The 230,686-nt window shown below is 53.3% G+C and carries 214 protein-coding genes, 1 tRNA gene, 12 pseudogenes and 1 other annotated feature (1 of these 228 cut by a window edge); of the genes and pseudogenes, 86 read left to right on the plus strand and 141 right to left on the minus strand.

Annotated features, from left to right (window positions below; genetic code table 11):
• The 15 genes from D3F01_RS02860 to D3F01_RS02930 form a co-directional block, all read right to left on the minus strand.
• Window positions 1-219: DUF3847 domain-containing protein (locus tag D3F01_RS02860; RefSeq protein ID WP_242885887.1), on the minus strand; the 219-nt coding region annotated here is incomplete at its 3' end.
• 360 nt (window positions 220-579) lie between these two features.
• A complete protein-coding gene (locus tag D3F01_RS02865) occupies window positions 580-1,098 on the minus strand; it encodes a ClbS/DfsB family four-helix bundle protein (protein WP_002304342.1) in 519 nt (172 codons plus the stop codon).
• A gap of 54 nt (window positions 1,099-1,152) precedes the next feature.
• On the minus strand, window positions 1,153-1,755 hold the full coding sequence (locus D3F01_RS02870) for a Type 1 glutamine amidotransferase-like domain-containing protein (protein ID WP_055271744.1): 603 nt from the start codon (window positions 1,753-1,755) through the stop codon (window positions 1,153-1,155).
• Window positions 1,756-1,892: 137 nt separating this feature from the next.
• Window positions 1,893-2,237: a TnpV protein gene (locus tag D3F01_RS02875; RefSeq protein ID WP_117718978.1), complete on the minus strand. Its 345-nt coding sequence runs from the start codon at window positions 2,235-2,237 to the stop codon at window positions 1,893-1,895.
• Window positions 2,234-5,176 (minus strand): DUF4368 domain-containing protein, encoded by a 2,943-nt coding sequence (locus tag D3F01_RS02880; protein WP_242885888.1) that lies wholly within the window; start codon window positions 5,174-5,176, stop codon window positions 2,234-2,236. The genes D3F01_RS02875 and D3F01_RS02880 overlap by 4 nt, the downstream gene beginning before the upstream one ends.
• Complete coding sequence (locus D3F01_RS02885) at window positions 5,173-5,631, minus strand: PcfB family protein (protein WP_154266061.1); 459 nt, start codon at window positions 5,629-5,631, stop codon at window positions 5,173-5,175. Before D3F01_RS02885 ends, D3F01_RS02880 begins: the two co-directional genes overlap by 4 nt.
• A gap of 30 nt (window positions 5,632-5,661) precedes the next feature.
• Entirely contained in the window at window positions 5,662-6,111 is a 450-nt protein-coding gene (locus D3F01_RS02890) for a DUF3846 domain-containing protein (protein WP_242885889.1), read from the minus strand.
• The gene (locus D3F01_RS02895) at window positions 6,032-6,235 is read right to left on the minus strand and encodes a hypothetical protein (protein WP_173016332.1); all 204 of its coding nucleotides are present in this window, start codon (window positions 6,233-6,235) and stop codon (window positions 6,032-6,034) included. Before D3F01_RS02895 ends, D3F01_RS02890 begins: the two co-directional genes overlap by 80 nt.
• Entirely contained in the window at window positions 6,235-6,708 is a 474-nt protein-coding gene (locus tag D3F01_RS02900; protein ID WP_154266146.1) for a hypothetical protein, read from the minus strand. The genes D3F01_RS02895 and D3F01_RS02900 overlap by 1 nt, the downstream gene beginning before the upstream one ends.
• Window positions 6,709-6,719: 11 nt before the next feature.
• A complete protein-coding gene (locus tag D3F01_RS02905) occupies window positions 6,720-7,145 on the minus strand; it encodes a hypothetical protein (RefSeq protein ID WP_154266147.1) in 426 nt (141 codons plus the stop codon).
• Window positions 7,146-7,208: 63 nt separating this feature from the next.
• A complete protein-coding gene (locus tag D3F01_RS02910) occupies window positions 7,209-8,135 on the minus strand; it encodes a ParB/RepB/Spo0J family partition protein (RefSeq protein ID WP_242885891.1) in 927 nt (308 codons plus the stop codon).
• Window positions 8,092-8,925 (minus strand): ParA family protein, encoded by an 834-nt coding sequence (locus D3F01_RS02915; protein ID WP_242886415.1) that lies wholly within the window; start codon window positions 8,923-8,925, stop codon window positions 8,092-8,094. The genes D3F01_RS02910 and D3F01_RS02915 overlap by 44 nt, the downstream gene beginning before the upstream one ends.
• Window positions 8,925-9,794, minus strand: a complete 870-nt coding sequence (locus D3F01_RS02920; protein ID WP_207699011.1) for a DUF6017 domain-containing protein — start codon at window positions 9,792-9,794, stop codon at window positions 8,925-8,927. Before D3F01_RS02920 ends, D3F01_RS02915 begins: the two co-directional genes overlap by 1 nt.
• A 558-nt stretch (window positions 9,795-10,352) precedes the next feature.
• A complete protein-coding gene (locus D3F01_RS02925) occupies window positions 10,353-11,450 on the minus strand; it encodes an aminoglycoside phosphotransferase family protein (protein WP_242885893.1) in 1,098 nt (365 codons plus the stop codon).
• A 17-nt stretch (window positions 11,451-11,467) separates the two neighbouring features.
• Window positions 11,468-12,334, minus strand: coding sequence for an AraC family transcriptional regulator (locus tag D3F01_RS02930; protein WP_117505754.1), 867 nt, complete (start codon window positions 12,332-12,334; stop codon window positions 11,468-11,470).
• Between the two features lie 183 nt (window positions 12,335-12,517).
• Here D3F01_RS02930 and D3F01_RS02935 point away from each other — a divergent pair, with 183 nt between their 5' ends.
• From D3F01_RS02935 to gnpA, 6 genes are all read left to right on the plus strand, one after another.
• Window positions 12,518-12,721, plus strand: coding sequence for a hypothetical protein (locus tag D3F01_RS02935; protein WP_156075257.1), 204 nt, complete (start codon window positions 12,518-12,520; stop codon window positions 12,719-12,721).
• A 27-nt stretch (window positions 12,722-12,748) separates the two neighbouring features.
• Window positions 12,749-14,119 carry a carbohydrate ABC transporter substrate-binding protein gene (locus tag D3F01_RS02940; RefSeq protein WP_117534979.1) on the plus strand — a complete coding sequence of 457 codons (1,371 nt, stop codon included), beginning with the start codon at window positions 12,749-12,751 and terminating at the stop codon, window positions 14,117-14,119.
• Between the two features lie 83 nt (window positions 14,120-14,202).
• Entirely contained in the window at window positions 14,203-15,087 is an 885-nt protein-coding gene (locus D3F01_RS02945) for a sugar ABC transporter permease (RefSeq protein ID WP_097770860.1), read from the plus strand.
• Window positions 15,088-15,099: 12 nt separating this feature from the next.
• Window positions 15,100-15,996: a carbohydrate ABC transporter permease gene (locus tag D3F01_RS02950; RefSeq protein WP_005932964.1), complete on the plus strand. Its 897-nt coding sequence runs from the start codon at window positions 15,100-15,102 to the stop codon at window positions 15,994-15,996.
• Between the two features lie 11 nt (window positions 15,997-16,007).
• A complete protein-coding gene (locus D3F01_RS02955) occupies window positions 16,008-16,199 on the plus strand; it encodes a hypothetical protein (RefSeq protein ID WP_005932965.1) in 192 nt (63 codons plus the stop codon).
• Window positions 16,200-16,226: 27 nt separating this feature from the next.
• Window positions 16,227-18,386, plus strand: coding sequence for a 1,3-beta-galactosyl-N-acetylhexosamine phosphorylase (gnpA, locus tag D3F01_RS02960; RefSeq protein WP_242885895.1), 2,160 nt, complete (start codon window positions 16,227-16,229; stop codon window positions 18,384-18,386).
• 75 nt (window positions 18,387-18,461) lie between these two features.
• Here gnpA and D3F01_RS02965 read toward each other — a convergent pair whose 3' ends face one another.
• Genes D3F01_RS02965 through D3F01_RS02985 form a run of 5 tightly spaced genes read right to left on the minus strand, consistent with a single transcriptional unit; the run spans window position 18,462 to window position 24,197 of the window.
• Entirely contained in the window at window positions 18,462-19,676 is a 1,215-nt protein-coding gene (locus D3F01_RS02965; RefSeq protein WP_242885897.1) for a carboxynorspermidine decarboxylase, read from the minus strand.
• On the minus strand, window positions 19,676-20,935 hold the full coding sequence (locus tag D3F01_RS02970) for a saccharopine dehydrogenase family protein (RefSeq protein ID WP_097772566.1): 1,260 nt from the start codon (window positions 20,933-20,935) through the stop codon (window positions 19,676-19,678). Before D3F01_RS02970 ends, D3F01_RS02965 begins: the two co-directional genes overlap by 1 nt.
• A 46-nt stretch (window positions 20,936-20,981) precedes the next feature.
• Entirely contained in the window at window positions 20,982-21,860 is an 879-nt protein-coding gene (speB, locus tag D3F01_RS02975; protein ID WP_223384997.1) for an agmatinase, read from the minus strand.
• Window positions 21,860-22,717 carry a polyamine aminopropyltransferase gene (gene speE / locus D3F01_RS02980; RefSeq protein ID WP_117476268.1) on the minus strand — a complete coding sequence of 286 codons (858 nt, stop codon included), beginning with the start codon at window positions 22,715-22,717 and terminating at the stop codon, window positions 21,860-21,862. The genes speB and speE overlap by 1 nt, the downstream gene beginning before the upstream one ends.
• Window positions 22,718-22,730: 13 nt before the next feature.
• Entirely contained in the window at window positions 22,731-24,197 is a 1,467-nt protein-coding gene (locus D3F01_RS02985; protein ID WP_005932972.1) for an aminotransferase class I/II-fold pyridoxal phosphate-dependent enzyme, read from the minus strand.
• Between the two features lie 588 nt (window positions 24,198-24,785).
• Between D3F01_RS02985 and D3F01_RS02990 the strand changes: the two genes are divergently transcribed.
• Window positions 24,786-24,856, plus strand: a tRNA-Gln gene (locus D3F01_RS02990).
• Window positions 24,857-24,932: 76 nt separating this feature from the next.
• The gene (locus tag D3F01_RS02995; RefSeq protein WP_242885899.1) at window positions 24,933-26,252 is read left to right on the plus strand and encodes an MATE family efflux transporter; all 1,320 of its coding nucleotides are present in this window, start codon (window positions 24,933-24,935) and stop codon (window positions 26,250-26,252) included.
• A 37-nt stretch (window positions 26,253-26,289) separates the two neighbouring features.
• Here D3F01_RS02995 and D3F01_RS03000 read toward each other — a convergent pair whose 3' ends face one another.
• From D3F01_RS03000 to dusB, 3 genes are all read right to left on the minus strand, one after another.
• Entirely contained in the window at window positions 26,290-26,463 is a 174-nt protein-coding gene (locus D3F01_RS03000; RefSeq protein WP_097770869.1) for a chorismate--pyruvate lyase, read from the minus strand.
• A 61-nt stretch (window positions 26,464-26,524) separates the two neighbouring features.
• Entirely contained in the window at window positions 26,525-28,903 is a 2,379-nt protein-coding gene (locus D3F01_RS03005) for a YfhO family protein (protein ID WP_242885901.1), read from the minus strand.
• A gap of 36 nt (window positions 28,904-28,939) precedes the next feature.
• Window positions 28,940-29,971: a tRNA dihydrouridine synthase DusB gene (gene dusB / locus D3F01_RS03010; protein ID WP_117505761.1), complete on the minus strand. Its 1,032-nt coding sequence runs from the start codon at window positions 29,969-29,971 to the stop codon at window positions 28,940-28,942.
• Between the two features lie 182 nt (window positions 29,972-30,153).
• Between dusB and D3F01_RS03015 the strand changes: the two genes are divergently transcribed.
• Window positions 30,154-31,305, plus strand: coding sequence for an aldo/keto reductase (locus tag D3F01_RS03015; protein ID WP_242885903.1), 1,152 nt, complete (start codon window positions 30,154-30,156; stop codon window positions 31,303-31,305).
• 45 nt (window positions 31,306-31,350) lie between these two features.
• Here the strand turns inward: D3F01_RS03015 and D3F01_RS03020 are convergent, their stop codons facing one another.
• A complete protein-coding gene (locus D3F01_RS03020; protein ID WP_242885904.1) occupies window positions 31,351-34,122 on the minus strand; it encodes a helicase associated domain-containing protein in 2,772 nt (923 codons plus the stop codon).
• Window positions 34,123-34,874: 752 nt separating this feature from the next.
• On the opposite strand from D3F01_RS03020, the gene D3F01_RS03025 reads away from it, so the two are divergent.
• The 6 genes from D3F01_RS03025 to D3F01_RS03050 all read left to right on the plus strand — a co-directional run bounded on the left by D3F01_RS03025 (window position 34,875) and on the right by D3F01_RS03050 (window position 38,916).
• Complete coding sequence (locus D3F01_RS03025; RefSeq protein WP_242885905.1) at window positions 34,875-35,972, plus strand: ABC transporter substrate-binding protein; 1,098 nt, start codon at window positions 34,875-34,877, stop codon at window positions 35,970-35,972.
• A 17-nt stretch (window positions 35,973-35,989) separates the two neighbouring features.
• A complete protein-coding gene (locus tag D3F01_RS03030; protein ID WP_156061928.1) occupies window positions 35,990-36,913 on the plus strand; it encodes an ABC transporter permease in 924 nt (307 codons plus the stop codon).
• A gap of 7 nt (window positions 36,914-36,920) precedes the next feature.
• Complete coding sequence (locus D3F01_RS03035; RefSeq protein WP_035394259.1) at window positions 36,921-37,739, plus strand: ATP-binding cassette domain-containing protein; 819 nt, start codon at window positions 36,921-36,923, stop codon at window positions 37,737-37,739.
• A gap of 78 nt (window positions 37,740-37,817) precedes the next feature.
• Entirely contained in the window at window positions 37,818-38,279 is a 462-nt protein-coding gene (locus D3F01_RS03040; protein WP_242885906.1) for a GNAT family N-acetyltransferase, read from the plus strand.
• Between the two features lie 69 nt (window positions 38,280-38,348).
• Window positions 38,349-38,630, plus strand: a complete 282-nt coding sequence (locus tag D3F01_RS03045) for a type II toxin-antitoxin system prevent-host-death family antitoxin (RefSeq protein WP_097770882.1) — start codon at window positions 38,349-38,351, stop codon at window positions 38,628-38,630.
• Window positions 38,620-38,916: a type II toxin-antitoxin system RelE/ParE family toxin gene (locus D3F01_RS03050; RefSeq protein ID WP_097770883.1), complete on the plus strand. Its 297-nt coding sequence runs from the start codon at window positions 38,620-38,622 to the stop codon at window positions 38,914-38,916. The genes D3F01_RS03045 and D3F01_RS03050 overlap by 11 nt, the downstream gene beginning before the upstream one ends.
• A 75-nt stretch (window positions 38,917-38,991) precedes the next feature.
• Here D3F01_RS03050 and D3F01_RS03055 read toward each other — a convergent pair whose 3' ends face one another.
• The 6 genes and pseudogenes from D3F01_RS03055 to D3F01_RS03080 form a co-directional block, all read right to left on the minus strand.
• Window positions 38,992-39,225 carry a hypothetical protein gene (locus D3F01_RS03055; protein ID WP_005933001.1) on the minus strand — a complete coding sequence of 78 codons (234 nt, stop codon included), beginning with the start codon at window positions 39,223-39,225 and terminating at the stop codon, window positions 38,992-38,994.
• Window positions 39,226-39,353: 128 nt separating this feature from the next.
• A complete protein-coding gene (locus D3F01_RS03060; RefSeq protein WP_242885907.1) occupies window positions 39,354-40,175 on the minus strand; it encodes a TatD family hydrolase in 822 nt (273 codons plus the stop codon).
• Window position 40,176: 1 nt separating this feature from the next.
• Complete coding sequence (locus tag D3F01_RS03065; RefSeq protein ID WP_242885908.1) at window positions 40,177-41,136, minus strand: DMT family transporter; 960 nt, start codon at window positions 41,134-41,136, stop codon at window positions 40,177-40,179.
• Between the two features lie 3 nt (window positions 41,137-41,139).
• A complete protein-coding gene (gene metG / locus D3F01_RS03070; protein WP_005933006.1) occupies window positions 41,140-43,140 on the minus strand; it encodes a methionine--tRNA ligase in 2,001 nt (666 codons plus the stop codon).
• A gap of 276 nt (window positions 43,141-43,416) precedes the next feature.
• A complete protein-coding gene (locus tag D3F01_RS03075; RefSeq protein WP_242885909.1) occupies window positions 43,417-43,911 on the minus strand; it encodes a hypothetical protein in 495 nt (164 codons plus the stop codon).
• Window positions 43,912-44,082: 171 nt separating this feature from the next.
• Window positions 44,083-44,439: pseudogene (locus D3F01_RS03080) on the minus strand (site-specific integrase); the annotation flags it as partial.
• Between the two features lie 386 nt (window positions 44,440-44,825).
• Here D3F01_RS03080 and D3F01_RS03085 point away from each other — a divergent pair.
• Window positions 44,826-46,223, plus strand: coding sequence for an ATP-binding protein (locus tag D3F01_RS03085; RefSeq protein ID WP_227612552.1), 1,398 nt, complete (start codon window positions 44,826-44,828; stop codon window positions 46,221-46,223).
• Window positions 46,224-46,492: 269 nt separating this feature from the next.
• Here the strand turns inward: D3F01_RS03085 and D3F01_RS03090 are convergent, their stop codons facing one another.
• Window positions 46,493-47,083, minus strand: a complete 591-nt coding sequence (locus D3F01_RS03090) for a UTRA domain-containing protein (protein ID WP_242885910.1) — start codon at window positions 47,081-47,083, stop codon at window positions 46,493-46,495.
• Window positions 47,084-47,103: 20 nt separating this feature from the next.
• On the opposite strand from D3F01_RS03090, the gene D3F01_RS03095 reads away from it, so the two are divergent.
• Together D3F01_RS03095 and treC are read left to right on the plus strand one after the other, a co-directional pair.
• Window positions 47,104-48,012 carry a PTS transporter subunit EIIC gene (locus D3F01_RS03095; RefSeq protein WP_347474716.1) on the plus strand — a complete coding sequence of 303 codons (909 nt, stop codon included), beginning with the start codon at window positions 47,104-47,106 and terminating at the stop codon, window positions 48,010-48,012.
• 18 nt (window positions 48,013-48,030) lie between these two features.
• Window positions 48,031-49,656 carry an alpha,alpha-phosphotrehalase gene (gene treC, locus D3F01_RS03100; RefSeq protein ID WP_156073393.1) on the plus strand — a complete coding sequence of 542 codons (1,626 nt, stop codon included), beginning with the start codon at window positions 48,031-48,033 and terminating at the stop codon, window positions 49,654-49,656.
• A gap of 146 nt (window positions 49,657-49,802) precedes the next feature.
• Here the strand turns inward: treC and D3F01_RS03105 are convergent, their stop codons facing one another.
• The 8 genes from D3F01_RS03105 to D3F01_RS03140 form a co-directional block, all read right to left on the minus strand.
• Window positions 49,803-49,946: a hypothetical protein gene (locus D3F01_RS03105; RefSeq protein WP_156061935.1), complete on the minus strand. Its 144-nt coding sequence runs from the start codon at window positions 49,944-49,946 to the stop codon at window positions 49,803-49,805.
• 834 nt (window positions 49,947-50,780) lie between these two features.
• Window positions 50,781-51,086 carry a hypothetical protein gene (locus D3F01_RS03110; RefSeq protein WP_002304425.1) on the minus strand — a complete coding sequence of 102 codons (306 nt, stop codon included), beginning with the start codon at window positions 51,084-51,086 and terminating at the stop codon, window positions 50,781-50,783.
• 85 nt (window positions 51,087-51,171) lie between these two features.
• Complete coding sequence (locus tag D3F01_RS03115; RefSeq protein WP_002304423.1) at window positions 51,172-52,545, minus strand: site-specific integrase; 1,374 nt, start codon at window positions 52,543-52,545, stop codon at window positions 51,172-51,174.
• A 4-nt stretch (window positions 52,546-52,549) separates the two neighbouring features.
• A complete protein-coding gene (locus tag D3F01_RS03120; RefSeq protein WP_110437433.1) occupies window positions 52,550-53,173 on the minus strand; it encodes a helix-turn-helix domain-containing protein in 624 nt (207 codons plus the stop codon).
• 117 nt (window positions 53,174-53,290) lie between these two features.
• Complete coding sequence (locus D3F01_RS03125; protein ID WP_110437432.1) at window positions 53,291-53,527, minus strand: helix-turn-helix domain-containing protein; 237 nt, start codon at window positions 53,525-53,527, stop codon at window positions 53,291-53,293.
• Window positions 53,528-53,533: 6 nt separating this feature from the next.
• Window positions 53,534-53,941, minus strand: a complete 408-nt coding sequence (locus tag D3F01_RS03130; protein WP_110437431.1) for a type II toxin-antitoxin system PemK/MazF family toxin — start codon at window positions 53,939-53,941, stop codon at window positions 53,534-53,536.
• Window positions 53,942-54,455: 514 nt separating this feature from the next.
• Window positions 54,456-54,761: a helix-turn-helix transcriptional regulator gene (locus tag D3F01_RS03135; protein WP_181966891.1), complete on the minus strand. Its 306-nt coding sequence runs from the start codon at window positions 54,759-54,761 to the stop codon at window positions 54,456-54,458.
• A 261-nt stretch (window positions 54,762-55,022) separates the two neighbouring features.
• Window positions 55,023-55,586 (minus strand): hypothetical protein, encoded by a 564-nt coding sequence (locus D3F01_RS03140; RefSeq protein WP_110437430.1) that lies wholly within the window; start codon window positions 55,584-55,586, stop codon window positions 55,023-55,025.
• 286 nt (window positions 55,587-55,872) lie between these two features.
• Between D3F01_RS03140 and D3F01_RS03145 the strand changes: the two genes are divergently transcribed.
• Together D3F01_RS03145 and D3F01_RS03150 are read left to right on the plus strand one after the other, a co-directional pair.
• Window positions 55,873-56,322, plus strand: a complete 450-nt coding sequence (locus D3F01_RS03145; RefSeq protein ID WP_002304411.1) for a helix-turn-helix transcriptional regulator — start codon at window positions 55,873-55,875, stop codon at window positions 56,320-56,322.
• Window positions 56,323-56,373: 51 nt separating this feature from the next.
• Window positions 56,374-56,928, plus strand: a complete 555-nt coding sequence (locus tag D3F01_RS03150; protein WP_110437429.1) for an ImmA/IrrE family metallo-endopeptidase — start codon at window positions 56,374-56,376, stop codon at window positions 56,926-56,928.
• Window positions 56,929-57,091: 163 nt separating this feature from the next.
• Here the strand turns inward: D3F01_RS03150 and D3F01_RS03155 are convergent, their stop codons facing one another.
• Window positions 57,092-57,454: a helix-turn-helix transcriptional regulator gene (locus tag D3F01_RS03155; protein WP_233503293.1), complete on the minus strand. Its 363-nt coding sequence runs from the start codon at window positions 57,452-57,454 to the stop codon at window positions 57,092-57,094.
• A 397-nt stretch (window positions 57,455-57,851) separates the two neighbouring features.
• Here D3F01_RS03155 and D3F01_RS03160 point away from each other — a divergent pair, with 397 nt between their 5' ends.
• The 12 genes and pseudogenes from D3F01_RS03160 (at window position 57,852) to D3F01_RS03210 (ending at window position 65,645) form a co-directional block, all read left to right on the plus strand.
• Entirely contained in the window at window positions 57,852-58,988 is a 1,137-nt protein-coding gene (locus tag D3F01_RS03160; RefSeq protein WP_110437427.1) for a site-specific integrase, read from the plus strand.
• Between the two features lie 100 nt (window positions 58,989-59,088).
• The gene (locus tag D3F01_RS03165; protein WP_198957774.1) at window positions 59,089-59,433 is read left to right on the plus strand and encodes a helix-turn-helix transcriptional regulator; all 345 of its coding nucleotides are present in this window, start codon (window positions 59,089-59,091) and stop codon (window positions 59,431-59,433) included.
• Window positions 59,434-59,437: 4 nt separating this feature from the next.
• A complete protein-coding gene (erm(B), locus tag D3F01_RS03170) occupies window positions 59,438-60,205 on the plus strand; it encodes a 23S rRNA (adenine(2058)-N(6))-methyltransferase Erm(B) (protein ID WP_255420040.1) in 768 nt (255 codons plus the stop codon).
• Window positions 60,206-60,403 (plus strand): annotated as a pseudogene (locus D3F01_RS03175) (antitoxin); the annotation flags it as partial. It abuts the gene before it with no gap.
• Between the two features lies 1 nt (window position 60,404).
• Window positions 60,405-60,553: pseudogene (locus D3F01_RS03180) on the plus strand (zeta toxin family protein); the annotation flags it as partial.
• Window positions 60,554-60,613: 60 nt separating this feature from the next.
• Window positions 60,614-61,159 carry an AAA family ATPase gene (locus D3F01_RS03185; protein ID WP_002304402.1) on the plus strand — a complete coding sequence of 182 codons (546 nt, stop codon included), beginning with the start codon at window positions 60,614-60,616 and terminating at the stop codon, window positions 61,157-61,159.
• Window positions 61,160-61,445: 286 nt separating this feature from the next.
• Window positions 61,446-61,749, plus strand: a pseudogene (locus D3F01_RS16015) (toxin zeta); the annotation flags it as partial.
• A gap of 503 nt (window positions 61,750-62,252) precedes the next feature.
• A complete protein-coding gene (locus D3F01_RS03190) occupies window positions 62,253-63,122 on the plus strand; it encodes a hypothetical protein (RefSeq protein WP_002578944.1) in 870 nt (289 codons plus the stop codon).
• A 118-nt stretch (window positions 63,123-63,240) separates the two neighbouring features.
• Window positions 63,241-64,182, plus strand: coding sequence for a hypothetical protein (locus D3F01_RS03195; RefSeq protein WP_015564216.1), 942 nt, complete (start codon window positions 63,241-63,243; stop codon window positions 64,180-64,182).
• A gap of 9 nt (window positions 64,183-64,191) precedes the next feature.
• On the plus strand, window positions 64,192-64,446 hold the full coding sequence (locus D3F01_RS03200; RefSeq protein WP_002588965.1) for a hypothetical protein: 255 nt from the start codon (window positions 64,192-64,194) through the stop codon (window positions 64,444-64,446).
• Between the two features lie 16 nt (window positions 64,447-64,462).
• Window positions 64,463-64,726, plus strand: a complete 264-nt coding sequence (locus tag D3F01_RS03205; RefSeq protein WP_002304397.1) for a DUF1292 domain-containing protein — start codon at window positions 64,463-64,465, stop codon at window positions 64,724-64,726.
• A gap of 49 nt (window positions 64,727-64,775) precedes the next feature.
• Window positions 64,776-65,645, plus strand: a complete 870-nt coding sequence (locus tag D3F01_RS03210) for a zinc metalloprotease HtpX (protein WP_002588966.1) — start codon at window positions 64,776-64,778, stop codon at window positions 65,643-65,645.
• A 278-nt stretch (window positions 65,646-65,923) separates the two neighbouring features.
• On the opposite strand, the gene D3F01_RS03215 is transcribed toward D3F01_RS03210, so the two are convergent.
• The 5 genes from D3F01_RS03215 to D3F01_RS03235 form a co-directional block, all read right to left on the minus strand.
• Window positions 65,924-67,336 carry a relaxase/mobilization nuclease domain-containing protein gene (locus D3F01_RS03215; RefSeq protein ID WP_002578945.1) on the minus strand — a complete coding sequence of 471 codons (1,413 nt, stop codon included), beginning with the start codon at window positions 67,334-67,336 and terminating at the stop codon, window positions 65,924-65,926.
• Between the two features lie 62 nt (window positions 67,337-67,398).
• Window positions 67,399-67,683, minus strand: a complete 285-nt coding sequence (locus D3F01_RS03220) for a hypothetical protein (protein ID WP_002578946.1) — start codon at window positions 67,681-67,683, stop codon at window positions 67,399-67,401.
• Between the two features lie 116 nt (window positions 67,684-67,799).
• A complete protein-coding gene (gene mobC / locus D3F01_RS03225) occupies window positions 67,800-68,132 on the minus strand; it encodes a plasmid mobilization relaxosome protein MobC (RefSeq protein ID WP_002578947.1) in 333 nt (110 codons plus the stop codon).
• Window positions 68,132-75,175: an LPD11 domain-containing protein gene (locus D3F01_RS03230; protein ID WP_227612560.1), complete on the minus strand. Its 7,044-nt coding sequence runs from the start codon at window positions 75,173-75,175 to the stop codon at window positions 68,132-68,134. Before D3F01_RS03230 ends, mobC begins: the two co-directional genes overlap by 1 nt.
• 161 nt (window positions 75,176-75,336) lie before the next feature.
• Window positions 75,337-75,675: a TnpV protein gene (locus D3F01_RS03235; protein ID WP_118199520.1), complete on the minus strand. Its 339-nt coding sequence runs from the start codon at window positions 75,673-75,675 to the stop codon at window positions 75,337-75,339.
• Between the two features lie 163 nt (window positions 75,676-75,838).
• Between D3F01_RS03235 and D3F01_RS03240 the strand changes: the two genes are divergently transcribed.
• Complete coding sequence (locus tag D3F01_RS03240) at window positions 75,839-76,432, plus strand: hypothetical protein (RefSeq protein ID WP_021386789.1); 594 nt, start codon at window positions 75,839-75,841, stop codon at window positions 76,430-76,432.
• Between the two features lie 48 nt (window positions 76,433-76,480).
• Here the strand turns inward: D3F01_RS03240 and D3F01_RS03245 are convergent, their stop codons facing one another.
• The 10 genes from D3F01_RS03245 to D3F01_RS03290 all read right to left on the minus strand — a co-directional run bounded on the left by D3F01_RS03245 (window position 76,481) and on the right by D3F01_RS03290 (window position 87,409).
• Window positions 76,481-76,687: a transposon-transfer assisting family protein gene (locus D3F01_RS03245; protein WP_002578948.1), complete on the minus strand. Its 207-nt coding sequence runs from the start codon at window positions 76,685-76,687 to the stop codon at window positions 76,481-76,483.
• Complete coding sequence (locus tag D3F01_RS03250) at window positions 76,684-77,280, minus strand: YodL domain-containing protein (RefSeq protein WP_002304389.1); 597 nt, start codon at window positions 77,278-77,280, stop codon at window positions 76,684-76,686. Before D3F01_RS03250 ends, D3F01_RS03245 begins: the two co-directional genes overlap by 4 nt.
• A 13-nt stretch (window positions 77,281-77,293) precedes the next feature.
• The gene (locus D3F01_RS03255) at window positions 77,294-78,139 is read right to left on the minus strand and encodes an LPD16 domain-containing protein (RefSeq protein ID WP_002304387.1); all 846 of its coding nucleotides are present in this window, start codon (window positions 78,137-78,139) and stop codon (window positions 77,294-77,296) included.
• Complete coding sequence (locus D3F01_RS03260) at window positions 78,136-79,956, minus strand: DNA topoisomerase (RefSeq protein ID WP_117506259.1); 1,821 nt, start codon at window positions 79,954-79,956, stop codon at window positions 78,136-78,138. The genes D3F01_RS03255 and D3F01_RS03260 overlap by 4 nt, the downstream gene beginning before the upstream one ends.
• Window positions 79,943-81,568, minus strand: coding sequence for a recombinase family protein (locus D3F01_RS03265; RefSeq protein WP_223383313.1), 1,626 nt, complete (start codon window positions 81,566-81,568; stop codon window positions 79,943-79,945). The genes D3F01_RS03260 and D3F01_RS03265 overlap by 14 nt, the downstream gene beginning before the upstream one ends.
• A 93-nt stretch (window positions 81,569-81,661) precedes the next feature.
• Window positions 81,662-81,844 (minus strand): hypothetical protein, encoded by a 183-nt coding sequence (locus D3F01_RS03270; RefSeq protein WP_005945116.1) that lies wholly within the window; start codon window positions 81,842-81,844, stop codon window positions 81,662-81,664.
• 1,361 nt (window positions 81,845-83,205) lie between these two features.
• Entirely contained in the window at window positions 83,206-84,789 is a 1,584-nt protein-coding gene (mobQ, locus tag D3F01_RS03275) for a MobQ family relaxase (RefSeq protein WP_154256859.1), read from the minus strand.
• A gap of 263 nt (window positions 84,790-85,052) precedes the next feature.
• Window positions 85,053-85,370 (minus strand): DUF3847 domain-containing protein, encoded by a 318-nt coding sequence (locus tag D3F01_RS03280; RefSeq protein WP_242885911.1) that lies wholly within the window; start codon window positions 85,368-85,370, stop codon window positions 85,053-85,055.
• A gap of 75 nt (window positions 85,371-85,445) precedes the next feature.
• A complete protein-coding gene (locus D3F01_RS03285; protein WP_242885913.1) occupies window positions 85,446-86,408 on the minus strand; it encodes an ATP-binding protein in 963 nt (320 codons plus the stop codon).
• 302 nt (window positions 86,409-86,710) lie between these two features.
• Window positions 86,711-87,409 (minus strand): LytTR family DNA-binding domain-containing protein, encoded by a 699-nt coding sequence (locus tag D3F01_RS03290; RefSeq protein WP_242885915.1) that lies wholly within the window; start codon window positions 87,407-87,409, stop codon window positions 86,711-86,713.
• A 179-nt stretch (window positions 87,410-87,588) separates the two neighbouring features.
• Here D3F01_RS03290 and D3F01_RS03295 point away from each other — a divergent pair, with 179 nt between their 5' ends.
• The 5 genes from D3F01_RS03295 (at window position 87,589) to D3F01_RS03315 (ending at window position 90,514) form a co-directional block, all read left to right on the plus strand.
• Window positions 87,589-88,167, plus strand: coding sequence for an accessory gene regulator B family protein (locus D3F01_RS03295; RefSeq protein WP_097783063.1), 579 nt, complete (start codon window positions 87,589-87,591; stop codon window positions 88,165-88,167).
• A 68-nt stretch (window positions 88,168-88,235) separates the two neighbouring features.
• The gene (locus D3F01_RS03300; RefSeq protein ID WP_165852945.1) at window positions 88,236-88,370 is read left to right on the plus strand and encodes a cyclic lactone autoinducer peptide; all 135 of its coding nucleotides are present in this window, start codon (window positions 88,236-88,238) and stop codon (window positions 88,368-88,370) included.
• Between the two features lie 265 nt (window positions 88,371-88,635).
• Entirely contained in the window at window positions 88,636-89,382 is a 747-nt protein-coding gene (locus D3F01_RS03305; RefSeq protein ID WP_133300985.1) for a hypothetical protein, read from the plus strand.
• A 31-nt stretch (window positions 89,383-89,413) separates the two neighbouring features.
• Window positions 89,414-89,803 (plus strand): hypothetical protein, encoded by a 390-nt coding sequence (locus D3F01_RS03310; protein WP_055187026.1) that lies wholly within the window; start codon window positions 89,414-89,416, stop codon window positions 89,801-89,803.
• A gap of 195 nt (window positions 89,804-89,998) precedes the next feature.
• Window positions 89,999-90,514 carry a hypothetical protein gene (locus tag D3F01_RS03315; RefSeq protein ID WP_242885917.1) on the plus strand — a complete coding sequence of 172 codons (516 nt, stop codon included), beginning with the start codon at window positions 89,999-90,001 and terminating at the stop codon, window positions 90,512-90,514.
• Between the two features lie 190 nt (window positions 90,515-90,704).
• Here the strand turns inward: D3F01_RS03315 and D3F01_RS03320 are convergent, their stop codons facing one another.
• The 20 genes and pseudogenes from D3F01_RS03320 to D3F01_RS03415 all read right to left on the minus strand — a co-directional run bounded on the left by D3F01_RS03320 (window position 90,705) and on the right by D3F01_RS03415 (window position 107,322).
• Window positions 90,705-91,046, minus strand: a complete 342-nt coding sequence (locus D3F01_RS03320; protein ID WP_133300986.1) for a hypothetical protein — start codon at window positions 91,044-91,046, stop codon at window positions 90,705-90,707.
• 173 nt (window positions 91,047-91,219) lie between these two features.
• Window positions 91,220-91,480: a DUF6061 family protein gene (locus D3F01_RS03325; protein ID WP_081028504.1), complete on the minus strand. Its 261-nt coding sequence runs from the start codon at window positions 91,478-91,480 to the stop codon at window positions 91,220-91,222.
• Between the two features lie 88 nt (window positions 91,481-91,568).
• Window positions 91,569-91,883, minus strand: a pseudogene (locus D3F01_RS03330) (toprim domain-containing protein); the annotation flags it as partial.
• A gap of 177 nt (window positions 91,884-92,060) precedes the next feature.
• Window positions 92,061-93,293: an ATP-binding protein gene (locus D3F01_RS03335; RefSeq protein ID WP_117458726.1), complete on the minus strand. Its 1,233-nt coding sequence runs from the start codon at window positions 93,291-93,293 to the stop codon at window positions 92,061-92,063.
• A 151-nt stretch (window positions 93,294-93,444) separates the two neighbouring features.
• On the minus strand, window positions 93,445-94,128 hold the full coding sequence (locus tag D3F01_RS03340) for a DUF4366 domain-containing protein (RefSeq protein WP_002578950.1): 684 nt from the start codon (window positions 94,126-94,128) through the stop codon (window positions 93,445-93,447).
• Window positions 94,118-94,375: a DUF4315 family protein gene (locus D3F01_RS03345; RefSeq protein WP_002304378.1), complete on the minus strand. Its 258-nt coding sequence runs from the start codon at window positions 94,373-94,375 to the stop codon at window positions 94,118-94,120. The genes D3F01_RS03340 and D3F01_RS03345 overlap by 11 nt, the downstream gene beginning before the upstream one ends.
• A gap of 14 nt (window positions 94,376-94,389) precedes the next feature.
• Window positions 94,390-96,126 carry a C40 family peptidase gene (locus D3F01_RS03350; RefSeq protein WP_002304377.1) on the minus strand — a complete coding sequence of 579 codons (1,737 nt, stop codon included), beginning with the start codon at window positions 96,124-96,126 and terminating at the stop codon, window positions 94,390-94,392.
• A gap of 3 nt (window positions 96,127-96,129) precedes the next feature.
• A complete protein-coding gene (locus D3F01_RS03355) occupies window positions 96,130-98,517 on the minus strand; it encodes a VirB4-like conjugal transfer ATPase, CD1110 family (RefSeq protein ID WP_002588967.1) in 2,388 nt (795 codons plus the stop codon).
• Window positions 98,477-98,911: a PrgI family protein gene (locus D3F01_RS03360; protein ID WP_002304375.1), complete on the minus strand. Its 435-nt coding sequence runs from the start codon at window positions 98,909-98,911 to the stop codon at window positions 98,477-98,479. Before D3F01_RS03360 ends, D3F01_RS03355 begins: the two co-directional genes overlap by 41 nt.
• A 17-nt stretch (window positions 98,912-98,928) precedes the next feature.
• Window positions 98,929-99,795 carry a VirB6/TrbL-like conjugal transfer protein, CD1112 family gene (locus D3F01_RS03365; RefSeq protein WP_002304374.1) on the minus strand — a complete coding sequence of 289 codons (867 nt, stop codon included), beginning with the start codon at window positions 99,793-99,795 and terminating at the stop codon, window positions 98,929-98,931.
• A gap of 25 nt (window positions 99,796-99,820) precedes the next feature.
• Window positions 99,821-99,904 (minus strand): annotated as a pseudogene (locus D3F01_RS03370) (Maff2 family protein); the annotation flags it as partial.
• 89 nt (window positions 99,905-99,993) lie between these two features.
• Window positions 99,994-101,657: pseudogene (locus D3F01_RS03375) on the minus strand (recombinase family protein).
• 6 nt (window positions 101,658-101,663) lie between these two features.
• A complete protein-coding gene (locus D3F01_RS03380; protein WP_006858666.1) occupies window positions 101,664-101,861 on the minus strand; it encodes a hypothetical protein in 198 nt (65 codons plus the stop codon).
• A 242-nt stretch (window positions 101,862-102,103) separates the two neighbouring features.
• Window positions 102,104-103,396 carry a virulence-associated E family protein gene (locus D3F01_RS03385; protein WP_007884071.1) on the minus strand — a complete coding sequence of 431 codons (1,293 nt, stop codon included), beginning with the start codon at window positions 103,394-103,396 and terminating at the stop codon, window positions 102,104-102,106.
• A gap of 13 nt (window positions 103,397-103,409) precedes the next feature.
• Entirely contained in the window at window positions 103,410-104,051 is a 642-nt protein-coding gene (locus D3F01_RS03390; RefSeq protein ID WP_014081132.1) for a CHC2 zinc finger domain-containing protein, read from the minus strand.
• A gap of 64 nt (window positions 104,052-104,115) precedes the next feature.
• Window positions 104,116-105,705, minus strand: coding sequence for a MobQ family relaxase (gene mobQ, locus D3F01_RS03395; protein ID WP_006859284.1), 1,590 nt, complete (start codon window positions 105,703-105,705; stop codon window positions 104,116-104,118).
• 152 nt (window positions 105,706-105,857) lie between these two features.
• A complete protein-coding gene (locus D3F01_RS03400; RefSeq protein WP_006859274.1) occupies window positions 105,858-106,217 on the minus strand; it encodes an SdpI family protein in 360 nt (119 codons plus the stop codon).
• A 287-nt stretch (window positions 106,218-106,504) separates the two neighbouring features.
• Window positions 106,505-106,807 (minus strand): DUF3847 domain-containing protein, encoded by a 303-nt coding sequence (locus D3F01_RS03405; protein WP_006859273.1) that lies wholly within the window; start codon window positions 106,805-106,807, stop codon window positions 106,505-106,507.
• Window positions 106,804-107,136, minus strand: a complete 333-nt coding sequence (locus D3F01_RS03410; protein ID WP_006859272.1) for a hypothetical protein — start codon at window positions 107,134-107,136, stop codon at window positions 106,804-106,806. Before D3F01_RS03410 ends, D3F01_RS03405 begins: the two co-directional genes overlap by 4 nt.
• Entirely contained in the window at window positions 107,137-107,322 is a 186-nt protein-coding gene (locus D3F01_RS03415; protein WP_121056189.1) for a hypothetical protein, read from the minus strand.
• A gap of 535 nt (window positions 107,323-107,857) precedes the next feature.
• Between D3F01_RS03415 and D3F01_RS03420 the strand changes: the two genes are divergently transcribed.
• Complete coding sequence (locus D3F01_RS03420; RefSeq protein WP_006859270.1) at window positions 107,858-108,679, plus strand: helix-turn-helix transcriptional regulator; 822 nt, start codon at window positions 107,858-107,860, stop codon at window positions 108,677-108,679.
• A 44-nt stretch (window positions 108,680-108,723) separates the two neighbouring features.
• Here the strand turns inward: D3F01_RS03420 and D3F01_RS03425 are convergent, their stop codons facing one another.
• The 34 genes and pseudogenes from D3F01_RS03425 to tet all read right to left on the minus strand — a co-directional run bounded on the left by D3F01_RS03425 (window position 108,724) and on the right by tet (window position 137,483).
• Window positions 108,724-109,149 carry a hypothetical protein gene (locus D3F01_RS03425; protein ID WP_022261510.1) on the minus strand — a complete coding sequence of 142 codons (426 nt, stop codon included), beginning with the start codon at window positions 109,147-109,149 and terminating at the stop codon, window positions 108,724-108,726.
• Between the two features lie 43 nt (window positions 109,150-109,192).
• Complete coding sequence (locus D3F01_RS03430) at window positions 109,193-109,720, minus strand: hypothetical protein (RefSeq protein WP_007884079.1); 528 nt, start codon at window positions 109,718-109,720, stop codon at window positions 109,193-109,195.
• 221 nt (window positions 109,721-109,941) lie between these two features.
• The gene (locus D3F01_RS03435; protein ID WP_006859267.1) at window positions 109,942-110,220 is read right to left on the minus strand and encodes a helix-turn-helix transcriptional regulator; all 279 of its coding nucleotides are present in this window, start codon (window positions 110,218-110,220) and stop codon (window positions 109,942-109,944) included.
• Between the two features lie 193 nt (window positions 110,221-110,413).
• Window positions 110,414-112,024: a recombinase family protein gene (locus D3F01_RS03440; protein WP_002605633.1), complete on the minus strand. Its 1,611-nt coding sequence runs from the start codon at window positions 112,022-112,024 to the stop codon at window positions 110,414-110,416.
• 100 nt (window positions 112,025-112,124) lie between these two features.
• A complete protein-coding gene (locus D3F01_RS03445; RefSeq protein WP_002605634.1) occupies window positions 112,125-112,307 on the minus strand; it encodes a transposon-encoded TnpW family protein in 183 nt (60 codons plus the stop codon).
• Window positions 112,304-113,161 (minus strand): ATP-binding protein, encoded by an 858-nt coding sequence (locus D3F01_RS03450; protein ID WP_002605635.1) that lies wholly within the window; start codon window positions 113,159-113,161, stop codon window positions 112,304-112,306. The genes D3F01_RS03445 and D3F01_RS03450 overlap by 4 nt, the downstream gene beginning before the upstream one ends.
• On the minus strand, window positions 113,158-113,916 hold the full coding sequence (locus D3F01_RS03455; protein WP_002605636.1) for a phage replisome organizer N-terminal domain-containing protein: 759 nt from the start codon (window positions 113,914-113,916) through the stop codon (window positions 113,158-113,160). The genes D3F01_RS03450 and D3F01_RS03455 overlap by 4 nt, the downstream gene beginning before the upstream one ends.
• Complete coding sequence (locus tag D3F01_RS03460) at window positions 113,906-114,097, minus strand: hypothetical protein (protein ID WP_006058351.1); 192 nt, start codon at window positions 114,095-114,097, stop codon at window positions 113,906-113,908. Before D3F01_RS03460 ends, D3F01_RS03455 begins: the two co-directional genes overlap by 11 nt.
• A gap of 186 nt (window positions 114,098-114,283) precedes the next feature.
• Window positions 114,284-115,906 (minus strand): relaxase/mobilization nuclease domain-containing protein, encoded by a 1,623-nt coding sequence (locus tag D3F01_RS03465; protein ID WP_002602093.1) that lies wholly within the window; start codon window positions 115,904-115,906, stop codon window positions 114,284-114,286.
• A complete protein-coding gene (locus D3F01_RS03470) occupies window positions 115,878-116,276 on the minus strand; it encodes a plasmid mobilization relaxosome protein MobC (protein ID WP_002602094.1) in 399 nt (132 codons plus the stop codon). Before D3F01_RS03470 ends, D3F01_RS03465 begins: the two co-directional genes overlap by 29 nt.
• 533 nt (window positions 116,277-116,809) lie before the next feature.
• Window positions 116,810-117,013: a helix-turn-helix domain-containing protein gene (locus D3F01_RS03475; protein WP_002602095.1), complete on the minus strand. Its 204-nt coding sequence runs from the start codon at window positions 117,011-117,013 to the stop codon at window positions 116,810-116,812.
• The gene (locus D3F01_RS03480) at window positions 117,003-117,449 is read right to left on the minus strand and encodes a sigma-70 family RNA polymerase sigma factor (protein WP_002602096.1); all 447 of its coding nucleotides are present in this window, start codon (window positions 117,447-117,449) and stop codon (window positions 117,003-117,005) included. The genes D3F01_RS03475 and D3F01_RS03480 overlap by 11 nt, the downstream gene beginning before the upstream one ends.
• A 204-nt stretch (window positions 117,450-117,653) precedes the next feature.
• Window positions 117,654-118,421: a class I SAM-dependent methyltransferase gene (locus D3F01_RS03485; RefSeq protein WP_242885919.1), complete on the minus strand. Its 768-nt coding sequence runs from the start codon at window positions 118,419-118,421 to the stop codon at window positions 117,654-117,656.
• Window positions 118,422-118,471: 50 nt separating this feature from the next.
• On the minus strand, window positions 118,472-120,391 hold the full coding sequence (gene tet(W), locus D3F01_RS03490; protein ID WP_242885921.1) for a tetracycline resistance ribosomal protection protein Tet(W): 1,920 nt from the start codon (window positions 120,389-120,391) through the stop codon (window positions 118,472-118,474).
• Between the two features lie 362 nt (window positions 120,392-120,753).
• Window positions 120,754-120,975, minus strand: a pseudogene (locus D3F01_RS16020) (phosphotransferase); the annotation flags it as partial.
• A 263-nt stretch (window positions 120,976-121,238) separates the two neighbouring features.
• Window positions 121,239-121,367 (minus strand): annotated as a pseudogene (locus tag D3F01_RS03495) (Maff2 family protein); the annotation flags it as partial.
• Window positions 121,368-121,450: 83 nt separating this feature from the next.
• Window positions 121,451-121,843 carry a helix-turn-helix transcriptional regulator gene (locus D3F01_RS03500; RefSeq protein WP_002304334.1) on the minus strand — a complete coding sequence of 131 codons (393 nt, stop codon included), beginning with the start codon at window positions 121,841-121,843 and terminating at the stop codon, window positions 121,451-121,453.
• 5 nt (window positions 121,844-121,848) lie between these two features.
• Window positions 121,849-122,169, minus strand: a complete 321-nt coding sequence (locus D3F01_RS03505; RefSeq protein ID WP_002304332.1) for a hypothetical protein — start codon at window positions 122,167-122,169, stop codon at window positions 121,849-121,851.
• Between the two features lie 12 nt (window positions 122,170-122,181).
• Window positions 122,182-122,985, minus strand: a pseudogene (locus tag D3F01_RS03510) (TraG/TraD/VirD4 family protein); the annotation flags it as partial.
• Window positions 122,986-123,026: 41 nt separating this feature from the next.
• A complete protein-coding gene (locus D3F01_RS03515) occupies window positions 123,027-123,185 on the minus strand; it encodes a transposon-encoded TnpW family protein (protein WP_118497297.1) in 159 nt (52 codons plus the stop codon).
• A 142-nt stretch (window positions 123,186-123,327) separates the two neighbouring features.
• Window positions 123,328-125,199: an AAA family ATPase gene (locus D3F01_RS03520; RefSeq protein ID WP_242885923.1), complete on the minus strand. Its 1,872-nt coding sequence runs from the start codon at window positions 125,197-125,199 to the stop codon at window positions 123,328-123,330.
• A complete protein-coding gene (mobQ, locus tag D3F01_RS03525; protein ID WP_242885925.1) occupies window positions 125,196-126,692 on the minus strand; it encodes a MobQ family relaxase in 1,497 nt (498 codons plus the stop codon). Before mobQ (D3F01_RS03525) ends, D3F01_RS03520 begins: the two co-directional genes overlap by 4 nt.
• On the minus strand, window positions 126,658-127,017 hold the full coding sequence (locus D3F01_RS03530; RefSeq protein ID WP_242885927.1) for a DUF3847 domain-containing protein: 360 nt from the start codon (window positions 127,015-127,017) through the stop codon (window positions 126,658-126,660). Before D3F01_RS03530 ends, mobQ (D3F01_RS03525) begins: the two co-directional genes overlap by 35 nt.
• Window positions 127,018-127,144: 127 nt before the next feature.
• Complete coding sequence (locus tag D3F01_RS03535) at window positions 127,145-127,669, minus strand: hypothetical protein (protein ID WP_015516227.1); 525 nt, start codon at window positions 127,667-127,669, stop codon at window positions 127,145-127,147.
• Between the two features lie 266 nt (window positions 127,670-127,935).
• On the minus strand, window positions 127,936-129,468 hold the full coding sequence (locus D3F01_RS03540; RefSeq protein WP_015573038.1) for a hypothetical protein: 1,533 nt from the start codon (window positions 129,466-129,468) through the stop codon (window positions 127,936-127,938).
• Between the two features lie 131 nt (window positions 129,469-129,599).
• Window positions 129,600-129,884, minus strand: coding sequence for a DUF6809 family protein (locus D3F01_RS03545; RefSeq protein ID WP_021630766.1), 285 nt, complete (start codon window positions 129,882-129,884; stop codon window positions 129,600-129,602).
• A gap of 13 nt (window positions 129,885-129,897) precedes the next feature.
• Window positions 129,898-130,275 carry a TnpV protein gene (locus D3F01_RS03550; RefSeq protein ID WP_021630767.1) on the minus strand — a complete coding sequence of 126 codons (378 nt, stop codon included), beginning with the start codon at window positions 130,273-130,275 and terminating at the stop codon, window positions 129,898-129,900.
• A gap of 4 nt (window positions 130,276-130,279) precedes the next feature.
• Window positions 130,280-132,157, minus strand: coding sequence for a recombinase family protein (locus D3F01_RS03555; RefSeq protein WP_347567992.1), 1,878 nt, complete (start codon window positions 132,155-132,157; stop codon window positions 130,280-130,282).
• Between the two features lie 159 nt (window positions 132,158-132,316).
• A pseudogene (locus D3F01_RS16025) lies at window positions 132,317-132,667 on the minus strand (type IV secretory system conjugative DNA transfer family protein); the annotation flags it as partial.
• A gap of 50 nt (window positions 132,668-132,717) precedes the next feature.
• The gene (locus D3F01_RS03560) at window positions 132,718-132,984 is read right to left on the minus strand and encodes a transposon-encoded TnpW family protein (RefSeq protein WP_035300361.1); all 267 of its coding nucleotides are present in this window, start codon (window positions 132,982-132,984) and stop codon (window positions 132,718-132,720) included.
• 84 nt (window positions 132,985-133,068) lie between these two features.
• Window positions 133,069-133,488, minus strand: a complete 420-nt coding sequence (locus tag D3F01_RS03565; RefSeq protein ID WP_021631987.1) for a cysteine-rich VLP domain-containing protein — start codon at window positions 133,486-133,488, stop codon at window positions 133,069-133,071.
• Complete coding sequence (gene mobQ / locus D3F01_RS03570; protein WP_021631986.1) at window positions 133,485-134,951, minus strand: MobQ family relaxase; 1,467 nt, start codon at window positions 134,949-134,951, stop codon at window positions 133,485-133,487. Before mobQ (D3F01_RS03570) ends, D3F01_RS03565 begins: the two co-directional genes overlap by 4 nt.
• The gene (locus D3F01_RS03575) at window positions 134,952-135,245 is read right to left on the minus strand and encodes a DUF3847 domain-containing protein (RefSeq protein ID WP_021631985.1); all 294 of its coding nucleotides are present in this window, start codon (window positions 135,243-135,245) and stop codon (window positions 134,952-134,954) included.
• A gap of 300 nt (window positions 135,246-135,545) precedes the next feature.
• On the minus strand, window positions 135,546-137,483 hold the full coding sequence (tet, locus tag D3F01_RS03580; protein WP_035300359.1) for a TetM/TetW/TetO/TetS family tetracycline resistance ribosomal protection protein: 1,938 nt from the start codon (window positions 137,481-137,483) through the stop codon (window positions 135,546-135,548).
• A 677-nt stretch (window positions 137,484-138,160) separates the two neighbouring features.
• On the opposite strand from tet, the gene D3F01_RS03585 reads away from it, so the two are divergent.
• Window positions 138,161-138,862, plus strand: coding sequence for a hypothetical protein (locus D3F01_RS03585; protein ID WP_347567990.1), 702 nt, complete (start codon window positions 138,161-138,163; stop codon window positions 138,860-138,862).
• A 51-nt stretch (window positions 138,863-138,913) separates the two neighbouring features.
• Here D3F01_RS03585 and D3F01_RS03590 read toward each other — a convergent pair whose 3' ends face one another.
• From D3F01_RS03590 to D3F01_RS03635, 10 genes and pseudogenes are all read right to left on the minus strand, one after another.
• On the minus strand, window positions 138,914-141,274 hold the full coding sequence (locus D3F01_RS03590; RefSeq protein ID WP_021631982.1) for a recombinase family protein: 2,361 nt from the start codon (window positions 141,272-141,274) through the stop codon (window positions 138,914-138,916).
• Window positions 141,275-141,322: 48 nt separating this feature from the next.
• Window positions 141,323-141,856, minus strand: a pseudogene (locus tag D3F01_RS03595) (type IV secretory system conjugative DNA transfer family protein); the annotation flags it as partial.
• Window positions 141,856-142,338 (minus strand): PcfB family protein, encoded by a 483-nt coding sequence (locus D3F01_RS03600; protein ID WP_002304320.1) that lies wholly within the window; start codon window positions 142,336-142,338, stop codon window positions 141,856-141,858. The pseudogene D3F01_RS03595 and the gene D3F01_RS03600, both read right to left, overlap by 1 nt.
• A 36-nt stretch (window positions 142,339-142,374) precedes the next feature.
• Window positions 142,375-142,686 carry a DUF5720 family protein gene (locus D3F01_RS03605; RefSeq protein ID WP_002304317.1) on the minus strand — a complete coding sequence of 104 codons (312 nt, stop codon included), beginning with the start codon at window positions 142,684-142,686 and terminating at the stop codon, window positions 142,375-142,377.
• A 10-nt stretch (window positions 142,687-142,696) separates the two neighbouring features.
• Window positions 142,697-143,338: a DUF3846 domain-containing protein gene (locus D3F01_RS03610; RefSeq protein WP_002588969.1), complete on the minus strand. Its 642-nt coding sequence runs from the start codon at window positions 143,336-143,338 to the stop codon at window positions 142,697-142,699.
• A 54-nt stretch (window positions 143,339-143,392) separates the two neighbouring features.
• Window positions 143,393-143,920: a hypothetical protein gene (locus tag D3F01_RS03615; protein WP_002304315.1), complete on the minus strand. Its 528-nt coding sequence runs from the start codon at window positions 143,918-143,920 to the stop codon at window positions 143,393-143,395.
• 8 nt (window positions 143,921-143,928) lie between these two features.
• Window positions 143,929-144,855, minus strand: a complete 927-nt coding sequence (locus D3F01_RS03620) for a ParB/RepB/Spo0J family partition protein (RefSeq protein ID WP_002304314.1) — start codon at window positions 144,853-144,855, stop codon at window positions 143,929-143,931.
• Entirely contained in the window at window positions 144,812-145,639 is an 828-nt protein-coding gene (locus D3F01_RS03625) for a ParA family protein (RefSeq protein ID WP_002304313.1), read from the minus strand. Before D3F01_RS03625 ends, D3F01_RS03620 begins: the two co-directional genes overlap by 44 nt.
• Window positions 145,640-145,645: 6 nt before the next feature.
• Window positions 145,646-146,575 (minus strand): DUF6017 domain-containing protein, encoded by a 930-nt coding sequence (locus D3F01_RS03630; RefSeq protein ID WP_002304312.1) that lies wholly within the window; start codon window positions 146,573-146,575, stop codon window positions 145,646-145,648.
• Window positions 146,572-146,775, minus strand: coding sequence for a hypothetical protein (locus tag D3F01_RS03635; protein ID WP_223385014.1), 204 nt, complete (start codon window positions 146,773-146,775; stop codon window positions 146,572-146,574). The genes D3F01_RS03630 and D3F01_RS03635 overlap by 4 nt, the downstream gene beginning before the upstream one ends.
• Before the next feature lie 414 nt (window positions 146,776-147,189).
• On the opposite strand from D3F01_RS03635, the gene D3F01_RS03640 reads away from it, so the two are divergent.
• The 3 genes from D3F01_RS03640 to D3F01_RS03650 all read left to right on the plus strand — a co-directional run bounded on the left by D3F01_RS03640 (window position 147,190) and on the right by D3F01_RS03650 (window position 152,451).
• Entirely contained in the window at window positions 147,190-148,365 is a 1,176-nt protein-coding gene (locus D3F01_RS03640; RefSeq protein ID WP_242885933.1) for an IS110 family transposase, read from the plus strand.
• A 639-nt stretch (window positions 148,366-149,004) separates the two neighbouring features.
• Window positions 149,005-149,274 (plus strand): transposase, encoded by a 270-nt coding sequence (locus D3F01_RS03645; RefSeq protein ID WP_263286040.1) that lies wholly within the window; start codon window positions 149,005-149,007, stop codon window positions 149,272-149,274.
• A 159-nt stretch (window positions 149,275-149,433) separates the two neighbouring features.
• A complete protein-coding gene (locus D3F01_RS03650) occupies window positions 149,434-152,451 on the plus strand; it encodes a glycoside hydrolase family 2 TIM barrel-domain containing protein (RefSeq protein WP_242885935.1) in 3,018 nt (1,005 codons plus the stop codon).
• Window positions 152,452-152,539: 88 nt separating this feature from the next.
• On the opposite strand, the gene D3F01_RS03655 is transcribed toward D3F01_RS03650, so the two are convergent.
• From D3F01_RS03655 to D3F01_RS03685, 7 genes are all read right to left on the minus strand, one after another.
• Complete coding sequence (locus tag D3F01_RS03655) at window positions 152,540-153,922, minus strand: leucine-rich repeat domain-containing protein (protein ID WP_242885937.1); 1,383 nt, start codon at window positions 153,920-153,922, stop codon at window positions 152,540-152,542.
• Between the two features lies 1 nt (window position 153,923).
• Window positions 153,924-155,399 (minus strand): MoxR family ATPase, encoded by a 1,476-nt coding sequence (locus tag D3F01_RS03660; protein WP_227613178.1) that lies wholly within the window; start codon window positions 155,397-155,399, stop codon window positions 153,924-153,926.
• Window positions 155,390-156,868: a VWA-like domain-containing protein gene (locus tag D3F01_RS03665; protein WP_242885939.1), complete on the minus strand. Its 1,479-nt coding sequence runs from the start codon at window positions 156,866-156,868 to the stop codon at window positions 155,390-155,392. The genes D3F01_RS03660 and D3F01_RS03665 overlap by 10 nt, the downstream gene beginning before the upstream one ends.
• Before the next feature lie 206 nt (window positions 156,869-157,074).
• Window positions 157,075-158,508, minus strand: coding sequence for a citrate:proton symporter (locus D3F01_RS03670; RefSeq protein WP_242885940.1), 1,434 nt, complete (start codon window positions 158,506-158,508; stop codon window positions 157,075-157,077).
• Between the two features lie 40 nt (window positions 158,509-158,548).
• Entirely contained in the window at window positions 158,549-159,763 is a 1,215-nt protein-coding gene (locus tag D3F01_RS03675) for a CoA transferase (RefSeq protein WP_179859170.1), read from the minus strand.
• Between the two features lies 1 nt (window position 159,764).
• Window positions 159,765-160,094, minus strand: a complete 330-nt coding sequence (locus D3F01_RS03680; protein ID WP_005931688.1) for a hypothetical protein — start codon at window positions 160,092-160,094, stop codon at window positions 159,765-159,767.
• 1 nt (window position 160,095) lies between these two features.
• Entirely contained in the window at window positions 160,096-161,466 is a 1,371-nt protein-coding gene (locus tag D3F01_RS03685) for an acyclic terpene utilization AtuA family protein (protein WP_005931685.1), read from the minus strand.
• 287 nt (window positions 161,467-161,753) lie between these two features.
• Here D3F01_RS03685 and D3F01_RS03690 point away from each other — a divergent pair, with 287 nt between their 5' ends.
• Entirely contained in the window at window positions 161,754-162,794 is a 1,041-nt protein-coding gene (locus D3F01_RS03690) for a LacI family DNA-binding transcriptional regulator (RefSeq protein WP_242885941.1), read from the plus strand.
• 54 nt (window positions 162,795-162,848) lie between these two features.
• On the opposite strand, the gene D3F01_RS03695 is transcribed toward D3F01_RS03690, so the two are convergent.
• Window positions 162,849-163,244 carry a PaaI family thioesterase gene (locus D3F01_RS03695; RefSeq protein ID WP_005931675.1) on the minus strand — a complete coding sequence of 132 codons (396 nt, stop codon included), beginning with the start codon at window positions 163,242-163,244 and terminating at the stop codon, window positions 162,849-162,851.
• Window positions 163,245-163,388: 144 nt separating this feature from the next.
• On the opposite strand from D3F01_RS03695, the gene D3F01_RS03700 reads away from it, so the two are divergent.
• From D3F01_RS03700 to D3F01_RS03765, 14 genes are all read left to right on the plus strand, one after another.
• Window positions 163,389-165,077: a histidine kinase gene (locus D3F01_RS03700; protein ID WP_242885942.1), complete on the plus strand. Its 1,689-nt coding sequence runs from the start codon at window positions 163,389-163,391 to the stop codon at window positions 165,075-165,077.
• A complete protein-coding gene (locus D3F01_RS03705; protein ID WP_242885943.1) occupies window positions 165,074-166,645 on the plus strand; it encodes a response regulator in 1,572 nt (523 codons plus the stop codon). Before D3F01_RS03700 ends, D3F01_RS03705 begins: the two co-directional genes overlap by 4 nt.
• Window positions 166,646-166,656: 11 nt before the next feature.
• Entirely contained in the window at window positions 166,657-168,021 is a 1,365-nt protein-coding gene (locus D3F01_RS03710; RefSeq protein ID WP_242885945.1) for a DUF3502 domain-containing protein, read from the plus strand.
• Window positions 168,022-168,278: 257 nt separating this feature from the next.
• The gene (locus D3F01_RS03715) at window positions 168,279-169,889 is read left to right on the plus strand and encodes an ABC transporter substrate-binding protein (protein ID WP_242885947.1); all 1,611 of its coding nucleotides are present in this window, start codon (window positions 168,279-168,281) and stop codon (window positions 169,887-169,889) included.
• Between the two features lie 126 nt (window positions 169,890-170,015).
• A complete protein-coding gene (locus tag D3F01_RS03720; RefSeq protein WP_015565763.1) occupies window positions 170,016-170,969 on the plus strand; it encodes an ABC transporter permease in 954 nt (317 codons plus the stop codon).
• Between the two features lie 15 nt (window positions 170,970-170,984).
• The gene (locus tag D3F01_RS03725) at window positions 170,985-171,923 is read left to right on the plus strand and encodes an ABC transporter permease (protein ID WP_117504490.1); all 939 of its coding nucleotides are present in this window, start codon (window positions 170,985-170,987) and stop codon (window positions 171,921-171,923) included.
• A 1-nt stretch (window position 171,924) separates the two neighbouring features.
• Window positions 171,925-172,908, plus strand: coding sequence for an ABC transporter ATP-binding protein (locus tag D3F01_RS03730; RefSeq protein ID WP_005931657.1), 984 nt, complete (start codon window positions 171,925-171,927; stop codon window positions 172,906-172,908).
• Window positions 172,909-172,925: 17 nt separating this feature from the next.
• A complete protein-coding gene (locus tag D3F01_RS03735; RefSeq protein WP_117504492.1) occupies window positions 172,926-173,882 on the plus strand; it encodes an oligopeptide/dipeptide ABC transporter ATP-binding protein in 957 nt (318 codons plus the stop codon).
• Window positions 173,883-173,906: 24 nt separating this feature from the next.
• On the plus strand, window positions 173,907-175,607 hold the full coding sequence (locus tag D3F01_RS03740) for a CocE/NonD family hydrolase (RefSeq protein ID WP_242885948.1): 1,701 nt from the start codon (window positions 173,907-173,909) through the stop codon (window positions 175,605-175,607).
• A gap of 18 nt (window positions 175,608-175,625) precedes the next feature.
• On the plus strand, window positions 175,626-176,333 hold the full coding sequence (locus D3F01_RS03745; protein ID WP_242885949.1) for a GDSL-type esterase/lipase family protein: 708 nt from the start codon (window positions 175,626-175,628) through the stop codon (window positions 176,331-176,333).
• Entirely contained in the window at window positions 176,330-177,250 is a 921-nt protein-coding gene (locus D3F01_RS03750) for an AEC family transporter (protein WP_242885950.1), read from the plus strand. The genes D3F01_RS03745 and D3F01_RS03750 overlap by 4 nt, the downstream gene beginning before the upstream one ends.
• A 34-nt stretch (window positions 177,251-177,284) precedes the next feature.
• Window positions 177,285-178,232 (plus strand): ROK family protein, encoded by a 948-nt coding sequence (locus tag D3F01_RS03755; protein WP_242885951.1) that lies wholly within the window; start codon window positions 177,285-177,287, stop codon window positions 178,230-178,232.
• A 32-nt stretch (window positions 178,233-178,264) separates the two neighbouring features.
• Complete coding sequence (locus tag D3F01_RS03760) at window positions 178,265-179,704, plus strand: 6-phospho-beta-glucosidase (protein WP_242885952.1); 1,440 nt, start codon at window positions 178,265-178,267, stop codon at window positions 179,702-179,704.
• Window positions 179,705-179,774: 70 nt separating this feature from the next.
• Complete coding sequence (locus D3F01_RS03765; protein ID WP_242885953.1) at window positions 179,775-181,286, plus strand: carboxylesterase family protein; 1,512 nt, start codon at window positions 179,775-179,777, stop codon at window positions 181,284-181,286.
• A gap of 10 nt (window positions 181,287-181,296) precedes the next feature.
• Here D3F01_RS03765 and D3F01_RS03770 read toward each other — a convergent pair whose 3' ends face one another.
• On the minus strand, window positions 181,297-181,551 hold the full coding sequence (locus tag D3F01_RS03770; RefSeq protein WP_242885955.1) for a hypothetical protein: 255 nt from the start codon (window positions 181,549-181,551) through the stop codon (window positions 181,297-181,299).
• Window positions 181,552-181,635: 84 nt separating this feature from the next.
• On the opposite strand from D3F01_RS03770, the gene D3F01_RS03775 reads away from it, so the two are divergent.
• The 3 genes from D3F01_RS03775 to D3F01_RS03785 all read left to right on the plus strand — a co-directional run bounded on the left by D3F01_RS03775 (window position 181,636) and on the right by D3F01_RS03785 (window position 187,781).
• Window positions 181,636-184,551 (plus strand): DNA translocase FtsK, encoded by a 2,916-nt coding sequence (locus D3F01_RS03775; protein ID WP_242885957.1) that lies wholly within the window; start codon window positions 181,636-181,638, stop codon window positions 184,549-184,551.
• Window positions 184,552-184,623: 72 nt separating this feature from the next.
• Window positions 184,624-186,687 carry a YgiQ family radical SAM protein gene (locus D3F01_RS03780; RefSeq protein WP_242885959.1) on the plus strand — a complete coding sequence of 688 codons (2,064 nt, stop codon included), beginning with the start codon at window positions 184,624-184,626 and terminating at the stop codon, window positions 186,685-186,687.
• A complete protein-coding gene (locus D3F01_RS03785; RefSeq protein WP_242885961.1) occupies window positions 186,660-187,781 on the plus strand; it encodes an MBL fold metallo-hydrolase in 1,122 nt (373 codons plus the stop codon). The genes D3F01_RS03780 and D3F01_RS03785 overlap by 28 nt, the downstream gene beginning before the upstream one ends.
• A 63-nt stretch (window positions 187,782-187,844) precedes the next feature.
• Here D3F01_RS03785 and uidA read toward each other — a convergent pair whose 3' ends face one another.
• A complete protein-coding gene (uidA, locus tag D3F01_RS03790; RefSeq protein ID WP_242885963.1) occupies window positions 187,845-189,671 on the minus strand; it encodes a beta-glucuronidase in 1,827 nt (608 codons plus the stop codon).
• A gap of 415 nt (window positions 189,672-190,086) precedes the next feature.
• On the opposite strand from uidA, the gene D3F01_RS03795 reads away from it, so the two are divergent.
• The 5 genes from D3F01_RS03795 (at window position 190,087) to D3F01_RS03815 (ending at window position 196,955) form a co-directional block, all read left to right on the plus strand.
• Entirely contained in the window at window positions 190,087-191,475 is a 1,389-nt protein-coding gene (locus D3F01_RS03795; RefSeq protein ID WP_242885965.1) for a glycoside-pentoside-hexuronide (GPH):cation symporter, read from the plus strand.
• Between the two features lie 131 nt (window positions 191,476-191,606).
• Window positions 191,607-192,809: an AraC family transcriptional regulator gene (locus D3F01_RS03800; protein WP_156058488.1), complete on the plus strand. Its 1,203-nt coding sequence runs from the start codon at window positions 191,607-191,609 to the stop codon at window positions 192,807-192,809.
• 381 nt (window positions 192,810-193,190) lie between these two features.
• Window positions 193,191-194,231, plus strand: coding sequence for a substrate-binding domain-containing protein (locus D3F01_RS03805; protein WP_242885968.1), 1,041 nt, complete (start codon window positions 193,191-193,193; stop codon window positions 194,229-194,231).
• 165 nt (window positions 194,232-194,396) lie between these two features.
• Window positions 194,397-195,938 (plus strand): sugar ABC transporter ATP-binding protein, encoded by a 1,542-nt coding sequence (locus D3F01_RS03810; RefSeq protein ID WP_242885970.1) that lies wholly within the window; start codon window positions 194,397-194,399, stop codon window positions 195,936-195,938.
• An 18-nt stretch (window positions 195,939-195,956) separates the two neighbouring features.
• Window positions 195,957-196,955 carry a beta-methylgalactoside transporter gene (locus tag D3F01_RS03815; protein WP_097770481.1) on the plus strand — a complete coding sequence of 333 codons (999 nt, stop codon included), beginning with the start codon at window positions 195,957-195,959 and terminating at the stop codon, window positions 196,953-196,955.
• Between the two features lie 59 nt (window positions 196,956-197,014).
• Here D3F01_RS03815 and D3F01_RS03820 read toward each other — a convergent pair whose 3' ends face one another.
• Window positions 197,015-197,227, minus strand: a complete 213-nt coding sequence (locus tag D3F01_RS03820) for a helix-turn-helix transcriptional regulator (protein ID WP_242885972.1) — start codon at window positions 197,225-197,227, stop codon at window positions 197,015-197,017.
• Window positions 197,228-197,384: 157 nt separating this feature from the next.
• Here D3F01_RS03820 and D3F01_RS03825 point away from each other — a divergent pair, with 157 nt between their 5' ends.
• The 3 genes from D3F01_RS03825 (at window position 197,385) to D3F01_RS03835 (ending at window position 200,789) form a co-directional block, all read left to right on the plus strand.
• Window positions 197,385-198,314, plus strand: coding sequence for a TIM barrel protein (locus tag D3F01_RS03825; RefSeq protein ID WP_242885974.1), 930 nt, complete (start codon window positions 197,385-197,387; stop codon window positions 198,312-198,314).
• A 449-nt stretch (window positions 198,315-198,763) separates the two neighbouring features.
• The gene (locus tag D3F01_RS03830) at window positions 198,764-199,354 is read left to right on the plus strand and encodes a hypothetical protein (protein WP_242885976.1); all 591 of its coding nucleotides are present in this window, start codon (window positions 198,764-198,766) and stop codon (window positions 199,352-199,354) included.
• A 28-nt stretch (window positions 199,355-199,382) separates the two neighbouring features.
• Window positions 199,383-200,789: an InlB B-repeat-containing protein gene (locus D3F01_RS03835; RefSeq protein ID WP_242885978.1), complete on the plus strand. Its 1,407-nt coding sequence runs from the start codon at window positions 199,383-199,385 to the stop codon at window positions 200,787-200,789.
• A 113-nt stretch (window positions 200,790-200,902) separates the two neighbouring features.
• Here the strand turns inward: D3F01_RS03835 and D3F01_RS03840 are convergent, their stop codons facing one another.
• Both D3F01_RS03840 and ftsH read right to left on the minus strand, forming a co-directional pair.
• Window positions 200,903-201,532: a transcriptional regulator, IclR family protein gene (locus tag D3F01_RS03840; protein WP_097770465.1), complete on the minus strand. Its 630-nt coding sequence runs from the start codon at window positions 201,530-201,532 to the stop codon at window positions 200,903-200,905.
• Between the two features lie 91 nt (window positions 201,533-201,623).
• Window positions 201,624-203,450 carry an ATP-dependent zinc metalloprotease FtsH gene (gene ftsH / locus D3F01_RS03845; protein ID WP_242885980.1) on the minus strand — a complete coding sequence of 609 codons (1,827 nt, stop codon included), beginning with the start codon at window positions 203,448-203,450 and terminating at the stop codon, window positions 201,624-201,626.
• 374 nt (window positions 203,451-203,824) lie between these two features.
• Window positions 203,825-204,081, plus strand: a binding site (T-box leader).
• Window positions 204,082-204,146: 65 nt separating this feature from the next.
• On the opposite strand from ftsH, the gene D3F01_RS03850 reads away from it, so the two are divergent.
• The 11 genes from D3F01_RS03850 (at window position 204,147) to D3F01_RS03900 (ending at window position 215,473) form a co-directional block, all read left to right on the plus strand.
• Window positions 204,147-205,799 (plus strand): 2-isopropylmalate synthase, encoded by a 1,653-nt coding sequence (locus D3F01_RS03850; RefSeq protein ID WP_242885982.1) that lies wholly within the window; start codon window positions 204,147-204,149, stop codon window positions 205,797-205,799.
• Window positions 205,800-205,995: 196 nt separating this feature from the next.
• A complete protein-coding gene (gene leuC / locus D3F01_RS03855; protein ID WP_242885983.1) occupies window positions 205,996-207,255 on the plus strand; it encodes a 3-isopropylmalate dehydratase large subunit in 1,260 nt (419 codons plus the stop codon).
• Between the two features lie 19 nt (window positions 207,256-207,274).
• Window positions 207,275-207,763: a 3-isopropylmalate dehydratase small subunit gene (gene leuD, locus D3F01_RS03860; protein ID WP_097770461.1), complete on the plus strand. Its 489-nt coding sequence runs from the start codon at window positions 207,275-207,277 to the stop codon at window positions 207,761-207,763.
• Window positions 207,764-207,774: 11 nt separating this feature from the next.
• Window positions 207,775-208,848 (plus strand): 3-isopropylmalate dehydrogenase, encoded by a 1,074-nt coding sequence (leuB, locus tag D3F01_RS03865; protein WP_242885984.1) that lies wholly within the window; start codon window positions 207,775-207,777, stop codon window positions 208,846-208,848.
• A gap of 245 nt (window positions 208,849-209,093) precedes the next feature.
• Complete coding sequence (locus D3F01_RS03870) at window positions 209,094-209,981, plus strand: putative manganese transporter (protein WP_097773501.1); 888 nt, start codon at window positions 209,094-209,096, stop codon at window positions 209,979-209,981.
• A gap of 245 nt (window positions 209,982-210,226) precedes the next feature.
• Entirely contained in the window at window positions 210,227-211,117 is an 891-nt protein-coding gene (locus tag D3F01_RS03875) for an HAD family hydrolase (protein WP_242885985.1), read from the plus strand.
• Window positions 211,114-211,602 carry a DNA-deoxyinosine glycosylase gene (locus D3F01_RS03880; RefSeq protein ID WP_098924614.1) on the plus strand — a complete coding sequence of 163 codons (489 nt, stop codon included), beginning with the start codon at window positions 211,114-211,116 and terminating at the stop codon, window positions 211,600-211,602. Before D3F01_RS03875 ends, D3F01_RS03880 begins: the two co-directional genes overlap by 4 nt.
• Before the next feature lie 185 nt (window positions 211,603-211,787).
• The gene (locus D3F01_RS03885) at window positions 211,788-212,411 is read left to right on the plus strand and encodes a 5-bromo-4-chloroindolyl phosphate hydrolysis family protein (protein WP_097773504.1); all 624 of its coding nucleotides are present in this window, start codon (window positions 211,788-211,790) and stop codon (window positions 212,409-212,411) included.
• A 131-nt stretch (window positions 212,412-212,542) separates the two neighbouring features.
• The gene (locus D3F01_RS03890) at window positions 212,543-213,697 is read left to right on the plus strand and encodes a toxic anion resistance protein (protein ID WP_242885986.1); all 1,155 of its coding nucleotides are present in this window, start codon (window positions 212,543-212,545) and stop codon (window positions 213,695-213,697) included.
• 1 nt (window position 213,698) lies between these two features.
• Window positions 213,699-214,460, plus strand: coding sequence for a LemA (locus D3F01_RS03895; RefSeq protein WP_242885987.1), 762 nt, complete (start codon window positions 213,699-213,701; stop codon window positions 214,458-214,460).
• The gene (locus tag D3F01_RS03900; RefSeq protein WP_242885988.1) at window positions 214,457-215,473 is read left to right on the plus strand and encodes a TPM domain-containing protein; all 1,017 of its coding nucleotides are present in this window, start codon (window positions 214,457-214,459) and stop codon (window positions 215,471-215,473) included. Before D3F01_RS03895 ends, D3F01_RS03900 begins: the two co-directional genes overlap by 4 nt.
• Before the next feature lie 70 nt (window positions 215,474-215,543).
• On the opposite strand, the gene upp is transcribed toward D3F01_RS03900, so the two are convergent.
• From upp to D3F01_RS03925, 5 genes are all read right to left on the minus strand, one after another.
• Complete coding sequence (gene upp / locus D3F01_RS03905) at window positions 215,544-216,170, minus strand: uracil phosphoribosyltransferase (RefSeq protein WP_035393712.1); 627 nt, start codon at window positions 216,168-216,170, stop codon at window positions 215,544-215,546.
• A 22-nt stretch (window positions 216,171-216,192) separates the two neighbouring features.
• A complete protein-coding gene (gene rpiB, locus D3F01_RS03910) occupies window positions 216,193-216,639 on the minus strand; it encodes a ribose 5-phosphate isomerase B (protein ID WP_005931511.1) in 447 nt (148 codons plus the stop codon).
• Window positions 216,640-216,647: 8 nt separating this feature from the next.
• Window positions 216,648-217,379, minus strand: coding sequence for a tRNA (adenosine(37)-N6)-threonylcarbamoyltransferase complex dimerization subunit type 1 TsaB (tsaB, locus tag D3F01_RS03915; RefSeq protein WP_242885990.1), 732 nt, complete (start codon window positions 217,377-217,379; stop codon window positions 216,648-216,650).
• Window positions 217,376-217,801, minus strand: coding sequence for a tRNA (adenosine(37)-N6)-threonylcarbamoyltransferase complex ATPase subunit type 1 TsaE (gene tsaE / locus D3F01_RS03920; RefSeq protein ID WP_035393710.1), 426 nt, complete (start codon window positions 217,799-217,801; stop codon window positions 217,376-217,378). Before tsaE ends, tsaB begins: the two co-directional genes overlap by 4 nt.
• Window positions 217,802-217,940: 139 nt before the next feature.
• Window positions 217,941-219,143 carry a hypothetical protein gene (locus D3F01_RS03925; RefSeq protein WP_242885992.1) on the minus strand — a complete coding sequence of 401 codons (1,203 nt, stop codon included), beginning with the start codon at window positions 219,141-219,143 and terminating at the stop codon, window positions 217,941-217,943.
• Between the two features lie 275 nt (window positions 219,144-219,418).
• On the opposite strand from D3F01_RS03925, the gene D3F01_RS03930 reads away from it, so the two are divergent.
• Window positions 219,419-220,636, plus strand: a complete 1,218-nt coding sequence (locus D3F01_RS03930; protein WP_242885994.1) for an FtsW/RodA/SpoVE family cell cycle protein — start codon at window positions 219,419-219,421, stop codon at window positions 220,634-220,636.
• A gap of 58 nt (window positions 220,637-220,694) precedes the next feature.
• Here D3F01_RS03930 and D3F01_RS03935 read toward each other — a convergent pair whose 3' ends face one another.
• A complete protein-coding gene (locus D3F01_RS03935; RefSeq protein ID WP_242885996.1) occupies window positions 220,695-221,810 on the minus strand; it encodes a hypothetical protein in 1,116 nt (371 codons plus the stop codon).
• A 325-nt stretch (window positions 221,811-222,135) separates the two neighbouring features.
• Between D3F01_RS03935 and D3F01_RS03940 the strand changes: the two genes are divergently transcribed.
• The 4 genes from D3F01_RS03940 to D3F01_RS03955 all read left to right on the plus strand — a co-directional run bounded on the left by D3F01_RS03940 (window position 222,136) and on the right by D3F01_RS03955 (window position 225,245).
• Window positions 222,136-223,017 (plus strand): YitT family protein, encoded by an 882-nt coding sequence (locus D3F01_RS03940; protein WP_154276738.1) that lies wholly within the window; start codon window positions 222,136-222,138, stop codon window positions 223,015-223,017.
• A gap of 10 nt (window positions 223,018-223,027) precedes the next feature.
• On the plus strand, window positions 223,028-223,963 hold the full coding sequence (locus D3F01_RS03945; protein ID WP_242885997.1) for a GTP-binding protein: 936 nt from the start codon (window positions 223,028-223,030) through the stop codon (window positions 223,961-223,963).
• Window positions 223,964-224,239: 276 nt separating this feature from the next.
• Window positions 224,240-224,557, plus strand: coding sequence for a CidA/LrgA family protein (locus tag D3F01_RS03950; RefSeq protein ID WP_242885998.1), 318 nt, complete (start codon window positions 224,240-224,242; stop codon window positions 224,555-224,557).
• Window positions 224,538-225,245, plus strand: coding sequence for an LrgB family protein (locus tag D3F01_RS03955; RefSeq protein WP_186850867.1), 708 nt, complete (start codon window positions 224,538-224,540; stop codon window positions 225,243-225,245). The genes D3F01_RS03950 and D3F01_RS03955 overlap by 20 nt, the downstream gene beginning before the upstream one ends.
• A 55-nt stretch (window positions 225,246-225,300) precedes the next feature.
• Here D3F01_RS03955 and D3F01_RS03960 read toward each other — a convergent pair whose 3' ends face one another.
• The 3 genes from D3F01_RS03960 to uxaC form a co-directional block, all read right to left on the minus strand.
• Complete coding sequence (locus tag D3F01_RS03960) at window positions 225,301-226,653, minus strand: MATE family efflux transporter (protein WP_117504556.1); 1,353 nt, start codon at window positions 226,651-226,653, stop codon at window positions 225,301-225,303.
• A 108-nt stretch (window positions 226,654-226,761) separates the two neighbouring features.
• Entirely contained in the window at window positions 226,762-227,487 is a 726-nt protein-coding gene (locus D3F01_RS03965) for a biosynthetic peptidoglycan transglycosylase (RefSeq protein WP_242885999.1), read from the minus strand.
• Between the two features lie 165 nt (window positions 227,488-227,652).
• Window positions 227,653-229,086, minus strand: a complete 1,434-nt coding sequence (gene uxaC, locus D3F01_RS03970) for a glucuronate isomerase (protein ID WP_242886000.1) — start codon at window positions 229,084-229,086, stop codon at window positions 227,653-227,655.
• A 317-nt stretch (window positions 229,087-229,403) separates the two neighbouring features.
• Here uxaC and D3F01_RS03975 point away from each other — a divergent pair, with 317 nt between their 5' ends.
• Window positions 229,404-230,686: the 5' portion of a tagaturonate reductase gene (locus D3F01_RS03975; RefSeq protein WP_097770441.1), read on the plus strand. It continues 232 nt past the right edge of the window; the window shows 1,283 of its 1,515 coding nt (coding positions 1-1,283); the start codon lies at window positions 229,404-229,406; the stop codon falls past the right edge of the window.

Raw genomic sequence — 230,686 nt, forward strand, 5'->3', positions numbered from 1 at the left:
TGTCATTTCGGTGCGTGTGAGATCTTTGACCTCCGGGGCAAGGCTCTCAATCGTGCCGCCCAGATTGCAAAGGCGGTGGGTGCGCTTGGTGCGTTCGCCTTTCTCCAGATACTTCTTTCGATTCTCCAGACGTTCCAGCTTGTGCTGTTCCTGTAAAAGCTGCGTCTCGGCTCGTTCCTTTTCGGTTCGGAGCTGTTCAAGAGTTTTCGGTTTTGTCATTGTGATTGACCTCCTTTTTTGATTTTTGGGATAAAAAAAGACCGTTAACTTTTCGCACATTGCGACCAGTCAACGGTCTGATTTTCGGTATTCGGTTTTTTCAAACTTGCTGGCGGCGAACAACAGTTATGTTGTTTGCGGACGGCAAGTCCACAAGGGATAGCCGCATAAGCGGCGCAAGGGGGTGTAGCCACCTTGACGGAACGAAGTGACGAAACATTCTCGGTCATGCAGCTTTTTTCTGCTGACAGAGAATGAAGCTCCGCAGGACGCACGATACTCCCGATAGGAGAGTATAGAAGTGCGCCCTTTAGTTCCTAAAGGGATTTGCTCCGGCTTAACTTCTCGACAAACTTGAAGTTATAGTGCAATCTTTTTCCATTTTCTAATCTTGGTTCTAAAGGTTCCGAACGGAGCAACTGTATTAACATGTATGAATTTGTATACTTCCCAGACAGCTGTTTTAGTTGCTTCGTCAGCCCATTTTCTCATATGTGGTTTAAATAATTCTTCCTCACTCAGAGAATCAATCATTGCATAAATAGAGTTGATATTCTCATTCAATCTGTCTTTCAATTCTTGCAGTGACAGCTGAGCATATGTATCTGTGAACCATTGATATAATTCGCCAAGCTGATTCCACTTAAAATTATCCGAAGGAGTTTTAACAGGAATACCCTTTCTTTCGTCTGATTCCCATTTAATAACAAGAGTTGTCCAGCCAACCTGATAAGCAAGATTTTCTGCCGGAGTTCGATCGATCTCATCAATTCTCTTATCTTTTAAATGCTCCGGAATATCATTAAATTCTGAAATATATTTTGCAAAGCTTTTATTTATCTCGTTTTTAAGCTCGTCTTTATTCTCATATGTTCTCAATAGTCTATCTCCTCAGCTTCCGATTTTCCAGTTTCAAAAACAGGAATTTTCAAATTAGTCTTTGCAAATAACCTTTGAACCTTCACCATCAATTACAATTCCCTGACGGTTGTTAATCGGGCATAGATTCAAATCCGAAAACTCAGTCATTATTTTCTCGGTAACTTTCTTAAATGGTGCTGTAAGATAATGCGGAAGAACATAGAAATCAATCAAATCAAGCCCTGCATCATCTTCTTGTGAGTAGTCCTCTGGCTTTTCATCCATTTGCTCGATATATTGGATGCTTGGAGCGCATATAATTGCGCCTGCCGACTCGCCGATCATCAATTTTCCATTTGCCAATTCCTTTTTCAGTAGCCCATCAGTTCCCGTTTTACGGAGCTGGTCCATAAGAAAGAAAGAATTTCCGCCGGTAAAATATATCACATCTGCTTCTTCAAAAACAGACTGTATCGTTGAATAAGCCTCCGTTGAAATATCAATTTCAGTTACGATTGCTCCCAACTTTTTGAATAATTTTCGAGCCGAGCCGACATAACCGGTGTAGCCTTCACGCAGTGAAGCTGTTGGAATAAATGCGACTTTCTTATTTTCAATTTCTTCCTTTATCAGACTTCCCACACTTGAAAAGTGCGAACATAAAAATAGTTTCATCAATATTCTCCTTTATAAATACCGATTTGTTTCTCAATTTCGTATTCAAATTATACCATAAAACTTGTGAACAATTCTACCGCAACTTTGGACTGTATGAGAAAAGTCCGGACGGTTTTCTGCCCGGACTTTCTCACTCAATCATAAATCAATTCCGCTTTCACAATCTCATCTGCCTGTGCCTTGCAAGCGTTCATCTGCCGCACCCATTCCATTTGGTTTTCGGCTTTCAGCTGTTCGGTCACGCCGTACTGCTTTGCCAGTGACCGCACGATCAGCTCCATGCGGTTTCGTGCCGCTTCGTCAATCTCGGCGCAATGCTCAAAGAGCTTGTCGGATAGCACCAGCTCATTGAACAGTATCGGGCGGCGCATTTCCAAATATGCTTTGCGAAGTCTGCCGTAGTGTCCGAGGGGCTTTGTCTTGCGGATAACGATGTTCGGGATAAGATAATCTCCGTTCTGTGTGTAAGTGATATTCATGCTGATTGCACTCCTTTCATCGGCTCTCTCTGCGGTAAACTGCTGACAGGGACGAACACTCCCTTTGCAATGTCCTCCGCACGAATGGCGGCTTTCTTGGCTTCGATTTCTGCCTTTTTTCTCCCCTTGATTTTGTCCTCGTATCGCTTCTGCGCTCCGCTGGCTTTCCGCTTCAAGTAGTTCTGATGAAGCCTGTCCTTGCGTTCCTCACGCTTGCGGATTTCCTCTAATTCTTCCGGGGTCAGCTCCACTTCTCCAAACGCCGGGGGAACGAATCGCCCAACAAAATTGAAGTAAATCTCGACCTCCTGTGTGGTCTGTATACTGCCTTTGCGGTCACGCTCATGCACAAGGATTTTCTCGATAAACTCGTTGAGCATGGCAATGGTCAGCTTGTCGAAGTTCTCATACTTATCAATCAGAGCGATAAAACGGTCAGCGTCCTTTTCGTGCGTTTCATAGCTCTTGACAGCCTTTTCCAGAGCAGAGATTTCAGCGGTAAGCTCGGCTTGCTCCTTTGCGTATTGAGCGTCCAGAGTGGCGTATCTGCTGTCGGACAGCTTTCCTAAAATGTTGTCCTCATAGATTTTGCAGAGCAGGACTTCCAGCTCGGAAACTCTCTGCTTTGCTGTGGCAAGGCGTGTCCGCTGTTTCCTGACCTCTGTGGTCTGCTGGCTGGACTGCGCTTCCTGCACCACACGGACAAACTCGACTCGGTCATGCTTCGCATACTCGGCAATGGCTTTGAGCATTTCGGAAACAAGAGACAATACCACATCTTCATTGATACGGTGCTGAGTCTTGCAGAGTGTCCCGCAAGGAACTTTGGTGTACTGTGAGCAGGTGTATTGAGAAATGCGCTTGCCGTTGTTGGTGCGGTGGACATACATCTTGCCGCCGCAATCGGCACAATAAAGCAAGCCTGTGAGGGGAGCTGCTTCGCCCCAGCCGTCCGGGTAGCGTCTGACATTCCCACGGATTTTCTGCACAAGGTCAAAGGTCTGCTGGTCAATGATAGGCTCATGGGTATTCTCGAAAATTGTCCATTCGTCCTCCGGGACATAATGGCTTTTCTTATCCTTGAAGTGCTTTCGGGTCTTGAAGTTGATGGTATGTCCCAGATACTCACGCTTTTCAAGAATGTTGCAAATGGTGGAAGAACCCCAGCCGTACACATCTTTGAAAGTCTTGTTTTTGTTCACGCCCTCGCCGTGCTGGGCAAGGTAAGCGGACGGAATGAGGACTTTTTCTTCTTTCAGCCTGCTGGCGATCTGATACGGACCGTAGCCGTCAATCGTCATAGCAAAGATGCGCTTGACCACCTCGGCGGCTTCGGGGTCAACCAACCATTGGTCTCTTGCTTCGTTCCAAAGATAGCCGTAAATGACCGTGCCTGTGAGGTGCTTGCCGGACTTGCCTTTGGACTGGAAAGTGGAACGGATTTTACGGCTGGTATCTCTGGCGTAATACTCGTTCATAATGTTGCGGAAAGGGGTAAAATCATCATCACCTCTGGCACTGTCCACGCCGTCATTGATGGCGATAAGGCGAACGCCACGCTGACGCAGGATTTCCATAATCTGACCGACTTTCAGATAGTCACGACCCATGCGGCTCATGTCCTTGATACACAGATACTCCACATTTCCGGCTTCAACCTCTTTCATCATTGCCAGAAATCCGGGACGGTCAAAGCAAGTGCCGCTAATGCCATCGTCCGTGAAATGGACAATGTTCGTAAACCCCTGCCGTGCGGCGAACTCCTCCAACATTGCTTTTTGGTTGGAAATGGAATTGCTCTCACGCTGTTGGTCATCATCTTTGCCAAAGTCATCACGGCTCAATCGTTCATACAGAGCAGTGATTTTCTCGTTTTTTCTCATAACTTGCGCTCCTTTCTTCGGTTTTAGGTTGTGTGTTCTAAGAGACTTCCCAACCGCTTGATTAAGAAGTCTTTTAGAGCATACAACACCGGCAGCCAATTTATAGAGCTTGTACTGCCGCCCTGCAAAGCTGTTCGGCTTCTTTTTTGCCAAATCTTCAAAGAGCAAATCAACCGGATTCTGATAATCCTCGTCGTCCTCGGACACCTGCATGGTGTTGAGCATTTCCAGCAGCGTAGCAAAATTCTGCTCCTCAGCTGGGGCTTCGTAGTGCAGATAGGCAATCAGCGATGTCAGTAAAAGCCGCTCTGCTTTGTCCCAGAATGGATCGCCGCCCTGACCTTCACCTTTGGTGTTGGTCATAAGGGTCGTGACCAGCTTCAAAATATCCTTTTCCTCGTGGATATATGCGAACGGATTGTAGCGCATGGACTTGTGAAAATTTATGGTGTTCATCGTCCTGATCTTATATCCGTTCTTCAGCAGGGCAAGTCCACATTCTTGAATGAGACCGCCTTTGGGGTCAGTTACCACGAATGAAACCGGATGGCTTTTTGACGTGCATTGAAGCAAATTCGGCTTAATAAAATACCTTGTTTTGCCGCTGCCGGAACCGCCCACCACCAGCACGTTTTTATTCCGGGCATTTTTGGGGTCAGGTGGTCGGTTGCTCATCATCAGGCGTTCTGTTTTAGTCAGAATGATGTTATCCTCAAACTTCGGAGCCATGAACGGCGCAATATCTGCCGGAGTACCCCACCGGGCAGAGCCGTACTCCATACCGTGCCGGTACTTTTTAGCGTTTTTGCTTTTTAGATAGACCGCCAGCCGCAGTCCGGCACCGCAGCAGATGCCCACCAGAATATCCAGTGGGTGCAGACTGGGCAGAGGGTTTGCAAATGCAGCCGGGAGCGTATCTATGAGTGACACGATTCTATCGCCCAGCTCCTTACCCTCGGCCAGCCGCCATGCCTCGCCAAAATTGGTCGCAGCCAGCCCAATCACCAGATAAGGCAGGTACAGGGCCAGCAGCTTGGTGAACTTTTTCTTGTTCATAAGCCACGTTCCTCCTCTTTGTGCCGTACTTTGTCGGGGAGGTTGGCAATGACCTGTGCCAGATCGTGCAGCTTGGCCAGCACAGAGGGACGCTCGGCCTTGTTCAATACTGCTGCAGAATACTCCTTGAACGCAGCGTTCAGAACGTCTGCATCCTGTGCCTTGAAGAAAATCAGAAACCGAGGTGGTGTGCAGGACAGGTCTTTTTGGATTGCATAGTCGATGTGATACCGCTTAGCGTAGCGGTCAAAATCCTTGATGCCAGTCTTTTCAATCTCCAGATTGGTCACACCCCGGTTCTGCCGTATGAGCCGCTTCATGGACTGCTTGCCCTGCGACGCACTCTTGTCGTACTGGCGCAGAAAGAACTGCGCCCCTCTCAAAAGTGTACGGGCAGATAGCTTTGCAGTCGAGATGGCGAAGTTGACCGTTTTATGCTCGATTTCTTCCTGCATTTCCATCACCTCCAGTGCAGAAAGTCGTGTTTAGCGGTCAAATCCGGCATCCTTCGGCAGGGTGGTTTTGCTTTCTTCCGGGCAAACTGCTTCATCGGGCACACGAACAACCATCATCCGATGCCCCAGCCGGATAAAATCTTCCGGCTGATGGAAAAGCCGCTCGTACTTCTGCGCCATCTCCGGGGTCAGGGATGCAAAATCCTCCTCGCCCAGCCCCACCACCAGAAAGGTTCCGGCAACGGCATCGTACATCTGCCCGTCCTCGTCCCGCAGGGCACGGTTCAACGGCAGTCCCATCAGCTTACCATCATCGTTGTAGATGATGGCGACCGGGTCATCGGCAAAGGGGTAGCTTGCGCCGATGGAGCCGCCCATCGCCTGCTGCAAGGCTTTCAGGTCAGGATCGATCTCGACCTGCTTCGGGTACTGTCCCGGTGCGATCTCCAGCACCGTCAGGGTGTTCTTTTCCTGTTCCATGCTTATCCTCCTCAAATTTGATGGTGATTTCCTGTCCGGCGCGCGCCGCATTCATCAGGGCTGCGATAAAGAACCCACAGAGCGCACCGGCTTCATAGATCAGAAAGTCTTTCACGAACTCCATTACGCAACCTCCGAAAGCGCAACACCAACATGGCGCATCTCAGCATCGTCATAGAAAAACAGATGCTCCCGAATAAAATCTTCCACATCGACCTTTTCATATCGGCTCGGAAGCATAAGACAACGCTCATTTTCCCTGCGGCAAAGAAATGCCGTGCCGGTCAGGATTTTTCTTCCGCTTGCGGCGAGAATCTGCTCTGGCTGGTAGCGAATCTGAAAATCCGTATGCGGAACGTCAAAGACTTCGTAAGTCCCCTCAAAGTAAGGAAACTTCTTTTGAAGGGATTCATCAAACGGCACACACTGAACACCTTTTTCGGCACTGATAAGGGCAACTTCCGGCCCAACCTCGAAATGGTGCTTCAGTTCCTTGAGACACTCCTCGATAATCTCATCGTGCGACAAGCCCGGATACATTGCAACAAACCTCGCTTTCTGGGCTTTCCGCTGTTCTCTTTTTTCTCTGGTTGACATAAAAAGGCACCTCACTCCATGCAGATGCAGGGCAGCTTCTGGCCGTCAGCCATCAGGGTGACGCTGTGGCGCATCAGGTACTTCTGAAAGAGGTAGACCTGATCAATCGTCAGCGAGATGAACTCGCCATCCATGTTGGTGCGCACCAGAATGACCGGGCCGGTCAGATAGTGCTTGCCTGCCAGTTTCAGAACCTGAGCCGGGTTGTAGCTAAGCAGCAGCGAGCTGTCGGGGATGTTCAGGTACGCATCATCCTCGTCAAAGCAGGGCAGGATGTCGGGAGCTTCGTCCAACGTGATGACCGTCAGCTCCATGTCCGGGGCGATGGCGGCAAAGTAGATCTCGCCGCTGCCACCGCTCTCCGACAATGCAGCACAGATATGCATATCAATGGTGGTTTCCTCGGAACGAATAATGGGATTGGAATCATTCTTCATAGGCATTTTCTCCTTTTTCCTAAAGAAAAAGACCCAACCGGGTCTTTTCAAATTCATATCCTGTCAGCGTTCTTCACTGTGCTGACGCTTTTTCTGCCACTGTTCCAGCAACTTGATGATGGTATCTTCCATCTGTTTGGGCGTATAGTTGCGGAGAAAGTATTTTCTCAGGGTGTCATTTTTGATGGTCACCGTATCAAGCTCGCTCTTTTTCTCCTCGCCCATAATGGCAACGACCGTCTCCGTTGTAAAAGTTCCATCCTGAGCCAGCTTCTTGATACGCTTTGCTTGTGAGACAGAAGGAAAGTTCTGGGTATCATCCATTGCCCGGATCACTTCCTGCTGTTGTTCAGGAGAAAGATAGGAAAGCTCCACAGCAGGATTGAAGGACACGGTTTTGTTATCCACCATGTCCAGCAGTTCTGGAATAAGGTTGGTCAGACGGATGAAACGTCGAACAGTCTCACGACTTTGATTATTCTCTGCGCCCAGCTTTTCATTGCTCCGCAACTTCGACACAACTTGTGTCGAAGTTAAATCTGACCTTGTACCTTGATTTTTCATGGCATCCAACTTCATTTTGTACGCAAACGCTCTCTCGCTGGGCAGAATATGCTCACGCTGCAAATTGCTATCTACCATGAGGATTATGGCAGCATCATCGTCCATCTGGCGCACAATGACCGGCAGGGTTTCCAGTCCGGCCAGCTCCGCAGCGTGTTGACGGCGGTGCCCGGAGATAATTTCATAGCCGCCCTTCGGTCTGGGGCGGGCAATCAACGGCGAAAGCACACCGTACTGCTTGACACTTTCCACGGTATCGCTCATAGAATCATCGTCCAGAACCTTGAAGGGATGGTTCTTGAATGGAAACAGCTCTCCAATCGGAATCTGCCGCACCTGCTCGCGCTGTTCTTCCTGCCGGGATTCTTCGGTGGAAAAAATATCATCGTAGCTGCTCAGACTGGCGTTTACGCTGCTTTTCGGCATCGGCCAGCACCTCCTTCGTCAGAGATTTATAGGCTTCTGCCACTTTGCCTTTCGGGTCATGGACAAAGATGCTCTTACCCGCCGCGCTGATTTCCGCTGCACGGACGGAGTGGGGAATCGTCTGACCGAACACTTTGATGTGCTTTCCGTATGCCTGCCGGATCAGCGTGTCGATTTGTCGGCCATAGTTGGTGCGGTTATCTGTCATCGTCAGCAGGATACCTTCGATTTTCAGCTTTGGGTTGATCTGCCGATGCACCTTGTTGATGGTCTGCAAAAGCTGTTCCAGACCTTTCGCGGAAAGGTACTGTGCCTGTACGGGTATCAGAGCAGCGTCTGCCGCCGCCAGCGCGTTAATGGTCAGCATCCCAAGGGAGGGAGTGCAGTCCAACAGAATATAGTCATAGTGCTGCTTTGCACTGTCCAAGACTTGCTTCAGCATTTTTTCCCGGCTCATGGTATTGACAAGGGCAACTTCCAGCCCTGCCAGCTCAATGTTGGCCGGGATGAGGTCTACACCCTCTGCATGGTGCAGCACACCTTCACCGGGCGGAATGCACTGGTCGTTCATGGCTTTTGCCATCAGGGTAGAAAGAGTGGCGGGCAGTTCATCGGGCTGTTGCCAGCCCATACTGATGGTGAGCGAACCCTGTGGGTCAGCATCCACCAGTAAAACTTTCTTGCCCTCGGCGGCAAGGCCAACACCCAGATTTTCACAGGTTGTTGTTTTGCCGGTACCACCTTTCTGGTTGACAATGGCAATCGTGGTTGCTTTCTTGGAAATTTTTATCACCCCCGTTTCGCAAAATCGTGGTTGGTCTGATTCTGATAGTAAAGCTGCATGGTGGTCGGTGCGTTGTACAGAGAAGCGAGCAGGTATTGTTTCATGTTCCTGATTGGGCTGCTGTTCTCTGCAAGACACTTCAACACAAATTTGATGTGGTCGGCGTTCAGCTTCATAAACCGGCTGCGCACTACCTCGGCAGGGCGGTCATCCCCGGCAACTCGCAGCATCTTTCGCTTGGTCGCGCAGGTGTCCACCAGCAAATCAACGATCTGGTAGATGATGTCCTCGTCATCCGGGCAAAGCCGGAGAAGAAGCTCGACCTCCAAGGACTGAGAAAAATATTCCTCCAGTTGGGTGCGTTTGCTCATTCCATCCGATTCTTCGGAATAGAAGAGATCAGTCTCACTCATTTCAGTATCATTCTCTTTAGTCTTATTACATCGTGATTTTGCAGGGTCTTGACACGCGATTTTGAAGCCACAAGAATCGTCATTATCACGATTCTTGACACTCTCTTTTGAAGATTCTGCCGAAAAGTTTTTCACATACACCAAACTTGGCTTTCCCTGCCCTCGGCGTTTTCGTTCAATCAGACCAAACTTTTCAAGTTCCCGGAGCAACTTGGTCGCTTTGTTGTCTGCGCAACACAATACCCTCTTGACATCCTCTATCGTGAAGAGGATAAACACCCGGTTCTGCTTGTCCAGCCAGCCGTTTTTCACGGATAGGCTCATGCGATCCAGCAGGATACCATATAGGGTTTTGGCATCTGTGGACAGGCTCTGGAACCGTGGCTCCTGAAAAAGAGCCTTTGGAATGCGGTAGAACGAAAACAGCTCTCCGGCTTGTCCGTAGAAGTAGTCAAGGGTCATGCGGTTGGTTCATGGATAAAAAACAGCAAAAATACATCGGCATCGTTGAGAAAACCTCCTTGTCAATACTTTTGGGAAAAATAAAAAGCGCAACTTTGATGTGTAAAATCAAAATTGCGCTAAGTAAGCTGTCAGAAAAAACTTTTCTCGTAAATGACCTTCTCTCTGAGCAAAACCCATTGACACACTTAAAAATTGGGTGGTAAAATTGCCTTGTAGGCGGAGCATGATTCCTGGAAGTAGGATGCAACTGTGGACTTTTTTGGCGGATAGAACGTATCAACGCGATATTAAGCCCGTCCCCACACTTTCGTGTGGGGGTGTGTTTCGATACCGTTCGGGAGAGCGCTTGCATGGCATGCAAGAGGTCAGCGGTTCGATCCCGCTATTCTCCACCAAAAAAGCACTGTACTTCGTAGGAAGTATGGTGCTTTTCTTTTTCTCAGCCGCAAAAAATGGGGGCTGCACTGCCTTGCCTGCATCGTTTTCAGATGTTTTGCAGGCGGTTCAGTGCAGCCCCCGGGTCATTGGTGCTTCGGCAGGTCAGAAGGTGCCGGTTCAGCTGACGATCTCCAGCATCTGCCCGAACACCTCTTCCATCTGGTGCACCAGCGTGAACTGGGTGCGGGCGCGGTCAAGGTTGTGGCCGGGGCGGGCAGTGTGGAAATAGTGGTCGCCCTCCAGATAGTCGGTCAGAAAGCGGATGCCGCACTCCAGCGTCATCAGCTTGGCACCCCAGGCAAGGCTCTTTTTCTCCGCAGGGCTCATGGAAGCCCCAGCGGTGGAGAGATACCCCTTGGCGAACACCTCGTACAGGTGCAGGTCAAAGTGGACCTTGCTCTGGTCGGGCTCGTCCTCGGCGCAGTCGTTGGCACCGGTGCGGATGGAGTCTCCGAAATCGTAGGCCGACAGGCCCGGCATCACGGTGTCAAGGTCAATGACACAGATGCCCTTTCCGGTGGCAGCATCGATCAGGACGTTGTTGATCTTGGTGTCGTTGTGGGTAACACGCAGCGGGATCTCACCGGCTGCCAGCAGATCCAGCAGGGCATGGCAATCCTTTTCCCGCGCATGGATGAAGGCGACCTCCGGTGCAATGTCCTTGGCACGGCCCAGCGCATCGGCGGAAAGGGCTTTTTCAAAGTTTGCATAGCGGTTGGGTGTGTCGTGGAAGCGTGCAATGGTTTCGTGAAGGGTAGAGGCCGGATAATCTGCCAGCTGGTTCTGGAATTTGCCCAGGGTCTCGGCAACAGTGCGGAAGTCGGCCTCGCTGCCCACCTGCTGCAGGCAGATGGTGTCCTCTACAAAGTCGTAGGCACGCCACGCGCCGCCCTCGGCATCCAGATGGCAGGCCGCACCGGACAGGGTGGGGATCACGTTCAGGGTCTCCCGTGCCGGGTCGCCGCCTGCGGCAAGGATCTTCTCCCGCAGATGCCGGGTCACGCCGCAGATGTTCTCCATCAGGCCCACCGGGTCGGTAAAGGTGTCGGTGTTGATGCGCTGTAAGATAAAGCGCTTGGAGTGGTCCTTCCGCCAGACCACGAAGGTATCGTTGATGTGGCCTTCGCCGTAGTGACGGGCATCGCAGACCACCGGCCCGCCAAAATCAAAGGCATTTGCGGCGGCGTTGAGAATGGATTCGGTAACAGGTTTCATTTTGGGTTCCTCATTTCTTATCCTTCATGCCGTTTGGCAGGTGCAGGGCGTTGTCCCTGCCGCACCTGACGGCGGTATTCGTTGGGGGTCAGGCCTTCCGCCTTGCGGAAGCACTGCGAAAAGTAGCTGGGGGAGGAAAATCCCATCAGCTCGCTGATCTGCGCCAGACTGTAACCGGTGTTGCCCAGCATATATTTGCTCTCCTCAATGCGGCGGCGGTTCAGGTAGGTGATGGGAGAAATGCCGTATGCCTTCTGGAAGGTATGGGCCAGATAATATTTGTTGATGTGGGCGACCTCAGCAAGGGTATCAAGGGAGATGTCCTCCCGGTAGTTGTTGTCCAGATACCGCTTGATCTCCACGCATTCCCGGTTGTCAGAGCGGGGGGATTCCTCCACCTGCAAAGAGAGGGTGGTGCACCGCACCAGCCAGATGAGCAGGACTTCCAGCAGGTCCTGGCAGACGGTCTCGCAGCCGTCCAGGCTACGGTCTGCCTCAGCCAGCAGCATGTGCAGCAGCGTTACCATCCGCTCCCGGTTCTCCCGGCAGTTGAAGATGGCGTAGGTGGAATCGGCTTTGCCGAACAGGATCTCGATGCCCGAAATGCCCAGCACGATGTATTCCAGAGGCGAGGCGTTCAGGCTCAGCTCGGTGTGCTCCACCTGCGGGTTGACGATGACCATATCGTCCGGCTTGACCGGGAACAGCTGCCCGCTGAGCAGAAACTGCCCCTCGCCGCTGAGGCAGTAGAACAGCTCCGTGCAGGAATGGGTGTGGACCGTGCTGTTCCAGTCGCCGCCGAATCTGCTCTTGCTGATGTACAGCAGCCGGAAGGATTCCCGTGGAGCGGGAGCGTGGCGGATATCAAAGCGCTCGGTACTCATAAAAGGCTCCTTTTGAAGCAGACGCAAAAAATATAAAAATAAAAGCAAGATACTAAAAATAAAATGCGAAAAACGCCGCACTGCTTCGTGCGTTTTTTCTCATTATAGGAGCAAATAAGAAAAAAAGCAAGTCCTGTTTTTTAGGCATGGTAAATATTTTCCTCTGCACAGAAAGACGAAAATATGTCAAATTGGTTACAAGCAGGGAGAATGTACCAAAACGATGCTGCAAAATTTAGTGCTTTTGCCGAAGAGAATGATAAAAGAACAATATTTCTAAAAAATGAAACAACAAAGACCTTGTTGGAAACTGTAAAAACCTCTATATTGGGATCAGAAAAAAACACAGCCCCTCGGGCAAAACCTGTTTGCTCCGGCTGTGCTTGAATGGAACTTTATGATGGAGGACACATTATGAAACGTATTTCTCGTCGCAATTTCCTGAAAGTGGCCGGTGTGGGTGCCGCTGCACTGGGTCTGGCTGCCTGCGGCGGTTCTTCCAGCTCCACAGCTTCCAGCACGGCTTCTTCCGCTGCTGCATCTGCCGCTGCTGCTGAGGACGTGACCATCAAGGTCGCCGCCATCGAGACCGGCTATGGCGCTGATATGTGGAAGAAGGTCACCGAGGCCTTTACCGCCCAGACCGGCATCAAGGTGGAGCTGACCACCGATAAGAAGCTGGAGGATGTCATCGGACCTTCCATGCAGGGCGGCGATTACCCCGACGTGGTCCACCTGGCTACCGGCCGTGAGGCTGCCCTGACCGAGCAGTTCATCAAGGGCAACCTGATTGCGGACATCACCGACGTGCTGAGCATGACCGTGCCCGGCGAGAGCAAGAAGGTGAGCGAGAAGATCGCAGGCGGCTTTACCGACACCTCCCTGACCAACCCCTACGGCGACGGCAAGACCTATCTGGCTCCCATGTTCTACAGCCCCTGCGGCCTGTTCTACAACGCCGGTTTCCTGAAGGAAAAGGGCTGGGAAGTGCCCACCACCTGGGACGAGATGTGGGAACTGGGCGACAAGGCTGCCGCTGAGGGTACCTACCTGTTCACCTACCCCACCACCGGCTACTTTGATGCGTTCTTCTATGCTCTGATGTATGCCGCCGGCGGCCCGGAGTTCTTCAACAAGGCCACCCACTATGAGGAAGGCATCTGGGATACCCCGGAGGCAAAGACCTGCTTTGATATCGTCAACAAGCTGGCTTCCTACACCAACCCCATTACCCCTGCGCAGGCCAATGATCAGGACTTTACCCAGAACCAGCAGCTGGTGCTGGACAACAAGGCTCTGTTCATGCCCAACGGCACCTGGATCGTGGGCGAGATGGCCGAGGCTCCCCGTGCGGATGGCTTTGAGTGGGGCATGACCGCCCTGCCCGCTGTCAAGGCCGGCGGCGACCAGTACAGCTACACCTGGTTCGAGCAGGCATGGATCCCGGCCGGTGCCGAGCATCTGGATGCCGCCAAGCAGTTCGTGGCTTACCTGTACAGCGACGAGGCCTGCAAGCTGTTTGCCGAGAGCGGTGCCATCCAGCCTGTGCTGGGCATCGCCGATGATCTGGAAGGCGACAATAAGATGTTCTACTCCATCTACGACAACGGTGCAAAGGCCGCTATGGGCAACTTTGCAGCCTTCAGCGCCATCCCCGGCGTGGAGGTCCGCACTGTGTTCTTTGACCCCGTCAACTCTCTGGTGTCCGGCAGCATGACCGAGCAGCAGTGGATCGACGGCATCAAGTCCGCCAGCGACCAGATGCGTGCCAATATCGTTGAGTAATTAAACCCTGCCCAGCGGGGGCGGTTTTGACCGCCTCCGCTTTTTGTGGTTTTCGGGTTCCGACAGAAAGGAGCGGTTTGTCTATGAGATCTGACAAAAGCCGCAGACGGTTCGTTTTTCTCTGCGTGGCACCGGCCACGATCCTGTTCTTTCTCTTTATGATCCTGCCCACCCTCAACGTGTTCCGCATGAGCCTGTACGAGCGCGGTGCCTACTCGCCCAACGAGACCTTTGTGGGCCTGAAGAATTTCCAGCACCTGCTCAAGGATGCCCAGTTCATCCGCTCCATGCAGAATATGATCCTGCTGGTGGTGGTAGTGACCATCGTCACCTTTGCCTTTGCGCTGGTGTTTGCAGCCATTCTGACCCGGGAAAAGATCAAGGGGCAGAATTTCTTCCGGGTCATCTTCTACATCCCCAACATCCTGTCGGTGGTCGTCATCTCCGGCATCTTCTCGGCTATCTATAAGCCGGAAAACGGTATGCTCAACAGCATCATCGGCCTGTTCCGGGATATGACAGACCCCATCCTCTGGAAGGGCGAAAAGCTGGTCATCCCCTCCATCATCCTCGCCATGGTCTGGCAGGCCGTGGGCTATTACATGGTCATGTATATGGCTTCCATGTCCTCGGTGCCCGCCAGCCTGTACGAGAGCGCCAATCTGGACGGTGCGGGCCGCCTGACCCAGTTCTTCCAGATCACCATCCCCCTCATCTGGACCAACATCCGCACCACCTTGACCTTCTTCATCATCTCCACCATCAACATGGCCTTCCTCTTTGTCAAGGCAATGACCAGCGGCGGGCCCAACGGTGCTTCGGATGTGGCGCTGAGCTATATGTACAGCCAGAAGGACGCGGGCCTGTATGGCTACAGCATGGCCATTGGCGTGGTCATTTTCCTGTTCTCGTTTGCACTGTCCGCCTGTGTCAACAAGGCCACCGACCGCGATCCGCTGGAATTCTAAGGAGGGAAGAAGATGCAGAATACCACCGAAAGATCTTCCCGCTCGGCGGAAGGTCTCTACAAGTTCTTTATCTATTTTGTGCTGGTCCTGCTGGCGGTGATCATCATCGTGCCGGTGGCATGGGTATTCATGGCCTCCATCAAGCAGAACGCGGAGTTCTACGGCAACCCGTGGGCGCTGCCTGCCGGGTTCTACTGGCAGAACTTTGTCAATGCGTGGAACGGAGCCAAGATGGGCGAGTATATGCTCAACTCTGTCATCGTGACCGCATTGGCACTGGTGCTGCTGCTGGTCATTGCGCTGCCTGCCGCCTACTGCCTGTCCCGCTTCCGGTTCAAGGGCCGCAAACTGCTGAACACCCTGTTCATGGCAGGCCTGTTCATCAATGTCAACTACATCGTGGTGCCCATCTTCCTGATGCTGCGGGACGGCGATGTCTGGCTGAAAAGCCACTTTGGCAGCAGCTTCCTGCTGAACAATCTGGTGGTGCTGGCGGTGGTGTATGCAGCCACAGCCCTGCCCTTTACCATCTATCTGCTTTCGGGCTATTTTGCCACCCTGCCCCATGATTTTGAGGAGGCTGCCTACATCGACGGTGCAAGCTACTTCTCCACCATGACCCGTATCATCTTCCCCATGGCAAAGCCCTCCATCATCACCATCATCCTGTTCAACTTCCTGTCCTTCTGGAACGAGTACATCATTTCCATGACGCTGATGAGCTCCACCAGCGCGCCCCGCACCCTGCCGGTAGGCCTTTTGAATCTGATGCAGGCCCAGCAGAGCGCGGCCCAGTACGGCACCATGTATGCCGGTCTGGTGCTGGTGATGCTGCCCACCCTGATCCTGTACATCTGCGTGCAGAAGCAGCTGACACAGGGCATGACCGTGGGCGGTCTGAAAGGGTAAGGTGACAAACGATGAAAGCATTCTGGAAAAATCATCCCGCCCTGCGCATGGTGCTGATGCTGGTACTGTTTGTGCTGTCCATCGCGCTGGTGACAGCAGGCTGGAAAATGACCGGGCAGCTGGCTGGTCTTGGCATCATGCTTTTGGGGGTGGCGCTGCTGCTGGCTGTGCTGGCACTCTATAACGCCCCCTATCAGGATTGAGGAGAAGAGAGGTAAAGGAGAATTCCCATGGAAGAAAATAGAATGACCGGGCGCGTAACGATCCCGACCGATCTGGACGTGGTGCCCGAAACGTTGCAGATCCTGAAAAAGTGGGGCGCGGATGCTATCCGTGACTGCGACGGCACCGATTTCCCGCAGGAGCTGAAGGATGCCGACGCAAAGATCTACTCCACCTACTATACCACCCGCAAGGACAACGCATGGGCTAAGGCAAACCCGGACGAGGTGCAGCAGTGCTACATCATGACCGGCTTCTATACCGCCCCCGGCGACACCGTGACCATCCCGCTGATGAAGGGCATCAGCCCGGAGCTGATGCAGGTGAACACCAACGATGATATCACCCGCTGGTGGGAGGTCATGGACCGTACCACCGGTCAGCCCGTGCCCCCGGAGCTGTGGAGCTACGCCGACGGCAGCGTGACCGTGCAGGCCGTGCCGTTCCATGAGTACACCGTCAGCTTCCTGGCCTACCTGATCTGGGACCCGGTGCACATGTACAATGCCACCACCAACGGCTGGACCAACTTTGAGCACCAGATCACCTTTGACGTGCGCCAGCCTAAGACCCACAAATACTCCATGGAGCGCCTGCGCAAGTTCATTGCGGAGCACCCCTATGTCAACGTGATCCGCTACACCACCTTCTTCCACCAGTTCACCCTCATCTTCGATGAGCTGAAGCGGGAGAAGTTCGTGGACTGGTACGGCTATTCCGCCTCGGTCAGCCCCTATATCCTGAATCAGTTCGAGCAGGAGGTGGGCTATAAGTTCCGCCCGGAGTATATCATCGATCAGGGCTACTACAACAACCAGTACCGGGTGCCCAGCAAGGAATTCCGGGATTTTCAGGCCTTCCAGCGCCGGGAGGTGGCAAAGCTTGCCAAGGAGATGGTGGACATCACCCACGAGTGCGGGTGCGAGGCCATGATGTTCCTGGGCGACCACTGGATCGGCACCGAGCCGTTCATGCCGGAGTTCAAGACCATCGGTCTGGATGCCGTGGTGGGCAGCGTGGGCAACGGCTCCACCCTGCGCCTGATCTCGGACATCGAGGGCGTGAAGTATACCGAGGGCCGCTTTTTGCCCTACTTCTTCCCGGACACCTTCCACGAGGGCGGCGACCCGGTGCGGGAGGCCAAGGAAAACTGGGTCACGGCCCGCCGCGCCATCCTGCGCAAGCCCATCGACCGCATCGGTTACGGCGGCTATCTGAAGCTGGCACTGCAGTTCCCGGAGTTCGTGGACTATGTGGAGAGCGTCTGCAGCGAGTTCCGCGAGCTGTATGAGAACATCAAGGGCACCACGCCCTACTGCGTCAAGCGGGTGGCCGTGCTGAACTGCTGGGGCAAGATGCGGGCCTGGGGCTGCCACATGGTGCACCACGCCCTTTACTACAAGCAGAACTACAGCTACTCCGGTGTCATCGAAATGCTGTCCGGCGCGCCCTTTGACGTGAAGTTCATCAGCTTTGAGGACATCAAGAAGGACCCCGCCCTGCTGGACAGCCTCGATGTCATCATCAATGTGGGCGATGCCGACACCGCCCACACCGGCGGCATCTGGTGGGAGGACCCGGAGATCTCCTCCGCAATCCGGAAGTTCGTCTGGAACGGCGGCGGCTTCATCGGCGTGGGTGAGCCCTCCGGCCATGCCTATCAGGGCCACATTCTCCAGCTGGCCAGCGTGCTGGGCGTGGAGGAAGAAAACGGCTTCACCCTCAACTACGATAAATACAATTGGGACGAGCACCCGGACCACTTCATCCTGCAGGATGCCGATCAGCCCATCGACTTTGGCGAGGGCAAGAAGAACATCTACGCCCTCGAGGGTACCGAGGTGCTGGTGCAGCGGAACCGGGAAGTGCAGATGGCGGCCCACGACTTTGGCAAGGGCCGTGCCGTGTACATCAGCGGTGTGCCGTACAGCTTTGCCAACAGCCGCACCCTGTACCGTGCCATCCTGTGGAGCGCCCACAGCGAGGAGGAGCTGCACACCTGGTTCAGCTCCAACTACAATGTGGAAGTGCACGCCTACGTGAAAAATGGCAAGTACTGCGTGGTGAACAACACCTACGAGCCGCAGGACACCACGGTCTACACCACCGATGGAAACCATTTCGACCTGCATCTGGAAGCCAACGAGATCAAGTGGTATGAGATCTGAGTTCTCCGTTTCATAAGCAAACACCCCTCTGCATTCCGAAAGGAGCGCAGAGGGGTGTTTGTGTATCCGGGCGGCTCAGCGGGGCGAGCCCAGACGGTATTTGAAATCGTGGTAGCCGAAGCGGGCCAGCGGCTGGGTGGTGCCGTTTTCATGCAGCACCCAGAGATCCGGCAGGGGCATCCCGTTGAAGGTGTTGTTCTTGCAGGTGGAATAGATGGCCATGTCGCCGAAGATGAGCCGGTCACCCTCGGTGAGGGGGGCGGCAAAGCTGTAATCGCCCACCACGTCCCCGGCAAGGCAGGTGGGGCCGCCCAGCCGGAAGGTGCAGGGCTTTTCCCCCGGCTCGCCCGCGTCCAGCAGGGGCGGGCGGTAGGGCATCTCGATGACATCCGGCGTGTGGCAGGCTGCGGACATATCCAGAATGGCAAGATGTGTCTGACCATTCTGCAGGGTGTCCAGCACCGTGGTGACGAGGTAGCCTGCGTTCAGCGCCCAGGCCTCGCCCGGTTCCAGATACACCTGCACGCCGTACTTTTCCTGCGTCCCGGTGATGCACTTTTCCAGCGTGGCAAGGTCGTAATCCGGGCGGGTGATGTGGTGCCCGCCGCCAAAGTTGAGCCACTTCATCCGGGGCAGCAGGTCACCGAATTTCGCTTCCAGCGCGGGCAGGGTGGCCGCCAGCGCGTCGGAATCCTGCTCGCACAGGGTGTGGAAATGCAGGCCGTCCAGCAGGTCGGGCAGGTCAGGGTGCTGCGCCGCAGCGGCATCCCACTGGGCGCGGGTGGTACCCAGACGGCTGCCCGGGGCGCAGGGGTCATAGATCTCGTGGCCCTCCTGGGTGGAATGCTCGGGGTTCACCCGCAGGCCCACGCTCTTGCCCGCCGCCTTTGCGGCCGGGCCGAACTTTGCCAGCTGGTGGGGCGAGTTGAACACGATGTGGTCAGCGTATTGCAGCAGCTCCTCGAACTGGTCGGCCCGGTAGGCGGCGCAGAACACATGGTTCTCCTTCTCCGGCAGCTCCTCCCGGCCCAGACGGCTCTCGTACAGGCCGCTGGCCTCGGTGCCTGCCAGATAGGGGGCCAGCACCGGGTAGAGGTCGTAGTTGGAAAAGGCCTTCTGGGCCAGCAGGATCTTGCAGCCTGTCCGCTGCTGCACGCCCAGCAGGATCTCGCCGTTGCGGCGCAGCCGGGCTTCATCCAGCAGATAGCAGGGGGTGGGCAGGGCAGCCAGTGCAGCCTCAGAGAGGTTCGCCAGCCCCGCAAAGGGCGGGCGGGTGTCGGCCAGCCGCATCAGTCCACCAGAGCCGGGGCGTGGCTCTCGGAGCGGGGCAGGCCGTACTTGTCCAGAGCATCCAGATACGGGTCCGGATCAAACTCTTCCACGGTGTGTACGCCCTTGGTGGTCCACTTGCCGGTCAGCAGCATCAGCGCGCCGCACATGGCAGGCACACCGGTGGTGTAGCTGATGGCCTGAGAGCCGACCTCCTTGTAGCACTCCTGATGGTCGCAGACGTTGTAGATGTAGTAGGTCTTTTCCTTGCCGTCCTTCTTGCCGGTGAAGATGCAGCCGATGTTGGTCTTGCCCTTGGTGCGGGGGCCAAGGCTGGCGGGGTCGGGCAGCAGGGCCTTGAGGAACTGGATGGGCACGATCTCCTGACCGTTGAAGTTGACCGGGGTGGTGGACAGCATGCCCACGTCCTCCAGACAGCGCATGTGGTCGAGGTAGCTCTGGCCGAAGGTCATAAAGAAGCGGATGCGCTTTGCCTCGGGGATGTTCTTGGCCAGAGACTCGATCTCCTCGTGGTGGAGCAGGTACATATCCTTCTGGCCCACCTGATCAAAGTTGTACTCCCGCTTGATGCTCATGGCCGGAATCTCCACCCAGTGGCCGTTCTCCCAGTAGCTGCCGGGGGCAGAGACCTCGCGCAGGTTGATCTCAGGGTTGAAGTTAGTGGCAAAGGCATAGCCGTGGTCGCCGCCGTTGCAGTCCAGAATGTCGATGGTGTCGATGGTGTCGAACTCGTGCTTCTTGGCGTATGCGCAGTAAGCCTGGGTCACGCCCGGGTCAAAGCCGCTGCCCAGCAGGGCGGTCAGGCCGGCCTCCTCAAACTTCTTGGCGTAAGCCCACTGCCAGCTGTAATCAAAGTAGGCGGAGAAACCGGCCTCCTTGCAGCGCTTCTCGTAAATGGCGCGCCACTCCGGGTCGTCGGTGTTCTCGGGCTCGTAGTTGGCGGTGTCCATGTAGTTCACGCCGCAGGCCAGGCAGGCATCCATGATGGTCAAATCCTGATAGGGCAGGGCGATGTTCATCACCAGATCGGGCTGGTAGCTCTTGATGAGGGCGATGACCTCATCCACATGGTCGGCATCCACCTGTGCGGTGGTGATCTTGGTGGTGGTCTTGGGGGCCAGCTCGGCGGCCAGCTTGTCGCACTTTGCCTTGGTGCGGCTGGCGATGCAGATCTCGGTGAACACCTCGGGGACCTGGCAGCACTTGTGGATGGCAACGGAGGCCACGCCGCCGCAGCCGATGATCAGAACTTTGCTCATATCGGTTACTCCTTTATCTGTAAAGTTGTCTTTTTACGGTCTGTCCTTATACCTGAAAGCCCGGCCAGCCCTTGTCCAGCGCGATCAGCAGCTCCCGCAGGACCTTGCAGGCTGTGGCCGTGGAAACGCCGGTGGTGTCCAGCGTGGGGGCCAGCTCGTTGAGGTCTGCACCCACGATGTTGGCCTTGGCCACGGTGCGGATGGCTTCCAGCAGCTGCAAAAAGCTCACGCCGCCGGCCTCCGGGGTGCCGGTGCCGGGGAAGCAGGAGGGGTCCAGGCAGTCGAGGTCGATGGTCAGGTAAACGGGCACCTTGCTGGCACAGAGCTGCTCGGTGAGCTGGGCAAGGCCCGTGAAATCGAACTTGTGCATCTCGGTGTGGGCAGCCGCGAACTCAAACTCGGTGCGGTCACCGCTGCGGATGCAGAACTGGTGGATGCGCCCGTCGCCGATGAGGTCATGGCAGCGGCGCAGAACACAGGCGTGGCTGAGCTTTGCACCCAGATAGTCGTCCCGCAGGTCGGCATGGGCATCAAAGTGGACGATGTGGAGGTCGGGGTACTTTTCCACCATGGCCCGCACGGCACCCAGCGTGACCAGATGCTCGCCGCCCAGCAGGAGCGGGAACTTGCCGTCGTGCAGGATCTCTGCCGCGCGGCTCTGGATGTCGGCCAGTGCGCTCTCGCTGGAGCCGAAGCAGAGCTCCAGATCGCCGCTGTCAAAGATGTCAAAATCGGTCAGGTCGGCGTTCTGGTAGGGGCTGTAAGTCTCCAGACCGTAGCTCTCGTGCCGGATGGCAGCCGGGCCGAACCGGGCCCCCGGGCGGTAGCTGGTGGTGGAATCGTAGGGGGCACCGTACAGCACGATGCTGGCGGCACGGTAGCTGCTGTCGCAGCCGATAAAGGTTTCAACGTTGGGGTAAAGCATCAGTGTTCCTCCACTTCCCGCAGCATCTCCTCCAGAAAAGCCGGCAGGTAGAATGCTCCGATATGCAGTTTGGTGGTGTAGTACCGGGTGCGCATGTTCAGGGCCTTCCAGGCAGTTGCGTCCAGATCATCAATGGGGTGGTACTTCTTGCTGGCAAAGCCGAACAGCCAGTAGCCCGCCGCAAAGGTGGGGATGTGGGCCTGATACACCCGGCTGATGGGGAAGGTGGAAGCAATGCGCTTGTGGCTGCGCTGCATGGCGCTGGCATCCTCGGCGTAGAAGGGGCTGCCCTGCTGGTTGACCATGATGCCGTCCTCTTTCAGGGCGTTGAAGCAGCTGCCGTAGAACTCACGGGTGAACAGACCCTCGCTGGGGCCGAAGGGGTCGGAGGAGTCCACGATGATGAGGTCGTATTCCTCCTCGCACTGGCGGATGAACTTGAGGGCGTTCTCAAAATAAATGTGCACCCGGCGGTCATCCATCCGGCAGGCGTTGCCGGGCAGGTAGGCGCGGCAGGCCTCCACCACCTGGGGGTCCATCTCCACCAGGTCGATGCGCTCCACCCGGTCGTAACGGGTCAGCTCCCGCACCACGCCGCCGTCGCCTGCGCCGATGACAAGGATATCTTTTGCCTCCCGGTGCACGGCCATGGGCACATGGACGATCATCTCGTCGTAGATGAACTCGTCCCGCTCGGTCAGCATCACATTGCCGTCCAGTGTGAGCACCCGGCCAAACTCGGGCGTTTCAAAAATATCAATGCGCTGGTAATCGCTCTGCTTGGAGTAGAGCTGCTTGTTCACCCGGATGCTGTGCTTCACATCGGGGGTGTGAAATTCCGAAAACCAAAACTCCATCTGTTTTCCCTCCTTATGCCAGAACGTTCAGGTGCAAAATATCAGGGTCCTCGGGGCCGGTCATGCTGCAGCCCTTGGCCTTGGCGTACTCGATATAGTTCAGGATCTCCTTGGTGATGCGCTCGCCGGGGGCCAGAATGGGGATGCCCGGCGGGTAGCACATGACGAACTCGCTGCAGACCATGCCCTCGGTCTCCCGCAGGGGCAGGCTCTTTTTGGGGGCATAGAAGGCCTCCTGCGGGCTGGCAGCCACCACGGGGTCGATGTATTCCTGGCTCAGCAGGCCGGTGCCGTCGGTGTGGTAGCGGCGCTTGATCTCGGCCAGAGCGCTGACCAGCCGCTCGATCTCCTGGGGGCGGTCGCCGATGGAGAGGTAGGCCAGGATGTTGCCGATATCGCCGAACTCGATCTGGATGTCGTACTCATCTCGCAGGATGTCGTAGACCTCGATGCCGGCAAGGCCGATGTCCAGCGTGTGGACGCTGAGCTTGGTGGTGTCAAAGTCAAAGACAGAGTTGCCGTTGCACAGTTCCTTGCCAAAGGCGTAGTAGCCGCCCACGGCGTTGATCTCTTCCCGGGCGTACTCGGCCATATCCGCCACCTGATGGAACACCTGCCGCCCCCGCAGGGCAAGGTTGCGGCGGGAGATGTCCAGACTGGACATGAGCAGATAGCTGCCGGAGGTGGTCTGGGTCAGGTTGATGATCTGCCGCACATAGCCCTGATGCACATTGGGCCCGATGAGCAGCAGGCTGCTCTGGGTCAGGCTGCCGCCGCTCTTGTGCATGGAGACCGAGGCCATATCGGCCCCCGCTGCCATAGCGGAAACGGGCAGGCCGTTGCCAAAGTAGAAGTGGGTGCCGTGGGCCTCGTCGGCCAGGCAGAGCATCCCGGCCTCGTGGGCCATCTTCACGATGGCGCGCAGGTCGGAACAGATGCCGTAGTAGGTGGGGTTGTTCACCAGAACGGCCACGGCGTTGGGGTGCTCCTTGATGGCCTTGGCCACCTGCTCCCGCTTCATGCCCAGCGAGATGCCCAGCCGCTTGTCCACCTCGGGATTCACATAGACCGGGACCGCGCCGCAGAGCACCAGTGCGTTCAGCACACTGCGGTGCACATTGCGGGGCAGGATGATCTCATCGCCCCGCTTGCAGGCTGTCAGCACCATGCTCTGCACAGAGCTGGTGGTACCGCCCACCATTAAAAAGGCATGGGCCGCGCCAAAGGCATCGGCGGCCAGCTCCTCGGCCTCCCGGATGACCGATACCGGGTGGCAGAGATTATCCAGCGGCTTCATGCTGTTCACGTCCACACCCACGCACTGCTGGCCCAGAAAGGCCGTCAGTTCCGGGTTGCCGCGGCCCCGCTTGTGGCCGGGCACATCAAAAGGTACCACACGCATCTGCCGGAACTGCTCCAGCGCCTCGTAAATGGGCGCGCGGCGCTGATCCAGCCGGAACCGTGTACGGTTCTCACTCATCTTTTCTCCTCCGTCCCTGGTTCTGACGCAGCAAAAAAAGCGCAGGCCCACCACACTGGTGCAGACCTGCGCTTGAAAAAGCGTTCTGAACATGCAGACAAAGCCCCCGGTGACACTGGGGAAAACCTTCGCATGGTTCAAAAAGACGGGATGACGAGAGTCTATATAGCAATTACACTTTTACTACTCTTATTGACCGTTTCACAAGTCTGCGCACGTTCTGCGCAATTTCATGGCTGTAAAGGAACCAACTTATAAAATTTGAGCTTCTAACTCAATCAATAATGGCAGCTTGCGCCGCCGGTCGGCAGTGGACCCGGCTGTCCGTATGGCCTTAGCCCCGATGGGCGGTCCCAGGTAATTTGCTTTGAAAAGACTCTGACACGCTTTGTCTCTCAAAATCGATGATATCTTATCATGCTATGAGGGTGGTGTCAATACTTTTTGGGAAAATAAAGCGGAAAATGGGCAAGCGGTTCGCATGATGACAAGGACACTGTATAGATATGGTAAAACACTTTGCACAGACACGGCAAAACGCTTTTGCTTGACAAATGAAAGAAATTCTACTATACTGATTCTTACCGGTGCGCCATCGCCAAGCGGTAAGGCAGGGGACTTTGACTCCCCCATCGTAGGTTCGACTCCTGCTGGCGCAACTGAAAAAGAACCCGCAGGGGGCCTGGGCGACAGGTTCCGTGCGGGTTTTATTTTTTGTGAAAAGAGGGTGTTTGTGTGAACGAAGAGAATTCTCTGCTGACCGGGGCAGTGCGGCCCGCGCTGCTGCGGTACGCGCTGCCCATTATCCTGAGCATGGTGGCAACACAGTTTTACGCCGTGGCCGATACCATGATCATCGGCCTGCGGCTGGATGCTGATGCGCTGGCGGCAGTGTCCAACGCTTCCACGGTGCTGATGATCTTTCTGTTCGTCTCCGGCGGCATGGAGCTGGGCGGCGGCCTGCTGGTGGCGGCGGGCAAGCCCACTGCCACAAAGCATGAGATGACAGAGCTGCTGTACAACCTGCTGTTCGTGGATGAGGTCATCGCCCTGTTGACCACGGCAGTGGGCTTTGTGACCCTGCCGGCCCTGCTGCGGCTGATCAACACGCCTGCGGAGATCCTGGATACCGCTGTGCTTTATGGGCGCATCTATCTGCTGGGGCTGCCATTTCTGATGCCCTACGATCTGAGCAAGGAGTGTGTCATGGGCTGCGGCGATTCCAAAACGCCGCTCAAGGTCATTGTGGCTACCAGTGCGATGAACATTGTGCTTGACCTTGTTCTGGTGGGGCCCTTCGGGGTGGCCGGTGCAGCGGCTGCCACAGCGGCGGCGCAGGTGGCGGGCGCGGTCTACATGGTGGCATTTCTGCGCCGCACCCAGATGGATGCGGCCTTCTCGCTCCGGATGCTCAAGGCGCGCTATGCCAGGGATATTTTCCGGCTGTCAGCCCCCAACAGTATTCAGCAGGCCAGCGGCACCATCATCACCACGGTCAAGCAGGGGCTGCTGGGCGGTCTGGGTGTGGAAGCCATTGCGGGTTTCTCCTGCGCAGGCAAGCTGTCCAGCCTATTGATGATGCCGGTGTTCGGCTTTGTGCAGTCCACAGTGTTCTTTATTGCGCAAAACACAGCCGCCCTCCAGCCGGGCCGTGTAAAAGAGGGCCTGCGGGAAGGGCGGCGGATCTTGTTGGTGTATTCGCTTGGGGTGATGGCGGTCTGCATCGGTCTGCGGGGGCCGCTGCTCCGGCTCTTTACCACCGACCCGGCAGCAGCCAGCTATGGCTGCACCATGCTGGCCTTTGAATCGGTGACCTGTCTGTTTGTGGCACAGAAGCATCTGTTCGAGGCCCGTCTGCGCGGTGCCCAGAAGATGGGGCTGTATCTGGCCTCCAACCTGGGGCAGATTGCCCTGAACCTGCTGGCCTGTGTGATCCTTGTACCCCGCATTGGTTTTGCAGGCTTCTGGATGTCCAGCTGGATCAGCGCGCCCATCGGAATGCTGCTGGCAGCGGTGCTGGCGAACCTCTCAGGCACTTCGCACCAGCTCCCCTAATAGAAGAGGTGGCATCCCGCCGGGATGACGGAGAGGTTCAGCCGATCACCTCATACTGAAAATACTCGCACTTGACCTTGCTGCCCACCTCGATCTCGGGCGGCAGCAGGGCCAGCGCAACGGGGTTCAGCTCGTCGCTTTCAATGTCGGTGCGGCGCAGGTTGACATAATCGCCGTCAAAGCTGACGACCTCGTAATACCAGGGGCCCATAGGATACCTTCTTTCATTTGAGCTTTTCTTTGAGCTGTCGCTTCTTGGAGCGGCGGCTTTTTTAATGCTTCCGTTTTTTCTTTTCGTCCCAGGCAAAGTACCCGGCGTAGAGCAGGAACACGGGCAGGGCGGCAAGGGTGACAGTCCGGCTCAGGCGGATGCCGTCCGGCTGATAGACAAAGTCGATGGTGACCGTTCCGGCGGGGCAGAGGACGGCCATCAGGCCCTCGTCCACCCGCAGGATCTCGGTCTCCTGCCCATCCACATAGGCCGTGAAGCCGTCATCGTAGGGCACGGAGAAGAACATCAGGTTGGTCCTGTCCAGCGTGGCCTCAGCGTGGAAGCCTGCGCTGGTCATCTCAAAGGCGGTGCAGGCAGAGGCCCGGCGGTCGGCGCAGTCCTGAGTGTAGCGGGTGTAGGTCAGGTCGTTGAGCTCTGCCGTGGGCAGGGGCGTGAGGTACTGCCCGTAGGCCACCGCATCCTCCTCAGTGAGCACCAGTGCCCGCATGAGCAGGTTGGAGCGGGTGGGAGTTACGGTGTCCTCATACTGGGTCTCGGTGAGGTAGTAATCGTAGGTGAAGCCCATGGGAACGTAGTTCTGATTCTCGTAGAGAACATAGCCGTCCAGGGTATCGTAATACGCCCAGCCCTCATCGGCCTCAGCGTGGAACTGTTTCTGATGCGCAAGTGTGGTCAGCAGGTATCTGACGCTGAGCAGGCCGCGCAGGGCGTAGTTGGAGAGCTCGGGCTGACTGCGCACATCCCGCTTGACCCCCAGTGCCGGGTAGAAGCTGAGGATGCTGGGGGCGGCGGTGCTGCCGAAATACTGCAGGCAGCTCTTGTCCAGCCACAGGCCCAGATTGTCGTGGGTCTTGTAGGTGTCAATGCGCCAGTCGCCCTCGGGCAGATCCTCCTTCAGAGCCAGCGCGTTGATATACTGCTCCACAAGGTCACTGTCGGTGTTCCACTGGCCGAACTTGCCAATGCCGATGTGGACGATGCCGAACAGGCAGCTGAATGCCAGCACACCGGCCAGCAGGCGGCGGGCAAAGACCCTGCGCTGCTGCCAGCGCCTGCAGATGCAATGGTAGACGGCCAGACCGCCCAGACCAAAGGCAAGCACTGCACAGTACTGGCCCGGATTCTGCAGCACGCCCAGGCTCCACTCCTTGGTGGCGGCATCCTGCACGGGCACCAGTGCAAAGGCCAGCGTAGCGATCATCACAAAGGCAATGCTCCGGGCGGGGCGGGCGAGGTCGAGGCTGGGGTCCTCCCACGCGCTCACCGTCATGGCCGCAAGAATGAGCACCGGCATATAGAACCACCGGGCATAGTAGCTGGAATTGAGGGCATAGAACGCGCTGTTCAGGATGGGAACCAGCGCAAATACCATGCAGACGGCAATGATCCGCTTTTTGCTGTCGCTCTGCCGGGCACGCCAGTAGGCCACCACACCGGCCAGACTGCACAGGGGCAGATAGGCTGTCATGCTGGTCCATTTGATGATGCCCTCAGACCAGATGGAGGTCATATAGGGGGAATCCGGGGGCAGCACCCAGCTCAGCAGGATGGCCAGATACTGCTGGGGCTTGGAATAGGTCAGAAAGCCCCAGCCGGAGGAAAGGTCGATGGTGCGCGGGTTCTGCAGCACGCTGAGGACAGTGGGCCAGAGCACCACAAAGCCCAGTGCCACGCCCAGCAGGCTCTCAAAGGCCAGCTGACCGAAGAGGCGGGGCGTGAGCCGAAACTCCCCGGCGGAGAGCTTGCAGACGAAGTAGATGACAAGGAAGAGCACCTGCCCCACAAAGAAAAAGTAGTTGTTGAGCAGGTTCACCGCAACCCAGAAGGCGAACCATCCGTGGCGGCGTTCGTAGATGGTCTCATCCAGTGCCCAGAGCATCCAGGGGAAGAGGGCCAGCACATCAATGAAGTGGTTGAAGAAGATGTTGTACAGCCCCCAGCCCGAAAAGGCGTAGAGGGCCGCACCCAGCACCGCAAAGTTCGGGTCTTTGACGTAGCGGCGCAGGTACAGATACGCGCCGCCGCCCGCCACCGCGAACTTGAGCACCAGCAGCGGCACCATGAGGTAGGGAAGCCAGTTCTGCGGGAAGAGCAGGGAAAACCAAAAGAAGGGGGAGCCGTACAGGTAGAACGAATAGGCGTTCATGGTTCCGCTGCCCAGGTCAGTTGCCCAGGAAAAGGTATTCTTCACGCCTCCGTATCCGGCGGGGCAGCCTGCCCCCTTGAGAAAGCCGTTCATGTAGCGGTAAAAGCTGATCTGCTGGCTGTTGAAATCGCCTGCATAGTGGAAAAAGCCGCCGTCCAGCAGATAGAACGGCAGGAAGATGAGGGCGGCTGTCAGGGCACAGAGCCCCACGGTGAGCCAGAACTTGTCCTGCTTCTGCCCCAGCATCCGGGGCGAAGAATGAAATGCAGTCATGCGTCAGTCCTCTTTTCAGTATCGGAAATTTTCCGCTTACGGGAACGGTACCTCGCGGGTGTCATCGGGGTCCTGCGCGGCCCTGCGCTGCTGCTCGAACACCGCGTCGATGAGGGTGTCGAGGTCAGAAAGGCGGCTCAGCTCACAGCAGTAGCGCCGCAGGCTGGCGGCCCCCTTCAGGCCCTTCATGTAGTGCATGGTCTGGGCCCGGGCCTGGGGCATGGCAACGAACTCGCCTTTCTGCTCCACCATCTCCTCCACCTGCCGGCGCAGGGCGTTCATCCGGGCCTGCAGGTTCGGCTCCTTGGGGGCGGGCAGGCCCTCCAGCGCGGCGTTCACCCGCTCAAAGAGCCAGGGGTCGCCCAGAGCGGCCCGGGCGATCATCACGCCGTCGCAGCCGGTCTCCTCCACCATCCGCACAGCATCCTCGGCGGTGCGGATATCGCCGTTGCCCAGCACGGGAACGTGGACGGCATCCTTCACCGCCGCAATGATGGACGGGTCGATGCCCGGGGTGTACATCTGTTCCCGGGTGCGGGCGTGGACGGCGATGAGCACCGCGCCCGCCTGCTCACAGGCTTTGGCGCATTCCACGGCCGTGACGTGCTCCGCGTCCCAGCCCTTGCGCATCTTCACGGTGACGGGGCGGGAGGTGTTTCTGACCACTTCCTCCACAATACGGCCGCAGCGGTCGGGGTCAAGCATCAGCTTGCTGCCCGCCCCGCCCGAGACGATCTTGGGGGCCGGACAGCCCATGTTGATGTCCAGAAAATCGAACGCGTACTGTTCCACGGCGGCAGCGGCCTGGCCCATGATCTCGGGCACTTCGCCAAAGATCTGCACGCCGTAGGGGGCACCGTTGGGTTCGGCCTTGAGCAGGCTGACGGTTTTGTGGTCGCCGTATACCAGCGCCCGGCTGGACACCATCTCACTGACGGTAAAACCGGCTCCGTGCTGGGCCATCAGCCGCCGGGCCGGGGCATCGGTAAAGCCCGCCATGGGGCCGAACACTGCCCGGTGGGGCAGGGAGATCTCCCTGATCTTCAAAGGGGTGTTGAAAGGTTCCATGATACTCCTTAGCGCTATCTGATTTAGTTGATAACATGATAAAATTTGGATTATAAGTATACCATATTTCCGGCGGCAGAACAAGAAGCGGAACATCTTTCTTGTCAGCACGGGATTTTTCCGGTATACTGGGGGACAAAAGGAGGAGCGGCTGGAACACGGCAGCCAGCTGCACAAAAGAGATGGAATACAGAGCATGGAAAAAGCAGAACGGCGCAGGGGAGAGCATCCGCACCTCCCTGCTGGGCTACGGCTGTATGCGGTTCCCCACCACACCGGAGGGAGCCATTGACGAGCCCCGGGCCGAAGCGCTGCTGAACGCCGCGCGGGATGCAGGCGTGAACTATTTTGACACCGCCTACCCCTACCACGGCGGCCAGAGCGAGCCCTTTGTGGGCAGGGTCATTGCAAAGTGGCCCCGGGAGAGCTTTTATCTGGCCACCAAGATGCCGCTGTGGCAGTGCGGGAGCCTGGAGGAGGCCCAGCATATCTTTGAAGAGCAGCTCCGGCGGCTGGGCGTGGAATACATCGACTTCTACCTGCTGCACTCCCTGCACGCCGCCCGGTACGACCGGGCCAGGGAAATGGGCATCGTGGACTGGCTGTGGGAGCAGAAAAAGCTGGGCCGCATCCGCAGCTTCGGTTTCTCCTGCCACGACAATGCGGCGGGCCTTGAGCACATCCTGCGGGATCAGCCCTGGGATTTCTGCCAGCTGCAGTATAACTATCTGGACACCGATGACCGTGCCGAGGAGATCTCGGGTGACCGCGGCTATCAGCTGACCGAGGAGCTGAACATCCCACTCATCATCATGGAGCCCATCAAGGGCGGCACACTGGCCAACCTGCCTCCGGAAGCCGAAGCACCCCTCAAGGCCCTGCGGCCCGAGGCCTCGGATGCCTCCTGGGCCCTGCGCTGGGTGGGCAGCCATCGGAACGTCCATGTCATCCTCTCGGGCATGAGCGCCGAGGATCAGCTCACGGATAACCTGGCCACCTTTGCCTGCTTTGAGCCGCTGACCGCTGCAGAGACCGCCGCAGTGGAGCAGACCGCCGCCTTCCTGCACAGCCGCATCAAGATCGGCTGCACCGGCTGCCGGTACTGTATGCCCTGCCCCATGGGGGTGGACATCCCGGACAACTTCAGTATCTGGAACAAGCTGGGGATGTTCGGCCAGCCCGAGGCCATCAAGCACCAGTGGGAAGCCCGCTTCCCCGATGCCGAAAAGGCCAGCCACTGCGTCCGCTGCGGCAAGTGCGAGGCGGCCTGCCCCCAGCATCTGCCCATCCGCAATGCGCTGGCCCAGCTGCAGCAGGAGCTGGATCAGCTGTAGTCTGTATCAGAAAAGCCACCGGCAAAAACCGGTGGCTTTTTTCTCTTATTCGCTCCACTCCATCCCGATCTTATCCAGCATTGCGCGGCGCTCAGGGGTGAGCTTGGGGTCGTGGGCGGTATCCCACTCCCGCATCCGGCGGAGCCAGTCGCCCAGGCAGAAGCCGGTTTCGTCGGATTTGTAGTTGGCGGCGGCGTGGAGGTTGCCGTGGGCCTTGTAGTAGGCTTTGGCCTGCTGATAGGCGGTTCCCCACTTGGCATCCCGGGCATCCCACACCATGCCGATGCTGTTCAGCTTTTTGATATGGGCGGGCGTGACCTGATAGGAATCCGGACGGTTCTTGCGGGCTGCACGCAGGTTGGAGATCCACACGCCCAGCCGGACACCGTCGCTGTCCACATAGCTGGCGGGGACCAGCAGATGTTTGTACTTGCGGGCGTAACGGGCGGCACTGCGGAAGTTCCGCTCCCAGTTGGCCTCACGCACGGTGCCGTGGTCAGCAGCGGGATCACTGGGGCGGCGCTCGCCCTTGAACAGGGTGCGCAGCAGCTTGCGGCGCTCACTGCTCAGGGCGCTGCTGCCGGAGTTCAGGGCTTGCCGCTGGCGGTTGACCCAGCTGCCCAGCCAAACGCCGTCGGCGGTCTTGTAGACAGAGGGGATCTCCAGATCGCCGTGCTCTGTCTTGTAGGCCAGAGCCAGATCATAGCGCTCCTGCCAGGGGTCGTACTTTTCCCACACCATGCCCAGCTTGTCCAGCAGGGCCTTGCGCTCAGGGGTGACCCGGGCGCTGGAGCGGTCCGGGTTCAGGTAGGCATAGCGCTGGCGTGCCACCCACTTGCCCAGCAGTACTCCGTCCGGCGTGACATACTCCGAGGGGACGTTCAGGCTGCCGTGCTCATGGTAGTAGGCGGCGGCAACATCGTACAGGGACATCCACTTGCGGTCGTTGCGGTTGGTCCAGTCCATGCCCAGAGCGTCCAGCCGCTCCAACTGTTCCTGAGGCAGCTCGCCTGCCTTGTGAGCGGCGCGCTGGGCCCCCAGCCAGACCCCCAGACCGAAGCCGGAGGGCGTTTCGTACTTGATGGGCACTTCCAGATCGCCGTGTTCCAGATAATACTGGGTGGCGGCGGCATAGTTCTGCTCCCACAGGTCGTTGGAGGTGCTCCACACCATGCCGATGGCTTCCAGCCGCTCGATGCGGTTCTGGGTCAGGTTGCCGCCCAGATAGCGCTGGCGGTTGTAGACGATCCATTCGCCCAGTGCAAAATCATTTTTATCGCGGTAGCGCACCGGCACCAGCAGATCGCCGTGCTCGGTGCGGTATTTCTGCGCGGAGGCAAAGCCCTTTTCCCAGGCAGCCTCCAGCCGGTGGTTCCAGCGGATGCCCAGTTTTTCCAGCTTGGCGGCCTGCTCCGCTGTCAGGCGGCCCGGGCGCTGCCCGGCCTGTACCTGCCGCTGGAGCTCGAGCCACTTGCCCACGGGCACGCCGCTGTGGATGGTATAGCTCCGGGGCAGCTCCAGGGTGCCCTCTTTGACGGCGGCATCGGCGGCGGCCTGGCACAGCACCTCCCAGCGGGCCTCCATCTCCCGGCGCAGCTTGCCGTACAGGCGGTAGGTCTGCTGCATGGGGCGCTCCTGCCGGAAGCCCGGCGTTTTGCTGCCGGCCCTGGTCATGGCCTCGGTGCAGTCCCGCTGCAGGGTGCGGCCGTTGCCCAGCCCCTCAAACTGCGCCACAAGGTCAAACACCGGCACGCTGCGGCTGCCTGCAGCCACCAGCGCGCGGCAGAGCATCTGCTTGAAGGTGGACATCAGGCTGGATTGGCGCACCAGAATGACCCCGGCCAGCCCCTCCAGCGGCTGCTGGACTCCCGGCGCGTTGACGCAGAGCAGGACCTTGGGGCCGGGGGCCGTATCGGAGAGGAAAGTCTCCACGGCGGCAGAATCCGCAAAGCAGGCGTGATCTGCAGCGTAAAAGCGGACGGCAGGGTCCACAGTGCGCAGCAGCTGTTCCAGCTCCGTGCCCAGCTTTTCCTGATAGGCGGCGGATTCAAACAGGACCAGATAATGGCCGCTGGTATCGCTGAGCAGGCGGGGCAGCAGAACGGTCAGGTTCTCCACCTGACGCAGAGACCAGCTCAGTTCTTCATATTGAACGCGCAGGGAGGTGTCGCCCTTGGGCATACACAGGTTTTTGATCCGGGCGCGCAGGGTGGCCAGCTCCTCCTCCTGAGGCCAGAGCAGGGCCGCATAGGCTGAGGGCACCGGCATGGTCCCGGCGGCCATGGCCTCGGCCACAGTCATGTGGGAGACGATGCAGTCGGCAAACAGCTCCTGCGCGGCGGCGCAGACGGGGGCACCGTTGGGAACACCCAGCCCCAGCACCTTTGCCTGGGGGCACATCCGCAGCAGCTTCTGCACCGACTGTGCCCAACACACGGCGCTCAACTCATGGTAGCAGTCCAGCACGATGCAGCCGGGTTTCTGCTCCCCCAGCCGCACCCACTGCTCCGGGGTGGCGGCGGCCAGCTTTTCGCAATCACAGAAGCGGACATTGCCGGGCAGGGTGCCGCCGTTGTAGCGTGTCAGCTCTGCCTGCCGCAGGGCCAGACGCTGTGCACCGGCCACCAGCCAGAAAAAGGTGGTCTGGGGGTGAGCCTCCACCACCTTCCAGGCAATACAGCTTTTGCCGGTGCCGGTGGGATGGAACACGGCGGCCCGGTTCAGGGTCTCCAGAGACTGTACAGCTTTCTGAAAAGCGGCTTCGTTGACGGGATTCAGGGTCATCGACATGGTGGTAGTGTCCTCTCCGAGTTGCATGTTTGACATCGTTGGATACAACGAAAATATTTCATAGGATTAGTTTATCGCAAAAAACATTTTTCTGTCAAGCCCTTTGAAGAGAATTTAGGGCAAAACTTGGGAAAAGGATAAAAATAGTGTGGAATCTGTGGCAGAAACTGCGAACTTTGTGCGCAGCAACGGGGATACTGAAAGTGGAAATGCGCCCCGGAGCGGAGAGAAAGTATGACCTATGGCAGGAAGAAGGCTTCTTTTGCCCCGGCAGAGCTGCCCGGGCCGCACCGGGGAGATTTGGGCAGGAGGGGCGCTGCGGGGCATCCAAGAAGCATTTCATCTTTGCGGCCGAAAAAATGAAAAATTCCCTCTTGACTTTATGAAAATAAAGCGTATAATGCAATCAACAAACCGATGAGGCGGAAGAGAACCTGCAAGCGTACTTACAGTGAGCCCGAATGGTGAAAACGGGCAGAGAGCGGGGCAGAGTTCGTGGGCCGCCGAGGGCCGGGCGAACAGGGCAGTGCCTTTAGTAGCTTGGGACGGAAGCCTCCGTTACAGGGCAGGGGAGTGTTGGCTCTCCGTTGAGGGGCTCCTGCAGTTTTCCATGGTGGGAAGACGAGCGGAGCAAGCAAGGTGGCACCGCAGATTCGAATTTCTCGACTCTGTCCTTGTGGTTAAACACACAGGGACGGGGCCGTTTTTATTTTACCCGTTCCGCAGGTGGAGCGGGTTTTATTTTTTGGGCCGCCCGCTCCGGGAAAGGAGCAACCGCTATGAAAACCATGAACATGATCTCCCGCCGCAGCTTCCTGAAGGCTACCGCCGCAGCCGCTGTCGTATCCGCACTGGGCCTGACCGGCTGCGGCTCCTCCGGCTCTTCTGCCGCAGCATCCGGCACCGCCTCCGGCGCTGCCGGTTCCGCTGCTGCCGCTTCTGAGGCAGGCCAGACCTTTAAGGTGGGCATCGTCAACTATGTGGATCATGCTTCCCTGAACCAGATCGTGGCCTCTGTTGAGAGCCGCCTAGATAAGGTGGGCGCGGAGAATGGCGTGACCTTCGACTATGCCGATTACTACGCCAACGCCCAGGCTGACCAGTCCAACCTGAACCAGATCGGTGCAGACCTGGTGGCCGACCAGGTAGATGTCATTGTGGCCGTGGCCACTCCCACCGCCGCCACCATGCTGGCCGCTGTGGAAGATACCGACATCCCTGTGGTCTACTCTGCCGTCACCGACCCTGTTTCCGCCGGGTTTGACGGGGAAGAGGGTATCACCGGCACCTCCGATGCCCTGAACACCGAGGCCATTATGAACCTCATCACTGCCATCAACCCCGACATCGACACCATCGGCCTGCTGTACGACCTGAGCCAGGATGCCTCCACCCAGGCCATCGCCGATGCCAAGGCGTTCTGCGACAGCAAGGGCATCAAGTACATTGAAAAGAACGGTACCACCACGGCTGAGGTGCAGATGGCTGCCGAGGCCCTTGTGGCCGCCGGTGTCAAGGCCGTGTTCACCCCCACCGACAACACCGTGATGACCGCTGAGCTGTCCATCTATGAGACCTTCCTGGAGGCAGGGGTCCAGCACTTCACCGGTGCGGACAGCTTTGCTTTGAACGGTGCCTTTGTGGGCTACGGCGTGGATTACGTCCAGCTGGGCGAGGCCACCGCCGATATGGTGGTGGAGCTGCTCTGCGGCGGCAAGACCCCCGCAGACCTGCCCTACCAGACCTTCGACAACGGCATCGTCACCATCAACACCGAGAGCTGTGAGGCACTGGGCCTTGACCTCGACACCGTCAAGGAGGCCTTCAAGCCCTATTGCACCGAAATTGTGGTAGTGACCACGCAGGAGAATTTCTAAAAAGGAGTACATCAACCATGCTGGCGAGTATCTTTTCGCTCAACGTGATCCAGACGGCGCTGGAGCTGGGCTGCATTTACGGTCTGGTGGCGCTGGCGCTGTTTCTGAGCTATTCGATCCTGAACATTGCCGACCTGTCCACCGATGGCTGCTTCACCCTTGGCTGTGCCGTGGCCTGCCAGGTGGCGCTGACAGGCCACCCCATCCTGGCCCTGTTCGCGGCCATGGCGGCGGGTGTGTGTTCGGGCTTTGTCACCGCCTTTTTGCAGACACGTCTGGGCGTTGAGAGCATCATGGCAGGCATCATCGTGAACACCGGCCTGTACACCATCAATCTGGCGGTCATGGGCTTTTCGTCCACGATGTCCCTGGTCAAGACCGATACGGTATTCTCGCTGGCAAAATCCGCGCTGGCCTTTACGGGCGGCTGGTATAAGCTGGTCATCGCGGCGGCGGTCATTGTACTCGCCTGTGCCGCCATGGTGGGTTTCCTGGGCACCCGGCTGGGCCTTTCCATCCGCGCCACCGGCGACAACGCGGCCATGGTGCGGGCCTCCAGCATCAACCCGGCCTTCACCATCACAGTGGGCCTGTGCATTTCGGGCGCGCTGACCGCCCTTTCCGGCGGCCTGCTGGCCCAGTATCAGAAGAGCAGCGACATCAACGTGGGCACCGGCATGGTGACCATCGCGCTGGCTTCCCTTATCATCGGCGAAACTCTGGTGGGCAAGCGCACCATGGTGCGCCGGGTGCTGGGCGTGGTGTTCGGCAGCTGCCTGTACCGCTTTATCGTGGCCGTGGCCCTGCGCTTCAATGTGCCCGCCGCCGCCATGAAGCTGGTGAGTGCCCTCATCGTGGCTGTGGCCATCTCGATGCCCGCCATCCGGGCAAAGTTTGCCTTTGAGCAGCGCAAGCACAATGCCCGGAAGGAGGTGCACTGAGATGGAAATGCTGGAGCTGAACAACCTGCACAAGACCTTTAACCCCGGCACCGTCAACGAAAAGGTGGCCCTGAACGGTGTGAGCCTGCACATGGAGGCGGGCGACTTTGCCACCATCGTGGGCTCCAACGGCGCGGGCAAATCCACCATGTTCAATGCCATCACCGGCGGTTTCATTGCCGACGAAGGCAGCATCGTGCTGGGCGGGCAGGACATTACCTTTGCGCCCGAGTATGAGCGCAGCAAGGTCATCGGCCACCTGTTCCAGGACCCCCTCAAGGGCACGGCCCCCAATATGACCATTGAGGAAAACCTTGCGCTGGCCTATCTCCGGGCAGGAACTGCCCCCCACGCGATCTTCTCCCGCATCTCCCGCAAGGATAAGGAGCTGTTCCGGGAAAAACTTGCCCTGCTGAATATGGGCCTTGAGGACCGGATGAAGCAGCCGGTGGGTCTGCTCTCGGGCGGCCAGCGGCAGGCGCTGACCCTGCTCATGGCCACCCTCGTTACCCCCAAGCTCCTGTTGCTGGACGAGCACACCGCAGCCCTGGACCCTGCCACGGCGGAGAAAGTGCTGGAGCTGACCAAGAGCATCGTGGCCGAGAAAAAGATCACCTGCCTGATGGTCACCCACAACATGCATCAGGCCCTCGAGCTGGGCAACCGCACCCTGATGATGGACGGCGGCCGCATCGTGTTCGATGTCAAGGGCGAGGAGCGCAGTAAGATGACCGTGGACGACCTGCTGGAGAAGTTCCGCGAAAACGCCGGTAAGGCCCTGGACAATGACCGCATCCTGCTGAGCAAGGTGGAAGCGGGCAACTGAAAAGAAACTCAAAATGCCCTGTCTGGACCCGGAACCGTGTCAGACAGGGCATTTTTGATACAACAAGGAGAAAACAAGATGAAAATTACGATCCGTACCCCGCAGATGCAGGATTATAACCGAGTTTCTGCTATTATGGATCAAGTCCAGCAGATGCACGTGGATTGGCGGCCGGATGTCTATAAACCGGCCAGCCCATTGATCACAAAGGAACTGTTTGGCGAACTCTTGAAAGGGGACAGCTGGTATATTGCCGAGACGGACGGCATCGTTGTTGGTGTTCTGGAAGTGTTTAAGCGGCATGTGGAAGGCCCGGCACAGGTAACAAAGGATGTTTTGTTCGTCAGTACTATGGCGGTGGATGAGGCGTATCGCGGGAAGGGCATCGGGCACCAGTTCTTTGATAAGGTGAAGCAGCTCAAGGCGGAAAAGGGATGCGACACCATTGAACTGCAGGTGAACGCTAAAAATAAAATGGCGTATGAGATGTACCGGAACTATGGCTTTACGGAAAAGTCCATCAATATGGAGCTGAAATAAAACGATTGTAATGATCCTTGTATATGTAGTCATAATGTGATACAATGCTTTTGACAGGAGGTGTCACTTATGATGCAGACATTTGTTCGCCCATCCCGTGATCTGCGCAACCACTACGCTGAAATTTCAGAGATGTTGAAAGACCACAATCATGTTATTATCACAAATCATGGTCGTGGGGAATCCGTCCTCATCAACATTGAGGACTACGCCAAGTATGAGGAGTTCATGCACCAGCGGTATGTTGCCGAGGAGCTTGCCAAGGCAAAACAGCAGGCGGCAGACCCCAACACGCAGTGGACAGAGCATGAAAGCGTATGGGAGACGCTCCACGAACAGTATGACGTATAAGATCAAATACCTGCCCCTTGCTGTACAGGACTTGAATGACATTGCCCGGTATTTGTCCGGCTTCTACCCCCAAACGGCCCGCCGTGTGCTGAAAGAAATGCGGGAAAAGATCACAAAGCTGGGGGATACCCCACGGATGTGTGAAGTCTATGCCCTTGACCCGACCTACCGCAAGCTGGTGGCAGACCAGTATCTGGTGTTTTACCATGTCAATGAGAACGTCAAGGTGGTGGAGATCCACCGTGTACTGCGCGGCTCATGGAATTTGCCGCAGTACCTGGAATAAAACAAAGAGCAGAGCGCTCCAGCCAGCTGGCCAGACGCTCTGCTCTTTTTAATGCAATATACTGAAAACCAGAACTTACTTCACATACTCAACGGTGTACTCGAAACCATACTCTTCCTGCAGTTTCTTGACGGCAGGCTCGCAGTCCTCGATGAAGCTGGGTGCGTAGACGGAAGCACCGTTGTGGTCCTTCTTGTAGTCCTCCACGATCTGCTGCAGCTTTGCCCAGCCCTCGTTGGCCTTGGCGTTGTCAACAGTGTCGGGGAAGTTGATGATGAATTCACGGTGCTGCGGAATACGAGCTTTCATAAGTGATATCTCCTTGATTGACTATTTGTAGTTTGTTGGTTGATTTATACAGAAGCAAAATGCTTTTGTAGATAACGGATAGGCCCTGCTCTGTCCAACCTGCCCTCTATGCACGGCTGCCGCCGGTTTCAGACGGAGAGGTTATATACCTGGCAGGCATTCTCCACCGTCTGCCGGAACACCTGCTCCGGTTCCTCACCCTTGATGCTGGCGATATACTCGCCTACATAGCGGATGAGGGAACTGTCGCAGCGGGTGCCGCGGACAGGTTCCGGGGCCATATAGGGGCAGTCGGTTTCCAGGACGATGCGTTCCAGCGGCAGGGCGGCAATGGCCTTGGCGGCCCGTTTGGCACCCTTGAAGGTGCAGGCCCCGCCAAAGCCAATGTAGAGCCCCTGCTCTGCCAGCCAGAGCGCGTCATCGGCGCTGCCGGAATAGCAGTGGACGATGCCCTTGGGCCGATATTTTTTCAGCAGGGCGTAGACATCGGCGTGGGCGCTGCGGTCGTGCACGATGATGGGCTTGTCCAGTTCCAGCGCCAGCCGGATCTCGGCCTCAAACAGCGCCAGTTGGGCATCCTTGGGCACGGGCCAGTGGTAATCCAGTCCGCACTCCCCAACAGCCACCACCTTGGGGTCCTCGTAATAGGGGGCAAGGGCACGCATCTCTGCGGCCCAGTCGCCGCCGTATACCGAGACAGTAGGGGCGGGGCCCTCCTCACCGCAATCCTCCGGGGCCAGCAGGCTCTCCGGATGGATGCCGACGGCGGCGTACACCCAGGGATATTTGTGGGCCAGCTCCAGCACCTTGGGCGCATCGCCCGAATGGGTGGCCTGCTCACACACGCCCACCACCCCTTTGCCGGGCAGGCTGTCCAGCAGGGCAAAGCGGTCCACGTCAAAGGCACGGGCGCTGTAATGGGCGTGGGTGTCAAAGATGGGGTATTCCATATTACCGGGTACGCTCCTTTTTGGCGGGGGCCTTGTTTACCAGCCAGATGCCGATGCAGACCAGCACCAGCGCCCCCAGATACTGCCACCGGAACAGCGGCTCCCCATTGATGAGGGCACTGAGCAGGACATTCACCACCGGGTTCACGAACCCGAAGATGGCGATCCGGCTGACGGGATTGTTCTTCATCAGCAGGGCCCAGACGATGTAGCCCGCGCCGCAGATGAAGGCCAGCGCCAGCAGGTCCAGCACGCTGAGCACAGACCAGTGTTCCAGCCGTCCGCCCAGAACAGCGCCCAGCAGGAACAGGGCCGCCCCGCCCACGAACAGGTTCACGAAGCAGACGGCAAAGCTGTCTGCCCGGCGGGTGACGGATTTGTTCCAGGGGCCTGCCAGCGTGAAAAGGACGGTGGCAATGAGCATATAGGCTACGCCCCGGGCGCTGCCGCCGCCGTGGTTGCCCAACGTGGCGATGAGAACGCCCGCAAAGCCGATGCCGCAGCCCAGCGCCTTGGCCGGGGTCATGCGGTCAGCCCTGCCGTAAAGGAAATGGGCGAAGATGACCCCCAGAAAGCTCTGGGTGCTGTTCAGGATGCCCCCAAAGGCACCGGTGAGCAGGGCAACAGCGCTGTAGAAAAAGGCATACTGCGCTGTGGTCTGCCACAGGCCCAATGCACAGCATTCGGCCAGGATCTTCCCCTTAGGCATGGCGGGGAGCCTGCCCTCCAGCAGCAGGCTGCCGCCCAGTACCAGCACACTGCCCAGCATGAACCGCACCCCTGCAAAGCAGAGAATGGAGGCCGTGTCAGCGGTGTCGATGGCAAAGAGCCGGTAGCCCAGCTTGATGAAAGGAAAGGCCGAACCCCACATGGCGTTGCAGAGAATGGCGATGATAACGGCAAAAGCCGGTGTGCCGAAAAGCCGGTCCAGCTTTTCGGCGCGGCTCAGCTGTGTCACCATGGCTCAGTGGATGCGGCTGCCAACGGGGGTGTTGTCGCCGTAGAAGGCGATGGAGCAGCCGCCGTCAGCGGTGTCGGCAGCAAAGATCATGCCCTCGCTGACATACTTGCCCTTCAGCATGGGACGGGGGGCCAGATTGCAGACGATGCCGATCTTCTTGCCGATCAGATCTTCCGGCTTGAACCACTTGGCAATGCCGGACAGGATGCAGCGCTCACGCTCGCCATCAAACACGGTCAGGTGGAGCAGCTTCTTGCTCTCCTTCAGGTTCTCGCAGGCACGCACCTCGGCCACGCGCAGCTCCACCTTGCAGAAGGTGTCAAAGTCGATCTCTTCCTCGTGGGTAAAATCAACGGTGCTCTCCTCAGCGGCGGGGGCGGCAGCAGCCTTTTCGGCTTCGGCCTTGGCCTTGTTGGCAGCCTCGGCAGCGGCCTTGCGCTTCTCGTCCTCTTCCTTCAGGTGGGCGATCTCCTTGGCCACGTCAATGCGGGGGAACAGGGCATCGCCCTTGTGGACGGTGTAGGTCTCCTGCACGCCGTAGGCAGCCTTGCTCAGGTCGATGTCGGCAGTGGACAGGCCCAGCTGATCCATCATCTTGGGAGCGGTGGAGGGCAGGTATGCGTTCAGCAGGATGCCTGCCACACGCAGTGCCTCGCACAGGTGGTAGAGCACGCTCTCCAGACGGGCCTTGTTGGCCTCGTCCTTGGCCAGAGCCCAGGGAGCGGTCTCGTCGATATACTTGTTGGCGCGCTGGATCACGGCAAAAATCTCCATCAGGGCCTGGGGGATGGTCAGGTTGTCCATGTCGGCAGTGACCTTGCCCAGCAGCTCATTGACCATGGTCTCCAGCTCCGTGTCGATGGCCTCGGTGCCAGCGGCCTTGTGGACCGTGCCGCCGAAGTACTTCTCGCACATGGCAACGGTGCGGCTGAGCAGATTGCCCAGGTCGTTGGCCAGGTCGCTGTTGATGCGGTTGATCAGGGCCTCGTTGGTGAACATGCCGTCGTTGCCAAAGGGGATCTCACGCAGCAGGAAGTAGCGGATGGAGTCCACGCCGTAGCGGTCACATAGGACCACGGGGTCCACAACGTTGCCCACGGACTTGGACATCTTGCCGCCGTTCATCAGCAGCCAGCCGTGGCCAAACACGCGCTTGGGCAGCGGCAGATCCAGAGCCATCAGCATGGCGGGCCACAGGATGGTGTGGAAGCGCAGGATCTCTTTGCCCACCATGTGCAGGTCAGCAGGCCAGAACTTGTTGTAATCGTGGTAGGTCTCGTTGCCGTAGCCCAGCGCGGAGATATAGTTGCTCAGCGCATCGACCCAGACATACATGGTGTGCTTGGGGTCAAAGGGAACGGGGATGCCCCACTTGACAGAGGTGCGGGAAACACAGGTGTCCTGCAGGCCCTGCTTGATAAAGGCGATCATCTCGTTCTTCCGGCTCTCGGGCTGGATGAACTGGGGGTTCTCCTCGTAGTACTTCAGCAGGCGGTCGGCATACTTGCCGGTCTTGAAGAAGTAAGCCTCCTCGTGGGCATCATAGACCTCGCGGCCGCAGTCGGGGCACTTGCCGTCCACCAGCTGGCTGTCGGTCCAGAAGCTCTCGCAGGGCTTGCAGTAGTGGCCGATGTACTCGCCCTTGTAGATATCGCCCTGCTCATACAGCTGGGTGAAGATCTTCTGGCAGGTCTCCACATGGTAGTCATCGGTGGTGCGGATGAAGCGGTCATAGCTGACATCCAGCAGCTTCCACAGATCCTTGACGGTGGCAACGATCCGGTCAACGTACTCCTTTGGGGTCACGCCTGCATCGGCGGCCTTGTCCTGGATCTTCTGGCCGTGCTCATCGGTGCCGGTCAGGAACATGACTTCCTTGCCCTGCATCCGCTTGAAGCGGGCCAGCGCATCGCAGGCCACGGTGGTGTAGCTGTGGCCGATGTGCAGCTTGTCGCTGGGGTAGTAGATGGGGGTCGTGATGTAGAATGTGTTGTGTTCGCTCATGGGGGATGATTCTTCCTTTCTGTTGTGGCTGTGTCACAAAAAAGCTCCCGTCCTGCCGGAATGCACCGGACAAGGACGGGAGCTGAACTTCCGTGGTACCACCTTGCTTCGCCGCGCCCTTGCGGGCATGGCCTTGCGTGCCGGGGTAAAACCGGCCTCCGCGCGGTAACGGGCGCACCCGGCGGGGGTTTGGCGGCGTGCCGCTTCACCCCCACAGCTCAGAGGCCATCTTCCACCCCGTGCTCACCTGCCCGGTTCCATCCTTCGGGCTTTCTGTCAGGCGCAGGCGGGGCGTACTCTCCTCGTCAAGGCTGTTCGCTTTTTGCCAAAGGGGCACACGACCCCCTTGTTCTTATTATAATACGCAAAAACGGCGGGTTTGTCAACTCTCCTGGTAAAGTGTTCTGTAAAACGGCTTTTGACTCGGTTTGTGTATATAAACGAAATAGTCATGAACAAAAAGATACGGTCAGGAATTGCTATCCTATGATCTTCTGCCATCCGACCATGTGTCTTTTCCATTAGCTGTATCGGATCATATTCGGAAACCCCGACAGCATCAAGGTAATAGTTAAGCCCGCAGCGAGTTCTTGGAATACAACGACTCTCTAAAAAAATCAGAAAATCATCCCAAGTGGGTTCCGTGTTGACCCCGAAAGCGGTGTCCAGAATAGAATCCACTTTGTTTTCCACACGCACCTGCTTTGTGGTGAAATCTACGTCAATGATACTGCAAAGGGTATCACGGTCATAATATTCATATTTCCGCATTGTGTGCACCTGCTCCATGCCGACCACCCCTTTTATAGAAGTGTATCATGTCGGGGACTGATGTGCAAGACATGGAAAAAGTAAAACAGCGGCGGTTTTCCAAATCGGAAAGCTGCCGCTGCTTATGTATAGAGGTTTATAGGTTCTTTGCAAGATTTTTAGCGAAGCAATGTCTACACGCTGCAATTCCTTATTTATGTAAATGGAGGCTCGCCCGGCTTCGATGCTTTCAGGAGAGATATCCACGCAATCCCAAGTCAAACCGAGCAGTTCGCCAAGGCGCAGAGAACAAGAGAAGGAGAGGTTGATGCAGAGCCGGAGCCGTGGATCATTACACACTTCCAAGGCATGGAACAGGGTCTCGGCAGTCCAGATATCACGCTTCTTTGCAGTGTATTTGGGCAAGGTGGCATAAACACAGGGATCCTTTTCCATAAGTTCCCACTTTACAGCCTGCTCAAAGGCACTTCTCAAAATTTTGTGAACCGAACGAACCGTGCCGGGAGAAACGTATTGATGCTGACGCTTTCCACACATAGGGTCAACGGCTTCGTATTTACCGTCAACCTACCGCTCATTCCCTCAGTGGGAGATCATCGCATTTGTTACGGACGTGGCTCATCATCACAGGAACGTGACTGAAGAATGCGTGTTCAATTTTCAAGGGGCGGGATAGCTTGAGGGCTGCTTTGAACGCTTGCCGAGGCTATGGCTGTATTGTAACCGATGCGGAACGAAATGAACAGGAACTCAGAGTTCACAATTTTTGAGGAAAATAGGAAGTATCGTTCCTGTTTCTCGATGAGCCGTCAAAATTATTTCTTGACTTTGTGTAAAAAACGAAGTATTATACTTGTAAGAAACTAACTTATGAGTATATAAAGATTATAAATGCACTTTGGGGAGGGAACAAAATGAGCCGATTTTACTGCCGCGATGAGGAACTTCGGAAGTTAAACAAACGATATGAGAATGGAAAGTTTGAATGTGTTGTCATTTACGGCAGACGCCGTGTCGGAAAAACTGCGCTGATCAATGAATTCTGCAAGGACAAACCGACCATTTTCTTCTCTGCCTTGAATACGACCGGAAAAGAAAATCTGGAAGCCTTGTCCAAGGCAATCATGAGTTTTGAACGACCTAATGCAGAATCATCTCCGGAATTTACAACCTACGATGCAGCATTGGACGAACTGACAGCTCTCTCCAAGGAGCAGCGGATCGTATTTGTAATTGATGAGTACCCTTATCTTGCAAAGGCTAAACCCGCTATTTCCACAATGCTTCAGCACATCATCGACCATAAATGGACAGATTCCCAAATGTACCTGATCCTGTGTGGTTCGTCCATGAGTTTTATGGAAAGTCAGGTCTTGGGCAAAGAAAGCCCTCTGTATGGACGCAGAACAGCGCAATTCAAGATCATGCCGCTGGATTATAAGGAAACAGCGGTATTCCATCCGAATCTGTCCGAAGAAGATAACGCCCTGATTTATGGCATCACAGGCGGCGTTCCGCATTATATCAACAAATTGGATGTTCGGGACAGCGTAGATGAAGCACTGATGGAAAACTTGTTTGACCGTTCCAGCTACCTCTATGAGGAACCGGCCAACCTGTTAAAGCAGGAGCTGCGTGAACCGGCAATTTATAATGCAATCATCAAGGCAATTGCAGAGGGGGCTTCTCGCCTGAATGATATCACCACGAAGGTTGGTGAAGAAAACTCTGTGGTGGCGAAGTACCTCAAAACGTTGATAGACCTTGGAATCGTCAAAAAGGAAACGCCGATCACAGAGAAAACGGGCAAAAAAACGATCTATCTTCTGGCGGACAATTTTTTTCGTTTTTGGTACCGTTTTGTGCCGGTCAATGCAAGTGCCATTGATTCGGGGCGGATCGCAAAGACCTACCCCCATGCGGTGAAGCAGTATTTTCCAGACTATATGGGTCTGATTTTTGAGAAGATGTGCCAAGACTACTTGCTCTATTATGCGAATGATCTTCCTATCGAGTTGAGTGAGATCGGGCAGTGGTGGGGAACCGACCCTCAAAAAAAGAAGCAGGTCCAGATCGACATTGTCGGAACGCCGGTTGAGGGCAATGACTATATCATCGGCTCCTGCAAATACCGCAATGAAAAAATCGGTTTGGACGAACTGGAACTGATTCGGGAATATGCAGCAGTCTTTGGGAAAGGAACAAACTACCACTACTACATTTTCTCGAAAGGCGGATTTACGGACGGACTACTTCGGGCACAGGAACGCGGAGAAGTACAGCTGATTACCCTTGCCGATATTTTTGAATAACACAAGAAACGCTCTTGCCGGTGTAAAACTGGCAGGAGCGTTTCTTGTTGAAGTGATTATAAAAGACCTTTGATTTTTTCAAGATGATCTATGGCGGCTTGCGGTTCATTTTGAAACTGATCCCTAGAAGGATCTCGGCCCAAAAGAAGATATATGATGACTGTGGATAAAACAGATTCTGATTCAGGGACACCCTAAAACCCATTTTGCCGGAGCCCCGGCCCAGCGCAAAATCCCAGGTGGATCCCCCTGCGCCGGGTGTCTGCCGCTCACTTTTTCCGCGTGGCAATGTCCTGAAAGCAGAAATAGTCCGGTTGGTGGCGGGACTGGGTGTACTCGAACAGCATCCCGTCCGAGTTGAAGGTCTGGTTTACCACCACTGCCACGCAATCATAGCCGTCCATATTCAGCAGCTTTTCATCACGGGCAGTTGCGTGTTCCACCGTGATGCGCCGTTTGCTGGTGATGATTTGCATTCCAAGCACGTTTTCAATAAAATCATAGATGGAATGGGATGCGATTTCCTCTGTCAGTCCGGGTACAAATTCCTTTAAAAAGTAGTTGATGTCCAGAATCAGTGCTTTTCCGTCCAGATAACGCACACGCTGTACCGCCCACAATTCATCGCCCTCAGAAAATCCGCTTTCCGCGGCAAACTGTTCCGTTGCGATGATGGTCTCAAACCGAATGACGCGGGTAACGGCTTGCAGACGATTGCGGTTAGCGGTCTCCTGAAAGGTCTCTATTCCACCGATGGTAAAGGTCGTCTTTCCCACCGGCTGGTAGATGACCCGAACGCCACGTCCCTGCATGGACTGCACATAGCCGTCGGCGATCAGTTCCGCAATTGCACGGCGCACCGTGTTGCGGGAGCAGTCATATGCTGCCGGTCTGCATCTGCTGGTCTGTCACAAAGAAAATGGGCACGACCCAAAGCCTGGGCATCGTCCTCGGCCTGACGCTCGTCTCCGGCCAGCTGCTCAACGCTTACGCCGTGGCTTCTACTGCGGCGGCAGATATCCCCAAATGGGATTTTGGCTTCTTCACCATCAACATGATCGGCTATCAGGCGCAGGTCATTCCCGCCATGCTGGCCGCGTTCACGCTGGTCTATCTAGAAAAATTCTTCCGCAAGATCTGCCCGGCGGTCATCTCCATGATCGTGGTGCCCTTCTGCTCGCTGGTGCTGTCCGTCATCATCGCCCACACTGTCCTTGGCCCCATCGGCTGGAAGATCGGCACCTTCATTTCTGACATCGTCTACGCCGGCATTTCCGGCTCCTTCCGCGTGGTCTTTGGCGCAATCTTCGGTTTTGTTTATGCCCCGCTGGTCATCACCGGCCTGCATCACATGTCCAATGCCATTGATATGCAGCTGATCGCCGATTTTGGCGGTACGATGCTGTGGCCGATGATCGCGCTGTCCAACATTGCGCAGGGCTCCGCCGTGCTGGGCATGATCTACCTGCAGCGCAAGAATGCTGCCGCACAGGAAGTCAACGTTCCCTCCTGCATCTCCTGCTATCTGGGCGTTACGGAGCCTGCCATGTTCGGTGTCAACCTGAAATTCCACTTCCCGTTTATCTGCGGCATGATTGGATCTGCCATCGCAGCGGTCGTCTGTGTGGCAACTTCCACCACGGCCAACGCCATCGGTGTCGGCGGCATCCCTGGTATTTTGTCAATCCAGCCCGCCTATATGCTCAGCTTTGCGCTGTGCATGGCCATTGCCATCGTCGTCCCCTTTGTGCTGACCGTCATCGTCGGCAAGAAAAAAGGCGTTGCCTGATTTTGTGAGGTGTGTACCATGAATGATTTTAAAGATAAAGTTGTCTACCAAATTTACCCGAAATCCTTCATGGACTCGAACGGTGACGGCTTCGGCGATTTGAAGGGCGTCACCGCGAAACTGGACTACCTCGCCGACCTGGGCGTTGACTATCTCTGGCTGACACCGTTCTTCCCCTCGCCCCAGCGCGACAACGGCTATGATGTGGCCGACTACCGTGCCGTTGACCCGCGCTACGGCACGATGGAGGATCTGGAGGAGCTTATCCGCGAGGCGGACAGGCGCGGCATCGGCCTGATGCTGGACATGGTGTTCAACCACACCTCCACCGAGCATGAGTGGTTCAAAAAAGCACTGGCGGGTGACAAAAAGTACCAGGACTATTACATCTTCAAGGACGGCACGCCCGACTGCTGCCCGACGAACTGGGTGTCGAAATTCGGCGGCCCTGCGTGGGAATATGTACCATGGCTCGGCAAGTGGTATCTGCACCTGTACGATGTGATGCAAGCCGACCTGAACTGGGAGAACCCCGCCGTGCGGGAGGAAATGGCCGACATCCTGCGATTCTGGAAGGCGAAAGGCATCAAGGGGTTCCGTTTCGACGTCATCAACGTCATTTCCAAGCCGGAGGTCTATGAGGACGATTTTGAGGGCGACGGCCGCCGCTTCTACACCGATGGCCGCAACGTCCACAAGTACCTGAAGGAGCTGGTCGCCGCGGGCGGCATCGACGGCATGATCACGGTGGGGGAGATGTCCTCCACCACGCTGGAAAACTGCATCGGCTACACCGCTGAGGGCAACCACGAGCTGACGATGTGTTTCAATTTCCACCACCTGAAGGTCGACTACAAGGACGGGCAAAAGTGGGAATTGAGGGAGCCTGATTACCTCGCCATGAAGAAACTGTTCCAGACCTGGCAGGAGGGGATGCAGGCCCACGGCGGCTGGAATGCGCTGTTCTGGTGCAACCACGACCAGCCTCGTGCGGTCAGCCGCTTTGGCAGCGACACGACCTACTGGAAGGAAAGCGCCGAGATGCTGGCGGTGGCCATCCACTTTATGCGCGGCACACCGTACATTTATCAGGGTGAGGAGCTGGGCATGACGAACCCGCACTTCACGAAAATCGAGCAGTACCGCGACGTCGAGAGCCTCAACTACTACAGGATCCTGCGAGAGCAGGACAAGACCGAGGCCGAGACGCTGGACATTATCGCCCAGCGCAGCCGCGACGACAGCCGCACCCCAATGCAGTGGGACGCGAGCGAGAACGCCGGGTTTACCACCGGTACGCCGTGGATCGGCATTGCCGACAACTACAAGGCCATCAACGCCGCTGCCCAAATGGACGCCCCGGATTCCATCCGCAGCTTTTACAAAACGCTGGTGGCCCTGCGCAAGAAAATGCCGGTCATCAGTGCGGGAAAAATCGAGTTCTTGTACCCCGACAACGCGGATTTGTTAGCCTATCGCCGGTACGACGGCGAGACGGAGCTGCTGGTTCTCTGCAACCTGCGGGAGCGGGAAATTGCCAAGCCCCTGCCCGTAGGCTGGACCGATGCCGAGAAACTGCTGGGTAACTACCCCGACACCGCCGACACGCTGCGCCCCTATGAGTGCGTAGTGCTGAAAAAGTGAAGGCTGCCGTATTATCTTTTCGCTATTGGGAGTTGACCGTATCCTTTGCGATCGTAACCTCATAGTGAGCAAGACAAAAGCACTTTCCCTTATTTGCAATGCAAATATAAGGGAAAGTGCTTTTTTGTAAGGGCAAAATTCCGCGTTTAAAGCTGTGCAAGACCTGCCGGGTGCCATTCGTCCCGGATGCCGATGTCGGCACAGACGATCTCACCGCAGAAGGGTGCGGAGCTTGGAGCTGTGTGCAGGGGCTTGCAGCTGTCAAACGTCACGGTCAGAACTTTTTTCATCGGTAAACCCTCCTTTGGTGGATTCGGGAAGTTCAGCCCGAAAACAAAAAAAGCGCGTTCCTCTTTCTGTTCCGAGAGAACAGCGAGTGAACGCGCTATGTATGGAGAAAAGTGATTTACACGGTTTCAGGCAGGAATGTGGAAAATAGATTTACACAGTTTATCTTGTGTTTACATGGATTTACAGGAAAGCGTTCGCCAATTTTAGCAGAGAGCCGGGAAACAGAGTTCAAAGGTGCTTTATGGGGCTTCATTTGCTGGAAGCCTGATTTTATTAGCTGGAACCGAAAATTCTGCTAATGGCATTCGCTGGCTAATTTTGATGATAGGTTCAAAATGAAAAATGCGAAGGCCATCTTTCACATGGAAAAATGACCTTCGCAATTTTTGAAATAGTGTCCTCAGGCGGATTCGAACCGCCGGCCTTTCGCTTAGGAGTAGACCCGATACGATGAAACCAAGTGCAACACAGTGCAAGAAAATCCTTGGAAATACAAGGCTTTTCACAGTTTCAAATCCTATCTGGTATTACGCTTCATAAGCATTTTCATAGGGATTTTACACCGTCCAATTGGCTCGAAATTAGCAAGGCTTTCGATTTTCGGTGGACGTTGCAAGTGCAAGCAAATTCCTCTATGTAACTTCTCGTGATACGAAATGATAGGAAATCCTATTCATTCTCGTGCGGAGGCGCTGATGTCTTTAGACACCATCTTAGTCTGTTTAATATATCATTTCAAAATAGATTTTTCAACCAGCATTATTAAGAATTTCAAAGGTTTTTTCAGACTCAATGATTCTATGTAATTTAGACCCGCCGAAGCAGGTCTTTTTTTATTTCAGCATAATCTCTCTATCCTCAGCGCCGAGCATATAAGCACCCTTGGCAAAAGCATCCCTTGCCAGAAGCTCTGCTACATCAACCCTATCGAACAGCATCCATATTTCTTTCTCTTTCGGAGTCAGTTCATGGCTATGGTCAAACAAATGCTCAAGTCCCAATCCTTCAAGCAATGCCGACTTTGCTGCTTTGTATTCCTCAGCTCTGCCAACATATTCGTCGTTCCTTTCCTTGGAAAATGCCTCGATATTGTCAGCTCTCAGATGCTCGTAATACTCGTCCATAAAGATTCTATCCATACTCGTTGACCTCCATAACAAAAAAATAAGGGCAGACCCTTTTACAGCTATTGTAGCTATGTAAAAGGATCTGCCCTTGCAGTTACTATAATGTTTTTGCCAGCGACTTCAGGAGTGCTGCCATTTCCGGATTTTGCAGAAGCTTCAGAAGAAGTTCTTTATCATCAGCGGAGCTTTCCGTTGCGGCTGGTTGAACCGGCTCAGGCGTTGCCTGTCTGCCTGAGTAGAACGCAGCTTCCATTCTTTCAGCGTTCAGTCTGCGGTCATCGTCGATGATATGAGAGTAAACATCCGCTACCATCTTGACCTGTGCATGACCGGAATCGCCTTGAACGGATTTCATATCGCCGCCGTTCAGCTTCAGCTTGTAAGTGATACTGGAATGTCGGAGACTATGGAAAACCACTTTCGGCAGTCCCTTCTCCTCAATCAGCTTATTGAAAGCACGGTTGATAACCTGCCCCTCAATCGGCTTGCCATTGGAAGAACAGAAAACCAGATTGAAGTCTACGAACTCGTCACCGAAAAGGTCTTTCAGTTCTTCGATGTCAGCCTTTCGCTGTACCAACATTTCCGCTACGGTTTTCGGTAAGAACACCTTGCGGACACTTGTTTTGGTCTTAGGAGTTTTGAGAACCAATGCGGTATGCGTACTGGCGAAGGTCGGCGGGAACTTGAACATGATGTCCTTACCGTCCAGATCTGCCATCGCTTCACGATTTACTCTCTGCAACTCCTTTTCAACGAAGATGCTTGCCTGACCAAGTTCAATACTGGTGGGGGAAATGTCAATACAGTCCCAAGTAAGCCCCAGAAGCTCGCCCATTCGCAAGGAACAGGAGAAGGCAAGGTTAATGGCCAGACGAAGAATATCATCGTCACAGGCTTCCAGAGCCTTCTGGAGCACTTCTGCTGTCCAGATGTCCCTGGTCTTGTGTTCTTCCTTCGGCAGTGTAGCGTGCTCCACAGGGTTTCTGGTCATCAATTCCCACTTGACCGCCTGATTGAAAGCATTTCGCAATGTCTTGTGAACCTCTCGGACAGTATGCGGAGTCAGATATTCTGTACGGGCTTTTACATACTTAGAAGAAACCGCTTTGACAGAAAGCAAATCTCGGTAATACTTGTCCATGATTCTCGGCGTGACATCCTCCAGCTTCATATCACCGATGAGGGGACGAATATAGTTTGCAATCAGGCTCTTTCTGCTTTCATAGGTAGACATCGCCCAGGTGTTCACACCATAGATTGACATATACTCATCCAAAAGATCGTTGACGGTTTTAGCAGAAGGGGGAATAAAGGTTCCGGACTCCTGCTCATATTCAACCTGCAACTTCCTTTTCTTTGCTTCAGCATTCGTTTCAAAGGTTTCCCACTTCTGACGCTTGTTGCCGTTCTCATCGGTGTATGTATAAACCACAGAATACTTCTTTTTTCTCTTAACGATAGATGCCATGTAATCATCTCCTTTCCTGTCTATCTTCCGCTAACTGGTAGCGGGTCTGATTCTGATACCACTTCATAAAGCTCTCTTTTGTAGCTCGGTTATGCCTGCCCACTCGAATCAGCTCGAAGCTTCCCTTGGCGGCAATGCTGTAGATATTCTGGCGATTGGTGTCAAGCATTCTTGCAATCTCTGGCAGACCGTAGGTGGATGCCATAATATCTGCATCAAGTTCCTGATCCTCTACCGTGCGGTAATCGGTTTGAGAAGCATACCATCTTTCAAAGCTCTCCTTGGTCACTCTGCGCTTGCCCAGGACATCGACCACATCAAAATGCCCTTTGGCAACCAGTTCGTAAGCAGTCGCTTCTTTCAGCCCAAGGCGCTGTCCAAGCTCCTCCATTGAATATGTAGTTTTCTTCAGTTCCTCACCGGGAGGGGTTCCATCGACCTTCTGGTATTTGAACTGATTGGCATACCATTCTTCAAAGCTGTCGATCATCACCCTCATGGTGTTGCCGACAAGAATGGTTTTGAAGTAATTCTTCTTAATGAGCCAGTATGACTCCGTTTTTCCAAGACCAAGCATCCTGCCCATTTCCGGAACAGACATACTCGTGCGTTTTCTCATTTCCGCCATCGTACAACCTCCTATGTAAAAAATGTAGCCATGTGTTTCTTGTCATGGCTACATTTTATCGAACTCTCAATATGTTTTGAAGTTTGTCGCCGGGTTGTACGACACCCTTGACAAATCTTACATTTGATGATCCAACCACTCATCAAAACTCTTTTTGGAGATTCTGATGCTGCCGCCAATGCGGACACTATGAAAAACCTTCTTTTTCACAAGGTTGTATGCACTGGTTCTGCTGATGCCCAGAATATCCTGAATCTCATCAACCGTATAGGTTCTCTTATCAAACTGAACTGTGTTAGCAGCTATCGCTTCTTCGGTGCGCTGATTCATGGCAGCGATTCTTTCTTCAAACATTTATGTTCACTCCTTCGTTTTCTTTGCTTTATGTTTTGTGGAACGCTTTTTCAGCTGCTCCATTGCCAGGCTGACGGATAAGGCTTTCTCAATCGCTACCATTTCACGGGGCGTTACCTTACCTAAGTAATTATCAATCCTGCTCTTATCAATGGTGCGAATCTGTTCCAGCTGAACAACGGACGCTTCTTTGAATGCAGGATTGTCGTAAATAACAAAGTGCGTCGGCATATTCGCTTTCTTATGGATTCTGGTGGTGACCGTTGCCACAATCAATGTGGGAGCGTGTTTATTACCGGTATCGTTCTGAATGACGATAACCGGACGGATGCCGCCTTGTTCCGACCCAACTACCGGGTCCAGATTGGCGCAATAAATATCACCACGGCAATATACCCAATTTTCTTTCATCATTTGCCATGACCTCCTTTCGTTGGGTATGTAATAACTGACTGCCTGAAATGAATCAGGCAGTCAGTCCAAAAGTCTATGTGTCCCATATTTGCCACGCACCCCTGAGAAAGAGGGCTTACGCCCTCAGGGAATCACCGAACGACTGATTGCGAATCAGTTCCATAGGAATCTAACCTCTGCCGGGTTCTCCGCCAGCTCCGTAGAGAAGTATCTTTAATCCTGTTGCTTTCATGGCCGTATTGGGAGCAACCCAATATTTACAAGCCAGTATTGATCGCTGGCATCGGGAGAGAGACAACTGCTTAATTTATAGAAGAAAGTCGTTCTGTTTCTCTGTCCGATACGTCACGGCGTACCGCTGATGTGGCTGATGCTCTCGCACCGGCAACAGGAACGTATTCGATGACTGTGTATTCAGTTTTCAAGGATCAAGCAGCCGATTTTCTTTGGCTGTATCTAAATTGTACCTGTTCCTCATGCAAGTTTTTATTGCCTCGTAGGTATAGTTTTGAGGTTATTCACGACCTAAAAATATGTAATCAAGGGTTGTATCAAAGCGCACGACCAATTCGATTGCCAAATCAATAGAGATGCCTCTGTTGCCGGTTTCAATTCGTGCAATGGTGTTTGCGGCAACGCCCAACTGCTCCGCAAGCTGTTCCTGTGTAAGCCCATGTTTCTTTCTCAATGCTTTAATTCTTTTTCCGCTTTCAACCAAGTCGTAATACATTTTCGTTCCTCCGTGTTTTTGAATTTGTGAAGTTGCAAAATCAAAAACGGAGGGAGGAGATCGTGACTGGTTCTCAATGCCCTTTGCCATCTGCCTGTCCTCCTTGCAGGCATAAAAAAAGAGCCGGAGTACATTACTCCAAGCTCTCGTTCATGCCTTTGTGTTAAAATGAAGGAAGATAGGCTGGTATAAAAAAAGCCCCGTACCCATTACAGGCACGAGGCGTAACTCTCTCTATTCAATTTTATGCCGCTATCTCCCAGCATAGCCATTCTAACACTGGACAAGTCGGACTTTCAGTATGGAAACCGTCGTATTTTCATCGGATTTTAGTCGGACTAAAATCCTGTCTTAGCACTCACAATAACACAATGCTTCTTCCTCCCTGGCACTTTCCAGGAAATCTTTCAATTTAGGAATGGCTGTTCCCCAAAGTGACAGACCAAATAACAGTATCGCTTCTTTCTTTCGGTCATAATAGCTGCTGCGTTCCATATTCAGAACCTCCAGCATTTCTGATTCTTTGTACTTGAAGCGATTGAGATATGCCTTTGAGATAATCTCACAGTACAGAGCGCCTTTATCCGGATATTCTCTGATTTTCAGCATCGCCATATCTACCAGTTCAATGATCCACTTTGTCTCGAATAAGCTTCGAATACGTTCTTCAAATCGTTCTCTCGCTTCATCCGGAGCAAAGTTCTCCAGATAAATCAATGCTCCATCTAAGCTGTCACCGTAAGTACAAATAAGGGTATCACATACATCATTCGCACGATCAATAGTAGACCAGCACACCTCTCGATATATGGATAAAATCAGCTTTGCTCTTTCATACAGAACCTTTTCGTCAATGTTCTGCATCCGGCAAAGCATTCGAATATTGCTTAATACCTGTGTATTATATCTGCTCATTCAGAATCTCCTTTCAGCCTAATCCATAAAATAAGAATTCCTTTCTAACTCCTGTCACTTGGCTAAAGGGAAACAAATACCATGGGACAAGAATGACTATAACTTCCGATATTTGATTAAAATAACAGAAGCAAAATCGGAAGTTCTTGACTTTATAAAAGTTCCGATATATAATTAAGTGGAACTAATACTTCTGTTCTGATTCCCATTATAGCATTTTCCAGAAGTTTGTCAACAAATAATCGGAAGTTACGAATAAATATTTTTTGAAAGGAAGGACAGTACCATGACATTTGGAGAAAAAATTAAAGAAGCTCGTTTGGCTATGAACCTATCTCAAACGGAGCTTGCCCAGATGACCGGCATTTCCGAAAGATCCCTTTACACCTATGAGCAGCTCGGAACACTCCCCAGAAAAAGCAACATCAGAAAACTTGCTGAAGCGCTGCATATCTCTGTGTCCTATCTTTTGGATGAATCTGAAACGGACAGCCAGAGCCATATAGATCAGGATATGTTTATTTTAGAGGCAAAGGAAAACTTCGGTTCAAAGGGAGCAAAAGAAGCTCAGGAAGTGCTGGGTCGTGTAAATTCTCTGTTTGCCGGTGGAGAATTGGACGAGGACGCAAAAGATGTATTCTTCCAGGCGATTATGTCAGTTTATATGGACTCTAAGAAAACAGCACGGGAAAAGTACACTCCGAAGAAATACAGAAAGCATAAAGATAAAGAGTAAAATCCTCAAGCACAGAATATGTTTTCTGTGTGCGATTCGGAGGTGAAGCAAATGAAAACGGCAGAGCATATCATTGAAACTGTCGATAAGCTTGTGCGAAAATATCACACCAGAGACCCTTACGAACTATGTCAGCTGTTAGGTATCAAAATCCACTATTACGATTTACAGAAGAAATTGAAGGGCTTCTTCTATTACCAGTCCAGACAGAAGAATATCGTGATAGATCACAATGTGAACGGCATCCTGGAACGTATCTTAGTCGCACATGAATTAGGACACGCTGTCCTGCATACAAAAATCGCCATGATGCACGGCTTTCAAGAAATGGAAGTTTTTGATGATAGATCAATCGAAGAAAATGAAGCAAACTTTTTTGCGGCGGAGCTTCTGTTAGAAGATGGGGAAGTTCTGGAATGCCTTTCGGAACACACATTTTTTGAAACGGCTAAAATGCTCTATGTACCGGCAGCATTATTAGACTACAAATTCAGCCTGCTCCACGAAAAAGGAGAGCTGGTAAATTCGATGTATATTCGTAAAGCAGATTTCCTGAAAGAAGATCTTCATGCCTACGATAACGACATTAGTTATGGCGATATATGAATATCTATTTTTATATCTTTACAGAAAAAGTCCACCAGTACGATGCGCAGTGCATCATGACTGGTGGACTTTTTGTTTCTTAAAGGATCAGTATATTGTATTGCAACAAAAGAAACCCACAGCAGTTCACTCAGAACCGTCAATGGGCTTCTTTTTCATTATATCAATCAAGCTCCGCTTTTTTTATCATCTCTTGCTGGTCAATCAAGACATCAATCATCTTTCCTACGGTTATCAATGTTGTTACATTACACTTTTTCAGTTTTGCAGCAATCTCATCATCGATGATGCTGTCGCATTTTGCATATGGGGTATCCAGCAAAAAATAGTCAAAGTTCTTTTCCAAGACGAATGCCAGTTTTAGAAGCATTGCCAAAGAAACTTTCGTCTGTCCAACTTCAACATGGCTCATATGATTGTTCGAGCAACCAACCAACGCACCCAAGTCTGCTTGGCTGTATCCCTTCTCCTGGCGAGCAGCTTTAATGCGCTGACCGATTTTTATATAGTCAACTTCCGGTTGCATTTCAATCACCTCCATGCTGTGTATGATTCTGCTATACATTATAAAATGTACCAAAAATCTCAACAACCAACATTGGGTGCAAGTTGCATTTATAAATGCAATATGATAAAATTTTATAGGCAGATTGCATTAAATGATAGAATGAAAAGAACCCCAAGACGACAATATGAGCTATCTTGAGGTTCTTTAAAATAAAAAATTCGTAGAGTACATTACTCCACGAATCGCATTCTTCTCTGTTTTTTTTAATTTACATCTCTATTTTACAAGTTGTCGCACTGTTTGTCAATATGTTAGGGACATAAAACACGAGGTTTTGCGCAAAAATCCGTCTTAGGAAGTTCCAAAGTCACAATTTGCCGTCAGAATTATAGTCATATTGAAGGAGGTGTACCTTATGGCACGAAAAGGAGAAAATATTTACAAAAGGAAAGACGGCAGATGGGAAGGAAGATACATTAAGTCCCGATCTTCTACAGGCAAAGCCAATTACGGTTATGTTTATGCAAAATCATATCGAGAAGTCAAAGCAAAACTTATCAGTCAAAGTTCGTGCACGAGTAATTCTGTCACTGTCGATCCAGAAATTAGCTCAGATCAATTTGAACAGGTTGCTATGGAATGGTTTCAAGCTATATGTCCTAAAGTGAAAGAATCTACAAGCAACAAATATAGGAATCTTCTCAACTCGTATATACTTCCTGTGTTCGGAAGCAAACAATTGCGTGATATAACACACGAGTTTATTGAAACGCAGTGTAATTTTTTCCTTGTTTCTGGTGGATTAAAGGAGAATGGACTTTCCTCTAAAACTGTTTCAGATATTTTATCTCTAATTCGAAATATCTTACAATTTGCCACCCGAAACGGGAAAGCCATTTCTTGTGACGCACGATCTATACAGATAAAACGTCAAACGAAGGAAATGAGAGTTTTGAGTCGTGCTGAACAGGAAAAATTATGCCAATACTTGTATTCTAATCTTGATTCCTGCAATATTGGTATATTAGTATGTTTATTCACTGGTCTCAGAGTAGGTGAAATTTGTGCGTTGCGATGGGAAGATGTTTCATTCTCAGATTACACAATCCATGTGCATCAAACGCTCCAGAGAATCCAAGATAGAACCAACAGTGAATGCAAGACAAGGATTGTTGTTACCACACCCAAAAGTGCTTGCTCCATCCGTACTATTCCAGTACCCCATGGCTTAATGACTATTCTTACAGCACACAAAGCTTCTTCTACTGGCTACATTCTAACCAATAGCGATCAGAATCCATTAGAACCAAGAACCATGCAAAATCATTTCAAGAAGGTATTGAAAAACAGCGGAATCAACTCCGCAAATTATCACTCGTTACGTCATACATTTGCTACAAGGTGCATAGAGCTTGGATTCGATGTAAAAAGTCTCAGCGAGATATTGGGTCATGCCAGCGTGAATATTACAATGAATCGCTATGTACACCCATCCATGGATTTAAAAAAAGAAAATATGCAACGGCTTTCTGATTTATTAGCCGTCAAATAAATTGTCAACACCGTCAAATAATGCTGAGTTTTCAGTGTTTGGCGGTGTTTTTTCGTGGAGTAATGTACTCTACGAAAGAGTATACCCAGGAGGAGATTTATTGATTCAATTTGTAGGGCGAGATGCTTATAAGCAGTTTTGGAATTTTAGTAAAGATGAGAAAGAGAACTTGGCCACTCAATTGGCGATTGAGTTACCCGCACTCAGAGGAAAAGTTGGTGCATCACAAGAAGAAATTGCTTCGGCTGTTGGTATTTCACGACAAACTTATAGTGCCTACGAAAATCGGACACGCCCAATTCCATGGAGTTTATATCTAGCACTATTGTTTTATTTTGATTACATTCCAAGTACACATTATATGATTCGCCAGCTTGAATTATTCCCAAATGAATTAGACGAATGTTGGTTAGCTGGTAGAGTTTTTATTGAGGAAGAAAAATGAGCGAATATTCACAGCAAATAAAAAGGGATATTACATGAACAAAAATATAAAATATTCTCAAAACTTTTTAACGAGTGAAAAAGTACTCAACCAAATAATAAAACAATTGAATTTAAAAGAAACCGATACCGTTTACGAAATTGGAACAGGTAAAGGGCATTTAACGACGAAACTGGCTAAAATAAGTAAACAGGTAACGTCTATTGAATTAGACAGTCATCTATTCAACTTATCGTCAGAAAAATTAAAACTGAATACTCGTGTCACTTTAATTCACCAAGATATTCTACAGTTTCAATTCCCTAACAAACAGAGGTATAAAATTGTTGGGAGTATTCCTTACCATTTAAGCACACAAATTATTAAAAAAGTGGTTTTTGAAAGCCATGCGTCTGACATCTATCTGATTGTTGAAGAAGGATTCTACAAGCGTACCTTGGATATTCACCGAACACTAGGGTTGCTCTTGCACACTCAAGTCTCGATTCAGCAATTGCTTAAGCTGCCAGCGGAATGCTTTCATCCTAAACCAAAAGTAAACAGTGTCTTAATAAAACTTACCCGCCATACCACAGATGTTCCAGATAAATATTGGAAGCTATATACGTACTTTGTTTCAAAATGGGTCAATCGAGAATATCGTCAACTGTTTACTAAAAATCAGTTTCATCAAGCAATGAAACACGCCAAAGTAAACAATTTAAGTACCGTTACTTATGAGCAAGTATTGTCTATTTTTAATAGTTATCTATTATTTAACGGGAGGAAATAATTAAACTATGTTTTGAACCATGAATTAAATAAAAATGACTCTCAATTATTGGAAGTCAATTTATTAAACCAATTAAAGCTTGCAAAACGTGTAAATCTTTTTGATTATTCTTTAGAAGAATTACAAGCCGTTCATGAGTATTGGCGGTCAATGAATCGTTACTCAAAACAAGTTTTGAATAAAGAGAAAGTGGCTTAATATGGCAAATATAGTCAATTTTACTGACAAACAGTTTGAGAATCGCTTAAATGATAATTTAGAAGAATTGGTTCAAGTAAAAAAGCGGTTGAATCGCCAACCGCTTTTTTACTTGGTGGGCAATCAGGGTCAGGGAAAACCAGTTTGCGAAGAAGATGATTGAGCAGGCAGGAACAAAGTGATAAATTCAAATTGTGAGGGAAAATACAGATGAATCAAGGAAGAATTATTGTGATTACAGGCTCACCGGGGACAGGAAAAACAACAACTGCGTCAATTGTCGCAAAGGAATCAGATATGGATAAATCAGTGCATATGCACACCGATGACTTTTTTCATTACTTAAGCAAAGGCGCAATACCACCACATTTGCCAGAATCCAACAAGCAAAATCTGGTTGTCATTGAAGCCTTTTTAGAAGCTGCAAAGCGATATGCTCGTGGCGGATATGATGTAATTGTAGATGGGATTGTCGGGCCATGGTTTTTGGAGCCATGGAAAGCTCTTGCCCAAGAAGATTACGAGGTACACTATATTGTATTAAGAGCGAGTAAAAAAGAAACTATGAAGCGAGCTGTGGAACGCTCAAAATTAGATAGAAAAACAAATATTGAATTAGTGGAAACAATGTGGGAGCAATTTTCCGGTTTGGGGATATATGAATCAAATGTCATAGACACAACTACATTCACAATTAAAGATACGGTTTCCGCAATAAAAGAAAGAGTTGCATGTGGGACGTCTTTACTATCTTAGACATTCCCATTTGTCAGGAAGATAGCAAAGCCAGCCGAGCCAGTCAACGGTCAAGATGAACGGCGCATTTCATGCGCCGCCGTTGACAGTCACGCCCGTCTTTGCTAAAAAGTAATCAAGGCGGGAAAGCCCTAAAATGGCTTCCCGCCCATTTCAATTTTTAGAAAAGAAACGCTCCAAAATCAGAAAGAGAGCGTCCAAGCACTTTGAGGGATTGGCCGCCTTGTCCACCCATTCAGCGGGACAGCGGGCGGAGGTCAAGGCCGGGTGTAAACCCGTTCATTTCAGCTTAGAAACCCTTCATAAAACGGGCTTATTTAGCGATATAAGGCTTTATAATAGAGAAGGAGTGAAACTTCTATTCAAGTTTAGAAACGCCTTCCATTAGTCCGAAAGAGACCTTAGAAAGAGAATTAAATCGTAAAGTATCAGGGAAAGAAATTCAACCGACTTTGGAGAGAATAGAGCAAAAAATGGTTCAAAATCAACACCAAGAAACCCCTGAATTTAAAGCAATTCAACAAAAATTGGAAAGCTTGCAGCTACCTACACCACCAATACCCAAAACACCTAAACTTCCAGGACTTTAAACCTTAAAAAAGGAAAAGAGTAGTTACCAAAAAACGGTAACTACTCTTTTTTTATAAAAACCTTTCCTCATGTTTGAAAAGCTGATCGAGAAATAAAGCACACAACGGTATTCTTTCTTTTTTCAGTTGGTACATTTTGCAGTCTGTAACGTGTCATTTACTGTTTGTTACCTTAACATATCCAGTCGAAAACACAAGGGTATATAAACGAGCAAGCTCGCCCTTGTGTTTTCTTTGTGTCTATGTTGCGTTCTCGTCACAGCAAACGACACGAACACACTGGCGAAAATGAACCAACAAAACGAAAAAAGAAAGGAGCGTATACTTCACAGACGGTGTTAAGGATACTTACCAGATGAAACCGTACATTGCACCGACCGCTGCTGAGTTGGAACAATTTCTTTCCTCTCTAAATTAAATCTTGCCGAAGCAGTGATGTGTCAGACTTTCCTGACACATCGCCGCTTTGCACTTCACAAAATCCGCTGCCAGGAGGTGATGAAATGAGTATGGTAAATGCTGACTCCGTTCAGCTATTCGCAATGCTGAAAAAAATGCAGGATTCCATTTCCTCCATCGAAACTACCAAAAAATCTGTAAAGATGAAATATGAACAGTTAGGTGCTGGATGGCAAGATAAAAAATACAACGAGTTGGGCGTGGTTGTAAGAGACTGCAACAAGGCTCTCAATGACATATTGGTAATTATGCTTCAAGCAGAAAAATATGTGGCTTTACTCGCCAAGAGCCTTAGTGAATACGAAAGTGTTCAACTAGGATCTACAAATGGAATATCTGCAAGCACACCTCAGACCAGTAGTTTTGCTGTTACACCATCAAGTGCAGATACAACCACCTTTGAGTCAAATACCTTTGGTTCTAATCTTGCATTTGTTCAAGACAGACTATCAGCTGAACGATATTTTTCCCGTGGAAATCACTATGAAGAATATCGAGATTATTGGGAGAACGGGAACTATACCTTTTCTCGAAATGAAAATCCAGAACTCGTATACGTTAGAGCAAGGGATATTGAAGGAGTTTATCTCAGTGACCGAGAACTTGGGAACCCGGAAGGATTTTGGACACGGAATGGTCGAGAGGGATGGTCGAGAGAAAACATTCTAAGGCGAGCTTCGCACATCCAAGATGTTCGTCAAAATACTGAGTCAGGAATGTCTTTGGATGAGCTTTCACAAAACCCAGTGTTAGATGATACCATTCGTAGCTATTACAATAATCCTGTCCAGGTTGCGCAGGTAGGTTCTTATTATGTATTTCAGAGTGATGGGCGACATCGAACACTTGCAGCTCAATCGCTTGATACATATATCCCGGTTTTAGTAACAGGTAGCTACACTCGAAATGATTAACAAATGAGGAGGTGAGTGTTTGAGCAACGTAAATGCTGATGCAACTTAATTACTGACAATACTGAAAAATATGCGGACCTCCATTTCTTCTATCGAAACTACAAGAAGTTCTGTGAAGATGAAATATCAGCAATTGGGAATTGGATGGAATGACAAGAAGTACGATGAGCTGGGAACTATCGTAAAAGATTGCAACAAAGCCCTGAATGATATTTTACAGATTATGCTTCAGGCCGAAAAATACGTTGCTTCACTTGCCAAAAGTGTACAAGAATATGATAATGTTAATTTGGACACTCCTTCTGCACGAAATTCTTTCCTCCAGGGTCTGCAAACACCTAATGTTGGTAATTCGTCTTATCAGTATTGCCTTGGCGTGCTAACCCAAGGTAGCACACCAGACGGATATATCGCTGTTATATCACAACGCCATGAAAATGCAGAGCAGAATGTCAGAGAAGTGTTTGACCATTTCGCTGGTAAACTGATGATACAAGATTCTGAATATCCACCGGATCAGACAGCACATTACTCACCGGGAAATTATATAGGGCATTCACGAGGAGTCTACTACAATGCAGCTTCTGATATGACAAATCCAAGAGGTGCAGGAACAACTTATTTCCACGAGCTTGCTCACATGATCGACCATGCTTCGTGCAACTATCGGAGCAATCTATCCAATACTCCAGAATTTGCTGAGGCACTGGTTGAGGACGGACAAAGAATCCTGAGCTTATATAACAATCTTCCAGTGGAAAAGCAAACTGCTTTTCTGACCCGTATTAGGCAGGATTCAGCTCACTCCTTCTCGGACTTAATTGATGCGACAACAAATGGTCAATTGCACGGAAATTATGGTCACTCAAGGAACTATTGGACGAGACCGGGCAATCTACAAGCAGAAGCCTTTGCCCACTTTTTTGAAGCGTCTATGGGAGACCAAGGCAAATTAGAGCTATTAGCAAATTTCTTTCCTACAGCGTTTGGTATTTTTTCTTCAATGATTGATTCTATTAGACCAGATAATCATGTTAGGGTCTTGAGCAGAGAAAGGTAGGTGCATACAATGGACAAAAACAAGAGCGTTGCAGATTTTATGAATAGCTTCCTTAATACACCTGAACCGAAAATTGATAATGAGTATTATGAAATCGAAGAACAGTATTTTCGGCAATTCGGTCATGGTGTCCCAAGGGAAATGTTGCCTGATAGCATTTCAACGGAACAAATTAAACAAGCCATGAAAAAATGCATTCTTTCCAAAAAGGATAATCTCTTTGAACTATTAGGCATCATTATCAACGATAATTATTTATATTAAGAAAAGGAACGACGACATGGATGAAGACAACATTATAACTTTGAATGATGAGAATGGGAACGAAGTTGAATTTGAATTTCTTGACTTAATACCGTATCGCCAGAACGAATATGTTGTCCTGCTTCCTATTGGAGATTCGGATGGGCAAGTTGTTATTTTGCAGCTGAAAGAAATTGACGATGAAACAGAAGAATATGTTGGTGTTGAAAACGAATTTGTGTTAGAGACTGTCTTTGCTCTGTTCAAAGAGCGAAACAAAGATTTCTTTACATTTGAGTAATTAAACAATGCAAGCTCAAACCAACAACACGATAAAAGGGGGGTGCATTATGGATATTTGGCATCGTGTAGGCAGAATTGTTCGCTTCTCAAACTTAGGAACTCTTCTGTTCTTTACTCTTAATATTCTGCTGATTGTTGCTGTGTTCGGTTCGTCAGGAAGCATTGTTGAACTGATTTGTATTTACTTTTTCACAGTAGCTATCAGCTTATCCCCATTAGGCGAAATGTGCCTGGCTGCCTTCGCAGGAGCAAGCGATATAAAAAGAGTAGATATAAAACTTCGAGTTGTCCCGCTGGTTCAATATGTTTTAGATAAAGCAAAAGAGAACACATCATACTGTCCTAAAAAAGTGAAAGTGAAGATTATCCATGATCCTGCTCCAAATGCATTTGCTCTAGGTAGGCAAACACTATGCATAACTGACGGATTGCTTTTACTCTCCGATGATATGATACTTGGAATTCTCGCCCATGAGATCGGACATCTCTCATACGGACATACTGTTATCCAATTATTGATTGGCGGGGGCAATATATTTATATCCGGGTGCCTCCTGTTAATCAAAATATCCTACTGGATTTTTTCTGCAATCATGGGGCTGTTCGCAATATGCTCTCGTAGTGGTGTAATGGGTATAATTACCGCAGTTTTCGCAGGAATATCAACAGCACTTTCTTGGTTATGGGTAAAGTTCTGTATGCTTTTTCTGATGTGGTCTATGAGACAAAATGAGTATCTGGCTGATGAATTTGCTTATAAAATTGGTTTTGGTCTTGAATTAGCGACGGTATTAGACCAACATATCTCAGATGTTCCGCATGATGGTTTTCTCAGTGCAATATACTCAACTCATCCATGCAACGATGATAGGGTTGCAGCATTGCAAAATTTAGGTGTACCCTATTCTCGATACTAAATTCATAATCTCACAAATTGGCAAGCAGTGTAAACCTGTACAGGTTCACTCATTTTCTCGATTTTCCCTTCGGTGCAATCTTCGCAAATTTGCTTGTTGGGGAAGCATCCCCAATCCCCTTTGAACATCATCTGCCGATGATGGCTACACGATTTTCAATCGTTTCTCAAAGAACAGTAGAATAAAAATTTGCCCATGGTTGAAAGCACCGAAATCGAAAAGCAAAAAAGCAGCCACGATCCGCACCCTTTGGGGAGTGCAGACCGTGGCTTTTTGCTTTAACGGAAGTTCTTCTTTTCCTCTTTCTCTTTCTCTTTTTCCTGCTCTTTCTGCCTGTCGATATTCAAAATCGTTTCAACCGTCCGTTTGGCAATCAGCAGTTCTTCTTTCTCTTTTCTGATCTGACGGTACTCAGCGTAGTCCTGCTTTTTCTGGACTGCCAGCTGATGAAACTCCTCATACAATGATTGCATGGACGGGAGCTTTGTAATCTGCAATTCATCAAAGGCTTGCTTCGCCGCTTTATGAATTGTGATTTCCTGACGGTGTTCTTCAAAGAATTTTTTGCTATATCCAGACTTGCGGTACTCGATATAAATTTGCCTTGTGTTGCGATAATTTTTGATGTGCTGCTGCAACGCCTGAACCTCAACCATACGTTTCTCTGCGACCTTGATAGAATCAGAAAGCGCATCGAACCGGGCAGACAGATTTTCAATATGAGCAGTCAGATCGTCGTAGTTGCCCAAGCCTTTTTCTTTCAGTAGGATTACCGTTCGGGCAGCTTCTTTTCGGTTGAACTTCTTCGCCCACTTTTCATAACCGACCGTCTTGCCCTCGGCCATCTTTGCCTGAATATCAATCAGCATCTGGAACTGCTTCGGGGCAGGAGCCTTGGCAGAGCCGCCTTTTGATTTGTGCAGGTTCTTGCCGGAGATAACCGCTTGAATTTCCTCTTTGCTATATCCTTCGCCCAGGGAACGCAGCCGAATGAAACGCTTCTGATTCTCGCCCTTGAACGCAGGCTGCTTTCCATCCTTGAACTCAAATCCCATGTCAGCCAGAGCCTGAACAAAGCCATCAAAGCTCTTTGGTTTCTGCTTCAGCACCGCATCAATCGCATCACATAATTCGTCACGCTGGGTACGCTTCTTGGGATAAACAGTTCTTTTCTGGCGCTCCCGATACGGCTTCGGTGTAATAATGGACAGCCCGTGTTCCAGGCAAACCATATCACTGAGTCTTTGCACCGCCAGACCGGAAAGAAAGAAGTTTTTGAATTTCCGTGTGGCATCCAGCGAGGTCGAATTATAAATGATATGATTGTGAATGTGGGATTTGTCGATGTGGGTCGCAACGATGAAAGCGTGTTTTCCCTTTGTCCATCGCATCGCTGTTTCATAGCCGACTTGGTTCGCTTCTTCCGGGGTGATTTCTCCCGGCTTAAAGGACTGGCGTATCTGGTATGCGATGATATTGTTCTTCTGCTGTCTGCCGGTAATATGCTGATACTGCCGTTTGGAAAGCAGAAATTCCTCATCTGCTGTCTTTGGATCACACTCATAGGAACTGATAAATTCGCCATCATTGGTTTTTGCGGCATTTTGTGAGTAGTCGGTTCTGTCTGCCAAACATTGAGCGACCGTCTTTCCCTTATTCACATGGAGTGCAATCAATCTTGTCGCTGCCATTCCCATCACTTCCTTCCCAAAAAGAAAAAGCCACCGGTCGGTGACTTTTCTCTGATATTATCTTATGACCTGATAAATGCTCCCAGACTTTCTCCAATATTCTCGACTTTCATAACAGCCCAGACGAGCAAGAACACCGCTGCTATTGTCGCAATTCCAAGAACCACAAGAATAAGCAGGGACTGCCACAAAGCCTTTACAATGCAGTAAATCGCAGATCCGCCAATGACCAAGAGCAATAAACCAATTACATAGGACACAACATTTGTAAGCAGATTTCCAAGAATGCAAATCACTTTTACAACGAACAGCACCGGCAGTGCCAATATCTTCAATACCAGCTTCATAGGCTCAACCCCTTTCTTTTAATTATATTGTACAAGGGTATCTGCCATAACGCAATGATGTCAACCCTTATGTAAAAGCCGCAGCCGAAACTGCGACTTCCCAACAAGTTGTCGGATTACTGGATTGAGGACAGGCGAACAAGAACTTCTCTCATGTCCGTCCAGATCTCCTCCAGCCGTTTTTGCAAATCCTCAATGTCAGCACGATAGATGCTGCCTGTTTCGTTCGCTCGCTTTGCGTACTGGTTCAGGTTGTTGGAGCAGATTCGCAGGAGCGAAACCAGGGCTTTCACATCCTGCAAATCCAGTCTGATACAGTAACCATCCAGAGCCATTTTCCGCAGATAGGCTCCCATGCTGCGGATGCCAAGCTCGTCCATCTTCTCATGGATTCGCTCGACCTCCTCCTTGGATGCAAGGAAATGAACATCCTGATCTCGCTTTGCCATTACAACACCTCCTCACGGGTTTCAGAGTATTTTGCAGGCGGGATATGCTCCGCTTTGGATTTCAGATCAGCCAACACAGAAGGACGCTCTGACTCGCTTCTTTCGTCACGATTTTCCACAGAGTCCTCCATATTCAGGGCTGCATCCAGTTCTGCCAGTCGCTGACTTTTGGCTGTCAGCTCTGCTTCCTGCGGGAACGGTTTTCCAACCTCCGCCTTGGCTGCTTCCTGCTGATTGTAGAGATTATTCAACTGCTCATTGGCTCGTTCTAAGCGCTCAAGGATGCCTGCAAGGGCATTGTCCAGTCGGGTGATATTTCCTCGTGCGTCCGTTCCAAGGGCTACTCTGTGGCTCACAGCGCCCTTCAGGGTCACATCGAACTCGTTCCGGAAACTGTCAAACGAAAGCTCCATCTGAAAGCCACGGTAACTGCCAAGAGGAACCGGATCGGCACTTTTCGTGTCCTTACAAGCCGCAAGGAGGATTTCACCGGCATCTGCCTTTTCGGTGTAGGCTTTGCCCATGATTTCCATGCCGCAAAAGCCATCGGCAATCTGCGGGTGTGCTTCCACGGTTTTAATATCAGCTTCAAAGCCATGAATATAGCCTGTCTGCTTTTCAATCTCAGCCGGGAAGTATTTCAGAAGCTTATCTTCCATACGGTACTGCTGGCTCTGGTGGTCAGCTTTCAGCACCTTCAGCCTTGCCACATCAATGTCCAAGTCCATCTTTTCCTTGATAAGCGGATTGCCGGCACACAGCGCCTTGATCTCCGCATAGGACAGCGCCTGCTCATCCACATCGTCACAGGAGCGAACCGGTGATTTGGAGGTCATAATCTGAGAAATAAACTTCTGCTTGTTTTCCAAGGTCTGATACAGGTAGGCATCGAAGGTTCCCTCGGTCACATACTGATACACCTGAACCTCTTTGTTCCGGTTGCCCTGACGGATGATACGACCGTTTCTCTGGGTCATATCAGACGGACGCCAACCCACATCCAAGTGGTGAACTGCCACCAATTTGTCCTGGACGTTGGTTCCTGCACCCATCTTTTGCGTACTGCCAAGAAGCACTCGCACCTGCCCGGTACGAACCTTGGCAAAGAGGTCTTTTTTCTTTGCCTCGGTATCTGCATCATGGATAAAGGCAACTTCTTCCGCAGGCACACCGTTTGCAATCAGCTTGGTTTTGACATCATCATAGACATTGAAGGTTCCATCATTTTTCGGTGTGCTAAGGTCGCAGAACACCAACTGGGTCAATTTGTCAGCCTGACCGTCCTGCCAGATACGCAGGATATTTCCCACGCAGGCATTGAGCTTGCTGTCAGGGTCATCGGGTAACAGGGTGTTCATTAGCCGCTGATCCAGTCCCAATTTTCGTCCGTCGCTGGTAATCTTGAGCATATTATCGACGGACGGGTCTACAATACCGGCATGAACATCTGCTGCTCTCTCTGAAAGGGAAGCCACCATATCCTTCTGGTACTCAGAGGGCTGAACCACAACCGTTTCAAACTTTGCTTCGGGAACAGGGAGATGCAACTGGTCAGAGGTCTTGATGTCGGCAACCTCCTTGAACATATTCATCAGTTCAGGCAGGTTGAAGAACTTCGCAAATCGGGTTCTGGCACGATAGCCGGTTCCCTCCGGTGCAAGCTCAATCGCAGTTGTTGTTTCTCCGAAGGTCGATGCCCAGGAATCAAAATGGGTCAGGTTCTTTTGCTGGAGCGTACTGTACTGGAGATAGCGCATGACCGTATAAAGCTCGGTCATCGAGTTACTTACTGGAGTACCGGTTGCAAAGATCACACCACGCCCGCCGGTCAGCTCATCCATATAGCGGCACTTCATAAACATATCCGAAGATTTCTGGGCTTCGGAGGTGGACAGACCTGCCACATTTCGCATTTTTGTGTAGAGGAACAAATTCTTGAACGCATGGCTTTCGTCCACAAACAGCCGGTCTACACCCAACTGCTCAAAGGTAATGACATCATCTTTCTTGTCAGCGGCAAGGAGCTTGTCCAGTCTGGCTTCCAATGATTTTCGTGTTTTCTCCATCTGCTTGATCGTGAAGTTTTCGCCACGCTGCCATTTCAGCTCCGCAATCGCACCCTCGATCTCATCAATCTGCTCCCGCAGCTGCCGTTCCTGTCGTTCGGCAGAAAGCGGGATTTTTTCAAACTGGCTGTGACCGATGATGACTGCATCATAGTCACCCGTTGCGATACGAGCGCAGAACTTCTTACGGTTTGCTGTTTCAAAATCCTTCTTGGTGGCAACAAGGAGCTTGGCACTCGGATAGAGGTGCAGGAACTCGTTTGCCCACTGTAAGGTCAAGTGATTCGGCACAACGAACAGGGATTTCTGGCTCAATCCAAGCCGTTTACTCTCCATAGCCGATGCAGCCATCTCGAAGGTCTTGCCCGCACCAACTTCGTGTGCAAGCAGCGTATTTCCACCATATAGCACATGAGCGATAGCATTTCTCTGGTGTTCACGGAGGGTAATATCCGGGTTCATGCCGCCGAAACGGATATGAGAGCCATCATACTCACGAGGTCTGGTGGAGTTAAAAAGTTCGTTGTACTTGGTGGAAAGGGTTTCTCGTCTGTGCGGATCTCTCCAAATCCAATCTCGGAACGCATCCTTGATTGCCTGCTGTTTCTGCTGTGCCAGGGTAGTTTCTTTTTTATTGAGGACACGCTTCTGCTTACCATCTGCATCTTCAATCGTATCATAGATACGAATATCCTTCAGATTCAGCGTTTCCTCCAGAATCCGATATGCGTTGGCTCGCTCTGTACCGTAGGTGACATACGCCGCCACATCGTTGTAGTTGGGAGAACTCTTACCGTTGATGCGCCACTCTGCGGTCAGCTCGGAGAACTTGACCTCAATGGAACGGCGCAAGTAATACGGCGTTTCAAAGGTTTCCTCCATGAACTGCTGAATATAATCGGCATCAATCCATGTTGCACCCAAACGCACATCAATCTCGGACGCATCCAAGTCCTTCGGCTGTGCTTTCTGCAAGGCTTCCACATTGATGTGGAAGGAAGAATCCCTGTCTGCCGCCATCTGTGCGACACGCAGCTTGCTTCTTACATCACCGGAAAGGTAATCATCGGCAGTCTGCCATCCAACTTCCACAGCATCGGGAGCCATCGGGTCTTTGAAGATCACCCCTCGAAGCTCTGCCTGAATCGCATCGTATTCTCCAGGTGTTCCAAGCAGCTGTGCCATAAACGGCAAATCCACCTTGCCACGCTCACCGATAGAGATTGCCAGAGCTTCGGACGGCGTATCCACGCTCGTCACTCTGCGTTCCGGCTTGATGGTTCGCTTGGTGAACATATCCGCCTTGCTTTTCAGATTGCCGTCCTCATCCACATTTTCCAGAGAACACAGGAGATAGTAGGAGGAATCGTCAGCAAATGCCTGACCATTGGCTCGATTATTGATAAGCCCGTTCTTTGCGGCAAACGCATCGTAGGCATCATTCAGTTCTGCCTGTTTCTGAGTAATCATTTCATCCGGGTAATCCTCAAGCTGATATTCGATCAGCTCGTTGACGATACCACGAAGTTCCACCATGCCCATCACACGGTCTTTTGCTTTCTCATTCAGGTCTACACGGCGCATCAGGGAGTTTTCACGGAAGTACACATTGCCATCCACCACGGTATAAGAGAAATTCTTTACATCCGGGGTTGCAGGAATGGTTTCGATTTCCTTACCCTTGTCAGCTTCGGGAAGCTCCACAGCCTGATAGGTTCCTTGGATGTGGGAAACTGCTTCTTTCAGAAGTTCGGACAGTTCCATGCCCTCAATGGGACGCACTGTAATGTCCATGCCGTAGGCGGTACTTTCTTCCACCGTATCGCCCAGAACCATTTCAGGATGAGCGACAAAGTAGCTGTTCATGGTGTGTCCTTCTTCGGTGCGGTCAAGGTTTACCCATTCCGGTACAATGTCAATCGGATGGTCACGCTTTTGCAGGAACAGGATGTCGGACACGACTTCCGTGCCTGCGTTTTTCTTAAAGGCATCGTTTGGCAGACGGATTGCACCAAGCAGTTCCGCCCTCTGCGCCATATATCGCCTTGCGTCAGAGTTCTTGGAATCCATGGTGTAACGGCTTGTCACAAAAGCGACCACACCACCGGGACGAACCTGATCCAAAGCCTTGGCAAAGAAATAGTTGTGAATGGAGAATCCCAGCTTGTCATACGGCTTGTCGGACACTTTGTAGTTGCCGAAAGGGACATTACCCACAGCCAGATCGTAAAAGTCTCGGCGGTCTGTCGTTTCAAAACCGGCTACTTTGATTTCTGCGTTGGGATAGAGCTTCTGAGCAATTCTGCCGGTGATGGAATCCAGTTCCACACCATACAAACGGCTGCTCTGCATTTCAGGAGGGAGCATACCAAAGAAGTTGCCGATACCCATAGCAGGCTCCAGAATATTTCCTGTTTCAAAGCCCATCTGTCCGACCGCATCGTAGATGGAGCGAATGACCGTAGGGCTGGTGTAATGTGCGTTCAGGGTGGAAGCTCTTGCCGCAGCATATTCATCTTCGGAAAGCAGGTTTTTCAGTGTCTGATACTCCTTCGCCCAATTTCCCTTGTCCGGGTCAAAGGCATCTGCCAGACCGCCCCAACCGACATAATTCGACAAAATCTCCTGTTCTTCGGTAGTGGCGTTCCTGTTCTCGCTTTCCAGTTTGAACAGAGTTTCAATGGCTGCGATGTTTCTTGCGAATTTCTGCTTCGGTCCACCTTCACCGATGTTGTCATCCGTGATGTGGAAGTTCACCGCAGGAACAGGTGGGATTTCTCTGGTGGTGATGGACTGCTCAAGCTGAGCGATAATGTCCATGACTTCGGCATTCTGCCATCCGTCCACCTGGGCATAATCCTGAATGATGGTGTCCTTTCCATCTACGCACTGTACGAAGTCCAGACTACCCGGCAGATCTCTGGTATTCATTGCACCCAGGGCTTTTCTCTGCGTGTCAGGAAGTGCATAGTAGGCTCGCAGGGCATCATCAAAGGAACTGTATTCCTTGATGTCCAGCGCACCCCGCTTCTGAATGTCCTCGGCAACATAAAAATGATCGATGAAGTGTTCCGGTTCCTGCTGTTCGGGTTCCGCACTGGCTCTGACCTGTGCGTGTGCCTTTTCGTCAGGGTAGTCCCCATAGATACGGATGCACTTATGCTCCTGCTGATCGTAAACGGCAGCACCATCGTACTTGAATCCGTCATCCTCCATGGTTCCGTCCACATAGCCCTGGGCAGCTTTTTCCGCTTCTTCCAGAGTGTAGTAGTCCAGTTTATCATCGAAGCCGTTTTCAAAGTGATGGTAGGCGGCAACCAGATAGCGGGGAGCCATGCGCTCCTCGTAGCTGTTAATCATCTCAGGTGTCAGCCATTCTGGTTTGTCGGGAATCATTTCATACAGCTCACGCATCTTGGCAATCTGTGCATGGCGGTTGCCTGCCCACAGATGCTTTTCGCTGTGCTGTCCTGCACCAAGGAAGTATTCGCAGTCCATACGCAGACGGTCTAACAGCTGATACTCAGGGGTGTAGTCCCTCGGTTCGGTTTTGCCCAGAAAATCCTCTGTAACGGGCTTTTCTTCGGTTTGGGCATCAACCCTTACCGCATGGTTTCTTTCGTCCTGAGAGAGCATACGCTCGAAATTCTCACGATTCTCGGCACGGAAGATGGGATAAGCAAGCGTAGGGTCACGCAGCTGAACTTCTCTGTCCGTGATCTGCTCCACACGGAAAGCTGTATCGTCCAGATATACCGTGTCACCGACCTGATAATTCCATTTCGGTTCCTCGGAAGCAGATGCTTCCACAACTTCGGCAGGCTCTGCCACAGGCGCTTCTGGCTGAACCGACTCCATCGCAGCTACGGACTGACGAACTTCCTCCAAATAGTCATTGGCAAGCCATTCGTCCGTGAAGTATTCCGTAACGCCTTCCGGGTCTACATAGTAGTCATCGGTCTGATTATCCCAGATCGCATACTCGCCATCCTCGGTATCAATCACTGCGAAACGGTCATAAACATCTTCCAACGGATCAGTTTTAGCTTCTTCGATAGCCTGTCGTTCCGCTTCTTCCTCCGGGCTGAGGTAGCGTCCCTTTCGTATCAGACCGTCGATTCTCTGCACCACCTGCGCCCAGGACATCTGCAATTTATCGCAACCGCTCTTGGTGTAAGCAACACCCTTGGCATCGTGATCCTGACCGCTGTGCGTTGCACCAGAGCAGGCATGGGAATGACCACCGGTTCCGTATTCATGCTTCAGGAAGTCCATCTTTTCCTTGGCAGAATGATTCTCCTGCCAGTAGTTATAAATACGGGCTTTACCACCGGAAAAGCCGCTTCCACGGGTCAAGTCTGCATTGACTTCATCATCCGTAATGAACTGGCGGACAAGGGGCATCTGCATCATATCGGTCTGATACTCACGCAAAGGCATATTCAACTCATACAGCTGTTTCTGAATGAGATTCAGCTTGTGATAGTGAAAACGAAGCAGATCGGGATTTTCCGCAAGGGTTTTTCTAAATTCCGAATACTGCTGTACCAAGGTTGCGTGGAAACGAGGGTCATCCAACTTTTCAGCCAAGTCTGCGGTTTCGTCAGGGAAACCACGAAACGGTTCCTGATGAAGAATTGCCAGATAGTTGCTGGAACGGGCTTCTTCACTCAAATCGTGATAAAGATGCCACAGGGATTCTGCCAACTTCTGACGCTCATATCCGGATGCTTCTACCAGTTCCACATTAGTTGCGAACCGACCATTTTCAAGCAGTTCTCCAATGCGCTCGGCAACCGTTTCCCAAGAAACGATCTGCGCTCTGGGGCTGTCAATGGCAGAGGAACCTTTGGCAAGGTGGATACCGTCCTCGGCATACCACGCACAGATATTCCCGCTATCTTCTTTCAGACCATAGCCGCCGTGATAGACCTGCTTTAAGGTCTGAACGATTTCTTCCAACGGCTTCTGCTTCATATATTCCAGCGCTACGACTTTTCGGGCTTCATCGGTATTGCTACCAAGCAGAAGGAAGTGGTCGATTTCTTCCTGGGCAAAAGAAAAAGCAGAGGGCGTAAAGCTCTCTGCTCGGTCGATAAAACTGATTTGTTCATTTTCGGAGAGGAAAAGGTTCAGACTCAGCTGTTGATAAGCTCCGTCATCACGACTTCCTCCGCCTGTGCTTTCAGGCTGTTCATGTGCTGCACCCACGCCATCTGCTGCGTTTCCTTGTCCGGTGCGGGGCTGTCCTTCAGGTACTGCTCCATCAGAAACTCCACTCTGGCTTTCGCTGTTTCCTCGATCTCCCACAGGTGCGGGAACAGGCTCTCCGTCAGAATCATGTCGTTCAGGAGCATCGGATTGTTCTGTTCCAAAAATGCTCGACGCATCCTGCCGTACTTGCCCAGAGGTTTCTCTCCCTCGTTCTCCAACTGAAGGTTCGGAATCTGATAATCTCCGGCCTGTCTGTAAGTCATCTCGCTCATAATCTGTACTCCTTTCGGTAGCTTTAATCTGCTCATGTTCTCCAATCGCTTTTTCGATTTCCTGAAACATCCTTGTGCTGATGGCATTCACCGCAGTACCAAGGGCATTTACCGTCTGTCTGGTGTTAAAATCAAACACCTTCTGGAAATCCTCATGCTCGAAGTAGTTGTCGGGACTTTCCACGAACCGGCAATACATCGTATAGGATACGCTGTTTGCCACCGCATTTTTGAAAGCTACTTCGATGTTGAGTTCATCATACTCCTCAAGGAAGCTGTTGGCAACGATGTCGAGGAACTGCTTTTTGTAATCGTCCCAATACTCAGCCGCCAGTGCGGATGCAATATCTTCAAGCTGTGCTTCCAGTACCCCGTCAGCGGCAACACCGAAGGTACGCTCCATCGCTTCCATGACATAGGAGCGGTTTTCAGGCGTCACCTCCCACGGTTTCAGTTCCGGGGAAGAACGGCGAACGCCGGTATCCGCCACATCAAACACATAGCGCAGATACGGTTTATCCCTGTTCATCACAAACAGAGCAATGCCGGTAGAGCCACGCTTTACATATCTGCGGTAATTTTCAGCGTTCCAGTCCTCATAGGGCTTGCAAAAGGTCGCATTGGGGCGCTGAGCATAAATCATCACCTGTTCCGGATAGGTGAACTCATAGTTGCGGGACATCGTTCTCAAAAACGAAGTCCAGTTATCTGTGTTCGAGGTGATTTTCCCAATCGTTTCTTTTGCTAATCCGGAATAAAATCGCTCTTTTGCGTTCATTGTATCCCTCCAATCCTATCAATCCGGATAAAGGTTCAGCTTCTCAAAGGCGGCATCGTCCATGGCTGAAACTTTACGGAGAACCGAGTCTGCCAAAGCAAAAAGCTCTGACTCGTCCTCCGAAAGCTGTTCCTTCATCAGTGTCAGTGCTTCACACAGCCCTGACCTTGTGCCAGGGCTGTAAAGCATCATCATGTTCCGCTCATCCTGTGTGAAATCCATCATTCAATCTCCCTTTCCGGGTGGCTCTTGGGCGGCTTATGGGAAACATCCGGCACGGGCTTTTCCTTTAACTGCTCCAACACCGAAGGACGTTCCTCTAATCCGGACGCTTTTCCGTTATTGATGATACCGTCAATCATCCCATAATCATCTTCCATTGCCATCTCTGCGTTTTTCAGGTAGTTTTCGGACTTCATAAAGTTTTCCAGCTTCTGAAACCCAACAGAATCTACATAGTGAAAGGATACCTCACCGACTACCTTTAAGGCTACGATGTCGCTGACCGACATACTGTGACCACGGAAATCATCCGGGTGGTCAATATTGAACTTTACATACAAATCTTCCAGCTGCCGATTCACATCCTCGGACATAGAAATGGAGCCATGATAGACCACCTCGTAACGGTCAATCTCAGGCTCCATTTCTTTCTTCTGAAGGTAGCTGTAATTTGCAAACATGAGCGGGATATTATCGTCTACATCTTCCCGCAGCTGAAGAATCGCATAGGAATCCGTGGGGCTTTCCAGAAAAGCAACCATTCTGTCATCCGGGGTGGTATTTCCGTGAACATCATCCCATTTTTCGTTTTTCATATCCGTGTCCTCCTTATCGTTCAGGCTCTTTGCGTTTGGGAGAGGGACTGGCAGGCGCAGCTTTTTCTGCGGCCTGTGCCAGTTTTTCCATGACCGACTCACGCTTCGGAGAGTCGAGCTTATCCAGCTGACTTTTCAGCACTTTGGCAACCTCAACCGCAGTTTCCTCACGGGCTTCTTCAATGGCTGTATTCAGGAACTCACGATACGGAGCCGTATTACCAGCGGCAAGATCTGCCTTGATTTCTTGGATATGCGCCTGCACATCATCGACCTGATCCATATATTCATAGGGGTCGAAGTTCTCTGCAAAACGGTCGAGCTTAAAAGCAAGCTCAGCGATAGGGTCATTGACCACCACCGCCTGTCTGCCGACTTCAAAAGCCTGCTCCATGACATCCTCATAGAACATTGCCCGCAGTTCCCGGCGCTCCAGCCCGAAGGATTCCAGAATATCCCGGCGGACTTCGAGCATGGACAGTTCAGGGTTATCAACCTGACCGCCATCAATCTCGTTGTAGTTTTCATCCAACAGGGTGTAGTCGTAACCATCTTCGCAGGTCTGCACCGCAAGGATTCTATCCTTTCCGACCTTCCATGCGGCTTCATCGCCCATAATCTCAGGCTCCGGCATATAGCTTGCGCCGTTGCGCTCCATAATTTCTGCAAACTGGCAGATATGAAACACATTGTATCCGATCTGCGTATGATACTCGTCAATGAAGGTGCAGGGCTTCACAACCATTTCATCCGGGTAGTGAATCTGCACACAGCTGCCATCGGGGATATGAAACAAATCCTTATAATGGCTGTCGATAAATCGGATTTCCTTACCATCCGGGTTGTACTCATTTGTCATTTGCGCTTTCCTCCATTTTCAAATTCCATACTGAACTTCGTTTTGCCATCATCTGATACCTCCATAAAGACGGTGGCATCAAAGGTGTTGCCCGTTCTTTCGGACTTGCAATTCTTGAGCTTTACCTTGCCGGAACCAAGCAATTTCTGCGCCGTGGCAGAAGTCATGCTCTTGCCGATGCTCGCAAAGTAGCGATTGTTTTTCCAGAGGGCAAATTTGCAAGCTCTGTTGGAACAGAAAAATGCCTTGGCTTTGTCCTCTACAGCACTGCCGCAGAGCGGGCATTTGCCGATAGAATTGGCTTCTTTCGACATCATAACCTCGGAATCACGGATTACTTCATAGTTCTGAATCAGACCGGCAATCACATCTTTGATCTCGTCCATAAAGTCCTCGCTGGCATATTCGCCTTTCTCAATGAGCAACAATTTTTCTTCCCAATCCGCCGTCATGGATGGGGACTGAATCTGTTCCGGCATGACTGTTACCAGAGCCGTACCCTTGTGGGTCGGAATCAGGTGTTTGGTTTTCTTATCACCCTTACGCTCCAGAAAACCGATGCGAACCAGCTTCTCAATGATACCGGCACGGGTCGCAGGCGTTCCCAAACCTTTGCGCTCCACCTCATCAGGCATTTCGTCCGCACCGGCAGTTTCCATAGCAGAAAGCAGAGTATCCTCGGTAAAGTGTTTAGGGGGAGATGTTTTCCCTTCCTTGATTTCCGTGCCGCTGACGGTCATTTCGTCACCAACGGAAACAGAAGGGAGTGTCTGCACGTTTTCGTCGGATTTTGTCGAATCATTTTTCTGAACCAGAGCTTTCCATCCATCCTGCACAACAGTTTTGCCTTTGGTGGAAAACACGGTACCGCCACAGTCCAGCTCAATAACTGTCTCTGCGTATCGGTGCGGATCGCCAACAGCTACGCACAACCGATTCGAGATCAGTTGCAAAATTGCAAGTTCACCCTTGGGAAGTTCGCTCAGATTGCATTTCTGCAATTCTCTGGTCGGAATGATGGCATGGTGATCTGTGACCTTTTTGTTATTCACAACCTGCTCTGCATGAACTGGTATGTTATCCACATCCTCCACGGGGAATGTGTGGAAAGCCAGCTTTACGAGGTCGGTCAGGCTATGTGCCATATCTTCCGTCAGAAACCTGCTGTCGGTACGGGGATAAGTGACCAGTTTCTTTTCATAGAGGTTCTGCGTGTAGTCCAAGGTCTGCTGTGCCGTGTAGCCAAGCACACGGTTGGCTTCTCTCTGTAAACTGGTCAGGTCATAGAGCGCAGGCGGCTTTTCTGTTTTCTCCTTACATTCAGCTTTCTGAACGATTGCCACCGAACAGCTTTGTTTGACAGCTTCGGCTGCTGCCTTGGTTTTGAAGCGTTCGCTTGCAGCCGTAAAACCATCCAATCCAATCTGAACTGTGTAGAACAGTTCAGGCTTGAATGCGGAAATGGCAGCTTCTCGCATAACAGCCATAGCAAGGGTAGGGGTCATAACACGACCAACATTCAGGGTCTGCCCGTAAAGGGTCGAAAAAAGTCGAGTAGCGTTAATACCAACAATCCAGTCGGCTCGTTCTCGACACAGTGCTGCTTCATACAAAGCATCATATTCCGTTCCAGACCTGAGATTTTCAAAGCCCTCCTTGATTGCTACATCTTCCATCGAGGAAATCCAAAGCCGCTCAAACGGCTTTCTGCACCCGGCTTTGTGGTACACCAACCGAAAGATCAGCTCGCCCTCACGACCGGCATCTGTAGGATAGTTCTCGGAGGTGACTTTTCTGACTTTGTTACTCGATGGCATCCAATGGGCCGATAAAGCGGTAGAAAATCTGGATTTTCTGGACGTATTCGCCATCGACCTTTTCCGCTCTGGATACCAGAATCTTGTCAATCAGCTGATGCAGAATCTTATAGTTCAGTTCGGTGATACCAGCGTACTTGCTGACTTCATCAATAAAATCCTGAATCTTGTCCAGCTGATCGTGTTCAGCACGGCCTTCCCGCTCGTACTGCTCAATCTTCTCGGTCAGTTCAGCCTGTTCTTTGTCGTAGCGATCTGCAAGCATTTGAAAACGTTTCTCCGGGAGAAGTCCCTTTGATACGTCCTCATAAAGTTTTGCATACAGGTCTTCGATTTCTGCGATTCGTGCTTTACACTGCTTCAAATCCCGTTTGTGCTGCGCCCGGTCAGAGGACACCCGGAGGTGCATCTGATTTGCAATCTTCTTCACAAGGGCTTCCCGATTGCTCACAGCGGCCTTTGCGTGTGCCTGAATGTCCGCAAAGACAGCTTCATGCAGAACACGGGCTTCCAAATTATGCGAGTCACAGGCTTTCGCACCATATTTCCGATAAGTGCTGCAACAATAAAAGGTCTGATCCAGAACACTGTTACGTTTGCGCCTGTGCTCGACCTTGACTAACATCGTTCTGCCGCAGTCTGCACAGCGGACGATGCCTTTGAAGATATTGTCGTAGTCGGTCTTATCGCACATAAAACTACTGGAACGGCTGTAAAGGATTCGCTGCACGTTCTCCCAACGGTCTTGTGGGATGATTGCTTCATGTGTATTCGGAACGATAGCGCGTTCTTCAAACGGAATATAACGCCGCTTTTTGGATTTCATGGACACGGTGGGCTTGGCTTCGTAGATGATGTGTCCGGCGTAGACTGGGCTGTGCAGAACCTGACTGATATAGGCACTGTCCCAATCATACATCTTTTCATCATCAATAAAGCGGCCAAACATCTCTTTCTTGTAGTAACACGGCTTCAAGACTTTTTCATCGTGGAGCCGCTTGGCGATGCGGTGAAGCCCCAGCCCTTCCTCTGCCATTGAATAGATATACTCAACAACGGGGGCGGTGTTCGGGTCGATCACAAGGTGATTGTGGTCGGCAGGGTCTTTCTGGTAGCCAAACGGTGCGCCGCTGGAGATATACTTTCCACTTTTCTTGCGTGTCCGAAGGGCACTCTTGATCTTTCGGGAAGTGTCTTTGGCGTACATTTCATTGATGATGTTTCGGAACGGGGCAATATCCATCTGAGATTGCTCGTTGGAATCATAACCATCGTTGATTGCAATATAGCGGACACCGTGTTCAGGAAAGAAGATTTCCATATACGTTCCGGTTTCGATGTGGTTGCGTCCAAGTCGGGACTGGTCTTTGGTAATGACTGTTGCCACCTTTCCTTCCCGGATATCATCCAGAAGTTCCTGAAAGGCAGGGCGGTCAGAGTTCGTACCGCTGTAACCATCATCAACATAGTACTGGCAATTCCCGAAACCGTTGCGTGTGGCATACTCCATAAGCATTGACTTTTGAGTGCGGATGCTCAGGCTTTCGCTGTTTGAACCGTCATCTTTTGACAGTCGGCAGTATAAAGCAGTTACTTTTTTGTCCTTTTCCATGTGTACCTCCATAATGGAAAAGAGACCTCATCAATCACATTGTAGCGGATGCTGCGTGACGATGCAAGCCCTTTTCCGCAGTAAAACGTCCAATTAGCCAGCGGCGAGATACGATTCGGCAGTTTTACGAATTTCTTCTTCCACAAGCCGCTGAAAAAGCGTATTCATCGGCACATTGCCGATATAATGGCGTTCCACGATCAGGCGCACGGACTTCGGACTTCTCGGCGCACGTTTGCGTGTGGTGGGCTTCTTCTCAGATTTTTCTTTGTTCAAGGGCAGACCTCCTCATTCATGTGGTGCAAATACGGAAAGGAATGGATGGATTCTATTCGTTTTTCTCTTTTTGTTTTATTACGTTGGTTAGGTGAAAGTTTTCTTCGATACAGTCTTAAAGGCTGCTATACTGCATAGGAAAAATATCTTTTGCAGATGCCATTAAGAATCTGCATCACAGAATCGTGATTTTGGCGGTTCTTGAATCGTGAAAAACGCAGAACTATTCAACATTTGGAATTTTCACAAAGATGTGATTGGGCGAAGAAAACCGCGTTCGTCTGCGCTCAATCAATCCCGCAGCGTCCAATTCCTTAAGCGCACTGGAAACACTGACAGTGCTGCGCCCTAGCTGCTCAGCCAAAGAGCAAATCGTAAAAATGACAAACACGAATCCACGTTCATCTATCCAGAGATTTTTCTGCGAGAGTGTGGCACGGTCGAGTAGCAACACATAAGTCATTTTTGCAGTCTGACTCAGGTCAAGTTCCAAAAGGAAGCGTGGGTATGGGAGAAACGGCGGCAGCGGAGTTTGCGTGGTAAGATATTCTGAAATGTTGATCACCTCCAGCTGAAGCAGAAATCAGGAACAAAGAGTATGTAACGAGAATTGGAGGGTTCCAATTCTCCAGTCGCAGAAAAGCACGAAACAAGTGCTCAACTGCGTTAATAAGTTAAGGTCTCCCATATTGGTCCTCGACTTCCCTAGGAGTGGGGAATCGTCCGGCGGCGGGCTTGCACCGCACCATTGGCATTTCAGCCACCCCGTCTTCGTTATGACCGGGCTGCGAGTTACAGAAGTACCTTTTGTGAAGTACCGGACGATTGAACTATTCACTTGTCAAGGAACATATGGAAGATTTCTGGACTTTGACGGACGAAAAACATCCTTCTACTTGGTAGCCGATGAAAAAGGCCATTTCGTAGCATTGCAAGCAATTTTGTAAACAAAACGTCATAATAGTCCGAGAATGGTCTTGAAAAAGATGCCCTACACTTGGTAGGCATCGAGAACGCCTGTTTCGTAGCATTGGTGAGAAACTTGTAATTGAATTGTAATTCTTGAGACCAAATCTCCGCTTTTGAAAAAATCCTCTCAATAGGTAGGCAACGAAAACAGCCCAAAGACAACCATCTTTTTGAGAATTAACAAAAAGGTCACAAATGACCGGCTTTCAAAGAGGCGCTTCTACTATTAACAGAAAAAGTGGCCTAAAATGGGGGGTGTTGGAGAAAATTTCTGCCTTAAAAGTACGCCTCTACTCACTAGCCAGCGAGAATAGCCAAAAGCCAGCAAAAAACAAATGAATTATGTACTTCTGCCACTGATTGCAACGGCATATCGGTGACAGAAAGATCGTTTAGAGCGATTCTTCGCGGTTTGGGGTGGTAGAAATCGTTTTGTAGTTGGACTTTTTCTGCTGAAGCTGCTCCAGCTGTTTCAGCACCGATTCCTTCTCCGGGGGCTTGCCGCCCGGTGTGGAAAGCTGCTGCTTATTCAGCACCATGTCGATATACTTGCGGATATTTTTCAGGGCAGAGACATCCGGCTGCAAGGTTTCCAGTTTGGTACGCAGTTCTGCGCTGCCGGATTGCAGCGCAGAAAATTCGGCATCCAATGCCGAAAAATCTACCGCTGTGCTGCCGTTCAGTTTCATCAGAGTGCGGACAGCTTTATTAAAGGTGTCCAGCTCCTCTTTGTGCTGGGCGGCATAAGCGTCCTTGGTCAACTTGAAGTTCTTCTTGATAAAGGTGTCGTGGATGGGCTTCAGCTTGGCATGGGCGGCGGCAGCATCCTTGATCTGGGCGATTGCCCGCATACGGTTTTCGTTCTGCTTCAACTGCCTACGGAGAGGGGCGGCGGTCTGGTTCAGGTTAGAAATTGCGGTATCCAGATCCTCGATGGTGTTCAGAGAATGGGCTTTCAGATAGTCCACCGCCCGTTTGACTTCCTCAAAGTCTCGGACAGTGCATTTCAGTTTTGCCTTGCCAGACCAATCGCTGCGCTGCTCGTTGCGGAGGTTGAAGTAATCCACCAGCAGGTCGGACAGCATTGGCTCCTTGGCTTGTTCCAGTGCATCCAAAAGAATCTGCTTCTTTTCATTCAGGTCTGCGATCCAGCGTTGCAGCCCACGAATCGCACTGCGGATGGACTGCATCAGGCTATTGGCGGCGCGAATATCCCGGTTCAGGTTGCCGAGAAAAGTTTCCACTCCACGCTTTTCCATCTGGTGTGCGGCGGGACCGAGATGCACGGTCGGTATCTGCTGGATGCCCTGTCGCTCAAAGGAGCGCAGGTCAACACGTTCCGGGCGGCCAGCCGCTTCCAAATAGCGGTTGGTAATGGTCTCCCAGCCATGCCGCCAGACCTCGGCATACTTCTGGTCGTTCCAGTCCACCGTGTTTTCCTTGTGGCACTTCCAGTTGCCGGAAGCGAGCCGGATGCGCTCACCGTTCTCGTCAAGGTCGTACACCTTTCTGGCTTTCGGGAGCCACTTGCCGTGTTCATCTATTGCCCGGAGCGTCAGCAGAATGTGAGCGTGTGGGTTTCCATCTCCCTTGTCGTGGATGGCAAAGTCGGCAATCATCCCTTTGGAAACAAACTGCTCCTGACAAAACTCTTTTATCATGGACAAATACTGCTCCTTCGGCACCTCCACCGGGAACGCCAGCACGATGCGCCGGGCAAGCTGGGAGTTCCACTGGTTCTCCACAGCTTCTACGGCGTTCCAGAGGGTCGCCCGGTCTGCATATCCGGGCGGCGCATAGGATGGCAGCATGATCTCAGCGTGGACAAGCTCTTTCTTCTTGTTGTAGAATTTTGTTCTCTGGTCGTACTCGCTGAACAGCCGTTCGCCGCTTTGGTAAGCGGCCCCGGCAACAGCGGACTGCCCTTGGCTGCGCTTGACGATGGTAATTTTGAAATGCGGACACGGAATAGGCATCACCCCCAAACAAAAAGACCGCCCAGCAAGATTGCTCTTGGTGAACGGTCTGGAATTGTATTCGGTTTTGCTCGCCGCCTTAGAACGGAGTGCCATGCGCTTCGATCTCAGGCGGGAGCCGCAAAAGGATAGCTGCAAAGCAGCGCAAGGAAAATGCAGTTTTCCTTGGGATGGAATCGGGCTGGCGCACAAACGCCAGCTTCGATTTCATCGAGCCGTCTGCAAGACCGCAATTTCACCGGAACGGTGTATAATTGCGCCCTTTATTCTAAAGGGTGCGGAACGCTGCGGCTTTCGTGCAGGTCGTGAATCATCTTTGCAAGAGCCAGCGCAACTTCTGGTTGACGGAACGCAATTTTCAGCAGCTCCATCACCTGATCGTTGGTGAGTTCTTCCGGCGCAATCAGAAAACTTTCCAGCATTCCGGCACGGGTACACAGACGATGCACACGGGCTTTGCGGGTCAGCTCCGGTATCTGATGTTCCAGAATTTTCTCACGGTGCTTGTAGTAGCGTAGCTGCTGCTCCGCTTTGGCTTTTTCGCTGCGGAGATAGGCAAGGTCGGATTTGGGCTGGGTCATAGCATCACGCTCCTTTACAAAATAAAGAGCCAAACAATCAGTATAAAGGCTGATCATTTGGCTGTGGAAACATATTTAATTTTCGCAGTTCAAGCGAACTTGAACCGTAAATACACCGTCTTTCTTTTTCGTGTAGAAGTCACCATGGTTTTCCTGAACGATACGGTTTATATTTTTTAGCCCGTAACCATGATGTTCTCCGATGCGGATTCCGCGAGAAGTATCACTGTATGGGTTTTCCAGCCGATAGAAAAGGCTCCGATATTGTTTGCGCAGCTGTAAATGGATGGTTCGCTGTTCCGCTGGCAGACTGCAACAGGCTTCAATGGCATTGTCAAATGTATTTCCGAGGATGATGCTCAAAGACAGCGATGAGATCGTCAGAACTTCAGGAATCGTCACATCCAGTTTGACCTTGATGTTATTCTTCTCTGCGATGCGTAGGTAATAATTCAAAAGAGCATCAACAACAGGGTTTCCGACAGCAGAAACATTTGTGGAACGCTCAAAAATATCCGTGGCAGCTTGTGCAATCTTGTGAAGTTCTTCGGTATCGCCGTGTTCTGCAACTGCCTGCATCGCCAGAATGTATTTCTTCACATCATGCCGTAGAGAACGGACTTCTTCCTGACGTTCTTTGAGCTGCTGGTAGTATTCCATTTGAAGATTGTACTGCTGCTCATTGAACTTGGCTTTGAATTTTTCCAGTTCATTTTCCCGGAGAGCTTCCACATAGAACACGATCAGGATGTTTATAAGGAGAAGCACAGCCATAAGGCCGACCATATAATCCGGGAAATACTCATCCGCAGCATGATACTGTGCCACATAACAGACAGCGATGCTTGCGATTTGAATCGCAATAATTGGCAACAGCCATAGGATGCGCAGAGCATTTCCCTTTCGACTGAAAAAATGTGAGATCAGGACTACAAGTGGAACTTGAATCAGGTTTGAAAAAACAACATAAACCAACCGTGCTGCCCCAGCCTGCATCAGAATATCGGTATCAGGGATGCGCAGCCCGATCAGGAGCATTGCAAGCACTTCCACCAAAGCAATCAGCGTAAAGAAAGCTCCGCTTGCAAAAACCGCCTGCCATGGTCGCACTTCGTAAAACAGCAGTGCGAGGAAAAATCCGCCAACTAAAAGATAGATCGTGCGCTACGTTACCCAGTCCGGGAATAAGCTTAGTGCACACTGGCCAGCGATCATAAGCACAACATACACATAGAACCATTTTGAAACGGGCTCCTTTTTAGGAAATAGCCGACCGATAAAAAGCAGCAACAGAGCGATGTTGGCAAAGCTCCCTGCAAACTCAACGAAATAATAAAGTATCATCTTCCCAAATAAGCGTTAAAGTTCTGATTGAACTCCTGACGCTTCCTCCTGCTGATCGGTAGCTGATGTCCGCTGGAAAGAAAAACAGCGGTTCCAGTAGCGTAAACAATGTGTTCCATATTGACAAGATAACTTTTGTGTGGCGACACGAAGCATCGTTTGGGAAGCTGCTCCAAGGCTTCAGGAATGCTCATTCTCAATGTAAGGTCTTGCTCCTTGCAGTGGATCAGAACTTTATGTCCGTGGCTTTCCAGAAAGTAAATATCTGATGTTTCCAAGGACATGGTGACACCATCGTATTCGATTGTGAAATGTTTGGATTTCAGTTCCTGAAGGACAGCGTCCATCGCCGCAGCGAACAGCGTCTGATCCAAAGGTTTGACAAGGTAGCGGAATGCAATGCCATATCCCTGCACAGCATACTCGTGCCGCTTCGTGACAAATACCACCAAGGGATGCTTCTCCATTTGAATCAGGGATTGTGCCAGCTGAAAACCGTTGGATGGCATCTCAATGTCGAGCAGCAGCAAATCGAAGGATTTCTTCTGCATTTGCAATTCGCTCAGAAGTTCGTTTCCGTCCATGTAAGTTTCAATGTCAAAGCAACCTTGCACATCGTATCGCTGGACGCTTTGAACAATACCATCAAGGTCTGACTTCTCATCATCGCAGACTGCAACGTGGTACTTCAGCATTTCGACAACCTCCACAAAATAATGTTCTGATACTATTATAGACTGTGCAAAGGCTCCTTACAAGTAGCCTGACTTACCACTTTTGTCACCAGAACGACCAGTTTTGCCAAACCTCTTGATTTTGTTGAAATTTATGATACAGTGAAGCAAAAATCAGAAGATAAGGTGGCGCAACTGCAATGTGGGAACGCACGCTGTCTCAGAAATTAGTCCGTCTTTTCTGCGAACAAAAAGTGGTAGACGAATCAAAAGCGGATGCGTATGTCTATGGGTACGAGTTGCTCATATCGTCTGTTGTAAGTGTTTTGCTTGTCATCCTCGTCTCTGCCGTGTGTGGTGATGTTCGATACTCACTTTCATTTTTGATTGGGTTTATCCCGCAGAGAATCTACATTGGTGGATATCATGCAACGTCGCACACCAGATGCTATCTGGCATTTACCGGACTGGCACTTATCTGCATTTTGCTGAGTAAAGTAATTGCAGCCAATCACCTTTTTCGTATCCTGACAACAGCAGCTCTTATGGGCATCGCTATCTTTTTCTCTCCGATAGAAGCAACGAATAAGCCTTTAGGCAAAAAGAAGCGGTTAAGCTATAAGATGGTCGCATCTGTTCTTTCGTCAATAGATTTCCTGTTTGCCATTTTCAATGTGCTTCCGGACACCCGCAGTATAACGGTATACTACATTTCAAAATGGGTTTTAGTGATTTTTGCAATCATTCCGTTTTTTCAGAAACAAGCGAAGATATCCTAAGGTACGAGGGCGTTCATGTGTTTTCAGAAGATGAATGCTCTAAAAAATATCAAACGGAGGTAACAGAAATGAAAAAGATTATGTTGCTCTTGAGCAAGGTCACTTGCATTATGGCAATGGCTCTCGCAGTCTTGAGCGTGAACAGCACCTGTGGCTTTACGGCATATCAGCCGGATGTCCCGGAATCGCTTGAGCATGACTGAAATTCATATGAAAGGTAAGATAGCGATACTCTTACGGGATATATTTCTTGATAATTTTCTAAAAGGAACTGTTCGATTATGTTGGAGCTGCTTTCATTCATTATGTTGATTGTTCGTCAGCTTTTCTATATTCTAGGCGTCCTTGCATTTGGAAAATATCTCTTGAAAAAGTGAGAGCATCGATAATCAATGTACTTCGGAGGTGTTTCCGATGCACAGATGAGAGTCCGTTGTTCTATAGGAATGCATGAAAGGAAAAAACAAAATGAAAACAAAAACATATTTGCGTTATATTTCCTGCGTGTTAGCGGTGCTGCTTTGTGTTGCTTCCATTATGCCCATTGCCTTTGCAGATTCAACAAATCATGGCAATAGCGAATCTCTTTTGACAGGATCAAATTATTCTGTTTCGTACTCGATGAATGGAAAAGATGTTGTTGAACAGCTTACAATTCGTGATGGAGGTATCACACGAATTACGCGTACGGTGCATCCTAATGATGTGATGGACATTGTTGTTGTAGGTGCATCTGGTGAATCAACAACATCAACTGCAAGAAGTGACTATAGCTTGTTCTATGAAATTTATCAAGATCAGCAAAATTACAAAAACGGACAGCTGGCACAAATTCCTGCACTCACTGGAAGCGAGGTGACAGGGTCGCAGTTCAAGCACCGCTATGTTGGCACAAGTGCAACCGATACGGTTTATGCTAGTGATTTGCGTAAATGCAAAAAAGCATCTGATGTAGCCAGTATTTTAGCAACTGCATGGGGAAGCACACCAGCAGCAGTTATTTCTTCTACAGCATCGTTTATTTTCGATCAGATGCTTCAGAGTATGTCCTCGGACTGCTATAAAGTGACAATATCTTCTATTACGTATGAAGTCCTATTTTCCTATGACAATAGCTACTATACACATTGCTATCATCAAACTGTCAAGGAATATAAGTCAAATGGCTCTTTGATTCGGTCTAAAACGGATTATTATCAGGCCATTGGTGGCTGATAGTGACTTCAAAGAACAGGGAGAACATGTAATGGGATTCTTTAAGCAAAAAGGGCCACTCCAAAGAGATTTCTGCGAAGTATTGCTATATGTTGTGGCTTTATGGGCATTGAAGCCAGCAAGCCTTCAGGATATCCTGACGGTGAATCAATGCGATGGAATGTGGTTCTTTTCCGCAGCATTTTTTGCCATTGTTTTTGTAGGAATCGTTTCAGATTATCTTCTGATTACAAATCATTTCGTTGCATGGAAAGCAATACACGGCAATGTCAATCAAACAACATTTCAGGAACTTCAGAAATTTGCGCTGTGCGAAAATCAAAAAGTTGCTATTGAGCCAAAGTTGGCAAGTTGTATTTTAGTGGTTTTGGCAGGTTGTTTAACAGCGGCATTCGTATGGTTCACATTTATTTGCCGATGAGCATACACCTGAGTTGAAAATTTGCGGCTTTATAGTGTGATGAGGTGGCTGTTAGTGATATTGCTTTTGATCACGATGATGCCAATATACTAAAATTTTGTAAGAGGTGATTCCAGTGCAGAATTAAGCGAAAAAGAATCCAAATTGTAGCTGGGTGACTTGTAACAGTCAATAAAATATAAGGAGCAAATCGACATGAAAAAGATGACCCGAAATGAATTCCTTAAAATGGCTGGAACGAGTGCTGCGTTGGTTGTTTTCAACACAGTTTTGATGCCTGCTGCTGTTGCAGTTGAACCAGGCGTTGTAGCACTTTCTTCCAAAAAATCTAGTATCGAAATTGATAAAGGAACAACTGTAAACTCTGCAACATTCAAACTTGTCCCAATTTCTCGCGAAACCTTCTGGGGCGATGCTGGTTCATGTACACTTGATTATCTGTCTGAAGGGTATATCCAATGGACGATTACCGTTCCGGGTGCAGTAATTGTTTCCTTTGAAGGTAACCTGCATTTCAATAAACTTGGTACACCCTTTGGAACCTTTGATCATGCCATTTCTGCATACGGCACAATCGGTACGGAAAATGTAAAATATGGACTCTCTAAAGGAAAATGGGAGGTTGAGTTTACTGGAATTGCTACTGCGGCTAACGGCGATATGTATAGTGTCGTTGATGGCGCAACATTAGCTTTCAGTGTCACCAAATGATTCTGCCATATAATCTACGTATTTGATTTTTACAAAATAGCTTATCACATAGAACAAGCCCCACCTGCAGTAGATTCTTCGATTTGGAATATCTATTGTAGGTGGGGCTTTTAGATAAATTTATTTATTCAAGTTTGCCTTTATGTCTTTAAGGAGTTTTTATAGAGAGATAGCTTAAAAAACGATGATATCACAATTGCTGGATTTCTTGTTCGGCCAACCAAGCGAGTTTATTCCAGTTGTTTACACGACACCGTTTGCCGATAAATTCCAATATTTTTTTGTGAGTTTCTTTTGGCAGAGTATCGCCATTATGACATGCAAGAAATGTAAAAGGTTTAGGGATGTCTTCTTTTTTATCGGCCAATAATAAAATATATCCGATATACTTTCCCTGTTCAGATATCACATAAAATTCAGGTAGACAGTTTTCTTTACTGCTCTGAACAATTTCTTTAAAAATGTCTAATGGTATTTTTTGGGGAACAGCAGAGGCATAGACGTATTGAATGGCATTATCTTCATTTTTCAACCATGTAATCTCCATACTTATCTTCTTTTCCTTTTTGCAAACACAGTTAAAGCATTAAATATATTGTTATTATACCACATTTGTTGTGTGTTGGACTATGATTTGAAATTATTTGGCATTTTAACCAGTTTATCAAATGACTTATTGTGCGAGTAAGAGAATTTTAATCATAATCATTCGCTTGACCAATTTGTAACACAAAATACGTTACAATGATTTTCGGCGGTAGCCATGAAAAAACGATGACACTCAATCCTCCGTGTCAACCCCACTGTAAAGTAGCGGGTTGAGGATGTTCTGAGGCAGTTGGGCATCCTGTTGGCGACGGCAGAGCCATCCGTGAACCGGGCTTCCACTCGGTTGGTGTCTATGTTGTAGCGGAAGGAAAGCAGTTTTTGAGAGTGATTATGGTCGAAATTCTGATTTCGTTTCATTTGAATAGCTCCTTTAATGATTTTGAAATTTGATTTTTGACGAGATGAGGTCTCTTTTTTCTTTCTCTTGAGTCACCTAACCGCACTACCCTGCATCTGTTGCACACACAAGACTCGCAACATCTTCTCTGGCCATGAGCTTTTTCAGAATCCCAAACTGTTTTTTCGTACCGGCAGAAACCTCATACTGCCAGTCCATCGGGAAGATAGGAAGGTCTGCATAAGCCCATTTGCTGTACTTCGCATCATAGACTTCCGGCTGTGCCAGCTCCACCAAATGCCCTACACACCAGCTGACCACATATCCGTTTCCCTCTAAGTAGCCATCCTCACGCTTGGCAGCACCTAACACTTTGGCAATACTCTGTGCAACCGAAGGCTTTTCAGCCAAAACTAATTTCATTTGCATCTGCTCCTTTCACAAAAAAATAAGCAGCCACACACCGTAGTGCATGACTGCTATGTAAAAAGTTCGGAAAGGATTTTTGCAACCTGATACAATTTTCTGTTCTACAATCTCCGTCATAATAAAAATATCTCCATCATTTCAAAAGAGAATGACGGAGATATTTCACCTTGCTTATTCTTGTAGCAACCAATCGGCTATATCGTGAATTTCGATTCCTTCATAGCTATATTGGGGATGTTTGGTTCTGGCAATAATCATTTTCGGATAAGCGTCTCGAATCTGAAGCAGAGGAGAGCATTCTCTCTCAAATGTTTCCTGCCCGGAAATGTTGTCGCTGACCTGAATATAAATCTTTTCGCTACCTCTCTGAGCAACAAAGTCGATTTCCTTTTGATAGAGCTTGCCGACATAGACATCATATCCACGGCGAAGAAGCTCGATACAAACAACGTTTTCATATACTCTGCCATAGTCTATATTTCTGCTTCCCAGTATTGCATATCGAATACCGCTGTCACACAAATAGAACTTTTCAGAGCTTTCAAGGTATTTCTTACCTCGGATGTCATATCTCTTAATATCATAAAATACAAAAGCATTGCACAAATACTTAATGTACTTGCCGACGGTTACATGATTGGTTGGAGTCTCATTTGCTGTCAGTAGCTGACTGACCTTATTCGGAGAAGTCAGGTTGCTGATATTATCCATAAGGAACTCGCTCAGACGTTGTAAAACCAAAGTGTCCGGGAGAGTATATTTCTGTACCAAATCCCTTGTAACAATCGTTTCGTAGACCTCTTTGATATAGTTTGTTCTGTCTTTTTCGGTTCTATAAGCATAGGAACCTGCTAAACCGCCCTTGATAGCGTACTCATCAAAGAGCTTATCTTTGTCACTAATATCATCATAATACTGGCAATATTCCTGGAAGCTGAAAGGAAACACATGAATTTCAATATAGCGTCCGGTAAACAGAGTTGCCAGATCTGCACTCAACAGGAAAGCATTAGAGCCTGTTACATAGATGTCGTATTTTCCCTTAGAGTACAGGCTATTGATTGCCAACTCAAACTTGGGACACATCTGAACCTCGTCTACAAACAGGTAGTTCGTTTTTCCTTCCTGATAATGTTCTTCCACATAGGCGTGTAAGGCATGGTATTCCTTGATTTCTTCATACGCCAAATCCATGAAGTCGATGAAGATAATATTGATGTTTTCAAAATTGCTTTTCAGATACGCAATATACGCCTGCATCAATTTGGACTTACCAGATCGACGAATGCCCGTGATGATCTTGATGTCAGGAGTACCATTCAGTTCAATGATTCTATCGAGATATTTTGCTCTCGTGATTGTTTTCATATAGTCACCCGCTTTCAAAAATTGAAATTTTTTCATTTCTCGAAACCGCTTCGCTGTACTTATTATACTGTCTGCTAATAGTATATGCAAGATGTCACTTTCAAAAACGCAAATTTTTTTATTTTTTGAAAGCGGAAACTATGTAAAGGCAACCCGAAGGCTGCCCCAGGCATCAAGCCTATCCTGTTTACACAGGTTCATTATCATCTTCATCGACGGAGCTATCTTCATCGTCGTCCTCAAACTCCGGATCGTACCCATAGTCCTCGTCATCGTCCACATAATCAGCATCTGGGTCAGGCTTTGCCGCTTCCTGTGCCTTCTTCTTTTCCTGGACTTTCTTAAATACGAAGAATCCACCACCACAGGCAAGCACAATCAGAGTAAGAATCGCCGGGAGCATATTTGTGGATTTCGGCTTTTCCTCCGGTGTCGGTTCTGTAATTTCAGGAACTGTTTCAACTACTTCCGGCTTTGTTTCCTCAACCGGCTTGGTGAACTCTGCAACTTCTTCCTCGTCCATCAGCTTGAGCAGGTCGGCTTCATCCACCTGATTCAGAAAATGCACGGTTTCCTCGCCCTTATCATCACGGTCAATGATGATATAGAAGTAGTTTCCGTTTTTGGTTACAGCGGTAATGAACTGCTTTCCGCTTTTCGTAGGCGAGCCAGCGTCATCAACCAAAGTCAGATTGCCGTCGGGAGTAAGCGGTAGCATCGGCTCCTCCGGCTCTGTTTCGGGAACTTTTTCTTCGACCGCAGGTTCTTCAGTCGCTACGCTTTCATCTACATAGGCAAATGCCGTTGTAGAAAACACGCCAAAACACATTGCACACGCCAGCAATGCGGCTCCAATTTTCTTAAATCTCATTCTGCGTTTCCTCCTCATTCATAGTATTGATCGTATCAGGCTTCGGAGCCATATCCGCAGCAAACATACGGAGCAGCTCGGAAAGCTGTTCGGGATTCAGGTTCGCAGCATGAACCATCTCATGGATTTCGGAATTTTCCTCCTCACGGTATCTGCGTTCCAGGTCTTTCACCTTAGCATCCCATTCTGCCCGTTTCTTACGGGCTTTTTCAAGGTCTGCACCTATTCTGTCTAACTTGGCACTCAATCGCCATCCCTCCTTTAGTTTCTGATTCTGCCGAAGCAGTAAAAATGCTGTTGCCAGTAATTCGATTCGATAGAAGCGTAGGAAATGGGGTTTCCGCAGTGGATCATCATACCATTGCCAACATAGATACCAACGTGTGATGCACCGGAGGTATCATAAGTGCCTTGGAAGAAAATCAAATCTCCCGGTTTGGCAGAGCTTTTCGGGATAATGTCGCATACGCCCATCAAACCGTTTGCGGTCAAACGACCAACACTCCAACCGTTTCCGCAGTGATTGATTACATAGGAAACAAATCCGGAGCAGTCAAAGGAGGTAGACGGGCTGCTGCCGCCCCACACATACGGGTATCCCAGATATTTTTCAGCTTCCCGAATCATATTGGCAAATCTTGTGTCTGTCAGCGCTTCGCCCGGAATATCATAATCGGTGTACTCGCCGCCAGGGGTGGCGTAAATGTCATTTCCGAAAATATCCGGTCTGTTGCCCCTTGTCTGAAGCAAAATTCTATATCGCTCCATATCATCTTCCGACAAGCCGGAATTTGAAATCACACTGTTCAAGCCCTTATTTCTGAGCTTCACATTCAGAATATAATATTCGTAATCTTCTTCCTCTGTTGTTGTCTCTCCCGTTTCGGGATCAGTAGAAGATGTTGTTCGTGTACGAATCTCTACTACTTCCGTCAGGGTCAGCTCATATTGTTGCTCAAATAGCCATTGCAGGGTAGCCTGCACCTCATCTCTGGTGTAATCCTCAAACTTCACCGTCAAATACGCCGCCAGCTCATAAGGATTGTGGTTGATTTCATCAAGGTCATACCGGTACTCGTCATATCCGCTATGAGTACGCTCGATATTATTGATTTTATTGCGGAGCGCAGCTTCCAAAGCCTTGTAATCATTGTCCGCACCAATAATATCTTCCTCTTTTGCAGTAAAAGAAGTTCCCAGAATGATCTGTGTGCCGCCTTGGAACATAGCCGAACAAGACGAGAACATCCCTGAGAGTATCATAAAAAGCAGTCCGGCAATCAAAACAAACAGAATCGTTTTAGAGTGTGTGGTGCAGAACTCCGTTACTCTTTCTGTGATGTTCTTGGCTCCCTGAGCTGCTTTGCCCGTTGCCTTGCCTGCACCCTTAGATGCAGAAGCCGTTGTCGAAGCGGTATTCTTACCGGCTTTGGCGGCAGCATATTCTTTCTTGATTGCCCTTTTCTGTTGCCAACGGGAAAAGGGATTGGAACCGGCATCGGGGTTGTCCTTTTTGAACTTCTCATACAGGGCATTTACATTTGCTTTATCTGACTTCTCAACCAGCTTTTCCGCCTTGTCGTAGGCTTTCAGCTTGTGACTGTAAACGGCATGATCGACGGTATAGACAGTGGATTCAACAGCCTTGGTCGTTTCCTGCACAGCCTGAACGCCGATATTATCATCCTCATATTCTGACACCGCCCGATGTGCTTTGGATGTGAGCGTGACTGCGGCACCACGGCTTGCCATGTGCTTTGCCACAGATGGGCGCTCGATTTCCGTAAACTCCGCTTTTTCAAAACGGAGCTTTGCTTTACGGGAACCGGCTGCATCTGTTTCCAGCTTTAGCTTCGGCTTTGCCTTTTTAGAAGCCAATTTGTCTGCCGCTTTTTCAGCCCTATCAACCGCCTTATCTGCACGGTCGGCAGCTTTCTTCACATGAGAATCTGCAAGGTCATCTTCGGTAAAACGGAGTCGTGTAGGTCTTTTCGCCATACATTACGCCTCCTTTTCCTGTGCCACCTCGTTTAACTTCGTGGTCATAATGCGATACAGTTCCAGATCTGTCGGGAATCGGTCAATGAACGGCAGAATCACATTGCCATAGAACAGAAGTCCTTCGCCCTCACCGGAGTTGGTTACATAGGACAGCTGATGCGGCGAAATGTTCAACCGCTGTGCCAGAATACTTCGGTCATCGCTTGCCTGATTCAGCATATAGATGAAATCAGAGTTTTCGAGGATGTTGGCAATCTCCGGGGAACGAAGCAGGTCTTTGACATTCTGAGTAATACCGGTCGGCAAGCCGCCCCATTTACGGAATCGCTTCCAGATTTCTACGGAATAGGTTGCCGTCTGTTCTTCCTTCAGAAGCAGATGGAACTCGTCAATATAATATCTGGTCGATTTACCGGCAGAACGGTTGGCAGTTACACGCCCCCAGACCTGATCCTGAACGATCAGCATACCGATTTTTTTCAGCTGATTGCCCAGCTCCTTAATGTCGAAGCACACCAGACGATTCTGAATATCCACATTGGTTCTGTTGTTAAACAGTTTCAGAGAACCCTTAACATAGATTTCCAAGGCGGTCGCTACATGGTGGGCTTCCTTTTCGTCCTGTTTCAGAAGGGCATCATACAAATCCTCAAGGATCGGCATATTCTCAGGGGCAGGATTGTCGAAATATCTCTGGTAAATCTGATGCACACAACGGTCGATAACCGTCTTTTCGATAGGCTGCAAGCCATCCTTACTGCCCATAATCAACTCACAGAGGGACAGGATAAAATCAGCTTTCAGTGCTACCGGGTTGTCATCCTCAGAGTAGTTCAGGTTGATGTCCATAGGGTTGATATAGTTGGTACTGGAGGAGCTGATTTTTACCACCTGACCATTGAACTTGTGAACCAGAGCCGCATATTCCGCTTCGGGGTCGCAGATGATAATATCGTCATCCGTAACCAGGAACGCATTGGTGATTTCACGCTTTGCGGAAAAGGATTTACCGGAACCGGGAGTACCCAGAATCAGTCCGTTGGGGTTCTTGAGCTTCTTTCTGTCCACCATGATAAGGTTGTTCGACAGAGCATTCAGCCCGTAATAGAGCGTTTCTCCACCATTCTGGAACAGCTCCTGCGTGGTGAAAGGCACAAAAATAGCCGTGGAACTGGTAGTCAGGCCACGACGAATCTCAATCAGGTTTTGTGCCAAAGGCAGGCTGCTCATCAGTCCGGATTCCTGCTGAAAATCCAAACGACGCAGATTGCAGTTATGCTTCTGGGCGATGCTCTGTGCCTGGAACACATTGTTCTCCAGTTCCTGCTCGGTGCGCCCGGTGTTCAGCACCAGAAATGTCACCATGAACATTCGCTCATTCTGGCTCTGCAATTCTTTCAGAAGTGACTTCGCATCTTTACCATAGGTAGCAAGGTCAGATGGGATAATGTCCATGTCATAGCCAGAACGCACAGCCTTTTTCTGTTCCTCGATTTTGGAACGGTCAAGCTCGGTGATGATTCTCTTGATGGTCTTAATCGCCGCAGTCTGGTCAACCGACTGGATGTGCATGGTCACGATCTGCGTGGATTCCATATCCAGAAAATCCGCCAGCATACGATCAGACAGGTCTGATGCCGTAATTGCCAGATAAGACATCGAACCGAAGATACTGCCCATCTGGAAGGTGCGGTTGGTCTTAAAGGCAAACGCCGTCGGAGCAATGAAGTCCTTTACGGACAGCCCGGATTCCACAAGATACTTCCAATCGAAGAAGAACTTATCATTATCACCCATGTGGAACATAGAGTGCATCAGATGCAGCCGCTCTTTGCCGTTCATGGTAGTGGCAATGACACCCAAACGCCGAAAGTTATTGAGCAGATCGTTTTCGATATGGTTGAGTCTCGGCTTTGCCTGCCGCATGGATTCGGCTTCAATGCCGAATGTCAGGTACTTGGTTTTGGTCAAGCCGTTGTTGCCCTGCGCCAACTGCTTTTTCAGCATCTGGCTATACTCGGCACGGACGGGATTGAAGCTGTCCTTCTTGAACGGGATACGGATACTCTTTTCAAAGCTTTCAGCATCGGTACTCAGGTTCATAAAGGAAAGCTCAAAGTGAATGGAGCTGTCAAAGAAATTCAGGAAACTGCACCACTCATCGAAGATGGCAGTCTTATCTTCCTGCTGTGCCAGCTGATAGTTGATGTCCTGAAACTGAATGGTCTTGGTGTAATAACTGTCAGTGACACGGCAGATGCCATCCGGGAACATTCTCTGAAAGGGAATGGACTGCTGTGCAGTCTGCGGAATACCGTTGTCCTTCTTTGCCCGTTCCACAACAGCTTTAATTTCTCGCTGCTGCTTCCGATTCAGATTTGCAGGCATTTTGATGTTTCTTGCCTGTGGCTTCTTTTTGAAAAACAATTCGTTCAACCTCCTTTTCCAGTTTGTACTGACGCATCAAAGCGTCATAATAGTTGTCCGTCTGATAAGGGCGAACCTTGGGACGAACGAATTTGGTCTGAATGAAGTGTTCTACAACCACTTCCAACGGCTGACTATCCTTTTCATACATTGCCAGAAAGAACAACGGTAACATGACGATCATCATGGACAGTGCTGCAAGGCTCACATTTCCGGTTGCTTTGACCAGAAAGAAAATCGGCACTCCGATGAGCGCCGCCGCACCAAAGCAAAGTAACTGCCGTTTCGTCAGATTGAAGAACACTTTTGTTTTTACCCTCGTCAGGTCACGAGGTACGGGAATATACGCTGCCAAACAATTTCCTCCTTCCCTTAGTGAGCGCTGAATACACCCTTCGCAAGCGAACCAGTCTTAAACAGGGTGAAGCACAAAAGGACGGTGTAGCCCATAACACCCCAGATAGAACCGATGATGTCATCACTGAATGCGATAGACTGAATCAGCACCGCATAAATGCCCACGCAGATCATAATCAGGAATCCCTGGAATCCGATTGCAAACAGCGAACGCAGATAATTCTGTCCGATATTGCTCTGTTCTCTGTTTCCAAAAGTGGAAAGCGGAATCGGGGCAAGGCTGACCATCAGATAAATTTCAATCATTCGACCGTAGACGATCACAAAGATGATGATTGCCAAAGCGGACATCGTGACCTGCACGATAAAGGATTGCAGGAACAAGCCGAGCAAAGGACCCAAATCCATTGCCATCAGCGTTTCTTCCATTGTTTCCAATGCCGAAGCATCTATGGCAGTATTTCCGGATATGATACCGGCGCTTGCGTTTATAACGTGCTGTGTCACATCAAACACAGCCATCGTGATATTGAATGTGTTTGTGATTAACATGACCGCAACAAAAGTCTTGAACACCCATTTGAAGAAGATCCAGGTTTCAAAATTTGCCAGATTGTTGTGGTCAATAATCATCTGAATTAGCTCATAACAGGCAATGAAGGTCAGAATCAAGCCTGCGATTGGGATAATCACTGACTCGGAGATGTTTCGTACCATGGCAAAGACACCCGGCGAAAAATTCGCCGGGGTCATGCCAACGGAGGTTGCTATCTCGCCAACCTGGTTGTTGACGGACTCAAACATCCCCGACAGATTTCCCATAATAGCTGAAACGAGCATTTCTTTCAGCCAGTCTGTGATCTGTTGGAGTATGCTGTCCAAAGGCGATTACCTCCTTGTTTTGTGATTAACCGAACAGTCCGGAGAGCAGAGGTACAAGGGTGGTGCCGATGAGGGCAACACCGCCGCCAGCCATGAGCTGTTTCATACCAAAATAGGTGTAAAACTCTGCTCGATGGCGGGCGGCGGCGTGTCAAGAAATTTATGGAATTTTTTTAGAACCGCCCCGGCGGGAACAGGTCAGGCCGTGACCTGTTCCACCTCCGGGATGGGTTTGAGATTAAAATGAATTTCAATAGAAATGTGTCGTGTCTTATCGCTGTCGATGTGTTCATGGACAACGATTTCTTTAATCAGACGGTTGAGGGTGGCAGCGTCCAGCTCCGTGATGTCGGCGTATTCCTGAATGGCGTCCACCCATTGCTTGGCGTCCACGGCAAGGCGGATTTCATCAGCCAGCTTCCTGCGCCCCTGTTCAACCCGTTCCTTTAGTTCAGCCTGTTCCTTCTGCGTCTTATCCAGCATGAGATTGAAGTTTGCTTCGCTGATACGTCCGGCAACCATGTCCTCATAGAGCCGCAGCACCATTTTTTCCAGTACCTCAATCCGTTCCTCGTGCTTCGTCAGGGAACGCTCCAACGCTTCCCGCTGGCCTTTCTGCTCGGCTTCACAGGTGTTGGTAAGCCGTCCGGCAACAGCTTCCCCGTCCATCAGGGCGGCCTTCGCACATTCCCGGATTTTGTTCAGCACAAGGCGGTAAAGGGTTTCGTACTCCACACGGTGCTGGGTACAGTGCTGTTTCCCATAGGCATTATAGGTCTTACAGGAATAAATCTGCTTCGGGTGCTTGTCGTTGGTGTAGCGGATAGTCAGTGATTTCCCACACTCGCCACATTTGAGAAGCCCCGCAAACAGGCTGATTTCCCCGGTCTGGCGGGAACGCTGCCGGGATTTCAGCTTGTCCTGCACGATGTCAAAGCTCTTGCGGTCAACAATCGGCTCATGCCGTTCCTCCACCACAATCCAGTCCTGCGGCTTTTTTTCCCGATGGTGCCGATTTTGAAGCGGTAGTCCTTCTTCTGGGAAGCGATAGCCCCGGTATAGACGGGATTCATCAGGATGTCCTTGATTACCGAAAAATCCCACATATACCGCCCGTTTACCGGGTCTTTCTTTTCCCATTTAGTGCGGACATTGCGGAAGCCCCGTTCCCGGTTCCACCATGTAGGGCAAGGCACCTTCTGTTCTTCCAGCCTGCGCCGGATAAAGTTCGGGCCGTGTCCTTCCAGCGCCCAGCGGAAGATTTGCCGGACAATGGGGGCGGTTTCCTCGTCCACCAGCAGATGGTTTTTGTCCTCCGGGTCTTTCTGATACCCGAAAGGGGCGATACAGCCGGTAAACTGGCCTTGCTGGGCTTTCAGAAGGTAAGAGGAATGTACCTTCTTGGAAATATCCTTGCTGTACATCTCGTTGAGGATGTTCTTGAACGGCGCAATGTCGTTATTCTCCCGCATGGTGTCGATACCGTCATTCATGGCGATATAGCGGACGCCGTGGCGGGGAAAGAAGTCCTCAATGAGTGTGCCGGTCTGCAAATAATTTCTGCCCAACCTCGATAAATCTTTCGTTATGACAAGGTTTATCTGCCTGCGCTCGATGGCTTTGAGCATCCGTTTCAGGTCGGGGCGCTCCATGTTCAGCCCCGTGTAGCCATCGTCCTGATAGACTGCCACAACCTCCCATCCCTGCTTTTCGCAGTATTTTTCCAGCATATCCCGCTGGTTGGCAATACTGGCGCTCTCCCCGTCAAGGTCATCGTCTTTGGAAAGCCTGCAATAGATGGCTGCCCGGAAGCTGCCTGCCAGTATTGCGTCCATGTCTGTATATTCATATCCGTTCATCATAACCGTTTACCCGCACAATCCAGACGGAACACGGTTCTTCTGAACCTCATCCTTATTATACTCTAAATCTTGTGTTTTCGCAAGATTTTCTTTGCTGGTATTCTGCCCATATTTTTGGGCAATCAGGCTCACAAAGACGTCTGTGGCGTCCAGTTCGCCGTCAAAAACTGTGGTAACATGAATCTCTGTTTTCGTTTTTGCCATAGGCAGTTATCCTCCATAATAGAATAAGCCAGACAAGGAGAAGGTCGGCAACGAAGTCCGGCAACGGGCTTCAAAAAACCTGAAAACTATCTCTGTCTGGCAGTTTGGCTCTTATTTTTATTTTCTTTTATTTTTCTGTTGTTTTGGTTGCTGATAAGGGGAAAAGCCCGCAGTTACGGGGGGTTTCCCGGCAACCGGCTCGGCAACGGGAGTGCAACAGGGTCGGCAACCGGCTGCATTTTTCAGAAGGGAAGCTCCATCTGTTCCGTGACTTCCTCAAATCCTTCCGGGATTTTTTCAGCTCCGTTGCTGATGTCCGTTGCTTTCGTTTCACGCTCCCAGCCCTTTTGCCTGCCGTATTCCGGGAACACACGGGGGTTGGAAAAGTAATTCCAGCCCGTCACGCAATGGTTCATGATGTCGTTGACTTCCCGGATTTCCCATTGCTTCGGCTCGTCAAAGGGGTGGTTCAGGGCTTCCTTGAAAAGCTGCTTGGAACACACCATGCCGCCGGTATAGCGGTCAAGGTATGCCTGTATCATCCCGGCCTTGGTGTCCTCCGGCATGAAATCCCGCTGGTGTTCTTTGAGATAGCGCACCATTTCCGGGCTGAAAGACAGCTTAAAATCCCCGCTGCGGTAAACCGTCATGGCTTCTGCCCAGACCTGTGCAAGATAGGCTCTGGAAGCGGCTTCGTCCTCCAAAATGTGAACCTCGGCCTGTTCCGGGTACACCATGACCGGCAGGAAGCGCCGGTTGCCGGAACGGTCAAGGGGCAGGAAGTCAAGGGCATTGGAAGTGCCGCCGAACACACATTGCCGCAGCCTGTCCTCCGGGTGGGTTTCGTATGGGATTTTATAGACCTCCTTCTGTCGGCTTAAAAATGACTTGATTTCCTCAATGCTCTTGGCATTGGCGGTGGCAATCATCTCCGACATCTCGATAATCCAGTGGCCTTGCAGCTTGCGGTACACGTTATCATCATCCAGCTTCCGCAAATCATCGGAAAACCACTCGTCTTTTACTGCCAGCAGCCGGAAAAAGGTGGATTTCCCGGCTCCCTGACCGCCCACCAGACAGAGCATGACTTCAAATTTACAGCCGGGGCAAAATGCCCGGTGGATGGCTCCCAGCAGGAACAGCCGCAGGGCTTCATAGGTGTACTGGTCGGTGTCGGCTCCCAGAAAGTGGCGCAGGCAATAGCGGATACGCTCCTGCCCATCCCATGAAAGGCCGTTCAGGTAGTCCCGGACGGGGTGGTAGCCGTTTTCATTGGCAACAATCCCGATGGCGGCGGTAATCTTTTTCTCACTGGTAAGCCCATAGGTTTCTTCCAGATACAGGAGCAGATAGTTCATATCCGTGTCCGTGATGGCGGTGCCGATGCGGTGGTAGCCGATGGGCTTTACAATGTCCACTCGCTCGGTCAGCAGATTTTTTGCGATTGCCCCGGAAAGCAGCGGGTCATTCTGAAAGACGGTCAGGCAGTTGCGGATACTGTTGCGGACGCTGCCTTTCTCGGTGCTTTCCAGCATGGCCTTTACTTCCTCAATGCTCCGGGGCGGGGCTGCTTCTTGTATGGTCTGTTCTGCGGCCTGCCGTATCTTGGGCGGCAAGCTCTGCCATTCGTCTTTCAAGATTGCTCACTTCCTTTCCATAGTCAACGATAAGGACTGCCCGTTCCTCCATATCCGGGGAGAGCAGCACATCCAGCAGATATTCCACATGGGATTGCTTCTGCAAGGCTTCCACAAAAAGCGGGTGCCATGCTTCTTCCGGCATCTTAGGGGCATAGTCCCGTTTCCAGCGGCGCAGAAGATGGTAATAATCGGACAGCACCCGGAAGCAGTAACGCTCCATGCGGCAAAACCGCTGTTCCGGGGTTTCCTGCCGGGGTTTGGGTTTTCTCCTGCCGGGTGGTTCCCTGTCCTCATAGGGGATGGAGAACTCCTGCGCCAGCATGAGGGCGGCTTCCTTCGGACTGACAGCTTCCAGACGGGAAACAAAGTCAATCACATCCCCGTCTGCCTGACAGCCGAAACAGTGAAAGCGCCGGTCAACCTTCATGCTGGGGTTTTTATCAGCATGGAAGGGGCAGACACACATCCCGTTTCGTCCCACCCGGATTCCAAAATGCTCCGCAGCCTGCCGGGTGGTAACAGACTGCTTGACAGCTTTAAATACATTCAAATAAATCCTCCTGAAAATAAGAAAAGCGCCTGTCATTCTCGAAAAAGAAAATAGCAAGCGCCTATTAAAGTTCCATATCCTGTTTTTTCTCTGTGCGGGGCTGCTTCCGTTTCTCGGCCTGTTCTTCCCGGATACGCTGCGTCCGGCCTTTGACTGCCTGCTGGATGGACGGTTTCTTTCCCGGCTCGGCGGTCTGGCGGTACTGTTCAGACGGAAGAACCTGATTGAGCCAGTGACGCACATCCCGGAGAATCTTCACATCCTCCTGTAATGCGGACAACCGTTCCTTATATCCGGCAACTTCTCCGGCAAGCTGTGTCTGTTCCTCATTCAGCTTTTTAATGCTGTACTTCTTCTCCTTCAAATGCACCTTGAAATAACGGATAGCGGCATTATAGGCGTCCAGCTCGTCCCGATGGGCGGCGGCAAACTGTTCCCGTGGCTTCTTAAACCGGATGGCAGCATACTCCACATGAACCGGCTTATGGGCTTCAAAGTTGGCGATATGGGAAAGCAGGGTGTTGATTTCTTTCATACGCTGTTCTTTCGGCTTCATCTCTGCCCGGATGGAAACGGCCTGCCCGCTGACGGTATCCAGATAAGCGTCCAAACTCTGCACAGTGGACAGCTCCTTTTCCCGCAGATAGCGGATAGCTTCCATAACCTTGTTGAAATCGGCAACGCTGCCTGTAAGCTGGCCTTTGCTTGTCCAGCCTGTACGTTCCTCCCGGCGCAAATCCAGATATTTCCCCAGCAGCTCCGGCAGGGTGGGTTCCTTCGATTCCTGCAAGGCTTCCAGCAGGGCGGCTTTTTTCTCCTTCAGGTCTGCAATCCAGCCTTTCAGGTGGCGTACCATCTGCCGGATAGATTGCATAAGGGAATTGGCGGCTTTGATGTCCCGGTTCAAGTTGCCGATGTTGGTCTGTATCCCTCGTTTCTCCATCTGGCTGACTGCTGGCCCCATATGGACGGTGGGGATTTTATCAAGCCCCTGCCGTTCATAGGAACGAAGGTCAAGGCGCTCCGGGCGTCCGTTGGCTTCCAGATAGCGGTTAGCGGTAGCCGCCCAGCCCTGCCGCCAGATCTCTCCGTACTTCTGGTCGTTCCAGTCCACGGTATCCTCCTTGTGGCTTTTCCAGCTCCCGGACGGGAGCCGGATACGCTCGCCGTTCTCGTCAAGGTCATAAACCTTCCGGCTCTTGGGAAGCCATTTCCCGTTTTCGTCCATTGCCCGCATGGTCAGCAGGATGTGGGCGTGGGGATTCCCATTCCCTTTGTCGTGGATGGCAAAATCGGCAATCATGCCTTTAGAAACAAAAAACTCCCGGCAGTAGTCCCGGATAAGGTCGGCGTGCTGTTCCGGGGGGATTTCCCTCGGTATGGCAAGCACGATTCTCCGGGCAAGCTGGGAGTTCCATTGCTTCTCGATAGCTTCGGCGGCGTTCCACAAAGTATTGCGGTCTGCATACGCTGGTGGGGCGTGGGGCGGCAGCATGATTTCTGTATGGACAATCTCGCTTTTATGGGAATAGTATTTCTGCTTCTGGTCGTACTCGGAAAACAGCCGTTCCCCACTCTGGTAGGCGGCAGACGCAACGGCTGACTGGTGGTTGCTGCGCTGGATTATTTTTATATCATGGTGTGGACAGGGCATAGCGTTCCTCCTTCCTGTGGTTGATTTTGGGCAAAAGAAAAGCAGGAAACCGTTTCTGATTTCCTGCTTAGTGGTGTCGCTGGTAGGCGATTAGTATTCAGTTTTGAAGATTCGGGTCAGGTTGGCTCGATGATGGAAAGCTGTCTAATAGCTTAAAAGTTTTTGTTCGCAAATTTACTTGTAATTCCAGTTTCTGTTTTATAAAATCCAAAAATCAGAAAAATAATTCCAACAACTACTCCTGCAAATACGGTAGTCTGTGTAGAAATATTAAGAAGAAGTAAGGATATACACAAAACGATTTCTACCAAACCTAATGTTTTGCCAATACCAATAAAAATATTAGGTGCTATGCTTTGTGCATAATCCCAATGCTCTTGTGACTTCCGAGATGTAGGCGTATTGTATCCGTTACCGGATGTCATATCTTTTACCGGGTGCTTCTTTAAGATATATCCTACAAAAACCATAACAAAGGGTATGATGAAATTCAAAGCAATCAATCCATACATAAAACCATCTCCTTAGATAGTGTTCGTCATTAGCTTTATTATACTACGGGCAGTCCTGTTTTGGAATAGATAAATTGTAAACTTGCTGGACGGGAACAGCTTGCAGCGCAAGGTGTTCCCGGGCGGCAAGTCCACAAAGGGGTAGCTGGCGCAGCCAGCGCAGGGGAAGTGTAGCGTCCCCTGTGATGATTGGAAGCAGCCGCAACGGTGCTGAAAATCATCCGCTTTCCGCAGGAAGCCCCCGGCAGGGCGCAACGCACCGGCTTGACCGGTGTATAGTTGCGCCCTTACTCCGTAAGGGATTCCCCGGCTACCCGCCCTTTCACGCTTTCTGCAACTATTTCCTTCATGCCACTTTGAGAAAATGCCTGTTTCAGAATGTCCATCACATCCTCGTCTGTCAGCACTTCCGGCCTTAAAAGGAAACTTTCCAGCATAGCTCCTCTGGTACAGAGCCGGTGCGTCCGTTCCTTCCGGGTAAGCTGCTTCACCTGGTGTTCCAGTATTTTTTCTTCATGCTGCGCCCGCCGCAGTCTGGCTTCGCCTTTGGCAATCTCCTGATTCAGCTTTTCCAGCTTCTCATTTATCATGGCAGCCCTCCTTTGGGAAGCAGCGTGTAAATGCGGTTTGGTTCTCCCACACCCCGGCGCACCCGCAGGATAAGCCCGATGTCCTCCAATTCTTTCAGGGAACGCTTCACAGTGACGGGGCTGCGGGAGAGGGCTGCCGCTAATTCCATGATAGGAAAACGGACAAACAAAATGCCGTTGCTATCCTCTATCCCTGCCGTAAGGGTGGTGTTCAGCAGACGGGCATACATGACTTTTGCTGTGCTGCTGATCGGCAGCCGAAGCATTGCGGCGGGTAGCGGCATACAAGGCGGCAGAACCGTGTCTGCGCTCATAAATTCAAATTCCATTTAACTGATTTTCTCCTTTCGCTTGGCTCGTTTTGACAGGTAATGGGGGCAGTCTATCACGACAGCCCGGAAACTCTGCTTGCACTTATGCTGGCACTTCCGGCACAGGTCGTTGTAGGTCACACGCCCCCGGTCATTGAGGAAGAAGGAAAGCTCCAACTTCCGTTTCTTGCTCATTCTCGGCATAGTGCCTCCTATCATAGAAAATCCGCCCATTTCAGCCGTAACAACGGGAACAGGCGGATAAAGGTTTTTGGTGTCATGTTTCGGGGCGATTTTCAAGGAAAATACGGCCATAGAGCCGCTTTGAAATGCCCCATAGTATTACGGACGGGGCAGACTACACCCCGCCGATTTGTCGTGTTTGGGTAGCGTTTTGGTATCAGTTCTGCCGGGTTGTCCTGCTGTCGTTCCTGCCCCTGAATCTCACAGCGGCGTTTCGTTCCCGTTGGTACGCTCGCTGCGGTCAAGGTTCCTCCATTTCCTTGCCGCAGGTCGTTGCGCTACATCGCCGGGGAGCATATCCCATCAGGCCGGTCATTCGATTGGAAATAATCCATCGATGAACTGACTTAATCATAGCTCATTTTTGAACCCTTTCCCGTATGTCCATAAAATAGGAAAACCGCCCCAAAATCGAAAAATTCCACGATTTCGGAACGGTATATGGTATAATAAGGAATAACAGCGGCAGCCAGCCGCAGGAAGGAGCGATGTGTTTATGAAAACCCGCATTTCCGTACAGGAACGCCTGAAAGATTTACGGGTGGAACGGGGCTTGAATCTGGAAGAACTGGCACAGGAAACCGGCATTTCAAAATCAGCCCTCGGCAGTTATGAAAACGACAACGACGAATACAAGGAAATTAACCACGGCAGCCTGTTGAAGCTGGCAGACTTCTATCAGGTGTCGGTTGACTATCTGCTCGGCCTTACCAATAATCGGAGATATGAAAACACCCCGATAGAAGAATTACATTTGAGTGATGAAGTCGTGGAACTGCTGAAAAGTGAACGCTTCAATAACCGGCTGCTGTGTGAGATTATCTCCCATGAAAAATTTAAGGAATTGCTGGCAGACGCAGAAATCTATGTGGACGGGATAGCAACCATGCACTTCCATGACACAAACAGCTCACTGGCTGCTTTACGGGCTATGGTACTGGAAGAACACCCCGAAGCTGCGGCAGACCGGGCAATCAAAGTGTTGGAAGCCTGTCAGATAGAGGAAGAAGATTTTTTCTGCCATGTGACGCACAAAACATGGGACGTCATTCTCCATGATATACGCAAGGCGCACGAAAATGACAGCGAAAGTGCGCCGGATACCACGCCTGCCGATGAACTTATACGGGAAGTACAAAAGGCCATGCAATCTCCGGGGGACAGGGTTCAGCAATTCACGGAGATATTCTGCAAGGCGTTCCGGCTCAAATACAAGCGGCTCTCACAAGAGGAACGAAGCCTTTTGAAAAAGCTGTTCAAGAAATCCCCGCTGATAAAACAGTCTGGTATGAACTTCCGGCGCAGGCCGTGGAAATAAAAACAGCCGTTGTAGGATTTTGTTCCTACAGCGGCTGTTTTTATTTATGAATCTTCTCCAACAAAAGACAGGATATTTTCATCAGTTTGTAATGTAATTGTTGCGCTTTCTGAATCATCAGAATAAACTCTTGTTCCATATACGCCTGTAACAGGCTCCTCTAAATTTTCAAAAGTTAATCCGAGTTTCGAAGAAGAATTGTCAATCTTTTCAAGCGAATATGTACCTGTCCATTCTTGTTTATGAGTGTTATCTGTTAAGATAAAACTTTTTTCTTCAAAACTCAATGTCAAATCCAATACTGGTATGTCATCATGCACTGAACCTGAGAATAACATATTACCATCTAAATCAGTAATAAATTCTAAAGACCAGTTATATGATGATACCGACCGAGTTTGGGAAGAATCACACGAACATAAGCCTACACACATAAAAAAACATACGCATATTGCCAATAACCGTTTCATTTTACCTATTACCAACCTTAATTCACAACTGTTTTGCATTTAATTAGGGAAGTGTCACAGGGTAAGAAATAGCGAAAGCTCCACCGCCTGCCAAGGCATTATTAGCGGTAGCAACACCAGAAACAGAAACCGTTCCCTTATCTCCGCTATTACCTGTTCTTCCAGTATCCACATCAGTTTCGATTGTTTCTTCACCGTCGGCTAATTCTGCAAATGCCGTATTGGTGGATTTTTTGTTCATAAGCACATTAACTGTACCAGTCATACCAGTGAACTCCGGTTTTGGAGATTCATACCACGGTACATACAACTTCACATGAACTTGAATCCCATCATCCTCATCATAAGTTGCATAAGAGTTAATACGAACATTAGCGACTGCTCTTTTGGTGACACCATCGGAAATCATAACATCGGTTAAGTATCCGTCATATTCTCCAATGACTACCGGCTGTTGAGTATCCGTTATTTCCGTTGTTGTTTCCGCTGCAAAAGCAGGAACCGCACTCACAGAAAAAAGCATACAAAACGCTACCAACGAGGTAAACAATCTTTTACTAAATTTTTTCATAAACAATACTCCTTTCTAAAATGACCAGAACCTACATTTTTTGTATTCAGTTATTGGCAATATGCCACTAACCTGCAAGCACACTCTCAAATCATAAAATGTTTCAAATGTACTTGTTTTATTTTATGATAGCACTTATTTACATTGGGTGCAATAGAAAATATACACCATTAAAATTTAATTTTTTGTGCAAATCGAATCAAATATAAAATTATATCGCTTTAGATATTGTCCTGTTCTAATTTAATCACATTCATAATACCACAATTCAAGGCTTCACAAATGCGAACCAGCGTTTCCATGCTGATATTCTTTCCCTTGCCCATGTTGGCAATCATATTTGTGGTAAGACCGGCGGCAAGCCGCAAATCCTCTTTCCTCATGCCACGCTCTTTCAGTGTGTTCCATAGTGGCTGATAACTAATGTGCATAGGCTTCCCGCCTTTCTTTCCATCGTCAAGTGTTTTATACCCATTATAGCAGAAATCTTGCGTTTCCACAATATTTCTTGACTACACCGCCGGTTCCGTCTGGATTGTGCTTTTCCTTTCTCCGCTTTTATTACATCTAATTAGCCATGAGCTGCTTCATGCCCTGGGACTTTGCTGATGTGTGATAAAGAAGTAGTAGAAGTGTAAAAAATTTTGCCGTTCCTATCCGGCGTTTGCGCATTGCGCCGGATAGGTCGGGCGGTCATTCGGGCAGGTCTACCTTGCCAACGAAAGAGTAATAAATATCAATGTCCTGTCTGCGTGTGCCGTTCTCGTCATAGCTGCACTCATGCACAACGATTTTCTCCACAAACTCACGCAAAAGGGTAGGGGTAAGTTCTTCAAAGCTGGTGTACTTGCGGACAACATTCATAAACTTTTCTGCGTTTACCGTGGCTTCCTGCGCTTTGGAAAGCTCTGCCCGGATAGCGGCGGCTCTCTCTTTCAGTTCTTTCTGCTCGGCTTCATAGTCTGCCGACAGCTCCGTGAAACGCTCGTCTGAAATGCGCCCGGTCACGCTGTCCTCATACAGCCGCTTGAAGATAGCGGATAACTCGCTGATACGCTTCTCGGCGGCTTCCAGCTCCTTTTTCCTTGCGGCGTTCCTGCGCTTGCCCCCGTCCTCGTTCTGCTCGATCAGCAGCTTCATAAACCGGGCTTCGTGCTTCGCTGCATAGCTGGTGACTTTCCGCAGATTGTCGGTCACTCCGGCGGTCAACAGGTCGGTGCGGATAAAGTGCGCCGTACAGTCACGGGTACGCTTCTTGTAGCTCCCGCAGATATAACAATCCTGCTTGCGGGTGGCGTTCTGGTAACGCTGCTGGTAAAGGACGCTGCCGCAGTCGGCACAAAAGAGTATGCCGGAGAATAAGCCCACTTCATCATAGCGGTTCGGGCGTTTGCGCTGCTTGCGTAACTCCTGCACACGCTCCCACATCTGGGTGTCAATGATAGGCTCATGGTGGTTCTCGAAAATCGCCTGTTTCTCAATGGGGTTCTCTACGCTGTGCTTGGTCTTGTAGGACGGCTTCTCCGTCTTGAAGTTTACCAGACAGCCCGTGTACTCCCTGTTTTCAAGGATATGTACCACGGTATTGGTCGCCCACTTGCACTCATAGCCGGGGTGGTAGCGGCGGGTGCTTCCCGTCCGACGGTATTCCAGCGTTCCCGGCGTGGGGATCTCCTGCTCTGTGAGCATACGGGCTATCTTGGTCGGCCCGTTCCCGGCAAGGCACAAGCTGTAAATCTGCCGCACAACAGGGGCGGCTTCCCCGTCAATGATAAAATTTTCGTCCTCGTCCATAAAGTAGCCGTATACGGGTTTGCTCGTGACGGGCTTCCCGCTCATACCCTTAGACCGTTTTACTGCTTTGATTTTCTTGCTCGTATCTCTCACCAGCCATTCGTTAAAAATGTTCCGCAGAGGGGCAAAATCATTGTCGCCCTGTGCGCTGTCCACTCCGTCATTGATAGCGATAAAGCGGACGCCTTTCTGTGGGAAAATCATTTCCGTATACATTCCCACTTGCAGATAGTTTCGCCCTAACCGTGACATATCCTTGACGATAACGGTGCCGACTTTTCCGGCTTCAATGTCCGCAAGCATGGCTTGAAAACCGGGTCTTTGGAAGTTCGCCCCAGAATAACCGTCATCTGTGTACCATTGCAGATTGGAAAAGCCGTTCTGCTTCGCATAGGTTTCAAGAATACGCTTCTGGTTTGAAATAGAATTGCTCTCACCTTGCAGCTCGTCCTCGTGGGATAATCTCGGATAAAGGGCGGTAATAAGGTTTCGGGTGGTCTGTCTTAACATAGTGTCCTCCATTTCCGACAGCCAGCCCCACTATTCCGTATGACTATCATACCACACGCCGGGGCTGGCTGTACAGTCCTTTCTGCTTCTTTACGTCCCGTCAAATTGCCGATTTTTGTGTAGCAGCTTCCGCTTCCAGCACTTTCAGCATTTTATCGGCGGCGGTGGCGGTGGTGTCCTGCTTGAAATAGCCGGAAACGACAAGGACAGAATTACCTATGCGGATTTCCGTCACGCAATCCGGGCGGCGGGTGCTGCGGTCATTCTTTGGGGTGTTGGTCATAGGCGGCTCTCCTTTCTGTTCATCAGCTTTTTCAGTTGTCCCATTTTCTCCTGCGCCGTGGCTTTTCGGAAGTTGCTCCCGGTAAAGCGGACAGGAGAACACATTTCAATCAGACGGTCATAAATGCGGGCGTGGGCGGTGTCCTCCGGGTGCTGCAAGTCCTCCAGCGTGAGATTAGTCGTGACGATCAGCGGCCTGCCGCTGCGGTAACGGCTGTCAATCACGTTGTAGACCTGCTCTAAGCCGTATTCCGTTCCCCGTTCCATTCCAAAATCGTCAAGGATAAGCAGCGGGAAGCTGCAAAGTCGGGAGATATATTCATTCCTGCCCTCAAAGCTGGCGGCAAGGTCACCCAATATCAATGCAAAGTTTGTCATGCACACGGGGATTTCACGCTCCATAAGGGCATTTGCGATACAGCCCGCAAAATAGCTCTTGCCTGTGCCAACGCCGCCCCATAGCAGATAGCCAATGTTGCGCTCTTTCATGGTTTCCCAGTTCTCCACATAGAAATGGGCGTGTTCCATTTGCGGGCACTTGCCGTTGTCGTTCTCAAACGTCCAGCCCTGCATAGCCGGGTCTGTAAAGCCCCGCCGCTTCAACCGCTCGACAGTTTCAAGGTGACTGCGCTGTTTCTCTGCGGCTTCCCGTTCCTCACGCTCTGCCCGCTGGCAGTCACATTCTGCCGGGTGGCGGTCACGCCCCAGCCATGCGGCGGTTTCTTTGGGGAAATAGCCCTCTTTGGGCTTGTGGCACTTCCCGCAGTATAAAAGCCCGTCCTCGCCGGTGTAGTCCTCCGGCTCCGGCGTGGTGTCGGTCATATTCAAAATCATTTCATCAAATCCATTCGTCATAAGCTCTCGCCCTCCTTACAGGTATAATCGGGTATGCCCTTTTTCGGGGCTTTCTTGGCTGCGTCCTCCTGCGCCCACTTGAAAATCGTGGCTGCATGGCTCTTGTATTTCCTCCCGCTGGAAGCGATATGGCAGGATAGGCGGTCAATGTAATACTCCCACTTGCCGGGAAGCTCTGTTTTCAGCCCGTCAAGCTCCGTATCGGAAAGAATGACATTGTGGTATCTGCCATAGGCGGCGGGGGCGGGGTGTCCCGTTTCTAACTCTCTCTCTTTTTCTATTTCTATATCTATCTCTTTCTCTATCTCTATCTCTGGTGGACAAATGTCCGCTCGATATGGTGGACATTTGTCCGCCCCTGTCTGCGGCAGGGCTTTTTGTTCCTGCAAAGCCAGCCGCGCCCTGCGCTTGCGCTCCCCCTCGGTAGAGGACTGGCCGATTAAAAGCTCAATGTTGCTCATGTAGAGTGCGCCGCTTGGCAAAGGCTCCACAAGCCCCAGCTTCATAAAGATTTTCAAAGCTCTCTCTACGGTACCTACCTGCTGGCGGGTAATGGTCGCAATCATCTGGGCGGTGTAGGGGATATTCTCGTCAAGCTGCAATTTCCCGCCGTTTTTCAGCGATTTCAAGTACAGCTTCAAGAGAATGTTGGAATAGATAACGCCGTCCTGCATACTTTCCAGCAGAACGATTGCATCATCGTCAAAATAGCTCTCTTTCAGCTTGAGGTAGTAATATTTGCGGTTATCTGCCATAGGCTGCGTCCTCCTTTTTCCAGCGTTTGGAATAATAGCGAGGGCATAGTATGATAACCGCCCGGAAGCTCTGTTTGCAGTCACGGGTGCAGCCCCGGCATAGGTCGTTGTAAGTGATACGGTTGCGGTGGTTGAGGAAGAAAGACCATTCCAGCCGCCGCTTCTTGCTCATTCTCGGCAATGGTAAGCTCCTTTCTGCCGTTCCTATCGGTGTAGCGGGATAGGGGGCATTTTCTGTATGTTCTCGGTATCATTTTCGGGCTTTTTCTGCCCTGTAAGCCCCGTTTGGAAGTCGGGGAGTATTGCGGTAAGGGTTCATATCATACCTGTATTTTTGTAGGGTTTCGGTATCATTTCGGGGCGGTCTTTAACGCTCCTGTTCACGCTTTTTCTGCTGGCTCGGTGCGCCCCTTAAAATCTGGTCGATATTGCGTCTGACTGTCTGAAGCTCCTGCGCCCGCTGGCGTTTCTCCCGGTAGTCGTTATATCCGGCGTTCTTCTGGACGGTAAGCTGCTCAATCTCCCTTTGCAGGGCTTTGCTGGCTGGCAGCTTGGTTATTCCATGCTCCCGGAAATAACGGGCGGCTGTGTCCGCTATGATAAAATCGCTTTCGTGCTGTTCCCGGTAGGCTCTCCGGGCTTTCTCCGATTTCTGCGCTTTCAGACCGTCACGGGCGGGCTTCGTGCCGATATAGCCCAAAAGGTTGCGCTGCAATTCCTTTTTCTCCCGGATAGCGGCTTCCAGCCCTTTCAGTCCGGCAAGGCTCTCCTGCGTGGCGGTGTTGGCTGCGGAAATGGCAGCGTCCAGCTCGTCCGGGGAAGAAAAGCCATACTGCTGGTAGAGCATGAGGGTAGCCGACATCTGTTTGAGGTTGTGCATGGTCGCCCACTTCTCATAGCCCCGTCCTTTCCCCTCGGCTCGCTTGGCGGCTATGTCTACCATGCGCTGTACAGCGTCATTGTTCGGGGCGTTTTTCGCTTCTTTTTTCGTCCGTAAGCGGTCTTTGATACTGCCGGGGTATTCCGCTATGGCTGCGGGTTTTTCGGCGGCTCTGGCGGCGTTCTGCTCCAAAACGGAGAGGACAGCAGCCCGGTCAAAATCGTCCCCCAGCTTCCGGGCGGTAATTGGCTTCGTCCTGTCCGGCGTGAGGTAACTTAGCCGCCCCCGGCTCTCCTTGACGGTCACACCATGCCGGAGAAGCAGGGCGGCAAACTCATCAAAGCCGGAAGCAGCGGCAAGGGCTTCCCGGATAGTCCGGCGCAGCTTCGCCTTATCCGTTTCAAACTTGGTCTGCCGGGGCGCGATACCGTCCGCAGCAATAGGGGCGTTGGCTCTGTCAAGGGCAGCCTGTCCTTTCTTCTGCGCCCAATACTCACGCTCGGTAATGCGTTCTTTGCTGCCGTTCAAAAGGTCTATCTGGTAAAGCCCCTCGCTGTGGCACATCTCCATGACTTCGGCTTTCAGATAGTTCATAGCTGCGTCCGTACAGCGGTGCTTGCAGCCTGCTTTCCTGTCCGCTGGCCTGTCCATGTGGGGCAGCATGGGAACCTCCGCAATCCGCAGACTGTTAATGACGATATGCACATGGATATTTTCGGTGTGGCTGTGTCCGTCCGGGTGGGTGCAGACAAGGGCCTGGTGTCCGGGGAAATGCTCGGCGCAGAACTTCTCGCCCAGCTCCTGCGCCCGATCAACGGTCAAGCCGTTGTCCGGGCCGTCCCGTGGGTCAAAGCTGATGATGTAGTGGTGGCTCTTTACGTCCTCCCGTTTCTGGTTCTTGCCGTAGCGGAGATTGGAGCGCATACAGGCAACGGCAAAATCCTCCCCGCCACAATTCAGAGAGGATATGCGGTAGTCTACCCTCGGTATGAGCCGCCCGTCTGCGTCAAGGGTGGGCTTCATGGTAAACTCGTCATGCTCGAATGTGAGGTATTTTTCAGCGTCCCCGTAGTTGGCATTTTTAGAGCTGATATGTTTGAGTATCGCCAACGGCTTCACCTACTTTCTGCAAGACTTCAAACTTCAAGGCGGCAAGGTCGGCGGCGGCTCCCCGCACTTCCTTTTCCAGCCCCCGGTAGGGGCTTCCGTATTCGTTCAGGCTCCGGGCAATCTGGTTTAAGTTGCCGCCGATTTTCCCGTACTCTGCCGTGAGCTTGGAGAGGGCGGCAAGCAGCCCGTCATTGACCGGGGAAACGGTGACAATGGGGCGTATGGTCGCTTTCCGTATGGCTTGCCGGATAAACTCGGACTGGCTGATTTCATAAGCCGCCAGCCGCCCGGTGAAGTCGGCGTATTCTTCATCGGTCATGCGGGTCTTTACCACATGACGGCGGTGGGGCGTATTGTATTTCTTTCGCATGGTCTGTGACCTCCTTTCTCGCCCGACAGGGCGCATAGCAGGGTTTGGGGAAGGCACTCCCCAACAAGATTCCCGCAGGGGCAAAAATAAGCGGAGAGCGAATTTTGGCACCTCGGTAGAATCTTGCTCTGAAAAACTCCGGCGTTCCCCGGCTCCCGTCCTTTCCGCTAACAAAACGTTTCAAAAGGGCTTTGCTACCCGCTATTCCGGCTTATCTTGAAAATTTTCCTTTCACTACCTACAACACCACGCAAAGCAAAATGGACGGAGATTTTTAGAATTTCCCCTCTATTCCCTACAACACCACGCAAGCCGGAATAGGCGGACAATGGCAGTATTTTTTTCTTTGATACCCTCTACGGATAAGTAAGGGATTTTGCCAACTGCGGCGGCTATTTTCCCTTTTGTTTTTTCATACTGGGGATTTTCAAAAATGCCAAACAGGAACGAAAAAAAGCAGCAAATCTGTTGAATAGATTTACTGCTTTCTGGTTGCCGGCGAAGCGGCGGTTATTCAGTTGTAGGCGGTAGGGCTATCTCCCAAAGCGGAACTTGAAAATAGCTGTGAGAAGCGTCTGGGTGATGTAATCCTCTGTATCTTGGTCTACCCGTCCATTCACACGGGCGGCACATTGTATGCGGCGGCGGTAATACTGCAATACAGTTCCCACCGCTTCCGGCTCCCCGCTGGCGGCTTGGACGATTGTTTCATAGGGGAGAAGCCTATTATTTCTCATATGCCATTCCCTCCATTTCCGCTTGGAGCTGCCGTAGGGCTTTTCGGATATGGTAGCCCGCTGTGCTGCGGCTGCGCCCGTACTGTCTGCCAATTTCGTGCTGTGGAATACGCTTGAAAAAGGACAGGTAAATCATTTCCCGCTCCCGTTCGTCCAGCCGTGACAGGGCTTCCGCAAGTAAACCGCTGCTGAAAATGACCGTATCGCCGCAAAGGGTAAGTATGTATTCCTCGTCCGGCTCCGGGGCTTGGAAATATTCATCTGTCGTGCCTAAAGGGTAGTGCTTTTCGTCTGTGAGGTATTCAAGGGATATTTCTCTTTTGTGCTTCCTGCTCCGTGTCCTCGCTGCGTTGATCGTTGCATTTCGGATAACGACTTTGCAAAAGGCATGGAAAGTGTACTCGATATGTTCCCGATATTCTTCTGTACAGGTCATGGAAAATCCCCCTTTCCTCCCAAAAGGGCTGTGGCTGGTTAGTAGTTGCTTTTTATGATAGTAAGGGGCGGCAGCACTTTAGGCTGTCGCTCCTTGACTGCCTAACTGCAAAACCGGGCGGGGCTGTCAACGGCGGGCGAAGCCCGTTCATCTTGACCGTTGACTGGCTCGGCCGGGTTTGCTATTTATCCGGCAAACTTGAATTTATTTTAAGCTATCACGTTTTACCTTCTTAAGCCTTACTATCATTACCATAGGAATTTCTTTGTTGGTTTTAAAACATTCTTCATAAAATCCATCAATGACAAATCCAGCTCTAAAACAAAGGTTAAAAATATCTTGTATGGAACGATGATAATAAATCTGCTCTTTCGGTTGCCCTTCAATCGCTATATCATAGTAACTGTGCGGTGTCATATATTTTTCAGTCAACGTGACAAAACAAGGGTGTTGCGTTGCAAAGACAAAAATTCCGCTTTCCTGCAACAGTTCATAAACAGCCATAAGAAGTGGTTCAATATCCGTAATATCCATAATTGCCATATTAGAAACTGCTTTCGTAAAGGCTCGATCTCTTTTTAATTCTAATATACTTTTTCTATCGGTCGCATCCGCCACACAAAATTCAATTTGTTTTGCATATTGTGATTGCCGTCTTTTAGCCAATTCTATCATTTTTTTGCTGTAATCAAAAGCGACAACCGAAGCGCCTCTTTGTGCAAGATACGAAGAATAATTTCCATTGCCACACGCAATATCCAAAATGTAATCCGCAGGATTAGGAGATAGAAGTTCCGTTACTTTGGGACGCACTACCTCTCTGTGAAATTCATTAGATTCGTCACCCATTGCATTATCCCAAAATTGTGCGTTCTCCTCCCAGATTTTTTTACTTTCCTCTGTTCCCATGTTCTCTCCCACTCCCCAAATTTGCTTTTTTGCTTCCATTAAATCTTCCTTACTATATTCCATTGTTACCCTCCATAACTTCTGATTGTTGCCGTCTTGACGATTATGTATCTTTACATTACCTTCTGAAACATATGGCGCACCTTGTCCAGGCGGCTGTTTGGACGGCGGGGCTGGATGACCGGCTGACCGACAGCGGCCTGATATCCTTTCAGCTCTGTAAGGCATACGCTCCGCCCGTTGGTGTAAAAGGCCAGATCAGTACGGTATGCCTGTATACAGCGGGCGGGAATCTCGCCAGTAAAGACAACTTCATCCTTTTTTACCTGGGCCGTTTCGATGGTGGCACAGTATTTCGGTGCATCATGATAAGCCCTGGAAAGGTATTCCTGGGGCGCATAGAGGATGAAGGAGAGATAAGGTTCCAGCAGCTGCGTCCCCGATTCCTTCAATGCCTGTTCCAATACAATCGGGGCCAATGAGCGGAAGTCCGCCGGCGTGCTGACCGGACTGTAATAAAGCCCGTATTCAAAGCAAATCTTACAGTCCGTTACGTTCCAGCCGAACAAGCCCTGCTCCAGCCCGTAACGGATACCATCCCTGACAGCGTTTTGAAAACTCTGGTTCAAGTATCCCAGCGAAACCCGGCTCTCGTATTGTACACCGGAGCCAAGCGAGAGTGGTGTAACAGACAGTCCTATGGATGCCCAAAACGGGTTGGGCGGCACCTCGATATGGATGGTGTGGCTGGCTGCTTTGAGCGGCCGCTCCATATAAATGACGGAGGGTTCCTTTACCACTGTTTCAAGCTTGTATTTTTCCGACAGCAAAGCGGAAACAACCTCCAACTGCACCCGGCCCAAAAAAGAAAGAATGATCTCATGGGTGATGGAATCCACCTCGCAGCGCAAAAGCGGGTCAGTATCCGCAAGTTGCGTAAGAGCGTCCAGCAGCCGTTCTCTTTGCGCTGCCGTTTTCGGCGCAATCGACGTCCGCAGCATGGGGAGGGGGTCCTCACGCCACCTTTTACGAGGGAGCCGGGTTGGGTCCCCTAATACATCGTTTAACCTCACGCTGTCGCTGGGAAGGATAACAATTTCACCCGGATAAGCGGTGTCTGTCCGAACAATTTCCCCTTTGGATGGAATACGCATCTCTGTGATTTTCAGCTTTTCTCTCCCGGCCAGGGCCACCGTATCCCGCAGGCGCAGCGTTCCGCTGTATAGCCGTAGATAGACACGCCGCTGGCCGCAATCTGTATACTCCACCTTGAAAACGCTGCCGCATAGGGCGGCGCTCCCCTGTTCCCCAATCGGTTGGAACAGCCCTGTCACCGCATCCATCAACGGTTGAATGCCAAGGCCCTTTTTGGCGCTGCCATAATAGACCGGGAACAGGGAGGCGTCTTGAACCCGCCGCTGTTCCTCCCGCACAAGTTTTTCCCGGCTGATTGGTTCTCCTGCGATATACTTTTCCAATAATTTATCGTTATTTTCGATGACCGCATCCCATGCTTCTATGTCGGTATTTTCCTCCAGGACTATTTCCGGGGACAGCGACACCGTCTGCTTGATGATAATATCGGCGGAGAGCTTATCCCGAACAGACTGAACCACGCTCTGCAAATCAACGCCAGCCTGGTCGATCTTGTTGATAAAGATAACGGTGGGAATGTTCATTTTCCGCAGGGCATGGAACAGAATACGGGTCTGGGCCTGCACGCCATCTTTAGCGGAGATCACCAAGATGGCCCCATCTAAAACAGCCAAAGAGCGGTACACCTCCGCCAAAAAATCCATGTGGCCGGGCGTATCCACAATGTTGACTTTACATCTGTGCCACTGGAAGGAAGTGACTGCCGCTTGAATGGTAATCCCACGCTGCCGTTCCAAAATCATAGTGTCTGTTCTTGTAGTTCCTTTATCCACGTTTCCTTGTTCCGCAATCGCTCCACTGGTGTACAGCAGGCTTTCCGTCAATGTTGTTTTTCCTGCGTCTACATGGGCGAGAATTCCAATATTGATTATTTTCATGTGATTGTCCTCCTTTTACAGCCCCAAAAGGGCATAAAAATCCCCAGCAGTAAAATACTTTTACCACTGGGGATTATAATTTGCGGACATACACATATACAGCATACACCTGTTTGTGATTGCTGTTTTTCGGATATGTCAAAATTGATAAGGCAAAAGTATTCTTAAATTGGGTACAAAAAACCAAGCCCCCACAAAAGGGACTATCATAATCCTTTGTTCCCACTATTTGATTATAGTTTTATTTAAGAATACCTTGCCGCATATTTTTTACTCCTTTTTTGGAATGATGCTATTATATCACATTAGTTTTAGGAAAGCAAGTACCTAAAAGAAATTTTTCTTCCCCTTATATGTAACAATCATACCGGCTTCCTAGCGTTCAGAATGGTTTCTGCTGTCTGCTGTGGTGTTTGGTTGGAATTGTCCAACCAAAAGCCGATCCGTGGTGTTGTCTGCATAAATGTATCGTATAAGGTTTCAACCGTAAAGCCGGAATAGCCTGTTTTCTCCCTGTATCGTTCCCTTCCTTTTATTGTTTCCACATCTGGACAAAGAACGACAACCTCAACAGGGTATTTATGCGGCACAAAAAATATGTACATGTAACTAATTCAACACATTTATAATTTGAATAGGGACATTATAGCATTTACTAAATACAAATTCAATGTATACGGAAATAAAGATATAAGGAGTGGGAAGGATTCCGCCGTAGTCGGCATTGTAGGAAAATCCAAAAGTTTAGATTTTCCCACAATGCTTATCTTTTGGTCTTTGGTTCGGAATAGTGTAGTGCTGGCGGTCTATCTCTTGTTTTCGGTTGCTTGCTTCCTTACCGTACATGAGCATTTGCGCCGGGGTTATCGTTGCCGTAGCCCTCAAGCAGATTGATTGCACCCCAGATGCCAAGACCTGCGCCCAGAGCGATAACGAGAGTCTGAAGAACGGTTACTGCGCTATTGAAAAATGCCATAATATTTTCCTCCTAAAATTTGAAATTGTTTTGAGAATAGAAAAAGCCCTCCGTACTACCGGCATCAAAACCGGACGGAAGGCTTAGTTTACGAGAATCTTTTCAAGGAACTCCTCGACGGTTATCACGCCAAGTTTCTGTTCCATTCTGCTTCTTGCATATTCAGTTTCACAATCATATATATCACCACCACCTTTCATAAGAAACAGCCAATACATTGACTGCAACAAATCTTCACGAGAAGCACAGATTGTCGGTGAAAAAACGACAGGTGAAACCTTCAGAACCTCTGCGAGTTTCGCTGTGGTTTCTGCATTAGGGGTTCGAGCGTTTTTCTCATACTGAGCAATACGGACATCCGCTGTTTTCTCGGAATACCCCATCAGGAGTCCAAGCTCTTTCTGGGTAAGGCGGCGAAATCGTCTAACGAACTTCAATCGCTGCCCAATAGAGGTATCCGTGATCCACCAAGTCATTTTTTTTACACCTCGCTTTCTGCAAATTCTCGATATACAACCTCATTTTTTGCTCTGCGCTTGCCTACGGCTTCACTGGGAGCAAGGTCAGGGTAGGTTGCCTGCACTTTCTGTCTGCTTCTGCGGACAGTTTCAAACCCCGGAAAGCTGCGTCTATCCAGTTCCTTCAAAAACACAGGAACCGTCATGGCATGAATGTCGATGCCACGCAGACCGGAATAGTGTTCCAGTACCATCAGGTACAAATGATTGTCGGTATTTCTTGCCTTGTGGTCGTGTTCCAAGATGTTCTTAACCAGGGCAGATACCGTTTTCAGATTTTCCAAACAGAAACCTCCTTAATCCGCATCGACTACCACAAACTCATCACCTGCCTTGAGCTTCAACCTTCGACTCAGAAACTGCTCAATGTTGAACTCATTTCTCTTATCAAAGTCTGATGTGTACTTATAATTGGGGTGCTGCGTCAGATCGTACTTGTCAGAAAGAAACGGTCTGACACCACGCAACTGCAAAATACACTTGCTGCCATCCAGAACCGCAAGCTCATCTACGCTCGCAAGGTCTTTGCCTAACTTCTGATAATTCAAGCCGTAAGACGGGCTGTTACCTCTGGTGTTGGAGGTGTTGTAGGTGTCGATAGTTTCTTTTCCCAATGCCTGATTCAGTTCTTTGAGCGTGGTTGGCTCAGAACCACCCAGGAAAATTCGGGAATCCATGTTGCCGATGATGGTATCGGCATTGTCTTTATAAATGGCTTTCAGCTGTGATTGTGCCTGGAGAACAAGGCAAGCCGATATTTCACGGCTTCGGATTGTCGCTACCAGTTTTTCCAGATTGGGAATCTGACCGATGTTTGCCATCTCATCAATCAAGCAGCGCACATGAACCGGCAGTCTGCCGCCGTACACATCATCTGCTTTCTCGCACAACAAGTTGAACAGCTGTGTGTAAATCATGGAGATCAAAAAATTAAACGTCGCATCCGTATCTGACATAATCAGAAAGAGCGCCGTTTTCTTATCTCCGAGAGTATCCAACTGCAACTCGTCATAGGCAGTCACATCTCTGACCTCCTGAATATCAAAAGGAGCCAGACGAGCGCCGCAGGAAATCAAAATCGACTTAGCGGTCTTGCCAGAGACGAAAAGTCAAGGACTTTTTCATCAAATTCACAAAGAAGTCACATTTTGAGGACTTCCTCACGGAGCAGACGCTTGATTTTGTCCTCCATCGTCTCTTTTGCGGTCTGGCTGAAATGGACACGGACGATATAGGTTGTCTTGCCGATCTGCTTTCTGACAGTCGGGCAAGTGGCGGTGTTAGTTGCAGTATTGTTCATTCAAAATCCTCCTGTAAATGAAAAATGCCCGGTGACTGTTCATCATCGGGCGGTGTCGGTATGATGGAACAAGGCAAGGCGGCAACATTAAGGTATCTATAAAAACCTTGCCGTCTTTGCCACGCTTGCCGTGTTCCTGTTGTCAGTTTCGGAGATAGCAGACCCATGCTGTGCCGTCTTTCTCGGTCACAAGTCTGTCCCCGATACGGCTCTTTGCCGTTCTCATGGTGCGTGAAGAAATCCCACGCTCATTGACTGCCTTTTCCAACTCTGCGCTCGGCATACGCTTTCCGTCCGCAAGCAGTTCCAGAATGAGCATTTGCGCCTGTGCGGTCTTGCTCTCGGTCTTGGCGGTGTCTGTCCCGGCAAGAAGCTCGTCAGCGGTAATGTCATAAGCCCCTATCCACTCAAAACCTTTCTCATCTCCCAGAGAAAAGGCAAGGGACTGTCCGGGCGGCGCAAGGGAGCTTTTCTCATGGATAAGCACCCTCGTTGTCGGACTGTCCTTCAGCTTGCCAATAAACAGCAGACTGCGGACTGCCGCCGTAATGTCGATAGACCCCAATCCCCGGTAGGTGCTTTGCGTTCCTGCGGCTTTGTTCAGGTGTCCAATCAGCACGATAGCGCACCCAGTAGCCTGTGCAATGTCTCCCAGACTGCGGAAGATGGGACGGACTTCATTTGCCCGGTTCATGTCCACATCTGCGCCCAGAAACGCCTGTACCGGGTCAATGATAACAAGCCTTGCGTTGTTCTCCCGGATTGCCCTTGCTATGCGCTCATCGGCAAGGGTCAGCGGTGTGTCCCTATCGTCAATGACAAGCACTCTTTCAAGGTCTGCTTCCGCTTCCATCAGTCGGGGCTTGACGGTATCGCCCAGACCGTCCTCTGCGGTCTGGTAGATGATGTTGAAAGGCTCAAGGGTCTCCATACCGGGTAAAGGCTTTCGGTTGGTGCAAGCCGCCGCAAGACGCATGGCAAAGTAGGTCTTGCCCTCGCCGGGGTTGCCCTGTATGATGGTCAGCTTTCCAAAGGGAATATACGGAAACCATAACCAATCCACGCTCGTCAGCTCCACATCTGCCATACGGAGCATGGGGACAGGCTGGGCAGTGGGCAGCTCTCGCAGCGTGATTGTTTCCGCTATAAATTTGCGGCTCGGAATGTCCCCTTGCTGACGGAGAACATCGTTCCAGTCTTTCCTTGCCGGGACAAGGCGAATGACGGCGATCTCGCTGGGAATGGACTGTGCCAGTCGGGTACAGGCTTCGCTTCCTGCGGTATCGCTGTCAAGGCAGAGGAATACTTTTTGGGTGTCCTTGCGTTCAGAAAGAAAACGGTCAAGGGCTTTTCCCGAAACGCCGCCCAGGGCAAGATAGCTCCTTGTCTGCCAGTCCTGCGGATAAAGGCAGATGAACGATAACAGGTCAATCGGCGCTTCAAAGACAAAGAGCTGATTGCCATTACCCTCGTGTCGGAACGGATAGGATTTGTCAGACCCGGCAATGTCCTGTCTGAATGGGTCTGCCATTCCTCGCACATGGGCGTATCTCGGCGTACCGCTTCGGTCTCTGCCGACAAACACAACATTGTGCCGCTTTGCGTCCTCGTAAATATCCCCGGAAAGAAGAAAAACCTCAACAAGCGTTTTGTTGAGACCTCGGCTTTCTGTGAGATATTGGATTGCTCTGTCGGCTGTCCTGTTGTGCAAGGGCAAGTGAAACGCTGTGGGCGGTGCTGTGCTGGCTTCGCTCTGTCCCTCACCGCTTTCGCCGGTTAAGAGCTGGACAGCTTCGGGAAAGGACTTGCCGTAAAACTCCATGACAAAATCAATGGGATAGCCGCCCTTGCTCTGGCTATGGCGAAACCACTTGTTTCCCCGGACGGTCAGGCTGTCATGTTCTTTCCAGCGGTATTCCCGTCCGCTTTTGATAAGCGTCTCTCCCTGTGTGCGGAGAAAATCTTCCAGACTGACGGCGTTTGCCCGATCAATCTGCGCTTGGGTGTAATTCATCGTGATAGTTCCTCCTTTTTCTGTCGTGTTTGGGGTCGATTTTGGAGCTTTTGTTCCTCTGTGCGCTCGTTAAATCGGGCGGCAGTATCTACACATGACTTGACCTTCCAAAGGCGGTGTAAATCGTCTCTGACAGCCTTAAACTCGCCATAGGTGGTTTCGTGCGCCTGTTCCAGCTCGTCATACTCTTCGGTCAGCTTTTTCATATCCACCTTGCCGTCCGGGAACTCCCCGGTCAGCTTTCGTCTGGCGGCGTAGAACTGTATCAGTTCCGCTTCATGCTCTGCCTTGTACTTGGCTCTGGGCTTCTCAAACTTGATTTTCTTCAAGCCGTCATAGACAGGCTTCAAGTTCTGGAAAGCAGCGGAGCTGTCATAGAGCTGCTTAATTGCTTTCATTCGGGCGGTCTGTTCGTCCAGCGTTTTCTTCAAGCTCTCTGTGGCAGCACTGTGTTCGCTGACACGGCGTTCCAAATCCTCAAGGGAGTAAATGCCGTTTGCCCGGAGATAATTGAAAGTATCGTTCATCTCCTTTAGGTTGCTGATTTTGCCTTTCTGGGAATACACCCCGGCTTTGCGCTGGGTGTAATAGGCGTTCAGCAGAGAAACAAGGTCGGGTGCCTGTGGCTTGGTAAGCTCGGCTTTCATATCCGCTATCCAGCCCATAAGCGAAGTGATTTTCTTCTTGATGTCCCGGATCACGGCGTTGGTGGCTTTGATCCAGCGGTTGAACTCGCCTTTCTCGGTGCGGATACCTTTCTTCTCCATTGCCCGGACGGTTGCGCCCTCGTGGACGGTGGGAAGAAGCTCTACGCCCTGACGCTCATAGCTTCGGTGGTCGATACGAACGTCAAGCCCCTTTTCCGCAAACTTGGCGTTGCATAGCTCCGCCCATGTCTGCCGCCAGTATTCCAGCGTTTCGGGACTGCCCCAGTCGGTAGTGGGAACGGCGTTGAACACAAACTTTCCGTCTGCGTCCCGGATACGGTTGCCGTCCTCGTCCAGCTCATACACCCGGCGTTGCTTTAGTCCCCATTTGCCGTTCTGCTCGATGGGGCGGATGGGGCAAAGCACATGAAAATGCGGGTTTGGTATGCCGCCGTCCTCCCGGTCTGGCTGGTGTACGGCGAAGTCAACCACCATGCCCCGGCTCACAAAGTTCTCCAACAAAAATTGCCTTGCAAGAGCGATGTTTTCCTCAAGGGAAAATTCATTCTGCAAGGCAATGTCAAAGCTGTATGCAAGTTGGGCGTTCTTTCCACGCTCGGCTTTTTCCACGGCGTTCCATAGGGTCTGGCGGTCTGCGTATTCGGGCGGTGCATGGGACGGCAGGAGAATGTCAGAGCAGATCACGCCGCCCTTGCGGGTGTAGTCGCTGTATTCGCCGTAATACTCGCTATACAATCGCTCCCCGGCACGGTAGGCGGCAGAAGCAATAGCGGACTGTCCTGCGCTTCGCTTAGTCTGCGTGACGCTCAGATGAAATAGTGCCATCGGCTTTCAACTCCTTTTCTCTGTTCGCTTGGTTGGTGTGAGTAATCGCCATGTGACGGACGGCTCGCTGGACTTCGGACAGGGAAAAGATGTGTTCCATCAGCTCCGTCATTTCGGCACGGTTGAGATCTTTGACCTCCGGGGCAAGGCTCTCAATCGTGCCGCCCAGATTGCAAAGACGATGGGTGCGCTTTTGTCTCTCGCCTTTCTCCAGATACTTCTTTCTGTTCTCCAGACGCTCCAGCTTGTGCTGTTCCTGTGCAAGCTGTGTCTCGACCTGTTCCTTTTCGGCTCGGAGCTGTTCAAGGTTTTTCGGTTTTGTCATTTTTCGTGACCTCCTTTTTTGAAAATGGGGATAAAAAAAGACCGTCAACTTTTCGCAGATTGCGACCAGTCAACGGTCAGTTTTTCGGTATTCAGTTGTTGTGTTCAGTTCGGTAAATTGAAGTTGGTCAAAGTTGTTGGCGAAGATATTCCACAACATTTCCATTCGTATCATAGAAACAGATGTTTCCTACATTGAGGGGCAGGACAATGGCGAAAGGCTTGCCACTATCAATATCAATCACCTGAATGCCGTTGCCATCATCTACTTCAAGTCGAACAATATTTTGGGTATTCATTGAGATAAATGCCCTTTCGTTATTTCCCTCAACAACAAACTCTGCAATGTAATCATCAACCTCAACTATATCTCCACCACCACGGAAGAAATATCCAAAAGACAAGCCAGGGCGATTTACATAGACAGAAAAAGTGTGGTCTGTCTTGTCCTGTGGGTAAGAAATAAATGCAGCCATTGTGTCGGAAATGCTTCCATCAACAATCCAATCATCCAAAATTTTTTGAGATTGGCGAATGTCTGCTTCTAAACTGTTTGCGGTTTTACCAATGTCATTGTTTGCATAAAGGAAACCGAAAACCAACACACAAGCCAAAATAACACCCAAGAGGATTATGGGTAATTTCTTTTTCATAGAATCACACTCCTTTATCAAATTAAGATTCTTGATTTTCAAACTTGCTGGCGGCGAACGGTTTGTCAAAACCGTTTGCGGACGGCAAGTCCACAGGGGATAGCCGCTTTAGCGGCGCAAGGGGGTGTAGCCACCTTGACGGAACGAAGTGACGCAACATTCTCGGTCATGCAGTTTTCTTCTGCTGACGGAGAATGAAGCTCCGCAGGACGCACTACTCTCGACAGAGAGTATAGAAGTGCGCCCTTAGAGTTCTAAGGGTATTTTTAGATAATTGGGAATGTTTCTTTGTCAAACTGCGTAACATTGAACACGATACGCCACTCGACATCATCACCAACCGGTTCAAAGTGCAGAGCAGAACAAGCAGCATGAAGTTTTTCTTGTGAATTTGTTCCATATATAACTGCTGTCGGACCATCTGCACCACCAATAACACCAACAACAAAACAGGAACTACTGCCAACTGGACGGAACGAATGATCGTCTGGTGTAACTTCTATCGGTCTATCGCCTTCATCACAGTCAAAAACCGAAATGTTCTCCATCGGTTCAGGGGTAAGTGTATAACTCATGGCAATATAATGTGTCGGATAAATCCAGCGATCAGAACCAAAACTATTTTGAGGAACTGTCTGCTGTTCTATTTCCTGCACGGTCAGTGTATGGGTTATTCCGCTAACAGGATGGGAAAACATAAATGAATCTCCGGGTGCGTGAACTTTGAAATGTGAGCCTGGAACTTGTCCTGGTTGCTGCTCCATTGTAAGAAAAAGTTTATTGATTTCAGGGTGATGCTTGGTTCCCCAAGGAAATACGTCTCTGCATATGACCCAGCCATAAGTACTATCCAGCCCATAATGGTCGATTGCCCATTTTGCTTCCAACTCATTGATAACGCCATCTGGCAGACAAGGATTAAAGCTCACAGCGCAGCCATGGGTTGTCTGTAATATTTTCTCGTTTAACTTCAAGCAAGGTTTGAAGTTAAAACAAAGTGGGTTTTCCCATTCCATCTGCATCTGTTGCTCACGGGTAAAATTTTCACATGAGTCATTTTCCCAGTCCAGATTCCATTTTTTCATGAAGTCACGGATGCTTTCTGAATCAACTCGCATACAAAAATCAACGACAAGTCCTTTGCTACATGAATAAGCTGCCGGAATTACCCAATGATATCCAGCCCAATCGAATTGTTTATCCAGCTTGATCTCTTTTCCGGCACGGTCTTTACCTCGATGTCCCCAGAAATCTCCATCAAAGTAGACCTTCCATTCAGGGGCAACCAATTCTGCTTCTGAAGTCATATCATTATCGTAATAATCTTCTGTGTATTTAATCTGACTGTAATCAAAGGAAGATTGCAGGTTTTTGATATATGTCCACGGTTGTTCCATAGGCAACAAATTCATCTTCTCTGAAATTTCCGATAAAGTTTGCTGTTGTTCCTGGGTTGTAGGGTTTTCATTGAGAAAGGCTTCAAACTGTGCTTCGTTCCACATCCACGCTTGTTCCACTGCCGCCACATCACCACAAGCCAGTATAAGCCGCAGAAAGTCGGTAAAATTTTCAGCTACTGGATGAACATAATCAGGAGAAGTATTCATGGGGCTGACAGAGAAAACCATCTCTCCAAATCCACGAATGAAACAGAAGTGGATACCATCTATCCCTGCCCATCCAAAAACCGATGCCCCTTTTGGGGTACAAAAATAATTTGTATTATCCTCACGGAGTTCAACTCCCACAGGACTTAAATCGACACCCCGCTGTAAAAATTTTTTCAAAATTCTATTCATTAAGCATTCCCCCATAAAATTAGTGCTATCACGCTCTTGATTGTAGTAAATTTTATCACAAGAGTGTGAATAAATCTACTGGCGAATGCTGAAACCGCCCGAACAGTTTCTTTCTGCTCAGGCGGCTTTCTTCATCCATTTTTCTTTCTTCTGCTGCACTTGTTCATGGGCTTCCTGCTGAACATCAGCCCAGCGGAAAAGCCATACTTGAAGTGACTTTCACTTTCTTCACATTGGGCGATTGCTGTCTGCGCCCGGAGTTCCTGCACCAGCTCATAGTCCTCTTTGCTGAGCCGCTGGGACAACTGCTCCATGAGCTTTTCACAGGCTATGACTGCCTTTCGGTATTCCGGTGATGTAGGTACAACTGTCTCGCAGGGATAAAACTCCCCATTATACATGGCTTCCAAAATCATAGCTTTACCTCTCTCAACAGTAGATTAGTTCCGTCTTGATGATTTCCTCTGCCCGGCAGCGGATGGAGTTCATTGACTGCACCCATAACATCTGATTTTCCGCTTTCATGGCTTCGGTCACGCCCTCGGCTTTCATCATCTGCCGGATAATCAAGTCCAGCCTGTCTGCCGCCTGCTCGTTCAGATCGGCAACGACGGTGTGGAGGCTGCCGGACAAAATTAGCTCGTTGTAAAGCATGGGACGGTGCAATTTCAGATAGGACTGGTGCAAGCGTCCCCAATGCCCAATAGGTCGGCGTTCCTCCGGCAGCTTCAAGTCCGGCACATAGTAGTCGCCCACCAACACATAGTCCATACCGTTCTCATGGATTCTCGGTTTCAACTCTTTCATAAAATCACGCTCCCTTTCTCGGTCCCAGCTGCGGCAAACTGCTCACCGGGATAAATACCCCTCTGGCAATATCCTCGGTGCGGATTGCCTGTTTTCTGGCTTCAATCTCCGCTTTTTTCTTGGCTTTCGTGCGCTCCTCATACTCTTTCTGTTTACCATTGGCTTTCCGCTTCAAGTAGTTCTGGTGGAGCCTGTCCTTGCGTTCCTCACGCTTGCGGATTTCCTCCAATTCCTCCAGGGTCAGCTCCACTTCTCCAAACGCTGGGGGAACGAATCGCCCAACGAAATTGAAGTAAATCTCGACCTCCTGTGTGGTCTGTATACTGCCTTTGCGGTCACGCTCATGCACAAGGATTTTCTCGATAAACTCGTTGAGCATAGCAATGGTCAGCTTGTCGAAGTTCTCATACTTGTCAATCAGAGCGATAAAACGATCAGCGTCCTTTTCGTGCTTCTCATAGCTCTTGACAGCCTTTTCCAGAACAGAGATTTCAGCGGTAAGCTCGGACTGTTCCTTTTCGTATTGAGCGTCCAGAGTGGCATATCTGCTGTCAGACAGCTTGCCTAAAATGTTGTCCTCATAGATTTTGCAGAGCAGGACTTCCAGCTCGGACACTCTCTGCTTGGCGGTGGCAAGGCGTGACCGCTGTTTCTTAACCTCTGCTGTCTGCTGGCTGGACTGCGCTTCCTGTACCACACGGACAAACTCGGCTCGGTCATGCTTGGCATATTCTGCAATGGCTTTCAGCATTTCTGAAACAAGGGACAGTACCACATCTTCATTGATACGGTGCTGTGTCATGCAGAGCTTTCCAACTGGGACTTTGCTGTATTGGGAGCAGGTATATTGAGAAATACGCTTGCCGTTGTTGGTGCGGTGGACATACATCTTGCCACCGCAATCGGCGCAATAGAGCAAGCCCGTGAGGGGAGCTGCTTCGCCCCAGCCGTCTGGGTAGCGTCTGACATTCCCACGGATTTTCTGCACAAGGTTAAAGGTCTGCTGGTCAATGATAGGCTCATGGGTATTCTCGAAAATTGCCCATTCGTCCTCCGGGACATAATGGCTTTTCTTGTCCTTGAAGTGCTTTCGGGTCTTGAAATTGATGGTGTGTCCCAGATATTCACGCTTTTCAAGAATGTTGCAGATGGTGGAAGAACCCCAGCCGTACACATCTTTGAAAGTCTTGTTTTTGTTCACGCCCTCGCCGTGTTGGGCAAGGTAAGCAGACGGAATGAGGACTTTTTCTTCTTTCAGCTTGCTGGCGATCTGATACGGACCGTAGCCCTCAATCGTCATGGCAAAGATGCGCTTGACCACCTCTGCGGCTTCGGGGTCAACCAACCATTGGTCTCTGGCTTCGTTCCAGAGATAGCCGTAAATGACTGTGCCTGTGAGGTGCTTGCCGGACTTGCCTTTGGACTGGAAAGTGGAACGGATTTTACGGCTGGTGTCTCTGGCGTAATACTCGTTCATAATGTTGCGGAAAGGGGTAAAATCATCGTCACCTCTGGCACTATCCACGCCGTCATTGATGGCGATAAGTCGCACGCCACGCTGACGCAGGATTTCCATAATCTGACCGACTTTCAGATAGTCACGACCCATGCGGCTCATGTCCTTGATACACAGGTACTCCACATTCCCAGCTTCCACTTCTTTCATCATTGCCAAAAATCCGGGACGGTCAAAGCAAGTACCACTAATGCCATCGTCCGTGAAATGGACAATGTTTGTAAAGCCCTGCCGTGCGGCGAAGTCCTCCAACATTGCTTTTTGATTGGAAATGGAATTGCTCTCACGCTGCTGGTCATCATCTTTACCAAAGTCATCACGGCTCAATCGTTCGTACAGAGCAGTGATTTTCTCGTTTTTTCTCATAACTTGCGCTCCTTTCTTCGGTTTTAGGTTGTGTGTTCTAAGAGACTTCCCAACCGCTTGATTAAGAAGTCTTTTAGAGCATACAACACCGGCAGCCAGCTTGTATTTTTTATACTGACGGACTGCAAAGTGATTCGGCTTTTTCTTTTCCAGGGCTTCAAACATCAGATCCACCGGGTTCTGGAACTCCTCATCATCTTCCCGCACCTCCATTGCGTTCAGGAACTCAATCAGGGTGGAGAAATTCTGTTCCTCAACCGGAGCTTCATAGTGGATATATCCGATCAAGGCACAGTAGAGCAGCGTTTCCGCCTTCGTCCAGAACTCATCACCGGCTTTTCCATCACCCTTTGTGTTGGCAATCAGCGTTGTCACCAGTTTCAGAATGTCTTTTTCTGAATGGATATAGGCAAATGGGTTATAGTGCATCGACTTCTGAAAGTTGATGGTGTTGAAAATCTTGATGGTGTAGCCATGCTTCAAAAGGGCGTTGCCGCACTCAATCACGATGCTGCCTTTCGGGTTTTGTCAATAAGGATAGAGAAAAAAGTAAATTATTTTTATGAGGTTACAACATCGGATTGAATAAGGCGCAGTACCTTGTCGGTAAAGGTTTCCCGGCTGGTCTGGCTGAAATGGAAATAAATATCAAAGGTCGTACCGCCAACGGTCTTTACCATATCGGGTGGCGGTACGTCCGGGGCGGGTGAAGCGTTGCCGCCCGCCATCACGGGCAGGGGGATGGCCTTGCCCTCTCTGCTGGTGCTGTCGCTCCCCTCCGGGGCGGGGATGGTGCTGGTGATCGTCATGCTGGGGTCGTAGGTCATAGGCTCTCCTTTCATCATTCATCAAAGTTAATCCACGTGAGCGCCATTTTGCCGCCCACGTTGGAGTGGGGGAAGGGGAATGTATTAGTCCCCCTTTGAGGACTGTCCACAAGCCCCCTGATTGCAAGGCTTTTCAGCCTCTAAATGTCCACGCCTGCGGCGTTCCCGTTCGCTGGCAGCTTTCTTTCTCCGGCGCACATTGGCGGCGCACTCGTCACAGTATTTGCCCCGATTGGAGCGCGGCACGAACATCGCCCCGCACTCGGCACAGGGCCGCGCCTGTCCTCGGTGGAGCAAGGCGGCACACAACCCCTTGTCTGTTGGCAGGACGGCGGCGCGGAACCATTTACAGACCAGGGAATAGGTGATACTCTGGACGCAGACACAAGGCTCCCAGCCGTCATCAAGAGCAAGACAGTTGCCGCCGTCATAATTGCAGCAGTCATGCACCAGCCGCCGGACGGCTCGGTACTGCTGGTAGGTCAGTCGGGGAATGCCGTTCACCGCTCCACCTCCCGGCGTTTCTGCTGGGTCTGCTCCTGCTGGTGTATGGCAGCATCGGCGTTCCGCTTCACCTGTTGAAGCCGCCGCAAATCGTCTTGGATAGGCTTGTACTGCTCATACTCGGCTGTGTACTCCTGGTGAAGCCTCGCCTGTTCCTGTTCCCACGCATGAACGGGGATTTTACCAGCAGGGGAACGGTGCTTGTCCAGCTTCCGGCGGGCCATGTGGAACGTCCTCAACTCGTTCTCATGCTCCCTCTCGAATTTTTCCCGCTTGCCCTTCCACTTGATACCCTGCAACTCGTCATAGACGGGCTTGGTGTCTCGGTAGAGGTCAACAAGGCGAAGCAGTTCCTTCAATTCGTTCAGACGGTCACGCTTCGCTTTCATGGATGTGTTGATGGCCTCCGTTCGTTCACTCTGGGCGGCGATATGGGTCTCTAAATCTTCCAGCGTAGCGATGCCCCTCTCGGTCAGAAAATTGATGGCCTCGGCAAAACCTTTAAGATTTCCAATCCTGGCGTTGCGGCTCCATGCTCCGGCGTTCCGGCCCTCATAGTAGTCGGTCAGCAGGGCGGCAAGGGTCGGGGCCTGGGGCTTGCTCAATTCTTCTTTTATGGCCTTAATCCAATCCGTCAGGCCGGCGATTTTCTTCCGAATATCCCGCAGAATGTTGTTGGCCTTTTTTATCCAGCGGTTCAGATCGCCCTTGTCGGTGGGGATGCCCTTGGCCTCCATCTGGCGGACGGCCACGCCCTCATGGACGGTGGGCAGCAGGTCAAGGCCCTGACGCTCATAGGAGCGGTGGTCGATGCGGCAGGTCAGCCCCTTTTCCTCAAACTTGGCGTTCACCATAGCGGCCCACGCCTCCCGCCAATGTTCCAGTGTTTCCGGGCTTCCCCAGTCGGTAGTGGGAACAGCGTCAAAGAGGGGCTTGCCGTCCTCTCCCATAATGCGGTTCCCGTCCTCGTCCAGACGGTAGCGGCGGCGCTGCTTGCACCCCCATTTGCCGTCTGGCTCAATGGGCCGGATGGGGCAGAGAACATGAAAGTGCGGGTTAGGAATACCGCCGTCCTCCTTGTCCGGCTGGTGGATGGCAAAGTCGGCAATCATGCCCCGGCCCACAAGCTGCTCCGAAACAAATTGCCTTGCAAGAGCGATGTTTTCCTCCAATGAAAACTCGTTCTGCAAGGCAATGTCAAAGCTATATGCAAGCTGGGCTTTCTTGCCGCGCTCGGCCTTCTCCACGGCGTTCCAGAGGGTGGCGCGGTCTTGGTACTGGTTGGGGGCCTGGGGCGGCAGGAGAATGTCTGTGCAGACCACGCCGCCCTTGTGGGTGTAGTCGCTGACCTCGCCATAGTATTCGCTATACAATTTCTCCCCGGCTCGGTAGGCGGCGGACGTGACAACAGACTGTCCCGCGCTCCGTTTGACCTGGGTAACGTGGAGATGGAACAGGGCCAATTATCCGCTTTCCTGCTGGTCAGTGGCTTGGCTCACCAGGGCGGCAACTTCCGGCAGGGAAAAGACCTTTTCCATCAAAAGAAAAAAGGCCCTTTCGCTCATGCCGCGCACCTCCGGGGCGATACTCTCCACCGCTCCGCCACGGGTGATAAGTCGGTGGTTTCGCTTCTTCCTTTCGCCTTGGGTGTAGTAGCGGATGCGGTTCTCATACCGCTGGCCTCTGTGCTGGTACTGCTCCAACTTAGCGGTGGCCTCAGCATACTCTTTCTCTAATTCTTCGCGTGACTTGTCCATCGTGTTTGACCTCCTTCTTGGCAAAACAAAAGACCGTCTACCTGCTGTGTCGGGTAAACGGTCAAGGGTAACGGTATTCGGTTTTAGCCTCGCTGGAAAGGTGCAGACGCAGAGCGGATGTACCTTTCCAGCGAGGGCGCAGGGATAGCCGCAAAGCGGCGCAAGGGGCGCAGCCCCTTGTACGGAGCGGAGCGACGCAAACGGCCCGGACTTTCGGAAGTCCGGGCCGTAGCCTCGCAGAGCGCACGATACATGGTCGCAGACCATGTATAGAAGTGCGCCCTTTGTTCCAAAGGGATTTTATAAGTCCATCATTGATGGGAGAATTTTGTTGAACATATGGCGCACCTTATCAATCCGGGTGTTTGGGCGGCGTGGCTGAAAAACTGGTTCGCCGCTGGCGATTTGATACCCCTTCAATTCTGTTAAACAAACGCTTCTCCCGTTTGTATAAAAGGTGAGGTCATTGCGGTACTCTTGCACACAGCGGGCAGGGATTTCGCCAGTAAAAATCACCTCGCTGTTTTTAACCTGGGTCGTTTCAATACTCGCGCAATATTTTGGTGCGTCATGATAAGCTCTGGAGAGATATTCCTGCGGCGCATAGAGTGTAAAAGAAAGATATGGTTCCAATAGCTGCGTCCCCGCCTTTTTCAACACCTGCTCCAATACAATAGGTGCCAATGACCGAAAGTCTGCGGGAGTGCTGACCGGACTATAATAAAGCCCATACTCAAAACAGATTTTACAGTCCGTTACCTTCCATCCATACACGCCTTGTTCCAGACCGTAGCGGATACCATCCAATACAGCGTTTTGAAAACTCTGATTCAAGTATCCAACGGAAACTTTGCTCTCATACTGCACTCCGGTGCCAAGGGGGAGAGGGGTGACGGACAGCCCGATGGACGCCCAGAATGGATTGGGCGGCACTTCGATATGAATGGTGTGACTTACCGCTTTCAATGGCCTCTCCATATAGATGACGGTAGGTTCTTTTGCAGTTGTGTTGAGCTGATATTTTTCCACCAGAAGATCAGAGATAATTTCCAATTGTACCCGGCCCAAAAAGGAGAGAATGATCTCATGGGTCACAGCGTCTACTTCATAGCGCAGAAGCGGGTCGGTATCCGCAATTTCTGTCAAGGCGTTTAACAAGCGTTCCCTCTGTTCTGGTTTCTCTGGTGCAATTGTTGTCCGCAGCAAAGGGAGAGGATTGTCGCTCCACGTTTCACGGGGCAGCAGCAGTTTGTTTCCCAGCACATCATTCAGCCGCAAACTGTCGCAGGGTACAATGACGATCTCGCCCGCATGGGCAATCTCTGTTCGGACAATCTCACCCTTTGAGGGGATACGCATTTCCGTAATTTTCAGTTTTTCTTTCCCTGCCAAGGCTACGGAATCCCGCAAATGAAGCGTACCGCTATACAACCGCAGATAGGCAAGGCGTTGGCTCTGGTTTGCGTACTCAACTTTGAACACAGTTCCGCACAATTCAGAGCTGTTCTGCCCGGTGGGTGATTGGAATGTATCTGTGACCGCTTCAATGAGTTGTCGGATTCCCAAGTTTACCTTGGCACTGCCATGATAGACCGGAAACAGAGAGACGCTTTGGATTCTCCTGTTTTCCTCCCGCAGAAGTTCTTCTTTGTCCATTGGTTCTCCGGCAATATATTTCTCCAACAATTCATCACAGTCCGCAATCACGGTATCCCAATTCTCCAGCCCCATGTTTTCCATGATGGATATATCCGGGGAAAGCTGCACGTTCTGCTTAATAATCATATTTGCGGAGAGCTTATCTCGGATAGACTGATACACACCTGGCAGGTCAATCCCGTCCTGGTCGATTTTGTTAATAAAGATAACAGTTGGGATTTTCATTACTTGCAGAGCATGAAACAGAATACGGGTCTGCGCCTGAACGCCGTCTTTTGCAGAAACAACCAAAATCGCTCCGTCAAGAATGGCAAGGGAGCGATAGACCTCCGCTAAGAAATCCATATGCCCAGGAGTATCCACAATGTTGACCTTACAATCGTGCCACTGAAAGGAAGTGACCGCCGTTTGAATGGTGATTCCACGCTGCCGCTCTAAAAACATGGTGTCCGTTCTCGTTGTTCCCTGATCCACACTGCCGGGCGCCTCGATTGCTCCGCTGGTATATAACAGGCTCTCCGTCAAGGTCGTCTTACCTGCGTCTACATGAGCAAGAATGCCAATATTGATGATTTTCATATGATTGTCCTCCATACAAGGCCCAGAAGGGCGCAAAAATCCCCAGCGACAAATACTTTTACCGCTGGGGATGATAGGTAGGACACACATGAAAACTGCGGCCAAGGCTGGCCGTTGTCTATCACGATATGAAATGAAAAGGCAAAAGTATTCTTAAATTGGGTACAAAAACCAAGCCCTCTCCTTGAGGACGTTTGTCTTTGTTCCCATTATCAAATTTTATTTAAGAATACCTTGCCGCATATTGATAAACTCCTTTGCTTGGTTTTTTATAGTATAGCATATCAAATTCCCAAAAGCAACCCTGTTAAGATAAATTTTTTCTGTCACTGCACCTCCATATCTCTCTCGTGTATACGCCATACGCAACTCTTTTCAAAAAAGAAGTGGACGCGCTGGCAAAGCTGTGGTAGAATGAAACGAAAGAAGGTGAGGATGGTGGAGCTCAAAACGACAATCGCCCAGGGACTGCACGTCACAGATGACAGCGCGGGTTATGATGCCGCCTGTAAGCGTGTCCTGTCTGAAAAGGCAATCCTGGCGCGGATTATGAAGTCCTGCCTGGAAGAATACAAGGATTGCGATGTCAATGATATTGCCGAGAAGTACATTGAGGGCCAACCCCAGGTGTCCGCCGTCCCGGTGCTGCCGGACGAGGGTGGCACAGTATCAGCGGCATGGACACCGAGGACAAATCGGTGCGCGAGGGGACAGTCACCTATGACATTCGCTTCCGCGCCATCGTTCCCGACTCCGAGGAACAAATTGCCCTCATCATCAACGTGGAGGCCCAGAACGATTTTTACCCCGGCTATCCGCTGATAAAGCGTGGCATATACTACTGTTGCCGCATGATTTCTTCCCAGTACGGCAGGGAGTTCACTGGCTCCCATTATGAGAAAATCAAGAAGGTCTACTCCATCTGGATTTGCATGAAACCGCCGCAGTATCGAGAGAACACCATTACCCGGTATCGGCTGGTGGAAGAATATCTGGTCGGCGAGGGCAAAGAACCCATCAGGAATTATGATTTGCTGTCCATCATCATGCTGTGCCTTGGCGGGCCGGATGGGTCAAATTATGACGGCGTATTGCGGATGCTGGATGTGCTTCTCTCCAACGAAACCAGCGAGGCGGAAAAGCGGAAAATTTTGCAGGACGATTACGACATTCAAATGACGCAGACAATGGAAAGGGAGGTGTCGGTCATGTGTAATTTGAGCAAGGGCGTTGAGGAAAAAGGCGTTGCTAAAGGTATCTTGTCCTCTATCAAAAACCTCATGGAAACGATGGGGCTGACCATTGAACAGGCTATGGCGGCGCTGAAAGTCCCGGAGGGCGAACGTCAGAAATATATGGATTTGCTGGAACGGCAGTAATGACAAAAACGCCACGGACTATCGTTGTCCCTGGCGTTTTCTGTATCTACGTTAGCTGACTTGAGCAGCTTCGGCTTCTGCCTGTTTCTTCCTGTGGTAGTTCTCCCGCCTCGCGGCAAGCATACGTTCATACCGGGCCTGGGCTTCGGGATCTCCGGCGGCAGCGTCCGCATACATTTTCTGACGGGACTTCTTTACCGCTTCTGACTGTTGCGCTCTCTGCTGCGCCAACTCTGCCGCCGCTACCGGGTCGGTTTCGGCGCGGGCTTTCAAATCCTGCAAAGCCGCCTTTTTCCGATTGCGATGGGCTTCCAGCCGTTCCGCTTCTTCTAGGGTGAGAGGCAAACCTGCCTCGGCACATCTGGCAAGTTCTTTCAACGTCCGCTGTTGGGGCTTCGGGGGCTGTGCGGACTTCTGCCTGTCACGCCACGCTTTGTGCTGCTCGGCTTTCTTCTGGCGGTGCGCCGCAAGCCGCTCCGCTTCCTCCGGGGTGAGATCGGCTCCATCCAGCTTGGCGAGTTCCTTCAGTGAGCGTTTGCGAGGCTTCTCTGGCTGACTGGCCTTTTTCTTGTCGCGTTGCTTCTGCTGATAGGCCCGATTGCGCTCTAACCGCCGTTCTTCCTCCGCCTGTTCCTCCGGGGTCAACAGGCCCGCCCGCTTCCTCGCGGTAAACTCCCGGCGCTCCTGCTTGTACCTCTCATACCGAACCTGGGCAAGCACCTGGGAGCGTTCCTCTTTCTCTGCCTGTTCCTCCTGCTGGCGGCGTTCTTCCTCCTGCTCCATCGGGGTCACAATGTCGGCGGGAACCTCAAACGCGCCAATGAAATTGAAATAGAAATCTAACCGCTGACGGCGCTGCTTTCCCCGTCCGTTGCCCTCATGGACAACGATTTTCTCGATAAACTCATTGAGAATGGGCGTAGTCAGTTCCGAAAAATCGGTGTACCGCTTGGCAAGGTCGATAAACTCCGTCATTCTCACCCGGTCGGCGTTCCAGTTGTCCAGCAAGCCCTGCCACTCCGTCATGGAGGCTTCCAGCGCGGCCTGTTCCTCGTCATACTCGGCAAGGAGACGGCTGAAATGCTTATCCGGCAGCTTGCCCGTGGCGTTGGCCTCGTACAGCTTCTTCACCAGTCCGTCCAGTTCGGCGTGGCGCTTCTTCGCCTGGACAATCTGTTTCCGGCAATCCTTGACTGCTTCCTCCTGGCGCAGACTGGATGCCTTTCGAACCCGCTGAACAAACTCCTGCTCGTTGTTGCGGACATACCAGCTTATCCGCTGGATGGCGGAGAGGATCGCCGCTTCCAGCTTTTGCGTGGCAACATAGTGAATGGTGCAATCCTCCATAGGTGCCCGGTATCTGGAACAGGTGAAAGCATCGTCAATGTACTTGCCTTGGACAAGACTGTTGTGGTGGGTCAGCTTTGCGCCGCAGTCGGCACAGTAGAGCAGTCCGGTTAAACGGTTAGGGGCATTACTCCGCTTGGGTGTCCGGCGCTTGGTTTCCCGCAAACGCTGAACATTGTGCCACGTTTCTTCGTCAATGATGGCGGGGACGGCTCCCTCAAATACAAATTGTTCCTCTGGCATTGTCCTGCGGGTGCTTTTAGTCTTGTAGTTCTCACAGACAGTCTTGCCCAGCACCTTGCGCCCCAGGTACTCCGGCCTTTTAAGAATATAACCCAGGGTGGTGGCAGACCATGCGTAGGGGTCGCGGTAGCTGTTGGCTCGAACAGGACAGCCGATACGCTTCCAGTGTTCGGAAGGGATGGGGATTTGCTCGGCCCGCAGCGTTCGGGCGATGCCGTTGACGCTCTGACCGTCCATGACCATCTGAAAGATGCGGCGCACAACGGCGGCAGCTTCCTCGTCGATCACCCACTCGCCCTTTTCTTCTTTTGAGGCGAGATAGCCATAGGGGACGGCCCCCGAACAGCGCAGGCCCTTTTCCATTCTGGACTTGAAAACGGTCTTGATTTTGCGGCTGGTGTCAGCAACGTACCACTCATTTATCACATCCCGGAAGATGGACATAATATCAAATCCATTGGCGGTGTCCAGGTTGTCATTGGCGGCGATAAAGCGGACGTTGTACTCGTCAAAGGTGCGTTTGAGCAAGCCGACCTCCACCACGTCACGGCCTATTCTGCTCTGGTCTTTGACAATGACGGTAGCCACATTTCCGGCCCGTATCTCGTCCACCATAGCGTCCAGGCCGGGCCGCTTGAAGGTCGTTCCCCGCACCCCGTCATCGGTGAAGTGGCGGACATTAGTGAAGCCATTTTTTCGGGCGTAGTCCTCCAGGATGCGCTTTTGATTTTCTACGGACACGCTCTCGTCAGACCGCCCATCGTCGTGAGATAACCTTTCGTACAATGCTGTGATTTTACCCTTTTGCTCCTGCTTCCTCATGTGTGTAACCTCCTGTTTTGTATTTTCACGACCTTTCTATCCTTATTATAGTGACCCTTTCGGGTCAGTGACCACATAGGAACTGTGCATCTGGAGAAGGTTTGGCTTCAACCAAAAGCGAGTTTTACCGGAACCCGAACCGCCGATAATCAGAACATTCTTATTTCGGGCATTGGCAGGATTCTTCGGGCGATTGCTCATCATCAGCCGCTCCGTTTTCGTCAGGATCACATTGTCCTCGAACTTTGGTGCAATAAACGGCTCAATATCTTTTGCCGTTCCCCAACGAGCAGAACCGTACTCAACATTGTGTCGGTACTTCTTTGCGTTTTTGCCTTTTAGATAGACAGCCAGCCGAAGTCCTGCGCCGCAGAGAATACCAATCAGCAAATCCAACGGGTGAAAGCTGGGAAACGGATTGTTCAGGGCTATCGGAAGGGCATGAAAAAAGCTGAGGATTTTCGCAGATGAATCTGCCCCCTCAGCCAATCTCCATGCTTCTCCTAAATTCGTAGCGAACAACCCTACCAGAAAATACGGTAAATTCAGAATCAGGAGCTTTTTCATTTTTCTCTTATCCATCACAGATCACGCTCCTGTTTCTTCTCTCGAACCTTCTTCGGAATCGCTGCGACAATTTCCTTGAACTTCTTCAGCTGCGCCAGAACGCTCGGCTTTTCATTCTTGGTTAATGCCCTTGCCTGATGTTCCTTGCAGATTGCATCCAAAGCATCTGCATCTTTAGAACGGACAAAAACAAGAAACCGGGGAGGATCAACGGACTTATCTTTTCTTACGGCAAAGTCCACGCCATACTTCTTGGCGAGCTTTTCAAAATCACGGATACTCTCTTTGTCGATCTCAACATTCGTAGCACCCTGATTCTGTCCCAAAAGCTGTTTCACGGATTGCTTTCCATGAACGGCAGGGTCTCGTGCCTTTTTCATCTTCACTTTTTCCCGGTGCTGCAAATACTTGCGGATACCGGCAATGATAGTGCGCCCCGTCAGCTTGGTTGTGCTGATCGCCAGGTTTACTGTTCTGTTTTCAACTTCTTCCTGCATGATTCATCACCTCCTGCAAGCAGTAGAGTGAACAGATTATCGTGCCATATCTCTGTGGTCGTAATACAGATTGCCCTTGGCAACTGCGGCATGGCTGATAATCTTGATATTGCCAGCTTTCTGGTTATCCAGAGCCTTCTGATAACCCACATCGCTCAAATACAGGCGATTTCTTTCGCCTTTCCAACCGACAGGCGATTCATCGGTCAGCACATCGAAAATAATCATGTGCTTGGTGGCGTCATCAAATCGTGCCAAGTCCATATAGGTATGTCCCTGGTACTCCTTGGCACCATCCTGAATCCGCTTTCGCTCCATCAGCTCTCCAATCGTCGAATTTCTTTGCATAAGAACCTCCTTACAGAACATCTCGGTCAGGGTTACTTTTGTGGGGAACCGAATCAGCTTTGACAGGTGCATCTTCTTTCTTCACCATGTCATCCGGCAGGGGAAGCGCCATAATGCTGCGCCCCATGCGTACAAAAGTCTCAGGCTGATGAAAGTGTTCCTCAAACTGCTTCATCAGTTCCGGGGACAGAGAACAAAAATCATCCTCGCCCAATCCCACAACCAGAAAATCACCGGCGATAATGTCATAAATATCGCCGTCATCATCACGCAGCGCACGGTTCAGTTCTTTGCCTACGAGTTTACCTTCGTCGTGCATCACCAGTGCAACCGGCTCATTGAACGGATAAGTTGCCTCAATATCGCCACCTACGGCTTTCTGCAAATCCTCCAGCTCACAGCCGATCTGCACAGCCTGCGGATACATGAACGGCTTTACCAGCAACACATTCATGGTATCTGCCTGTTCTTTCTGAACCTCCCGTTCCTCGGTCGTGCCGAACGCAACACCGGTAAAGTTTTCGGAGTCCAGAATGTACTCCGAATTGTAATAAGCGGCTCTAACCTGTTCCTCTGCCGCATCGTGAGATTCTGCTTGCACCGTAACCGTTTTCTCCAAGGTTTCGGTGATCTTCACATCGTATTCTTTCAAGTTTCGATACCTCCGTTTCTTTGGAAATAAGAAAAGCGACCATCCATGAACCTGTTACAGTTCATAAATAGTCGCATCCACATCGGCTAAAAGCTCGAACAAGCAAATATCGTCCAGTTCGCAAATCAGGGAACCCATGTCGAAGAAAATATCGTCCTCGCATTCCACCGTAGTAACCACGCTGCGGTGTTCGTTAAGACAAATGGCTTCTTCCTTGTCCATCGTGATCGTAGACATACAGGACACCACATAGAATGTCATATCTTCTGCTAACCACAGCTCCTTGCTCTGAATCGTGCGAACTTTTTCATCGCCGCTCATATCTTCTACATAGGACAGAAGCCGCACGGCTCTGCTGTTCAGAAGTACCTTTCCCTGATAGTCGATACCCTCACCAGCAGAGGACAATACTCGATACTCGCTAATCATCTCGGCATTTTTCTGAAACGACTTTGCCAGAAGCGCAGGAGAAATATCATCGAACTCCTCACTGTAGTTTACGAGCATATCTACCATATAATCAGGATCGCAAAGGTCGTAGAGTTCTTCCAAAGCGCCCTGAATGTTTTTGGGTGTAAACATTTTTTACCTTACCTTTCCATTGATTTTTCTCTTTTTTTCTGCCATTGCTCCAAAAGCTGAATGATTTTATCCTCCATCTGCTTGTTGGTATAGGACTTCGGGAAGTATTTTCGCAACGAATCCGTTTTGAAGGTTACTCTGTCCAGCTCTCCCTTCTTGATTTCATTCATAATCTCGCACATCGCATCCAGCGTACACTCGCCCTCCTGTGCGAGCTTTTTAATTCGCTGTGCTTGCGAAAGGGAAGGAGCTGCTTGAGCATAATCCATTGCAGAAAGAAAATCCTTCTGTTCTTCACTTGCCAGATAGGAAAGCTCCACCGCAGGATTGAATTTGATCTGACCCGTATCTACCATATCCAGCAGTTCCGGAATCAGTTCGGTCAGACGGATATAACGGTGTACCTGATTTCTGCTTTCTCCTGCCTCCTGACCGACTATATCCATTGCCTGCAACTTCATCCCAACTTGGGATGAAGTTAAATCGGTGCGTTGACCTTGATGTTTAATCGCATCCAGCTTCATCTTATAAGCAAATGCTCTTTCACTCGGCAGGATACTCTCCCTCTGCAAATTCGCATCAACCATCAAAATAATGGCTGCATCATCGTCCAGGTCACGAACAATCGCAGGCATGGTTTCCTTACCCGCAAGCTCCGATGCCCGGTGCCGCCTGTGACCAGAAACGATTTCATAACCACCGTCGGGGTCAGGACGGACAATCGCAGGAGTGAGAACTCCGAAATCTCGGACGCTCTCTGCCGTTTTCATCATTTCTTCATCATCAACCACACGGAAGGGGTGTCCCTCAAAGGGGTGTAGCTCAGAAAGCGGAATTTCCTGCACACGCTCCTGCTGGGCTTCAGCTCTGGATTGATCGGTGGAGAAAATATCATCGTACCCCTTCAAGCTGATGTTTGCGCCTTTTTTCTGCATTGTTTAACACCTCCTTCGTCAGAATTTTATAGGCTTCGGCAACTTTGCCTTTGGGATCATGCTTGAAGATACTGGTTCCCTCTGCGCTGATTTCCTCTGCACGGACAGAGCGGGGAATGTCGGTCTTGTAAACCTTCAGCTTTCCGCCGTAGCTCTCCCGAATCAGATTGCTGATGTCTTTGGAGTAGTTGGTGCGGCTGTCCACCATCGTCAGAAGAATCCCTTCAATCCTCAGTTTCGGGTTGATTTGCCTCTTGACCTTGTTGATGGTTCCAAGCAGCTGTTCCAGACCCTTTGCAGGAAGGTATGCTGCCTGAACCGGTATCAGCACATTGTCGGCAGCTGCCAACGCATTGACGGTCAGCATACCCAAAGACGGCATACAGTCAAGAAGAATGTAATCATAATTCTGTTTGACTGTATCCAGGTATTGCCGGAGAATGGTTTCCCGGCTCATGGCATTGACCAGTGCTACCTCCATACCTGAGAGTTCGATGTTGGACGGCACCAAATCAACGCCCTCCGGATGATGAAGAATCCCTTCATCGGGAGTAATAGGGTTTTCCATCATAATCTTTCCCATCAGATCGGAAAGTGTCGGAGACAGATCATCCGGGCAGGGATTGCCCAAACTGACCGTCAGGGAAGCCTGGGGATCGGTGTCTACCAGAAGCACCTTTTTTCCTTCAAGAGCCAAGCCAACGCCCAGATTCTCGGTGGTGGTGGTCTTTCCAGTGCCTCCTTTCTGATTGACCACCGCAATGATGGTTGCTTTTTTCGACATTTATCGTCACTCTCCTTCCTCTCGCTTCATTTTCAATTTCTTAAATCCTCCTTCCAAATATCCGTGTGACATATCGTGCCGAACAAGAGCATCGTAGTAGGTGTCTATTGTCGTCGGCGCATTGTATATCGTAGTCAGCATATACTGACGGATATTTCTAATCTTTGTGGTGTTCTCCTTGAAGCAGTCCATAACATATCGAATGTGTTCGGCATTCAGTTTCATAAACCGACTGCGGACAATTTCTGCCGGACGCTCCTCTGCACCAATGCGAATCAACGGTCGCTTCGTGCAAACTGTTTCAACGATCAACTCCAGAATGTTATCCAGCATTTCGGAATCGTAAGGGTAATCCTTCTTCAACAAATCCATACTGAGCTGATCCGAGAAATAATCAAAGTATTCTTGATACCGGTCATTCTCGTCCATCATTCCACCATTTCCGGAAGGAAAGATAGAATCAGTATCACTAAATTCAGTATTTTTAATATCAGTATTATTACATTGTGATTTCGGAAGTTCTTGAGTTGTGATTTCCATTGTTCCAGAATTGTGATTTTCACAATTCAAGAGTTGTGAATCCACAGCAGAGATAAAGTTCTTCACATAGATCAGGTTGGGCTTTCCCAAACCCTGGCGCTTACGTTCAATCAATCCTGCTTTCTTCTCAAGTTCACTGAGCAGCTTGATAGCCTTTTGTTCAGCACAGTTCAGAGCCATCTTCGCTTCGTCGATTGTAAAAATGATATACACTCTACCGTTTTTATCTATCCAACCATTCTTGGCAGACAGGCTCATGCGGTCAAGCAAAATGCCATACAGCATCTTGGCATCGGCAGAAATATTCCAGAACCTCTCGTTCGTGAACAACACCTTCGGAACTCGATAGAATGTGAATAGATCGGATTGCTGACCGTAAAAATAATCAAAACTCACACGGCTTCACCACCTTCTTTCTGCGGAAAACTTTCTGTTGTCAGCGGAATGCTGCGGAAAGTCGTATCCGTCTTTTCGTAAGGACATCGGGCAAAATAGTAGAAGCGGTATTCCTGTTCATACACATCCATATCAACGAAGCCCCACTTCACGCATAACCTTCTTCGTACACCAACCAATGCACGGGTGATCTCGCCCATAGGGACAGCCATCACATTCCGACTTGGGTTTCGGCGGCAAAGAGATTAAGTAGTAGCAATTATTTCTACCCAGACGGCAGCCCTTTCTGCCATTCGTCCAGAAGTAGCAGTAATGACAGTCGCTCGGCTTGTCTGCGGTATAAACAGGCTTGCTCAAATAAAACACCTCGTATCATAAAAGAGTAGTATTTATAGACCGCTCTCCAGCGGAATGCTACAATAGTTCCAGGGTGCTGTGGATTGGTGAAAAATCCCTACCGTAAAGACGGTTTATTGGAGGCTCCAACCACAGCTTCTTTGTTGAAATGTTAATCAGTTAGATACCGCCAGACGGTTTATTTAGAACGAGGTTACAAGAGCAAAGAAGTCTGTGGTCCTGAACAGCATCGAAATAAATACGCCGGAGGTATCAAAATGGTTTGTGTTGGAATTGATGTTGCCAAGGATAAGCATGACTGCTGTATTCTTGATTCAGACGGAATGGTTCGTGCTGACTGCTTTACCATCCCCAACAACATGGATGGATTTAAGCAGCTGCTTCAAACGATTCGAAACTGTATCAAAAAGTCAGACAAAATAAAAGTAGGACTTGAGGCTACCGGACATTACAGCTACAACATTCTTGGATTTCTTCTTGACAATGACCTGGCCGTCTATGTCATGAATCCTTTGCACACCAACCTGTACCGAAAAAGTCTCAGCCTTCGCAAAACCAAAACCGATCGTGTGGATGCAAGAACGATTGCAACTATGCTATTGTCCGATGTAGACCTCAAGTCCTACACGGATACAGCATACCACAACGAAGAGTTAAAGTCACTAACAAGATACCGATTCGATAAGGTTCGTGAAAGAGCCAAGCTGAAGCAGTCAGTGTCCAGACTGGTCACGATTCTGTTTCCAGAACTGGAGAAGCTCGTTCCCTCTCTCCATATTGCTTCGGTTTACTCGCTCATCAGCGAATATCCCGGTGCGAAGCAGGTTTCAGAAGTTCATCTTACCAAGCTGACAAACCTTCTTACAACAGCATCTAAGGGGCGTTACGGAAAAGACAAAGCTATCCAGATTCGAGATGCAGCCAAAACTTCCATTGGTTCAGTTATGCCTGCTAAATCTCTGGAACTGAAGCATACCATTAAACTCATTAAGGAACTCACCTCCGAGATCGACGAAATTGAAGATTCGATTCAGCAAATCATGGATGAATTGCATCCACCGATTCTTTCTATTCCCGGTGTCGGTATCCAGTCAGCAGCCATGATCCTTGCTGAAATCGGTGATTTCTCCAACTTTGAATCTCCTGACAAAATCCTTGCTTACGCTGGCTGCTCTCCATCTACATACCAGTCAGGAAAACTTACAAACTGTTACGCTCATATGGAAAAGCGTGGTTCACGTTATTTGCGATATGCCCTTTACAACGCAACCAAGTACGTTTGTCATTGGAATCCTGTCTTTGCCAAATACCTTGCCAAAAAACGTGCTGAAGGTAAGCACTATAATGTTGCCCTGTCTCATGCCACAAAGAAACTCGTGCGGCTGATCTACGCTTTGCAGAAGTCTGGAAAAGCATATCTTACAGCTGCCTGATTTTCTCCAGAGCCTGAGCCAAATCCAAGAACAACTTAGCTGGCGCAGCGAACCCTTGACAAACCGAAGCATTCAAATGCTATTCTGTTTCTGCGAGGGTTGGCCGGGCTTGCTTTGCTATTCTCTCCGTCGCCCTCGCTGCTCTGATTTCAGCATTTGAAGGCTGTTTGTCAGGGGCAGCGAATCGTTGACGGATTTTTTCATTTTGGGGCTTGACTTTTAATAGTTAGTCTCCAATTTTCTTTTTGACGTTCCAAATCAAAAAATTGGAGCAGAGGGAAAACGTAACGAAAAATCGAAGATTTGATGTTTTATTGAACGAAGATGTGTGAAAATCGAAATTTGAGCAGGGAACGGAGTATCATTAGATAGCACTGGATGACACCAGATGAGCGACGGTGACGAAAACTCAAAATCCCTTGTGCTAATAACACGTGTGGGTTCGACCCCCACCACCGGCATAAAGAGGCAGCCTAGAATCGAAAGATTTTGGGCTGTTTTCGTTCATATAGAAAACCACAAGCTATGCTTGTGGAAGAATAGAGCCGTAGCGTTGAAACGGTAGAAAAAGAACCTCCTTTTGCTATAATTAGAAGCGGGTAACGCCAACCGCATACTAAAGCAAAAGGAGGTTCATCCATATGGACGAGAAAAGTTTATCACATACGAGCTGGAATTGCAAACCTAAAATACAAATACGGAAGGAGAGTGTTCTGGGCGAAAGGATATTACGTAAATACAGTAGGTGGAAATGAAACCAAGATCCGCAAATACATTCAGGAACAAGAGTTCAACGATCAGATGTGCGACCAGTTGAGCTTCAAGGAATACGAAGATCCATTCAAGAATGTAGCTGACTTCGATGACGACGATTCGCCAGAAGTGCCTGCAGATAGTATGAGAAAGTAAAAGCGATGTCAGTGTGCGGTTGACATCGCTCATTGTGCGCCTTTAGGCGCGGCTGGTATTATGGCCCCTATGGGGCCGTTCTGCAAACCCCGCGTTTTCACGCGGGGTTATGATATCCTGTGTTATAATAAAAGCAGAAAATGCTGCGAGGTGACATATATGCCTTTGAACGATCCCATTACCCCGGCGCTTCTGGCCGACCCAGAAATTTTTCAGCAGAACCGCCTGCCTTTCCATGCCCATTTTGCGGACCAGACAAGCCCGGAAATGCCCTTGACTGTCAGCTTGGACGGCGAGTGGAACTTCCGCTACGCGGAAAACCTGACCGCGCCCTTTACGGACTGGGATACCCTGACCGTGCCGGGCTTCATCCAGATGCAGAGCCTGCAAAAGCCCGGCCAGCCTTACGGCACGCCCCATTACGTCAACACCCAGTACCCGTGGGACGGCCACGAAAAGCTGCACCCCGGCGAGATTCCGCAGGATTATAACCCCATCGGGGAGTATCAGCGCAGCTTTACCCTGCCGGAAAGCTGGGCCAGCTGTTACCTGCGGCTGAACGGTGCGGACAGCGCCGCTGCCGTCTGGTGCAATGACGTTTACATCGGCTACTCCGAGGATACCTTCACCCCCGCTGAATTTGATATGACCGCCGCCGTCCACCCCGGCGAAAATACCCTGACCGTGCAGGTGTACCGCTTCTCCTCCGGCAGTTGGCTGGAAGATCAGGATTTCTGGCGCATGAGCGGCTTATTCCGCTCGGTGGAGCTGTTTACGAAGCCTGAACTGCATCTGGAAGATGCCTTTGTGAAGCAGGAGTTTGCCCCGGACTTTTCCAGCGCTACTGTCACCTTTGATTGCAGGGTCAGCGGCGCGGGCACCATCTCGGTGGTGTTTGACGGGCAGCAGCAGTCTGCTGAGGTGGGCGAGCCTGCCGAGTACGACAGCGGCGTGGTGTTCGGCAAGGGCGAGGCTGACCCGGACGTGGAAGAGGACGTGCAGGATGTCTCCTTCACCTTTACGGTGGAGCATCCCGCTCTGTGGAGCGCCGAGCAGCCGAACCTGTACGAGGCAGAAATTGCCCTGCTGCGCGAGGGTGATTTGGCAGAGCGCACCAGTCTGAAAGTCGGTCTGCGCAAATTTGAACTGAAGGACCGCCAGATGCTTTTGAACGGCAAGCGCATCGTGTTCAAGGGCGTCAACCGCCACGAGTGGAGCTGCCGCACCGGCCGCACCGTTAGCCGGGAAGAGATGCTGTGGGACGTGAAAAACCTGAAAGCCCACAACGTCAACGCCGTGCGCACCAGCCACTACCCTAACGACCCTTATTTTTTGCAGCTCTGCGATGAATACGGACTGTATGTCATCGGGGAGACGAATCTGGAAAGCCATGGCACATGGCAGAAGCTGGGCGCAGATGGTTCGGACGAGTGGACCCTGCCCGGTGCCCGCCCGGAGTGGCGGGAGAATGTGCTTGCCCGTGCCGAAGCCATGCTGGAGCGGGACAAAAACCATCCTGCAATCCTCGTCTGGTCTTGCGGCAACGAGAGCCACGGCGGCAAGACCCTGTGGGAGATGAGCGAATACTTCCGCCATGCCGACCCCAGCCGCCTTGTGCACTATGAGGGCATTTTCTGGAACCGGGAATATCCCGCCACCTCCGACATGGAAAGCCAGATGTACACCCCGGTGGCGGACATCAAAGCGTTTCTGGCAGATCACCCGGAAAAGCCCTTTATCATGTGCGAGTACAGCCACGCCATGGGCAACAGCTGCGGCGGCATCACCGATTACACCGAGTACGCCTATGAAGAGCCGCTGTATCAGGGCGGGTTTATCTGGGAGTACATGGACCACGGCATCGCGGTGACTGACCCGGATGGCAAGCCCGGCTTTGCCTACGGCGGCGACTTTGGCGACCGCCCCACCGACCGGGAATTCTGCGTGGACGGTCTAGTGCTGCCCGACCGCCGCAACACCCCCAAGATGGATGCGGTGAAGGCGGCATACGCCCCCTTGAAAATCACCCTGACCGACACGAAGGCAATCGTTGAAAACCGGAACCTCTTTACCGACCTGACCGCCTACGACCTTGTGTTTGCCTCCACGGTCAACGGCAAGCCGGAGCGTCGCGCGCTGCTCCGGGCAGACTGTGCACCCGGTAAAACCGTGCACATCGCGTTCCCGTTCGCGCTGCCGGAAGCAGGGTTTGCCTGCATGACCGTTACCGCTGTGCAGCGGGCTGTGCTGCCCGGCATCCCGGCGGGCTATGAAGCCGCTTTTAGGCAGGTATGGCACAACCACGCCGAAGCACGGCTCACCTTGCCCGCTCCGCAGCTGGTAGCAATGGATTACAACATCGGCGTAAAGGGCGAGGGTTTCGAGTATATCTTTGGCCGCGGCAAGGGGCTTGTGTCCATCCGCTATAACGGCGTGCAGCTGCTGGACGATACCGTGCGCCCCAACTTCTGGCGGACCCCCACCAACAACGACGAGGGCTGCGCCGAACCCTTCGAGTTTTCCGTCTGGAAAACTGCGGGCCTTTATGCCCGGTGCGATGCCCTGACCGCCGAAACAAAGGGAGAATTTGTCACAGTTCGTGCCGTCTACACCCTGCCGGGCGGGCAGACGCTGCCCATTGATTTTGCCATTGACGGCGTAGGCCGCTGCGACATTACGATGACATGGCAGGGTGAAAAGACGGAGCTGCCGGAGTTCGGGATGCTCTTCCCGCTGCGCCGGGAACTGACAGAAGTCTCCTATCTGGGTCTTGGCCCCCGGGAGACCACTGCCGACCGCACTGCCGGGGGCAAAATGGGCGCATGGAGCTACAACGTCCGGCAGGACTTTGCCCAGAACAGCCCGGTCTACCCGCAGGAATGCGGCAGCCGCACCCATGTGTACCGCGCAGACCTGACCGGAACCATTCCGGGCATTGGCTTTGCAGGGGACGGCATGACCTTCTCGGCGCTGCCCTATACGCCCCATGAGCTGGAAAACGCCCGCCATCTCTATGAGTTGCCCCGGGATGACAACAAGACTGTCGTCCGCTGTGCTGCCTTCCAGCGCGGCGTTGGCGGCGACAACAGCTGGGGCGCAAAGCCCCATGCGGATGCCTGCTTTGCGGTGGAAAAGGGCATGACGTTCTCGTTCTCCATCCAAAAGCAGAATGGATAATTTATAAAGACCAGAGTGGAGGCGCTTATCAACGTCTCCACTCTGGTCTTTCTTTTTTCGTTGGCGCTGTTTTGGTCTGTTGTCCTGATCAATCCAACTCCAGATCCTCAAAGCCGGTGACTGTTTCAAACCGACGGGTGCGCACCTCCATCATCTCGCTGATGAGTTCGGCGGGAAGGGCGAGTGCTCCGGCCATCCGAAGCAGAGTGCTGACATCAGATGCGGTGAGCAGGTCTGTGCGGCAGAGGAAGCGGAACAGCTCTGCGTAAGCCTGTTGAGCCGGGCAGGGCATGAACTGTGGAGCCCGGTCGAAATACTGCACCAGAACTGCACAATACCACTGGCGGTCGGCGGGGGAAAGCCCTGCAGAGGCTTCCAGACGGGCCAGGGCCATGCGGGCTGAAAAATCCAGCCGGAACGCGTCCCGGGCCAGTTGGTCAAAGTAGGGCATTGGCTGGGTGAAGAACAGCACCGGTACCCGCAGGATGGTACCGAATTTGGCATCGCCTGCCAGAATTTTATCCCGGGCCACGGGTAGACCCAGCCGCGCCACCACATGGCCGGAAACATCGGCCTTTTCCAGCCAGAGCAGTGCGGCAGTGTGGTCAAATGCAGACACAGCCACAGTGACAGTACGGCTCCAATTTTCACACCCAGCATCCCGGGCGGTCAGGCTCGTCAGACCGGAACTGTTGAAGCTGTGAGCGCCCAGCATTTTAAGCTGTGGAGGCAGCGTCAGCTGTTTCAGGGCATGACACCCGGCAAACATGCCCACATCCGGCATGACCTGATCCGTGGGGCGGGGCAGATAGCCCAGAGCCTGCAGCTGCTCCGGCAGATGGACGCTGGTAAGGCGGCTGCAGTCACCGAATACACCGGCAGGCAGGGCGGAAATGGCATCCGGCAGGGTGATGGAAGTCAGATTTGTGCAGTGATAGAACGCGTAGGGACCAATGTGAGTGATGCTGTCCGGCAGTGTGACGGAAGTCGGCCCGCCTTCGTCCAGCGTTTCGGTGGTGACTGCGCGGCCCATCCGCATACAAAATATGCTGAAACTGATAGGCGATTGCCCGAACTGCGCAAAGCAGCCCTCATCCAGATGGCTGGCAGCAAAGGCGGTAGCGGCAATGGTGGTGACAGTGCGGCCTTCTACAGTGTCGGGTACCACAGCAGGCCGTGCCAGCCGGGGCCAGCGCACCAGCGCCAAAGAGCCATCCGGCAGAGGGGCAAAATCGGCTGTCAGGGGCAGGGCATCGGTGTCGGCCTCTTCGTTCAGATGGCCGAGCCGTGCAAACTCTGCGCTCATGTCGGGAGCATCGCCGCCCCAATCATCCTCGTCGTCCTCCTCCTGCAAGAGAGCTGCCAGCGCGGCTCCGGGCAGGGAGGAGGCCTTTTTTGTTTCCGGGGCGGGGGGTGTCCAGCGGCTACCCAGCGTTCCGGCGTTGGTTATTTCAAATTGCAGCAGTTCCATTTTACACCAGTCCTGTCAGATCGATCTGGTGCAGCAGCTGCTCCGATTGCCGGTGCAGCAGCAGATCCCGGCTAGCTGCAAAGTAATCGGTGCTGAGAAACTGCCCCAGAAATGCGGTGGCTATGGGAGCTACGGTCAGATCGTTTACCGCCATGCTCAGCTCCGTCCCCTTACCGAAGGCTTCCTGTAAAAAACGGAGCAGATCGCCAAGCTTCTTCTGCGTTTCAGCGACCTCAGCCTGCAGGTCGGCGACCGAGCGCTGATAGCAGGCCTTGAGGGCGGAAAAAGGGGTGGAGCCGGAAAGCTCTCCGTGCCATTGGGCAGTCAACGACAGCAGATCGAGATAGACCTTCTGCCGGGCAGAGGGGGCTTTGTTGGCTTCGGCGCGCCAGCTGTCCTCCAGCCCGGCGAGGGCGGTCAGGGCATCGCCGGGAACATCCAGCGTCCCGCGCTGGGCTTTGAGGGCGGCCACGATAAGGCGCAGCGCATCGTGGCGCAGGGTACAGCGTTCCATCTGCAGGAACACGGCTTCCAGCAGCAGGCTGACAAGGCTCATCCGCTCGTCCATCTTGGCGCTGCGTGCCTGCGTGAGGACATCCTCATCCCACACACCCTGCAGGATGGCATCAATATTGTAGGCCTGACGATATTTCTGATAGAGTTCGTAGTAGATGGCAAAATCCCGGGCGACCTGCTTGTTTTGCAGATACTGAGTGGTCAGCTCCTCGCTGACTGCAAGGCCCAGTTCCTCGTGATACTGCAGGATCTCGGAAAGGTCCTCCCAGGCACGGGGCGTTACCACGGTCAGCCCGTCCACAGTGGTCTCGACCTTGTAAAAATCTTCGGGACGGATATCCAGATAGCTGATGACGCTGCGGCTGACACCGTGTTCCAGTGCGTAGGCCTTCCATGCTTCATAACTTGGCTCAACTTCGATCACCTTCAGGCGGTCACGGGTGGCAGCGTCGAACTCCCGGACGCTTTTGTTGAAGCGGGGCGGGTTGCCGGCGGTGACCACCACCCAGCCCTCGGGGATCTGATGCCCACCAAAGACTTTGTATTGCAGGAACAGCAGCATGGCAGGGGAGAGGGTCTCGGAGACGCAGTTGATCTCGTCCAGAAATAGGATGCCCTGCGTTTTGCCGGTGGTGCGCATACAGTCGTAGACGCTGGCGATGATCTCGCTCATGGTGTATTCGCTGACCTGATAGTGCTTGCCGCCGTATTCCTTTTCTACGATCACAGGCAGACCCAGTGCGCTCTGGCGGGTGTGGTGGGTCATGGAATAGCTCACAAGGCCAAGCCCCATCTCATCAGCGACCTGCTGCATAATGGCAGTCTTGCCCAGACCTGGCGCACCCAGCAGGAAGATGGGCCGCTGGTGCACCAGCGGAAGTCGGTAGCGGCCCAGAGCGTCCTTCTGTAGGTAGATCTGTACGGTATTTTTGATCTGTTGCTTTGCACTTGCTATATCCATGATTCGGTGTCCTCCTCGGTTCGGGTCTTCTGCGGTTCAAGCAGGCGGATGTTGTCAGTGGTAAGTACAGCCCGGATGGCCCAGCTGGGAACGTGGGGGCTGATGTGGTCGTCACGGTTAAAGATGAAGGCAGTCTTGTAGGCAGGGGATTTTTCCGGGTAGGTGCCCACGCCGTCGGTAAAATAGAGCAGGCCGTTGAGGTTCGTCAGCTTTTTCTCTTCCAGCAGCCTGTCTACATAGGCGAACACCGGCCGGAAGTCGGTACCGCCGAAGCCCCGGAGCTTCAGCCGGGGAATCAGCTCATGCAGCTGGTCCAGACTGGTCAGCCGCTCCACGCTCTGCACCTCGGCATCGCATTGGATGAGATAGATCTCTACCCGCTCGGTGAAGGAACCGCTCTGCCGCAGAACGTCGCAGGTGCGCTGCAAAAAGCTCTGAACGATATCGCCCTGAACACTGCCGGAGGTGTCGATGGCAATCACAAATTCCCGGATGCGCTTGTCGTCCCGGTATTCCAGCGGCTCGACCAGGGGAACGTTGCCGTAGGTGCGCAGACCGTAAGTGTAATAGATGAGGTCAAATTCGTCCTCGGAAAGCTGCAGCACCTCGTTTTGTGCCCCGAACCGGCGAAGAAAGTCGGTATAGTCGCATTCCTCAAAGGTCACAGGCTCTAACCCATCCATCAATGCTCCGGCACGCTTGCCGTGACGGCGGCTGAAGGTCTCCAGATCAGTCTTGGCCTGGCGGGCCAGCTGCTTCCATTGTCTGCGCAGGGCTTCCTTCTGCCGCTGCTGCATCTGCTGCAGCGTTTCGTCCCGGGTGTCGGCTTTGCGCAGTTCGGTCTCGTTGGTGATATCCTCATCCTCCCCGGCGGGCAGCAGCTGTCCATTGGGAGCCGGACGAGAGCCGGGCCGTGGCGCAGCATACCAGAGTGCATGGTTGTCCCGGGAAAAAAGCTGGGTCAATTCCGCCAGAACATCGGCGGGGTACTGCCGTTCCAGCAGAAAATTATAGATGGCTTCTGCCGTCAGGTGAGGGCAGGCATCCCGCAGGCGGCTGCGCCAGCTGTCCTGTGCAGCATCATCCGGCAGGGCGCAGGAGGGAATCTCCAGTTCCCGGATGACTTCCTCTGCGGCAATGTCGCAGGCAAGGTTCCATAGGCGGTGATCCATTTCCTGCCGTTGAAAGGGATGCCCCAGAAGAAAGTGCAGGGTGACATGCAGCAGGGCGCGTGTGGGCACAGACTGCTGTGCCCGGAATGTGCGGAGCAGCGTTTCGGGGCAATAGTACAAGCGGTGGCCATCCCCGGCAAACAGGGTGTCCAGCGCAGGGACGGGAATCGGCTTCAGCTGTTCCAAGGCGGAGGATAAAAAACGCAAGTCGGCAGTCAACCGACTCTGTGCCAGCAGCAGTACCTGTGCGGCCAGTTCGTCCGCCGCAGGAACAGGAGTCTGGATGGGCTCGGGCATAAGAGAAAACTCCTTTCTGCCCCAAGGGCAGGGTGGTATCCTTCAAAAACGGCAAAACCAGCCGACACCACCCGGAGCACCGGGTGGAAGTCTGCTGGTTTGCACGCATTCCGTGGCGTGCTGCGGGTACTCCGCCCGGCAGACGTTTCGGAATCAGAATGAAGGAATGGGTGAAAAAGGAGGAAGGTGTTTCTTTTGGTGAGACCTCAGAACAGCAGCCCACAGGCTACGCAGCCCACAGCGACCATAATGGCAGATGCAGCCCATGCGTAGGGGAGGGTGTGCTTCTGATGGTCGCCCAGATCCTGGCCGGAAAGGCCCAGCAGCAGGAAGGTGGCACCCGTCAGGGGACTGAGAGGGAAGCCCAGCGTCATCTGGCCCATGATGGAAGCCTTTGCCACAGCCAGTGCGTTGCCGCCCATAGCGGAAACAGCGTTGGCGATGACCGGCATAACACCGTAGTAGTAGGAGTCCGGGTCAAACAGCAGGCTCAGCGGGACGCTGAACAGGCCGACGATGGGAGCAATGAAGGTGCCCATGCTGGTGGGGATGATGGAGACCAGAGCGTCGGTCATGGAAGCCAGCATACCGGAATTTTTGACCACACCGGTGAATGCGCCTGCGGCAAAGACGATGGAGACCATCAGGAATGCGGCCTGTGCGTGACTGTTGATGATCTTGTGCTGCAGATCCACACTGGGGTAGTTGACGATGAGCAGGACGCAGTAGCCGATCATAAAGGTGACAGCCGGGCTGAGGCGGTTGGTAACGAGGATGTACAGGATGACCAGGATCAGTGCCACATTGAAGTACCAGCGCCAGCCGGAGCGGGCCAGTTCGTTGGAGGTGTTGGTGGTCTTTGCTTCGGTCAGACCGGTGACCTCCTGCGCGGGGATGCCTGCAGCAATGCGCTTGGCTTCCTTTTTGCCCAGGAAAGCCGCGACGAGCAGACAGGTCACCAAGCCTGCGATCCAGGCAGGCATGATGCCCACCCACAGCTCGCTGCCGGTGACTTCATAGCCCAGGCCGGACATGGCTGCTGCTGCACGGACTGTGGGGCCGCCCCAGGGCATAACATTCATGATACCGGCGGCCAGCGCCACGATGGTAGCCTCTACCCAAAGGTTCATTTTCAGCTTCTGGAACAGGGGCATACAGGCGGGGATGGCAATCAGGAAGGTGGTGGCACCGGAGCCATCCAGATGGCAGATGCAGCCGATGAGGAAGGTATCGATACAGACCTTGACGGGGTCTTCGCCGGTAAACTTCAGGATGCGGTTGATGATAGGATCAAAGACACCGGCATCCGAGCAGGTACTGAAAAACAGGATGGCAAAGATGAACATGACACCTGTGGCAACGATGCTGCTCAGGCCCTTGCCCATATAATCTGCGCTGAGGATGGAAAGTGCCTTGGTAAAGCGGGTGCCGAACGTGATGACCGGCTCAACATAAGCAGTTCCGGCCTTTTCGGCAGCAGCCTGTGCGGCTTGGATGATGACATTGGGGGCGTTGATGAATGCTGCGATGAAGCCGGTGATGGCGGGAACAAAGATCAGAGCTACAAGGGTAGAGACCTTCTTGCTCATGATCAGTGCCAGCACCAGCAGAATGGTGACGAACCCTAATACTGCCAGCATGTGATTTCTCCTCGATAATGTGTGTAAAGGTGGTCAGAGATCAGAACACCTGCTTCTCGTGCAGCGTGTTGAACTGCTCTTCGGTCATGCCCAGAACACCCTCAAAGATGTCCCGGTTGTTCTGCCCCAGTTGGGGAGCGGGAGTGCGCACAGAGGGCTTGGTATCCATCAGTTTGATGGCACAGCCGTTCACGGTGACCTTGCCCAGGGTGGGGTGATCCATTTCCACGAACATCTCGCGCTCCTTGACATGGGGATCGTCCAGGATCTCCTTGATGTTCATAATGGGGCCTGCAGGGATGCCGTGGGCCAGTACCAGCTCGGCGGCCTCGTTGGGGGTCAGATCCTTGATCCGCTCCTCAATGACCTCGGCAATGGCATCCTGATTGGCCAGACGGCCCGGCATATCCACGAACCGGGGATCGGTGATCATGTCCGGGCGTTCCAGCACCTCATTGCAGAGCTTCTCGTACAGCTTCTGGTTTCCGGCAGCAATGATGACCTTGCCGCCCTTGCAGGTGAAGCTGTCGTAGGGGGAAACAGCGGCATAACGGTTGCCCATGGGGGCCGGGATGTTGCCGGTCTCGATGTACTTCAGGGCAGTGTTCTCAGTGGCAGCGATCATGCTGTCCATCAGACTCACGTCCACCCGCTGCCCTTTGCCGGTAATGGTGCGGGCGTTGACTGCGGCAAGGATGCCAATGGTTACATGAAGTCCGCCCAGAATATCACCCAGCGCCGAACCGGCACGGGTGGGCTCTCCGCCCTTGGAACCGGTGATGGACATCATACCGCCCATGGCCTGAGCCAGAATATCATAGCCCGGGCGCAGGTGGTAGGGACCGTAGCAGCCAAAGCCAGAGACCGCCGCATAGATGATGCGGGGATTGATCTCCTTCAGGACATCATAGCCCAGCCCCAGCTTGTCCATCACGCCGGGACGGTAGTTTTCCACCACGATATCCGCTTTTTTGACAAGCTCCTTGAAGATCTCCTTGCCCTCAGGGGCCTTCAGGTTCAGGGTGATTCCCTTTTTGTTGCGGTTGATATTGGCAAAATAGACGCTTTCCCGCTCACCGTTCAGATTTTTGGCACGGAAAGGGGGATAGCTGCGGGTGTCGTCACCGCCTTTGGGGACCTCGATCTTGATGACGTTTGCGCCCATGTCAGCCAGCATCATGGTGCAGAAGGGGCCGGCAAGCACACGGGTCAGGTCGAGAACCGTCAGGTTCTCCAATGCCATATGTTCACTCATGTTACAGCTCTCCATCCTCAACGTGGATCTTCATGCGCATCACGGCACTGCCCATGGATTTGCCCAGGCTGTCCAGACGCAGGCTCATGGTGGCACCGCCGCCCAGAGCGTGCTTCATAACAAAGTTGAAGCCGTTCAGGCTGGGCACGTCGTAGCGGGTGATCTCGCCCTTGACCATGTCGCCAAAGTAGGCTTTGAGTTTTTCGGGGGTCACCTCGCGCTCAATGATCTTATAGTATTCCGGTTTGCGTGCATACACACAGACATTGCTGGTATCGCCCTTGTCGCCGGAGCGGCCGTGAGCAATATCGTTCAGATAGATCTCTGCCATCTTACTTCACCTCCAGAATGTGACTTTCGACCTGTACGGCATCGCGGGGCACGGTGGTGGGCCACAGTGCCATCACTTCCTGCACGCGGGCACGGCCGCCGAAGAAGGAGGCACCCGGAGGGCCGTTCAGCTGCAGGGGGCTGATCTCGGGAATAATCTTGGCGCACTCGCTCTTGTCCTCGCTGAACACAGCAATGCGCAGCACGCACTCGTTCAGGTTCTTCAGTGCCTCTTCGCTCATATCGGCCACGCCCAGATGCAGGCTGTTCAGGCCGATGTAGCTGATGTGGATGTCGTCGGCCTTCATACCGCGGCGCTGCATCTTCTTCATGATGACCTCGGCGCAGTACTGAGCCTTTTCGTAGGCATCAGGCCATGCAAAGCTCAGCATGGAAACAGTCTTCCAGCCCTTGTGGTAACCCACGCAGAGCTTGAGCGTGTCGGGGCGGGGCTTGCCCTTGACACCGCCGATGCGGACACGGTTGTCACCCACCTGGGTGATGGTAGCATGGCTGATATCCACGTTGACATCCGGGGTCAGGTAGTTGGCAGGATCGTGGACCTCGTACAGGAACTGCTCCTTGCAGCTCTGTTCGCAGATGATACCGCCGCAGTCGGGAGCCTTGGTGATCTCAAAGGTATCATCGGTCAGCTCTGCGATGGGGAAGCCCAGCTCGTCCATGCGGGGGACATTGCGCCAGTCGTACATATAGTTGCCGCCGGCACCCTGACCGCCGCACTCCAGCAGATGGCCTGCCATGATGCCGCGGGCCAGATTGTCCCAATCGTCAGCAGCCCAGCCAAACTCGTACTTCAGCGGAGCCAGGAACAGGGCGCTGTCAGCCGCACGGCCGGTGATGACCACATCGGCACCCTCTGCCAGGCATCCCTCAATGCCCTCATGGCCGATGTAGACATTGCAGTTGTAGATCTTGTCCAGAATATCGTTGAAATTGCCGTCGTAGTCGAAGTTGGGGAAGGTCCAGCCATCCTTCAGCAGCTGCGGGATCTTATCCTTGATGTTATCGCCGGTCACATAACCGATCTTATAGCCGCTCATGCTGTTGCCTTCTGCCCACTGGCGGATGCCGTCCACGCAGCCATTGATGTTCATGCCGCCTGCGTTGGTGCAGATTTTGATGTGCTTGTCCCAGGCTTCCTTGCCGGCCTCCTTCAGGATGCGGGTGGTGAAGTCGGGCGCAAAGCCCTTGGTGGGGTCCTTGAGCTGCTGCTTTGCCATGATGGAAAGGGTCAGCTCTGCCAGATAATCACAGCCCATATACTGGATATCGGCATTGCGGATCATGTGGATGGCCGCGTCCGGGCTGTCGCCCCAGAAGCCCTGGCCACCGCCGATTGCAACTTTCTTCATTCGATAGCCTCCTTATAAATGAAAAGGTGATATCAGCGTCAAACATAAGTATAACGTTTGACTCAATCGTCGTACTGAGTGTAGTACAACGATTTACTAATGTCAAGAAAAAAACGAAGTTTGGAGGAAAAGAAATTCAACTTTGTTGAAACGGCCAAAAAGAAAAAAGAAAAATATACAGAGTGCACAAAAACGGCTGGTTTGAGATTGGAGAGGCTTTTTTGGCTTGTCAAGATACGGGGAAACGGGTACAATAAACCTGATATCAGAAAAAGGTGGGGAAGAGCATGGTTACGATCAAGCAGATCGCGCAGGAGGTCGGGATCTCGTCCAGTACGGTCAGCATTGTTTTGGGCGGCAAGGCGGCAGAGCGGAAGATCAGCACGGCCACGCAGGAAAAAATTTTTGCGGCGGCGGCACGGCTTGGCTACCAGCCCAATATGGCTGCCCGGAGTCTGCGGGGCGGCAGCGGTGCCAATGAGCTGGTGGTGGCCATGTTCTGGGCACAGGATTTCCGGGCCAGCATGATGCTCCGCTTCTGGGATGGTCTGCGGGCCGAGATCGAAAAAACGGCACGTCCGGTGCGGCTGGTCATCTATCCGTATGTCAACGACCACCTGAAGGAAAGCGAGGCACTGACCAGTGGCGCAAACTGCCATGCGGCCATCATCTGCAATGCGTCCTATGCGGACCTGCAGTTTTTGGAGGACACGCAGCTGCCGATCCCGGTGGTGCTGTACAACCGTGTTTGCAATGGGTATTGCAGCGTCAATGTGGATGATCTGAAGATGGGTGCTCTGGCGGCGCGGGCTTTTGCCGATCAGGGATGCAGGACGGCGGCAGTTCTGACGAGCAGCCCGGTCTTTGAGGGGATGGAAAATCGAATGCATGGGTTCCGGCTGGAAGGGGAGCAACACGGGTTGACGATCCTGGCCAACCGGTATTGTGAAAATAGTATACGAGGCGGTTACGAAGCAGTTTCGCATCGGCTGCGGCATGAGTGGAAGCAGCAGCTGCCGGACGCAGTATTCTGCGGTTCCTCGGCCATTGCGCACGGTGCGCTGCGGGCTTTTTGTGAGGCTGGATATATCGGTGAAAAGCTGCCCCGGCTGATTGCTGTAGGCAACGGCCCGGAGGAAATGGATGCGTTTTCGATCCCGAGCCTGAGCGTAGTCTATCTGCCCATGGAGGATATGGCGCGGGAGTGTATCCAGTTGGTGCTGGGGCAGCTGGACGGCCGGATCGCCACGGCGGAAAGTCGGCTGCTGCCGATCGAGTATGTTCCCAGGGAGAGCTGCGGGCCGCTGACAGAATACGCTGCACAATAAAAAAAGCCCCGCACCGGCACGCAAAACGTGCGCAGTGCGGGGAAGAAAGAGCAGTCAGCCCTCGGCGCTGATACAGTACATGGAAAAGGTGCTGGAAAATAACAGGGTGTCGGTCTCGTCTGTGATCTCCACAGCCACCACACAGATGTGCCGACGGCGGCTGACTGTCCGGCCGCGGGCTGTCAGGTGACCGGCTTTGACGTTGTGGATGAAGTTGACCGAAGCATTCTGGGTGACATACTGCCGCCCGTCAGAGCGGGCAGTCAGCCCGGCACAGCAGTCCGCCATGGTGAAAAATGCGCCGCCGTGCACATAACCGTAGATGTTGGTGGTGTCCCGCCGGATGTCCAGCGACATGACGGCGCTGTCCGACGTTACCGATACGATCTCGATGTGATTGTACTGCATGAATGGATTTTCAAGCATTTGTGCAATGTTCTGTTCCTGCATAAGGAGCCTCTTCTTTTTGATTGTGGTACAACGTTGTACGAAATGAGTTGGACGGTTTTTATTATAATCGCATTTTCCGCAGGATGCAAGCAGCAGGAGGTTTGAAAATAAATGGAACGGCCATCATTACGCAGGCAGCTTGTAATGATCTTTCTGGGAATCGCCATTCCCATTGGGATTCTGCTGGGGCTGCTGCTCTTTTTCTCAGGGCTTTATAACCGCAATCGGCTGGCGGCTGCGGCATCCGGCGGCCTTGATATGTTTACCACAAATTTTGAGAATCAGCTGGATTCGGTGGAAAACTACCTGCTCAATCTGTCGTTGAACGATGCGACCTTTCGCAGCCTGAGCGAACAGACCGATCGCACCCGCGCCTACCTGGATGCCTATGAGATCGCACAGGGGTTTCCGGCGGTATTGGCTGCCAATGATACCCTGATGGGAGTGGTGCTGCGCAGCGGCTCAGGCAACCTGTATGTGGGGCGCTACGGTGCAGCTGCCCAGCAGCTCAAGCAGAAACTGAATCTGGAAGCGTATCTCGGCCAGCCGGGCCAGACCAATAAAATGATGACAAAGGGATGGTATCTGCGCACCATCGGCCAGCGGCTTTATCTGCTGCGCAGTGTTTTCTACCAGAAAGCCAGCCTGACCGCTGCGGTGGATCTGCGGCTGGTGTTTGAAGAACTGGTGGAAGACTATGGGCTGGACGGCCGGGTCATTGTGATGAACGACAGCGGCAATGTGTTGGTAGGGGATGCCAACCTTCTGCCCACAAAGATGGAATGGAACAGTGAGGGGTATTGCCTGACAAAGGTGGGCAGGGACAGCCGACTGGTGGTGCGCAAACAGGTCAAAGCGCTGACGGTATTGTATCTGGTTCCCTACCAGCATTTCGGAGTGGACTTTGCGCCGTATCAGATCCTGCTGGTGATGGGCGCTGTTTTTGTTCTGCTGGCGATCCCGTTTCTCCTGTTTTATATGAAGCACGAGATCTTTGCCCCTATGACGGCGTTGGTGAGCACGATGGACAGGATCGGCCGTGGTGAACTTTCGGTGCGCTCCAGTGTGGATTATCGCAACGCTGAGTTTACGCAGGTGAACGAGACCTTCAACCGGATGATCGACCAGATCACCCAGCTGAAGATCGACGGTTACGAAAAGGAGCTGGAAGCCCGCCGCAACGAGATGACCGCCCTTAAGCTGCAGATCCGGCCCCACTTTGTGCTCAACTGCCTGAAAAGTGTCTATGCCATGGTGCAGACCGGCAGCCGCGAGGATGCCCAGCAGCTGATCCTGCTGCTGAGTCGGTATCTGCGCTATATCCTCTCCTTTACAGCGACCACAACGCCTCTGCACACTGAGATCGAGCAGTGCTGCAATTACGCGGAACTTTCCAGCGTGGGGCAGAACGATCCCGTGGAGGTAGTATGCGAGATCGACCCGGAACTCAGCGAATTGCCCTTGCCGCCGGTCTCACTGCTGACGCTGGTGGAGAACAGCGTCAAGCACGGCAAGATGATCGGCAAAACGCTGAAGATCACGATCACTGCAAAGCTCCTCGAAACGGAAGAGGGCTGCATGGCTGATCTTTCGGTGGCGGACAATGGCACAGGCTTTACGGCAGGGGATCTGAAGCAGCTGAACTGTGCAGCCCCGCAGGAGGAGAATGGACAGCACGTCGGGCTGTTCAATGTGGTACGGCGGCTGCAGCTGCTCTATGGGGAAAAGGCAGCCATCGCCTTTACCAATAACCGCCGGGGCGGCGGTGCCAGGGTGGAGCTGTTCCTGCCGATAGATCCCGTCTTACAGAAGAAGGAAGGAGAAACAGCATGAAACTGCTGATCGTAGATGATCAAAGCACCGTGGTACAGGGACTTTTGCACTGCACCAACTGGGCAGCAATGGGATTTACTGTGGTGGATACGGCTCTGAACGCTGTGGATGCCAAGGCCAGCCTGCTGCGGCAGGAGGCCGAGGTCATGCTCTGCGATATTGAAATGCCCATGGAAAGCGGGCTGGATCTGTTGGACTGGCTCCGGCAGCGAGGGATGACCACACGCTGCATCTTCCTGACAGCCCACGCTGAGTTCAAATATGCGCAGGAGGCACTGCGGCTGGGCGGTTTTGATTATATCATGCAGCCTGCCCCTTATGAACAGGTTGCGGATGCAGTGAGCCGTGCGCTGGAAAATGTAAAAGAGGAACGGGCGGCGCTGGAGCTGCAGAGCAGGGGAGCTGTTTTTGACGACCAGAAAAAGGAGATCGTGGAGACTATGCTGCGAGGCTTCCTGTTAGGCAACGCCCCGGGAAGCAGCCTGACCGCGTTTGAAGAACTGAGCCTTGTACCCCGGCGGGAGCGGGAATGCTGGGTTGCCCTGATGCAGCCGCTGCGCTGGAAGCAAGGCGAGGAGCCGTGGGAGCTGAGCCTGCTGAGCACGGCAGTGGGGAATATGAGCAGCGAGGTGTTCACGCCGCTGCAGGTGCTCAGCGTGACGGTGGCGATCCCTGCGGAGCAGTGTCTCGTTCTGGTGCTGCAAAGCCGGGTGGGGGAGCCGCTGGAGGCAGACTATATCACCCGGCAGCTGAATTATCTGCAAAGTGCGTGTGCGCAATATATCCACTGCGAGGCGGCTTTTTATCCGGAGGGGCCGCAGTCCTTTGAACAGGCACCGGGGATCTACCAGGAGCTGCTGCAGCAACGGAGCGAGAACGTGGCCCTGAAAAGCGGTGTTCTGCTGGGTCGCCCAGCGGAAAAAGCGCCGGAAGTGTTCCGTATCCCGCAGATCGGTGCATGGCAGAAGCTGCTGCAGACGGGATGTGCGCAGGCAATGGAGCAGGAAGCCTGCCAGCTGCTGGATAAGCTGACGGTCAACAACCAGCTGAACAGCCAGACTTTGCGGTATTTTTATCAGGATTTTATGCAGATGCTCTTCTCTTTTCCGGAAAAGAAACGGCAGGGCGATATGTTCCGGGAGCCGGAAGCCTTGGAACTTTACCGCAACGGCATGAAGACCGTGCCGGATATGAAGGCGTTGGTCCATTATGTGGCCTCGGTCTGGGATAACGAAACGGAAGAAAGCAGCCAGAGTACCGTGGAGATCATTATGGCTTACATTGCTGAGCATCTGGAAAACGAGCTGCGCCGGGAAGAACTGGCCGAGGCTGTCCACCTGAATCCGGATTACATGGCCCGGCTTTTTAAGAAAGAGACCGGCTTGAATCTGAAGGATTATATCATTCAGCAGAAAATGCAGGAGGCACAGAGCCTGCTCTGCACCACCAATCTGCCCATCAGCCTGATTGCGGCCAAGGTCGGGTATACGAATTTCGGGCATTTCTCCACTTCTTATAAGAAGTTCTATCACAAGACCCCACAGGAGGAGCGCAGCGCAGCATTATGAGAGAAACAAGGATGGCTCGCAGGACATTTTTACAGCTGACCGGTGCTGCAGCCGGGGCGGCTCTGCTTGCTGGCTGCGGGGAGCGGGCGGCATCGACGGAAGAAAGTGGAACAGAGCCTATGGTCACAGTGCTGATGCCGGGCCAATCGGATGAAACTGCCTGCGTCCGCATTTCGGCGGCGCTGAGCGAAGTCACAAAGCAGAAGCTGGGCTTCGGCGTTTCCATCGAGCAGGTGGCACCCACCAATTACTCGGCAGAGCTGTGGAAACGGATGGTCTGCCAGACTATGCCGGATCTGTTTTTCCTCACAGAGAATCAGCCGCTGGATGTTTACCTGAATCAGAACTGCATCCTGCCCCTGAGTGCGCTTTTGGAAGAATATCCCGGGCTGAAAGCTCTGTTCTCAGAGCAGCAGTGGGCGAGCAGGACCTATTACCGCCGCGTCTATGCAATCCCGGCACGGGCAGTCTCGACGTATCAGGTCGGCTTTCTGGCCCGGGCCGACTGGATGCGGGAGCTGGATGCCAGACCGGAGGAGATCACAAATCTGGATGCCCTGCACGACCTGCTGATGCAGGTCAGGCAGCGTCGGCCCAATGCAGAGGGGGTCCTGCCGGATAATGGACAGGTTTTTCCTTTTCCGGAACTGGATCCTCTGGGAGATACCTTTGGCGTTCTGACCGAAGAAAGCGGCACCACCGTTGTCAACTGGTATGCCGCGGATGCTTACAGCAGGCTTTGCAAAACCATGCATCAGTGGTATCAGGAAGGATTGATCCTGCGGAATGCCAGCCTGCGGGACGAACCGGCCACCGATCGGATGCGGCTGTGCAACAGCTTCGGCTTTTTTGCACGGCTCAACCGGGATTCACTGGACTGCTACACCCGGGCCTGTGGCACAGAGCTGACTGCCATCCCGCTGGGGCCGACCATTCAGAACGGCTCTATCCCGGCGGAGAGCTGGTGCCTGCCTGTGACCAACAGCCACCGCAGGGAGGCACTGGCTCTTCTTGAACTGCTGTACACGGATGCATCCTGCTATGATCTCTTTGCAAACGGAGATGGGAAAGAGGAGCAGTTCCATCCGTGGCAGAATCTGTATCTCAACGCCAGCGGACTGCTGCCGGAAACAGACGAGCAGCCGCAATGGGTCTCTCCGGCCTATGGGTTCGGCTTCAGCAACAGTGCAGTTGCCGCAAAGCTGGATGCCTGCCGGGCACTGAAGAACAGCTATCACAATGGACTGATGTGCGGCTATCTGGATTCGGAAGAGGCACTCCCGGAGTTTTTGGAAAAACTGGAACAGGCCGGAATACAGGAGATCCTTCAGGCAAAACAAATCGCATTGGATAACTGGCTGAACGCATCGCACTGAAACAGGCAGGGCTGGGAGACCGGCCCTGTTTTCTTTTTTCGGACAGAAGAAACCTCTGAAAATGAAAAACAGAGGTCGGAAACTTGAAAAAATGCGGCAGCTCTCGGAACAGGAACACGGAAAATGAAAAATTAGTTTCGTTTTTTTGGTAGCTGGAAAAGCTCCCGGTGCGCTAAACTAAATACAACAAAAGCACGGCAGACACAGAACCGTGCAGACGAACGCAAGAATAAGAAGGACAAGAAGGAGAAACCACTATGAAACGTATCTCTCGTCGAAACTTCCTCAAGGCTATGGGCATTTCTGCAACGGCCCTGACACTGGCCGCATGCGGCGGCTCTTCCAGCTCCACCGCAGCAAGCACCGCCGGTTCTTCCGCTGCCAGCGCAGCAGCAACCGGGGAACCCAAGGCAGGCGGAACCCTGCGGCTGTGCTATTCCAGCCCCATTGCCACCCCCGGTTACACCCCCCGTGCCACCGGCAACGCGGCTATTTACTACCTGACGCTTTCTTATGAAAGCCTGACCAGCTATGATGCCGAGGGCAATATGATCCCCAATCTGGCAACGGAGTGGGATGTGAACACCGATGAGCTGAGCATTACCTGGACTCTGCGGGAGGGTGTCAACTTTGCAGACGGTGAGCCGTTCAACGCTGAGGCCGTCAAGCGTAATATCGAGGAGTATCAGGCCAACAACCGCACCGAGACCGCAAACATTGCCGAGTGCCAGATCATTGATGACACCCACATCAAGATGATGATGGCAGAGCCCAACTCCTCCACGCTGGAATCGGTGGGCTTCTTCGTCTACTACATGAGCCCCAAGGCACTGGAGAACCCCAGCAGCCTGGATGCCGCTACCTGCGGCACCGGCCCCTTCCAGCTGAGCGAGTTCGAGAACAATGCCTACGCTATCTATACCAAGAACGAGAATTACTGGAAAGAGGGGTTGCCCTATCTGGATTCCGTGGAAGTGACACTGGTCACCGAGCCCAGCACCGCAAGCACTGCTTTCCAGGCCAACGAGTACGATATGTACTGGGTAGGTCTGGCCAATCCCACCATCCTGCAGCAGCTGGACGGTGCCGGTATCTACGTCAAGGAAGATAACCAGAACGGTATGGGTGTCGAGAGTCTGGGTCTGATCCCCAACAGTGCCATTGACGGCCCCTGGGCCGATGCCCGTGTCCGCCGCGCCCTGTGCTACGCCATCGATGTGGATGCCATCAACGCAGCATTCCTGATGGGCATGGCACAGATGACCGACCAGTGGGCAGTTCCCGGTTCCGCCACCTACAACGACAGCCTGAATCATTTTACCTATGATCCGGAGAAGGCAAAGTCCCTGCTGGCAGAGGCTGGTTATGCCGATGGTTTTACCACCAACATTGTCACCATCAGCAGCATGTCCGATATGCTGACGGCCATTGCCAACATGCTGGACGAGGTGGGCATCCACTGCAACATCCAGCAGGTGGACGGCGCAACCAACAACCAGTACATGAAGGATGGCACCTGGGAGGGCCTGATGCTCCACTTTGCAACCATCGCTCCCGATCTGGGCCTGTATATGGGTCGTCATCTGGACAAGAACGGCGCTTACTACGCCAAGGGCATCCAGCATCCCGACAAGGAAATGCAGCTGCTGGAGGAGATCCGCCGCTGCATGGATCCCGATGAGAAGCACAAGCTGGAAAAGGAGTTGCAGGCAGCGATCTACGATGCCGAGGATGGCTCCTGCCTGTTTGGCCGCGTGCTGTACGTGAATAAGTCTTCCATGTACAAGTACGATTACGTCATCGACGACCACGCAACCGAAGCCTTCACTGCTTGCTGGGATCTGTCCGCCTGCTGGCTGAACAAGTAAGCGACCAACCTTAGTGTATCACGACCGGAATACGTTTCTCCTTATTTCGGCAGATTCCGGCGCGGGTAACTGCGCCGGAATTTGTTTTAGAGGGGGAGAAAGGTTCCGCAGGAAATGGAGCGAACTATGAAATCGAACAACCTTGCCAAAATGATCGGCAAGCGTGTGGTGCAATCCTGCATCACCATTCTGCTTGTCACTCTGTTCGTCTTTGCCCTCATTCAGATGGTTCCGGGCGATCCCGTAGCCAACTATCTGGGTGCAACCGCTACCGAAGAGCAGATCACCTATTACCGCCACCTTTATGGTTTCGATCGTCCGGTCATCGTCCAGTATCTCAGCTGGATCGGCGGCCTGTTCCGGGGCACCATGGGCCAGTCCATCAGCTATCAGTCTGAGATCGCTGACATCATCCTGCCCCGTTTGGGCACCACCCTGACCATGGTGATCCCGGCTTTCATCATCGGAACGATCACCGGTATCCTGTTCGGCATCATTGCTGCCAAGAACCGCGGCAAGGCCATTGACAGTGTGATCTCCTTCTTTGCGAACATCGGCGTTTCGATGCCCATGTTCTGGCTGGGTATGATGGGGATGCTGGTGTTTGCCCTCAAACTGCGGGTCCTGCCCAGTTCCGGCTATGTTCCCATCACCCGTGATTTTGGCGGCTGGCTCAGCCACATGATTATGCCCATCATTGTGCTGAGTCTGGGTGTCAACGCTGGCTTTGTCCGTCTGACCCGCTCCTCCATGCTGGAAGTCATGCGGCAGGATTATGTGACCACCGCCCGTGCCAAGGGCGTTTCCAAGAAGGATGTTACCTTCAGGCATCAGCTGCGCAATTCCATGATCCCCATCGTCACCACCATGGGAATGCGCCTGGGTTCCATGGTGGGCTCCACCGTCCTGATCGAGAGCCTGTTCGTCATCCCGGGCCTTGGCAGTGTGATGATGAATGGCATCAGCAACCGTGACTTCATGCTGGTGGCGAACGGTGTGCTCATCATCTCCATCTTTGTTGCCATCTGCAACCTCGTGGTCGATATCCTGTACGGCATCATCGATCCCCGCACCCGCTAAAAGGAGGAATGAACTGTGGAAAACAAGACAAAAAAGAAGGGTCTGCTGGATCGTATCACGTCCTCCCGCGTGTTCCGGGTCATGTTCAGCCGCAAGATCATCGTGGTCTGCGCAATTTTGCTTCTCATCATGGTGCTCATCGCCATCTTTGCTCCGGTGATTGCTCCCTATGATCCCAACAAGGATGATCTTTACAATGTTCTGAAGGGCTGCTCTGCCGAGCACTGGCTGGGCACCGACTCCAATGGTCGTGATGTTCTGAGCCGCATCATCTATGGTGCCCGCATCTCCTTTACGGTCGGTATCGTGGCCGTGGTCATTTCCAGCGTTATCGGCATGGCACTGGGCCTGATCGCCGGCATGGCAGGCGGTGTGGTGGATGCCTTCATCATGCGTGTCATGGATGCCATGATGGCCGTGCCCATGCTGATCCTGGCTATGTTTCTGGGCGCGATCCTGGGTCAGGGCCTGGGCAATGTCTGCCTGGCCATCGGCATCTCGATGGTGCCCGGCTACGCCCGTGTCACCCGCGGTCAGGTGCTGAGCGTCCGCAATGCCGATTATGTCACCGCCGGTACCCTGTGCGGTGCATCCCGGATCCGCAACACGCTGGTGCATGTGTTCCCCAACTGCCTGTCCGTCAACATCGTCAGCATGACCGCCAGCCTGGGCGGTGCCATTCTGGCCGAAGCGAACCTGAGCTTCCTGGGCATGGGCATCACGCCCCCGACTCCCAGCTGGGGCGCAATGGTCAGCGGTGGCTATAAGTACCTGTCCACCCAGCCCATCATTGCCATTGCTCCCGGCATTGCGATCATCATCGTGGTGCTCTGCTTCAATATGTGCGGCGACGCTCTGCGCGATGCCCTCGACCCGAAGCTGCGCGGCACATTGGGCAGCGGCAAAAAGACCAAGCGCGCAAAGCGCACCAAGAATGTGAAAGAGGTGGCCTGAAATGAGCGACAAGCTGCTGGAAGTCAAAAACCTGAGCGTTGAATATGATACCGAAATTTCCACCGTCTATGCTGTCAATGGTCTGGATCTGGATCTGAACTACGGCGAGACGCTGGGGCTGGTGGGTGAGACCGGTGCCGGTAAGACCACCACAGCCCTGAGCGTCATCCAGCTTCTGCCCGAGGGAATCGGTTTTGTGACCGACGGCTCCATCAAGCTGGATGGTGTGGATATGCTGAATGCTCCCGAGGAAAAGATCCGTGCCATGCGCGGCAGTGTGGTATCCATGATCTTCCAGGATCCCATGTCTGCCCTGAACCCGGTGATGACCGTGGGGGCTCAGATCATGGAGGTGCTGAAGATCCACCATCCGGAGCAGAGCACTGCTCAACTGGAAGCCCGTGTGGACGAAATGATGGAGCTGGTGGGCATCCCTGCAAAGCGCAAGGTGGAGTACCCCCATCAGTTTTCCGGCGGCATGAAGCAGCGCATCGTCATTGCCATTGCGCTGGCCTGCGAGCCGAAGCTGATCCTTGCCGACGAACCCACCACCGCACTGGATGTGACCATTCAGGCCCAGATGCTGGGCCTGATCAATGAGCTGCAGAAGCGGCTGAACACCGCCATGATCCTCATCACCCACGATCTGGGTGTTGTGGCCCAGACCTGCGAGAAGGTCATGGTCATGTACGCCGGTGAGGCCATCGAGTACGGCACAGCGGAGGATATCTTTGAGACCACGCAGCGCCACCCCTACACCCAGGGGCTGTTCAACGCCATTCCCAAGCTGGATGAGAACACCAAGCGTCTGGAGGCCATTGAGGGGATGATGGCTGACCCCACCCAGAAGATCGAGGGCTGCCGCTTTGCTGACCGCTGCAAATATGCCACTGCAGCCTGCAAGAAGGCCCAGAAGATGCGGGAGGTCACACCGGGCCACTTCATCCGCTGCTGCCGGTTCGATCCGCCGCAGTCCAACACCTGAGCCGGGAGGAAATGACAATGGAAGAAAAGATTTTGATCGAGGCAAAGAACCTCAAAAAATACTTCAAAGTCGGCGCAAGCAGCCAGCTCCATGCGGTGGATGGCGTGAACTTCAAGATCAAGCGCGGCACCACACTGGGCGTGGTGGGCGAGTCCGGTTGCGGCAAGTCCACGCTGGGCCGCCTGCTGCTGCGGCTCTATGATGTTACCGATGGTCAGATCATCTACGACGGTACCGACATCACCAAACTGAATGCCAAGGAACTCAAGCCCATCCGTGCCCGGATGCAGATGATCTTCCAGGATCCGTCCGGTTCGCTGGATCCCCGCAAGAGCGTGAAGGAACTGATCGGAGAACCGCTGAAGATTTATAAAGCCTGCAAAAACCGTGACGAATACGATGCCCGCATCGCCGAGATCATGGAGACCGTCGGCCTGGATGAGCGTTATGCAGAGAGTTTCAGCCACGAGCTGGACGGCGGCCGCCGCCAGCGCATCGGCATCGGCCGCGCATTGGCCATGGACCCGGAGTTCATCATCTGCGACGAGCCGGTCTCTGCACTGGACGTTTCCATTCAGGCACAGATCCTGAATCTGCTGATGGATCTGCAGGATGAGAAAAAGCTGACCTATGTCTTTATCACCCACGATTTGAGCGTGGTCAAGCACATCAGCCACGAGATCATGGTCATGTATCTGGGCCAGTGTGTGGAATATGCCAAGACCGAGGACCTGTTCAAGAATCCGCTCCACCCCTATACCAAGGGTCTGCTGGATGCTGTGCCCATCCCCAGCCTGAAGGCCAAAAAGCTTTCCACCGAGGTCATGCGCGGCGAACTGACAAGTCCTGTGGACCCGGCTCCAGGCTGCCGTTTTGCGGCCCGCTGCCCCTATGCAACAGATGCCTGCCGCGGCAGGGATATCCCCTTGAAGGAAGTGGAACCCGGCCACTTTGTTAGCTGCACACGCTTTTGAGAACACGGAAAGGCGGGAAAATCAATGACAGAGGAAGAAAAAAAGACAGCTGCCGAGCAGAAGCAGCGTGAAATGGAAGAGATGATGCGGCAGGCGCAGGAGAGCTACCGGCAGGAGTATGCCAGTATACCCTACGACGGCCCGGTCTATGGCTGCCGCCGGGAGGAGCTGATGCTGCCCATGCAGGACGGAGTGAGGCTCTATACCGAGATATTCAAACCGGAGGGGCTTGCACAGTTCCCTGTGCTGATCCAGCGCAGCTGCTATCCCAATCAGCAGCCGCTGTATGAGATCAACGGTGTAGAACTGACCCGCCGGGGCTACGGCTATGTGGTCCAGACCTGCCGCGGCACGGGCAAGAGCGAGGGACATTGGGAACCCAACGTCAATGAGCGCCCGGATGGCCGCGATACCCTGCAGTGGCTCAACGACCAGCCCTGGGCAGAGAGCATCGGCTATTTCGGAGCCAGCTATCTGGCCCTGACCGGCTGGGCCATTGCAGATATCGTTCCACCCAAGGTCAAGGGAATGATGCTGACGGTCTATGGCACCGACCGTTTCAAATCGGCTTATGAAAAGGGGCTGTTCCGCCACGACGTGCTGACTGGCTGGGCAATGCAGAATGCAGGCCATCCGGTCACAGCGGACTATCTGGAAAGCTGCCGCTTCCGTCCCCACGACAAGGTGGATGAAGCGCTATGGGGTGGAAAGTTGGACTGGTATCAGGACTGGATCCACGCCACCCGCCGCACAGATGCCTACTGGCAGCAGGGCTGGTGGAAGCTGTTAGCCGATGTGCCCGGAAATACCAAGGTTCCGGTGTATATCATCGATGCATGGTACGATCACCATTTTGGCAGTGCCATCAACACTTATGCCTCTCTGGCCCCTGAGACCAAAGAGCACAGCTGGCTGGATATCGGCTGCTGGAATCATATGTCCCAGCCCTGCATTGCGTGGGGCGAACAGCACAATCTGGAAAACGGCGACATCCACCGGATGCTGGAATGGTTCGATCTGCTGCTGAAGCAGAAAAAACAGCCGGAAAAGCGGGTGCGCACCTATGTGATGCGGGAGGACCGCTGGAAAACGCTGGAGGCATGGCCCGCCCCCGTGAGCCGGACTGAAAAGCTTTATCTGGGTGAAACAACTCTGAATGCCGAGCCGGCAGAAGGGGAGCGCACCTTTGTGTATGACCCGGAGACCCCCGTGCCCAGCCATGGCGCAGAAAGCGTTCTGACCACCATTGCCGAGGCAGGCAGTCTGCTGCAGCCGGAGCCGGACTATCGACCCGATGTGGTCAGCTTCGTCAGCGCTCCGCTGGAAAAAGCACTGCCCATTTGTGGACAAATCAAGGTGCACCTGAATGTCTCGACCGATGTGGATGATACTGCCTTCACTGCCAAGCTGATGGAAGTGTTCCCGGACGGCAGGGCCTATAACATCCGGGGCGGCATCACCACCATTGCTGCCGACCTGCCGGAGGGGCAGACCTATACTCCCGGCCAGACAGCAAAGGTCTGTGTGGAGATGTGGGATATGAACTGGACGGTACAGCCCGGCAGCTGCCTGCGGCTGGATGTCTCTTCTTCCGACTTCCCGCAGTACGCCGTTCACAGCAATTACGCAGGAGTCTGGTCTGAACAGGGAAAGACCCGCATCGCCCACCAGAAGATCTTGCTGGGGGAGGGCAGCTTTGTAGAACTGCCCCTGCACGAGAACTGAGAGAAAGGAACCAAGACCATGACGGAACAGGAACGAAATGTCCTTCTGAACGAACTGCGGCAGCAGGAGAGCCAGAGGGAAAAGCAGATCAAGCGGGAGCGGTTCCGTCGTCTGAATCCTTATGCAAAGAAAGGGGCGGTGGTGTTTGCCGGTTCCAGCCTGATGGAACAGTTTCCGCTGTATGAGTTTTTGCAGGACGATGATCTGCACTGCACCCTGTACAACCGGGGCATCGGCGGCTTTACCACCACCGAGCTGCTGGAGGCCATGGACGAGTGCATCCTTGAGCTGCAGCCTGCGCACCTGTTCCTGAACATCGGCACCAATGACCTGAACGGCCCGGACTACGACCGCGCCGCCATGCTGGGCCGGTATGAGGAGATCGTGCAGCAGATCCGGAAAAAACTGCCCGAAACAAAGCTCTACTTGCTGGCCTATTATCCGGTAAACCCCACCGTGGCCGAAGACCCGGGCCTGATTGAATGCTTCCGCTGGCGCACCAATGAGCGTATCCGGGAGGCAAGCGAGGGCGTGCAGGCATTGGCCCGGAAATACGGGGCGGAATTCCTCGACCTGAACAAGGACCTGTACGATGTTGCCGGAAATCTGAAAGCGGAGTACACCATTGAGGGAATGCACCTGTATGCCAACGGCTACCGCCCTGTGATGGATGCTCTGCTGCCGCTGCTGCGCAAAATCGGAGAAGAACAGGGAGGAAAGCAATGACCGGAGTCTTTGGTGTTGTTCTGGGTCAGATCCTTCTGATGTTCCTCTATCTCATCATTGGCTATGTGCTTTACCGTACCGGACTGATCACCCAGGAAGGCAGCAAGGCACTGGCTCACCTGCTGTTATATTGTGTGCTGCCCTGTGTTGTGCTAAAATCATTTTGTATTGAGTATTCGGCAAAGGGAGCTGTGGAATTGGCTGTCAGCATTGCGGCAGGTGCCGGGATGCTGGTGCTCTCCATGGCGGTGTCGTGGCTCTTTTTCCGCAAAGACCCCATGGCGCAGATCGGTGTGGCTTTTTCCAACGCCGGGTTCATGGGACTTCCGCTGGTCACAGCAGTGCTGGGCGGCGAAGCTGTGTTCTACGCAGCAGGCTTTGTGGCCCTGCTGAATGCTTTGCAGTGGACCTACGGCCAGGCAAAGCTTTCCGGGGACAAAAAGTACATCCAACTGGGGGCAGTGCTCAAAAATCCGCTGGTGCTCTCCCTGTTGGGCGGTGTGGTGCTCTACTTCTGCCGCATCCCGGTGCCGCAGTTCCTCCGCACCCCCATGGGGGCCATTGCAGGCATGAACGCTCCGCTTGCCATGATCGTGCTGGGTGTCTATCTGGCCAGGACCGACCTCAAAGCCATCTTTACCCGCCCCCGGCTCTACACCCTTTCGGCAGTACGGCTGGTGGTGATCCCACTGCTGACGATCGTCTGTCTGATGCTTCTTCCAGCCGGATGGCGGCAGATCGGCACGGTGCTCATCATTGTGAATGCGGCCCCCATCGGCAGCAACATCGCGGTATATGCCCAGCGTCTGGGGCTGGATTCTTCCTACGCTGTGCAGATGGTCTGCCTGAGCACACTGCTGTCGCTGATCACGCTGCCGGTGATGCTCAGCCTGGCTGCCGCGTTGGGCTTTGCATGAGTCTGAAAACAACCAACAGAAAGCAGGAGATAAGATGAAACAGTATCTTTTGATCGACATCGGCGGAACCTTCATCAAGTACAGCCTGGCCGATGAACAGGCCCGGAAAATCTCCGGCGGAAAGGTTCCGACACCACTGACGAATATGGATGACCTTCTGGCGGTCATCAAGGGCTTTGCCGCTCCCCTTCAGGGACAGTTCGTGGGCTGCGCCATCTCGATGCCGGGCCGCATCGATACCAGAAACGGCATCGCCCATACCGGTGGAATGCTCAGTGCCTTTCTGTGGGAGCAGCCCTTTGCTGCGCAGGTAGAGGCACGGCTGGGCGTGCCGGTGACCATCGCCAACGATGGCAAGTGCGCCGCGGCGGCGGAAGCCTGGACCGGTGCGCTGGCCGGTGTGGAAAATGGTCTTGTGCTGGTGCTGGGCACCGGCATCGGCGGCGGCATCATCCTGAACGGGAAGGTGCTGATGGGCGCTCACGCCGCCGCAGGCGAGGTCAGCTGCCTTGTCTCGGATATTTCAAAGATGACCGACGATGATTTCAAACTGACCTCGGTAGAGCGGTATTCCGAAGCACCCCTCTGGGCGGGAATGGCCTCGGCAAGTGGCCTGATCTTCGAGTATGCCCGGCAGAAGCATCTGCCGACGGGCAGCCCCATGCCCACCGGGGAAGAAATCTTTGCGGCTTACAATGCCGGGGAGCCGGAAGCGCAGAAGGCTCTCAAGATCTTTGCCCGGCGGGTGGCCGTTGGCATCCTGAGCCTGCAGCATGTGCTGGATGTGGAAAAGGTGGCCATCGGCGGCGGTATCAGCGCAGCGGAGGCTCTGCTGCCTGCGATTCAGGCCGAGTTGGATTGGCTGTTTGAGCGCTGCACAGTCATGCCGGCGGTCAAGCCGGAGCTGGTGCACTGCCGCTATGGCAACGATGCCAACCTGATCGGTGCCCTGAAGCTGTTCTTTGAACAGAACCCCGCCTGAACCAGAACAAAATAGAATAGGAGTAGAAACTTATGAGCGTTTTCCGTGATGATTTCCTGTGGGGCGGTGCCTGTGCAGCCAACCAGTTCGAGGGCGCATGGGACGTGGATGGCAAAGGTCCCAGTATCCCTGACCTGTGCACCAATGGCTCTCATACCAGCCCGAAATGGGTGACAACTGCTATCCGCTCCGACCGGCTGTATCCCAGCCATGAGGCCATCGACTTCTACCACCACTACGAGGAGGACATCGCTCTCTTCGCCGAGATGGGCTTCAAGACCTTCCGCACCTCCATCAACTGGACCCGCATTTTCCCCACCGGCATGGAGACCGAGCCAAACGAGAAGGGCCTTGAATTCTATGACAAGGTCTTTGACTGCTGCAAGAAGCACGGCATCGAGCCGCTGGTCACCATCAGCCACTACGAGCTGCCCTATGCGTTGGTGGAAAAGTACAACGGCTGGGTCAGCCGGGAACTCATCGAGTTCTATATGAACTACTGCAAGGCTATTTTTGAGCGGTACAAGGATAAGGTCAAGTACTGGCTGACCTTCAACGAGATCAACTGCGGCACCATGCCGATGGGTGCGATCCTGGAAACAGGCACCATCCGGGGCTTTGAAGGCCCTACCGACAAGGTGCCGGACAACAAGCAGGAGCGTTTTCAGGCGCTGCATCACCAGTTTGTGGCCAGTGCAGAGGCTGTCCGGTATGCCCACGACCACTACCCTCAGTTCAAGATGGGCTGCATGATCTGCTTTATCACCAGCTACGCACTGACCTGCGACCCGGCCGACGAGATCGCCAACCAGAAGGCCATGCAGATCAGCAACTGGTTCTGCTCTGATATGCATGTCCGCGGCGAGTATCCTTCTTACATGAAGCGCTATTTTGCCGAGAATAACATCACCATCCGGCAGGAGCCGGAGGATGCTGCCATCCTGAAGGCCGGTACTGTCGATTTCTACACCTTCAGCTACTATATGTCCAACTGCATCACCACCCACAAGGATGCCGATGATGTGGGCGGCAACATCATTGCTGGCAAGAAGAATCCTTACCTGAAAGCCTCCGACTGGGGCTGGCAGATCGATCCCGTTGGTCTGCGCTACACCCTCAACGAGATCTACGACCGCTACCGCATTCCCCTGATGGTGGTGGAAAACGGCCTGGGCGCTTACGACAAGAAGGATGCCGACGGAAAGATCCACGACGGCTACCGCATCGACTACCTGCGCGCCCACATCGAGCAGATGGCTGAGGCTGTAAAGGACGGTGTAGATCTGATGGGCTACACCCCCTGGGGCTGCATCGATCTGGTGAGTGCCTCCACCGGTGAGATGGCAAAGCGCTACGGCTTCATCTACGTCAACAAGTTTGACGACGGCACGGGGGATCTGAGCCGCGAAAAGAAGGACAGTTTCTACTGGTATCAGAAGGTCATTGCCACCAACGGCGAAGATTTAGGATAACAAAAACAGACCTCCGGGTGCCATGTTTGCAGTACCGGGGGTCGGTCTTTTTGAAAGAAGGAGGTCATTTATGGAAAAGGCATTTTGCTGTGCGCCGGATTTCCCGGTGGTTCAGACAAATTATGGTCCGGTGCGGGGATATCGCTTCCGGGAGATCAGCAGCTTCAAGGGCATCCCGTATGGGCGGGCGGTGCGCTTCCATGTACCCCAGCCGCCCCAGCCTTGGGCAGAGCCGCTGGACGCTTCCAGTTACGGCTGCGTCTGCCCTCTGCTGAGCATCGACAAGCCCAGCGGCGAACTGCGTGTGCCCCACCGCTACTGGGTGCAGGATGAGGACTGCCTGAACCTGAACATCTGGACCCCGGCCTGCGATGCCCAAAAGCGGCCGGTGATGGTCTGGCTCCATGGCGGCGGATTTTTTGCCGGCTCGTCCATTGAGCAGGTGGCCTACGAGGGCGGAAACATGGCGCGGGAAGGGGACTGCGTGGTGGTGTCACTGAACCACCGGCTGAACATCCTGGGCTACTTGGATCTCTCCGATTTTGGGGAGGAGTACGCAAACTCCGGCAATGCGGGTGGGGATGATATCATCCTGGCACTGCAGTGGGTGCGGGACAATATTGCAGCGTTTGGCGGCGATCCCGGCTGCGTGACGGTATTCGGCCAGTCCGGCGGCGGAGCCAAAGTGACAACGCTGCTGCAGACCCCGGCAGCAGATGGCCTGTACCACAGGGCGATGATAATGAGTGGTGTGCTGGAAGGTTTGCTGAACGACAGTGTCGGCAGCGGCAGGGACTGTGTGCAGGCGCTGATGCAGGAGCTTGGCGTGCAGACAGCACAGCAGCTGGAAACTGTGCCCTACCACCAGCTGGCGCAGGCTTACCGGAACGTCAGCCCGGCTCTGAAAGCAAAAGGCGCGAACGTGGGCCAAAGTCCCCACCCGAACCGCTTCTATCTTGGAGATCCGCTCAATAACGGCAGTGGGTTTCGGCCCGAGACTGCAGACGTTCCGGTGCTGATCGGTACGGTTTATTCGGAGTTCTACGGTTTCTTTGATGGTCTGAAAGGAGTCGGCCCGGAGGAAGCAGTGGGCCTGTCTGCCGCAGAGACCCTGCGGAAGCAGTTCCGCACTGCCTACCCGCACCGCCCGGAGGAAGACCTGCTGCTGGCAGATACCAGCTTCCGCGCCCCCACGATCAAATATGTCCGGGAGCGTGCCAAGGCGGGCGGAAAGGTGTACAGTTATCTGTTTGATCAGGACTTCCCTCTGATGGGAAAAAGTACCCCGTGGCACTGTGCGGATATCCCATTTGTGTTCCACAACACAGAGCTTGTGCCAGTGTGTGCCTTTGAGGGAGCAAAGCAGCTGGAAGCGGAAATTTTTGGCGCTGTGATGCAGTTTGCCCGTACCGGTGCGCCGGGCTGGGCTGCCAGTACGGAGGATGTGGAACAGACCATGCTTTTCGGCCCCCAAAGCCGTCTGGTGCAGAATCACGATCACGCACTGATCGAAGCATTGGCACCCTTCACAGATTTACGGATGAAAAAAGCGACCCGGGCAGGCGGACAGATCCAGCATTAAAAAGCGCTGTTCAATACGCGGGAATTCCGGGAAACAGAAAGCAGAACAGGCATCCTGCGATACCGTTTGGCGGTATCGGGCAGGATGCCTGTTCTGCTATGATGATCTTCATTGCATTTTCTATATCCGCAACAGTCTGACGAGATTTCTGGCAGAGTTCATAGCAGATAAAAACAGCGTGCAGCTTTTCTGCATTTTTGCTTGCTGCCTTATCTGTGCGGAATGGATGCCGCACGCGGCATTCAAGGGTCAAACCGGTCTGCATTCTGTAATTGCCACTTGACCCAACCCGTGGTATAATAAAAGAATCGAATACTATGGGAACAAAGGACAGGGGTCAGAACAGAAAATGGCAAAACGAAAGCGAAAAACAACTGCAAAGCGCGCGTCTGCACGCAGAAAAAGCCGGGCCGAGGAGCGGATGCCGGCGGGGCTGGGCACCCTGTTTGTGGGGCTGCTGCTCATTGTGCTGGCGTTCGTGGAGGGGGACTCCGTCTGGAAGAGCGCCCATCAGATTTTATTCGGGCTGTTCGGCTGCGGCAGCTTTGTGCTGGGCGCGGCGGTGTGCTATCTGGCCATCCTCTACACCCGGGGGCAGGACCTGCTGATGCAGGTGTTCAAGCTGCTGCTGGGGCTGATCTTTGCCAGCGGCACGGTCATCGTGTTTTCGGATATCCCCGCCGACCTGACCGCTGCCCAGATGATCGCTGCCTGCTACCAGAACGGCGCAAACGCCTGGCTGGGCGGCGGCGTGCTGGGCACTCTGCTGGGCGGCAACCTGCTCCTGCTCTGCGGGCGGCCTGCGGCCAATCTGGTCATGGCGGTGCTGGCCCTGTGCGCCAGCCTGTATATTTTTGATATCACCCCTGCCGAGTGCTGGCAGTGGCTCTGCAATGTGGGCGGCGGTGTGCATGAAAAAGGCGTGGCGGTCTATGAACAGAACGCCGCCCGCCGTGCTGAGCGCCTTGCGGCCCGGCAGGCGGAAGAGGAGTACTGCACCGAGGAGCCTGCGGGCGATTACGATGACAGTTCCGATGAGGAAGATGCGCCCGGCGGCATTCCGGTGCCCGGGTGGCTGTCCGGTGTGTTCAGCTGGGGCCACAAGGTGACCAAGGAAATGGAAGGCGAAGCGGAACCTGCTCCCGTGGACGATTCTCTGGGCTACGAGCCGCCTGCGCCGGTGGAGCTGGAACCGGCTCCCGCCCGGCCTGCTCCGGCCTTTGAGCCGGTCAAGGTGACCTCCAACCATCCCCGCGCGGCGTTTGATATCGACCTTGGGCCGGATACCTCTGTTTCCGAGGGCGGCAGCGAGCCCATTGAGCCCATCATCATCGGGCCGGGCGGCACCTTTGGGCAGGACCCGCTCCAAAAAGCACCGCCCCGGGCCATCGTCAAACCGGTGGTGCCGGATGCCGTGGAGACTGCCGCCGAGGATTTCTTCGCGCCCGCCGGATCGCCTGCTCCGGCCCCGGTGGTGAACCCCACCGTGCCGCCTGCGGCCCCGGAAGCCCCTGCGGCTGCACCGGCAGAGCCCGTGCAGCCTGAGATGCCGGTGTTCCAGACCCCCACCCTGCCCACTACGGACGAGCCGGTGGTGCCGGTGCGGGTCAGTGCGGAAAACGCGGTGGCCATGCGCAGTGAGCCGGACGAGGACGGCTGGATCAGCATTACCAGCGAACCGGTGGAGGAAAAAGACCTGAACACGCTGGTGGCGGCTGCCATGGAAAAACCTGCCGCAGGCGAGCAGGCTGCCGCCACCGCCCCGGCCGAGGAGCCGGAGGTGGTGGAGACCTTCCAGTATCAGTATCCCAGTATCGAGCTGTTTGAAAAGTCTGCCGAGGAGGGGGACCCCGGTGCCCAGGAGGAGCTGAAGGCCAACGCCCAGAAGCTGGTGGACACGCTGGAAAGCTTCGGCGTGCGTACCCGGGTACTGGATATCTCGCGTGGCCCCTCCGTTACCCGGTACGAGGTCCAGCCCATGGCGGGCGTGAAGATCAGCCGCATCACCTCGCTGGCCGATGATATCGCCCTGAACCTTGCCGTGGCCGATGTCCGCATGGAAGCACCCATCCCCGGCAAGCCTGCCGTGGGCATCGAGGTGCCCAACCACAAAAAGACCCCCGTTTTTATCCGCAGTGTCTTTGAAAGCCAGGCCTTCCTGCGGATGACTTCGCCCTTGGGCGTGGCGCTGGGCAAGGACATTGCCGGTGTGGCCCAGGTGGCCGACCTGTGCAAGATGCCCCATCTGCTCATCGCAGGCAGCACTGGCAGTGGTAAATCTGTTTGTGTGAACAGCATCATCATCAGCATTCTGTTCCGCTCCAGCCCCGAGGACGTGAAGCTCATGCTCATTGACCCCAAGGTGGTGGAGCTGGCAGAGTATAACGGCATCCCCCACCTGCTGATGCCTGTCATCACCGAGCCGAAAAAGGCAGCGGGTGCTCTGAGCAGCGCGGTGCAGGAGATGGAGCGCCGCTACCACCTGTTTGCGGAAAACAATGTCCGTGACATCAAATCCTTCAACAAGCTGGCGGCCACCGACCCCATGCTGGAAAAGATGCCCTATATCGCCATCATCATTGACGAGCTGGCCGATCTGATGATGGTCGTGGGCAAGGACGTGGAGGATTCCATCTGCCGGATCGCCCAGAAGGCCCGTGCCGCCGGAATGCACCTCATCGTTGCCACCCAGCGCCCCAGCGTGGATGTCATCACTGGCCTGATCAAGGCCAACATCCCCAGCCGCATTGCTTTTGCCGTGTCCAGCCAGGTGGACAGCCGCACCATTCTGGATGGTGCCGGTGCCGAGAAGCTGCTGGGCCAGGGCGATATGCTCTTTATGCCTGTGGGTGCGCCCAAGCCGGTGCGTATCCAGGGCACCTTTGTGCGGGATGAAGAGATCAGCCGCGTGCTGGACTTCATCAAGCAGAGCGCCACCGTCCAGTACGACGAGGCCATGATCGAAGCCATGGAAAAGCACGCCATTCAGGATGGCAAGAAGGGCGCATCCTCTGCAGATGCGGATGAGGAGACCGGCAGCGACCCGATGCTCAAGCAGGCCGTTGAGGTGGTCATCGATGCCGGGCAGGCATCCACCAGCCTGCTGCAGCGCCGCTGTAAGCTGGGTTATGCCCGCGCCGCCCGCATCATGGATGAGATGGAGCAGAAGGGCATCATCGGCCCCTATGAGGGTGCCAAGCCCCGCGCTGTCCTCATCAGCCGCCAGCAGTGGCTGGAAATGCAGATGAATCAGCCGGAGGAATAAGAACACAAGCAACACTTCTTCTGGCTCCCTGTCAGGGGAGCAGACAGAGAAGTTTAACCAGTGAGGAACACTATGGACAACTCTTCCCCGATCTACACCGAATTTCTTCCCATCAGCCGGGCGGATATGGAAGCCCGGGGGTGGGATCAGCTGGACTTTGTGGTGGTGGGCGGCGATGCCTACGTTGACCACCCCAGCTTTGGCACCGCCATCATCAGCCGCCTGCTGGAGGCCGAGGGCTATAAGGTCGGCGTGCTGGCCCAGCCCCGCTATTCCGACTGCGAGGACTTCAAGCGGTTCGGCAGGCCGAAGTACGGCTTTTTCATCGGCGGCGGCAACGTGGACAGCATGGTGAGCCACTACTCCGTGGCAAAAATTCCGCGTGCCGAGGATGAATACTCTCCCGGCGGCATCGGCGGCGCGCGGCCTGACCGCAGCGCCACCGTTTACACCAGGCTGGCCAAGGAGGCCTACCCCGACCTGCCTGTGATCCTGGGCGGTCTGGAGGCTTCTCTGCGCCGGTTTGCCCACTACGATTACTGGCTGGACACCGTTCTGCCCAGCATTGCGGAGGACTCCGGAGCCGATCTCATCAGCTTTGGCATGGGCGAGCACCAGACCGTGGAGATCGCCCGGCGGCTGGCGGCAGGGGAGCCGGTGGAGTCCATCACCGATGTGGACGGTACCTGCTACCTGACCGACTTCGACCACCTGCCTGAAAAGTATGTGGAGTGCGCCGGTTTCCGGAAAGTGGCCTCCGATAAGGTGGCCTACGCCAAAGCCTGCCGCATCCAGATGGACAATCAGGATGTGGTCAGCGGCCAGATCATTGTCCAGAAGCAGAGTGAAAAGTACCTTGTGCAGAACATCCCGGCAAAGCCGTTGGTGCGCTGGGAGCTGGACAAGGTGTATGCGCTGCCCTACACCCGCCGCTACCACCCCATCTACGAGAGCATGGGCGGCGTGCCTGCCATCCGGGAGGTGCAGTTCTCCATCATCCAGAACCGCGGCTGCTTCGGCGGCTGCAACTTCTGCGCCATCCAGCTGCATCAGGGCCGCCGGGTCACCAGCCGCAGTGCCGACAGCATTGTGGCCGAGGCCGAGCGGATGACCCACGAGCCTGATTTCAAGGGCTACATCCACGATATCGGCGGCCCCACCGCCAACTTCCGGTTCCCGTCCTGCCGGGAGCAGATGCTGCGGGGCATGTGCAATGGCGGCAAGCACTGCCTGGCCCCCACCACCTGCTCCCACATGATCGTGGATCACAGCGATTACCTGAAGATCCTGCGCCGTGTCCGGGAACTGCCCGGCGTGAAAAAGGTGTTCATCCGCAGCGGCATCCGGTTCGATTACCTGATGGCTGACCCGGACGACACCTTCTTCAAGGAGCTGGTGGAGTATCACGTCTCCGGTCAGCTGAAGGTGGCCCCGGAGCACTGCGCTCCCAATACACTGGCCTACATGGGCAAGCCGCCCATCCAGACCTTCAACAAGTTCAAGGATAAGTTCTACGAGCTGAGCAGGAAGGCGGGCAAAAAGCAGTACCTCGTGCCCTACCTGATGTCCAGCCATCCGGGCAGCACCCTGAGCGATGCCGTCTATCTGGCCGAGTATCTCTACAAAAACCACATGCGCCCCGAGCAGGTGCAGGATTTCTATCCCACCCCCGGCACGGTGAGCACCTGCATGTTCTACACCGGCCTTGACCCCTACACCCTCAAGCCTGTGTTCGTGGAAAAGACTGCGGAGGGAAAAGCGCTCCAGCGCGCCCTGCTCCAGTATTACGAGCCCCGCAATGCCGAAAAGGTCATCAAGGCGCTGAAAATGACCCACAGGGAGGACCTGATCCCGCTGCTGGTGCCCGCCGAGGGCCGCCGCGCGGTCCAGCGCTCTGCCCGCCGGGCCGAGCCTGCCGAGGTGACCATCCACAACGACGGCACCTATACTGTCCGCCCCAACAAGGGCAGGGGAGGCTGGAATCAGAGCCGCGGAGCCGCCCCGGCCCGCACCGCAGGCGGTCGTCAGCCCAGCCCCGGCGCACGTTTTGCGCCCAACGGTACGGCACCCCGTAAGCCGAAGAATGATCAACAGAAAGAGAATACAGCGTGGAAAACTTCAAAAAAGAAAAAGTAAGCCTCTGGCGGCGCATTGCCGCTCTGGCCCTGGCGGCGGCGCTGGCCCTTGGCCTTGCCGCCTGTGATGCCTCGGCGGTGGTGCCGGGCAGCAGCACCCCTACGGTCAGCACTGCCCAGCCTGCCGGAGACGGCCAGACCGCCAACTTTGAGATGCACTTCCTGGATGTGGGGCAGGCCCTGAGCGTGCTGGTGGAATGTGACGGCCAGTATATGCTCTACGACGGCGGCAACGTGGACGATGGCAGCTATGTCGTCTCTTACCTGCAGAATCTCGGTGTGGAGGAGCTGCAGTATGTGTTCTGCTCCCACGCCCACGAGGATCATGTGGGCGGCCTGTCCGCTGCGCTGGCCTATTTCCCGGCAGACCATGTGTACAGCCCCGTGACGGAAGCCTCCACCAAGTGCTTTCAGGATTTCGTCAAGTACACCCAGCAGCAGGGCCTGCAGGTGGAGGTGCCCGCTGCGGGCACAGTCTGGCCGCTGGGCAGTGCCACTGTGACCATGCTGGGCCCTGTGGCGCAGTATGACAACACCAACGATACCTCCATCGTTCTGCGGGTGGATTACGGCTCCACCAGCTTTCTGCTCACCGGCGATATGGAATCGGATGCGGAGCGCGACCTCGTGAACAGCGGGGCCAACCTGAAGGCAGATGTTCTGCAGGTGGGCCACCACGGCTCCAGCACCAGCACGAGCTACATCTTCCTGAACGCCGTCCTGCCCGAGATGGGCATCATCTCCTGCGGTGTGAACAACAAGTACGGCCATCCCCACGAGGAGACCCTGAGCATCCTGCGGGATGCGGGCGTGAATGTTTACCGCACGGACCTGCTGGGGGCCATCGTGATCGGTTCCGATGGACAGAACTATACCATCCGCACCGAGAAAACGGCCACCGATGCTGAGCTCAACCCCACCGACCCGGCGGCAGCGTCCACCGCGCAGCAGGGGTATATCGGCAACGTGAACAGCAAAAAGTTCCACCTGCCCAGCTGTGCCAATCTCCCTGCGGAGAAGAACCAGATCCTCTTCTCCAGCTACGAGGAAGCCATTGCGGCAGGGTACAGCCCGTGCTCGAGCTGCATCAAGTAAAAGCATATCAGACAAGCAGCGCCCTGCCGGGGCAAACCGGCAGGGCGCTGCTGTTTTCTGGATTCATTTTTTCCGCTTCTTGAAATCGATCGGCAGCGTTGTCCACCGCTTCCGGAAGAGATACGCCGCATCCTTGGGCTGGCGCTGGCGGGTAAAGATGCCTTTTTTGTTGCCGTCCACCCGCAGGATGCCCTCGGTGGTCTGGAAATCGGCAAAATTCCACACCAGCTCACCCTGCACGAAATCGTAGTGGTCGAACACGGCGTGGGTCATCTCCAGATATTCATTCTGGTACTCGGCACTCCACATCACGCTGGGGAGCTTGTGCGCACCGCTCAGGTTGTCGGTGCCGTACTCAGTGAAGATGAGCGGGCGGCCATGCAGGACTTTTGCCCAGCCTTCCATCTCATGGTGGAAGGCGGCTTCGGCATCCGCCAGCCCGGCCCCGCCCAGTACATACCAGCCGTAGTAGCGGTTCAGGCTGACAAAATCGGCAAAGCGCTGGCCTTTGCTGGTGTCGGGCAGGCTGGTCATCAGGACCGTATAAGTACGGGGGCGCTTCTGGGGGTCGAGGCGGCGGGCCAGCTCGAACAGGGGCTTGAAGTATTCCTCGGTGCCCGCGCTGGTGCACTGAGGCTCGTTGAGCAGGCTCCATGCGATGACCGAGGGGTGGTTCTTGTCCCGGTCGATCATATCGGTCAGGGCTGCCTTGTGGTTCTTGAGCAGCGCAGGCGTGGTCTCCTTCTCAAAAAAGCCCTGCTGCCTGCCGTTGCCCTGATTGGCGGCCAGAAAGTTGGCTGTGCTCTGCATAAAGCCCACGGCGGGGACTTCGTCAATGATGAGGAAGCCCTCCTCATCGGCCATCTGGTAGATCTCCTCAGCGTAGGGGTAGTGGCTGGTGCGGAAGCAGTTTGCGCCGATCCACTTCATCAGCTCAAAATCCCGCTTGACGGTGGGCAGGTCGAGCCCACGGCCCCGGATGTCGGCATCCTCGTGCCGGCCAAAGCCCCGCAGATAGACCGGGCTGCCGTTGAGCAGGAAACGCCCGTGCCGGATCTCAAAGGTGCGGATGCCGATCCGGTCCAGATACTCGTCCACCACCGCGCTGCCCTCGTGGATGCGGATGACCAGATCGTAGAGATGGGCGGCGTGGACATTCCACAGTTTGGCGTTTTTGACCACCAGTGTGCCGGTGGTGCCGGAGCTTTCGGCCACCCGGGTGGTGCCGTCGTAAAGCTCCACAGTCACGGGGTGGGGGCCGTTGGTGGACACGGTATAGTCGATCTCGGCCCCGGTCTCGGTCAGGCGGTATCGGGTGGAGTAGTCCAGCACCCGCTCCCTGGGCAGGGCCATCAGCCAGACGGGCCGGTGGATGCCGGCGTAGTTGTAAAAATCAAAGTAGGGGGCGGCGACCTTTCTGCCATCCGCAAGGGTGCGGGTGGTGCCTGCGGGCAGCATCGTTTCGCTGAGCTCGTTGTTTGCCAGAACACTGAGCTTGTTGAACTGGTTGTAGCGAACGATGTTGGTCACGGTGGCATCAAAGGGCAGGAAGCCGCCCTCGTGCTGGGCCACCTCCACGCCATTGACAAAGACCCGGGCCCGGTGGGTGACCGAGCCAAACCGGAGAACAATGTCCCAGCCGCTCCATTCCGCAGGGACAAAAAAGCTGGTCTCGTACCAGAAATCACCGCAGTATTCGCGGGAGGCCTTGTCGGTGAACAGGTCGCAGAAGGAGGCAGGCACCGGCATGGAAAGAGAGGAGGGCAGTTCCAGCGCCCATCCGGCCTCCACACCCTTGCTCTCGGGGTCGAAGCTGAAACGCCACATCCCGTCCAGGCCGATGAGACGGCGGGTAGTGGTAGCGCGGGGATACAGCAGGGAGCGGTTCATCAGGATGACCTCACATTCATCAGCCCGGCGGCATTTTGCGTGCCACAGGGGCGTTTATTGTCTTTATACCCAGTATGACAGAAATTTTATAAAAGGGATAGAAAGATTTTTGAATAAATCCAGACTTTTTTCAGGAAAACAGGCGCTGCTCTGGGCAGAATACCTATTATCTCCGTCCGGGTTTAAAAACTTCCGTAAAGAGTGCCACAAAAAGTGAATGCTGGGAAAAAGAGGAAAAAACGGAATGTGAACGAACTGTGAAAATATACAAAAACAATACCTTAAAATTGTACGAATTCACCTAAAAAATATTCTAACATTTTTTGATAAAAGTTTGTCATAATATTGGAGTACAAACTTGGATACAGCAGAAGGGACACTGTACCGTTTGAATTGACCACCGAAGGAGAATACAATGGCAAATGAAATGCAAAAGACCACCCCGTTTGGGATGCGGGACAAGGTCGGCTATATGTTCGGCGATTTCGCCAACGATTTTACTTTTATCCTGTCGTCCAGCTTCCTGATGAAGTTCTATACCGACGTGATGGGCGTGAGCGCCGGTGTTGTGGGCATGATCATGATGATCGCCCGCTTTGTGGATGCCTTCACCGATGTGACCATGGGCCAGATCGTGGACCGCTCCAAGCCCACCAAGGACGGCAAGTTCCGCCCCTGGCTCAAGCGGATGTGCGGCCCTGTGGCCATCGCATCCTTCCTCATCTTCCAGTCCGGTCTGGCCGGGATGTCCTACGGCTTCAAGGTGGCATGGCTCTTTGTGACCTATATCCTGTGGGGCTCCATCTTCTACACCTCCGTCAACATCCCTTACGGCTCCATGGCTTCCGCCATCTCTGCTGACCCCAAGGACCGCGCAGAGCTGTCCACCTGGCGTACCATCGGCAGCACCCTAGCCGGCCTTGTGATCGGCGTTGGCACCCCCATGGTGGCTTACGTCACCGTCAATGGTCAGACGGTCCTCTCCGGCAGCCGCATGACCATCATTGCAGGCGTTTTCTCTGTCTGCGCCATCCTCTGCTACCTGCTCTGCTTTCACCTGGTGCGTGAGCGTGTGGATGTGCCAGCCAACAACAGCAAGATGGACATTGGCAAGATGCTCAAGAGCGTGTTCACCAACCGTGCCCTGCTGGGCATCATTGCTGCCGCCCTTTTCCTGCTGCTGGCCATGCTGACCATGCAGGGCATGGCAGGCTATGTGTTCCCCAACTTCTACGGCAGCGCCGCCGCCCAGTCTACCGCTTCTCTGCTGAGCAGCGTGCTGATCCTGCTCGTCTGTGCACCCTTTGCCTCCAAGCTGGCCGGCAGGTTTGGTAAAAAGGAGCTGGCCACCGTATCCTGCATCGTGGCCACGGTGCTGGAGATCATCTGCTTTGTTCTCAAGCCCGCCAATGTCTGGGTCTATGTCGGCTTCTACTGTGCCGCCTTCATCTGCCTGGGCTTCTTCAACACCATCATCTGGGCAATGATCACCGATGTCATCGATGATTCCGAGGTCCGCAACGGCATCCGTGAGGACGGCACCATCTATGCGGTCTACTCCTTTGCCCGCAAGCTGGGTCAGGCGTTCTCTTCCGGCCTGACCGGCGGCCTGCTGACCATGATCGGTTACAGCGCCGCCACTGCCTTTGACCCGGAGGTCACCATGGGCATCTTCAACATCTCCTGTATTGCCCCCGCCATCGGCTTTGTGGCCGTGGCCCTGAGCCTGTTCTTCATCTACCCCCTGACCAAACAGAAGGTGGAGGAGAACGTGGCCGCACTGGCACAGCGCCATAATAAGTAAGGAAACGGATCAAGCCGCCCACGGGAAATTCCTGTGGGCGGCTTGTTTCTGCTTCAAAATTGATGTATACTAATATATCAAGAATGACACAATGGCACGAGCGGAACAACAGGAAAAAGGAGCGGTGTACGATGCGGGTGGATCCTTTGCAGATCCTTACAAAGCTGGCAGCGGTGCAGAATATCCCGACCCGGCGGGTCACCCCGCCCTTTGAGGGGTTGGAAGAGTTTGACTACGGCCTGCGGCGATCGCTGGACCCCCAGTTCGACTGGCAGGAGTTCGGCCAGCTGCTGCTGGACAGCACCCCTGAAAATACCCTGCTGCTGGTGGAGGGTACCTTTGAGCTGCACTTTGCCCTGTTCCGCATCCCCGATGAAAAAAACACGGTCTTTCTCATTGGACCCTGGACGGTGGGCCCCCGCACCCCGAGCGCCCGCAAATGGGTCAGGCGTTATCTGGGGGAAGCCGGAGAGGCCGCTGTGCAGGAGTACTACAACGGCGTGAAGATCCTGGAGGCCAGCGATTTCTATGGAGCTTTGCGGGTTGTGGTGGATACGATGTTCGGCTGCACTGTCCCGGTGCAGGAGCTGAAGGAATTCCTGCCCTTCCAGTTCCACCCGGATACCCGCTATTTCCACGAGCCGGAGTTCCAGAAGGAGATCCCGGTCACGATGCTGGAGCAGCGGTACGAATCAGAGAACCGCATTCTGGATGCGGTGGCCCGGGGCGATGAGGAAGCCGCCATCGAGGCCATGCACCAGCACTCCCGCTTTACCTACGGCGGCCGGTTCGAGGGGACGCTCTACCAGCAAAAGAACAAGATGATCGTGCTGAACACCCTGCTGCGCAAGGCCATTGAACCCAGCAAGGTGCATCCCTATTATATCGATGCCATTTCCAGCAAGTACAGCCGCATCATTGAGGAAGCCAACGAGGTGCCCAACGAGATGATGTGGCAGATGACGCGGGATTACTGTGCCTATGTCCGCCGCTACTCGCTGAAGGAGTATTCGCCTGCGGTGCAGAAGGTGATGAACTACGTCAACTTGAACGTGGCCGAGCCGCTGACGCTGAAAAGTCTGGCCGCCATGTGCTTCATCAGCCCATCGTACCTGTCGGCGCTGTTCAAGCAGGAGACCGGCAGCACTCTGATCGATTATATCAACACCCAGCGCGTCAACCGCGCGGCCCAGCTGCTGGTGCAGAACAACCACACCATTGCCGCCGTGGCCGAGGAGGTGGGCATTCTGGACGTGAATTATTTTACAAAGATCTTCAAAAAGACGCTGGGAGTCACCCCTACCCGCTACCGCCGCGAACACAAAGAAAAGTGAAAAATGAAAAAAATGCCCGGTTTTTCCCGGAAATGTACGTTTTGTGCAAAACTCCCGGGAAAAACGGGCATTTTCTGTACAGAGAAATTTGTTGCATGAACAGAATGATGTTGTAACCATTTTGAAAGGATTTATGGATTTTTGGCATGGAATTTGGATGTATGTTGCATTTTTGACCGATTTTGTGCTTGATATCAAAAAGAATGTTGTACACAACAATATCAACTGTGAAGAATGCACAAAGAAACGGCCGGAATCTTGTGAACTTGTCCCATTGCGAACTTTTTTTCAGATGGTTATAATACAAACAGAAACCGTGGAACGTACATGTAAGTATATTCCATGAGATGCTGTGATATGCGAATGAAGGAGAACAAGATTATGAAAATGATTTCCCGTCGTGACTTTATGAAGGCTTCTGCTGTTGTGGGTGCTGCCGGCGTTCTGACCGCCTGCGGCGGCTCCTCCAGCTCCACTGCTGCTTCCTCTACCGCTGCTTCCTCTGCAGCTGCTTCTGAGGCTGCAACCGGCAGCGCAAACGTCGGTGTCTGCATCTATCAGTTTGCTGATAACTTTATGACCCTGTACCGCACCGACCTGGAAGAGTACCTGAAGGATAAGGGCTACTCCGTGACCATCGTTGACGGCAAGAACGACCAGAACACCCAGACCGAGCAGATCAACACCTTCCTGCAGCAGGGCGTTGACGTTCTGATCATCAACCCTGTTCAGACCACCTCTGCACAGACCATCGTGGATACCATTTCTCCCTCCGGCACTCCCATCGTCTTCATCAACCGTGAGCCCGAGAAGGCTGTTCTGGACTCCTACGCAGGCAAGTGCTGCTACGTTGGCGCTGACGCACGTCAGTCCGGTACTTACCAGGGCGAGCTGATCCTGGAGACTGAGACCCAGGGCGATATCAACGGCGACGGCAAGATCACCTACATCATGTGCAAGGGCGACCCCGAGAACATCGATGCTCAGTACCGCACTGAGTACTCCATCAAGGCTCTGACCGATGCCAACAAGGAAGTGGAGTGCCTGTACGAGTACCTGGACAACTGGGATCAGACCACCGCACAGCAGGACGTTGCAAACGCTCTGGCACAGTACGGCGAGAAGATCGAAGTTGTGTTCTGCAACAACGACGCAATGGCTCTGGGTGCTCTGCAGTCCATCGAGCAGGCTGGCCGTACTGTTGGCAAGGACATCTACCTGGTCGGTGTTGACGCACTGAAAGAGGCTGTCCAGAACGTTGTTGACGGCAAGATGACCGGTACCGTTCTGAACGACGACGTGGGCCAGGCTACCAAGGCTGCCGAGGCTACTCAGCTGTTTGTTGAGGGCAAGGACGTTGAGGAGTACTACTGGGTCGACTACGTCAAGGTCACTGCCGAGAACGCAGCACAGTACCTCTAATTCCTGTGGCACAAAACTCACGTTTGCAAGGTACGCAGTGAGTCCTATGGCTTGGTAAAAGCTTAAAAGCGCGTGCGTGCGAGATTTCTCTCGGGCGCACGCGCCTTCTTTTAGAAAGGACGCACCGCGCGGCCTGCAAATTGCAAGATAAGGAGGCTCTGCGGAATGTCAGAATACCGTCTGGTAATGAAAGGCGTGGTCAAGACCTTCCCCGGCGTAAAAGCGCTGGACCACGCGCAGTTGGAGCTTCGCCCCGGTAAAGTTATGGCCCTGATGGGCGAAAACGGTGCCGGTAAGTCCACCCTGATGAAGTGCATGTTCGGCATTTACAAGATGGACGAGGGCGAGATCGAATACGAGGGAGAAAAGGTCGTTGTTGCGAACCCGTTGGATGCACTGGACCGCGGCATTGCCATGGTGCATCAGGAGCTGCAGCCCATCCCGGCCCGTACCGTGGCTGAGAATATCTGGCTGGGCCGCTACCCCACCAAGAAGTATGGCCCGGTGACCACAGTGGACCATGCTAAAATGTACAAGGATACCGATGCACTGCTGAAGAAGCTGAAGCTGCAGATCAATTCCCACGCAAAGCTGGGCAGCCTGAGCATTGCCCAGATGCAGATGGTGGAAATTGCAAAGGCTGTTTCCGCAAACTGCAAGGTGCTGATCCTGGACGAGCCCACCTCGTCCCTGACCGCCAATGAAGTGGAATCGCTGTTCCGCATCATGCGTGAGCTGAAGGAGCAGGGCGTTGCACTGGTCTACATCAGCCACAAGATGGATGAGATCAAGGTCATTGCTGACGAAGTGACCATCATGCGTGACGGCCATTACATCGGCAAGTGGAATGTGGCTGAGATGACCAAGGAGCAGATCATCGCCAAGATGGTCGGCCGCGAACTGTCCAATCTGTTCCCGCCGCTGGAGAACCACCCCTCCGAGGAAGTGATGATGAAGGTGGAGGATTTCACCTCCATCCATCCGCGCTCCTTCCGCCATTGCAGCTTTGAGCTGAAAAAGGGCGAGATCCTGGGCGTGGCCGGTCTGGTGGGCGCACAGCGCACCGAGCTGATGGAAGGCATCTTTGGTCTGCGTGCTCACACCACCGGTAAGGTGTGGATCAAGGGCGAAGAGGTCAACATCAAGCAGCCCCGGGATGCCATCCGGAAGAGCGTGGCTCTGCTGACCGAGGACCGCCGCGCAACCGGCATCATGGGTGTGCTGAGCGTGGCCGATAACATCTCCATTGCATCGCTGGACGCTCTGCGCAAGGGCCCCATCATGCTGGATGACAAGAAGATTTTGGATCTGGTGGCGACCAATAAGGAAAAGATGGCCATCAAGGTGCCCAGCCCCAAGACCCAGATCAAGAGCCTGTCCGGCGGCAACCAGCAGAAGGTGCTGATCGCCCGCTGGCTGGCAAATAACCCCGATGTCCTGATCCTGGACGAGCCCACCCGCGGCATCGACGTTGGTGCAAAGTACGAGATCTACTGCATCATTGCCGATCTGGCCAAGCAGGGCAAGAGCATCATTATGATCTCCTCTGAAATGAGCGAGATCATTGGCATGTCCAACCGCGTCATGGTCATGTGCGATGGCCGCATCACCGGCTTCATCGACGGCAAGGACGCGACCCAGGAGAACATCATGGAGCTGGCTACCCAGTTTGAGACCGCGCCCGAAACGGCAGCGGCCAATCAGTAAACAAGGAGGCTGTCTATTGTGGAAGCTACCAAGAAATTAACGGGTAAATCCGTAAAGAAATGGCTGGGCAACAACGCCATTATCGTTTTGATGCTGCTCGTCTCTCTGTTCGTCGGCATCATCCATCCGAACTTTTTTGCACCTGCAAACCTGATCAACCTGTTCAAGAACGTGTCCATCCGCTACATCATCGCGCTGGGCATCTCCGGCTGTCTGATCACCACCGGCAACGACCTGTCCGCAGGCCGTCTGGCTGGTTTTGCTGCCTGCCTGGCCTGCATCTTTGCGCAGACCGAGGGCGCTGCCGGTAAGTTCTACCCCAACATGCCCACTCTGCCCACCCCGGTGGTCTTTATTCTGGTCATTGCCATCTGCGCCATCGTAGGTCTGTGCAACGGTCTGGTCGTTTCTTACCTGAAGGTCCAGCCCTTTATCGCTACCCTGGGTATGCAGCAGGTCGTCTACGGTATCTGCCTGGTCTACACCGGCGGTACCCCCATCGGCTCCCTGAACAAGGACTTCACCTCTCTGGCCTCCAACACCATCCTGAAGGTCCCCGTGCTGATCTGGATCGCCCTGATCGTGGCTGTGTGCTTCTGGTTCCTGTACAACAAGACCCGTCACGGCAAGTACATGTACGCCATCGGCGGCAACGAAGCTGCTGCTGAGGTGGCCGGTGTTAACGTTTACGCCACCAAGATCCGCATCTACATCCTGGCCTCCTGCATGTTCGGTCTGGCAGGCTGCCTGCTGGCTGCAAAGTCCGGCGGCGCATCCGTCAACACTGCACAGGGCTATGAGCTGGATGCTATCGCAGCTTCCACCATCGGCGGCGTTTCTACCACCGGCGGTGTCGGCACCGTGCCCGGCATTCTGGTTGGCGTTCTGGTCTTTGAGCTGATGAAGGTCGCTCTGCAGTTTATGAACGTCAACTCCTCTTACACCTATATCGTCCAGGGCCTTGTCATCATCGTGGCTGTGGCCATCGATATCCGTAAGTACCTGGCAAAGAAGTAACCCCTCATTCGCATACAGAGAAGCCCCCCGCCGGGAGAACCGGCGGGGGGCTTCTGCTGTTATTTTCCCAGCTGCCGCTGCTGCAGGCGGTACTGGCGGGGTGTCAGCCCCTCCTGCTGCTTGAACAGGCTTCCAAGGTGGCTGGCGGAGGCAAACCCCAGCTCGGCAGCAATGTCGCTGACGCTTTTTTCCGTGGTGAGCAGCAGCAGCCGTGCTGTTTGCAGGCGGCTGTCTACCAGATACTCATGGATGGTCTTGGATGATCCATCCACATTGTTTGGCAGTTGCGTTGAATTTATGAACGTTCTTTGAATTTTGATATTTTCCTTCGATTTATTATAACACAGCTCCCGGGGAAGTGGTATACTACAAGCCAGAAACAGTGCTGTTAAGTTCGGAAAACAAAGATCGTTGAATGAGGTGTGTCTTATGAGCGTTTACGAAAAAATTTCCGGTTTTGCGGATGAGATCAGCCAGGACTTTGACCAGCAGCTCAAAACTGTGACGGATCTGGGGATGAAGTATATCTGCATCCGCAGCGCCGAGCACAAGGGCATTGCCGATTACACCCCCGAGGAAGTGCGCACGGTTCTTCTGCCAAAGCTGCGGGCCGCAGGCGTGGGCGTTTCCAGCCTGGGTACGGCCATCGGCAAGGTGGAAGTGGACGATGAAGAGGGCTTTGCCAAGCAGCTGGAACAGCTGGAGACCCTTTGCGAGAACGCAAAGCTCCTGGACTGCTCCTTCATCCGGATGTTCAGCTTCCTCATCCCCAAGGATGCCGATGCAGACAGCTATACCGATGTGGTGCTGGATAAGCTGCGTCAGTTTATCCGGATCGCGGAAAAGCATGACGTTGTCCTGCTCCATGAAAACGAGAAGGGCATCTACGGAGACACCGGTGCCCGCTGCAAATTGCTGTTCGACCGGCTGGCCTGCCCCCACTTCAAGGCGGCGTTCGATTTTGCCAACTTTGTTCAGTGTGAGCAGGACACCGCGGAGTGCTGGGAATTGCTCCATGACCAGATCGCTTATATCCACATCAAGGATGCTCTGCCCGGCTGCCTGCTGAATGTGCCCGCAGGCACCGGCCTTGGCAAGATCCCTGAGCTGCTTCGCCGGGCTTTCTGCGAGGAGGGCTACCACGGCTTCCTGACGCTGGAGCCCCACCTGGCAATGTTTGATTTCTTTGCACCGGGAGCAAAAGGCGGTGAGAGCCAGAAGCTCCAGTTTGAGAATAACCCGATCGTCGAGAAGATGAAGTCCGAGATGGCCGAGCCGGGCCGCCCCAAGGACGGCGCAGAAGCTTACGCCACCCAGTATCATGCACTGGTCGAGATCCTGAATCCCATTCTCAATTGATATCCACTCTCTGTTTACCCATAAACTGCCACAGCAGAAGCCCCCTGCCGGGAGAACCGGCGGGGGGCTTCTGCTGTTTGCGGCAAAAAAGCTGGGCCAGATGCTGTCAGCAGCTTTTCATCTGGAATAGGACAATATTTTGCGGCTTGTCAGTCACTGGCAGGCCGCTTTTTTCTTTGTCAAAGGCAGTTTCGTGGAAATGACCGAAAGAGGATACCTGATTTGTGAATATTGACAAAAGTTTTCAAAGTACTTGATTTTAATTTAGGGGGGGTATAATGAAATGACAAGAAATTCCTTTGAGAACAAAGCACTCAGCAGCCTGGCTGAGACCTGCAATGCGGAAAATGGAACCTACAGGGGAGGTGACAGTGCGGTAGGAATCTGGAGGGTTCCTTGCGGGGAATCCGTTGCAAAAATGCAAATAGCGATGAAAGGAATGAAGAAAGTTGAAACAGAAAAGTCAGAACCGGTTTTTGGCGGCCCTGCTGGCAGTGGCAATGATGCTTCAGATGCTTCCCATGCTGGCTTTTGCGGAGGACGCACCCGGCACCGGAGAGTATGTAGCATGGATCGGAGATCAGGGCTATACGTCCTTGGTAGATGCTGTGAAAGCGGCAAAGAAAGGTGAGACCACTACCATCACCCTTGGCGAGGGCAGTTATACACTGTACAATATCCCCAGCACCGATACGACCAAGGGAAAAGACCTGACCTTTGTGGGGCAGGGAACTGACAAAACGACCTGGCAGATCGGTCCTACGGTGCCGAACCCGGCGCTTTTTGGCACAGAATATAACTCCGATTACAGCTTTCAGGGGGCCGGAACGGTCACCTTCAAAAATATGAAGCTTTGCACCGGCAGTAAAGATTATCTTGGCTTTACCTACATTGATAATACAGTGGTGGATCACTGCGAAATCTACGGCAAGACCTTCTACTGGGGCTATACCAGTGCAGTGTTCACTGATACGACCTTCTATGCTCCACCCTCCGATTATGCGATTTGGACGTATTGCTCCCCCGACCATGACATTTGATAACTGCACCTTCAATGCAACGGGAAAAGTGATCAATGTTTACACGGATTACGGTGCAGGAAAACGGGATATTAAGGTTAACTTTAACAACTGCACCGTGAATTCTATTTCCTCTATCTTTGCAAGAAAGCAAGCGCTGAACATCAACGACAGCAACATGGCCGGCTATAGGTACATCATCCATATCAACAATTCTACTGCAAACCTGGATGAAAAAGACCGGGATAAAACGACCTGCTCGCGGATGTTCGGCTTTGGCGGTAAAAAGGACAACAATAGTGGTCGGACACAGGTGTACTGGAACGATGAGCTGGTCTGGAATGACGGCGTGAAGCTGACACACTCCTATACCGATGGTGAGCATGACAAGGCCTTTACCACCAGCTATTCGGAGTGGACATCGAGCGACGCCGAGCGTATTGATAAGCGTGAAGTGACAAAAGAATGCAAGTACTGCGGCTGGACGAAAAAAGAATGGGAAACTGCCAGCGTGTACCGCCTCCAGTACAACCTGAATGGAGGCGATGGTGACGCAACTGCCAACTACAGCGATGCTAATTACCGTCAAAATGAGAGCGTGACGCTTGCAGCGGCTCCCACACGAGAAGGCTACCAGTTTGCTGGATGGCTGAGCCTTAACGGTAAGCTCTATAAAGCCGGGAGTGAGCTTGTCCTGACGGGTGATGAAGTGTTTACGGCACAGTGGAAGAAGGATGAGCCTGTCGTCAATCATACCCTGACCGTGACCGGCGGCACCTTTGCTGTGAAAAACGGCGACATTGATGTGACCGATACACTGGAAACCAGCACCGATGAGACCAGCGGCAAGCAGACCTGCCTTGTGCCGGATGGTGCAGAAGTCACCGTGACGCTGGACCAGACGAAGGTTCCCGAGGGTATGGTGTTTGATCTCTGGTCTACCGGCAATTTTGACCTGCCGCTGGATCAGGATTACAAGGCTGAGGCCATTACCTTTACCATGAATGGTGATGTGGATGTGGCCGCACAGTACCGCAGCGCTGACATTGAGGATGGTTCTGATGTTGTTGGCCCCATCATTGTCGGTACGGCTGTTGTGGCTGGCGGCGCACTGGTCGGCTACACGCTGGGCACCGATCTTGTGGGCAAGATGTGGGGTCTGCCTTACTTCCCCAGCAACCGCAGTGCTCTTGCAATGATGCTGTGGGAGGATGCAGGCAAGCCTATGCCGGAATCTGAGATCCTCTACCCCGATGTTGGCCAGGAAGAACAGGATATGGATCTGCAGCATGCTGCCCGCTGGGCCATGGAGCACGACCTCCTGCCTGACCTGAACGATCAGGATGCAGAGCTGCCCCCTGAACAGGTGAAGTTCTATCCGGACAACATGGTTACCAAGATCAGCGTGTTGCGTGCTTGGAAGAAGGCACAGGACCTCAAGCAGAATGCGCAGTAAAATTTGACATCCTCTGATATATCCCAAACACAGCAGGAGCGCCCCACCGGGTCATACCGGCAGAGCGCTCCTGCTGTGTTTTGTTAAGCTTCAGGAAGGGGAACACAACCCACTCAGCGGCCCACGATGAGGTCGCGGCGGCAGCGCAGGCCAACCGTCAGGAAAGCGCTGTTGCCCAGCTGCCGCAGCACCACCCGCTGGGTGTCGGTCTGGCCCTCGCACAGCAGGGAAAGGTTCAGGGTGGTGGAGCCCTTCTCGGTGGTGAGCACCAGCGTGGACACGCCCTGCTCCATCAGAGTCTTCATGTCCTGAATGGTGGTGCGGAAGGTGGCGGCACAGTCCGGCACGTCCAGCGTCAGGACCCGGCCCTCCTGCCGGGCGGTGTAAAGGACCTGACGGCCCAGCAGGCCCTTGACGGTGTACCGGGCTTCGGTGGTTTTTGCCTCGTCAGCGGAGATCAGCATGATGTCGCCCTGAATGGGGTCACCCTCCGGTGCGCCGTAGCCGCCGTAGGCGGGGTCGGTCTCGCCCACGGCAACGTCGCCGCTGTGCAGCGCGATCTCGCCCTGAAGCATCACGCTTTCGTCCTGCGGGGGCAGGTAGCCTGCAACAACGGTGTCATCGGCGGCAGCAGCAGCGGCAGGCTCCTCGGCAAATGCGCCGACACTCATGGGGATGGCAAGGGACAGCACCAGGGCTGCGGCAATGGCCTGACGGCCCAGCATTGTATTCAGAATCTTCATAAAAAATATACCTCCTGTACTATGGACGAAAAACCGCCCGTTCTGTAATGAATACGGAACGGGCGGCTTGTTTATTGCAGGGGGGTAAAAATTATTCCTCCCGGTTCAGGATCTCCATGAATTCGTCGCCGGTGATGGTCTCCTTCTGGTACAGATACTGGGCCAGCTCATCCAGCTTTGTGCGGTTGTCGGTCAGGATCTGCACAGCCTTGGCGTGCTGGGCCTTGACCAGCTCCACCACCTTCTGGTCGATCTCACACTGGGTCTGGGCAGAGCAGGCAAGGGAAGTGTCGCCGCCCAGATACTGGTTGTTGACGGTCTCCAGTGCCACCATGTCAAATTCATCGCTCATGCCGTAGCGGGTCAGCATGGCGCGGGCCAGCTTGGTGGCCTGCTCGATATCATTGGAAGCGCCGGTGGTGATGGAGTGGAACACCACTTCTTCGGCGGCACGCCCGCCGGTGAGGGTGGCGATCTTGTTTTCCAGCTCCTCTTTGTTCATCAGGTAGTGGTTGCCCTCGTCCACCTGCATGGTGTAACCCAGAGCACCCGAGGTGCGGGGGATGATGGTGATCTTCTGCACGGGGGCGGAGTGGGTCTGCTTGGCGGCGACCAGAGCGTGGCCGATCTCATGGTAGGCTACGATGCACTTTTCGTGGTCGGTCAGGATGGAGTTCTTCTTCTGGTAGCCTGCAATGACCACCTCGATGCTCTCCTCCAGGTCAGACTGGGTCACGCTCTTGCGGCCCGCGCGGACGGCCCGCAGCGCGGCCTCGTTGACAATGTTGGCCAGCTCGGCACCGGACGCGCCAGAGGCCATCCGGGCCACGGTGGTAAAGTCGATGCCCGGGGCCAGTGCGACCTTCTTAGCGTGGACCTTCAGGATCTCCTCGCGGCCCTTGAGGTCGGGCAGCTCCACGGGCACCCGGCGGTCAAAGCGGCCGGGGCGGGTCAGGGCAGGGTCAAGGGATTCGGGACGGTTGGTGGCGGCCAGAATGATGACACCGGTGTTACCCTCAAAGCCATCCATCTCGGTCAGCAGCTGGTTCAGGGTCTGCTCGCGCTCATCGTTGCCGCCGTACTGGCCGCCGCTGCGCTTTTGGCCAATGGCATCGATCTCATCAATAAACACGATGCAGGGCGCTTTCTCCTTGGCCTGCTTGAACAGGTCGCGCACCTTGGAGGCACCCATGCCCACGAACATCTCCACGAACTCGGAGCCGGAAATGGAGAAGAAGGGCACGTTGGACTCACCGGCCACAGCCTTGGCCAGCATGGTCTTGCCGGTGCCCGGAGGGCCCACCAGCAGGATGCCCTTGGGCATCTTGGCACCAATGCTCTCATACTTGCTGGGGTCGTGCAGATAGTTGACAACTTCCTGTAAGTTTTCCTTGGCCTCGTCTTCACCGGCCACATCCGCAAAGCGGATGCCTGCCGTGGACTGCACATAGACCTTGGCGTTGGATTTGCCCATGCCGCCAAACATCATGGAACCCGGGCCGCCGCCGGCCTTTTCCATCAGCTTTTTGTTCATCTGGTTGCCGATGGCCGAGAACAGGATGATGGGCAGGACGAACCAGATCAAAAAGCTCAGCACCGGCGAGGACTGTTCCACGATCTCGCTGGAGAAGGTGGCTCCCGCATCGTACAGCCGCTCGGTCAGGCCGGTGTCGTTCATCAGGCCTGTCTTGTAGACCTGCGTCTCGTCCTTATCGGTGAAGATGATCTGGTTGGATTCAATGTCTACCCGGCCAATGTTCTTCTCCTCGGTCATGGTCATAAAGGTGCCGTAGTCCACCTCTTTGATCTGGCGCTCCTCCATCCACGGCAGCAGCACAAAGTTGAGGAGCAGCAGCATCAGCAGCACGATGGCATAGTAGATCGCCAACGGCTTGCGCGGTGTCTTGACTTCTTTCATAGGATTTCCTCCTTAGTAGGCTTTGTCTCTACCCCAAAGCATAGCACGACTGATTTTAAGAAACCAGCCTTTTGAGGGCTTGTTTCCAAAAACTTCCCAGATTCTTAACAAACCTAGCATCAGGGCCAGCGGGTAGTACCCACGCAAGTGAAACGGGCCATTCCATCGCCCGCCCTATTGCCTACGGCAACAGGGTCCCACCCCAGCGGACACTTGCTTAGGGTACCACCCGCCGCCCCTGACCATACGCTTGGCGCAAAATTTGGAAAATTGTGCCGCCACTGATGTGAATTTGTTTCATTTTTGATATGAGCAAAACTTCTTGACAGCAAATCCGGCGTTTGGTACAATAAGCTCACTTTGAAACACAAAGACCAAATGCGTTGACGGGGAAAAAACGATTTTCTTCTGCTTCAGAGAGCTGCCGGGCGGTGCAAGGCAGTGCGGAGGGTTTCGGCTACTGGCCCCTGAGCGGCAGAGCTGAACGGAGAGTAGGCTCTGACGGATGCCCACCGTTACCGGGGCAGCGATTCGCCGCCAAAAGCTGATCGTGTGAGTGGCTGGTTTTCCAGCAAAGAGAGTGGTACCACGGGTGTTCTGTTAGAAAAAATGACAGGCCCTCGTCTCTCAAGGCTTATCGCCTTGGAGACGAGGGCCTTTTACTTTAATTAAGTGTAGGATCTGGAGGAAACGAGAATGATGGACGCAACCAAGTACGCACCGGGATATTACCCTGTCCCTGCCGGTTATGACAGCTGGGTGAAGAAGGATCACATTGAAAAGGCCCCGGCCTGGTGCAGTGTGGATCTGCGCGACGGCAATCAGGCTCTGATCGTGCCCATGAGCCTGGAGGAAAAACTGGAATTCTTCCAGATGCTGGTGAAGATCGGCTTCAAGGAGATCGAGGTGGGGTTCCCCGCTGCCAGCGATACCGAGTACGAGTTCCTGCGCACCCTGATCGAGAAAAACATGATCCCGGAGGACGTGACCGTGCAGGTGCTGACCCAGTGCCGTGACCACATCATCCGCAAGACCTTTGAGGCTGTCAAGGGTGCCCCCCGCGCGGTCATCCACTTCTATAATTCCACCTCTGTGGCCCAGCGCGAGCAGGTGTTCCACAAGAGCAGGGAAGAGATCAAGAAGATCGCCACCGATGGCGCAAAGCTGGTCAAACAGCTGAGCCAGGAGTACGAGGGCAACTTCCTGTTTGAGTACAGCCCCGAGAGCTTTACCGGCACCGAGGTGGACTATGCCGTGGAGGTCTGCAACGCAGTGCTGGACATCATGCAGCCCACCCCTGACCGCCCCATGATCATCAACCTGCCTGTCACGGTGGAAATGAGTATGCCCCATGTTTACGCCAACCAGATCGAGTACTGCGACAAGCACCTCAAGTACCGTGACAGCGTGATCATTTCCACCCATCCCCACAACGACCGCGGCACCGGTGTTGCCTGCGCCGAAATGGCCGTTCTGGCCGGTGCGCAGCGGGTGGAGTGCTGTCTGTTCGGCAACGGTGAGCGCACCGGCAATGTGGATGCCGTGACTCTGGCTATGAATCTGTACAGCCACGGCGTAGACCCCAGGCTGGACTTTTCCGATATGCCCGCCATCTGCGCTGCCTACGAGCGCGTGACCCGGATGCACATCTACGAGCGCACCCCCTACGCCGGTCAGCTGGTGTTTGCAGCCTTCTCGGGCAGCCATCAGGATGCCATTGCAAAGGGCATGGCCTACCGCAAGGAGCGGGGCGAGCACCGCTGGACCTGCCCCTACATCCCCATCGACCCCCACGATATCGGCCGCACCTATGATGCCGATGTCATCCGCATCAACAGCCAGAGCGGCAAGGGCGGCATCGGCTTTGTGCTGGAGCAGAACTACGGCTATAATCTGCCCCCCAAGATGCGCGAGGTGCTGGGCTACAAGGTCAAGAGCGTGTCCGACCACAGCCACAAGGAGCTGAGTGCAGGCGAGGTGCTCCGCATCTTCGAGGAGAGCTTCCTCAACCGCGAAAAGCCCCTCCGTGTGGTGGAGGCTCACTTTGCACAGGTCAACGGCATTACCGCCACGGTCACCCTGGACCTGAACGGTCAGCGCAAGGTGGTCACTTCTGTGGGCAATGGTCGTCTGGATGCTGTGGCCAACGCCATCCAGAGCGCCACCGGGCTGGACTTCCATCTGGAAAGCTACTCGGAGCACAGCCTGGACGAGGGCAGCACCTCCCGCGCGGCTTCCTATGTGGGCCTTGCCTGGGGCGATGGCAGCGTGACCTGGGGTGCCGGCACCGACACCGATATCATCGTCGCCGGCATCAAGGCGCTGGTTTCGGCAATTAACAGTAAATGATGAACGGATACTCTGTTCAACCTCTCCGTCAATGCTAACGCATTGCCACCTCTCCTAGTAGGAGAGGCCTTGGCAAAGAGGCGAGGCTTTACGCAATGCCAAGGGCTCCCCTACTAGGGGAGCTGTCGAGCGAATGCGAGACTGAGAGGTTGTACGAAGGACAGCGTGACCATGGAAAATAAAAGGAGAGAGTATTATGGGAATGACTCTGACGCAGAAGATTCTGGCCGCACATGCGGGCTTGCCGGAAGTCAAGGCAGGCCAGCTCATCAATGCCAAGCTCGATATCGTGCTGGGCAACGATATCACCACCCCGGTCGCCATCAACGAGTTTGAGAAGGCAGGCTTTGACGGCGTGTTCGACAGGGCGCACATCGCCATCGTGCTGGATCACTTCGTCCCCAATAAGGATATCAAGAGCGCAACCCAGTCCAAGCAGTGCCGCGAGTTTGCCAACAAATATGATATCCTCAACTTCTACGATGTGGGTCAGATGGGTGTTGAACATGCCCTCCTGCCCGAAAAAGGCATCGTGACCGCCGGTGACTGCATCATCGGTGCCGACAGCCACACCTGCACCTACGGTGCACTGGGCGCATTCTCCACCGGTGTGGGCTCCACTGATATGGCCGCCGGTATGGCCACCGGCATGGCATGGTTCAAGGTGCCCTCTGCCATCAAGTTTGTGCTCAAGGGAAAGTTCAGCCCTTGCGTATCCGGCAAGGACCTGATCCTGCACATCATCGGTATGATCGGTGTGGACGGCGCGTTGTACAAGTCCATGGAATTCACCGGCCCGGGCGTGGCTTTCCTGACCATGGAGGATCGCCTCTGCGTCTGCAACATGGCCATTGAGGCGGGTGCCAAGAACGGCATCTTCCCTGTGGACGAGGTCACAAGAGCGTATCTGAACGGCCGCAGCCAGCGCACCCCGGTCTACTACGAGGCTGACCCGGATGCCGAATACGAAAAGACCATCGAGATCGACCTGGACAAGCTGGAGCCCACGGTCAGCTACCCCCATCTGCCGGAGAACACCCACCCCGCCAGCGAGGGAAAGGACATCCGGATCAATCAGGTGGTCATCGGCAGCTGCACCAATGGCCGTCTGGAGGATATGGAGGCCGCTTACAACATCCTCAAGGGCAGACACATTGCCAAGGGTGTGCGGGGCATCATCATCCCGGCCACCATGGCGGTTTATAAGGAGTGCATCCTGCGCGGCTGGACCGAGGCCTTTATCGATGCGGGCTGCATTGTATCTACCCCCACCTGCGGCCCCTGCCTGGGCGGCTACATGGGCATCCTGGCCGAGGGGGAGCGCTGTGTCTCCACCACCAACCGCAACTTTGTGGGCCGCATGGGCCATGTCAGGAGCGAAGTCTATCTGGCAAGCCCGGCCACTGCCGCTGCCAGCGCCCTGACTGGCTATATCACCGACCCCCGCACGGTCTGATCGGAAAGGAGAAACAACGATGAACGCAAAAGGTTCTGTTTTCAAATACCCGGATAACGTGGATACCGATGTCATCATTCCGGCCCGCCACCTGAACACCCAGGACCCCAAGGAGCTGGCCAGCCACTGCATGGAGGACATCGACAAGGACTTTGTCCGGAACGTCAGGGACGGCGATGTTATGGTGGGCGGCTGGAACTTCGGCTGCGGCTCCTCCCGTGAGCACGCCCCCGTGGCCATCAAGGCCGCGGGCATCTCGGTGGTCATTGCCAAGAGCTTTGCCCGTATCTTCTACCGCAACAGCATCAACATCGGTCTGCCCATCATGGAGTGCCCCGAGGCTGTGGATGCCATCAGCGCAGGGGATACCGTCAGCGTGGATTTTACTACCGGCCTCATCACCGATGAGACCACCGGCAAGACCTTCCAGGCGGAACCCTTCCCGCCGTTTATCCAGAAGATCATTGCCGACGGTGGCCTGATGAAGTCCATCAAAAATAAGAAGTAAGGAGCTTTCCCATGGAAAAAAACATTGCTGTCATCTGGGGCGACTGCTCCAGCCCCGAGATCGTGAAACAGACCATCCGGGTGCTTGATAAGGTGGCTGAAAAGTACGGCCACACCTTCCACTATACCGATGCCGCCATGGGCGGCGAAGCCATTGACAAATACGGCGACCCGCTGCCCCAGCACGAGCTGGACAAGTGCCTTGCGGCCGACAGTGTCCTGCTGGGTGCCGTGGGCGGCCCCAAGTGGGAGGGCCTGCCCGGTGAGCAGCGCCCGGAAAAGGGTCTGCTGCGCCTGCGCGCGGGCATGGGCCTGTACTCCAACAACCGCCCCGCCAAGATCTGGCCCCAGCTGGCCCCGGCCAGCCCCCTGAAGCCTGAGATCGTGGCACAGGGCATTGACTTCATCATCGTGCGGGAGCTGATCGGCGGCGTGTATTTCGGCAAGCACGAGACCCACACCCTTGAGAACGGCGAAAAGCAGGCCATCGACTCCATGCCCTACTCTGAGCACGAGATCGAGCGCATTGGCCGCATCGGCTTCGAGACCGCCCAGAAACGCCGCAAAAAGCTCTGCTGTGTGGATAAGGCCAACGTGCTGGATACCAGCCGCCTGTGGCGCAGTGTGATGCACCGCCTGCAGGCCGAGTACCCGGACGTGGAGTACAGCGAGATGTTCGTGGACAACTGCGCCATGCAGATCGTAAAGAACCCCGCGCAGTTCGATGTCATCGTCACTGAGAATATGTTCGGCGATATCCTGTCGGACGAGGCCTCCATGATCACCGGCTCCATCGGCATGATCCCGTCCTCCTCTCTGGGCGATGGCACCCGGGGCCTGTACGAGCCTATCCACGGCTCGGCACCCGACATTGCAGGCAGGGATATCGTCAACCCCACCGCCTGCATCCTCTCTGCCGCCATGATGCTGCGCTACTCCTTTGGCATGACTGAGGAAGCCGATGCCATTGAGAACGCTGTGAACAAGGTGCTGGACAAGGGCCTGCGCACGGCAGACAACATGAGCGAAGGCTGCACCTGCCTGGGCTGCACTGCTATGGGTGATGCGATTGTGGCCGAGATCTGATCTGAAATGAATCGCCCTCTCTGTCAGCGTGAACGCGCTGCCACCTCTCCCGAAGGGGGAGCTGGCAAGGCCTGCGGCCTTGACGGAGAGGGCATTTTCGTTCTCCCAAAAACAAAAACGCAAACTTTTTGCAAATTCCTCTTGCAATTTGCATCCGGAGCGTGTATAATCTCTCTTGCACGAAAATGCAAATTGATTGCAATTTGCTGCAATAAAGCACATTACAGTTGTTTTTGGAGTATCAAATGGAATTGTTTCTGGATGTTCTGGGCGAATCTCTGGTGGACACCGCCAAGATGCTGCCCTTCCTGTTTTTGGCCTATCTGTTCATTGAATATGTGGAGAACCGCCACGGCGAGCGCATCGAAGCCATTCTGGCGGGCGGCGGACGCTGGGGCTCTGTTCCGGCGGCGCTGCTGGGCTGTGTGCCCCAGTGCGGTTTCTCTGCCATTGCGTCCAATTTCTATGCGTCCCGGGTCATCAGCCTGGGCACGCTGATGGCCGTGTTCCTTGCCACCAGTGATGAAGCGGTCCCGCTGCTGGTCTCCATGCCTGCCTACTGGGATAAGCTGGTGCTGCTCATGGTCATCAAGGTGCTCTACGCCATTGCGGTGGGCCTGGTGCTGGATTTTGTCCTGCGGGGCGTTCTGCCCAGGAGCCTGCGGGGCGGCTATACCGGCAGCGCCGATGAGATCGACTGCCACGAGGAGCACAGCGATGAGGAGGGCAAGCCAGCCCCCATCTGGAAAGCCGCCCTTCGCCACACGCTGGAGATCTTCGTGTTCATCTTTGTGTTCAGTCTGGTGTTCGGCCTCATTGTGGAGGGCGTGGGTGAGGATGTCTTTGCCGACGCTCTGGGCCGGATGGGTTTCTTCCAGCCGGTGGTGGCCGCACTGGTGGGGCTGATCCCCAACTGTGCCGCCAGCGTCCTGCTGACCCAGCTCTATGTGGAGGGAGCCCTCCGCTTTTCCAGTCTGGTGGCGGGGCTGTGCACCGGCGCGGGCGTGGGCCTGGCCGTTCTCTGGCGGGCAAACCCCTCCTGGAAGCAGAACCTCTTTATCACCGGCCTGACCTGGGCCGCCGGTGCGGCTGTGGGTGTTGGGATACAGATCGTGGTAGCCATTTTCGGTTAAAGTAAAATATTCAGTCAAAACGCCGTTTCGGGATATCCCGTAGCGGCGTTTTGTGTTATACTAGACAGTATCAAAACGATAAACTGGCTCACCCTCTCCGTCATCGCTTGCGCGATGCCACCTCCCCCAAAGTGGGAGGTCTTGACAGTCATTGGGAAGTTTCCGATTATGTCAAAAGCTCTCCCTTTGGGAGAGCTGGACGCGAAGCGGCCTGAGAGGGTGAGGATGCTGAAATAGGAGCAACGATGCAATATAAACTTCTGGCAAGCGATTTCGACAATACCCTTGTTCCCTTTGGTGAGCCCTGCCCCCGCCCGGCGGTGGTCAAGGCCGTGAAAAAGATGCAGGCTGCAGGCGGAAAATTTGTGCTGAGCACAGGCCGCGGCTACTGCGCGATCAATAAGCAGCAGCTGGGCGGCATCCGGTTCGACTACGCCATCGCCAACAACGGGGCCTGCGTGGTGGACAGGGACGGCGCGATCATCGCCGAGCACCCGATGACCAATGAGGAAATGTACGCACTGGTGGATTTCTGCGAGGATTACAACTACCCCCTGCAGTTCAGTTTCCGGGATGGCTACTATGCCTACTGCGAATACGAGAGCCTCCGGGATTTCTACGCCCAGCTGAGCGGCAGCGGCCTGACCTGCAAGGACGGTGAGGATCAGGACCGCCATCTCATCGATATGCCCCATGCCGCCTTTGCCTGCCTGCCCGATGAGGCGCTGGAGGCGTTCAACCGGAAGTACGGCCACCTGAACCTCCGCTTTATGATGGTGGGTGCTGTGCGGGAGGGCAGCTGGCACTGCTATGATATCGTCCGGGAGGGCATTGATAAGGGAGTGGGTCTGGCTGACCTGTGTGAAACTGTGGGCCTGACGCTGGCCGATGCTGTTTCGGCGGGCGATTCCGCCAATGATGCGGGGATGCTGAAGGCGGCGGGACTGGGCTGCTGCATGGCCAACGGCTCGGATGATGCCAGGGAAGCCGCAGACCGCATCATCGGGGATGTGCGGGAGGACGGCCTTGCCGCCCTCATTGAGGAGCTGTGGTTCAACGGCCCCCGTGCGGAGTCCTCGGGCCATGAACTTGGCTCCCCCTGGGGCCAGATGGAAGCCGCGGAGGAAAAGCAGTGAGCTTTGCACCGGTCTACAACGAGCACAGCCGGGCGCTGATCCTGGGCACCTGGCCCAGCCCCAAGAGCCGGGAAATGTCCTTCTACTACGGCCACCCGCAAAACCGCTTCTGGCCCATGCTGGCGGCCCTGACCGGGGAACCTGTGCCCGCCCGGGAGGACATCGAAGCGAAAAAGCAGATCATCCTGCGCCACGGGCTGGCCCTGTGGGATACGCTGGAAAGCTGTACCATCACCGGCGCGTCGGATGCGTCCATCCGGGACGTGGTGCCCAATGATATTGCCGGTCTGCTGGCAAAAGCGCCCATTGAGGCTGTTTTTTGCAACGGGGCTACGGCATATAAGATCTATACAAAGTATCTCGAGCCGGTCAGCGGCATCCCGGCGGTCAGGCTGCCCAGCACCAGCCCCGCCAATGCCGCCTGCAGGCCGGAAAAATTACGGGAGATCTGGCAGAAAGAATTGTCGAACTGGATTCTGCCTTGAATGCCGCGCGGACTTACCCGATCTGCCAGGGGCTCCCCTATGAGGGGAGCTGGCACGCAAGCGCCTGAGAGGTTTGACATTTCGATTTCAAACCTGTAAATAATTCGTGAAACGCTTGCGCCCCGCTGGAAAAGGATTTATTATGAAAGATACAGGGGGCGCAGCTCCCGGAAAAGGAGGAACCCATGAGCAAGATCATTCGCACCCGGAAGCCCAGTGTCCTGCCGTACTACGCGGCGGCGCTGGCATTTGTGGTGCTGTGCGCTGTGCTTCCGGTCTATCGGCTGTGGGCACTGTTGGCGGCGCTGGGCGCGGCTGTGCTGGCCTTTGCCGGGGCCAAAAAGATCTGCCCGCCCCGGGTGGTGGAGACGGAAGTGCCCTTCCATACCGGTGTGGACGATGTGGATGCCATGCTGACCGAGATGCAGCAGCAGCTGGACACCCTCCATGCCCTGAACGAAGCCCTGCCGGACCCGCAGCTCTCCGCCGCCATGGCCCGGATGGAAAAGGCGGGCCGCTCCATTGTGGAAACGGTGGAAGCCACCCCCGCCAAGGCAAAGCAGGTGCGGCGGTTCGCCAATTACTATCTGCCCGATGCCGTGAACGTGCTGCAGCAGTACGCCAAGCTGGCAAAGCAGGGGGTGCGGGGCGAGAATGCCGCCTCCATCCGTGCGGAGGTGGAGCGCAATGCCGCCTCCATTGCCACGGCGTTTGAAAATCAGCTGGATGCCCTGTATGCTGCCGAGAGCATGGACCTCTCGGCAGACTTGACCGTTTTGCAGAATATGCTGAAAGGGCAGGGATTGTAACAACCCTCTCAGTCAAAGCCTGACGGCTTTGCCAGCTCCCCCGAAGGGGGAGCCCTTGGCAAACCGGTTAGAAAATAGCGCACGCCGATAGGCGGCAGGCGCTGTCGTAATTGGAAAGGATGGAATCAACAATGGCTGACAACAACACTTTGAACTTCGATCTCGATGCTCCTGCAGTGCCCACCCTGACGCTGGACCCCACCCCGGAGGCTGCGGAGGAGAAAAAGCCTGAGCCCGCCCCTGCGGCCCAGCAGCCGGAGGTGCAGCTGACCCCTGAGGAGCAGGCAATGGTGGATTCCTTTGCGGAAAAGATCGATATCACCAACAGCCAGCAGGTGCTGCAGTATGGCTCCGCCTGCCAGAAGAAGATCGGCGATTTCTCCGAGGCTGCTCTGGCCAAGGTGTCCACCAAGGATCTGGGCGAGGTGGGCGATATGATCACCAACCTCATCGGGGAGCTGAAGAGCTTTGATGCCAATGAGGAGCAGCAGAAGGGCATTCTGGGCTTCTTCAAAAAGAAGAGCAATGAGCTGGACAACCTGAAGACCAAGTACAACAAGGCCGAGACCAACGTGGAGAACATCCAGTCCATGCTGGAGGGCCATCAGGTCCAGCTGCTGAAAGACATCGCCATGCTGGATAAGATGTACGAGCTGAACATGGCTTACTTCAAGGAGCTGAGCATGTATATCCTGGCCGGCAAGAAAAAGCTGGCAGAGGTCCGTGCAAACGAGCTGCAGCAGGCTATGGACAAGGCCAAGCAGTCCGGCCTGCCCGAGGATGCTCAGGCCGCCCGCGACCTGGCAGACCAGTGCGAGCGCTTTGAGAAAAAGCTGTATGATCTGGAACTGACCCGGAACATCAGCCTGCAGATGGGCCCCCAGATCCGCCTGCTGCAGAACAACAACACCATGATGGCTGAGAAGATCCAGTCCACCATCGTCAACACCATCCCGCTGTGGAAGAACCAGATGGTGCTGGCGCTGGGTCTGGCTCACACCCAGAAGGCCATGCAGGCCGAGCGTGCCGTGACCGACATGACCAACGACCTGCTCAAGAAGAATGCCGATGCCCTCAAGATGGGCACCATCGAGACCGCCAAGGAGAGCCAGCGCGGCGTGGTGGATATCGAGACCCTGCAGCAGACCAACAAGAGCCTGATCGAGACCCTGGACGAGCTGAACAAGATCCAGACCGAGGGCCGCGCAAAGCGTGTGGCTGCCGAGCAGGAGCTGACCCGCATCGAAGACGAGCTGAAACAAAAGATGATGGAGATCCGGAGCTGAAATGGCAAACGCTGATTTTTCCAGAGAACAGAATCAAACGCCCGGCGGCTTTGACAGCGGAAGCTACCGCGAGGCAAAGCGCCCGGACAACGAGACAGTACGCCTGACCCCCTTGCAGCAGAAGCTGGCCGGGCTGGAAAAGGCGCTGCCCACTGCGATGGCAAAGCAGGGCACAGCCCTTGTGCTGAGCGTGGCGGTCATGCTGGCGGCGTTCGTGGGCTTTGGCGGTGCCAAGGTCAGGGGCAAGTATAACGAGGCCCGCCAGTGGTTCACCACCGGCGTTTCGGCCGACAACGGTTATGCCCTGAGCGAGGAGCTGACCACCCGTGCCAACACGGCGGCAAATATCATCACCACCGGCGCAAACACGCTGGGGGCTGACAGCGCCGAGGTGCAGGCCGCACAGGCTGCGCTGGATGATTTCTCTGCCTGCCTGGAAGCAGTGCAGAACGGCAGCAAAAAGCAGTCCCTGACCTCGCTGCCCTATTATCAGGGCAGTGCCATGCACGCCCTCTGTCAGGCCAATGAGGCTTTGGGCACTGTGATCGACCAGCTCTATGCAAAAATGCAGGAGCAGGCTGCTGACCCCATGAAGATGGGGGCAGTGCAGGGCCAGTACGGCCAGTTCAACAGCGCAGGCACCATCATTGGTAATCTGCAGTACAATGATGCAGTGTATGAGTATCAGAACGATGTCGGCGGTTTCCCGGCCAGTATGCTGGGCAGGCTGTTCGGCGTACAGGAGGTGGAATCCTTCGCATGAAAACGATGAAACGATTTGCCGCCCGCATCTGCGCCCTGTTCGTGGTGCTGACCGTCAGCCTGACGGCTCTGGTGCCCGCCGCCTTTGCGGCCACCAAGGCCCAGCTGCCTGATCTGTCCAGCAGTCAGTGCGTGGTGGATGATGCCAACATCCTGAGCAGCAGCACCAAAAAGGCCATTGAGAACCTGAATGCACAGCTCACCCAGCAGTGCGAGGGTGCACAGATCGGCGTATTGACTGTGGATTATACGGGAAGTTTATCCACGGAGGATTACGCCGTGCAGGCCGCCAACACCTGGGGGCTGGGCAGCTCCAGTAAAAACAACGGTGTGCTGATCCTGTTGGTCATGCAGTCCCAGCAGTACGCCGATGGCGATTATTATCTTGCCACCGGTGACGGTTTCCGCAATACCACGCTGGAAAAGCAGGCCAGCGCCATTGCCCAGACCATGGAGGATTCCTTCGCGGCGGGCGATTATGACGCGGCTGTGACCACCTGTGCCAACAATGTGGCCGGCACCATTGCCGATCTCTACGGTGTGACCCTGAGCGGGACCACCGGCACGGTCAGCAACGGCAATACGGATGGTTATAACAACGGAAATGATTACTATGAGGCCCCGGCAGCATCCTATCAATCGCCTTTCCTCACCCTTCTGGCAGTGGTGATCGTGGTGTTTGCCCTGACCTCCATCTTCGGCGGCATCCGGCGCGGCTTTGGCGGCGGCGGGTTTGGCCCCTTCTTCGGTTTCGGGCTGGGCTACGGCCTGGGCAGCAGACGGCGGCGCAGACCTCCGTATGATGATTGGGGCCCCGGCGGCCCCCGTGGCCCGCGCGGGCCCAGATCGCCCCGCGGCGGCGGGCCGCGTCCTCCCCGTGGGGGCGGCGGCTTTGGCGGTGGTTCCTTTGGCGGCATGGGCGGCGGGCGCTCCGGCGGCAGCTTTGGCGGGGGCGGCAGCTTCCACGCAGGCGGCGGCTCCTTCCATGGCGGCGGCGGTGGCCGCGGGCGGTAAAAATACCCAACAACAAAAAACACCTGCAACCGATGCTGGCTGCAGGTGTTTTGTTGTTTATCAGAAAATCTTACTTCGTGCCGTAGATGCGGTCGCCGGCATCGCCCAGGCCGGGAACGATGTAGCCGTTCTCGTTCAGGTGGTCGTCCTTAGCGCCCAGGTAGATGTCAACATCGGGGTGAGCCTTGTGCAGGGCCTCAATGCCTTCCGGAGCGGCGATCAGACCGATGAACTTGATGCGCTTTGCGCCATGCTTCTTGATCTGGGTGATGGCATCAATGGCGCTGCCGCCGGTTGCCAGCATGGGGTCCAGAACCAGAACGTCACGCTCGGCGATATCCTGGGGCAGCTTGCAGAAGTATTCCACGGGCTGCAGGGTCTCCTCGTTGCGGTACAGGCCGATGAAGCCGACCTTGGCAGCAGGCAGCAGGGTCAGCATACCGTCCAGCATACCCATGCCTGCACGCAGGATGGGCACCAGAGCCAGCTTGCGGCCTGCCAGCACCTTGGTCTTTGCCATGGTGATGGGGGTCTCGATCTCGACCTCCTCCATGGGCAGGTCACGGGTGGCTTCGTAGCACAGCAGGGTTGCGATCTCGCCGACCAGATCACGGAACTCCTTGGTACCGGTCTGCTTGTTGCGCAGGATGCTCAGCTTGTGCTGCAGCAGGGGATGCTCAACGATCATAGGGGTCATAAATACACGCTCCTTTTTATGTTTATCGGGTTTCGATTGCCATCAGTTTTGCAATGCGCTTTTCGTGGCGGCCGCCCTCAAACGGGGTGTTCAGGAACAGATCCACCAGCTGGCAGGCAAGGCCGGGGCCGACAACACGGCCGCCCATGCACAGGGCGTTGGCATCGTTGTGGCGGCGGGTGTACTCGCAGCTGAAGCTGTCGGAGCAGCAGCAGGCGCGGATGCCCTTGACCTTGTTGGCGGCCATGCTGATGCCGACACCGGTGCCGCAGAACAGCAGGGCTTTGTCGCACTGGCCGCTGACCACAGCGTCACAGGCAGGCAGTGCCATATCGGGGTAATCCACGCTGGCAGTGCTGTGGGTGCCAAAGTCGATATACTCCAGCCCCAGCTCGTCCAGATGAGCCTTGACGGCTTCCTTCAGTTCAAAACCGCCATGGTCGGCGGCAAGCGCAATGGGTTTTGCCATGAGAAATTTCAATCCTTTCCATTTTCCGTATCGTTGTTCCGGGCAGCGGCCTCGGCAGCAAGGCGCTCGGCGCGTTCCCGCTCGGCCTGGCTCAGGCGGTGATAATCCGGCAGCAGGGCCTCGGGCAGAACGGCCTCGCCCCGCTGGGCCATCTGCCTGGCCACCAGTGCCACGGCAGCGGCCCGGCCGCCCCGCAGCTCCGGCGGAACAGTGAGCACGCCCGGAACGTTGCTGTATTTATTATAGCACAGAGATGCGCCATCACCAACAAAAAACAGGGGCTTTTTGCAATTTTCTACAAATTGGGCAAGGTCAGCCACAGCCCGGGCATCATCATCCAGCAGGCGGGTGTGGGTGGCCAGGTCAAAAGCGGCGCTGTACACCTGGGCACGGCGGGCATCCAGTGCGCAGAGCACGGTGCCCTCGCCGGTGTGGGCAGCGGCCAGCGCTTCCAGTGTGGAGACCGGGGCGCAGAGGGTCTCGCGGGGGAAAGCCAGCCCCTTGACGGCGGCCAGCCCGATGCGCAGGCCGGTAAAGCTGCCGGGGCCTGCGTTCACACCGAACAGGTCGATGTCTGCACAGGTCAGGCCGCACAGCTTCAGGCAGTGATCCACCAGCGGCATCAGGGTCTCGCTGTGGGTCATGCCGCCGTCCAGATAGCACTCGTACTTCAGGCGGTCGTCCTGCAGCAGGGCCACGCCCAGCGTCTTTCCGGCGGTGTCTACGGCTAAGATATTCATACGCTGACCCCCTCGATGGTGATACGGCGGGTGGTGTCATCCACCCGGTCGATGTTGATGTAGATCGGGTCTTCCGGGGCCAGCAGGTCGGCGAAGTTTTCGCTCCACTCAGCGGCCACAATGGCACCCTGATCCAGATAATCGTAAAAACCGGCGGCGCACAGGTCGTTCTCGGTGGAAATGCGGTAGAGGTCGAAGTGGGCCAGCGGACGGGGGCCGCGGTAATAGTTGACGATGGCAAAGGTGGGGCTGCTGACCGGGTCGGTGCAGCCCAGTCCCTCGGCCAGGCCCTCACAAAAGGCGGTCTTGCCCGCGCCCAGACCGCCGGTGAAGGCAATCAAGGCCCCGTCCGGCAGCACTGCCGCCAGCTTCCGGCCCAGCGCAACGGTCTCTTCTCTGGAATGTGTAATATATTCAGCCATACAATGCTCCTTCATCTTGAAGCTTGAACTTTCCCGTTTTGCCAGCTGTCTGCGAAGCAGACTGAGAGGTAAATCAAAAGGGATGACAGAAGCTTCTGCCATCCCCCAGTATAATATAAATCGAGCAAAAGTGCAACGCTCAAGCGGCCTGCTGTACTTCCTGCGGGGCAGGTGCCGCGTTCGGTTCGATCAGCCGGACCCCAACATCGCCGAACAGCAGCGGGTAAGCTGCCGCCGCATGGGGACGCTTGCCGCCCTGCGCGTTGTACCAGACCAGATCATCCGCACCATAGGTATCCATGGAGTGCTGAACGGATTCCTGCAGGGTCTGGCCCAGGATCAGGTGGTTGACGGTATCCCACAGCATACTGCGGGAATACACGGTGTAGACATTGTTCACATAGCCTGCCACTGCTTTGGCACCACCGGCCAGCAGGGCATCGGCCATGGAGGTATCCAGACTGCCGCTCACGCCAAGGAACTCACAGGTCTCGGAGAGCACTACGGTGTCCTTGAGCTGGCCGCCCCGGTATGCCGCCCGGAAAAAGCTGGGCGTGATGCAGTACAGACCGTTGATCTTGATGACCCGGTGGGTCAGCAGATCAATGCCGTAGTAGAGGTCTTTGTAGAAATCCGATTCCTCCGTCAGCAGGATGACCGGCTCGGTACGGGTCTGCTTGAACAGAAAACCGGAGGTGTAGGTGTAGTAGGAGCCGTGGGCGCTGAGGATGCACAGCCCGTAATCGTTCATCCGTTTCAGGTCAGAGACGGTGACCGTGCTATCGATTCGGGTGTGCAGGCCCATCGCAGTCCAGAAGCCCTTCATATAGGAGTAGTACGGGTAGCGGGAGCTATTCACGGTGTTGTCAAAGGCGTAGTAGATCATGGCGCTGCCCAGATCACCCTGCGGGGCGTTGGACATTTCGTGCAGATCCACAGCGGGCAGTTCGGAGAGGGCGAAGGGAGTATTCTCTTCGTCCGGATCCTCCACCAGAATGCCACCCAGCGCGCCGCAGCTGTACGCAAAGCTGACCATGCCGTTTTCTTCGTCCACATGGAGAGAGCGCGCCGAAACAAGCCCTTCCTCGGCCAGCTGCTGCAGCTGTGCCACGGCGGCATCCAGCCGCTGGGCACGGGTCATCTCAGCGTAAGCGTCGCTGCCGGTCAGGGCGGTCACGGCGCTGTCGGCCTGCTGCATCTCCTGAGCATCGGCAGTGGTCAGCGTGGTCTGGGCCGCGGTGTCGGCTGCCTGTGCGGCAAAGGCAGAGGCAGGGAAGAGTGCGGAAATAAAAACAGCCAGTGCGCAGAGCGCGCACAGAAAGCGATGAGAATTTGTTTTCATCTTGGAAGTTCCTCCGGAAAAATCCTGCCGAAAAAGCAGGTCTCCAGCTTCCATTTTAGAAGGTGGAGGGGGCTTTGTCAAGGCTGCGGCAAATATTTTGCAGAGTTGTCACAGGATGAAAAGATCTGTGGAAAAAACTTCCGCAATCTTGCGCAAAAAAGGACGGTGCGGTATACTTATATTACATAATGGAGCAGTGTACGCCCTCTCCGGCATTGCTGGCGGGCGAAGCGAGCCTGAGAGGGCGATCCAATAAAAGAAAGAGGTGTTTTCGGTTGGAAAACATTCGGCGCTACTTCAGGCGCACCGATAAAACTTACCTGCTGCTGTGCATCTTCAGCAGCGTGATGGCTGTGACAGCGCTTTCGAGCTGGGCAGCCAAGCAGGGCAATGGCTTTGCCGTGGATGAGATCACAGGCCAGATCACCGGTCTGGGCGATTACCGCCGGGCGGCGGTGCAGGCGGGTGCAGCCCTCATCGGGCTGGTCATTGCGGTGCTGCTGTCCAATATCGATTACCGCAGCCTGGTGAAGGTGTGGCCGGTGCACGTGGCCCTGACCTGGGGCATGGTGCTGCCCACGCTGGTGCTGCGCAATGTGAGCATCGGCCCGCTGACCATCGGCTATAACGCGGGTGATACCGACAACTATTCCTGGTACAAGCTGGGGGGCTTTACCCTGCAGCCCACGGAGCTGGCCAAGATCAGCTTTATCCTGACCTTTGCCATGCACCTGAACAATGTGCGCACCCGGCTCAACGAGCCAAAGGAGCTGGGCAAGCTGCTGCTGCATCTGGCCGTGCCCATCCTTATCATCCATGTTCAGGGCGATGACGGCACCGCCATCATCTATGCCATCATCGGTTGCTGCATGATGTTTGCGGCGGGCCTGAGCTGGAAGTATATCCTGGGGGCGGTCTCGGCGGCGGCAGTGGCTATGGCGACGGCGTTCGCCTTTTTCAGCGATAAGATCGGCAAGGGATACCAGTGGTACCGCATCCTTGCCGTCATCGATCCCGATAACAAGACCGGCTGGGCCCCCAGCGAGACCATCTGGAAGAACATCATCTACCAGCAGCAGCGCGGCGAGATCGCGCTTGGTTCGGGAGGCATCTTTGGCAACGGGCTGTTTGGCGGCAGTTATTACAGCGTGCCCAACGCCCACAACGATTTCATCCTGAGCTGGATCGGCAACGCTGCGGGCTTTGTGGGCTGCTGTGTGGTGCTGGGCGTGCTGTTTGCACTGGTCATCAAGACCTTCCTCACCGGTGCCCGCAGCGAGGATCTGCTGGGAACCTTCATTTGCGCCGGCATCGGCGGCGCTCTGCTGGCCCAGATCGCCGTGAACGTGGGCATGAACCTGCGCGTCCTGCCCGTGATCGGTGTCACCCTGCCGTTCTATTCGGCGGGCGGCAGCTCGGTGCTGATGCTGTACATCTGTGTGGGCCTGGTGCTCTCGGTCTATACCCATAATACCAAAAAGCTGTTCGGCTGAGCCGGAACAGAACGCGGCCCCGGAAAGTAGAAAAACTCTCCGGGGCCGCTTTTGTGTGTCAGCCAAGGGTGTTGCGCAGCTTGTTGGCAAGCCGTTTCAGCAGATCTGCTTCCGTGTAAGCCCGCAGGTATTCCACATCCAGCGCACTGCCCTCCGAAGCAGGGGTGTTCTGAATGTTCAGAAAACGCAGGTCAGGAGAATGGGCAAGGATCTGTTTGCAGAACTTTGTGGTGACCCTGGTGTGATTTGTCAGGTTTAGACAGACCAGCTCGGGCAGCTGGGACAGGGGCGAATAATCAATTTCTTTGTAAAGCCCGCTTTGCCCGACCCCGAGGCCGAGATCAAGAACGGCAAGATTGGTCTGAGCCAGCGGCTCCAGACTGGGAACTGCTGTGCCGGAGCTGAGGGAAAGCGACCGCAGTGCAGGGAGTTTGGTGACCGGTTCCAGCGAAACGATCCTGTCGTTTGAAGAGAGGATCAGCGATTCCAACTGGTCCAGACCTTCCAGAGGTGTCAGGTCGAGGGTGCCGCATTCGGTCAGGGAGAGTTGTATCAGCTGGGACAGGTGAGAAAGCGGCTCCAACGTTTCGGGCCGTGCCCCGTTCATGCTGAAGCGTTCGAGATGGGACAGCTCTTCAACGCCGGAAAAGTCCGTGAACGCCTGATTGGCCGTCGGCGAGGTGGAATAGGAAAAGGTTTGCAGGCTGTCGAAATACTGCAGATCGTGCAGAGAGGCCAGCGCAGGAAGCGGACTTTCTTTTCCGACTGCCGATATCTCCTGTTCCAGCGTGGCATCTCCCTGCTGGGCGGTTACGGTCACGATGGTGGTCGTGCCCGAATCGCCCTCAAACATGGTTCGTTCGGTAATAGTCAGCGTGTTGAGATTCCAGACATCGCTGCGGCTGATGGTGCCCTCCGGGCGGTTCAACAGGAGCCGGACAGCGGCCTCTGTTCCGGCATCCTCCCAGACAATGGGAGCGTCCTCACTGTGTTTGACTTCTATGGTGGAAAGCGGTGTTTCCAGCGAAGCAAGATATTCTTTCAGAGCGGTATCATATTCCGTTTGAGGGTTGGAAATGGTGGATGCTTTGGAAAGCGAAAGGTAGTCAGAACAGCCGCAAAACAGGAACACACAGGCAGTGATGAGAGCAAAGATGTGAGAGCGGCTTTTCATACCGTTCCCTCCTTTCATGGAAACGAACAATGCGGAATAAGAGCCATTGCACTCTCTTTCGGTTTTGGAGGAAAATACCATTCCATTCTGATTTTATTGTAATGGACGATGGGAGGTGCGTCAAGAAAAGAAGGAACCGTTTCCGATGGGAGAACCGCTGAAATTTGAGGGAGAATTTTGGTGGAGTTGACAGTTTTCACCCGCAAAAGACGGCGTGTGTGGAATTTGCCCTTGACCCCGGGGCGTTCCGTGTTACAATATTTCCGGTGCAGCCTGTCTGTTTGGGCTGCGGAACACAAAAAAGGAGTATTGAACGGTAAATTTTATGGATACGAACGCGGAATCTTCCATGCGGAACAAGATCGTTGAATATGTCAAGCAGTATGCATTGATCACGCTGAGCATTTCCATCATGTCGGTGGGTGTGTACTTTTTCAAATTCCCCAACAACTTTGTCTTTGGCGGCGTGACCGGTATGGCGGCGCTGGCGGCCAAGCTCACCCCGCTGTCGGCTTCGGCCTTTTCCTCGGCGGCCAACATGATCCTGCTGGGTGTGGGCCTGATCTTTCTGGGCAAAAAGTTTGCCATGACCACCGGCTATGCCACTGTGGTCATGTCGCTGGAGCTGATGGCGCTGGAAAAGATCTGCCCCCTGCGCGGCCCCTTGAGCAACCAGCCCATGCTCGACCTGCTGTTTGCCATTGCCCTGCCGGCCATTGCGTCGGCTCTGCTGTTCAATGTGGGCGCTTCCTCCGGCGGCACGGATGTCATTGCCCTCATCGTGGAAAAGTATACCCACATCCACAACGTGGCAGTGGCGCTGTTCCTGACCGACCTGTTCATGGTCATTGCGGCCTGCTTCGTGTTCGACCTGTACACCGCCCTCTATTCCTTTGTGGGTCTGACCGTGAAATCGCTGGTCATTGATGCCGTGCTGGAAAAGATCAAGATGTGCAAGGCCATCCTCATCGTCTGCGACGACAGGAAACCCATCTGTGATTTTGTCATGCGCAAGCTGATGCGCGGCGCAACCTATACGCCCTGCTTCGGCGCATATACCGACAAGCCCCACTACATCATCTACACCACCCTGACCCGCCGCGAGGCCGACCAGCTGCAGGATTTTATCCACAAGCAGCACCTGAACGCATTCATGTCCATGCTGAGCACCACTGAGGTGTTCGGCAAGGGCTTCAACCACGCATAAGGAGGAACGTATGGTACAGGTCGATCTCATCACCGGGTTTCTGGGTGCGGGCAAGACAACGTTCCTGCGCAGATATGCTGCGTATCTGACCGCACAGGGGCATCATGTCTGCATTCTGGAAAATGACTTTGGCGCTGTGAACGTGGATGCCATGCTGGTGCAGGATCTGCTGGGGGAACGCTGCGAGATCGAGACCATCAGCGGCGGGTGTGATTGTGATACCCACCAGCGCCGGATGCGCACCAAGCTCATCTCAATGGCCATGCGCGGGTTCGACCGGGTGGTGGTGGAGCCCAGCGGCATTTTTGATGTGGACGAGTTTTTTGATGTCCTGCGGGATGAGCCGCTGGATCGGTGGTATACACTGGGCAATGTGTTTGCCGTTGTGGATGCCCTGCTGCCCGAGACGCTTTCCCCGCAGGCAGAGTACATTCTGGCATCGGAAGCCGCCAGCGCCGGACGCATCCTGCTCTCCCGCAGTCAGCTGGCCACCCAGGCCCAGCGGGAAAGCGCCATCGACCACCTGAAGCGTGCCCTTGCGGCCTGCAAGTGCAGCCGTACCCTGACGGAAAAAGATTTTCTGATCAAGGACTGGGCCGACCTGGAGGATGCGGATCTTGCGGCGCTGGATGCCTGTGGCTATCAGCATGCTGACTGCGAAAAGCTCTGCTTTGATGCGCACGATGCATTCGGTTCGGCGTATTTCCTCGAGCTGGGCCTGCCCCGGCAGCAGCTGGAAGCGCGCATTCCCAGCCTGTTCACGGATGCCGCCTGCGGCCGGGTGCTGCGGGTCAAGGGCTTTGTGCAGGATGCCGCCGGCTGGGTGGAGCTGAATGCCACCGCCGACGGCCTGACCGCAGCCCCCATTCCGGCAGGGCAGGAGGTGCTCATCGTCATCGGCGAAGGGCTGGACAAGGAACGGATCGAAGCTGTTTTGCGGAACTGAGGGAGCGTGCGGGAAACACAGAAAAACACCGCTTTGCGGTGCATCGGCCCGGCAGATCGCGGCGCATGGGTGTGCGCTCTCTGCCGGGCCCTTTTCTTTTCCACAGTTTTTCCGGCAAAATGCAACAATCCTTGTCAGATATTGCTGTTGCGCCTCCGGAGGTTTTGGGCTATAATTTTGACTTAGCTGTTAGACAAGGGGGATTTTTTTACGAATTATCTGTTTCAATTTGCGCGTATCCTCGCGTTTTGCTTTCTGGGGGAAGTATGTCATGCTGTGCTGCCGCTGCCGGTTCCGGCCAGTGTGTACGGGCTTGTGCTGTTGCTGCTGGCCCTGAACTTCCGGCTGATCCAGCTGGAGGATGTAAAAGAGGTGGGCGTGTTTCTCACCGGTATCTTCCCGCTGCTCTTTGTGCCCGCCGCCGCAGGCGTGATGGAGCTTTGGGCGGAGATGGGGGAGATGCTGCTGCCCATCATCATCGCCATCATCCCGGTCACGGTTCTGGTCATGGTGACCGCCGGAAAGACCACCCAGGCTTTGAGCAGCCGCAAAAAGAGCAAGGAGGCTGCTGCCAATGATGGAATTGCTGAATGAGTTCCTTTCGGGCTCTGTTGCCTGGGGTGTGCTGCTGACACTGGCCGCCTTTGCACTGGGAGCCCTTGTGAACAGAGTGACCGGAAAGGCATTTTTTAACCCGCTGCTGCTGGGTGCGATCTTTGTGATCGTTTTCCTGTCGGTATGCGGCATCCCCTATGCCGACTACAAGGTCAGCGCCGCCCCGGTGAACTATCTGTTGCTGCCCGCCACCGTGGCGCTGGCCATCCCGCTGTATGAAAAGCTCGACCTGCTCAAGGCAAACGCCGCCGCCATCATTGCGGGCATCTCGGTGGGCACGCTGGTCAGCCTGGGCAGCGCGCTGGCACTGGCTCTGGCGCTGCACCTGACCCAGGAGCAGTACGCCACCCTGCTGCCCAAATCCGTGACCACCGCCATCAGCATGGATGTAGCTGCAGAGCTGGGCGGCATTGCAGCTCTGACCGGTGCCATCGTCATCCTGACGGGCATTGTGGGCAACCTGCTGGCCGAGACGGTCTGCAAGGCGTTTCACATCACCGACCCCATTGCCAAAGGTGTGGGCATTGGCACCTCGGCCCATGCCGTGGGCACCAGCAAGGCCCTGCAGATGGGTGAGGTGGAAGGTGCCATGAGCGGCCTGTCCATCGCCGTGGCCGGTGTGCTGACCGCAGTGCTCTGCCCGGTGTTCGTAAGCCTTATTGATTGATCGCATAAAAACACCCCTCTCCGCTGTGCGGCCGCACGGACGGAGAGGGGTGTTTTTATGCGTTCTCTTTTTTCAGAACTCTGGTCACCATGAACACACAGTAGAGCAGTGCCAGACCCCAGGCAATGGGGTTGGCAATGCAGATGCCGAAGTAGCCCAGACTATGAACGGCCAGCCAGCCGCAGAGCGCGCGGCCGATGAGCTCGCCCACACCGGAGATAACGGCCTGCACACTGTATCCCAGACCCTGCAGGGTGTTGCGGAAGACCATCAGCAGGCCGTTGATGCAGAACAGCACGCTGATCACGGTCAGGTATTCCACAGCACCGGAAGTCACGGCAGGGTCGGCATCGCCCAGAACAAGGCCCACGGCCCAGCCCTTGACGAAGAAGAGCACCACCCAGGCAGCCGCGCAGTAGCACAGCTGGAGGATGCAGCCATCCCGGATGCCCTGCCTGACGCGGTCAGTGCGGTGGGCACCGTGGTTCTGGCCGACATAAGTTGCCATAGCCGTGCCCACGCTTGCCATGGGCACGGTGAACATCTGGCGAATCTTCTCACCGGCGGTCTGGGCGGCCACGGCGGTGCTGCCCAGCAGGTTGATGGCATCCTGCATGATGAAGGCACCGATGGCAGAAACGGAATACTCAAAGCCCATCGGAAGGCCGATATAGGCCAGCCGCCCGCAGTGCCCCGCCGAGAGGACACAGTTTTCCCGGGTGAAATGGATGCCCTCCACCCGGGTGAAGAACCACCAGGTGCAAAGCAGGCCGCTGAACAGCTGGCTGACAACGGTGGCGATGGCTGCGCCCTCCACGCCCATACCCAGCGGTACGATGAACAGCCAGTCCAGCCCGATGTTCAGGAAACTGGAGATTAGCAGGAAATAGAATGGGTGCTGGGAATCGCCCAGACTGTTCAGGACGGTGGAGGTGTAGTTGAACAGCACCGTGGCCGGAATGCCGAGGAAGATGATGCGGATGTAGGCCACCGCGTCCGGGAACAGCTCGGCCGGGGTGTGGATGAGCTGCAGCAGCGGGGCAGCAGTGAGGGTGGTGACGATGGTGAACACCACGCTCAGGACCACGCAGAGGACCGCGCCGTTGAACAGATACTTGTGCATATCCTCGCTGTCCCTTGCACCAAAGCTCTGGGCCACCGGGATGCCAAAACCCGTGCAGGAACCCAGCACAAAGCCTAAAATGAGAAAATTCAGAGAGTAGGTGGTGCCCACCGCGCCCAGTGCATCGGTGCCCAGACAGCGCCCCACAATGACGGTGTCCACAAAGCTGTACAGCTGCTGGAACAGGGTGCCCAGCACCAGCGGCAGGGCAAATTTCAGGATCTGGGGCAGCGGCCTGCCCACCGTGAGGTCGGTGGTGCCGGAACCCTTTTTGGTTTTTTCCATAAGTTTTACATGCTCCCTCCGGGTTTGATCTGCCACTAAGGATATCATGGCATCCGCTCCCGGTGTTAGAATTATTTTATGGAAAACCCGGATAAATTCTGTTTTTTCTTACCAAAGGGGCAGGGCACTGACTTCATCCCGAAGCTCCAGTGCCTGGGTGTGGGTCAGCTTTTTGGCGCGCTCCATCCGCTCCACCACCACAAGAGCGCGCCTGCGGGCCAGCTCCCCGTTGGCGGCGTAGACCGAGGGCGCATTGGGCAGGCCGGCCAGCACTACACATTCGGCGCGGGTCAGCTCCCGGGTGGGTTTGCCAAAGTAGCCCTGCGCAGCCTGCGCCACGCCGGACCACTGGCTGCCGAAGTAGCAGCTGCCTGCGTACATCTCAAAGATCTGCTGCTTGGAGTAGTAATCCTCGATGTCCCTGGCGGCAAACATCTCCGCTGCCTTGCGGGCCATCTGCTTTTCCTGGGTGAACAGCTCGTTCTTGGCCAGCTGCTGGGTCAGGGTGCTGCCGCCCTCGGCCAGAGAGCGGGTGCGCAGGTCGGCGCAGAGCGCCCGGACAATGGCCGCCGGGTCGATGCCGTGGTGCCTTTCAAACCGGCTGTCCTCCACGGAAATGACCGCGTCGATATAGGTCTGGGGCAGCTGGTCACAGCTGGCAAAGCCGGGCCGGGAGCTGATCTCATCATAGAGGCCGGCAATGGGCTTTTGCGCCGCTGTGGCGCGGTAGAGCCGCCAGCCCTGCACACCCAGTGTTCCGCCAATGACCACCAATACAAACAGCGCCGCCAGCAGCAGGCAGCTGAGCAGCCGCTTTACAAAACGTTTCAGCATCTTCACGTTCCCCTTCGGTTTTGATTCAACGTTATCCTACCCGATTTGACGACAGAATGCAAGTTACATTTTTGTGAATACGGCTGCACAAGAAAAAAGCGCCCTGCCGGGGCGAACCGGCAGGGCGCTTTTACGAGTTATGGAAAGGGGATGCAGAGACGCTGCTTACAGAGCGAAGTAACGCTTTGCGTTGTCGAAGCAGATGCCCTTGATGATCTTCTCCAGAGCCTTCTCATCGTTGGGATACTCGCCATCCTCGACCCACTGGCCGATCAGGTTGCACAGGATGCGGCGGAAGTAGTCGTGGCGGGTGTAGCTCAGGAAGCTGCGGCTATCGGTCAGCATACCAACAAAGTTGCCCAGCAGGCCCAGGTTTGCCAGGCTCTTCATCTGGTTCTCCATGCCGATCTTCTGATCGTTGAACCACCAGCCGGAGCCGTGCTGGATCTTGCCGGGGATCTCATCATTCTGGAAGCAGCCCAGAATGGTGCCGATCTGCTCGTTGTCAGCAGGGTTCAGGCTGTAGATGATGGTCTTGGGGCACTCATCGGTGTCGTTCAGGGCGCTCAGCAGAGCAGCGATCTCGCCGCCGCACTTGGCAGTGTTGATCATGTCGAAACCGGTATCGGGTCCCAGCAGGGCGTTCATCTTACGGTTGACACCGCGCAGGCAGTTGTAGTGCATCTGCATGGCGATGTTCAGGCGGTGATACTGCTTGCCCAGGTGGATCAGGATGTAGGTCTGGTACTTCTCAGTCTCTTCAGCGGTCACGGTCTCACCGGCCATAACCTTCTGGTAGATGGCGTTGACCTCCTCCTTGGTGGCCTCACGGTAGGGCACATAGTCCAGGCCGTGGTCAGATGCGCGGCAGCCCATCTCGGCAAAGAACTCGATGCGCTGGGTCAGAGCGTCGGTGACGCAGTTGATGCACTCCAGCTTTTCCTTGCCGACGGCCTGAGCCAGCTTGCCCATGTACTCCACGAAGCCGGGCTTCTGGATGTTGAGGGCCTTGTCGGGGCGGAAGGAGGGAGCAACGGTGAATTTGATGGAAGGATCTTCCTTGATCTTCTTGTGCCATGCCAGATCATCGATGGGGTCGTCGGTGGTGCCGATGAAAGCAACATTGGACTGCTCGATCAGGCCGCGGACAGTCATGCTGTCGTCGTGCTGCAGCTTGTCGTTGCACAGGTTCCAGACTTCCTCAGCGGTGTCGCCGTTCAGCACACCCTGATAGCCGAAGTACTTGCGCAGCTCCAGGTGGCACCAGTGGTACATGGGGTTGCCAACGCACATGGGCAGAGCCTCGGCAAACTTCTGGAAACGCTCACGGTCGGGCTTGGTGCCGGTGATGTACTCCTCGGGTACGCCGTTGGAACGCATCACGCGCCACTTGTAGTGGTCGCCTGCCAGAGAGCCGTCGGGCTGGCGGCCGCCCAGCCACACCTGAGCGATGTTCTCAAAGCGGCGGTTCTCGTAGATCTCCTTCGGGGAGATATGGCAGTGATAGTCGCAGATGGGCATATCAGCAGCGTAGGTGTGATACAGATGCTGAGCCACAGGAGACTGGAGCATGAATTCCTTGTCCATAAATGCTTTCATGGGTCGAAAACTCCTTTTCATTCTAATGTACTAATATATCACTATGGGGTACCTTTAACAGCGCCCAAGCAGAGCGTGTTAAGCCTATCTTTAGTATAGCGGAAAACGATAATGTATACAACTGAAAAACTGACAAATTTTCAGACTTTTCCTTGTAAAAAACGCTGGAATTTATAAAAATAGCCTGTTTTGGGCCAAAAATCTGGCAAAAAACACTTGACTTCTTTGTATACAACAGCATACAATAGAGACAGAGTGCGGGGCACAAATGGGTGCCCCGGAGAGAAGCAAAGCAAGCTAAAAGGAGAACACGTGATATGGAAACTTTGAATTACAAGGTTCTGTCTGAGACCGGCTACAACGGCTACATCCTCAAGGATGCCCCTGTCAAGGTCATGCAGTTTGGCGAGGGGAACTTCCTGCGCGCATTCGTGGACTATTTCTATGATATCGCCAACGAGAAGGCTGGCTACAACGGCAAGGTCAAGCTGGTGCAGCCCATCGGCAACTTCCCCCAGATGGCTGACTGGATCAACGAGCAGGAGGGCCTGTACACCCTGTATCTGCGCGGCAGCGAAAAGGGCCAGAAGGTGGATGCAAAGCGTGTGATCTCCTGCGTGTCTGACTGTGTCTGCCCCTACATCGATGGCAAGTGGGATGAAGTGCTGGCTCTGGCCCGCTCTGAGGATCTGGAAACGGTTGTATCCAACACCACCGAGGCCGGCATCGCTTACACCCAGGGCGACAGCGCGTTCGATCAGGTTCCCCCCAACAGCTTCCCCGCAAAGCTGACCCGCGTGCTGTACGAGCGCTACAAGGCATTCAACGGTGCTGCGGATAAGGGTCTGGTCATCCTGAGCTGCGAGCTGATCGACAACAACGGCAAGGAGCTGAAGAAGTGCTGCAACAACTACGCCAAGGATTGGAATCTGGAAGCTGAGTTCATTGACTGGATGAACAATGCCAACACCTTCTGCTCCACTCTGGTGGACCGCATCGTTCCGGGCCGCATCCGCGACCCCAAGGAGCTGGCTGCCATGGAAGAGGCCAACGGCTACCACGATCAGGTGCTGGATGTCGGCGAGGTCTTCGGCGTGTGGGTCATCGAGGGCCCTGCAGGTCTGGAGGACAAGCTGCCGTTCAAGAAGGCCGGTGTCAACGTTATGGTCGTGCCTGATGTTACCCCCTACAAGAAGCGCAAGGTCCGCATCCTGAATGGTGCACACACCGGCTTTGTTCTGGGCGCATATCTGGCTGGCTTCGACATCGTCCGTGACTGCATGCACAACGATACTGTCCGCGGCTTTATGAACAAGATGCTGCATGAGGAGATCATCCCCACCCTGCCTCTGGACAAGAAGGATCTGGAAGAGTTTGCTTCCGCCGTTGAGGACCGCTTCAACAACCCCTTCGTCAACCACGAGCTGATGAGCATCTCCCTGAACTCCACCTCCAAGTGGAAGGCCCGCAACATGCCTTCCTTCCTGGCTTACATCGAGGAGCAGAAGCAGCTGCCCAAGTGCCTGACCATGAGCCTGGCTGCTTACATTGCCTTCTACTCCAATGATATCCAGGAGCGCACTGCCGACGGCCTGATCTG

It is taken from the genome of Faecalibacterium sp. BCRC 81149 (assembly GCF_022750605.1).
Taxonomy (GTDB): domain Bacteria; phylum Bacillota; class Clostridia; order Oscillospirales; family Ruminococcaceae; genus Faecalibacterium; species Faecalibacterium duncaniae.

Coding starts and splice junctions, on each gene's coding strand:
- D3F01_RS03515 (WP_118497297.1), bottom strand. CDS start 123,185: ATGAACAATACTGCAACTAACACCGCCACTTGCCCGACTGTCAGAAAG.
- D3F01_RS03575 (WP_021631985.1), bottom strand. CDS start 135,245: ATGGACAAGTCACGCGAAGAATTAGAGAAAGAGTATGCTGAGGCCACC.
- D3F01_RS03260 (WP_117506259.1), bottom strand. CDS start 79,956: ATGCCATCGAGTAACAAAGTCAGAAAAGTCACCTCCGAGAACTATCCT.
- D3F01_RS03295 (WP_097783063.1), top strand. CDS start 87,589: ATGTGGGAACGCACGCTGTCTCAGAAATTAGTCCGTCTTTTCTGCGAA.
- D3F01_RS02920 (WP_207699011.1), bottom strand. CDS start 9,794: ATGACCCTTGACTACTTCTACGGACAAGCCGGAGAGCTGTTTTCGTTC.
- leuC (WP_242885983.1), top strand. CDS start 205,996: ATGGGAATGACTCTGACGCAGAAGATTCTGGCCGCACATGCGGGCTTG.
- D3F01_RS03615 (WP_002304315.1), bottom strand. CDS start 143,920: ATGTTTACACCCAAAAACATTCAGGGCGCTTTGGAAGAACTCTACGAC.
- D3F01_RS03245 (WP_002578948.1), bottom strand. CDS start 76,687: ATGATGGATTTCACACAGGATGAGCGGAACATGATGATGCTTTACAGC.
- D3F01_RS03420 (WP_006859270.1), top strand. CDS start 107,858: ATGAAAACCCGCATTTCCGTACAGGAACGCCTGAAAGATTTACGGGTG.
- D3F01_RS03065 (WP_242885908.1), bottom strand. CDS start 41,136: ATGGTGACACAGCTGAGCCGCGCCGAAAAGCTGGACCGGCTTTTCGGC.
- D3F01_RS03760 (WP_242885952.1), top strand. CDS start 178,265: ATGAGCGTTTTCCGTGATGATTTCCTGTGGGGCGGTGCCTGTGCAGCC.
- leuD (WP_097770461.1), top strand. CDS start 207,275: ATGAACGCAAAAGGTTCTGTTTTCAAATACCCGGATAACGTGGATACC.
- D3F01_RS03305 (WP_133300985.1), top strand. CDS start 88,636: ATGAAAACAAAAACATATTTGCGTTATATTTCCTGCGTGTTAGCGGTG.
- D3F01_RS03625 (WP_002304313.1), bottom strand. CDS start 145,639: ATGTCGAAAAAAGCAACCATCATTGCGGTGGTCAATCAGAAAGGAGGC.
- D3F01_RS02940 (WP_117534979.1), top strand. CDS start 12,749: ATGAAACGTATTTCTCGTCGCAATTTCCTGAAAGTGGCCGGTGTGGGT.
- D3F01_RS03885 (WP_097773504.1), top strand. CDS start 211,788: ATGAGCAAGATCATTCGCACCCGGAAGCCCAGTGTCCTGCCGTACTAC.
- D3F01_RS03385 (WP_007884071.1), bottom strand. CDS start 103,396: ATGCTGGAAAGCACCGAGAAAGGCAGCGTCCGCAACAGTATCCGCAAC.
- D3F01_RS02890 (WP_242885889.1), bottom strand. CDS start 6,111: ATGGAACAGGAAAAGAACACCCTGACGGTGCTGGAGATCGCACCGGGA.
- D3F01_RS03285 (WP_242885913.1), bottom strand. CDS start 86,408: ATGCTCCTGATCGGGCTGCGCATCCCTGATACCGATATTCTGATGCAG.
- D3F01_RS03755 (WP_242885951.1), top strand. CDS start 177,285: ATGAAACAGTATCTTTTGATCGACATCGGCGGAACCTTCATCAAGTAC.
- D3F01_RS03875 (WP_242885985.1), top strand. CDS start 210,227: ATGCAATATAAACTTCTGGCAAGCGATTTCGACAATACCCTTGTTCCC.
- D3F01_RS03850 (WP_242885982.1), top strand. CDS start 204,147: ATGATGGACGCAACCAAGTACGCACCGGGATATTACCCTGTCCCTGCC.
- D3F01_RS03740 (WP_242885948.1), top strand. CDS start 173,907: ATGACAGAGGAAGAAAAAAAGACAGCTGCCGAGCAGAAGCAGCGTGAA.
- D3F01_RS03445 (WP_002605634.1), bottom strand. CDS start 112,307: ATGACCAACACCCCAAAGAATGACCGCAGCACCCGCCGCCCGGATTGC.
- D3F01_RS03235 (WP_118199520.1), bottom strand. CDS start 75,675: ATGACTTACAGACAGGCCGGAGATTATCAGATTCCGAACCTTCAGTTG.
- D3F01_RS02965 (WP_242885897.1), bottom strand. CDS start 19,676: ATGCGGCTGGCCGACACCCGCCCGCCCTTTGCGGGGCTGGCGAACCTC.
- dusB (WP_117505761.1), bottom strand. CDS start 29,971: ATGGAACCTTTCAACACCCCTTTGAAGATCAGGGAGATCTCCCTGCCC.
- D3F01_RS03145 (WP_002304411.1), top strand. CDS start 55,873: ATGACATTTGGAGAAAAAATTAAAGAAGCTCGTTTGGCTATGAACCTA.
- D3F01_RS03265 (WP_223383313.1), bottom strand. CDS start 81,568: ATGGAAAAGGACAAAAAAGTAACTGCTTTATACTGCCGACTGTCAAAA.
- D3F01_RS03450 (WP_002605635.1), bottom strand. CDS start 113,161: ATGACGAATGGATTTGATGAAATGATTTTGAATATGACCGACACCACG.
- D3F01_RS03890 (WP_242885986.1), top strand. CDS start 212,543: ATGGCTGACAACAACACTTTGAACTTCGATCTCGATGCTCCTGCAGTG.
- D3F01_RS03110 (WP_002304425.1), bottom strand. CDS start 51,086: ATGGATAGAATCTTTATGGACGAGTATTACGAGCATCTGAGAGCTGAC.
- speE (WP_117476268.1), bottom strand. CDS start 22,717: ATGGAGTTTTGGTTTTCGGAATTTCACACCCCCGATGTGAAGCACAGC.
- D3F01_RS03770 (WP_242885955.1), bottom strand. CDS start 181,551: ATGCAGACCGGTTTGACCCTTGAATGCCGCGTGCGGCATCCATTCCGC.
- D3F01_RS03675 (WP_179859170.1), bottom strand. CDS start 159,763: ATGAGTGAACATATGGCATTGGAGAACCTGACGGTTCTCGACCTGACC.
- mobQ (WP_242885925.1), bottom strand. CDS start 126,692: ATGGCACTATTTCATCTGAGCGTCACGCAGACTAAGCGAAGCGCAGGA.
- D3F01_RS03660 (WP_227613178.1), bottom strand. CDS start 155,399: ATGGATATAGCAAGTGCAAAGCAACAGATCAAAAATACCGTACAGATC.
- D3F01_RS03210 (WP_002588966.1), top strand. CDS start 64,776: ATGGATATTTGGCATCGTGTAGGCAGAATTGTTCGCTTCTCAAACTTA.
- D3F01_RS03115 (WP_002304423.1), bottom strand. CDS start 52,545: ATGGCATCTATCGTTAAGAGAAAAAAGAAGTATTCTGTGGTTTATACA.
- D3F01_RS03965 (WP_242885999.1), bottom strand. CDS start 227,487: ATGCTGAAACGTTTTGTAAAGCGGCTGCTCAGCTGCCTGCTGCTGGCG.
- D3F01_RS03410 (WP_006859272.1), bottom strand. CDS start 107,136: ATGGAATTTGAATTTATGAGCGCAGACACGGTTCTGCCGCCTTGTATG.
- mobQ (WP_154256859.1), bottom strand. CDS start 84,789: ATGCCTATTCCGTGTCCGCATTTCAAAATTACCATCGTCAAGCGCAGC.
- D3F01_RS03355 (WP_002588967.1), bottom strand. CDS start 98,517: ATGCCTGCAAATCTGAATCGGAAGCAGCAGCGAGAAATTAAAGCTGTT.
- D3F01_RS03430 (WP_007884079.1), bottom strand. CDS start 109,720: ATGAAAAAATTTAGTAAAAGATTGTTTACCTCGTTGGTAGCGTTTTGT.
- D3F01_RS03480 (WP_002602096.1), bottom strand. CDS start 117,449: ATGACCTGTACAGAAGAATATCGGGAACATATCGAGTACACTTTCCAT.
- rpiB (WP_005931511.1), bottom strand. CDS start 216,639: ATGGCAAAACCCATTGCGCTTGCCGCCGACCATGGCGGTTTTGAACTG.
- D3F01_RS02910 (WP_242885891.1), bottom strand. CDS start 8,135: ATGCCGAAAAGCAGCGTAAACGCCAGTCTGAGCAGCTACGATGATATT.
- D3F01_RS03415 (WP_121056189.1), bottom strand. CDS start 107,322: ATGCCGAGAATGAGCAAGAAACGGAAGTTGGAGCTTTCCTTCTTCCTC.
- D3F01_RS03470 (WP_002602094.1), bottom strand. CDS start 116,276: ATGCGAAAGAAATACAATACGCCCCACCGCCGTCATGTGGTAAAGACC.
- D3F01_RS03780 (WP_242885959.1), top strand. CDS start 184,624: ATGGACAACTCTTCCCCGATCTACACCGAATTTCTTCCCATCAGCCGG.
- D3F01_RS03540 (WP_015573038.1), bottom strand. CDS start 129,468: ATGAATAGAATTTTGAAAAAATTTTTACAGCGGGGTGTCGATTTAAGT.
- D3F01_RS03240 (WP_021386789.1), top strand. CDS start 75,839: ATGCTCGAAGTAGTTGTCGGGACTTTCCACGAACCGGCAATACATCGT.
- D3F01_RS03805 (WP_242885968.1), top strand. CDS start 193,191: ATGAAAATGATTTCCCGTCGTGACTTTATGAAGGCTTCTGCTGTTGTG.
- D3F01_RS03530 (WP_242885927.1), bottom strand. CDS start 127,017: ATGACAAAACCGAAAAACCTTGAACAGCTCCGAGCCGAAAAGGAACAG.
- D3F01_RS03000 (WP_097770869.1), bottom strand. CDS start 26,463: ATGGGCCCCTGGTATTACGAGGTCGTCAGCTTTGACGGCGATTATGTC.
- D3F01_RS02900 (WP_154266146.1), bottom strand. CDS start 6,708: ATGTCAACCAGAGAAAAAAGAGAACAGCGGAAAGCCCAGAAAGCGAGG.
- D3F01_RS03340 (WP_002578950.1), bottom strand. CDS start 94,128: ATGAGATTTAAGAAAATTGGAGCCGCATTGCTGGCGTGTGCAATGTGT.
- D3F01_RS03475 (WP_002602095.1), bottom strand. CDS start 117,013: ATGAGAAATAATAGGCTTCTCCCCTATGAAACAATCGTCCAAGCCGCC.
- treC (WP_156073393.1), top strand. CDS start 48,031: ATGAATGATTTTAAAGATAAAGTTGTCTACCAAATTTACCCGAAATCC.
- D3F01_RS03810 (WP_242885970.1), top strand. CDS start 194,397: ATGTCAGAATACCGTCTGGTAATGAAAGGCGTGGTCAAGACCTTCCCC.
- D3F01_RS03060 (WP_242885907.1), bottom strand. CDS start 40,175: ATGGAATACCCCATCTTTGACACCCACGCCCATTACAGCGCCCGTGCC.
- D3F01_RS03695 (WP_005931675.1), bottom strand. CDS start 163,244: ATGCAGGAACAGAACATTGCACAAATGCTTGAAAATCCATTCATGCAG.
- D3F01_RS02985 (WP_005932972.1), bottom strand. CDS start 24,197: ATGAGTGAGAACCGTACACGGTTCCGGCTGGATCAGCGCCGCGCGCCC.
- D3F01_RS02970 (WP_097772566.1), bottom strand. CDS start 20,935: ATGAGCAAAGTTCTGATCATCGGCTGCGGCGGCGTGGCCTCCGTTGCC.
- D3F01_RS02880 (WP_242885888.1), bottom strand. CDS start 5,176: ATGAACAAGAAAAAGTTCACCAAGCTGCTGGCCCTGTACCTGCCTTAT.
- D3F01_RS03400 (WP_006859274.1), bottom strand. CDS start 106,217: ATGTATGGATTGATTGCTTTGAATTTCATCATACCCTTTGTTATGGTT.
- D3F01_RS03700 (WP_242885942.1), top strand. CDS start 163,389: ATGATCTTTCTGGGAATCGCCATTCCCATTGGGATTCTGCTGGGGCTG.
- D3F01_RS03870 (WP_097773501.1), top strand. CDS start 209,094: ATGGAATTGTTTCTGGATGTTCTGGGCGAATCTCTGGTGGACACCGCC.
- D3F01_RS02885 (WP_154266061.1), bottom strand. CDS start 5,631: ATGCAGGAAGAAATCGAGCATAAAACGGTCAACTTCGCCATCTCGACT.
- D3F01_RS03800 (WP_156058488.1), top strand. CDS start 191,607: ATGCGGGTGGATCCTTTGCAGATCCTTACAAAGCTGGCAGCGGTGCAG.
- D3F01_RS03130 (WP_110437431.1), bottom strand. CDS start 53,941: ATGATGAAAGAAAATTGGGTATATTGCCGTGGTGATATTTATTGCGCC.
- D3F01_RS03215 (WP_002578945.1), bottom strand. CDS start 67,336: ATGGCAGCGACAAGATTGATTGCACTCCATGTGAATAAGGGAAAGACG.
- D3F01_RS03230 (WP_227612560.1), bottom strand. CDS start 75,175: ATGAAGCAGAAGCCGTTGGAAGAAATCGTTCAGACCTTAAAGCAGGTC.
- D3F01_RS03955 (WP_186850867.1), top strand. CDS start 224,538: ATGATGGAATTGCTGAATGAGTTCCTTTCGGGCTCTGTTGCCTGGGGT.
- D3F01_RS02895 (WP_173016332.1), bottom strand. CDS start 6,235: ATGGAGTTCGTGAAAGACTTTCTGATCTATGAAGCCGGTGCGCTCTGT.
- D3F01_RS02930 (WP_117505754.1), bottom strand. CDS start 12,334: ATGAGTACCGAGCGCTTTGATATCCGCCACGCTCCCGCTCCACGGGAA.
- D3F01_RS03085 (WP_227612552.1), top strand. CDS start 44,826: ATGAGCCGATTTTACTGCCGCGATGAGGAACTTCGGAAGTTAAACAAA.
- D3F01_RS03520 (WP_242885923.1), bottom strand. CDS start 125,199: ATGAATTACACCCAAGCGCAGATTGATCGGGCAAACGCCGTCAGTCTG.
- D3F01_RS03045 (WP_097770882.1), top strand. CDS start 38,349: ATGATGCAGACATTTGTTCGCCCATCCCGTGATCTGCGCAACCACTAC.
- D3F01_RS03380 (WP_006858666.1), bottom strand. CDS start 101,861: ATGGCAAAAACGAAAACAGAGATTCATGTTACCACAGTTTTTGACGGC.
- D3F01_RS03640 (WP_242885933.1), top strand. CDS start 147,190: ATGGTTTGTGTTGGAATTGATGTTGCCAAGGATAAGCATGACTGCTGT.
- D3F01_RS03795 (WP_242885965.1), top strand. CDS start 190,087: ATGGCAAATGAAATGCAAAAGACCACCCCGTTTGGGATGCGGGACAAG.
- D3F01_RS03745 (WP_242885949.1), top strand. CDS start 175,626: ATGACGGAACAGGAACGAAATGTCCTTCTGAACGAACTGCGGCAGCAG.
- leuB (WP_242885984.1), top strand. CDS start 207,775: ATGGAAAAAAACATTGCTGTCATCTGGGGCGACTGCTCCAGCCCCGAG.
- D3F01_RS03040 (WP_242885906.1), top strand. CDS start 37,818: ATGAAAATTACGATCCGTACCCCGCAGATGCAGGATTATAACCGAGTT.
- D3F01_RS03335 (WP_117458726.1), bottom strand. CDS start 93,293: ATGAAAAAATTTCAATTTTTGAAAGCGGGTGACTATATGAAAACAATC.
- D3F01_RS03620 (WP_002304314.1), bottom strand. CDS start 144,855: ATGCAGAAAAAAGGCGCAAACATCAGCTTGAAGGGGTACGATGATATT.
- D3F01_RS03485 (WP_242885919.1), bottom strand. CDS start 118,421: ATGGAATATAGTAAGGAAGATTTAATGGAAGCAAAAAAGCAAATTTGG.
- D3F01_RS03735 (WP_117504492.1), top strand. CDS start 172,926: ATGGAAGAAAAGATTTTGATCGAGGCAAAGAACCTCAAAAAATACTTC.
- D3F01_RS03935 (WP_242885996.1), bottom strand. CDS start 221,810: ATGAAAAGCCGCTCTCACATCTTTGCTCTCATCACTGCCTGTGTGTTC.
- D3F01_RS03200 (WP_002588965.1), top strand. CDS start 64,192: ATGGACAAAAACAAGAGCGTTGCAGATTTTATGAATAGCTTCCTTAAT.
- D3F01_RS03585 (WP_347567990.1), top strand. CDS start 138,161: ATGGACACCGAGGACAAATCGGTGCGCGAGGGGACAGTCACCTATGAC.
- D3F01_RS03925 (WP_242885992.1), bottom strand. CDS start 219,143: ATGAAAACAAATTCTCATCGCTTTCTGTGCGCGCTCTGCGCACTGGCT.
- D3F01_RS03555 (WP_347567992.1), bottom strand. CDS start 132,157: ATGAGAAAAAACGAGAAAATCACTGCTCTGTACGAACGATTGAGCCGT.
- D3F01_RS02875 (WP_117718978.1), bottom strand. CDS start 2,237: ATGAATATCACTTACACACAGAACGGAGATTATCTTATCCCGAACATC.
- D3F01_RS03655 (WP_242885937.1), bottom strand. CDS start 153,922: ATGGAACTGCTGCAATTTGAAATAACCAACGCCGGAACGCTGGGTAGC.
- D3F01_RS03960 (WP_117504556.1), bottom strand. CDS start 226,653: ATGGAAAAAACCAAAAAGGGTTCCGGCACCACCGACCTCACGGTGGGC.
- D3F01_RS03825 (WP_242885974.1), top strand. CDS start 197,385: ATGAGCGTTTACGAAAAAATTTCCGGTTTTGCGGATGAGATCAGCCAG.
- D3F01_RS03195 (WP_015564216.1), top strand. CDS start 63,241: ATGAAATATCAGCAATTGGGAATTGGATGGAATGACAAGAAGTACGAT.
- D3F01_RS03715 (WP_242885947.1), top strand. CDS start 168,279: ATGAAACGTATCTCTCGTCGAAACTTCCTCAAGGCTATGGGCATTTCT.
- D3F01_RS03710 (WP_242885945.1), top strand. CDS start 166,657: ATGGCTCGCAGGACATTTTTACAGCTGACCGGTGCTGCAGCCGGGGCG.
- D3F01_RS03035 (WP_035394259.1), top strand. CDS start 36,921: ATGCTGGAGCTGAACAACCTGCACAAGACCTTTAACCCCGGCACCGTC.
- gnpA (WP_242885895.1), top strand. CDS start 16,227: ATGGAAGAAAATAGAATGACCGGGCGCGTAACGATCCCGACCGATCTG.
- D3F01_RS03650 (WP_242885935.1), top strand. CDS start 149,434: ATGCCTTTGAACGATCCCATTACCCCGGCGCTTCTGGCCGACCCAGAA.
- D3F01_RS03545 (WP_021630766.1), bottom strand. CDS start 129,884: ATGATTTTGGAAGCCATGTATAATGGGGAGTTTTATCCCTGCGAGACA.
- D3F01_RS03350 (WP_002304377.1), bottom strand. CDS start 96,126: ATGGCGAAAAGACCTACACGACTCCGTTTTACCGAAGATGACCTTGCA.
- D3F01_RS03135 (WP_181966891.1), bottom strand. CDS start 54,761: ATGGCAAAGGGCATTGAGAACCAGTCACGATCTCCTCCCTCCGTTTTT.
- uidA (WP_242885963.1), bottom strand. CDS start 189,671: ATGAACCGCTCCCTGCTGTATCCCCGCGCTACCACTACCCGCCGTCTC.
- D3F01_RS03015 (WP_242885903.1), top strand. CDS start 30,154: ATGGAATACAGAGCATGGAAAAAGCAGAACGGCGCAGGGGAGAGCATC.
- D3F01_RS03190 (WP_002578944.1), top strand. CDS start 62,253: ATGAGTATGGTAAATGCTGACTCCGTTCAGCTATTCGCAATGCTGAAA.
- uxaC (WP_242886000.1), bottom strand. CDS start 229,086: ATGAAAGCATTTATGGACAAGGAATTCATGCTCCAGTCTCCTGTGGCT.
- D3F01_RS03250 (WP_002304389.1), bottom strand. CDS start 77,280: ATGAAAAACGAAAAATGGGATGATGTTCACGGAAATACCACCCCGGAT.
- D3F01_RS03300 (WP_165852945.1), top strand. CDS start 88,236: ATGAAAAAGATTATGTTGCTCTTGAGCAAGGTCACTTGCATTATGGCA.
- D3F01_RS02955 (WP_005932965.1), top strand. CDS start 16,008: ATGAAAGCATTCTGGAAAAATCATCCCGCCCTGCGCATGGTGCTGATG.
- D3F01_RS03705 (WP_242885943.1), top strand. CDS start 165,074: ATGAAACTGCTGATCGTAGATGATCAAAGCACCGTGGTACAGGGACTT.
- D3F01_RS03125 (WP_110437432.1), bottom strand. CDS start 53,527: ATGTTTGAAGAAAGAATCGCTGCCATGAATCAGCGCACCGAAGAAGCG.
- D3F01_RS03560 (WP_035300361.1), bottom strand. CDS start 132,984: ATGACCTACGACCCCAGCATGACGATCACCAGCACCATCCCCGCCCCG.
- D3F01_RS03895 (WP_242885987.1), top strand. CDS start 213,699: ATGGCAAACGCTGATTTTTCCAGAGAACAGAATCAAACGCCCGGCGGC.
- D3F01_RS02950 (WP_005932964.1), top strand. CDS start 15,100: ATGCAGAATACCACCGAAAGATCTTCCCGCTCGGCGGAAGGTCTCTAC.
- D3F01_RS03155 (WP_233503293.1), bottom strand. CDS start 57,454: ATGCAACCGGAAGTTGACTATATAAAAATCGGTCAGCGCATTAAAGCT.
- D3F01_RS03730 (WP_005931657.1), top strand. CDS start 171,925: ATGAGCGACAAGCTGCTGGAAGTCAAAAACCTGAGCGTTGAATATGAT.
- D3F01_RS02905 (WP_154266147.1), bottom strand. CDS start 7,145: ATGAAGAATGATTCCAATCCCATTATTCGTTCCGAGGAAACCACCATT.
- D3F01_RS03315 (WP_242885917.1), top strand. CDS start 89,999: ATGAAAAAGATGACCCGAAATGAATTCCTTAAAATGGCTGGAACGAGT.
- D3F01_RS03205 (WP_002304397.1), top strand. CDS start 64,463: ATGGATGAAGACAACATTATAACTTTGAATGATGAGAATGGGAACGAA.
- mobQ (WP_006859284.1), bottom strand. CDS start 105,705: ATGCCCTGTCCACACCATGATATAAAAATAATCCAGCGCAGCAACCAC.
- D3F01_RS03720 (WP_015565763.1), top strand. CDS start 170,016: ATGAAATCGAACAACCTTGCCAAAATGATCGGCAAGCGTGTGGTGCAA.
- D3F01_RS02935 (WP_156075257.1), top strand. CDS start 12,518: ATGTCAAATTGGTTACAAGCAGGGAGAATGTACCAAAACGATGCTGCA.
- D3F01_RS03050 (WP_097770883.1), top strand. CDS start 38,620: ATGACGTATAAGATCAAATACCTGCCCCTTGCTGTACAGGACTTGAAT.
- D3F01_RS03775 (WP_242885957.1), top strand. CDS start 181,636: ATGGCAAAACGAAAGCGAAAAACAACTGCAAAGCGCGCGTCTGCACGC.
- D3F01_RS03550 (WP_021630767.1), bottom strand. CDS start 130,275: ATGAAAGAGTTGAAACCGAGAATCCATGAGAACGGTATGGACTATGTG.
- D3F01_RS02925 (WP_242885893.1), bottom strand. CDS start 11,450: ATGAAACCTGTTACCGAATCCATTCTCAACGCCGCCGCAAATGCCTTT.
- D3F01_RS03105 (WP_156061935.1), bottom strand. CDS start 49,946: ATGAAAAAAGTTCTGACCGTGACGTTTGACAGCTGCAAGCCCCTGCAC.
- D3F01_RS03670 (WP_242885940.1), bottom strand. CDS start 158,508: ATGCTGGCAGTATTAGGGTTCGTCACCATTCTGCTGGTGCTGGCACTG.
- D3F01_RS03605 (WP_002304317.1), bottom strand. CDS start 142,686: ATGCAAAGAAATTCGACGATTGGAGAGCTGATGGAGCGAAAGCGGATT.
- D3F01_RS03500 (WP_002304334.1), bottom strand. CDS start 121,843: ATGACTTGGTGGATCACGGATACCTCTATTGGGCAGCGATTGAAGTTC.
- mobC (WP_002578947.1), bottom strand. CDS start 68,132: ATGGCAAAGCGAGATCAGGATGTTCATTTCCTTGCATCCAAGGAGGAG.
- D3F01_RS03945 (WP_242885997.1), top strand. CDS start 223,028: ATGGTACAGGTCGATCTCATCACCGGGTTTCTGGGTGCGGGCAAGACA.
- tsaE (WP_035393710.1), bottom strand. CDS start 217,801: ATGGCTGAATATATTACACATTCCAGAGAAGAGACCGTTGCGCTGGGC.
- D3F01_RS02870 (WP_055271744.1), bottom strand. CDS start 1,755: ATGAAACTATTTTTATGTTCGCACTTTTCAAGTGTGGGAAGTCTGATA.
- D3F01_RS03840 (WP_097770465.1), bottom strand. CDS start 201,532: ATGAAGATTCTGAATACAATGCTGGGCCGTCAGGCCATTGCCGCAGCC.
- D3F01_RS03325 (WP_081028504.1), bottom strand. CDS start 91,480: ATGAAACGAAATCAGAATTTCGACCATAATCACTCTCAAAAACTGCTT.
- upp (WP_035393712.1), bottom strand. CDS start 216,170: ATGACCCCTATGATCGTTGAGCATCCCCTGCTGCAGCACAAGCTGAGC.
- D3F01_RS03900 (WP_242885988.1), top strand. CDS start 214,457: ATGAAAACGATGAAACGATTTGCCGCCCGCATCTGCGCCCTGTTCGTG.
- D3F01_RS03940 (WP_154276738.1), top strand. CDS start 222,136: ATGGATACGAACGCGGAATCTTCCATGCGGAACAAGATCGTTGAATAT.
- D3F01_RS03750 (WP_242885950.1), top strand. CDS start 176,330: ATGACCGGAGTCTTTGGTGTTGTTCTGGGTCAGATCCTTCTGATGTTC.
- D3F01_RS03095 (WP_347474716.1), top strand. CDS start 47,104: ATGCTGCCGGTCTGCATCTGCTGGTCTGTCACAAAGAAAATGGGCACG.
- D3F01_RS03440 (WP_002605633.1), bottom strand. CDS start 112,024: ATGTTAAGACAGACCACCCGAAACCTTATTACCGCCCTTTATCCGAGA.
- D3F01_RS03030 (WP_156061928.1), top strand. CDS start 35,990: ATGCTGGCGAGTATCTTTTCGCTCAACGTGATCCAGACGGCGCTGGAG.
- ftsH (WP_242885980.1), bottom strand. CDS start 203,450: ATGAAAGAAGTCAAGACACCGCGCAAGCCGTTGGCGATCTACTATGCC.
- D3F01_RS03055 (WP_005933001.1), bottom strand. CDS start 39,225: ATGAAAGCTCGTATTCCGCAGCACCGTGAATTCATCATCAACTTCCCC.
- D3F01_RS03290 (WP_242885915.1), bottom strand. CDS start 87,409: ATGCTGAAGTACCACGTTGCAGTCTGCGATGATGAGAAGTCAGACCTT.
- D3F01_RS03005 (WP_242885901.1), bottom strand. CDS start 28,903: ATGACTGCATTTCATTCTTCGCCCCGGATGCTGGGGCAGAAGCAGGAC.
- D3F01_RS03075 (WP_242885909.1), bottom strand. CDS start 43,911: ATGCGGAAATATGAATATTATGACCGTGATACCCTTTGCAGTATCATT.
- D3F01_RS03765 (WP_242885953.1), top strand. CDS start 179,775: ATGGAAAAGGCATTTTGCTGTGCGCCGGATTTCCCGGTGGTTCAGACA.
- D3F01_RS03425 (WP_022261510.1), bottom strand. CDS start 109,149: ATGAAACGGTTATTGGCAATATGCGTATGTTTTTTTATGTGTGTAGGC.
- D3F01_RS03600 (WP_002304320.1), bottom strand. CDS start 142,338: ATGCAGGAAGAAGTTGAAAACAGAACAGTAAACCTGGCGATCAGCACA.
- D3F01_RS03160 (WP_110437427.1), top strand. CDS start 57,852: ATGGCACGAAAAGGAGAAAATATTTACAAAAGGAAAGACGGCAGATGG.
- D3F01_RS03150 (WP_110437429.1), top strand. CDS start 56,374: ATGAAAACGGCAGAGCATATCATTGAAACTGTCGATAAGCTTGTGCGA.
- D3F01_RS03020 (WP_242885904.1), bottom strand. CDS start 34,122: ATGCAACTCGGAGAGGACACTACCACCATGTCGATGACCCTGAATCCC.
- D3F01_RS03310 (WP_055187026.1), top strand. CDS start 89,414: ATGGGATTCTTTAAGCAAAAAGGGCCACTCCAAAGAGATTTCTGCGAA.
- D3F01_RS03185 (WP_002304402.1), top strand. CDS start 60,614: ATGAATCAAGGAAGAATTATTGTGATTACAGGCTCACCGGGGACAGGA.
- tsaB (WP_242885990.1), bottom strand. CDS start 217,379: ATGAATATCTTAGCCGTAGACACCGCCGGAAAGACGCTGGGCGTGGCC.
- D3F01_RS03140 (WP_110437430.1), bottom strand. CDS start 55,586: ATGAGCAGATATAATACACAGGTATTAAGCAATATTCGAATGCTTTGC.
- D3F01_RS03255 (WP_002304387.1), bottom strand. CDS start 78,139: ATGACAAATGAGTACAACCCGGATGGTAAGGAAATCCGATTTATCGAC.
- D3F01_RS03685 (WP_005931685.1), bottom strand. CDS start 161,466: ATGAAGAAAGTTGCAATCGGCGGTGGCCAGGGCTTCTGGGGCGACAGC.
- D3F01_RS03590 (WP_021631982.1), bottom strand. CDS start 141,274: ATGAGGAAGCAGGAGCAAAAGGGTAAAATCACAGCATTGTACGAAAGG.
- D3F01_RS03455 (WP_002605636.1), bottom strand. CDS start 113,916: ATGGCAGATAACCGCAAATATTACTACCTCAAGCTGAAAGAGAGCTAT.
- D3F01_RS03220 (WP_002578946.1), bottom strand. CDS start 67,683: ATGAAGCTGGTATTGAAGATATTGGCACTGCCGGTGCTGTTCGTTGTA.
- D3F01_RS03405 (WP_006859273.1), bottom strand. CDS start 106,807: ATGATAAATGAGAAGCTGGAAAAGCTGAATCAGGAGATTGCCAAAGGC.
- D3F01_RS03280 (WP_242885911.1), bottom strand. CDS start 85,370: ATGACCCAGCCCAAATCCGACCTTGCCTATCTCCGCAGCGAAAAAGCC.
- D3F01_RS02945 (WP_097770860.1), top strand. CDS start 14,203: ATGAGATCTGACAAAAGCCGCAGACGGTTCGTTTTTCTCTGCGTGGCA.
- speB (WP_223384997.1), bottom strand. CDS start 21,860: ATGCTTTACCCCAACGTTGAAACCTTTATCGGCTGCGACAGCAGCTAC.
- D3F01_RS03665 (WP_242885939.1), bottom strand. CDS start 156,868: ATGCCCGAGCCCATCCAGACTCCTGTTCCTGCGGCGGACGAACTGGCC.
- metG (WP_005933006.1), bottom strand. CDS start 43,140: ATGAGCGAACACAACACATTCTACATCACGACCCCCATCTACTACCCC.
- D3F01_RS03690 (WP_242885941.1), top strand. CDS start 161,754: ATGGTTACGATCAAGCAGATCGCGCAGGAGGTCGGGATCTCGTCCAGT.
- D3F01_RS03680 (WP_005931688.1), bottom strand. CDS start 160,094: ATGGCAGAGATCTATCTGAACGATATTGCTCACGGCCGCTCCGGCGAC.
- tet (WP_035300359.1), bottom strand. CDS start 137,483: ATGAAAATCATCAATATTGGCATTCTTGCTCATGTAGACGCAGGTAAG.
- D3F01_RS03535 (WP_015516227.1), bottom strand. CDS start 127,669: ATGAAAAAGAAATTACCCATAATCCTCTTGGGTGTTATTTTGGCTTGT.
- D3F01_RS03025 (WP_242885905.1), top strand. CDS start 34,875: ATGAAAACCATGAACATGATCTCCCGCCGCAGCTTCCTGAAGGCTACC.
- D3F01_RS03635 (WP_223385014.1), bottom strand. CDS start 146,775: ATGGGCGAGATCACCCGTGCATTGGTTGGTGTACGAAGAAGGTTATGC.
- D3F01_RS03120 (WP_110437433.1), bottom strand. CDS start 53,173: ATGGCGGAAATGAGAAAACGCACGAGTATGTCTGTTCCGGAAATGGGC.